Source organism: Bacillus sp. ISL-45 (assembly GCF_018613195.1).
Taxonomy (GTDB): Bacteria; Bacillota; Bacilli; order Bacillales; family Cytobacillaceae; genus Mesobacillus.
The window spans coordinates 173014-356473 of record NZ_JAGGQQ010000011.1; the positions used below are offsets into that span (position 1 = coordinate 173014).

General features: G+C 41.2%; 198 protein-coding genes, 1 tRNA gene, 1 pseudogene, 1 riboswitch and 2 other annotated features (1 of these 203 cut by a window edge). Of the genes and pseudogenes, 144 read left to right on the forward strand and 56 right to left on the reverse strand.

Going from position 1 to position 183460, the window contains the following annotated elements; translation table 11 throughout:
- From J7E35_RS15630 to J7E35_RS15655, 6 genes are all read left to right on the forward strand, one after another.
- Positions 1-1132, forward strand: partial view of a heavy metal translocating P-type ATPase gene (locus tag J7E35_RS15630; protein WP_214781224.1) — the end only. The gene continues 1265 nt to the left of window position 1, outside the view; 1132 of the gene's 2397 nt are visible here — the last part of the coding sequence; its start codon lies off the left edge, out of view; its stop codon occupies positions 1130-1132.
- Between the two features lie 26 nt (positions 1133-1158).
- Positions 1159-1365 (forward strand): copper chaperone CopZ, encoded by a 207-nt coding sequence (copZ, locus tag J7E35_RS15635; RefSeq protein ID WP_102263227.1) that lies wholly within the window; start codon positions 1159-1161, stop codon positions 1363-1365.
- A gap of 198 nt (positions 1366-1563) precedes the next feature.
- Positions 1564-3051: a lmo1851 family serine protease gene (locus tag J7E35_RS15640; protein WP_214781556.1), complete on the forward strand. Its 1488-nt coding sequence runs from the start codon at positions 1564-1566 to the stop codon at positions 3049-3051.
- 61 nt (positions 3052-3112) lie between these two features.
- A complete protein-coding gene (locus tag J7E35_RS15645; RefSeq protein ID WP_214781226.1) occupies positions 3113-4027 on the forward strand; it encodes a CobW family GTP-binding protein in 915 nt (304 codons plus the stop codon).
- A 63-nt stretch (positions 4028-4090) separates the two neighbouring features.
- Positions 4091-4270: a DUF2188 domain-containing protein gene (locus tag J7E35_RS15650; RefSeq protein WP_214781228.1), complete on the forward strand. Its 180-nt coding sequence runs from the start codon at positions 4091-4093 to the stop codon at positions 4268-4270.
- A 146-nt stretch (positions 4271-4416) separates the two neighbouring features.
- Positions 4417-5253, forward strand: coding sequence for a hypothetical protein (locus tag J7E35_RS15655; RefSeq protein ID WP_214781230.1), 837 nt, complete (start codon positions 4417-4419; stop codon positions 5251-5253).
- Between the two features lie 72 nt (positions 5254-5325).
- On the opposite strand, the gene J7E35_RS15660 is transcribed toward J7E35_RS15655, so the two are convergent.
- The gene (locus J7E35_RS15660) at positions 5326-5565 is read right to left on the reverse strand and encodes a hypothetical protein (RefSeq protein ID WP_023627701.1); all 240 of its coding nucleotides are present in this window, start codon (positions 5563-5565) and stop codon (positions 5326-5328) included.
- 110 nt (positions 5566-5675) lie between these two features.
- On the opposite strand from J7E35_RS15660, the gene J7E35_RS15665 reads away from it, so the two are divergent.
- The 11 genes from J7E35_RS15665 (at position 5676) to J7E35_RS15715 (ending at position 13052) form a co-directional block, all read left to right on the forward strand.
- A complete protein-coding gene (locus J7E35_RS15665; protein WP_214781233.1) occupies positions 5676-5960 on the forward strand; it encodes a hypothetical protein in 285 nt (94 codons plus the stop codon).
- Between the two features lie 275 nt (positions 5961-6235).
- Positions 6236-6562, forward strand: a complete 327-nt coding sequence (locus J7E35_RS15670) for a rhodanese-like domain-containing protein (protein WP_214781235.1) — start codon at positions 6236-6238, stop codon at positions 6560-6562.
- Positions 6563-6573: 11 nt separating this feature from the next.
- Positions 6574-6837 carry a metal-sensitive transcriptional regulator gene (locus tag J7E35_RS15675; RefSeq protein ID WP_214781237.1) on the forward strand — a complete coding sequence of 88 codons (264 nt, stop codon included), beginning with the start codon at positions 6574-6576 and terminating at the stop codon, positions 6835-6837.
- Between the two features lie 127 nt (positions 6838-6964).
- Positions 6965-7330: a rhodanese-like domain-containing protein gene (locus J7E35_RS15680; RefSeq protein ID WP_214781239.1), complete on the forward strand. Its 366-nt coding sequence runs from the start codon at positions 6965-6967 to the stop codon at positions 7328-7330.
- A gap of 19 nt (positions 7331-7349) precedes the next feature.
- On the forward strand, positions 7350-7643 hold the full coding sequence (locus tag J7E35_RS15685) for a rhodanese-like domain-containing protein (RefSeq protein ID WP_214781241.1): 294 nt from the start codon (positions 7350-7352) through the stop codon (positions 7641-7643).
- 202 nt (positions 7644-7845) lie between these two features.
- Entirely contained in the window at positions 7846-8130 is a 285-nt protein-coding gene (locus J7E35_RS15690) for a hypothetical protein (RefSeq protein WP_214781243.1), read from the forward strand.
- Between the two features lie 134 nt (positions 8131-8264).
- Entirely contained in the window at positions 8265-9230 is a 966-nt protein-coding gene (locus J7E35_RS15695) for a YncE family protein (RefSeq protein WP_214781245.1), read from the forward strand.
- A gap of 4 nt (positions 9231-9234) precedes the next feature.
- Complete coding sequence (locus J7E35_RS15700) at positions 9235-9915, forward strand: response regulator transcription factor (protein ID WP_214781247.1); 681 nt, start codon at positions 9235-9237, stop codon at positions 9913-9915.
- A complete protein-coding gene (locus J7E35_RS15705; RefSeq protein WP_214781249.1) occupies positions 9912-11315 on the forward strand; it encodes a sensor histidine kinase in 1404 nt (467 codons plus the stop codon). The genes J7E35_RS15700 and J7E35_RS15705 overlap by 4 nt, the downstream gene beginning before the upstream one ends.
- Positions 11316-11427: 112 nt before the next feature.
- Complete coding sequence (locus J7E35_RS15710; RefSeq protein ID WP_214781251.1) at positions 11428-11901, forward strand: FixH family protein; 474 nt, start codon at positions 11428-11430, stop codon at positions 11899-11901.
- Positions 11902-12317: 416 nt separating this feature from the next.
- Positions 12318-13052: a CAP domain-containing protein gene (locus tag J7E35_RS15715; RefSeq protein WP_214781253.1), complete on the forward strand. Its 735-nt coding sequence runs from the start codon at positions 12318-12320 to the stop codon at positions 13050-13052.
- A gap of 169 nt (positions 13053-13221) precedes the next feature.
- On the opposite strand, the gene J7E35_RS15720 is transcribed toward J7E35_RS15715, so the two are convergent.
- On the reverse strand, positions 13222-13695 hold the full coding sequence (locus J7E35_RS15720; RefSeq protein ID WP_214781255.1) for an Hsp20/alpha crystallin family protein: 474 nt from the start codon (positions 13693-13695) through the stop codon (positions 13222-13224).
- Positions 13696-13865: 170 nt separating this feature from the next.
- On the opposite strand from J7E35_RS15720, the gene J7E35_RS15725 reads away from it, so the two are divergent.
- Positions 13866-14645: an SDR family oxidoreductase gene (locus tag J7E35_RS15725; protein ID WP_214781257.1), complete on the forward strand. Its 780-nt coding sequence runs from the start codon at positions 13866-13868 to the stop codon at positions 14643-14645.
- A 214-nt stretch (positions 14646-14859) separates the two neighbouring features.
- Complete coding sequence (locus tag J7E35_RS15730) at positions 14860-15006, forward strand: hypothetical protein (RefSeq protein WP_214781583.1); 147 nt, start codon at positions 14860-14862, stop codon at positions 15004-15006.
- 45 nt (positions 15007-15051) lie between these two features.
- Here J7E35_RS15730 and J7E35_RS15735 read toward each other — a convergent pair whose 3' ends face one another.
- Both J7E35_RS15735 and J7E35_RS15740 read right to left on the reverse strand, forming a co-directional pair.
- On the reverse strand, positions 15052-15612 hold the full coding sequence (locus J7E35_RS15735; protein ID WP_214781259.1) for a GNAT family N-acetyltransferase: 561 nt from the start codon (positions 15610-15612) through the stop codon (positions 15052-15054).
- Positions 15613-15886: 274 nt separating this feature from the next.
- Positions 15887-17011, reverse strand: coding sequence for an amidohydrolase (locus J7E35_RS15740; RefSeq protein ID WP_214781261.1), 1125 nt, complete (start codon positions 17009-17011; stop codon positions 15887-15889).
- A 162-nt stretch (positions 17012-17173) separates the two neighbouring features.
- Between J7E35_RS15740 and J7E35_RS15745 the strand changes: the two genes are divergently transcribed.
- The 8 genes from J7E35_RS15745 to dapF all read left to right on the forward strand — a co-directional run bounded on the left by J7E35_RS15745 (position 17174) and on the right by dapF (position 23894).
- Entirely contained in the window at positions 17174-17494 is a 321-nt protein-coding gene (locus tag J7E35_RS15745; RefSeq protein ID WP_214781263.1) for a DUF4870 domain-containing protein, read from the forward strand.
- Between the two features lie 175 nt (positions 17495-17669).
- A complete protein-coding gene (locus J7E35_RS15750) occupies positions 17670-17870 on the forward strand; it encodes a PLD nuclease N-terminal domain-containing protein (RefSeq protein WP_214781266.1) in 201 nt (66 codons plus the stop codon).
- On the forward strand, positions 17870-18778 hold the full coding sequence (locus tag J7E35_RS15755; protein ID WP_214781268.1) for an ABC transporter ATP-binding protein: 909 nt from the start codon (positions 17870-17872) through the stop codon (positions 18776-18778). Before J7E35_RS15750 ends, J7E35_RS15755 begins: the two co-directional genes overlap by 1 nt.
- A complete protein-coding gene (locus J7E35_RS15760) occupies positions 18775-19554 on the forward strand; it encodes an ABC transporter permease (protein ID WP_214781270.1) in 780 nt (259 codons plus the stop codon). Before J7E35_RS15755 ends, J7E35_RS15760 begins: the two co-directional genes overlap by 4 nt.
- A 263-nt stretch (positions 19555-19817) precedes the next feature.
- A complete protein-coding gene (locus J7E35_RS15765) occupies positions 19818-21209 on the forward strand; it encodes a S8 family peptidase (RefSeq protein ID WP_214781272.1) in 1392 nt (463 codons plus the stop codon).
- A gap of 271 nt (positions 21210-21480) precedes the next feature.
- Positions 21481-22269, forward strand: a complete 789-nt coding sequence (locus J7E35_RS15770; RefSeq protein ID WP_214781274.1) for a hypothetical protein — start codon at positions 21481-21483, stop codon at positions 22267-22269.
- Positions 22270-22357: 88 nt separating this feature from the next.
- On the forward strand, positions 22358-22687 hold the full coding sequence (locus J7E35_RS15775; protein ID WP_214736363.1) for a four-helix bundle copper-binding protein: 330 nt from the start codon (positions 22358-22360) through the stop codon (positions 22685-22687).
- Positions 22688-22913: 226 nt separating this feature from the next.
- Complete coding sequence (gene dapF / locus J7E35_RS15780) at positions 22914-23894, forward strand: diaminopimelate epimerase (RefSeq protein WP_214781276.1); 981 nt, start codon at positions 22914-22916, stop codon at positions 23892-23894.
- Between the two features lie 25 nt (positions 23895-23919).
- On the opposite strand, the gene J7E35_RS15785 is transcribed toward dapF, so the two are convergent.
- Positions 23920-25752 carry a DNA ligase D gene (locus tag J7E35_RS15785; protein WP_214781558.1) on the reverse strand — a complete coding sequence of 611 codons (1833 nt, stop codon included), beginning with the start codon at positions 25750-25752 and terminating at the stop codon, positions 23920-23922.
- Positions 25753-25893: 141 nt separating this feature from the next.
- Here J7E35_RS15785 and ku point away from each other — a divergent pair, with 141 nt between their 5' ends.
- Both ku and J7E35_RS15795 read left to right on the forward strand, forming a co-directional pair.
- A complete protein-coding gene (gene ku, locus J7E35_RS15790; protein ID WP_214781278.1) occupies positions 25894-26754 on the forward strand; it encodes a non-homologous end joining protein Ku in 861 nt (286 codons plus the stop codon).
- 119 nt (positions 26755-26873) lie between these two features.
- A complete protein-coding gene (locus J7E35_RS15795) occupies positions 26874-27770 on the forward strand; it encodes an NAD-dependent epimerase/dehydratase family protein (protein ID WP_214781279.1) in 897 nt (298 codons plus the stop codon).
- A 41-nt stretch (positions 27771-27811) separates the two neighbouring features.
- Here the strand turns inward: J7E35_RS15795 and J7E35_RS15800 are convergent, their stop codons facing one another.
- Complete coding sequence (locus J7E35_RS15800) at positions 27812-28864, reverse strand: sulfite oxidase (protein ID WP_251009711.1); 1053 nt, start codon at positions 28862-28864, stop codon at positions 27812-27814.
- Positions 28865-29007: 143 nt separating this feature from the next.
- Between J7E35_RS15800 and J7E35_RS15805 the strand changes: the two genes are divergently transcribed.
- Genes J7E35_RS15805 through J7E35_RS15815 form a run of 3 tightly spaced genes read left to right on the forward strand, consistent with a single transcriptional unit; the run spans position 29008 to position 30510 of the window.
- Entirely contained in the window at positions 29008-29532 is a 525-nt protein-coding gene (locus tag J7E35_RS15805) for a hypothetical protein (RefSeq protein ID WP_214781281.1), read from the forward strand.
- 58 nt (positions 29533-29590) lie between these two features.
- The gene (locus J7E35_RS15810) at positions 29591-30076 is read left to right on the forward strand and encodes a metallophosphoesterase family protein (protein ID WP_214781282.1); all 486 of its coding nucleotides are present in this window, start codon (positions 29591-29593) and stop codon (positions 30074-30076) included.
- Positions 30077-30114: 38 nt separating this feature from the next.
- Positions 30115-30510, forward strand: a complete 396-nt coding sequence (locus J7E35_RS15815) for a cytosolic protein (RefSeq protein ID WP_214781283.1) — start codon at positions 30115-30117, stop codon at positions 30508-30510.
- A 33-nt stretch (positions 30511-30543) separates the two neighbouring features.
- On the opposite strand, the gene J7E35_RS15820 is transcribed toward J7E35_RS15815, so the two are convergent.
- Together J7E35_RS15820 and J7E35_RS15825 are read right to left on the reverse strand one after the other, a co-directional pair.
- On the reverse strand, positions 30544-30855 hold the full coding sequence (locus J7E35_RS15820; protein WP_214781285.1) for a DUF6509 family protein: 312 nt from the start codon (positions 30853-30855) through the stop codon (positions 30544-30546).
- Positions 30856-31393: 538 nt separating this feature from the next.
- Entirely contained in the window at positions 31394-32014 is a 621-nt protein-coding gene (locus J7E35_RS15825; protein ID WP_214781287.1) for a LysE family transporter, read from the reverse strand.
- 416 nt (positions 32015-32430) lie between these two features.
- On the opposite strand from J7E35_RS15825, the gene J7E35_RS15830 reads away from it, so the two are divergent.
- A complete protein-coding gene (locus J7E35_RS15830) occupies positions 32431-32637 on the forward strand; it encodes a cold-shock protein (RefSeq protein ID WP_192470543.1) in 207 nt (68 codons plus the stop codon).
- 85 nt (positions 32638-32722) lie between these two features.
- Here the strand turns inward: J7E35_RS15830 and J7E35_RS15835 are convergent.
- Positions 32723-32806 (reverse strand) — tRNA-Leu (locus tag J7E35_RS15835).
- A 187-nt stretch (positions 32807-32993) separates the two neighbouring features.
- Between J7E35_RS15835 and J7E35_RS15840 the strand changes: the two genes are divergently transcribed.
- The 7 genes from J7E35_RS15840 (at position 32994) to J7E35_RS15865 (ending at position 39528) form a co-directional block, all read left to right on the forward strand.
- A complete protein-coding gene (locus tag J7E35_RS15840; protein ID WP_214781289.1) occupies positions 32994-33626 on the forward strand; it encodes a LysE family transporter in 633 nt (210 codons plus the stop codon).
- 174 nt (positions 33627-33800) lie between these two features.
- Positions 33801-34553: a DeoR/GlpR family DNA-binding transcription regulator gene (locus J7E35_RS15845; RefSeq protein WP_214781291.1), complete on the forward strand. Its 753-nt coding sequence runs from the start codon at positions 33801-33803 to the stop codon at positions 34551-34553.
- Positions 34550-35461: a 1-phosphofructokinase gene (gene pfkB, locus J7E35_RS15850; protein ID WP_214781293.1), complete on the forward strand. Its 912-nt coding sequence runs from the start codon at positions 34550-34552 to the stop codon at positions 35459-35461. Before J7E35_RS15845 ends, pfkB begins: the two co-directional genes overlap by 4 nt.
- A gap of 15 nt (positions 35462-35476) precedes the next feature.
- Positions 35477-37336, forward strand: coding sequence for a PTS fructose transporter subunit IIABC (locus J7E35_RS15855; RefSeq protein WP_214781295.1), 1860 nt, complete (start codon positions 35477-35479; stop codon positions 37334-37336).
- Between the two features lie 128 nt (positions 37337-37464).
- Positions 37465-38265, forward strand: coding sequence for a DUF2935 domain-containing protein (locus tag J7E35_RS15860; RefSeq protein ID WP_214781297.1), 801 nt, complete (start codon positions 37465-37467; stop codon positions 38263-38265).
- A gap of 159 nt (positions 38266-38424) precedes the next feature.
- A complete protein-coding gene (locus tag J7E35_RS23735) occupies positions 38425-38514 on the forward strand; it encodes a putative holin-like toxin (protein WP_225649917.1) in 90 nt (29 codons plus the stop codon).
- A 243-nt stretch (positions 38515-38757) separates the two neighbouring features.
- Positions 38758-39528 (forward strand): alpha/beta fold hydrolase, encoded by a 771-nt coding sequence (locus J7E35_RS15865; RefSeq protein ID WP_214781300.1) that lies wholly within the window; start codon positions 38758-38760, stop codon positions 39526-39528.
- A gap of 31 nt (positions 39529-39559) precedes the next feature.
- Here the strand turns inward: J7E35_RS15865 and bcbE are convergent, their stop codons facing one another.
- The gene (bcbE, locus tag J7E35_RS15870) at positions 39560-40828 is read right to left on the reverse strand and encodes a bacillibactin exporter BcbE (RefSeq protein ID WP_214781302.1); all 1269 of its coding nucleotides are present in this window, start codon (positions 40826-40828) and stop codon (positions 39560-39562) included.
- A 163-nt stretch (positions 40829-40991) separates the two neighbouring features.
- Between bcbE and J7E35_RS15875 the strand changes: the two genes are divergently transcribed.
- The 8 genes from J7E35_RS15875 to trpA all read left to right on the forward strand — a co-directional run bounded on the left by J7E35_RS15875 (position 40992) and on the right by trpA (position 48699).
- The gene (locus tag J7E35_RS15875) at positions 40992-41633 is read left to right on the forward strand and encodes an MOSC domain-containing protein (protein WP_251009712.1); all 642 of its coding nucleotides are present in this window, start codon (positions 40992-40994) and stop codon (positions 41631-41633) included.
- 61 nt (positions 41634-41694) lie between these two features.
- Positions 41695-41941, forward strand: a binding site (T-box leader).
- Positions 41942-42001: 60 nt separating this feature from the next.
- Positions 42002-42259, forward strand: a binding site (T-box leader).
- Between the two features lie 58 nt (positions 42260-42317).
- A complete protein-coding gene (gene trpE / locus J7E35_RS15880; protein WP_214781304.1) occupies positions 42318-43712 on the forward strand; it encodes an anthranilate synthase component I in 1395 nt (464 codons plus the stop codon).
- A complete protein-coding gene (locus J7E35_RS15885; RefSeq protein WP_214781306.1) occupies positions 43696-44298 on the forward strand; it encodes an anthranilate synthase component II in 603 nt (200 codons plus the stop codon). Before trpE ends, J7E35_RS15885 begins: the two co-directional genes overlap by 17 nt.
- A complete protein-coding gene (gene trpD / locus J7E35_RS15890) occupies positions 44282-45307 on the forward strand; it encodes an anthranilate phosphoribosyltransferase (RefSeq protein ID WP_214781308.1) in 1026 nt (341 codons plus the stop codon). The genes J7E35_RS15885 and trpD overlap by 17 nt, the downstream gene beginning before the upstream one ends.
- Before the next feature lies 1 nt (position 45308).
- Positions 45309-46103 carry an indole-3-glycerol phosphate synthase TrpC gene (gene trpC / locus J7E35_RS15895; protein WP_214781310.1) on the forward strand — a complete coding sequence of 265 codons (795 nt, stop codon included), beginning with the start codon at positions 45309-45311 and terminating at the stop codon, positions 46101-46103.
- Positions 46093-46731, forward strand: a complete 639-nt coding sequence (locus tag J7E35_RS15900; protein ID WP_214781311.1) for a phosphoribosylanthranilate isomerase — start codon at positions 46093-46095, stop codon at positions 46729-46731. The genes trpC and J7E35_RS15900 overlap by 11 nt, the downstream gene beginning before the upstream one ends.
- Complete coding sequence (trpB, locus tag J7E35_RS15905) at positions 46721-47917, forward strand: tryptophan synthase subunit beta (RefSeq protein ID WP_214781562.1); 1197 nt, start codon at positions 46721-46723, stop codon at positions 47915-47917. Before J7E35_RS15900 ends, trpB begins: the two co-directional genes overlap by 11 nt.
- Entirely contained in the window at positions 47917-48699 is a 783-nt protein-coding gene (gene trpA, locus J7E35_RS15910; protein WP_214781564.1) for a tryptophan synthase subunit alpha, read from the forward strand. Before trpB ends, trpA begins: the two co-directional genes overlap by 1 nt.
- A 68-nt stretch (positions 48700-48767) precedes the next feature.
- Here the strand turns inward: trpA and J7E35_RS15915 are convergent, their stop codons facing one another.
- Positions 48768-49367: a class I SAM-dependent methyltransferase gene (locus J7E35_RS15915; protein WP_214781313.1), complete on the reverse strand. Its 600-nt coding sequence runs from the start codon at positions 49365-49367 to the stop codon at positions 48768-48770.
- Positions 49368-49759: 392 nt separating this feature from the next.
- Between J7E35_RS15915 and J7E35_RS15920 the strand changes: the two genes are divergently transcribed.
- The 5 genes from J7E35_RS15920 to odhB all read left to right on the forward strand — a co-directional run bounded on the left by J7E35_RS15920 (position 49760) and on the right by odhB (position 56391).
- Positions 49760-50335, forward strand: coding sequence for a hypothetical protein (locus J7E35_RS15920; RefSeq protein WP_214781315.1), 576 nt, complete (start codon positions 49760-49762; stop codon positions 50333-50335).
- Positions 50336-50477: 142 nt separating this feature from the next.
- The gene (gene mnmH, locus J7E35_RS15925) at positions 50478-51536 is read left to right on the forward strand and encodes a tRNA 2-selenouridine(34) synthase MnmH (RefSeq protein WP_214781317.1); all 1059 of its coding nucleotides are present in this window, start codon (positions 50478-50480) and stop codon (positions 51534-51536) included.
- Positions 51537-51728: 192 nt separating this feature from the next.
- Positions 51729-51965 (forward strand): hypothetical protein, encoded by a 237-nt coding sequence (locus J7E35_RS15930; RefSeq protein WP_214781319.1) that lies wholly within the window; start codon positions 51729-51731, stop codon positions 51963-51965.
- A 273-nt stretch (positions 51966-52238) separates the two neighbouring features.
- On the forward strand, positions 52239-55094 hold the full coding sequence (gene sucA / locus J7E35_RS15935; RefSeq protein ID WP_214781321.1) for a 2-oxoglutarate dehydrogenase E1 component: 2856 nt from the start codon (positions 52239-52241) through the stop codon (positions 55092-55094).
- Entirely contained in the window at positions 55081-56391 is a 1311-nt protein-coding gene (gene odhB / locus J7E35_RS15940) for a 2-oxoglutarate dehydrogenase complex dihydrolipoyllysine-residue succinyltransferase (RefSeq protein WP_214781323.1), read from the forward strand. The genes sucA and odhB overlap by 14 nt, the downstream gene beginning before the upstream one ends.
- 820 nt (positions 56392-57211) lie before the next feature.
- On the opposite strand, the gene J7E35_RS15945 is transcribed toward odhB, so the two are convergent.
- Positions 57212-58120: an NERD domain-containing protein gene (locus J7E35_RS15945; RefSeq protein ID WP_214781325.1), complete on the reverse strand. Its 909-nt coding sequence runs from the start codon at positions 58118-58120 to the stop codon at positions 57212-57214.
- A 245-nt stretch (positions 58121-58365) separates the two neighbouring features.
- The gene (sda, locus tag J7E35_RS15950) at positions 58366-58500 is read right to left on the reverse strand and encodes a sporulation histidine kinase inhibitor Sda (protein WP_192470565.1); all 135 of its coding nucleotides are present in this window, start codon (positions 58498-58500) and stop codon (positions 58366-58368) included.
- Positions 58501-58822: 322 nt separating this feature from the next.
- On the opposite strand from sda, the gene J7E35_RS15955 reads away from it, so the two are divergent.
- The 13 genes from J7E35_RS15955 to J7E35_RS16015 all read left to right on the forward strand — a co-directional run bounded on the left by J7E35_RS15955 (position 58823) and on the right by J7E35_RS16015 (position 67779).
- Positions 58823-59950: an MBL fold metallo-hydrolase gene (locus tag J7E35_RS15955; RefSeq protein WP_483297667.1), complete on the forward strand. Its 1128-nt coding sequence runs from the start codon at positions 58823-58825 to the stop codon at positions 59948-59950.
- Between the two features lie 42 nt (positions 59951-59992).
- Entirely contained in the window at positions 59993-60169 is a 177-nt protein-coding gene (locus J7E35_RS15960) for a hypothetical protein (protein ID WP_214781328.1), read from the forward strand.
- A gap of 74 nt (positions 60170-60243) precedes the next feature.
- Positions 60244-60732, forward strand: a complete 489-nt coding sequence (locus J7E35_RS15965; protein WP_251041028.1) for an FAD-dependent oxidoreductase — start codon at positions 60244-60246, stop codon at positions 60730-60732.
- 239 nt (positions 60733-60971) lie between these two features.
- Positions 60972-62612, forward strand: a complete 1641-nt coding sequence (locus J7E35_RS15970; RefSeq protein ID WP_214781566.1) for an AMP-binding protein — start codon at positions 60972-60974, stop codon at positions 62610-62612.
- Between the two features lie 137 nt (positions 62613-62749).
- Positions 62750-63307, forward strand: a complete 558-nt coding sequence (locus J7E35_RS15975; RefSeq protein WP_214781330.1) for a GNAT family N-acetyltransferase — start codon at positions 62750-62752, stop codon at positions 63305-63307.
- A 3-nt stretch (positions 63308-63310) separates the two neighbouring features.
- Positions 63311-64405 (forward strand): threonine aldolase family protein, encoded by a 1095-nt coding sequence (locus J7E35_RS15980; RefSeq protein WP_214781332.1) that lies wholly within the window; start codon positions 63311-63313, stop codon positions 64403-64405.
- Positions 64406-64575: 170 nt separating this feature from the next.
- The gene (locus J7E35_RS15985; RefSeq protein WP_214781335.1) at positions 64576-64845 is read left to right on the forward strand and encodes a hypothetical protein; all 270 of its coding nucleotides are present in this window, start codon (positions 64576-64578) and stop codon (positions 64843-64845) included.
- A gap of 106 nt (positions 64846-64951) precedes the next feature.
- Positions 64952-65620, forward strand: a complete 669-nt coding sequence (locus J7E35_RS15990) for an SOS response-associated peptidase (protein ID WP_214781336.1) — start codon at positions 64952-64954, stop codon at positions 65618-65620.
- A 45-nt stretch (positions 65621-65665) separates the two neighbouring features.
- Positions 65666-65929, forward strand: a complete 264-nt coding sequence (locus J7E35_RS15995; RefSeq protein WP_214781339.1) for a hypothetical protein — start codon at positions 65666-65668, stop codon at positions 65927-65929.
- A 73-nt stretch (positions 65930-66002) separates the two neighbouring features.
- A complete protein-coding gene (locus J7E35_RS16000; protein ID WP_214781341.1) occupies positions 66003-66209 on the forward strand; it encodes a DUF6501 family protein in 207 nt (68 codons plus the stop codon).
- Positions 66210-66433: 224 nt separating this feature from the next.
- Entirely contained in the window at positions 66434-67018 is a 585-nt protein-coding gene (locus tag J7E35_RS16005) for a GNAT family N-acetyltransferase (protein ID WP_214781343.1), read from the forward strand.
- A 24-nt stretch (positions 67019-67042) separates the two neighbouring features.
- Entirely contained in the window at positions 67043-67432 is a 390-nt protein-coding gene (gene crcB / locus J7E35_RS16010) for a fluoride efflux transporter CrcB (protein ID WP_214781345.1), read from the forward strand.
- Positions 67429-67779, forward strand: a complete 351-nt coding sequence (locus J7E35_RS16015) for a fluoride efflux transporter FluC (RefSeq protein ID WP_214781347.1) — start codon at positions 67429-67431, stop codon at positions 67777-67779. The genes crcB and J7E35_RS16015 overlap by 4 nt, the downstream gene beginning before the upstream one ends.
- Before the next feature lie 48 nt (positions 67780-67827).
- On the opposite strand, the gene abc-f is transcribed toward J7E35_RS16015, so the two are convergent.
- The 4 genes from abc-f to J7E35_RS16035 all read right to left on the reverse strand — a co-directional run bounded on the left by abc-f (position 67828) and on the right by J7E35_RS16035 (position 71110).
- Entirely contained in the window at positions 67828-69549 is a 1722-nt protein-coding gene (gene abc-f, locus J7E35_RS16020; RefSeq protein WP_214781349.1) for a ribosomal protection-like ABC-F family protein, read from the reverse strand.
- A 266-nt stretch (positions 69550-69815) separates the two neighbouring features.
- On the reverse strand, positions 69816-69983 hold the full coding sequence (locus J7E35_RS16025) for a hypothetical protein (protein WP_214781351.1): 168 nt from the start codon (positions 69981-69983) through the stop codon (positions 69816-69818).
- Positions 69984-70011: 28 nt separating this feature from the next.
- The gene (gene yidC / locus J7E35_RS16030; protein ID WP_214781352.1) at positions 70012-70782 is read right to left on the reverse strand and encodes a membrane protein insertase YidC; all 771 of its coding nucleotides are present in this window, start codon (positions 70780-70782) and stop codon (positions 70012-70014) included.
- A 22-nt stretch (positions 70783-70804) separates the two neighbouring features.
- A complete protein-coding gene (locus tag J7E35_RS16035) occupies positions 70805-71110 on the reverse strand; it encodes a hypothetical protein (RefSeq protein ID WP_214781353.1) in 306 nt (101 codons plus the stop codon).
- Between the two features lie 162 nt (positions 71111-71272).
- On the opposite strand from J7E35_RS16035, the gene J7E35_RS16040 reads away from it, so the two are divergent.
- Positions 71273-71593, forward strand: coding sequence for a hypothetical protein (locus J7E35_RS16040; protein WP_251009713.1), 321 nt, complete (start codon positions 71273-71275; stop codon positions 71591-71593).
- Between the two features lie 248 nt (positions 71594-71841).
- Here J7E35_RS16040 and J7E35_RS16045 read toward each other — a convergent pair whose 3' ends face one another.
- The 4 genes from J7E35_RS16045 to J7E35_RS16060 form a co-directional block, all read right to left on the reverse strand.
- Positions 71842-72576 (reverse strand): urease accessory protein UreH domain-containing protein, encoded by a 735-nt coding sequence (locus J7E35_RS16045; protein WP_214781354.1) that lies wholly within the window; start codon positions 72574-72576, stop codon positions 71842-71844.
- A 90-nt stretch (positions 72577-72666) separates the two neighbouring features.
- A complete protein-coding gene (pflA, locus tag J7E35_RS16050; RefSeq protein ID WP_214781355.1) occupies positions 72667-73407 on the reverse strand; it encodes a pyruvate formate-lyase-activating protein in 741 nt (246 codons plus the stop codon).
- A 78-nt stretch (positions 73408-73485) separates the two neighbouring features.
- Positions 73486-75711 (reverse strand): formate C-acetyltransferase, encoded by a 2226-nt coding sequence (gene pflB, locus J7E35_RS16055; protein ID WP_214781356.1) that lies wholly within the window; start codon positions 75709-75711, stop codon positions 73486-73488.
- A gap of 326 nt (positions 75712-76037) precedes the next feature.
- The gene (locus tag J7E35_RS16060) at positions 76038-76487 is read right to left on the reverse strand and encodes a cupredoxin domain-containing protein (RefSeq protein WP_214781357.1); all 450 of its coding nucleotides are present in this window, start codon (positions 76485-76487) and stop codon (positions 76038-76040) included.
- Between the two features lie 141 nt (positions 76488-76628).
- On the opposite strand from J7E35_RS16060, the gene J7E35_RS16065 reads away from it, so the two are divergent.
- From J7E35_RS16065 to J7E35_RS16080, 4 genes are all read left to right on the forward strand, one after another.
- A complete protein-coding gene (locus J7E35_RS16065) occupies positions 76629-77822 on the forward strand; it encodes a DHH family phosphoesterase (protein WP_214781358.1) in 1194 nt (397 codons plus the stop codon).
- A 477-nt stretch (positions 77823-78299) separates the two neighbouring features.
- Complete coding sequence (locus J7E35_RS16070) at positions 78300-79445, forward strand: D-alanyl-D-alanine carboxypeptidase family protein (RefSeq protein WP_214781360.1); 1146 nt, start codon at positions 78300-78302, stop codon at positions 79443-79445.
- A gap of 144 nt (positions 79446-79589) precedes the next feature.
- Positions 79590-80978 carry an alkaline phosphatase gene (locus tag J7E35_RS16075; RefSeq protein WP_214781362.1) on the forward strand — a complete coding sequence of 463 codons (1389 nt, stop codon included), beginning with the start codon at positions 79590-79592 and terminating at the stop codon, positions 80976-80978.
- A 65-nt stretch (positions 80979-81043) separates the two neighbouring features.
- The gene (locus tag J7E35_RS16080; protein ID WP_214781364.1) at positions 81044-81697 is read left to right on the forward strand and encodes a DUF4352 domain-containing protein; all 654 of its coding nucleotides are present in this window, start codon (positions 81044-81046) and stop codon (positions 81695-81697) included.
- A gap of 187 nt (positions 81698-81884) precedes the next feature.
- On the opposite strand, the gene modB is transcribed toward J7E35_RS16080, so the two are convergent.
- The 3 genes from modB to J7E35_RS16095 all read right to left on the reverse strand — a co-directional run bounded on the left by modB (position 81885) and on the right by J7E35_RS16095 (position 83752).
- Positions 81885-82541, reverse strand: a complete 657-nt coding sequence (gene modB, locus J7E35_RS16085) for a molybdate ABC transporter permease subunit (RefSeq protein ID WP_214781366.1) — start codon at positions 82539-82541, stop codon at positions 81885-81887.
- A 5-nt stretch (positions 82542-82546) separates the two neighbouring features.
- Positions 82547-83320 (reverse strand): molybdate ABC transporter substrate-binding protein, encoded by a 774-nt coding sequence (gene modA, locus J7E35_RS16090; RefSeq protein ID WP_483297666.1) that lies wholly within the window; start codon positions 83318-83320, stop codon positions 82547-82549.
- Positions 83321-83500: 180 nt separating this feature from the next.
- A complete protein-coding gene (locus J7E35_RS16095) occupies positions 83501-83752 on the reverse strand; it encodes a YkuS family protein (RefSeq protein ID WP_192471703.1) in 252 nt (83 codons plus the stop codon).
- Positions 83753-83855: 103 nt separating this feature from the next.
- Between J7E35_RS16095 and J7E35_RS16100 the strand changes: the two genes are divergently transcribed.
- Positions 83856-83990, forward strand: a complete 135-nt coding sequence (locus tag J7E35_RS16100; RefSeq protein ID WP_192471704.1) for a YuzL family protein — start codon at positions 83856-83858, stop codon at positions 83988-83990.
- Positions 83991-84050: 60 nt separating this feature from the next.
- Here the strand turns inward: J7E35_RS16100 and J7E35_RS16105 are convergent, their stop codons facing one another.
- Positions 84051-85670: an ABC-F family ATP-binding cassette domain-containing protein gene (locus J7E35_RS16105; RefSeq protein WP_214781370.1), complete on the reverse strand. Its 1620-nt coding sequence runs from the start codon at positions 85668-85670 to the stop codon at positions 84051-84053.
- Positions 85671-85974: 304 nt separating this feature from the next.
- Between J7E35_RS16105 and J7E35_RS16110 the strand changes: the two genes are divergently transcribed.
- Complete coding sequence (locus J7E35_RS16110) at positions 85975-86112, forward strand: hypothetical protein (protein ID WP_023627787.1); 138 nt, start codon at positions 85975-85977, stop codon at positions 86110-86112.
- Between the two features lie 130 nt (positions 86113-86242).
- On the opposite strand, the gene J7E35_RS16115 is transcribed toward J7E35_RS16110, so the two are convergent.
- Positions 86243-86842 carry an SCO family protein gene (locus J7E35_RS16115; RefSeq protein WP_214781372.1) on the reverse strand — a complete coding sequence of 200 codons (600 nt, stop codon included), beginning with the start codon at positions 86840-86842 and terminating at the stop codon, positions 86243-86245.
- Positions 86843-87030: 188 nt separating this feature from the next.
- Here J7E35_RS16115 and J7E35_RS16120 point away from each other — a divergent pair, with 188 nt between their 5' ends.
- On the forward strand, positions 87031-87429 hold the full coding sequence (locus tag J7E35_RS16120; protein WP_251041029.1) for a CidA/LrgA family protein: 399 nt from the start codon (positions 87031-87033) through the stop codon (positions 87427-87429).
- A 13-nt stretch (positions 87430-87442) separates the two neighbouring features.
- On the forward strand, positions 87443-88090 hold the full coding sequence (locus tag J7E35_RS16125) for an LrgB family protein (protein ID WP_251009715.1): 648 nt from the start codon (positions 87443-87445) through the stop codon (positions 88088-88090).
- A 46-nt stretch (positions 88091-88136) separates the two neighbouring features.
- Here the strand turns inward: J7E35_RS16125 and J7E35_RS16130 are convergent, their stop codons facing one another.
- Positions 88137-88799 carry a Crp/Fnr family transcriptional regulator gene (locus J7E35_RS16130; RefSeq protein WP_214781573.1) on the reverse strand — a complete coding sequence of 221 codons (663 nt, stop codon included), beginning with the start codon at positions 88797-88799 and terminating at the stop codon, positions 88137-88139.
- Between the two features lie 524 nt (positions 88800-89323).
- Between J7E35_RS16130 and J7E35_RS16135 the strand changes: the two genes are divergently transcribed.
- Positions 89324-91252: an endonuclease MutS2 gene (locus J7E35_RS16135; RefSeq protein ID WP_214781374.1), complete on the forward strand. Its 1929-nt coding sequence runs from the start codon at positions 89324-89326 to the stop codon at positions 91250-91252.
- A 306-nt stretch (positions 91253-91558) separates the two neighbouring features.
- Entirely contained in the window at positions 91559-92395 is an 837-nt protein-coding gene (locus J7E35_RS16140; protein ID WP_251041031.1) for a formate/nitrite transporter family protein, read from the forward strand.
- Positions 92396-92583: 188 nt separating this feature from the next.
- On the opposite strand, the gene J7E35_RS16145 is transcribed toward J7E35_RS16140, so the two are convergent.
- A complete protein-coding gene (locus tag J7E35_RS16145; protein WP_192471710.1) occupies positions 92584-92754 on the reverse strand; it encodes a XapX domain-containing protein in 171 nt (56 codons plus the stop codon).
- Between the two features lie 207 nt (positions 92755-92961).
- Between J7E35_RS16145 and J7E35_RS16150 the strand changes: the two genes are divergently transcribed.
- From J7E35_RS16150 to J7E35_RS16160, 3 genes are all read left to right on the forward strand, one after another.
- Positions 92962-94140, forward strand: a complete 1179-nt coding sequence (locus J7E35_RS16150) for an MFS transporter (protein WP_214781376.1) — start codon at positions 92962-92964, stop codon at positions 94138-94140.
- A 146-nt stretch (positions 94141-94286) separates the two neighbouring features.
- Positions 94287-94490 carry a YozQ family protein gene (locus J7E35_RS16155; protein ID WP_214781378.1) on the forward strand — a complete coding sequence of 68 codons (204 nt, stop codon included), beginning with the start codon at positions 94287-94289 and terminating at the stop codon, positions 94488-94490.
- Positions 94491-94511: 21 nt separating this feature from the next.
- Positions 94512-94670, forward strand: coding sequence for a hypothetical protein (locus J7E35_RS16160; RefSeq protein WP_214781585.1), 159 nt, complete (start codon positions 94512-94514; stop codon positions 94668-94670).
- A 33-nt stretch (positions 94671-94703) separates the two neighbouring features.
- On the opposite strand, the gene J7E35_RS16165 is transcribed toward J7E35_RS16160, so the two are convergent.
- The 5 genes from J7E35_RS16165 to yhfH all read right to left on the reverse strand — a co-directional run bounded on the left by J7E35_RS16165 (position 94704) and on the right by yhfH (position 97604).
- Positions 94704-95735: a class I SAM-dependent methyltransferase gene (locus J7E35_RS16165; protein ID WP_251041032.1), complete on the reverse strand. Its 1032-nt coding sequence runs from the start codon at positions 95733-95735 to the stop codon at positions 94704-94706.
- A gap of 132 nt (positions 95736-95867) precedes the next feature.
- Positions 95868-96110: a hypothetical protein gene (locus J7E35_RS16170; protein WP_214781587.1), complete on the reverse strand. Its 243-nt coding sequence runs from the start codon at positions 96108-96110 to the stop codon at positions 95868-95870.
- On the reverse strand, positions 96073-96321 hold the full coding sequence (locus J7E35_RS16175; RefSeq protein ID WP_214781381.1) for a transcriptional regulator SplA domain-containing protein: 249 nt from the start codon (positions 96319-96321) through the stop codon (positions 96073-96075). The genes J7E35_RS16170 and J7E35_RS16175 overlap by 38 nt, the downstream gene beginning before the upstream one ends.
- A gap of 138 nt (positions 96322-96459) precedes the next feature.
- Complete coding sequence (locus J7E35_RS16180; protein WP_192471715.1) at positions 96460-96630, reverse strand: hypothetical protein; 171 nt, start codon at positions 96628-96630, stop codon at positions 96460-96462.
- An 842-nt stretch (positions 96631-97472) separates the two neighbouring features.
- Entirely contained in the window at positions 97473-97604 is a 132-nt protein-coding gene (yhfH, locus tag J7E35_RS16185; RefSeq protein ID WP_214781383.1) for a protein YhfH, read from the reverse strand.
- Between the two features lie 338 nt (positions 97605-97942).
- Here yhfH and J7E35_RS16190 point away from each other — a divergent pair, with 338 nt between their 5' ends.
- The 4 genes and pseudogenes from J7E35_RS16190 (at position 97943) to J7E35_RS16205 (ending at position 103694) form a co-directional block, all read left to right on the forward strand.
- Positions 97943-100102 (forward strand): PAS domain S-box protein, encoded by a 2160-nt coding sequence (locus J7E35_RS16190; RefSeq protein WP_214781385.1) that lies wholly within the window; start codon positions 97943-97945, stop codon positions 100100-100102.
- Positions 100103-100489: 387 nt separating this feature from the next.
- Positions 100490-100648: pseudogene (locus J7E35_RS23740) on the forward strand (hypothetical protein); the annotation flags it as partial.
- A gap of 24 nt (positions 100649-100672) precedes the next feature.
- Complete coding sequence (gene fdhF / locus J7E35_RS23745; RefSeq protein ID WP_353050379.1) at positions 100673-102550, forward strand: formate dehydrogenase subunit alpha; 1878 nt, start codon at positions 100673-100675, stop codon at positions 102548-102550.
- A gap of 370 nt (positions 102551-102920) precedes the next feature.
- Positions 102921-103694, forward strand: coding sequence for a 3D domain-containing protein (locus J7E35_RS16205; protein WP_214781390.1), 774 nt, complete (start codon positions 102921-102923; stop codon positions 103692-103694).
- Between the two features lie 290 nt (positions 103695-103984).
- On the opposite strand, the gene J7E35_RS16210 is transcribed toward J7E35_RS16205, so the two are convergent.
- Complete coding sequence (locus J7E35_RS16210) at positions 103985-104764, reverse strand: hypothetical protein (RefSeq protein ID WP_214781392.1); 780 nt, start codon at positions 104762-104764, stop codon at positions 103985-103987.
- A 150-nt stretch (positions 104765-104914) separates the two neighbouring features.
- Between J7E35_RS16210 and J7E35_RS16215 the strand changes: the two genes are divergently transcribed.
- Together J7E35_RS16215 and J7E35_RS16220 are read left to right on the forward strand one after the other, a co-directional pair.
- Positions 104915-105670, forward strand: a complete 756-nt coding sequence (locus J7E35_RS16215) for a yteA family sporulation protein (protein WP_214781395.1) — start codon at positions 104915-104917, stop codon at positions 105668-105670.
- 129 nt (positions 105671-105799) lie between these two features.
- Complete coding sequence (locus J7E35_RS16220; protein WP_214781397.1) at positions 105800-106660, forward strand: YihY/virulence factor BrkB family protein; 861 nt, start codon at positions 105800-105802, stop codon at positions 106658-106660.
- Positions 106661-106793: 133 nt separating this feature from the next.
- On the opposite strand, the gene J7E35_RS16225 is transcribed toward J7E35_RS16220, so the two are convergent.
- Positions 106794-107045 (reverse strand): sigma-G-dependent sporulation-specific acid-soluble spore protein CsgA, encoded by a 252-nt coding sequence (locus tag J7E35_RS16225; protein ID WP_214781399.1) that lies wholly within the window; start codon positions 107043-107045, stop codon positions 106794-106796.
- Between the two features lie 3 nt (positions 107046-107048).
- Entirely contained in the window at positions 107049-107249 is a 201-nt protein-coding gene (locus J7E35_RS16230; RefSeq protein WP_214736726.1) for a hypothetical protein, read from the reverse strand.
- Positions 107250-107394: 145 nt separating this feature from the next.
- On the opposite strand from J7E35_RS16230, the gene J7E35_RS16235 reads away from it, so the two are divergent.
- From J7E35_RS16235 to J7E35_RS16250, 4 genes are all read left to right on the forward strand, one after another.
- Positions 107395-108528 carry a zinc-dependent alcohol dehydrogenase gene (locus J7E35_RS16235; protein ID WP_214781401.1) on the forward strand — a complete coding sequence of 378 codons (1134 nt, stop codon included), beginning with the start codon at positions 107395-107397 and terminating at the stop codon, positions 108526-108528.
- 144 nt (positions 108529-108672) lie between these two features.
- Positions 108673-109272, forward strand: coding sequence for a class I SAM-dependent methyltransferase (locus J7E35_RS16240; RefSeq protein WP_214781403.1), 600 nt, complete (start codon positions 108673-108675; stop codon positions 109270-109272).
- A 65-nt stretch (positions 109273-109337) separates the two neighbouring features.
- Positions 109338-109766 carry a ferritin-like domain-containing protein gene (locus J7E35_RS16245; RefSeq protein ID WP_214781405.1) on the forward strand — a complete coding sequence of 143 codons (429 nt, stop codon included), beginning with the start codon at positions 109338-109340 and terminating at the stop codon, positions 109764-109766.
- Positions 109767-109915: 149 nt separating this feature from the next.
- A complete protein-coding gene (locus J7E35_RS16250) occupies positions 109916-110848 on the forward strand; it encodes a c-type cytochrome (protein ID WP_214781407.1) in 933 nt (310 codons plus the stop codon).
- Between the two features lie 314 nt (positions 110849-111162).
- Here the strand turns inward: J7E35_RS16250 and J7E35_RS16255 are convergent, their stop codons facing one another.
- From J7E35_RS16255 to J7E35_RS16275, 5 genes are all read right to left on the reverse strand, one after another.
- Positions 111163-111942 (reverse strand): energy-coupling factor transporter transmembrane component T family protein, encoded by a 780-nt coding sequence (locus J7E35_RS16255; RefSeq protein ID WP_214781409.1) that lies wholly within the window; start codon positions 111940-111942, stop codon positions 111163-111165.
- A complete protein-coding gene (locus J7E35_RS16260) occupies positions 111929-113572 on the reverse strand; it encodes an ABC transporter ATP-binding protein (RefSeq protein WP_214781411.1) in 1644 nt (547 codons plus the stop codon). Before J7E35_RS16260 ends, J7E35_RS16255 begins: the two co-directional genes overlap by 14 nt.
- A 16-nt stretch (positions 113573-113588) precedes the next feature.
- Positions 113589-114185 (reverse strand): ECF transporter S component, encoded by a 597-nt coding sequence (locus tag J7E35_RS16265; protein WP_214781413.1) that lies wholly within the window; start codon positions 114183-114185, stop codon positions 113589-113591.
- Positions 114185-114787 carry a YkoF family thiamine/hydroxymethylpyrimidine-binding protein gene (locus tag J7E35_RS16270; protein ID WP_214781415.1) on the reverse strand — a complete coding sequence of 201 codons (603 nt, stop codon included), beginning with the start codon at positions 114785-114787 and terminating at the stop codon, positions 114185-114187. Before J7E35_RS16270 ends, J7E35_RS16265 begins: the two co-directional genes overlap by 1 nt.
- Before the next feature lie 101 nt (positions 114788-114888).
- Positions 114889-114987: riboswitch (TPP riboswitch) on the reverse strand.
- A 77-nt stretch (positions 114988-115064) separates the two neighbouring features.
- Positions 115065-115313: a hypothetical protein gene (locus J7E35_RS16275; protein ID WP_214781417.1), complete on the reverse strand. Its 249-nt coding sequence runs from the start codon at positions 115311-115313 to the stop codon at positions 115065-115067.
- A gap of 314 nt (positions 115314-115627) precedes the next feature.
- On the opposite strand from J7E35_RS16275, the gene J7E35_RS16280 reads away from it, so the two are divergent.
- Positions 115628-115816, forward strand: coding sequence for a hypothetical protein (locus J7E35_RS16280; protein WP_192471732.1), 189 nt, complete (start codon positions 115628-115630; stop codon positions 115814-115816).
- Between the two features lie 172 nt (positions 115817-115988).
- Positions 115989-116231 carry a hypothetical protein gene (locus J7E35_RS16285; RefSeq protein ID WP_192471733.1) on the forward strand — a complete coding sequence of 81 codons (243 nt, stop codon included), beginning with the start codon at positions 115989-115991 and terminating at the stop codon, positions 116229-116231.
- 252 nt (positions 116232-116483) lie between these two features.
- Here the strand turns inward: J7E35_RS16285 and J7E35_RS16290 are convergent, their stop codons facing one another.
- Positions 116484-116636 (reverse strand): hypothetical protein, encoded by a 153-nt coding sequence (locus tag J7E35_RS16290; RefSeq protein WP_214781418.1) that lies wholly within the window; start codon positions 116634-116636, stop codon positions 116484-116486.
- A 179-nt stretch (positions 116637-116815) separates the two neighbouring features.
- Here J7E35_RS16290 and J7E35_RS16295 point away from each other — a divergent pair, with 179 nt between their 5' ends.
- The 6 genes from J7E35_RS16295 to mug all read left to right on the forward strand — a co-directional run bounded on the left by J7E35_RS16295 (position 116816) and on the right by mug (position 122921).
- Positions 116816-117250 (forward strand): hypothetical protein, encoded by a 435-nt coding sequence (locus J7E35_RS16295; RefSeq protein ID WP_214781420.1) that lies wholly within the window; start codon positions 116816-116818, stop codon positions 117248-117250.
- A 282-nt stretch (positions 117251-117532) separates the two neighbouring features.
- Positions 117533-120490, forward strand: coding sequence for a formate dehydrogenase subunit alpha (fdhF, locus tag J7E35_RS16300; RefSeq protein ID WP_214781422.1), 2958 nt, complete (start codon positions 117533-117535; stop codon positions 120488-120490).
- Positions 120483-121040, forward strand: coding sequence for a helical membrane plugin domain-containing protein (locus tag J7E35_RS16305; RefSeq protein ID WP_214781424.1), 558 nt, complete (start codon positions 120483-120485; stop codon positions 121038-121040). The genes fdhF (J7E35_RS16300) and J7E35_RS16305 overlap by 8 nt, the downstream gene beginning before the upstream one ends.
- Positions 121041-121162: 122 nt before the next feature.
- Positions 121163-121987 carry a formate dehydrogenase accessory sulfurtransferase FdhD gene (fdhD, locus tag J7E35_RS16310; RefSeq protein ID WP_214781427.1) on the forward strand — a complete coding sequence of 275 codons (825 nt, stop codon included), beginning with the start codon at positions 121163-121165 and terminating at the stop codon, positions 121985-121987.
- 130 nt (positions 121988-122117) lie between these two features.
- Positions 122118-122363, forward strand: coding sequence for a hypothetical protein (locus J7E35_RS16315; protein ID WP_214781429.1), 246 nt, complete (start codon positions 122118-122120; stop codon positions 122361-122363).
- Between the two features lie 42 nt (positions 122364-122405).
- A complete protein-coding gene (mug, locus tag J7E35_RS16320; RefSeq protein WP_214781431.1) occupies positions 122406-122921 on the forward strand; it encodes a G/U mismatch-specific DNA glycosylase in 516 nt (171 codons plus the stop codon).
- 414 nt (positions 122922-123335) lie between these two features.
- Here mug and J7E35_RS16325 read toward each other — a convergent pair whose 3' ends face one another.
- Both J7E35_RS16325 and J7E35_RS16330 read right to left on the reverse strand, forming a co-directional pair.
- The gene (locus J7E35_RS16325) at positions 123336-123791 is read right to left on the reverse strand and encodes a GNAT family N-acetyltransferase (protein WP_214781433.1); all 456 of its coding nucleotides are present in this window, start codon (positions 123789-123791) and stop codon (positions 123336-123338) included.
- A complete protein-coding gene (locus J7E35_RS16330) occupies positions 123781-124272 on the reverse strand; it encodes a VanZ family protein (protein WP_214781435.1) in 492 nt (163 codons plus the stop codon). The genes J7E35_RS16325 and J7E35_RS16330 overlap by 11 nt, the downstream gene beginning before the upstream one ends.
- Positions 124273-124653: 381 nt before the next feature.
- On the opposite strand from J7E35_RS16330, the gene J7E35_RS16335 reads away from it, so the two are divergent.
- The 4 genes from J7E35_RS16335 to J7E35_RS16350 all read left to right on the forward strand — a co-directional run bounded on the left by J7E35_RS16335 (position 124654) and on the right by J7E35_RS16350 (position 128442).
- The gene (locus J7E35_RS16335; protein WP_214781438.1) at positions 124654-125091 is read left to right on the forward strand and encodes a peptidylprolyl isomerase; all 438 of its coding nucleotides are present in this window, start codon (positions 124654-124656) and stop codon (positions 125089-125091) included.
- A gap of 209 nt (positions 125092-125300) precedes the next feature.
- On the forward strand, positions 125301-126044 hold the full coding sequence (locus tag J7E35_RS16340; RefSeq protein WP_214781440.1) for a hypothetical protein: 744 nt from the start codon (positions 125301-125303) through the stop codon (positions 126042-126044).
- Between the two features lie 21 nt (positions 126045-126065).
- Positions 126066-126938: a DUF3307 domain-containing protein gene (locus J7E35_RS16345; protein ID WP_285290799.1), complete on the forward strand. Its 873-nt coding sequence runs from the start codon at positions 126066-126068 to the stop codon at positions 126936-126938.
- Positions 126939-126999: 61 nt separating this feature from the next.
- Complete coding sequence (locus J7E35_RS16350) at positions 127000-128442, forward strand: FAD-binding domain-containing protein (protein WP_214781444.1); 1443 nt, start codon at positions 127000-127002, stop codon at positions 128440-128442.
- On the opposite strand, the gene J7E35_RS16355 is transcribed toward J7E35_RS16350, so the two are convergent.
- Positions 128425-129318, reverse strand: coding sequence for a DMT family transporter (locus J7E35_RS16355; protein WP_214781446.1), 894 nt, complete (start codon positions 129316-129318; stop codon positions 128425-128427). The two genes, J7E35_RS16350 and J7E35_RS16355, sit on opposite strands and share 18 nt — an antisense overlap.
- 138 nt (positions 129319-129456) lie before the next feature.
- Between J7E35_RS16355 and pdxR the strand changes: the two genes are divergently transcribed.
- A complete protein-coding gene (gene pdxR / locus J7E35_RS16360; RefSeq protein ID WP_214781448.1) occupies positions 129457-130866 on the forward strand; it encodes a MocR-like pyridoxine biosynthesis transcription factor PdxR in 1410 nt (469 codons plus the stop codon).
- 54 nt (positions 130867-130920) lie between these two features.
- On the forward strand, positions 130921-131676 hold the full coding sequence (locus J7E35_RS16365; RefSeq protein WP_214781450.1) for an exodeoxyribonuclease III: 756 nt from the start codon (positions 130921-130923) through the stop codon (positions 131674-131676).
- 44 nt (positions 131677-131720) lie between these two features.
- Here J7E35_RS16365 and J7E35_RS23530 read toward each other — a convergent pair whose 3' ends face one another.
- Positions 131721-131846 (reverse strand): hypothetical protein, encoded by a 126-nt coding sequence (locus J7E35_RS23530; protein ID WP_285290800.1) that lies wholly within the window; start codon positions 131844-131846, stop codon positions 131721-131723.
- Between the two features lie 894 nt (positions 131847-132740).
- Between J7E35_RS23530 and ccpN the strand changes: the two genes are divergently transcribed.
- The 11 genes from ccpN (at position 132741) to J7E35_RS16420 (ending at position 146449) form a co-directional block, all read left to right on the forward strand.
- Positions 132741-133388: a transcriptional regulator CcpN gene (gene ccpN / locus J7E35_RS16370; RefSeq protein WP_214781452.1), complete on the forward strand. Its 648-nt coding sequence runs from the start codon at positions 132741-132743 to the stop codon at positions 133386-133388.
- Positions 133389-133402: 14 nt separating this feature from the next.
- Complete coding sequence (locus tag J7E35_RS16375; RefSeq protein ID WP_214781454.1) at positions 133403-134215, forward strand: pyruvate, water dikinase regulatory protein; 813 nt, start codon at positions 133403-133405, stop codon at positions 134213-134215.
- Positions 134216-134220: 5 nt separating this feature from the next.
- Positions 134221-136893, forward strand: a complete 2673-nt coding sequence (gene ppdK, locus J7E35_RS16380; RefSeq protein ID WP_214781456.1) for a pyruvate, phosphate dikinase — start codon at positions 134221-134223, stop codon at positions 136891-136893.
- Positions 136894-137071: 178 nt separating this feature from the next.
- Positions 137072-137452 (forward strand): hypothetical protein, encoded by a 381-nt coding sequence (locus J7E35_RS16385; RefSeq protein ID WP_214781458.1) that lies wholly within the window; start codon positions 137072-137074, stop codon positions 137450-137452.
- 187 nt (positions 137453-137639) lie between these two features.
- Positions 137640-140216, forward strand: coding sequence for a helicase-related protein (locus J7E35_RS16390; protein ID WP_214781460.1), 2577 nt, complete (start codon positions 137640-137642; stop codon positions 140214-140216).
- Positions 140217-140448: 232 nt separating this feature from the next.
- Positions 140449-141714 (forward strand): LysM peptidoglycan-binding domain-containing protein, encoded by a 1266-nt coding sequence (locus tag J7E35_RS16395; protein WP_214781462.1) that lies wholly within the window; start codon positions 140449-140451, stop codon positions 141712-141714.
- Positions 141715-141880: 166 nt separating this feature from the next.
- On the forward strand, positions 141881-142264 hold the full coding sequence (locus J7E35_RS16400; protein WP_214781464.1) for a phasin family protein: 384 nt from the start codon (positions 141881-141883) through the stop codon (positions 142262-142264).
- 27 nt (positions 142265-142291) lie between these two features.
- Positions 142292-143953 carry an ABC1 kinase family protein gene (locus tag J7E35_RS16405; protein WP_214781466.1) on the forward strand — a complete coding sequence of 554 codons (1662 nt, stop codon included), beginning with the start codon at positions 142292-142294 and terminating at the stop codon, positions 143951-143953.
- Between the two features lie 290 nt (positions 143954-144243).
- Positions 144244-144852, forward strand: coding sequence for a hypothetical protein (locus J7E35_RS16410; RefSeq protein ID WP_214781468.1), 609 nt, complete (start codon positions 144244-144246; stop codon positions 144850-144852).
- 751 nt (positions 144853-145603) lie between these two features.
- On the forward strand, positions 145604-145852 hold the full coding sequence (locus tag J7E35_RS16415) for a hypothetical protein (protein WP_214781588.1): 249 nt from the start codon (positions 145604-145606) through the stop codon (positions 145850-145852).
- A gap of 126 nt (positions 145853-145978) precedes the next feature.
- Positions 145979-146449 carry an STAS domain-containing protein gene (locus tag J7E35_RS16420; RefSeq protein ID WP_214781470.1) on the forward strand — a complete coding sequence of 157 codons (471 nt, stop codon included), beginning with the start codon at positions 145979-145981 and terminating at the stop codon, positions 146447-146449.
- A 37-nt stretch (positions 146450-146486) separates the two neighbouring features.
- On the opposite strand, the gene J7E35_RS16425 is transcribed toward J7E35_RS16420, so the two are convergent.
- Positions 146487-146912: a CBS domain-containing protein gene (locus tag J7E35_RS16425; RefSeq protein WP_214781471.1), complete on the reverse strand. Its 426-nt coding sequence runs from the start codon at positions 146910-146912 to the stop codon at positions 146487-146489.
- A gap of 134 nt (positions 146913-147046) precedes the next feature.
- Here J7E35_RS16425 and ltaE point away from each other — a divergent pair, with 134 nt between their 5' ends.
- A complete protein-coding gene (gene ltaE / locus J7E35_RS16430; protein ID WP_214781473.1) occupies positions 147047-148072 on the forward strand; it encodes a low-specificity L-threonine aldolase in 1026 nt (341 codons plus the stop codon).
- A gap of 38 nt (positions 148073-148110) precedes the next feature.
- Here the strand turns inward: ltaE and J7E35_RS16435 are convergent, their stop codons facing one another.
- Positions 148111-148896: a GNAT family N-acetyltransferase gene (locus tag J7E35_RS16435; RefSeq protein WP_214781475.1), complete on the reverse strand. Its 786-nt coding sequence runs from the start codon at positions 148894-148896 to the stop codon at positions 148111-148113.
- A gap of 172 nt (positions 148897-149068) precedes the next feature.
- Between J7E35_RS16435 and J7E35_RS16440 the strand changes: the two genes are divergently transcribed.
- The 10 genes from J7E35_RS16440 to J7E35_RS16480 all read left to right on the forward strand — a co-directional run bounded on the left by J7E35_RS16440 (position 149069) and on the right by J7E35_RS16480 (position 158609).
- The gene (locus J7E35_RS16440; protein ID WP_214781477.1) at positions 149069-149374 is read left to right on the forward strand and encodes an antibiotic biosynthesis monooxygenase family protein; all 306 of its coding nucleotides are present in this window, start codon (positions 149069-149071) and stop codon (positions 149372-149374) included.
- Complete coding sequence (locus J7E35_RS16445) at positions 149371-149739, forward strand: hypothetical protein (RefSeq protein ID WP_214781479.1); 369 nt, start codon at positions 149371-149373, stop codon at positions 149737-149739. The genes J7E35_RS16440 and J7E35_RS16445 overlap by 4 nt, the downstream gene beginning before the upstream one ends.
- A complete protein-coding gene (locus tag J7E35_RS16450) occupies positions 149711-150403 on the forward strand; it encodes a cobalamin B12-binding domain-containing protein (RefSeq protein ID WP_251041047.1) in 693 nt (230 codons plus the stop codon). The genes J7E35_RS16445 and J7E35_RS16450 overlap by 29 nt, the downstream gene beginning before the upstream one ends.
- 181 nt (positions 150404-150584) lie before the next feature.
- Complete coding sequence (locus J7E35_RS16455; RefSeq protein ID WP_214781481.1) at positions 150585-151136, forward strand: STAS domain-containing protein; 552 nt, start codon at positions 150585-150587, stop codon at positions 151134-151136.
- A 430-nt stretch (positions 151137-151566) separates the two neighbouring features.
- A complete protein-coding gene (locus tag J7E35_RS16460) occupies positions 151567-152847 on the forward strand; it encodes a S8 family peptidase (protein WP_214781483.1) in 1281 nt (426 codons plus the stop codon).
- 180 nt (positions 152848-153027) lie between these two features.
- Positions 153028-154248, forward strand: a complete 1221-nt coding sequence (locus J7E35_RS16465; protein WP_214781486.1) for a tetratricopeptide repeat protein — start codon at positions 153028-153030, stop codon at positions 154246-154248.
- A 371-nt stretch (positions 154249-154619) separates the two neighbouring features.
- Positions 154620-154748, forward strand: coding sequence for a hypothetical protein (locus tag J7E35_RS23535; protein WP_285290315.1), 129 nt, complete (start codon positions 154620-154622; stop codon positions 154746-154748).
- 113 nt (positions 154749-154861) lie between these two features.
- Entirely contained in the window at positions 154862-157147 is a 2286-nt protein-coding gene (locus tag J7E35_RS16470; protein WP_214781488.1) for an ATP-dependent DNA helicase, read from the forward strand.
- Positions 157148-157459: 312 nt separating this feature from the next.
- Complete coding sequence (locus tag J7E35_RS16475; RefSeq protein WP_251009590.1) at positions 157460-157984, forward strand: sigma-70 family RNA polymerase sigma factor; 525 nt, start codon at positions 157460-157462, stop codon at positions 157982-157984.
- The gene (locus J7E35_RS16480; protein ID WP_214781490.1) at positions 157974-158609 is read left to right on the forward strand and encodes a hypothetical protein; all 636 of its coding nucleotides are present in this window, start codon (positions 157974-157976) and stop codon (positions 158607-158609) included. Before J7E35_RS16475 ends, J7E35_RS16480 begins: the two co-directional genes overlap by 11 nt.
- Positions 158610-158636: 27 nt before the next feature.
- Here the strand turns inward: J7E35_RS16480 and J7E35_RS16485 are convergent, their stop codons facing one another.
- On the reverse strand, positions 158637-159374 hold the full coding sequence (locus J7E35_RS16485) for a uracil-DNA glycosylase family protein (protein WP_214781491.1): 738 nt from the start codon (positions 159372-159374) through the stop codon (positions 158637-158639).
- A gap of 203 nt (positions 159375-159577) precedes the next feature.
- Here J7E35_RS16485 and J7E35_RS16490 point away from each other — a divergent pair, with 203 nt between their 5' ends.
- From J7E35_RS16490 to J7E35_RS23540, 3 genes are all read left to right on the forward strand, one after another.
- Positions 159578-160339 (forward strand): MerR family transcriptional regulator, encoded by a 762-nt coding sequence (locus J7E35_RS16490; protein WP_214781492.1) that lies wholly within the window; start codon positions 159578-159580, stop codon positions 160337-160339.
- A 177-nt stretch (positions 160340-160516) separates the two neighbouring features.
- Positions 160517-160792 carry a YkvA family protein gene (locus J7E35_RS16495; protein ID WP_214781493.1) on the forward strand — a complete coding sequence of 92 codons (276 nt, stop codon included), beginning with the start codon at positions 160517-160519 and terminating at the stop codon, positions 160790-160792.
- A gap of 2 nt (positions 160793-160794) precedes the next feature.
- Positions 160795-160977: an STAS domain-containing protein gene (locus J7E35_RS23540; RefSeq protein WP_214781494.1), complete on the forward strand. Its 183-nt coding sequence runs from the start codon at positions 160795-160797 to the stop codon at positions 160975-160977.
- Positions 160978-161041: 64 nt separating this feature from the next.
- Here the strand turns inward: J7E35_RS23540 and J7E35_RS16505 are convergent, their stop codons facing one another.
- Positions 161042-162784, reverse strand: a complete 1743-nt coding sequence (locus tag J7E35_RS16505; RefSeq protein ID WP_214781496.1) for an AAA family ATPase — start codon at positions 162782-162784, stop codon at positions 161042-161044.
- Between the two features lie 324 nt (positions 162785-163108).
- Between J7E35_RS16505 and J7E35_RS16510 the strand changes: the two genes are divergently transcribed.
- The 5 genes from J7E35_RS16510 to J7E35_RS16530 all read left to right on the forward strand — a co-directional run bounded on the left by J7E35_RS16510 (position 163109) and on the right by J7E35_RS16530 (position 168701).
- Entirely contained in the window at positions 163109-164353 is a 1245-nt protein-coding gene (locus tag J7E35_RS16510; protein ID WP_214781498.1) for an MFS transporter, read from the forward strand.
- A 220-nt stretch (positions 164354-164573) separates the two neighbouring features.
- The gene (locus J7E35_RS16515; protein WP_214781499.1) at positions 164574-166244 is read left to right on the forward strand and encodes a DUF6044 family protein; all 1671 of its coding nucleotides are present in this window, start codon (positions 164574-164576) and stop codon (positions 166242-166244) included.
- Positions 166245-166262: 18 nt separating this feature from the next.
- On the forward strand, positions 166263-167297 hold the full coding sequence (locus J7E35_RS16520) for a glycosyltransferase family 2 protein (protein WP_214781502.1): 1035 nt from the start codon (positions 166263-166265) through the stop codon (positions 167295-167297).
- A complete protein-coding gene (locus J7E35_RS16525) occupies positions 167254-167748 on the forward strand; it encodes a GtrA family protein (RefSeq protein WP_214781504.1) in 495 nt (164 codons plus the stop codon). The genes J7E35_RS16520 and J7E35_RS16525 overlap by 44 nt, the downstream gene beginning before the upstream one ends.
- A 125-nt stretch (positions 167749-167873) precedes the next feature.
- Complete coding sequence (locus J7E35_RS16530; protein ID WP_214781506.1) at positions 167874-168701, forward strand: undecaprenyl-diphosphate phosphatase; 828 nt, start codon at positions 167874-167876, stop codon at positions 168699-168701.
- 162 nt (positions 168702-168863) lie between these two features.
- Here the strand turns inward: J7E35_RS16530 and J7E35_RS16535 are convergent, their stop codons facing one another.
- Complete coding sequence (locus tag J7E35_RS16535; protein ID WP_192471666.1) at positions 168864-169019, reverse strand: YpzG family protein; 156 nt, start codon at positions 169017-169019, stop codon at positions 168864-168866.
- Between the two features lie 209 nt (positions 169020-169228).
- On the opposite strand from J7E35_RS16535, the gene J7E35_RS16540 reads away from it, so the two are divergent.
- The 3 genes from J7E35_RS16540 (at position 169229) to J7E35_RS16550 (ending at position 171741) form a co-directional block, all read left to right on the forward strand.
- Positions 169229-170173 (forward strand): ABC transporter ATP-binding protein, encoded by a 945-nt coding sequence (locus J7E35_RS16540; protein ID WP_214781508.1) that lies wholly within the window; start codon positions 169229-169231, stop codon positions 170171-170173.
- Positions 170170-171114: an ABC transporter permease gene (locus tag J7E35_RS16545; protein WP_214781510.1), complete on the forward strand. Its 945-nt coding sequence runs from the start codon at positions 170170-170172 to the stop codon at positions 171112-171114. The genes J7E35_RS16540 and J7E35_RS16545 overlap by 4 nt, the downstream gene beginning before the upstream one ends.
- A 69-nt stretch (positions 171115-171183) precedes the next feature.
- The gene (locus J7E35_RS16550) at positions 171184-171741 is read left to right on the forward strand and encodes a GNAT family N-acetyltransferase (RefSeq protein WP_214781512.1); all 558 of its coding nucleotides are present in this window, start codon (positions 171184-171186) and stop codon (positions 171739-171741) included.
- Positions 171742-172028: 287 nt separating this feature from the next.
- Here J7E35_RS16550 and J7E35_RS16555 read toward each other — a convergent pair whose 3' ends face one another.
- Positions 172029-174146 carry a transglycosylase domain-containing protein gene (locus J7E35_RS16555; RefSeq protein WP_214781513.1) on the reverse strand — a complete coding sequence of 706 codons (2118 nt, stop codon included), beginning with the start codon at positions 174144-174146 and terminating at the stop codon, positions 172029-172031.
- A 712-nt stretch (positions 174147-174858) separates the two neighbouring features.
- Entirely contained in the window at positions 174859-175254 is a 396-nt protein-coding gene (locus J7E35_RS16560) for a hypothetical protein (RefSeq protein ID WP_214781515.1), read from the reverse strand.
- A gap of 323 nt (positions 175255-175577) precedes the next feature.
- Between J7E35_RS16560 and J7E35_RS16565 the strand changes: the two genes are divergently transcribed.
- From J7E35_RS16565 to J7E35_RS16575, 3 genes are all read left to right on the forward strand, one after another.
- Positions 175578-176516 (forward strand): magnesium transporter CorA family protein, encoded by a 939-nt coding sequence (locus tag J7E35_RS16565; protein WP_214781517.1) that lies wholly within the window; start codon positions 175578-175580, stop codon positions 176514-176516.
- A gap of 194 nt (positions 176517-176710) precedes the next feature.
- The gene (spoIIP, locus tag J7E35_RS16570; protein WP_214781519.1) at positions 176711-177841 is read left to right on the forward strand and encodes a stage II sporulation protein P; all 1131 of its coding nucleotides are present in this window, start codon (positions 176711-176713) and stop codon (positions 177839-177841) included.
- Positions 177834-178028, forward strand: coding sequence for a hypothetical protein (locus J7E35_RS16575; protein ID WP_214781521.1), 195 nt, complete (start codon positions 177834-177836; stop codon positions 178026-178028). Before spoIIP ends, J7E35_RS16575 begins: the two co-directional genes overlap by 8 nt.
- Before the next feature lie 222 nt (positions 178029-178250).
- On the opposite strand, the gene corA is transcribed toward J7E35_RS16575, so the two are convergent.
- Together corA and J7E35_RS16585 are read right to left on the reverse strand one after the other, a co-directional pair.
- Positions 178251-179201 carry a magnesium/cobalt transporter CorA gene (gene corA, locus J7E35_RS16580; RefSeq protein WP_214781523.1) on the reverse strand — a complete coding sequence of 317 codons (951 nt, stop codon included), beginning with the start codon at positions 179199-179201 and terminating at the stop codon, positions 178251-178253.
- Between the two features lie 165 nt (positions 179202-179366).
- Positions 179367-179879: a CBO0543 family protein gene (locus J7E35_RS16585; protein ID WP_214781525.1), complete on the reverse strand. Its 513-nt coding sequence runs from the start codon at positions 179877-179879 to the stop codon at positions 179367-179369.
- A gap of 88 nt (positions 179880-179967) precedes the next feature.
- Here J7E35_RS16585 and J7E35_RS16590 point away from each other — a divergent pair, with 88 nt between their 5' ends.
- The 4 genes from J7E35_RS16590 (at position 179968) to J7E35_RS16605 (ending at position 183013) form a co-directional block, all read left to right on the forward strand.
- Positions 179968-180351, forward strand: a complete 384-nt coding sequence (locus J7E35_RS16590) for a VOC family protein (protein ID WP_214781527.1) — start codon at positions 179968-179970, stop codon at positions 180349-180351.
- A 90-nt stretch (positions 180352-180441) separates the two neighbouring features.
- The gene (locus J7E35_RS16595) at positions 180442-181173 is read left to right on the forward strand and encodes a ZIP family metal transporter (protein ID WP_214781579.1); all 732 of its coding nucleotides are present in this window, start codon (positions 180442-180444) and stop codon (positions 181171-181173) included.
- 123 nt (positions 181174-181296) lie between these two features.
- On the forward strand, positions 181297-181530 hold the full coding sequence (locus tag J7E35_RS16600; RefSeq protein ID WP_214781529.1) for a group-specific protein: 234 nt from the start codon (positions 181297-181299) through the stop codon (positions 181528-181530).
- A 187-nt stretch (positions 181531-181717) separates the two neighbouring features.
- Entirely contained in the window at positions 181718-183013 is a 1296-nt protein-coding gene (locus J7E35_RS16605) for an MFS transporter (RefSeq protein WP_251041036.1), read from the forward strand.
- Positions 183014-183210: 197 nt separating this feature from the next.
- Here the strand turns inward: J7E35_RS16605 and J7E35_RS16610 are convergent, their stop codons facing one another.
- Complete coding sequence (locus tag J7E35_RS16610; RefSeq protein WP_214781531.1) at positions 183211-183399, reverse strand: hypothetical protein; 189 nt, start codon at positions 183397-183399, stop codon at positions 183211-183213.
- Between the last annotated feature and the right edge of the window lie 61 nt (positions 183400-183460).

Below are 183460 nucleotides of genomic sequence, written 5' to 3' on the forward strand. Positions count from 1 at the left end.
CGTTACATTCCTTGTCTGGTATTTTGTCATCACTCCTGGCGACTTTGCATCAGCCCTTGAAACAGCCATTGCCGTGCTCGTTATTGCCTGCCCTTGTGCACTTGGCCTCGCAACTCCAACCTCCATCATGGTCGGAACAGGAAAGGGTGCCGAAAATGGAATTCTTTTTAAAGGCGGAGAGCACTTGGAAGCCACTCACAAGATTGATGCTATTGTTCTTGATAAAACGGGAACAATTACTAAAGGGAAACCTAGCGTAACCGATCTTGAATTCTTCGGTGACGAGGAGAAGGTCCTGAAATATTTAGTATCTGCCGAAAAGGCTTCAGAGCATCCTCTTGCAGAAGCTATCGTGGAATACGGCAACGCAAGAAATATAGAAGTATTATCAATGGATGAGTTCTCGGCGATACCGGGACACGGAATTGCTGCAACCATCAATGGGGAAAAAGTCTTTGTCGGAACCAGAAAGCTAATGAATAATGAAGGTATTGAATTCGCTCGATTTGAAGACCGGCTTGAAAGACTGGAGACTGAAGGCAAGACTGCGATGATGATTGCGGTCAACAATCAGGTGGCTGGAATTGTCGCAGTTGCCGATACAGTTAAAGAAACTGCGAAAACGGCGATTGAAGAGCTTAAATCAATGGGTATTGAAGTATATATGCTTACTGGTGACAATACGCGCACAGCTAAAGCAATTGCAGCCCAGGTTGGAGTAGACAATGTAATTGCTGAAGTACTCCCTGAAGAAAAGGCGAACCATGTCAAAGAACTTCAGTTAAAAGGCAAAAAAGTCGCGATGGTAGGGGACGGCATCAATGACGCACCAGCTCTGGCGCTTGCTGATATCGGCATCGCCATCGGAACTGGGACAGATGTTGCCATCGAGGCTGCAGACGTTACCATTCTTGGCGGGGAATTGACCCTGATTCCTAAGGCAATCTCTTTAAGTAAAAAAACGATGCAAAACATCCGCCAAAACTTATTCTGGGCTCTTGCATACAACTCAGCGGGAATCCCGATTGCTGCCATGGGTCTCCTGGCTCCATGGCTGGCAGGAGCAGCTATGGCTTTCAGTTCAGTTTCAGTAGTGACTAATTCCCTTCGTTTGAAGCGGATTAAGTTATAAATTTTAGAAAAGAGAGGAAGATTTAAATGGAAAAAACAACTTTAAATGTATCAGGCATGACTTGCGGACACTGCGAAAAGGCAGTTAAGAACGCTTTGATGGGTGTAGACGGAGTGGCTAGCGTCGTCGTTTCGCTTTCAGAAGGAAAAGCTGAAGTCGAATATGATGCTTCAAAAGCAGAAGTCAGCAAAATGAAGGAAGCCGTTGAAGATCAAGGGTACGATGTAGAGTAATCTAAGAGAGAAATTCTGATTGGCTGGGTGGAGACCAAACTTTTCACAGCCACCTAAAAAGAGGGTGTCCCAAGAGTTTTGGGACCCCTCTTTTTGCAATACCTATTTTTCTGTTAATTTTACAGTAAAAATGTTATCCTAATCATTAAGGATTTTAAGCTTGATTGGAAAGTGGTGAAAGGGTTGGATCAGCAAAATATGAATGAAGAAAACAAAGAAGAGCTTGAGGGCCAAAATAAGGCAACAGAAACAGAAACCAAGAATAGTTTTCTTCGGATAAAAAAGTTCCACTTTGCAATGCTGTTGTTTTTTCTAGTCTTTTTAACAGCAGGTATCACTACCTTTGCACTTGCTTTCGGCGAGGACAAGCCAGCGGTGCAGGTAATTAGGGAAAGAGAAGAATTTGCAAAGCTATACGACGCATATGATACTTTGAAAAATGACTATTTCGAGGAAGTCGATCAGGAAAAGCTAATAAATGGTGCGATAGATGGAATGCTTGAATCACTGGATGATCCCTATTCGGATTATATGAGCCAGGAAGACGCGAAGAATTTCCATCAGAGTCTGTCCTCCTCGTTTGAGGGAATTGGAGCAGAAATACAGGAGCGGGATGGATTCATTTTTATTGTTACTCCTTTGAAAGGTTCTCCAGCGGAAAAAGCAGGCCTTCAACCGGAGGATAAAATCATGTCCGTTGATGGAAAGAGCGTTCAGGGTATGAGTACAACTGAAGCAGTGGCTCTAATAAGAGGGGAAAAGGGGACGGACGTAAAGCTGTCGATTCTTCGTCAGGGCGGGGAAAAACCTGTTGACGTTACTATAACCCGGGATACTATACCAATCGAAACAGTATACGGTGAAATGCTGGACGACGGAGTAGCGAAAGTCCAGATTACAAATTTCTCGCAAAACACAGCAAATGAGCTGGTGAATATATTGAATGACCTGCAAAAACAAGGGATGAAAGGTCTAGTTCTGGACCTTCGCCAAAATCCAGGCGGACTGCTGGATCAGGCAATAAAGATTTCCAGCCTCTTTGTACCTGAGGGAGAAATACTTTTCCAGGTTGAAGACCGTGCAGGCAATGTAAAGAAGTATGCATCAGAGAACGAAAATAAGAATAACCTTCCTTTAGTGGTCATCATTGATAAAGGGAGTGCGAGTGCATCCGAAATACTGGCAGGTGCAGTCAGCGAATCTGCTGGAGTGCCTCTTGTCGGGGAAAAGTCATTCGGCAAAGGGACCGTCCAGCGGGCTGAAGATTTTTCTGACGGATCCAATATGAAGTTGACGACAGAAAAATGGTTGACACCCGAGGGCAATTGGATCCATAAGAAAGGCATAAAGCCGGACCATGAAGTATCCATGCCTGAATACGCATCATTACCATTTATCGATCCGGAAACCGAATTGAAGGAATCAACAGCATCCGAACAGGTCAAGGCCGCACAAAAAATGCTCAAAGCTCTTGGATTTGATCCAGGCCGCGAAGACGGTTTTTATGATGAAAAAACAAAGGAAGCTGTGATAGCATTCCAAAAATCAAAAGAACTGGAAGAAACGGGTATCCTTAAAGGCAGCTCAACGATCGAATTAATGAATGCTTTGCGCGAACAGATTAAAAATGAAGACCCGCAAATTCAGAAAGCGATAGAAGTGTTGAAGCAGGAAATGAATAAATAAAAAGGATCTCCAGCTTTTGCTGGAGATTTTCCATATTACATAGAAGATAGGCGGATGTAAAATGAAAAAAACAGAGGTTTACATTTTGTCCGGTTTCCTTGGTACCGGTAAAACGACATTACTTAAGCAAATTTTACAACATGAAAAAGATAACGGACGCACCATTGCCGTTATGATGAATGAGCTTGGCAGTGTTTCGATCGATTCGGATGCTGTTGACACAGATGTTCCTTTAAAAGAGCTTTTGGGAGGATGCATCTGCTGCACAATCCAGGACAAACTCGAATCTCAGATTCAGGGATTATTATTTGATCATGATCTCGATGCGATTTATATAGAGACCACAGGCGCCGCACATCCGGTAGAGGTATTGGATGCTGTCCTTTCCCCATTATTTGCCGAAAAGCTTGCAATCAAGGGGATCATTACAACAGTTGATGGCCAGCAGTGGCTCAACAGGACAACGCTAGACCCTCAGGTGCATCAGCTCTTGCTTGAACAAGTGAAGCATGCGGATCTGATCATCGTCAATAAATCAGACTTGCTCAATGAAGCAGAGCAGGCAAAAGTTAATTTGGACATCCAGGGACTCAACCCTCAAGCTAAATGTATTTTAAGTACCTATTCGAAAATGCCCATGAAACTGCTGGAAGGATTGGCTCATACTGAAAAAGCTAAAAGTTCTGGGGCTCATGTTCAGTCTGATTTGAGGCTAAGCACGTTTGTGCATCAATTTGGCGGAGCGATCAGCCAGAAAGGTTTTGAGGATTTTTTGAGGGCGCTGCCGGATTCGATATACCGGATAAAAGGGTATGTATTATTTGACCATTCACAATACCCAGACCTGTTCCAGTACTCATACGGGATGCCATTGTATATGAAGGAATATATGAAACTGCCGCTAAATCTCGTATTCATCGGCCAGGTAACAGACTGGAGCCTGCTTGAACAGCAGCTGATGGAACTGGAAAAGTAAGTCGCGTTTTCAATTTCTGGAAAAGGGTAAAGATGTATATCTTTGATCGAAAGGATGATTCATTTGCCTTGGACAGAGAATGATTATCCAGCTTCAATGAAAAACCTGGACCCAGATGTCCGTGAAAAGGCTATTGAAATAGCAAATGCGCTTATCCAGGAAGAACATTATCACGATGGAAAGGCAATTCCCATTGCAATCGACAAAGCAAGGGAACATGTTAAAAATCATAAAGATGATTGAAGTTGCCCAGCTCTGCTGGGTTTTTTGTTTGCTCGTAAGGGAGGCAAGCTGAATAGTAGCAAGCAAAAAAGCAAAAACTTTCATGAAGCATTATTCTGTGCAGTTGAAAAGATAGATTAAACCCGAGTGAAAAAGAGAGGATTAATATGCAAACAATAAAAGTTATTATATTGACAATTGTTCTCCTTGCCTCCACAGGGTATAACATAAAAGCCGGGAAGACTCCAAAAACAGACCAGATCAAAATGATACAGTGGGAAGAGGTTAATAAAACTTTGCCAAGGTATAGCAAGTTCACAGTTGTCGATCTTGAAACAGGCATGAAATTCCGAGTCCAAAGGAGGGCAGGAAGCAACCATGCAGATGTCCAGCCATTATCACCAAAAGATACTGCAATCATGAAGAAGATTTATAATGGGAAGTGGAGCTGGAAACGGAGGGCGATTATCGTCATCTCGGAAGATGGGAAAATCGCAGCTTCAATGCATGGAATGCCACATGGCGGAGGAGCTTTGAAGAATAACTTTCCAGGTCATTTTTGCATCCATTTTTATGGAAGCACAACGCACCGGACAAGTTTCATGGATCTTTCCCATAAACTTATGATCCTGAAATCAGCAGGAAAACTTGAGAAATATTTGGAACAAACTGACCCTTACGACCTGGTAAATGCGTATATTGCCGGATTGAAGCAGCAGGACCGTGATATCGTCTCTTTGGTCTCACTGCAAAACCTTGAGTGGGGGAAGATTCTGTACAAAATCGAAAATATCAGGATTTCACGGATGGAGGTACTGCCTGGTGAAGATGTGGGAGATCAGATAAGCCTTACTGTTCCTGTCGAGGTTAATTTGCAGCTAAAAGAGATTGGCGGCAAGACCTTTACAGGTGAAGTCCTCCTGGTGAGGTTCATGCCTAATGAACAATGGAGAGTGGATTCAATAAAGTTTTTTGAGGAAGCCGGAATAAAGGTAAGCAATTGAAAAAGCTTGAGAATTATCTCAAGCTTTTTATATTCTGCAATATGATAAGTGGTCCTAACGGCTTGGCTATTGTTAACTTTCGCCAAACTTGGCAAATGTCTTTTCATCCTCAACAAGTCCACAGGCAGCACACTGGATTTTCAGTTCTGGACCTTTGTATGGAAGATGAAAAGGCTCAAGCTGGTCATTTGAATATTGCTCCACAATTTCACCGGATTGAGGGTTCAGTTTTACAGGCTGGGGAACTTGGGAAATCATATTGAATCTAGTCCTGTTTGTCTTGCAGTTAGGGCATCGATACGGTTTGCTCATAGTTATTCTCCTTTAAAGTAATTTAACTTATTTTTTGCATTGTCAGCCTGAATTATGTAAATATACTAGTGAGGGTTTGATTATGTTAGGTTTATTCAGGAGGCTACATGATGGCAGCAAAGGATTATGAAAAGTTACTTGAAGAATACAGGACCATATGGAACAACCGGAAACTTCATTCTGAACAGTTACCAGAAGACATACTTAAAGAAGCTATCTATAGAGAATTGAAGGATGAAAACTCCCATCCAAGAGCAAGAAGGACATTAATGGAAAAATACTACCTTTCCACAAAAAGGATCCTGGAAGCCTCTTTGGAAAGTGACAGTAAAATGATGTTAATACAGTTGCATATGGAATTGGCTGAGGCAATTAAGGGAGAAGTTGGAAAATAAATACCATGGGACACCGCTTCAACCAGGGAAGGTACCTAAACGCATCTGCAAAAAACAATTAACATGGACCGCATCACAAGTATAATTGGCAGTGTGTACCATATCAAGATGCTATAGAATGTTTAAAGAGGGAAGGAATTCTTCCTTCTTTTTTTGCTTGGTAAAAAAAATGCCAAAAAATATAATCTATAACTATTGCTTTTATACCCATCATGGTATAGTATCTATATTATAAGTTCAGTAATGAACAAGTTATAACGAGAGGTGAAGAGTAGTTGCTCACAACTTTAATCATCAGTCTCCTTTTAGTTACCTTGGTTTTCAACCGTTATGTTCCAGTCAGGAATCTCCCGGAGGTAAAGGACTATGAAAAGGATGCGGTTTTTGTCGATCTTAGAGATTATCAGGATTCTGCGAAAAATCCAGTAAATGGCGCTATTAATATTCCTTGTGGATATTTGAAAAGGTATATAAAAGAAATTCCAGACAGGCATATCGTCATCATTGCCTCAAATGAATTGGAAAAGAATTTCGGAGCAAGATTGCTAAAGAAATATGGTTACAATGTTAAAGGATATACAATTACTGGACCATCACAATAGGAGGTGGCAAGGTGGAGTACAATAAAGAGATAGTCAATCGTTTGAAAAGAATCGAAGGACAGGTAAGGGGAAGCATCCGGCTGATTGAAGAGCAGGAAGAATGCAAGTCGGTTGTAACACAATTATCGGCAATCCGCTCTGCGGTTGACCGAACCGTTGCTTTGATTGTCAGCAAAAATCTTGAACAATGCCTGATCAGCGATTTACAAGAAGGAAGAGAAACATCCCAGGCTGTAAATGATGCTGTAGAATTGCTTGTTAAGAGCAGAAAATAATGAATTTCTGTTCTTGACAAGTTGATTTTCGTCACTTAAAATACCCATATGGGTATATGGGCTGTGCAAGCTTCCATCCCTGCTAAATCATGACTTTCTAAAATTCGAGAAAAAGAGGTGCATATGGATGGATGTAGTAATTAATGTATTAATCGTTGTCCTTGCAGCAGCTTTCTTATGGAGCCGCTTCGCTCCAACTAAGGGAGTAAATCAAATCACGACAGCACAATTAGGTGAAATGATGAAAGCAAAGAAGGCTGGGGTGCAATACGTCGATGTTAGGACTCCAGGAGAATATAAAGGAAACCATATCAAAGGGTTTAAGAACATCCCGTTGCAGCAGCTTGGTAACCGCACTGGAGAACTTTCCCAGGATAAAGATGTAGTCGTTATTTGCCAGAGCGGTATGCGCAGCAGCCAGGCAAGCAAGTTGTTGCAGAAGGCTGGATTTAAAAGTGTGACAAATGTAAAGGGCGGCATGAGTGCCTGGTAATAATAAGGAGGAAATTGAAATGCGTCAGATGACACCAACAGAAGTGCAAAATGGACTGGGCTCCAATGAATTTGAAGTTGTTGATGTTCGTGAAGTAAATGAAGTAGCACAAGGGAAAATTCCGGGAGCAATTCATATTCCATTAGGTCTGCTAGAATTCAGGATGAATGAGTTAGACAAGAGCAAGACTTATGTATTGGTCTGCCGTTCAGGCGGCCGCAGCTCCAGGGCAACACAATTCCTGGACTACTATGGCTATAATGTGATCAACATGCAGGGCGGCATGATGGCTTGGCAGGGTCCAACAGAATAAAACCAAAAGGGAGATGGCGGAAGCCGTCTCTCTTTTTTTGAAGTAAGGCTGGTTGAAAGTAAGTATATTATTGGCTAGCCAAGTTGAATATCGAGAAGGGTTTTTCCAGGAAATGTCGAAATATGCTTGCTTGTGCGTTGCTTTATTCGTACACTAAGAATGAAGAGAAAATTTCGACAATTAGTAACAAGGAGGAATTCTGATGTCTGGTTTAAGCCGCGTGGAGTTGGAACTTGTTAGTGAAAATGTTCATGTCGAAGGTATCCATGACTTGCTTGTTAAGGGATGCTGGGTTGAGGAAGACGACCATCGTTGCATAATATCCCTGGGTCAAATTGAGTTCACTGGTGGTTTTCATGATTCTTTTTTTAAAATCAGCGTGAAACCTAATGAGCTTTTTATTGAATCAGATAGCCCATGGGAGCTGGAAGTGCTTGCAGAAGAATTGAAAGAAATAGCCGTAAAAAAGGCATTAATGACAAAATGACAATATACATACTTATGACTTGTCTCCTCGGGCGGCAAGTTTTTTCTTTTTACTTGGGTAGTTCGATTTCATAGAATTATCACAAATTAGAGATATAATATTGTGAGATACTTGTGAGAGAAAAGGAGTAAATAATGAAGCAGATTTTAGTAATTGCCGCAACGACTTTGACTGTTTTTTTATCTGCCTGCTCTTTGAAATCTTTTGAGCCCATACCAGGAGATTCTTCTTTTATTTCTACGATAAACATCAAGGAAATGACAATTTCATTCTATGACATGGAAAAAGATGAAAAGTTACCTGACTGGAATGTTGACCGCCCGTACATTGGAGGTCTGATCCTGCCTGACAAGGATACAATATTGCTTTATGGAAAGGCAGTGGATACGACAGACTTATATTCATTAAGCAAAGGGAAGAAGATTGATTCCTGGAAAACAGGAGAGGGAATAGTGAACGCATTATTAGTCGGAGATGGGACCGAAATAGCCTTTGCTGACCAGGAAAGAGACAGTGTGCGTTTTTTTGATATAGATGGAACAGAAGTGGATGAAGTCAAGGTAGAAAAAGAGCCGTTGACACTTCTTGAGGCTGAAAAAAACCTTTATGCAATCAGTTATAAACAAGAAATGCTTAGCATAGTGGATTTGGAAAATAAAGAGCGGCTTCCAGGGTTTAAGATTCACCCAGCTGCAGCCGGTGCGTTAATATGCAGGGAAAAAGGTGAGCTATGGATCGGGGGACATGGAAAAGGAACTGAAGTTGAGGAGCGGATACACATTTACGACCTTAATAATGGCCGTTTGAAAAAAGAGATTTCTGCTCCTGTCATGCCTGTGGATTTCACCAAGGATGAAGATGATATATTTGTCCTGAGCCATGGCTCTAATATGCTTTATAAATTAGCAGAGGACGGATCAAAGAAGGGTTCGATAAAGGTAGGTGCGAATCCGTTCGAAATTGACTTTTTTGCGAATAAGCTTATTGTTGCTGGTTATGACAGCAACGAGGTATATATAATCGACCCGGACAGCTTGTCAATTGAAAAAACGCTTGAAGTTGGCAACGGGCCATTCCAAATAGTGACTAGGGAGAGATAATAGGATGAATCCCATAAATGTTTTAATCATAGACGATGAAGAGGATATGCGCAATCTTGTCCAAATGTATCTCGAAAACTCTGGATTTAGGTGTGTCCATGCTGCAAATGGAGCAGAAGGATTGAGAAAACTGCATGAAGAAGATTTTGACCTCGTAATTCTTGATATTATGATGCCTTTTGAAGATGGCTTTGCCGTTTGTGAAAAGATACGTACCTTTTCACAAGTACCGATTATCTTTTTATCAGCTAAAGGCGAAGAATGGGATAAAGTTAGAGGGCTCCAGCTGGGAGGAGATGATTATATAGTCAAGCCTTTCAGCCCGGGAGAACTTGTAGCCAGAATCAATGCATTGTTAAGAAGAACATCTTTTGTCAAGAATGATGAAGACACAGTGACACTAGGCAAGATTAACATCGATAAAAAGGGAAGAAGGGTCAGTGTCGAAGGTGAAATTGTCACGCTTACCCTCAAAGAGTTTGAGTTGCTCGTTTTTCTGGTTCAGCACCAGGGCCAGGCCCTAAGCAGGGAGCAGCTTCTTGAATTTGTGTGGGGTATGGATTACCATGGCAGCTTGAGGACAGTCGATACCCACATCAAGACGTTGAGGATGAAATTGGGGACAGAAGACTATATTCAAACTATTTGGGGTGTAGGATATAAATTCGAGGTGCCGGCAACATGATCTCATTTTCAGACAGCCTGTTTAAAAAACTCTGGCTGACGGTCACAGCTACAATCCTGGTGACCGTATTGTATTCCTTTTTTTTATCCTATCTATTTTATGAAAAGCTCTATGTCGACATAGTTGAAGAGTCACTTATAGAAGAAGGGAACCGCCTTGCCAGTGACTATAAAGGCGGTCCATTAACCGATGAAATGAGGCAGCGAGTTGATTGGTATAATGAGAAATCAGAATCTGAGGTTTTTCTTGTCAGTAACCCAAAAGAGTTGAGCGCCTGCCTCCCTTATTCAATTGATTATGAAACATTGATTGGAAAGGAAGACCGTGAACTGCTTTTAAAAGGTGAACCAGTCATGAAATCAGGATTTGAAGAAAGGTTTGGCAGGAAAATCCTTGCTGTGGCAATACCACTCCTTGATAATAACCGACTCGAAGGAATTATATATTTATATGTTCCCCTTGCTAAAATATCCGAGTTAACTGTTGATTTCTCCTTTTTATGGCTTATAGGCGGAGTATTATTCATTATCATTGCCGCATTCCTAGGGTTTAAAATGCTTCACAGGCTTACCAGGCCTCTTGCTGCCATGAAGGATGCAGCCGAAAGAGTATCTGGAGGAGATTACTCTGCGCGTGTTAACATCAAGTCAGATGATGAAATTGGTCAGCTTGCTAAAGCCTTCAATCATATGTCTGAGTCTGTTCAGAGAGAGGATGAGAAAAAGAGGGAATTCCTCGCGGATGTATCTCATGAACTCAGGACTCCAATCAGCTATATAAAGGGATATAGCGAAGCACTCGAAACAGGAATGATAAAAGAAAATAATGAAAAAAATAAATATTTAAAGCTTATTAACAGAGAATCTGGCAGGATGGTAAAGCTCGTAGAAGATCTTCTCGATTTATCGAGACTGGATGCGGATGAATATCGTTTAATAAAAAATCCTTTTCCATTGGCACAGCTCATTGAGGATTTTATTATCAAATATGGTCCAGCGTTGAAAGAAAAGAATATCAGCTTAACACTTGAACTTGATCCAGATATTATCATTAACGGAGATGAAGGAAGACTTGAACAGATCTTCCAGAATATCATCGATAATTCGATTCGCTATACAGAGAGTGGCGGCAGGATTTCTGTCATACTTTCCAAGCATTCCTATGGATGTAAAGTTGAAATTAAAGACACTGGAATTGGAATCCCGGAAGAGGATGTCAACAAGCTAACTGAGCGCTTTTATAGAGTGAATAAGGCTAGATCGAGGGCCGATGGTGGTACTGGACTTGGTCTGGCTATTGTTGATAAATTAGTCAAGCTGCATGATGGTAAAATGGAGATAGCAAGTGAGCTAGGAGAAGGAACGACTATCGAACTCTATTTTCCGGCCTTGGAATTATAAAGTTTGGTGCTTGATTTCTTTTTTCTAAATGATTGTTCATGCAGTTAGCTCGACCTTTCGACTTATAAATCTTATAGGTTATACAACATTATTATTTTAAGGGGTTTATTGAATGAAACGATTTTTGCTTTTATTAATGACAGTATTAATGGGATTTTTAGCGACAGCTTGTGCACAACAGGAAGTAGAGGATGAACCGCAATTTCTGGATGTTCAGCTTAAAGTAAATCCGGAAAAGGCTCAATTAAATGAAGAAGTCACTTTCGAAGCTAAGGTTACTTATGGTACAGAAGAAGTAGAGGATGCCGACGAGGTGAAATTTGAAATCTGGCGTTCACAGGCAGAGGAACATGAAAAGTTAGTTGTGGAACACGATGAAAGCGGGATTTATCGCTTGAAGAAATCCTTTGGTGAAGAAGGAACCTATTATATTATTGCTCACGTTACAGCACGGAGGATGCATAACATGCCAAAGATTGAATTTGTGGTCGGCAGTCCAAGTGAGCCAGAGGAAAATGAGAAATCCACTGAAAAGGAAGATATGGATGAAAATGATACAGAAGCTCATGAAGAGAGTGGACATTAAGGGAAAGCGGCGATTGCCGCTTTTTTTCATGCAAATTACTTTCATAGGCTAATTGAAGTATGGATTGAGCATTGCCCTATACCGTGTAACATATTTTAATGATTGTCATATAAGTGAAAAAAATGTCATGAACCATGACTATCACAAAAACTGTCAATAATTTTATTTTTCCTATTTGTGGTCCAGGTGGTATTTATGAAAGTAATCAGGAAAATACTGCAATTAAAATAAACCATGTAAAACTTCATTGAAAGCCTTTGTATTCCTGAATTTTTGGGCTCAAGGAAAATATTCAGCGAAAATATTATTATATGAATAATAGTTTTCCCGTTTTATTCCAGGTTTATTACAAAAAACCCATGATATGATTAGTTTGCAAGAGAGAGATAAACTAAAATTTCGGGAGGAATTCGGGAATGAAGAAGAAAATGATTCTTACAGCCTTTGCAGCCGCAGCATTATTCGCAGCAAATCCAGCTATGGATAAAGCAAATGCATCTACTATACAGTCAAAAGTTTACTATTATCAGAGTGGTAACTTAAGTAATGAACAAATCAATTCTATTTTACAAAAGTATTTTAAGAACTATCAATTTTCTTGGAAACAGGCTCAGCAAGCCAAACCTAACGTCCAGGAGCCTGTAAAAACTACTGCGCCAACAAACGTACAAGAGCCTGTAAAAGCACCAACACCAGCACCAGCACCAGCACCAGTACAGGAGCCAGCTAAAGCCCCTGCTCAAGAACCTGCTTCAGCACCGGTCTCTTCAGCTGTTAGCGCTTACGAGCAAAAAGTGGTAGAGTTGACAAATCAGGAGAGAGCCAAGAATGGTTTAAAGCCACTTGCGCTTGATACTGAGCTAAGCAAAGTAGCGAGGGAAAAATCCCGCGATATGCAAAACAAAGGCTACTTCAGCCACACTAGCCCAACTTATGGTTCACCTTTCGATATGATGAAGAAGTTTGGAATATCATACCGTTCAGCTGGTGAAAACATTGCTATGGGTCAGCGTACTCCAGAAGAAGTTGTAAATGCATGGATGAACAGTTCCGGCCATCGTGCGAATATCTTAAACTCAAGCTATACACACATTGGTGTAGGCCATGTGGCAACAGGCAACTACTGGACACAAATGTTCATTGGAAAATAATAAATTGAAAAGAGCAGCCATCAGGCTGTTCTTTTTTTATTTTTCGTAAACAATATTGGGGTGTATGCCGATTCCTGTCTGGTCGCTTCTTGATTTCTTCCAGATGTAATGCGAACACGAAATGTTCAAAAGCCAACATTCCATGAAAAAATCCAAGTTTTTAGGATGATCAGGTTGAAATGTCGATTTCAGCATATTGCATATCAACAATTTTTTGCAGTCTTAGTTCCAGAACACCATCCCGGTAGTTTGCTGCTGCTCCCTTACGCTTGACGGTTGCTGGCAATACTAGTGTGTGTTTATCTGATAGATCAGGAATGTGTTCAATGATTACCTGGTTCGAGGTATAGAACAGTTTCATTTGTTTTAACAGGTCTTCATCTTTTAGCGGTATCCTTACAAAAACAAAATCATGAGTTTCAAACATTTCCGCTTTTAGTCCAGTGTTCGGTTTGGCTGGTTCAGATGGAGGTTGCTGCTGCATCCCTTTGAGCCATTCTTCAGGCTTTAACATCCCTTGCATATTTGGCTGGAGCATTTTGCCCATCATTTGCTGGACATAATTTTCGATTTCATCTGGTTTCATTTCCAAAAACTTTTTCTGTGTATTTCGATCAAACGGCAATAGATTCCAAGGAAACAATTATATCCCGCCTTTCAAGCAGACCATCTTCGATATGAATATTATATGCAGGCACCGGCCCAGCGGTTAAAGTCCACTTGGTGTGTGTGTATAAAGGTTAAAAGTTGCAAAACAGCTAACTTCTTTTTAGTATAGGGATAAGCAATCTAACGAAGATGAGGGGTACAGTTGTGGAAAATAAAACTGCTTTGATTACCGGAGGTGCCACCGGTTTAGGAAGGCGAACAGCACTGCAGCTTGCTGCCGAAGGAACAAATATAATTATTAATTATCGTAACAGTAAAACAGAGGCTGAACAGCTTGCTGAAGAATTATCGAATCGGTTCAACACAAAGAATCTTTGTGTTCAGGGAGATATCACCATCTATGATGACTGTAAGAAAATTGTATCGCAGGCCTTGAAGGAATTCACTGCGGTTGATATAGTCGTTCATAATGCAGGACCATACATTTCTGAAAGGAAAAAAATGGCTGATTATCATGTTGATGAATGGAGTTACTTAATTAATGGCAACTTAAATGCAGTTTTCTATTTATCTAATTTGCTAATACCATCGATGAGGGAACGGAAGTGGGGAAGAATCATTACAGTTGGTTTCGACAGAGTCGAGTCGGCTCCCGGGTGGATTTACAGGTCTGCTTTCGCGGCAGCAAAGTCAGGATTAGCTTCTTTGACAAAGACACTCGCACTGGAAGAAGCGGAAAACGGGATTACTGCCAATATGGTCTGTCCCGGTGACATTACAGGGGAGTGGAAAGAGAGAGCAATCAGCGAATCCTTAGACTCCATCGACACTTCAGTACCGGTAGGCAGACCGGGGACCGGGGAGGATATATCGAGAGTTATAAGCTTCCTTGCGAATGATGATTCAAGTTTCATAACCGGCAGTATCATCCCTATTACAGGAGGAAAAGATGTGCTGGGAAAAGCTTTTCGTGAAAATCCATAGAATGGACCGCAAAAACGCCAGCTGGCGTTTTTTTTTTTTTTTTGAAACGGGCTATCAATATGCTGAAAGTTAATGAATAAAACCTGATTGAATAACATGAAACAGGATGGGAAAACTACTAGCAATTAGCAATAAAAATGAATGGAATTATCTAATTATTATTAGTATTTAGTTTAATCGAGCGGGGGTGGTTAAAATGGGAATAGGGTTTAACATGAATAGGATAAACCCAAACCAGACGCAGGTTTTCTTTGAGGATGGACGGTATGAAACAATGACAGATGCCGAACTAGAAAAATTCCTGTCTGAAGCTTCCTTATCGGAACGGGAAGAAGAAACAGGGCAGGATCTGCTCCATTAGAAAACGCCCTGTTCATTTTTCAGGGCGTTTTTATATGGTATTAAATTATGCCTCCAGCAATTGGGCAGCTCCCTCTTCCTGGATGCCAGACCGTTTCAGGTATAGAGTATATTGATCTTTTGGAATTTCATATAAATCGTAAATCTCTCCATTAGCATTTAACTGGTCATAAATGTGCTTGCGCGTTTCGTTCGCTTTTACTACAAAAGGCAGTTTTTCTGCCGCTTTAATGGAACGGATATTCACTTTCCTGATGCGCATAAAAATCGTTTCGATCCCTAGTTCATAAAATAATTCCTGGAAGAAAGCATCCTTGGCCAATGTATTGTACCCTTTTCCATGGAATGGTTTCCCGAGCCATGTACCTAAGAATCCGGCTCCTTCCTGGATATCAAAAAGATTGATCGTGCCGATTGGAGCTCCCCACTCATCAAGGATGGTACGGGAAATCAGTTCCCCTTGCTCTTCGGCTTCAATTGTTTGCTTTGTGACAAATACGAATTCTTCATATGAATGTGCCTTCTGGCGCACAAAAGGGAAGACCTCCGGATGCGCCATCAGCTCAAATAATTCATGGCAATCATGCAGATCGCGTTTCTTGAGCATTTTGTATCCCTCCATGCAGGGCAGTCCTATCTCGTGCGAATGTAACTGCACGGCCACCCTCGAAATTTTTTGTAAGTTGCTAAAAAATTTCGGGGTGGGAATCGAACCCACTAGAACCAGGATACTGGTGGCGCACCATTTGCCTTCCCTAATCACTTTGCTTTATGAAATTTTATTTCCAAAGAGTATAATACAGGATATTTTCAAAAAAGAAAATAGGTTTTTCACCCTTTTTTTCTGTGTTTTTTTGGCAAGAATCTACACCGGATTTCGACTAATTTTGATAAACGATCTTACCATTGACCATTGTCCACATTGGCTTTGCGCTGAAGTGGAATGGATGTTGGTTCCAAAGGACCAGATCAGCATCTTTCCCATGCTCGATACTGCCGACACGATCATCAACCCGCAGATTCCTTGCTGGCAAAATTGTAATTCCTTCGAGTGCTTTTTGTTCGGATAATCCTTCCCTTACTGCGATGGACGCACAAAGATTTAAGTACTGGATGGGGGTGTATGGGTGATCAGTCGTGACAGATACTTCAACACCATGGTCAGTCAGTTCCTGATAGGTTTTCCAGCTCTTATTCTTAAGTTCCACCTTAGAGCGGCGGGTAAGTGTTGGACCTACCGAAACTTTCAAATTAAGGCCTGCCAGCTCTTCTGCAATCAAGTGGCCTTCCGTACAATGCTCAATTCGCAAATCCAGGTTGAATTCATCCGCAAACCTGATCGCAGACATGATATCATCTGCTCGATGTGCATGGATCCGGACAGGGATTTCCCTGTTCAATGCTTTAATGATCGGCTTAATCCTCAAGGAGTCAGGATTTTCGGCATTCATCGCCTCGTAAAAAGCTTCCCTCAGCATCCCCATGATTCCCATTCGGGTGATGGAATCTTTATTCCCCATACTATGGATTCGTTTTGGGTTCTCACCCAGAGCAATTTTAAGTCCTGCTGTTTCCTGAATGATCATATTCTTAATGTTTTTTCCAGCCGTTTTAATGACAGATGTCGTTCCCCCAATTACATTCGCACTCCCTGGCATAACATGTGCAGTGGTTATACCATATTTAAGGGCATCGCCAAATGCGGGATCGAGCGGGTAAACACCGTCAATCGCCCGAACATGGGGACTCATCGGTTCAATCGTTTCGTTGGCATCATTTCCGGCCCAGCCTGTACCTTCATCATAAAGGCCGAGATGAGTATGGACATCGATGAAGCCTGGCAGCAAAAAGTTATTATCGCACTCAATAAGCTCGTCACCAGGCTCAATCGCAATATCAGTTTCGATTTTGCTTATTATTCCATCCTCTATGAGAACATCACAATTTGAGCTTGGCTCAGAGGTAATTGGCATTACATTCGCATTCCTAAGTAGTATCCTGTTCATTTTCCATCCTATCCTGTATTTATTTTTTTGCACACTGGCATGGATCAAGGGTGTAAAAAGTACACATTATTTTTCATTATAAAGAAAAAATACGCTAATTATGAAACTTTTTTACACCTTCTCCGTAAATTTAACTATAAGAGTATTGGAGGGAGAAAGACAATGCCGAAAAATGATGAAAGACTTATTGCAGCAGGCATTTATGTTATAAGCTTTTTTACTGCATTTCTTGGGCCGCTGATTATCTGGCTGATTAAAAAGGATGATTCCAGCTATATTGATTACCATGGAAGGGAATATATGAACTTCTTTATTTCTTATACTATTTATGGCATCGTCAGCGGAATTCTTGTCATCCTGTTGATTGGGATCTTCATGTTATGGATCATCGGGATTTTAGCGATGGTATTTACCATAGTAGGTGCAATAAAAGCGTATGAAGGACAGGAATATCGAATCCCATTCATTTTCAGGATTCTTTAATATGGCTTTTAAAAATGTCCGGCAGTTAGTTGCCGGATTTTTTTTGTTGATAGATTTTTTACATATTAGGTCTCGCTTTCCGAAAGCTTAATATAAAATTTTTTTTTGAAAATGTTTGAACGATTTTTCCCTTCAGCCGTCTTATGGGTGTAAAACAAATGAGGGGGTTGTCAGAATGGAATTATTCTTTGATTTAAATTGGGCTTTACTTGCACCTATATTGATCATTCAGGTGATTTTATTAATTGTTGCACTGGTTGATCTTATAAAGATAGAAAAAACAAATGGTCCTAAATGGGTGTGGGCTATTGTTATATTAGTGGTTAACATCATCGGGCCTATCCTGTATTTCGTGATTGGAAGGAGAAATCAATAATGCCCTTAGTCCGAGTTGAAAATTTGGAGAAGAGTTTTAAAGACTTGCAGGTGATCAAGGGATTGGATTTCGAGCTCGAAAATGGGAAATGTGTAGCGTTAATCGGAGCAAATGGTGCAGGGAAAACGACCACTCTTAAAATGCTCTCCGGGCTTCTTGAGCCAAGCAATGGGGTGATTTCATTTGTGGGACAAAAGCAGGGCGGTGACCATCGACGATTGATCGGTTATCTTCCGCAACATCCTGTATTCCATGACTGGATGACGGCGAAAGAGTTTCTTGAGTATGTTGGGAAGCTATCAGGATTGAATTCAAAGGAATCGAAGGAACGGTCCGCTGAACTTCTCGAGCTTGTGGGCATTGCAGATGCAAAAAACAGGAGGATCGGCAAGTTTTCTGGCGGGATGAAGCAGCGGCTGGGGATTGCCCAGGCAATCATACACAGGCCGAAACTGATCATGCTGGATGAGCCAGTTTCCGCCCTGGATCCATTTGGAAGAAGAGAGGTCCTAGAACTGCTGGAGAAGCTAAAGAAGGAGGCGACTGTATTATTTTCCACCCATATTCTTAATGATGCGGAAGAAGTGTGTGAAAGCATTCTGTTTCTCCACAATGGTCAAATTATTGAATCTGGAACAATGGATGAATTCAGGGAGAAATATCACCAGTCAAAAATCGATCTTGTTTTCAGCCAGAATGCCTCGAGCTTTTTAAAACATCTTTCAGAACATCCACAAATCGATTCCATCCAAATTGAAGTCAATAAAGCGAGTATTTACACGGAAGACCTTGAAGCAGTCAAAGAGGTTATACTGAGCCAGGCAGCCAGAGAGAACTGGCCGCTTACTAAATATGAAATTGGTTCAATCAGTCTGGAAGATGTGTTCATGAAGGTGGTGGGAAAATGAAGCAGTGGTTCACTTTACTAAACAAAGAATTCCTTGAGATGGCAAGGAACTACAAATGGATCTGGATGCCAATCACTTTTATTTTGCTTGGGGTGATGGACCCGCTAACCACCTATTACTTGCCAGAGATTCTTAATTCCGTCGGCGGTCTTCCGGAAGGTGCAGTATTCGAAATGCCCGAACCTTCCGCTCAGGAGGTGTTTATCATGAGCTTGGGAGAGTTCCAGATGATTGGAATACTGGTAATCGTCCTTTCCATGATGGGAACAATTGCAGGTGAGAGAAAGAGCGGTGTCGCACAGCTGATCCTCGTAAAGCCAGTTTCCTATTTCTCTTATATTACTTCAAAATGGGCAGCGGCACTTATATTAATACTCCTATCATTGTTCCTGGGTATGCTGGCAAGCTGGTATTATACTGGCGTTCTGTTTGAGTTTATTCCATTTGGCTCTTTCATGGAATCGTTCGGACTATATGCATTATGGCTAGTACTTGTATTGTCCTTCGTAATCCTTTGCAGTGCTTTGTTCATGCAGCCAGTCGCAGCTGGTATGGCAGCCCTTGTTACAGTCTTTATTTTTACGATAATAGGAGGCTCCTTCCAGCATCTGCTAGAATGGAGCCCGACACAGCTCCTTACCTATGTTTCTGAGAGATTGATTACCGAAAAGTGGCCAGAGCATGTCTGGCCAGCGACAGGGGTCACTTTATCAATGACAATTTTATTTGTTGTATTGGCAATATATATTTTTAAAAGAAAAGAACTTGCAGATTGAGATCTGGTCAATGACCAGATCTTATTTTTTTGCTAGTACGGAAGAACTGTTTTTACTAAATTTATGTCGAATTATTTAGATAATTAAATTGTTAAATTGATTCTTTAAACATATTTAAATGGATATTAGTTTCAAAAACAGACTTATGAATAATAAAATATACCTAATTTTCTGGATAAATACTGGTTTTAGATGTCGAATTCATTATATTGCTAAAGTTTGATTTTTAAATATAATGAAAATTAAGAAAAAGGAGGGGTAATATGTCGACAAGAAAAAAACTTTATGCAGGAACACTCGCTGTCCTTTTGGGAGCCGCTACCATTTTTAATGCAGGCGTAACAAAAGGAGAAGCAGAAACAAATACAGAAAATACATACCTTGTCATTTTTAAGGACCAGCAGGGGCTTCCAGCTGGGTATGCGGATGCGATCAAAAAAGCCGGCGGCCAAGTGGAAGATAAATTGGACAAGCTTGGTGCTGTAGAGGTTACCTCTAAAAATGCCAACTTCCTGAATGAAGTGAAGAAATCATCTCTTGTTTTAGAGGCTGGTGTAGAGAATACTGTTTATCCTGAACAAACGATTGAAGGAGAGACAGTAGCAGTTGAAGACCTCACTGAAGGTGCAGATTTCTATAATCAGTTTATGTGGGATATTAAGCAAGTAACAAATAATGGTGAATCATGGAACCTTCCAGGGGGAACTGGATTATCTGTTGATGGTGAAGATATCGTTGTAGGCGTAATCGACACAGGCATTGACTATAATCACCCTGATTTAAAAGATAATTACGCAGGCGGTAAATCATTTGTACCTGGATATTCTGACCCAATTGACCAGAACAGCCACGGAACCCATGTTGCTGGATCAATTGCGGCAAAAGGTGAAGCGCTTGGTGTAGGACCTGATCTTAAAGTAGCCTCATACAGAGTATTTGGTCCAACTGGCGGAGCAGCTACTTCCCATATTGCCGAAGCTCTAATGACAGCAGCAGACGATAACGTCGACGTTGTCAACATGTCTCTTGGCGGGTATGACTGGTTCCAGGATCCAGCGTATGCAACGAACGACATCGTCGCTGATGTTCAATTGTTCAATCGTGCAATCCAGTACGCAATCAAGAAGGGTGTAACAGTTGTCGGCTCTGCAGGAAACAACGGTGTCGATCTTAGCAGCCCAGGAAAATTGTCAGGTGATGACACTGGTGCTACTCACAGAAGCCCTAGCAGCCAGACGATGATCAGAGTTTCCGCTGGCGGTGCTTTAAAGAATCTTGCATTCTACTCCAACTATGGCGTTGGTAAAATCGATGTAATGGCTCCTGGCGGCGACCTAGGACCGAATTATGATCCTGTTACTCGTACTGGAAGAGATAATAGTTACCTTGCTTACAGCACTGTACCTGTACTTGATCCAGATACAAAGGAAGTCATTGGTCATGGATACGGCGCAAAAGGCGGAACTTCAATGGCAGCACCAAAAACTGCAGCTCTTGCAGGTGTGGTAATCGCCAAACACGGTAAGGACAAATTGACTCCAGCTCAAGTCAAGGCAATCATCCAAAACTCAGCTGAAGATCTTTTCAAACCGGGTTATGATGAGCAAACTGGCTATGGTCTGATCAATGCAGTAAATGCGCTGAAAATGAAATAATCTAATGCAAAACCGGATGGGATGGACTCCTGTCCGTTTTTTTATGGTTAAGGAAATTATAAAGTTATTGAGTTGTAGATAATTCTATGAACTTTTCTTCTGAGTCGTCTCTAAAAATGCCACGATACCTATTAGAATGGCGAAGCAAGGACATGTTCGAACACTATGATTAATCGAAAACAGCCTTAGCCGAAAAAAGGCAGAATGATTATGCACTTCGATTAATAGACTTAGAGTGACGAAATAGATTTTCTTCGAGGAGATAATAGATATGAGTATACGGCAATATTATCAGCAGACAGCCTATATCAGCTTAAACGGTTCCATTATATCAGCAGGTATTCTTACATTGATTTTGGCGGCAAGCCTGCTGTTTTCATGGAATATACCTCTGTTCCTGGTAGCAGTACCGTTCTTGCTTTTAGTCTTCCTCCACTACAATCACTTTATATTATATAAACAAAAATCAGAAGAGAGCGAGGAAGCATTCCACCGGTATGATGATAAACAACTATTTGAGCAAAACCACCTTCTCATCGCCTTTTCTCCTGCGCCTGCAATAAGGCTGCTCTTTTTTACTCCCGACGGAATGCTGGCCGGAGAATTAAGAGAACTCACTATTAGAAGGTTCCGTTGGTTTATCCCTTATTTTGCAGATAAAAGAATAATGAAAGAAATTGGAATCTATGACTCCAAAGGAAATCTGCAAGGAAAGCTGAAACAAGAGCGATATAGATATAAAATGCTAAATGCACAAAATGATGTAATTGGTATGTTTTTTCCAAAGAAGAACACCAAAGTGACTATTGGTTCGGCTGTCTTGGGTGGAGAGCAGTTGAAAATCGAAAAAACCCCTGGTCTGACTCATGATTATAAATTTGTCCGGGAAGACGGCAACACAACAGCCAGGCTGCAAAAAGGGTGGATGCCATTGGAATGGACCAGGTTCTTTAAAGAAGCCAATATCCCTGTGTTAACTTTGGACTATACGATGGGTGAGGAAGAGCGGATGGCTGTATTTGCTGCTCTCGCAAATCTTTATATGTATTACAACCATTAGTTTGAAAATTATTCCATTTTTGAAAGTTTCGTTTATTTTGGACTCCAAGAGGTTAACAAATAGATAGAAACTAGAAGGAGGCTGGGACATGGTAAACCAACAATATCAGGATTGTATCCAGGCATGCATAGAATGTATTGAAGCCTGTAATGTATGTTTTGATTCCTGTTTAAAGGAAGAGAATGTAAAAATGATGGCAGAATGTATCAGAATGGACAGGGAATGTGCAGAAATTTGCGGTATGGCAGTCACTGCAATGCAGACAAACAGCCACTTTGTGAACCAGATTTGCGGTTTGTGTGCAGAAATTTGCGAAGCTTGCGGCAATGAATGCAAAAAGCATGACCATGATCATTGCCAAAAATGTGCCGAAGCCTGCTTTAAATGTGCGGAAGAATGCAGACGAATGGCATCATAAAACAAGAAGAACCAGCAACCCAAGCTGGTTCTTTTTATGTATGAAAAAGGGAATAGGCTAAACTGAAAATGAGGGAATCTGCATTGCCCGAAATCCGCTCGGGAAGTCTAAAACAGTAAGCAGAAGCTCAGCCAAAAGAAAAATAATCTCTGACGACTTTCAATATTGAACAATTCGAGCTTTTATGGCATCTTGTAATATAACGAAGGTTTTTGGGGGCGTAAGTATGTTAATTGATTTGATTAAATGTCATGGATCAAATAATGATTTTTTATTGATAGATGAAACCGACCGTAATTATAAATTTGATGATTTTAAAAGGCGTGATCTAGCGCTGGCGCTTTGTGACAGGGAATCGTCACTGGGTGCGGATGGAATTCTGTTCATCCGTCCAAGCAAGGTTGCAGACGCCCAGTATCGGATTTTTAATTCTGACGGTACAGAGGCATCCATGTGCGGCAATGGCCTTCGCTGTGCAGGACGTTATGTCTGTGAGAAGCTTGGCGTGGATGAAGCCGTGATTGAAACGATGAAAGCCAACCTCAAGGTGAAGAAGCATGAGGAAATTTTCAGTGATATCCCAACTTACCAGGTGGAAATATCACCGGTAACTTTTGACCTGAAGGATTTGCCGTTAGTGCTCAATCAGGAAAAACTGATTCAGGAGAAGATTCCGCAGTTATCTGAGGAATTGACGTTTACAGCTCTTGCAGTGCCAAATCCTCACCTGACAGCTGTAGTCAGCAAAGAGCAATTGGAATCCGATTTGCAGACGAGGTTGAGTGAAAAGGTAAACAATCCTAATGATTTATTTCCTGATGGTGTTAATGTCAGCTTCATAAGGCTCCTTGAAAAGGGGAGTATCTTTGTCAGGACATATGAAAGAGGCGTTGGCTATACGAATGCTTGTGGAACAGCGATGTCGGCCTCCACACTTGTCACTTGCCTGATGGGTGAGAATGACCTTGGCCAGCCAATCAATGTCTATAATAATGGCGGAATGGTTCAATGCGCTGTCCATAAAGAAAATGATACTTATACCATCGAATTGATCGGCAATGCGACTTTTGTATATTCTGCTCAAATTGAAGTTGATTTTTCAAATAAGGGATTACTTGAGGAAATACTGGAACAGGAAGATTTCAACGAAGATATCCTGTACGGCAGACTGCAGGAGCATGCTAAAAAGTATCTAAGCCAATTTTAAACGAAAAAAATCCTGAGGAGCTTCCTCAGGATTTTTTTGACTTCAAAACATTCAGGACCGGTTCGAAATTCTGCGCTGTTTTTGCAGCAAAATAAGTCCTGAACGGACAGCCTGACTTTTGCACACGCTCGATGATTGTGCCTAGATGGAAATCCTCAAGTCTTAAATTCTCATTCACTTCTTCCCAAAATAACGGAGTGGCCACACCTGCATGTGATTTTCCGCGAGCGGAATAGGGGCTGACAATCGTTTTGCCTTCAGAATGCTGGATGTAATCCACATATAATCGGTTGCCCCTGTTTTTCTTCAGCCGTTCGATCGTAAACGATTCCGGCTCTTTAGATACCAGGTAGTTCGCGATAAAGGAGGTGAACAACCTTGTATCATCGTAGCTATAACGGTTATCCGGGAGCGGGATATACACCTGGAGTCCTTTGTTCCCTGAAGTTTTTATAAAGCTGATCAGCTTTAATTCATCCAGGACCTCTTTGATATAAACGGCAGCTTTAATCGCTAAATGGAAATCGTCCCTCGATGGCGGGTCAAGGTCAAAGACGATTTCATCAGGCCCTTTGCTGTTGATTGTCTGGAAGGGAATATGAAACTCAATGGCAATTTGATTACCGAGCCAAAGCAAGGTTTTCATATTATTGCAGACAATATATTCAATTCCTTCAGATTTTGCAGTCTGGACAAAAGCCGGTGCATAATCAGGGACGTTTTTTTGGTAAAAGGCTTCGCCAAACATCCCGTGAGGATAGCGGATCACTGTTAACAGCCGGTCCTCCAGGAATGGAAGCATATAGGGGGAAATCTCCCTTAAATAATGGATGTAATCCATCTTTTGGATCGGCGGTTCTTCCCAAATCGGCTTATCGGGATGGGTGACTTCAATATCCGGAGGCAGATTCTTTTGTTGGAAAACAAACTTTTCATAAGTGCAGGTATCTGGACTTAAATCGAAACGAAACTGATGAAAATGAGGCTCACGAAGTTGGTCCTCATAGATTTCCAGATACTTTACATCAAGGCAAATGCCTGGTTCCACATAAATGAACTGAGTATCTTCATCACTTTTATTTTGTTTGATGATTTGATGGAGGGCATTTTTTTCCTCGGGCTTGAATCCGAAGATTACCAGGCCAATTTGATGTATTTTTGAATCCCTGTAAACTGAGATATAAAAGTAACCGTTTGATTTCTCATAAGCCGTGACAAAGCAGGAAACATACTTCCAGTTCTTCGATTTAATCCATGTTTCTGTCCGTTTTCCTTCCTCCCATCTGCTGTTGTATTGCTTGGCAATGATCCCCTCTCCATCGTAAATGACGATTTTTTCCCATAAGCTTTTCAAATCCGTTTCACTCGGAATAAGCTGGACCAAGTCTGGGTTTTGATGATTGGGAGAGAGAGGCAGCCCAATCTCGGAAAACAGGGATTGAAGGTTTGTCCGCCTGTGGTTGTAACTCTCAGATGCTATATTTTTTCCTTTTACCTTCAAAAGGTCGAAAACCATCAGCCTGCATGGATTCCTGTCAGCTTCGGCTTTGATTTTTTCCTTTGATCTCATTCTTCCCCTGATTTGGATTGCCCCGAAATTGGCTTTATAAGGGTTCTCTAAATAAACTAGCTCAGCGTCTAATGTCAGAGGCAGATATGGCTGGAACTTTTCCTTGTTGGCAGTAAGGAACACTTCTAATTCTGGGAACAAAGGAAGCAGCGGTTTTCCATTGCGGCTTGTCAATTCAATTTCTGAATCCCATGTCAACAAGGCACGAAAGCCGTCAAATTTGATCTCATAACGCCATTCATTCCCCTGCGGCGTTTCAAATGCCAGTGTAGGGAGCATTGGTTTCAGCATTTTTCCCCATCCTTTCACACCAGTGACTATTTATATTGTTCCTGTTTGGCTCCATCCTAGTACACTGGGAAATGTTTTAATGCATGATAAAACAATTATTAAGCAAATTAGTATTAAAACGATAAGGTGGAGAATGTAATGCATACAATCTGGAAAGGGAGCATCAGCTTCGGGCTTGTCAATATCCCGGTCAAGCTTCATGCTGCGACTGAGGATCGGGACATCAAGCTGAGAACTCTTCATAAAGAATGCCACTCGCCAATAAAATATGAGAAAACTTGTCCAGTGTGCGATGTTGAAGTGAAAAACGAAGACATCGTTAAGGCTTATGAATACACAAAAGGTAAGTTTGTCGTTCTTGAAAATGAGGATCTTGAAGCGTTAAGGAAAGAAAATGAAGATAAAGCCGTGGAAATAATCGACTTTGTAAAAATTACGGAAATAGATCCGATTTATTTTCAGCGCAGCTATTTCATGTCTCCGAACGAGGGCGGCGGTAAGGCCTATTCTCTACTCAGGAAAGCTCTTGAAGAATCGCAGAAGGTGGGAATTGCCAAAATAATCATTCGGGCAAAGGAACAACTTGCAGTTGTACGCGTCTATAACAATACACTCGTCATGGAGACCATCCATTTCCCGGATGAAGTCAGAAACGCAGTAGATGTCCCGAATGTACCAGAAGAAGATAAAGTGACGGAAAAGGAGCTGGCTACTGCCATCATGCTCATTGATCAGCTGACAACCGAGTTTGATGCAGAAAAGTACAAGGATGATTATCGTACCGCTTTATTGGAACTTATCGAAGCAAAGCGTACGGGCAAAGAAATGGTCACTCCTACCGAAAAAGAGCCAGTCTCCAATGTTACAGATCTTATGGCAGCGCTTCAGGCTTCTATCGACCGTACCAAGCCTGAGAAAAAGAAAGAGCCAGCGCCAGCCTCAGCAAAGAAGAAGAAAACAGCCGCTAAACCAAAGGCTAAGGAAAAGAAACAAGCTTAAAGAAACAAGCACAGATTACACAGCCGGCCATCACTATGTGGCCGGTTTTTGTTTGGATTATTTTTAAAGGAGAATCCGGAGCTTAAGAAGAATAAATTTATAGTGAAGGGGGATTATCGATGAGAAAAATTCTTGTACTTGGAGGAACCCAGTATTTTGGAAAAAAGCTGGTGCAAAAGCTGATAAAGAATGGTGATGAGGTAACGATTGCTACCAGGGGAATGAAAAATGACCCTTTTGGTGAAAATGTTAAGCGGCTGGTAATTGATCGGGAAAAGAAAGAGACGATGGCAGCAGCCTTCGAAGGAAAAGAATGGGACCTTGTGTATGACCAATCCTGTTTTTCGCCAATGGAGGCGAGAGATACAGTAGAGGCATTGAAGGGGAAAGCGGCCCGCTATATTTTCACCTCTACTCAAGCTGTATATGACTTTGGCACGCTTCATACAGAAGGCAATTTTAATGCTTTTACATATCCAATAGAATACAAAAGCCGAAAGGAATACCCAGGGTATGAAGGCTACAAAGAGGCAAAAAGAGCCTCAGAAGCGGTATTCAATCAGCTTGGTTATTTTGAGGTCGTTTCCGTCCGGTTCCCAATTGTCGTTTCGGAAGACGATTACACAGAACGCCTGAAGTTCCATGTAGATAAAATACTTTCAGGACAACCAATAGGCATGCCAGACCCTGATTTGCGCTACAGTTTCATCCACGCTGATGAAGCCGCAGATTTTTTGTTGGATATCGGGAAGTCAAATTTTGAGGGACCAATCAATCCTGGATCTTCCGGAGATATTAGTTTGAAAGAATTGGTTGATAAAATAGCTTTGCTGGCCAATAAAGAAGCAATCGTGAAGGATACCACTGAAAACGGAACGGTCTCTCCGTATGCATTGCCTGGATCCTGGTCGATCGACACTGCACTTGCAGCTGGTCTGGGCTTTAAATTTACCGAACTAAATCAATTATTGGATCAATTGTTCATCTATTATATTGAACTGAATGATATGCATTAAAATAAACCAAGGCGCAAAGATACTCTGCACCTGGGTTTTCTTCATTCTGCCTTTACAGTAATTTGCATAACTGCATTGTATCCATACCCTTTCTCGTTCCAGACAGCTTCTGAAGGCTGGGTTTTACCTTCGGTATCGGTTGCCCGGACTGATATATGATATGAATTTCCATATTTAAAAAACTTCGCGTAACTCCATGAAACAGTTTGATGTTCCACAGTGGGGGTATCCAGTCTGGCTTGCTCCCAATTAGCTCCATTATCAAAGCTTATTTCCACCTTTGCGATGACCCCGGAACCTGTCCAGGCGATCCCTCTGATTTCGCAGGTTCCGCTTTTAACTAACTGTCTATCAAGTGGCTGCTGGATTGTTGAATTCACTCTGTTTATAGTGACTGGCTCAGTTGTGCCGTTTTTATAATAATAAACATAATCATCACTCTGAAAGGGCCCTTTAAATTTGTCTTTAATCAATATGATTTCATTTAGCCATTTAACAGACGCCATCCCGTACCACCCTGGAACAATCAGCCGGAAAGGAAAACCGTGTTTATGGGGGATGGGTTTCCCGTTGTACTCATATGCGATCATTACTTCAGGATCTAGGGCCTTGGCAATTGGTAAACTTCTTTCAAAGTGGATCCACTTGCTGTTCTTGATGCCTGCGTCTCTTCCTCTAAAAACAACATCAGATACACCTTCTTTAATTCCGGTGTACTCAAGCAAGGTTTTCAAAGGAACTCCCTTCCAAATTCCCTCACCCATCGCACCATCTTCCCACTGCTCTCCAAAGACTTTTTCTTTGAAGTATGCCCTCTTATTACCTGAACATTCAATGAGCACCCTATTGGATTTAGATGCCAGCTTCAAAAATTCAGAGTAATTGAATTGTAAAGTGTGATCAACTGAGCCGGAAATTGTCAGCGTGAATGACTCTGGTGTTAAAATCGGATAAGAAAAGTGATTCCGGCGGTAAAATAGAGGCTCAGCAACCGGCTGAAGAAAAGAAACAAAGTTAATCAGAGTTTCCTGATTTTCAGGGATAAGGCTTCTTGTTGTTAAGTAAGGACGCACCTTTCCAAAATTCAAGTACATATTCATTCCTCCTCATCGTTAATTTATTGCTGGGACGCAAATGGAAGAACATTAAAAAGGTTTTTCGGGATGGGTGTCAAATAATATTAATAATAGGTTCAGTGGCGGAATATAAACGACGAGTTCTAACAGGGGGCAGGCAAATGGAGAAAAAAAGCACATGGAAACTTATGGTTCTACCTGTAAGTCTGTTCTTACTGGCGTTTGGGTTATATGCAGGTTATACAATGTGGGAGAAAAGGAGTCATCATGAAGCCAGGGATGAAAGCAACCTTAAAAACGGAGGTCAGACTGTCGCGTTATTTCAGGAGAATTCAGAGCATGAAAACTACTCAACAGTTGGCGGCTTCATTCGTGAATTTCATACTAAATATAATGATACTCTTGGTTGGGGAAGGATAGATACGGTTGAATGGGAGGAGCAAAGGGAGATCGCTTCTGAAATCATCTCAGTTTTGGCAACTGTCGAAACTGACAATACTGCCCTCCAGGCTGATTTTGATACGATATCCAATTATTCAAGAACCATTGAAGATGGGATAAAAGATAAGAAAATCTTACTTCAGCTTCACCGATATTTTCATGACCTCGATATCGAGTTCAATAGTTATAATGATACGAAAGATTATTTTAATGTGACAAAATATAAAGATCCTGAAAAAGGTTAATCCATTCTCACCAGGGTACCATAAAAGGGGATGGCAGGCGAAGGGAGTGTGTCGAGCCATGAAAATAGTTGTCATTTCTGACACTCATATGCCAAAAAAAGCAAAGCAGCTGCCTGAGAAACTGCTCAATGACCTGCAAGATAGTGACTATATTATTCATGCTGGCGATTGGCAGACCGTGGAGCTATATAGCGAGTTAAAACAGTTTGGCCCGGTTATCGGCGTGACCGGCAATGTAGATGGACCCGAACTGAAAAAACTGCTCAAAACAAAAGAAATCCTCGTGGCAGGTGATTTCCATATAGGGATAGTCCATGGACACGGCACCGGGAAAACTACCGAAAAAAGGGCAATTGAAACATTCGCAGCCGATGAGGTAGATTGCATAGTATATGGTCATTCGCATATCCCCGTCCTCAAGGAAATCGGTGGTGTGATTGTCTTTAACCCAGGATCACCGACTGATAAAAGGAGACAGCAGCAATTCTCTTATGGTATCCTGACTGTCGAAGAAAGAATTATCGCAAAGCATATCTTTTTTTAGATCCACTATGTAAATTCGAGACAGGAGGTAATTCAACAATGAAAACCTTTGATGTGAAATTTCACGCAGAAGATCAAGTAGAAACAATGAAGGTTCAAAAATTAAGCAGCGAGGATTATGAGCAGGCTACAGAGGGCGGTACACGCCATTTATTTGACCTTGATACGAATATTGGTTTCTTTGTCTTTTTTGATGCGGAAGATAAAGATGGCAAGGTCTATTATTTAATGCTCCAATATGAGGAGCAGAAGGAAGAACCATCGAATTGCTACGGCTTCGAACTGAAGGATTTCTATGAGTTTTCAGCATTATACTTGAATGATCTGGAATTTACTGAAGAACTTAACGAAGAAGAGGGGGAGCTTGGACCTGTTCAGCATCTTGCTCATCTCCTTTATCACATCGTTGAGGAAGGAAAGGCAGTAGAAGTATAAGTAAAATAAAAAAGAGCAGGAATCTGCTCTTTTTTATTTTGTTTCCTCTTCATTTTCTTCCTCAGCGGGCAAGTTTTCCTCACAATACTTTTTCACTTGCAGCACTTCATCTTCCTCAAGTTCAAAATCAAGAACCTTTTCCGTTTCCTGTTCAATAAAATAGCTCTGCAGGATCCGTCTCTCTTCGCCGTTCACCAAAAAAAGCACCTTCAAAAGTAAGCCTTTTTCAGTATAGAGCTCGTCTTCTTCGTCTACCTCGATATTTAGGAAATATTCATATCTGCTCCCTGACAGAAGTCCAAATGGATCCTCAAGAAGCTCGACAGTATGTCCGGTAATATTCATGAATGCTCATCCTTTTAATTTTGTCACCTCTATTATATATCGAAAACATCAAAAACAATCAAGGAATTCGAAGCAAAGGGAAGATTGCCGGATAAAAGGCAGCTTTCAGGACTTAATGAAAACGGAGCAGTATGTGGAAATCGCAACCTGGAACAAAACAGGTGTTTATTAGCCCATTGCAAGTACTGGAACGGAGACCGGTGACATACCAGCGATTTAAAAACAAAGAAATTATTGTGACAGCTTTTAAGGGGACGCAGTCAAAGCTGTCAAGAAACCTCCGTTATTGAGACAGCTTTTCAGGAAACGTAGTCAAAGATGTCAAGAAACAGCCTTTATTGAGACAGCTTTTCAGAAAACGTAGTCAAAGCTGTCAAGAACCAGCCTTTATTGTGACAGCTTTTCAGGAAACGCAATCAAAGCTGTCAAGAAACATCCGTTATTGTGACAGCTTTATAGGAAACCCGGTCAAAGCTGTCAAGAACCAGCTGTTATTGTGACAGCTTTACAGTATGTGAGATGCATTGGGCACTCTTTTTTAAAGAAAAAGCTTCAACGCCTGATATCCGAAGAATAAGGCAAAGCCAATTAGTGATATTCCTGATAGGAGGGAAATAATCGTAAGCAACCTTGTGGTAAGCAGCTTTCGGAAGCTGCTGGAAATTGCGGCCATAACGATATCCCAGAGAATAAGGCCGAGAATGATCCCAAAGCTGTAAATGACTAGTTCGCCAGTGCCGTACGAGGAAGCAGTCTTGGCAAGGACTGATCCGTAAATTCCGAGCCAAAATAAGATGGTGAGCGGGTTAGAAATGGACATGATAAAGCCGGATAAAAAAGACTTAAAACCGGATTCCTCACTTCGATTATCCATGACGATTTTGCCAGAGCCGATAATTGTCTCAATGCCTGTATACATCAAGACAAAGAATCCGAACAGCCAGAGAAATGATTGCATGAACGGTGTCTCGAGGTATTTAACTACACCCAGATAGACAGTCAGCATGTAAATGATATCAGCTGTCAGTGCGCCCAGGCCAAGAAGCCATGCCTGAAAAAAACCACTCTTGATCCCTTTGTCCATCTGTGCGGCATTAACAGGGCCAATCGGGGCGGCCAGTGATAATCCAAGGAAAATATAACCCAAGAAAACATTCACTTTTTAATCCTCCAATAGTCAAATCGTAATTTGCTTGTACTATTTCTATTCATACTTATGGAGGCGTACAACCTATTTTTACAAAAATAATTTCTTTTTTTAGGGCAGTCTTAATAAATTTAAAATGAAAAGAATATACTAGTAACTGTTGCGCAGGCTACTGCAGATGTGTCACTTTTGGTAAAAATAAGAAAGTGTGGTAAAATGGAATAGATATCAACTTTCGGATCATTCATTTATTATAAAAAGTTTCATTTGCCGGCTTTTTATAATAAATGAATTTTTTTATCAATCGAACGATGATAAGGTCTTTTCGAATGTTTTGCTGCTTTATAAAGTCCAGAATAAACTGGGATTATTATTGAAAGCCTGCAAAAATGAAAAGGGCCATTATTAAACTATAGGAGCGTGAGGAAATGGCATTTGGAAGAAAACCGCCTGAAGAGATCGTAACCGCTGAAACGAAAATATGGGTATGTACTTCTGATGATTGCAATTGCTGGGTTCGCGACAACTTTAAAAGCAGCAATGTCCCCGCATGCCCAATTTGTCAAAGTGATATGGAGCAGGAGACTAAGGTTCTTGAAGTAGTCAACAACCATAGTCAGAATTTAATTGGATAATATTGTAGTCAAAACAGTCTGGATGGATATCCAGGCTGTTTTTTTGCACAAAAAAAGTGCCCAATGTATAGGCACCTTTTCTGTATGCGGATGAGAGGACTTGAACCTCCACGGTGTTGCCACCACTAGAACCTGAATCTAGCGCGTCTGCCGATTCCGCCACACCCGCGTATTTATACCAGAATTATAGCACAGAAACTATAGATTACAATGAAAAAAATTTTGTGCAGTGCAGTAAGGATCATGCTGTTTAAACAAAGCTGCAAATTGTATTTTAAAAAATTGGACAGGTAGTATTAGGATTGAAATTTCCAACATACAATGTACAAAGTTTTTGTATGTTGGGGGACGAAGCCTTGAGTGTAAGTGTACTAGTCAGTTATATATTCCTTGGGTTAACGCTGGCTGCACCAATCGGCCCGGTAAATTCAGCCAGGTTGGATAAGGGGATCAAAAATGGTTTCTGGCATGCCTGGATTGTAGGGACAGGTTCGATGATTGCCGACGCCATTTTTATGCTGTTAATCTATTTGGGTCTTGTGAATTTTTTGGACATGCCTATCATTCAAATATTCCTCTGGCTGTTTGGCGGATTCGTCATGATTTACTCGGGGATAGAGTGTATTATAAAGGCCAATACCATTGATCTCGCTTTCAGCCGCGGTAAAGAATCGTTGCTCAAATGTTTCCTTACGGGTTTTATCATGTCGATCAGCAGCCCTTTATCCATTCTTTTCTGGCTGGGAATCTATGGTTCTGTGCTTGCAAAAACCGCCAGCAACTATGGACGGACAGACCTGCTGATATACAGCAGTATGATTTTTCTCGGCCTGGCATTGTGGGACATTTTTGTAGCAGCGATTACCACCGGTTTCAGGAAGTTTTTGAATTATGGCAGCTTGAGGGCTATTTCAATATTGTCCGGCCTTTCCTTGCTCGGATTTGGCTTCTATTTTGGCTACCAGGGTATCAAGGCTTTATTATTTTAGTAGTTCTATTAGAAAACCTCCATTTCGGAGGTTTTTTTATTTTCTGATAACTGTCATAAACGTTCATATTTATTTAAAATTTGACTTAAAATGATTGTTTTTGAAAGAAAATGATTGATTTCTGAAATCGATTACATTATGATGATAATACGAAGCAATTAGGAGGAATGGCTCATGTTGACACCTGAGCGCCACCAGCTCATTTTACAATTAATAAAAGAAAAACCAATAGTGAAGATACAGGAACTAGTTGATCTGACTGAGGCTTCGGAATCGACCATCCGCCGGGACCTGACCATCCTTGAGGAAGGGAAGTTCCTGAAAAGAGTGCATGGCGGAGCAGCAAGGTTAAGGGGCAAACTCCAGGAGCCAAGCATGATTGAAAAATCCACCAAATTCCTTCAGGAAAAAAGACAAATCGCTCAATATGCAGCAAGTCTTGTGGAAGAAGGGGATAGCATCTATCTTGATGCCGGTTCGACTATTTTGGAAATGGTTAGTTTCCTTCCGGTAAAAGATATTGTCGTAGTTACTAATGGACTCATGCACTTACCGCAGCTGCTTGAAAGAAATATAGAATCGTATGTGATCGGCGGATATGCCAAGCCGAAAACGAATGCGGTCATTGGAAGAGGAGCTCTGGCAAGCCTTGAACAGTACCGCTTCGATAAATGCTTCCTCGGAGTTAATGGAATTCATCCACATTCTGGCTATACGACGCCGGACCAGGAAGAAGCGCTGATCAAGCAAAAAGCAATGACATTGTCCCGAGAGGTATTTGTCCTTGCTGATGACACAAAATTCTCTGAGATCACCTTCGCAAAAATTGCAGATCTCCATGAGGCTGCGATCATTACCAATACCATTGATGAGGATCATAAAGGACAATATACGAGCAAAACTTCAATAAAGGTTGTGACATCATGATATACACACTGACTCTTAATCCATCTGTTGATTACCTCGTTGAAGCAGATGAAATTCATTTAGGCAGTTTGAATAGAAGTTCGAATGAAACAAAACTTCCTGGCGGTAAAGGCATCAATGTTTCAAGGGTACTTCGCTCCCTTGGAGTTGACAGCAAGGCTACAGGTTTTATCGGAGGTTTCACTGGCAGGTATGTCGAGGAGTTTCTTAACAGGGAAGGCGTGCAAACCAGATTTGTCAATGTTGAGGGTGATACTCGAATCAATATTAAGCTTAAGGCCGGAACAGAAACAGAAATAAATGCCAGTGGCCCGGAAATATCCACACTGGCAATAGGAACATTGAAGGAGCAAATCAAGCAGCTTGGACTCGGTGATTATCTGATCCTCGCGGGAAGCATTCCCTCCAGCATGCCTGATTCCATATATGAAGAGATAGTCCAAATCTGCAAGGATACAGGAGCAGAAGTGATCGTGGATGCAGAAGGTGATTTGCTGAAAAACATCCTTGTCCACAGGCCTTTCCTGATTAAACCGAATCATCATGAGTTGGGGCAGTTCTTCAACAAGGAAATTACCGAAGCTGATGAAGCCATTATTTATGGAAAAAAACTTGTTGAAGCTGGTGCTAAAAATGTCATCGTTTCATTGGCTGAGAAAGGTGCCGTCTATATCAATGAAAACGACGCCTATAAAGCTGATGTTCCTCAAGGTGAAGTCAAAAGCTCAGTGGGTGCAGGCGATTCAATGGTGGCTGGTTTCCTGGCTCAGTATTTAAAGACCGGTGACCGCAAAGAAGCTTTCCGCTATAGTGTTGCATCCGGAAGCGCAACTGCGTTTTCAATCGGATTATGCACACCTGAGAAAGTTGAACAACTTCTTCAAGAAGTAAAAATATTAAACAGCTAGTAAGGGGGAGAAAACATGAGAATCACAGAACTGCTGACTAGAGAGACTATTTTATTATCAATGAGTGCTGCATCAAAGCAGGATGCTGTAAATGAGCTTGTAGGAGTGCTAGAGCGGGCTGGGAAAATCACGGACCGTAATGCTTTTAAGGAAGCCATTCTAAAACGGGAAGAACAGAGCACAACAGGCGTAGGCGATGGGATCGCCATTCCACATGCAAAAACTTCAGTTGTAAAGGAAGCGGCAATTGTATTCGGAAGATCTGAGGCTGGAATCGATTATGAATCATTGGACGGACAGCCTGCACATCTATTCTTTATGATTGCAGCACCAGAAGGGGCAAACAATACCCACCTTGAAGCCCTTGCGCGACTTTCTTCCATTTTGATGAAAGCTGATGCACGTGAAAAGCTGCTTGGAGCAAAGACTGCAGATGATGTCATTAGAATCATTAACAGCTACGACAAGGATGAAAGCGAAGAGAAGGTTGAGAGGAACAATAAAAAGTTTATCGTTGCAGTAACTGCATGCCCTACGGGTATTGCCCATACTTACATGGCCGCAGATTCCTTAAAAGCGAAAGCTGCCGAAATGGGCGTAGATATCAAGGTTGAAACGAATGGCTCGGGTGGGGCGAAAAATGTCCTTACGAAAGAAGACATTGAAAACGCTGAAGCAGTCATCATTGCAGCCGACACAAAGGTGGATATGGACCGCTTTGCTGGCAAGCCTCTAATTGATGTTCCTGTTGCGGATGGAATCCGAAAACCAAAGGACTTGATTGAAAAGGCTGTTAAAAAGGACGCACCACTATATAAGGCATCAGGCAATGCAACTGCAGAAAAGAAGGAAAGCCGCGGCGGAATATATAAGCATTTAATGAATGGCGTATCGAATATGCTTCCTTTCGTAGTCGGCGGCGGTATTCTAATCGCAATTTCGTTCATGTTCGGATATAACGCGTTTAATCCAGATGATCCTTCCTATCACCCAATTGCCAAGGCATTGATGGACATTGGCGGAGGCGGCGGTGCCTTTGGATTGTTAGTGCCAATTCTTGCCGGCTTTATTGCACTAAGTATTGCTGACAGGCCAGGTTTTGCACCGGGTATGGTCGGCGGATTACTCGCAGCAACTGGCGGCGGCGGATTCCTTGGCGGTTTGGTTGCCGGATTCCTCGCTGGCTATCTAGTATTGGGACTGAAGAAATTGTTCGCTGGACTTCCTGCTTCACTTGAGGGTATTAAAACCATTCTCTTGTATCCATTGTTCGGTATTGCTTCAACAGGGTTCATTATGCTGTTTTTAGTAAACAAACCAGTCGGTGCCTTGAATCAGGCAATCACTGATTGGCTCTCGGGACTAGGGACTGGCAATGCTGTAGTGCTTGGTATTGTCCTCGGTTTAATGATGGCATTCGACATGGGCGGTCCGGTTAATAAAGCAGCTTATGTTTTCGGAACAGGCTTGCTTGCTAACGGTGTTTATGAGCCAATGGCTGCAATCATGGCAGCCGGTATGGTTCCTCCGCTTGGAATTGCACTGGCAACTACGATCTTTAAAAATAAGTTTTCCAAGGAAGACCAGGATGCAGGAAAGGCAAATTATATCATGGGACTTTCCTTCATCACTGAAGGTGCCATTCCGTTTGCAGCCGCAGATCCGCTCCGTGTAATCCCTTCTGTAATGGCTGGATCAGCTGTTGCCGGCGGATTGACTATGATGTTTAACATTGGGCTGAGAGCTCCTCACGGCGGATTGTTCGTAGTACCGCTAGTCGAGGGAGGCTGGCTGTTATACCTGGCTGCAATTCTCATCGGTTCAGTCGTCACAGCCATCTTGCTTGGAATATTGAAGAAACCAGTTGCAAAATAAAACCAAAGGCCTGCAGGCTTAAAGTCTGCAGGCTTTTTGTATAAAATTTTATAGTAGTGGACATATGAATATTTCCCCCGCTTAGCCTATAAGCTTTTATGAAGTGATTTGTAAAGGGGGAAAAGAGGATGGAGAGGGATTTTAAAGCGGCTGCCTTGTATGAACACCGGTTTTGGCTTCAGGTTCTTGGTGACCATGGGCGATTCCTGCACGAGGCTCTTGTACCTGTAGAGCAGGAAGAAATAGAAACGGCGAAGTACTTCATTAATACCTTTGACAGGCTGCTGCAAAGGGTAGAAACGACCAATCTCATTCATTTGAGCCTGAGAGCAGATGAAGAAGCAAAGAAAATTCGGCAATTTAAGCTGGATCTGATAGAAAAAATGCTGACTGGCAATGTCAAAATCCATTTCGGCCCAACCTTTTTAAACCATATGGTAAATGAGGTTGAGGAGTATATCAGAGTTCTTGGATATCTAAAAAGAGGAGAGGTTCCGCCGGTATTCCACGAATTGCACCATCATACTGTCTGGCTGCTTGATGCGGCTGGTCATGCCGGTGCCATTCAAAGTAATCTTGACCAGGTTGAAAAAAGTTTAAAGGCCAAGAGTGAAAAATACAAGAAGCATTTTGAGGATTTTTACTTAAAAGCAGTCGAAATGACGGGTTACCTGCGAACAAATTTAAGTTCATTTCCAGCTCTGCAAAGGATGAATCGAGAGGTATCGCTGGAAATTCAGCTGTTCATGAAGTTTCTTGATGAACTAAAGGAACTCGAGTTGACTGAACAGGCACTGGGCAGCTTTGCTCCGCTAATGGCTGACCATATGTTCAGGGAGGAGTGCTATTATTTATCCAAAGTTGCTGAAGCAGCCTCAATGAATAAGCCGGAATGCGATCCCGGGAAGCCAAGATTGAAGACAGACTGAAGGAGGGGGATACTAGATAGAATTCATTCCGTCTAGTATCTTAGCCCTAATTTTGTTCTAATATAGAACGGATGTTCTTATTTTGGACAAGGTTATGTTATACTTGAGTAGCAATAGTCACTCTCAAGGTGGTCGGCTAAGCCCCGGAGGAAGGGGGTGATGCCTTTGACGGTATTCGAAACCTTTATGGCTATGTTTTCATTTGCCAGTCTAATCCTCGCAATCCTAACGTTAAGCCAAAAAAAATAGACCTCACTTTACTGTAATACAGTGAGAGGTCCATCTGCTTATCTTGCCGAACCTCAGGCGGGAACGGCTATTGCGGAGACTGCTGGTGGGCCAACACCGGCAGTCATTCTTTACATTCATACAATACAAGAATACCATAGGAGACGGTCATTGTCACGGTTATAAGGGTTTTATGCATGAGATGTTTTGCGATTTGGCTATACTAATGAAGTTGTATAATCCATGCATAGGAGTGAATAACGGATGCCTAGATGCACATTAGAATATGGGGATCTCTTTTACGAAGAGATTGGGCAGGGAAATCCAATTATCTTTCTGCATCCACCTGGTATGGGTAGGAAGGTATTTCAATTTCAGAAGCCGCTGAGCGAACGTTATAAGCTAATTTTACCCGACTTAAGCGGTCATGGGGAGTCTTCTGTTTTATTAAAAAACGTTACCATCCAAAAGTATGCAAAAGAAGTGTTGGAGCTGGCTGACTTTATTGGCCAGGACAAGGTGACGTTATGCGGTTATTCCTCAGGAGGCAGCATCGCTCAGGAATTCGCCTTGGCCTATCCGGAACGAACTGAATCAATTATCTTGTGCGGAGGCTTTGCTGAGGTACAATCGCCCTCATTGAAATATGAACATATGCTGGGGATGTATTTCGTCAGGAATTCACCAAAAACCCTGGCCAAGGTGATTGCAACCGCTCACACATTCGATAAAAACTACAGGACCGAACTGATTGAACATATGTTGAAGACCGATTTAAATACATGGTTCCATTTTTACCATGAGTCATTGAATTATTCTTGTATCGGCCGGCTGAAGAATTTGAATATCCCTCTATTGCTTATTTATGGGGCGAGGGATTTTATCAATCAGCATCTAAGGGCGTATGAACGAGAGCTTGAAGATTTCCGGACAGCGATCATCCCTAAAGTCTCACATCAGGTACCTGTAAAGAAATGGCAGGAGTTCAATAGTGAAGTGGCTAAATTTTTGGAAGAGCAATCAGCCAGGCGTTAAAAAAACGCATTGTTCGAAAAACAATGCGTTTTTACGCCTCTTGTTTATCTGGTTTTATAGCGAGAAATGTGGCTAGGGCTGCAGAAATGCTTAATACCGTCAGAATTATGAACATTAGCTTATTAGAATTTTTCATCATTAAAGCGATGACAGGCGGACCTGCAGCTACCCCGATGAATCTCATTGAGCTGTATAAGGATGTAATGGTCCCTCGTTCTTCTTGTTCAATACTTTCAGTAATCAATGCATCCAGTGGAGGCAGGCTTGCTCCAATACCAATGCCGGCAACGAGGAACATGGAGATTAGAAACCATAGCTCTCTTGAAAAACTCAAGAGGGCCACTGCTATACCAAGCAGAACCAAGCTCGAGAACGTAATCCACTTCATAAGGATCATGTTCTTCTTAATTAATTTTCCAGTAATAAATGATGAAAGGCACAGAGCCCCTAAAGGCAGGGCAAGAAACAATCCTTTTTTCAAATCCTTTATTCCATATTTGTTCTCCAGAATATCGGACAGGTAAAATAAGACTCCAAACAACACGAACATGACAATGGCACCAATAAAAAAGATGGCATAGAGCCACCGCCCATTCTCGGTGAAAGTCAGTTTGATTTTCTTGAGGAAATCCTTAAAAGGTAATGGTTTTTCTTTCTTTTTTGGACTTTTTACAAGGAAAATCATCATTATGATCGATAGTGCACAGAACACTGGTATTGAAAAAAATGGGATAAACCAGATGAATCCTGCCAGGAAAGAGCCTAAAACCGGGCTGAGCACCTTTCCCAGCGTGTTTGCGGTTTCAATCTCTCCAAGGGCACCGCTCACTTCATCATCGTTTTTAAACATATCTCCAACCAGGGGCAAAACGATTGGAAAAGCTCCAGCTGCTCCCACACCCTGCAAAGCTCTCCCGATTAAGACAACCCAGTATCCATCGTTCATTTGCCATGATGCCCACCCAGATATAGTTCCTCCAATTCCAGTTATGATCAGGCTTGGGATGATGACTTTTTTTCGGCCAATATGATCAGATAAATACCCGGCTATCGGGATTAAAAATATGGCTACTATTGAATATACAGTTATGATCAGGCTTGATTGGAAGGAAGAAATGCCCATTTTCTTTTCCATGACAGGCAAAACAGGAATCAGCATCGAATTACCAAGTGTCATCACAAGCGGAATGGATGCGAGAGAGACAATTGCCCATTTTTGATTATTGACATTATCCTTTTTCGTATCTTTTTTATCCGAAACTCCACCAGATTTTGGAAACAAGCTTTCAATATAATTCATGATATTAACCTGCCTTTTTTCATACTATTTTTAGTGTGGACATAAACAACAGAAAAAACAGATGTCTTTTTATGGGAAAGATATTTGCTGTGTAAATTCCTTATGGAGATTTTAGGGCGAAAAGGATAAAATAATTGGAAAAGGCTTGAAGGTTGGTGGAATCATGACACAAATATTGTACCTGAATATAGGGAAGCCGGAGCTTAAGAACTGGAACGGCAAAGAAGAACTTTCAGCAATAGGAAAAAAAAGAGTGACACAAGCGTTACTTACAAAAGAATCTTTTCAGGGAGATGGCGTGGCGGCAACAGAATTTCATGGAGGACCTGACAGAGCGGTTTGTTTTTATCCCGCAGAGCATTATTCAAAATGGTCTGTTGAATTCGGAAAGGAATTTGACCCTCCAACCTTTGGGGAGAATATTTCAGCCCCGGGCATGTTGGAAGCCGATATCTATATCGGTGATACATACAAGCTTGGAGAATCTGTGATCCAGGTGACACAGGGAAGGATTCCGTGTTCAAAAATATCGAAGAATAACCAAATTGACCGTCTGCTGAAAAGGGTAGTCGAGACTGGCTATACCGGCTATTTTTTCCGTGTTCTTCAAGAGGGAATGGTCTACGAAGACTCCGAAATCACTTTTTTGGAGAGGATACAAAATGACTTTTCGATTTTAAGGGCAAATGAAATTTATTTTCACCAGAGGAAGGACTATCAAGCGATTGAAGGACTGTTAGAAATCGAGGAACTGGCAGAAGACTGGAAGAGAAATCTAGAGAAATTTTTAATGCAGAAAAATTAAAATATTTCATTTTTTGTTTGACATTTGTGAATCACCGCTTTATTATAATGATTAATATAATGAATGAGCGATGACGAAGAGTAGTAACTGGATCAGGTACTTCAGAGAGCTGATGGTTGGTGGGAATCAGTGTAACTGTTGCAGCGAATGGACTTCCGAGCTTCCGGACCGAACCCTTACGGCAGTAGGCTCTGGCGAAATGGCCTTATCGTTATAAAAGGCAGGCATTAAGCATTCAATGCTCGATGCTGTTAAGTGAGCTGTTTTACAGCTAATTAAGGTGGCACCACGGGTCTCTCGTCCTTATTGTATTCAATAAGGATGGGGGACCCTTTTTGTCTGCTGTTTGATATTGATAATAATATTATGTAAACTCGATGAACAAGAAGAGTACGCAGGATATTTCTGTTGCAGAGAGCCGGGTATGGTGTGAACCGGCACAGAAATACTTGCCGAATGGCCTTGTGAGAGGCAGCCTGAAGTAACAGTAGGGCTTGCCCGGGATTCCTCCGTTAAAAGGATAGGGTATATCGAAAGCTTTTTTGGTTTTCCTGTACTTGAAGAGAGGGAGCTATTAAAGCTCCAATTTGAGGTGGCACCGCGGTCCTATCGTAATCGTCCTCTATACAGCACAATCATTGTGCATGTATAGGGGACTTTTTTATTTCTAAGGAGGATTTTTATATGAATGTAGAAGCACCAGAGGTTTATATTGAGGAAATTGAGGGAGATACATTAACCCCTATATCTGTATTTCAAATGATTTCCGGAAAGAAAAAATTTCTGCTGGAAAGTTCCCATAAATATAATGATTCTGGCCGTTTTTCCTTTATTGGCTGTGATCCCGTTTACGAGCTTTTGAATGAAAAGGGCGAGACGTATCTGTCAAGGAACGGGGTTAAGGAGCGTGTAAATGGCCCATTTTCCAAGGCACTGAAAGAAATGCTTCCTAAATTAAATACTGAATTTGATATTCCTTTTATAGGAGGCGGGGTAGGTTTTGTCAGCTATGACTTCATTCGCGATTTTGAAGAGATTGGGCCGCTGAAGGAAGATCCACTCGATATGCCGGAAGCGCACTTGATGTTCTTCAATGAAGTCATCGTGTTTGACCATCTTAAACAAAAGATCAACCTGATTGGCATTCCGTTTCCAGGGTACAGCAATGACGATCTTATAAAGAAAATAAAGAAACGAAAAGAAGAGCTTGATACGTCAGTCAAAAAACATCCTGTCAATCGATTTTCACTATCAGACTTTAGAACATCGCAAAACAGGGAGGAGTTTGAAAAATCGGTAAGGACCGCAAAGAGCCTGATTGAAGAGGGAGAAATCTTTCAGGTTGTGTTATCAAGAAGGCTTTCAGCGAATGCAAAAGGAGATCCATTTTCGTTCTATCGAAAGCTGAGAGTGGATAATCCCTCCCCTTATATGTACTTCATTGACTTTGAAGGATATGTTGTTGCCGGTACCTCCCCTGAAAGCCTCGTAAAGTACAGGGATGGAACGATGATTACAAACCCGATTGCAGGAACAAGGCCAAGAGGAAAAACAGCTGAGGAAGACATAAAAATGGAATTGGAATTAAACGAGGATGAAAAAGAATTGGCCGAACATAAGATGCTAGTCGACCTGTCAAGGAATGATTTAGGGAGGATCTGTGAGATTGGCAGTGTAAAGGTTGATAAATTCCTGGCTGTTGAGAGGTATCAGTTTGTCATGCATCTCGTATCAGAGGTGAGCGGGAGACTCTTGCCGGAAGCTCATCCTGTTGATGGATTGGCGGCATGCCTGCCTGCAGGAACAGTGTCCGGAGCTCCAAAAATTCGGGCGATGCAAATCATCAACGAGCTTGAAGCTGAAAAAAGAGGTGTTTATTCAGGAGCAGTCGGTTACTTCTCTGCCTGTGGAAGCATGGATTTTGCCCTTGCGATCAGAACATTAGTTGTCAAGGATGGCAAAGGATATCTACAGGCAGGTGCCGGTATTGTATATGACTCTGATCCTGCAAAAGAATTCGATGAAACCAACCATAAATTAAAAGCATTGATGGAGGCAGCCAATGATTCTACTCATTGATAATTACGATTCATTTACCTATAACCTTTACCAGTATCTAAGCGAACTTGGGGCTGAAGTGAAAACGATCAGGAACGATAAAATAACGGTTAAGGAAATCTTGAAAATGGAACCTGAAGCTATCGTCCTTTCTCCCGGTCCAGGTAGGCCAGAACAGGCTGGGATCTGTGTTGAAACTGTTAAACAATTGGCTCCAGCTATCCCGATCCTGGGGATATGTCTTGGCCACCAGGCGATAGCCCATGCTTTTGGCAGCTCGATCATCAAGGCAAAAAAAATCAGGCACGGCAAGCAATCGAAGCTCAGACATACAGGAACTTCACTAATGATTAATCTGGAGGAACATCCTGAGGTCATGAGGTATCACTCCTTGGTGATCGACCGCATGACGCTGAATGAAGATTTTCAGGTGTTGGCGGAAGCAGCTGATGACAAGGAAATCATGGCAATCAAGCATCATCATTATCCTTTATATGGACTTCAGTTTCATCCGGAATCCATAGGAACGAACAGCGGAAAGCAGATTTTATCGAATTTTCTTACTGAAATCAGAGAGGAGATTTTAACTTATGAAACATTATCTTGAAATGGTTGTCGAAGGAACATCGCTTTTGGAGCATGAAATGGAAGAAGCAGTCCAGGAAATTTTCACACAAGATACGACAGACAGCGAGATTGCATCTTTTTTAACAGGGCTTAAATTAAAAGGTGAAACGGCTGAGGAAGTATCTGGATTAGTAAAGGCGATCAGGAAGCATGCGTTGCATTTCACAAAGAAAATACCGAATGTTCTGGATAATTGTGGAACAGGAGGGGATGGTTCCAAAAGCTTCAATATTAGCACCACTTCCGCATTTGTCATTGCAGGCGCCGGAATTACTGTAGCAAAGCATGGGAACAGAAGTGTATCGAGCAAGACCGGCAGTGCGGATGTTTTGGAGGCTCTCGGTGTAAGTCTGGACTTATCTCCGGAAGCAACAGAAGAAATCCTTGAACAGAATGGAATTGCATTTCTTTTTGCCCCCCATGTCCATCCGAAACTAAAACAAATCATGAAGGTAAGAAGGGACCTGAAAATCCCTACGATCTTTAATTTAATCGGGCCATTGACAAATCCAGTACAGCTTGACTACCAGCTGCTGGGCATCTACCGCAGGGATATGCTCGATAAGTTTGCCCATGTGCTGGAAAACCTGAACCGGAAGCGGGCCATCGTTATCAACGGAGCGGGTGGAATGGACGAAGCTTCTCTAGCGGGTGAGAATGAAATGGTCATCGTTTCAGGAGGGGAAACCAAGCCAATCAAGCTCAATCCTGAAGAAGTGAACCTGCCAGTATACGATAATACCAGTATCAAGGGCGGGGATGCACGGGATAATGCTGATATATTGCGCCAAGTCCTTCAAGGCAAAAAAGGAGCACACCGGGATACAGTGCTGCTGAATGCAGGTCTGGGAATTTATACTGCCGGGAAGGCGGAATCGATTCTGCAGGGTGTGAATCTGGCAGCGGAAAGCATCGATTCAGGCAGGGCAATGGCCAAACTGGAGAACTTAATTAGCATCAGTAATCAAAACAAAAAGGCGGTAGGATGAGATGGGTACTATTCTTGATTCAATCATAGAAAGAAAAATTGTTGAGGTGGAAGAGCTGAGGAAATCAGCAAAGGAAATACCTGAAATTTCTTCGAAGCCCCGATCTCTGCTGAAAGTCTTAAGCGAGGCAAAAAATGTCGCCATTATTTCAGAATTTAAAAGGGCTTCACCTTCGAAAGGGGACATTAATCTTTCTTTGGACCCTGCTCAGCAGGCAAAACTTTATGCCCTGTCTGGTGCATCGGCAATATCTGTGTTAACCGATGAAAAGGGGTTCAAGGGATCTTTCAGCGATTTGAAACAAGTCAGAGAAGCCGTGGAGCTTCCTGTTCTTTGCAAGGATTTTATCGTTGATCCAATCCAAATAGACCTGGCTCATTCCGCAGGAGCAGAAGTCATCTTGCTCATCGCATCAGCATTGCCCCTGGAAAAACTGGCAGAGCTATACGAGTATGCCTCTGAAAAGGGGCTTGAGTGCCTTGTTGAAATCCACGACGATAAAGATTTGGAAAAGGCACTTCTTATAAAAGCTCAAATCATCGGAATCAATAACCGTGATTTGAAAACATTCGAAGTCAATCTTGAAAATACCGAAAAACTAGGACCTCTAGTCAAAAAGGCAGGCGCCTTTCTGATCAGCGAAAGCGGTATAAGAACAAGGGAGGATGTAATCCGTGCAGCAGCTGCAGGTGCAAGCGGCGTATTGATTGGAGAAACTTTTATGACTTCCTCAGATCTCCAAAATACTTTCAGCCAGTTCACTGTTCCAATTGTGAGGGAATTTCATGAAGGTTAAGATTTGCGGAATTAAAACGGTTGAGGCAGCAAGCCATGCTGTAGAGAATGGTGCAGATGCTCTTGGATTCGTCTTTGCAGAAAGTAAAAGGCAAATAACAGTTCTGCAGGCACAACAAATCATTGCCGAAACACCAGCACATGTCTGGAAGGTAGGGGTTTTTGTAAATGAGGATGCGGCAAAAATACAGCAAATCGCCGCAACTGCCGGCCTTACACATATTCAGCTTCATGGTGATGAGGTTCCAGGTGACTATCGATCAGTTGGGCTGCCGTTAATAAAAGCTGTTTCGGTTAAGTCACCGGGAGATCTTGAGAAAATTGGTGAAATAGAAGCAGATTTTATCCTTCTTGACAGCCCTCAAGCGGAATATCGGGGAGGAAACGGGTTGAGTTTCGAGTGGGATCTGGCAAATGCCTTAAAAAATTCAAGCACCAATGTAATACTGGCAGGTGGCTTGGATTCTGTAAATGTCAGGGAAGCAATCGCAAAGGTTAATCCTTTGATGGTTGATGTAAGCAGCGGTGTTGAAACAAATGGAGAAAAGGATCTTGTAAAAATAAAAGGATTTATCAATAACGCAAAAAAATCAGGGGAGGAAATGCAGGATGAGTTCAATTACTTATAATTTACCAGACGAAAAGGGACATTTTGGGAATTACGGGGGCCGGTTCGTACCAGAAACATTGATGCAGGCTGTACTCGAATTGGAGAAGGAATACAACAGGGCGCAGGAAGACGAGGAATTCCATAACGAATTGCAAAAATTAATGAAGGATTATGTAGGGAGGGAAACGCCATTATATCTAGCCGGAAATCTCACGGAACATGCCGGCGGAGCGAAAATATACCTGAAGCGGGAGGATCTCAACCATACAGGGGCACATAAAATCAACAATACAGTCGGTCAGGCCTTGCTTGCGGTAAGAATGGGCAAGCGTAAGATAGTGGCTGAAACAGGGGCTGGACAGCATGGAGTTGCTACTGCAACAGTCTGTGCCCTGCTTAATTTGGAATGTGTGATATTTATGGGCAAAGAGGATATAAGACGACAGCAATTAAATGTTTTCCGGATGGAACTCCTGGGGGCAAAAGTGATCAGTGTTGATGCAGGCAGCGGGACATTGAAGGATGCGGTCAATGAAGCTCTTCGCTACTGGGTTACTAATGTCCGTGATACTCATTATATTCTAGGATCTGTAATGGGTCCTCATCCGTTTCCAAAAATGGTTCGTGACTTTCAAAGTGTCATCGGCAAAGAAACGAAACAGCAATTTTTCGAAAAGGAAGGCAAGCTGCCTGATGCTCTTGTAGCTTGCATTGGTGGGGGCAGCAATTCGATAGGTTTATTTTATCCGTTTATTGAGGATGAAAGTGTGTCAATTTATGGTGTAGAAGCTGCCGGTCTGGGTTTGGCAACTGACAAGCATGCCGCTTCACTAACCAAGGGCAAACCAGGGGTGCTGCATGGCGCAATGATGTATCTTCTGCAGGATGAGGACGGTCAAATTCAGGAAGCACACTCGATATCAGCTGGCCTGGACTATCCTGGCATTGGCCCTGAGCACAGCCACCTGCATGACATAAATAGAATCACATATGAATCCATAACGGATGACGAAGCACTTCATTCATTTCAATTGCTTTCAAAATTAGAAGGAATCATCCCTGCTCTGGAGAGCGCACATGCCATTGCTTACGCGGTCAAGCTAGCCGCTGGGATGGATAAAGACGAGAGTATCGTTGTCTGCTTATCTGGCCGTGGTGATAAAGATGTTCAGACAATTAAGGACAGGATCGGAGGACTGGAATGATGGATAAAATTCAGAAGGCTCTTACTGAAAAAGAAAAAAAGGCTTTTGTTCCATATATAATGGCTGGGGATGGAGGGCTTGAAACCCTCAAGGAGAAGCTGTTGTTTTTACAGGAATGTGGTGCCGATGCGGTAGAACTTGGCATCCCCTTTTCTGATCCAGTTGCGGATGGGCCCACAATCCAGGAAGCTGGTATCCGGTCGCTTAGCAATGGAACTACCTTGAGAAAGGTATTGGAGACGATACAAACCTTCCAAACTGAAATCTCAATTCCTCTAATTCTAATGACTTATCTGAATCCCCTTGTAGCATACGGGATCCAAAGGTTTGCTAAGGATGCTGCGAACGCTGGTATATCAGGATGCATCATCCCCGACCTCCCGCTTGAGGAGGAAGATTTCATTCTTCCGGCGCTCGAGCAGCAGGAAATCGCCTTAATCAGGCTAGTGACACTCACAACACCAGTTGAGAGAATAAAAGAAATCGGCTCCAGGGCAACAGGTTTCATTTATGCTGTAACCGTAACAGGTATCACAGGTGCAAGAAACAATTTCAGCGAGGATCTTGCTGCTTTCCTAAGTTCAGTTAAAAGTGTCAGTTCAGTCCCGGTGCTTGCAGGGTTCGGGGTTTCAAATGCTGAACAAGTAAGAGAAGTGTGCAAGCATTGTGATGGAGTGATTGTTGGAAGTAAAATTATTGATTTATTTGAACAAGGAGATCTTGATGGAATAAAACAGCTCGTTCGTACTGCCGAAGAGGTTGGCTTACAAGCTTACAAGTAATGATATTAATTTGAGAATCGTTAATCTCCAAAAACGGCAAAAAATAGCCGCTGCCTTCCAAGCAGCGGCTATTTCTTTTCCGCGGTGACACATGCTGTCAAAACAGGTCTTACCTGAAGATATGATATCTCCGGGTTTTTGAATCCGGCATTCATCAAATCTCTTTTCATGCGTTCTCCCAAGTGCTTAGTTGTCTCTGCAGTCGATCCTTCTTCTCGAGGCTGGACAGTCAGGACGATTCTGCCTCCTTGCTTCAACAATCGAAATAAATGCCTTAAGGAAGTGTGCGGTTGGTCCCAAAGTGGGTAATTATTAACCGAAATGATCTTATTGTAACGATGATCGGGTTGGAAGTCGACAACATCCCCTATAGTCAGTTGTACTTTCCCTGTTTCGATCCATTCTTTATTTCTCTTTGCCGCTTCATCCTTCATTTTTGCAGATAAGTCAATTCCATCCACTTCAATTCCGCGAAAATTTGACATTAAAGTCTTTATGCCATAACCGGGACCGAAGCCAACCTCCAAGATACGATCATTCTTATTTACTTGAAGTTTGTTTATACTCCATCTATTGATTTTGCGATTCTCAAAATACATTATAGTTCCTGCCAGCTTCCCGAGTATGCCTTTAGGCTTCTCGAATTGTTTCGCCATCGAATCTATCATATTCGTCACTCCTGATTTTTTTACCCGGATTTATTCCTGGTTGTTCTTTTATACCAGTTATCTCATATTTTTAAACTTCCCAACCTTTTAATACCTCTCATTTTATCTTCATAAGACAACACAGGGCGGAAATAAAGACAGTCTATTCTGAAAATTATTTCTCGGGAAAGCGCAGAAATGGACAAATTACAACATTAAAAGATAGTTAAATGAAAAAAATGACTGAATTTGTCAAATGTGCTAACTTATTTTTTTCTTAAAGCGTGCCATTTGTTACAGTACATTCAATTATTTGTTGTATATACTTTACTTAAAGTTTTTCACGGCAGGAATTAACGGCTGGAAATAGAAGAGACGAAATATTTAGTTTTTAATAAAGGACGTTGAACGAGATGAAAATGTATGAAGCGATTCTCGATATTTTAGGTAAAAAGGGAAATGCGACGATACCAGTGATTTGCCAGGAAATGAGTGAACATGATCAAAGCGTAGTAAGTAAGAGTGATATAGTAGAACCTTCTTATATAAAAACAATTGTCAGCAGAAATAGTGAATTATTTCTATTAAAAGATGACATCGTTTCAATAAGGCCTGATAAAGAGCCGCTTTTAATGACAGTGGTATTGCATGGATATCCTGGACCTGAAATGAGGGTGAGAATAGACTTTAAAAGGAACAGCTTCACGTACTTTGAATGGCATCTTGATTCTAAAGCTTCCGAGCCGCTTGAAGTCGGTACATTTGGAAACGTGGAGGATTTTAAAAAGAAGCTGTATCCTTTGAAGTTATGGGAGTGGGAAGAAGATTACCAAACAGAAGGTATTGTAGTGGATGGAACCAGCTGGTCAGTAAAACTAAAAACAAATGGCAGGACCTATGAAAGCAGGGGCCTTGATTCCTTTCCGGAAAATTGGAAGGGATTCTGCCAGGCAGTCAGTATACTCGTAGGAAAAAAGTTTTCATGTTAACCGCAGGTCCTCTGCGGTTTTTTCTTTTCAATATATGACAGAATTAAGCTGTTTTAAGGGAATAATGGTGAAAAATCTGCTTATTTTAGGTACAATAAGTAGATGTAGTTTTAAACATGCGACCATGGAGGTCAATAGAGAAATGAAAGATATATCAGTACAACAATTAATCAGCTCAAAGGAATATATACCAGTCGATGTCAGGGCGCCAATCGAGCATTGTGAATCGGCAATACCCGGGTCGGTCAATATACCATTATTCACAGACGATGAAAGACAAGAAATCGGCAGGCTTTATAAGCGGTCTGGTGAGGAGGCGGCAAAATGGCGGGCAATGGAGATTGTTTCCCCGAAGCTTCCTCGCTTGCTCGGTGAGATAAAAGATCTCAAAAAGACAGGCGCTGAACCGGTGATCCATTGTTGGAGAGGCGGGATGCGGAGCAGGTCTGTAGCCTCCTTCCTTGAATACGCTGGAATCCCCGCAATGCGTCTGGAAGGCGGTTATCGGGCGTACAGGGAATATATTTTGGAGAAAACTCCTCAGTTGCTGCCCGAAAAAGCCATCGTTATGCATGGAATGACAGGTACTGGAAAAACGGATATCTTGCAGGCTCTACAGGATAAGGGATACCCTGTAGTCGATCTGGAAAAAATCGCAAACCACAGAGGATCCATTTTTGGAATGATTGGCAAGGGAGAGGCGCACAATCAGAAAACATTTGACGCTTTACTGTTTGAAAGGCTCAATGAGCTAAAAGGTTCCAGCTACTTTATCATTGAAGCGGAGAGCAAAAGAATCGGGCGATCAGCGCAGCCGGAAGAACTGCTATTAAAAAAAAATAATGGAATTCATTTCCTGGTTAAAAGCTCTATACCTACTAGAGTTGAACGCATATACAATGAATATGTTCAGCCTTTTATGGGAAAAGCCTGGTTTGAAGAAGAAGTCAGAGAGAAGGTAACAAAGCTGATAAGGCGAATCAATCATGAAATATCACCCTCTTTGGCTGCAGCTCTGGAAGAAAAAAATTATAAAGATTTGATTGAGATTTTACTGGTCCATTATTATGATCCCCGGTATAACCATGCACTGCTAGAGTATGATGGTCCTTTTGTGGAAATTGATGCAGACGCCCCAGACGTCATACAAAATATAGAAAAAGAAATACAAAAGACACTTTCTGGCTCAACTGCGGTTTAAAAAGACTGATAAAAGGTAATTAAGTAGGGAAGGCATTAAAATGCTTTCCCTTTTCTTTTTGCCTGGGAGTAAGCCCTTAATTTGGCAGGCTGAAATTATTTTGCAGTTTGGACTATAGTTATGATATTTGTCACGCAAAATTCTGAATATTTGATATATAATTTGAAGAGGAACATTAACAGGAGGGTGAATATGCGCGAATCAAAAAATTGCCACCACCGTTTTTCTTTGCACGAGGAACATGTTGGGTTTACAACCAATGATGGTGTAGACATTTTCACAGCCGGATCCAGATTTCAGAAGTGCATCACATGCGGGCATATTGAAATGCCTGTAGAACATAGTGAAATGATAGAGCCGAGTCAGATAGAAAAAAGAAATAATCTTTTTGCACCCAAAAACATGTTTGCTACAATGATGAGTTTATAGATAATAAAGCAACAAACTCAAAAACCGGTATAACCGGTTTTTTTTATTGTCCTTTTTAAAAGGAATAGTTTTTCCGAAATAATAAAAGTGTGAATTGAATTAACACTATCGACATAGTCAAAACCTTTGGTTAAAAGAAAATATCATGGTAAAATATTAATGTAAGCGATTGATATCTGAATTATAATATTATTCTTTGAAATAACAGTTAGAAATAAGCACGACAGGGTAACAGATAATTAGCGAATATAGTATTGGCAAGGGGGTTTTTTTGTGAAAAAGCCAGTTACAGGGAACAAGGCAATATGGCCGGGATTTCATGGGCCAAACCAGGGATATGTCGAAGAATTATACGAAATGTACCTTAGTGATCCTGATTCCGTTGATGCTGATATCAAGGAATATTTTGAACAGCATTCTAGTCTTCAATTTAAAGGACCTGAAAAGCGTGATAAAGAATCATTTGTGGAAAGACCAGCGGGGTCTCCAGCGAAAATCGCAGCTGCATTGAGATATGCTGATTATATTCGTTCTTATGGTCATTTATCTGCAAATATTTATCCATTGCAGTTTGGCAGCAAGGATCCTCAACTTGACGACTATGCGAAATGGGGATTGACTGATGCTGATTTGGCGGACATTCCAGTAGATCTCATATGTCCGAGTGCCCCTTCTTCTATAAAGAATGGAAAAGAGGCTTTTCAATTCCTTAAGCAGGTGTACTCCGATACGATTGCTTACGAATTTGAACATGTAAATGAAATGGCTGAAAAGGAATGGCTGAGGCAAAAGGTTGAATCTGGTGAACTAATTCCTAAAGTTGAAGCAGAAAGAAAAATCAGATTATATGAACGTCTTACAGAAGTCGAGAATTTTGAAAAGTACCTGCACCGGACTTTTGTCGGGCAAAAGAGGTTTTCAATTGAAGGCCTCGATTCGATGGTTCCTCTTCTTGATGAGGTTATCGCTGGTGCAGTGAATAATGGTGTTGAAACAATTAACATAGGTATGGCACACAGGGGGAGACTCAATGTCCTTGCCCATGTTCTCGGTAAACCGTATGAAATGATTTTTGCTGAATTCCAGCATGCACCAAATAAAGAGCTGGTTCCATCAGAAGGATCTATTGGAATTAATTTCGGCTGGACCGGCGATGTTAAATATCACCTTGGCCTTGACCGTAAGATAAAGTCAGACAATACAGCGAATGCAAGACTGACTCTGGCCAATAATCCGAGCCACCTGGAATTTGCAGGTGCTGTGGTTGAGGGCTTTACGCGTGCCGCTCAGGATGACAGGAACGAACCTGGTTACGCAAAATATGATCCAGTGAAAGCGATGGCGATCCTGATCCATGGAGATGCTGCTTTCCCTGGGCAGGGAATTGTGGCTGAAACATTGAACCTGAGCCGTTTACACGGATATAAAACAGGCGGAACCATTCACGTTATCGCCAATAACACCATTGGCTTCACTACCGAATCAATGGATTCACGTTCCACTCGTTATGCCAGCGACCTTGCGAAGGGATATGAAATTCCAATCATTCATGTCAATGCTGATGATCCTGAGGCTTGCTTGATGGCGGCCGGGCTGGCATTTGAATACAGAAAGACTTTCGGGAAGGATTTCTTGATTGACTTGATTGGGTATCGACGATTTGGCCATAACGAAATGGATGAGCCAATGACTACAAATCCTGAAATGTATGTACTGGTCCACAAACATCCGACAGTTAAGAAACTCTATGGCAATAAACTTGTAGATCAGGGCTCCATGTCTGAAGAGAAAAGAAACGAGATTGAGCAAAGAGTCACGAACATGCTGACAGAGGCATATGAAAAAGTTCCGAAGAAAGAAAAGGAAGTAACTAACGAACCCGATATTCCAGAAGTAGTGGAAATGGGAATACCAGAGATAGAAACTGGGGTGCCAATCGAAGCATTAAGAAAAATAAATAGTGATCTGCTTAACTGGCCTGAAGGGTTCAATGTTTTTAATAAGTTGGAGAAAATTCTTCAGAGAAGGAAAGAGGCCTTATCTGCGAGCGGTAAAATCGACTGGGGACTGGCTGAAACATTGGCGTTTGCTTCAATAATTATAGACGGCACACCAGTAAGACTTACAGGACAGGATTCCGAGAGAGGAACCTTCGCCCAGAGGAATCTGGTTTTGCATGACAGTGAAACTGGAGACCAATTTTCACCACTCCATGTATTGCCTGATGCCAAAGCATCCTTCTCTATCCATAACAGCCCGCTTTCTGAAGCCGCTGTAGTGGGCTTTGAATATGGTTATAACGTATTCGCCCCGGAAACCTTAGTCCTCTGGGAAGCGCAATATGGTGATTTTGCCAACGCTGCCCAAGTATTGTTCGACCAGTTCGTGGCGGCAGGGAGAGCAAAGTGGGGACAGAAATCCGGTCTGGTTATGCTTCTGCCTCATGGTTATGAAGGCCAGGGTCCAGAGCATTCAAGTGGTAGAGTAGAAAGATTTTTAACACTCGCAGCTGAGAACAACTGGACTGTTGCAAACCTTTCCTCTGCGGCTCAATACTTCCATATCCTAAGGAGACAGGCGGCGATTTTAAGGCAGGAGGCAGTACGACCGCTGGTGTTGATGACACCTAAGAGCCTGCTGAGAAATCCTACGGTTGCAGCGGAACCACAACAATTGGCCGAAGGCAGCTTCAAGCCGATCATTGAGCAGCCAGGACTTGGCGGCCAGCCTGAAAATGTGGAGCGCGTGGTACTGTGCACTGGAAAAGTGAGCATAGATATTGCTGAAAAGATAAAGCCGGAAGAGCATGGATGGCTGCATGTATTAAGAATCGAGGAAATCTATCCTTTCCCGCTTGAACTTTTAAAAGCGAAGTTAGGGCGTTATCCGAACTTAAAAGAAATCGTCTGGGTCCAGGAAGAACCAAAGAATATGGGTGCATGGACCTTCGTCGAGCCGAGAATCAATGAAGCAGCACCAAAAGGGCTGGAAGCTTCGTATATTGGCAGAAGAAGGCGATCAAGCCCGGCAGAAGGAGATCCAAACATCCACAAGTTGGAGCAGGCAAGAATTATAAGAGATGCACTGACAAGGACAAATGGAGGAGGAATTAAAAATGGCAGAGATTAAAGTTCCTGAATTGGCCGAATCAATCACCGAGGGAACGATTGCCCAATGGCTGAAAAAAAAGGGTGATCAAGTCGCGAAAGGTGAATATGTCCTCGAACTGGAGACCGATAAAGTTAATGTTGAAATTATCTCTGACTATGATGGAGTATTAACAGAGCTGCTCGCCGAAGAAGGAGATACAGTGAAGGTTGGAGAAGCAATCGCAATTGTTGGTGAACAGGGGAGCGCAGGAAGCGAACAGAATACGGCAGAAGCAGGAAGGGAGACTGAGTCACCTGATGAACCTGCTGGTGGTTCTTCTGAAGCGAAAAAAACCGATACCAGTATATCGGGTGACCAGTCTGGTGCCGAGGAAGCGGGGGAGCGAATCATTGCATCACCTGCTGCAAGAAAGCTGGCCAGGGAAAAGGGCATAGATTTGAGCAAGGTAACCTCTCAGGATCCGCTTGGCCGAGTAAGAAAACAGGATGTTGAGTCATTCACTCCGGGGCAAGGAAATGTTCAAAGTCCAGCTGGAGAAAAAGCTTCACAAAAGCCAGCGGGTGAAAAAGCTGCTGCGCCAAAGGCTGCTCCTGCCGGCAATTCTGCTGATGACAGCCGGGTCGAACGTATCAAGATGTCACGAAGACGCCAGACTATCGCGAACAGGCTGGTAGAGGTTCAACAGACAGCAGCGATGCTTACGACCTTCAATGAAGTCGATATGACGGCTGTTATGGAATTGAGGAAGAAATGGAAGGATCGTTTCTATGAGGAGAACGATGTTCGTTTAGGATTTATGTCGTTTTTCACGAAAGCTGTTGTGGCAGCGTTGAAAAAGACTCCTTACCTGAATGCTGAAATCCAGGGAGACGAAATCGTCCTCAAAAAGTTTTATGATATTGGAGTCGCTGTTGCCGCAGATGAAGGACTTGTAGTGCCTGTCATCAGGGATGCAGACAGAAAAAACTTTGCCGAAATCGAAAACGATATAAACGAATTGGCAGAAAAGGCTCGAACAAACAAACTTTCCTTGAAGGACCTTCAGGGAGGAAGCTTTACGATTACAAACGGAGGCGTATTTGGTTCATTGCTGTCCACACCGATCATCAATGGCCCGCAGGTAGGTATTCTCGGAATGCATACCATCCAGCTTCGTCCCGTAGCAATCGATAAAGACCGAATGGAAAACAGGCCGATGATGTACATTGCTTTATCCTATGACCACAGGATTGTCGATGGAAAAGAAGCCGTTACCTTCCTGAAGCGTATCAAGGAACTGATGGAAGATCCAGAATCGTTGCTGTTACAGGGTTAAATTTTGGAAGCACTGCCGGAATTCTTTTGGCAGTGCTTTTTATTACGGTTTGGAGGTACGTATGGGAACAGAGATGGGAGAAGAAGAGCAATGTTAGCCAAGGGGAATTCAAAAGGTAGGGAAGAAGAAAAGCTGTCAAAAGAAAGCTCAACTTAAGACAGGTTTGGAGGGAAGAGCAGAAAAGCTGTCAAAAGAAAGCCCAACTTAAGACAGGTTTGGCGGGTGAAGAAGAAAAGCTGTCAAAAGAAAGCCCAACTTAAGACAGGTTTGGTGGGAAAAGAAGAAAAGCTGTCAAAAGAAAGCCTAACTTAAGACAGGTTTAACTGGAAAAGAAGAAAAGCTGTCAAAAGAAAGCTCAACTTAAGACAGGTTTGGAGGGTGAAGAAGAAAAGCTGTCAAAAGAAAGCCCAACTTAAGACAGGTTTGGTGGGAAAAGAAGAAAAGCTGTCAAAAGAAAGCCTAACTTAAGACAGGTTTAACTGGAAAAGAAGAAAAGCTGTCAAAAGAAAGCTCAACTTAAACAGGTTTGGAGGGAAGAGCAGAAAAGCTGTCAAAAGAAAGCCCAACTTAAGACAGGTTTGGCGGGAAAAGAAGAAAAGCTGTCAAAAGAAGGAGCAACTTAAGACAGATTTGGCGGGTGAAGAAGAAAAGCTGTCAAAAGAAAGCCCAACTTAAGACAGGTTTGACTGGAAAAGAAGAAAAGCTGTCAGAAGAAAGCATCATGCAGGTACATCTGTTAAAAAAGAAAACCTGCCCGAACACTGACACTTAGTCAGCGACAGACAGGATTGACATGTAAAAGCACCTTTGATAGACCATCTTACTTAAAATAACTATCACTAGTCTTTCCTACTAAAACATAATGTTTCTTCAACACCCTCAAAAACGTCCGTCTGCTAACCTTCCGATTACACCACTCATAAACGATTTGCGTGGTGATTTTCTTTTCAGGAAACAGCACTTTGATTTCCTCGATATGCCGCACAATCGCGTCTTCAATTCTTTCATGGGTTCCGCATTTTCCGCAAACGAGATCATAATCATTGACTTCGGTATTTAAGGATCCGCACTCCCGGCAATACATCCCTTTTTCCAGTTGGTCATATTGGTAGGCAGGCTGAGTTGCGAATGGGTTTTTAACCTGATGTAATGATAGCAATGTTTGGGCGAGTTTCTTGTGGCTATTATCCAATTTGGAGGGGGTGCAGTTTAACTCCTTTAGGAAACGATTAACTTGTGTTGGTAAAATGATCGGTTGATCCATAGGGGCCTGGTATAGGGTGAATTCAGGATTGTTGAAGATGACGGAGGCACGAACAAGGTGATTCATCTTGAGGTTTTGCAGGAGCTGCCGGAAAAGAGTCTCACTTCGTGTCAACTGAATGACAGGGTTTTTGTATTCTCGGCTCGTCCGGACGGAATATAATTTGTCCCCATCGAGATAATAATCGCCTTCGTGATATTTGACATCGATAAGATAAACTCCATCCTGCGCAATGATGACTTTATCCAGCTGAAAATAGGAGTTATTCACTTGGAGTAGGAGATCATCAATGATATACCTTTCTTCTGCGAGATTTTCGGTCATCCGGTCGAAGATCATTTCTCCGGTAAAACCCTTTTCCATCGTCCAAAGCTGGAACTTATCCTGCGGAGATAATTCCGTTCTTCTGCTTAAGTGCCGTAATGTGATTAATTCCTTTGGCTCAGTGCGTGCTTTTAGTAGCATGGTCCACTTCCTTTCTATAAGCTCAGTTTAATCTATACAGGCATGCAATTTTGTGAATTTTTTGTTAACTTTTCAGCAAGCTGAAGAATGATTAAGCAGTTTAACTTCACACAAATAACGATCGGCCACTAATGCGGCAGCAAACCAGTTTCAATCTCCCCGAAAAAATAAAAAAACCGCTCAACTGCCAATATGGCAACAAGCGGCTTTTGTCACAAGGCGACAAATGTTTTTCTTGATTCAGATTAACGGTTTTTAAATGGCTTTAGTCCTCTTTTGGAGATTTCTGTTTTAAGTATTTTTGCCCATTCTTTATCATGTTCCGACTTTAATGCATCACGATACGAGACCACCAACTGTTCATTGCTCATAATTTTCATTTGCATTCCTCCTCGGTAAGAATGGATTGAATTTTCAAACTATATTGTATAGTTTCATTCATTGTAAAGGTTTATTAAGGATTTGAAAACCCATTATGAAGATTTTTTATTAGAAATTTTTTCATGTTTTGAAAAGCTGTCAAAACCTGTTTTATAATGGGAAACCGCTTCAGAATCTGGACAAAGCACCATAGTCACATTATTAAACGAAAAAAGCTTGCAATTTATCATTCATAATTATATTATATACCCATAAGGGTATTAAATGGGGATTTGATACTCGACATAATCATTTTTTACAACGGGAGGAATTTTAATGGGAATGCAAGCAATAACTGTTGAAAAATTAAATGAATGGGTAGTAAACAAAAATGAATTTTTTATTTTTGACGTAAGGAATGTTAAAGACTTTGAAGACTGGAAGGTTGAAGGTGAAAAAATTAACTACCTTAATATCCCTTACTTTGACTTGATCGATGGAGTTGACGAAGTAGTTGACCAGCTTCCGAAGGATAAAGACATCGTGGTCATCTGTGCTAAGGAAGGTTCTTCAGTAATGGTTGCTGAGATGCTTTCTGATGCAGGTTTTGATGTTTCCTATCTTTCTGGCGGGATGAAATCCTGGAGTGAATACCTTTATCCAGTTGAAGTATATAAGGATGAAAAAGTCAAAGTCCTTCAGTTCATCCGTGTTGGGAAAGGCTGTCTTTCATACATGGTTCTTTCTGAAAATGAGGCACTTGTTGTGGATCCTTCAAGGTTCACGAACCGTTATACTGAAGTTGCACAAAGGGAAAGTGTGAAAATCACACATATCGTAGATTCTCACCTTCATGCTGACCACCTATCCGGCGGCAAGGAGCTGGCTGAGGTCACAGGAGCGAAATATTACCTGATGAAGAGTGAAGGCGCAGTATTTGGCTTTGAAGCGCTGGAGCAGCATGATAAAATTGAATTCGAGAACATTACACTTGAAGTCTTGGCGGTTAAGACACCTGGTCATACCCCGGGTAGTGTTTCTTTCTTTGTGAATAATAAACTTCTTTTCTCAGGCGATACTATCTTTGTCAATGGGCTTGGCCGGCCTGACCTTGGCGGAAAAGCTGCAGAGTGGGCAAAAGATTTGTATGATACTGTTTATAGCAAAGTATCCCAAATTGCAGATGACGTTATTGTATTGCCGGGCCACTATGCTGCCTTTGATGACGAAGTAAATGAAGAAGGGTTCATTGGAAGCCAATTAGGTTTGATCCGCGAGCAAAATGAAATTATGGCCGGTAAAACAGTTGATGAATTTGTCGACCATGTAGCTCAATCTGCATCAAGTGAGACACCGCCAAATTTTGAAGAGATTGTTGCGATCAACCGCGGTGTAAAAGAAGTGACAGCAGAAGAAGCGATGGAGCTGGAAATCGGCCCTAACCGCTGCGCTGTACACCACACTCACTAAAAACATAAAGAGGAAAGCACAGCTTTCCTCTTTTTAAGTATAATGATTGCTTATGAGGTGAGGATTTGGAAGAAAATAAGAAAAATAACCATTGTGCAGGCGGTTCCTGAGGAATCGGACCAAAGCGTACAGCTGATGAAGGGCAAGGGAAGTTTTCTGGCTTTCCGCCCATATGACCAGCCACGTACGTATGGCTCCTGGCAGGAGTCATTTATTTGATTTCTAAGTTATTCTAAAGATAGCCTCCCTTTAGATAAGGGGAGGGTACATAAGTTCAGGAGGGAAACTTTTAAATGCTAGATGTAATAGTGATTGGAGGCGGGATTTCAGGTGGATCAGCTGCAATTTATACTTCCAGGGGCGGATTGAAAACTTCAGTCATCGATTCAGGAAAATCCCAAATCAAACAAGTTTCAAAGCTTTTTAATTATCCGGGAATCAAAGGAATTACCGGTTCAGAACTTCTGGATAACATTAAAGACCAGGCTATTGATGGGGGTACTGAATGGCTTGAGGGTTCGGTTGAAACAGTCACACGGAACGACCATGGCTATTCAGTCAAATTGGCTGATGGCAATGAAAGATTTGCAAAGTACCTGATTATTGCCACGAACCTTCAAACCTCGTTGCTTGAAAGCCTTGGATTCGAGCTGGCAGTTAATGAGAAGGTACCTAGCGGTAAAATAAAAAAGGTCTTTGGGGTTGAGCACGATGGAACTACAAAACTCCCGAATCTTTTATCACGAGTCTGTTGGCAGGTCTTTCAAGTCAATCCGTCATAGCTGCGGGACATGGCGCCTCTATCGGAATTTCGATTGTGTCCAAGGAAACTGGAAAATCCTATATGTGGCATGACAAGTAACATTTGAAGCGGGGAAATTTCCCTGCTTTTTTATTTATATTTTTAGTAAAAAGGGAGGAATATATTTTTAAAATATTGAATATTCAAACTAGAGTGTTATAGTTATTGGTAAACGCTTACATAATTTAACTTGTTTAGGAGGCTGATTGAATGGAGAATCTGCTGCCATACACAGTGGGTGAATTACTGGAAGTACAAGCTAAGAAGTACCCTGAGCACGAAGCGGTTGTCTATGCAGACCGTGACTTGAGGATGAATTACAAGGAATTTAACATGCTATGCCGCAAAGCTGCCAGAGGTTTAATGAAGCTGGGGGTGAAGAAAGGAGAGCACATTGCTGCCTGGTCTTCTAATACGCCGGAATGGGTCGTTTCCCAGTTTGCCACAGGAAAGATGGGGGCAGTGCTTGTTACTGTCAACACAAATTATCGGACGGCGGAATTGGAGTATCTATTAAAACAGTCAGATTCCACGACCATCATATTGATGGAACAATACAAAGACGCATCTTACATTGACATGGTGTACGAGATTGTTCCAGAGTTGAAAACGAGTGAGCCAGGCAAGCTTGAAAGCAGCACTCTTCCATACTTAAAAAATGTGATTGTAATGGGAGAAAAGCGTTTCCCGGGGACATACAGCTGGCAGGATATCCTGGATATGGCCGATGGTGTGACAGAGGAAGAACTCGACGCGCAAATGGCAACATTGAAGCAAAGGGAAGTCATTAATATGCAATATACTTCAGGTACGACTGGTTTTCCTAAGGGAGTTATGCTGACTCACAGTAATATTGTCAATAACGCGTATAATGTTGCATCTGCAATGAAGCTTACTGATCAAGATAGACTGTGTATTCCAGTGCCGTTTTTCCATTGCTTCGGCTGTGTTATGGGTACCCTTGCTTGTGCCACTGTTGGCGCAACGATGGTTCCTGTCCAGGAGTTCAGTCCAAAAGCAGTTCTTGAGACCGTCGAAAAAGAAAAGTGTACGGCCCTTCACGGTGTACCAACCATGTTCATCGCCGAGCTGAATGACCCTGAATTTGAAAAATATGACCTTTCTTCCTTGAGAACGGGGATTATGGCTGGATCCAATTGTCCGATTGAAGTGATGAAAGCTGTAAATGACAAAATGGGAGCTACGGAAATAACAATTGCCTATGGTCAAACAGAATCGTCTCCAGTCATTACGCAGACGAGGACGAACGATCCACTAGAATTGAGGGTGGAAACTGTAGGAAAAGCCCTTCCTGAGGTCGAGGTGAAAATCGTCAAGCCAGGCACGATGGAGGAAGTTCCAAGGGGAGTCCAGGGAGAACTTTGCACACGCGGCTACCATGTTATGGACGGGTATTATAAAAATCCTGACGCGACGAGGGAAGCAATTGACGCAGAAGGCTGGCTACACACAGGGGATTTGGCTGTCATGGATGAAAATGGCTATTGCCGCGTAACCGGCAGACTAAAGGATATGATTATCAGGGGCGGGGAAAACATCTACCCACGCGAAATCGAAGAATTCCTATACAGACATCCGAAAGTCCTTGATGTCCAGGTTGTAGGAATCCCAGACAGTGTGTATGGAGAGGAAGTTATGGCATGGATTATTTTAAAAGATGGAGAATCTGCCAGAGCTGAAGAAATCAAAGAATATTGCAAAGGCAAAATCTCCAAGCACAAAATTCCAAAATATATCGAATTCACCGAAAACTACCCAATGACAGCTTCTGGAAAAATTCAAAAGTTCAAGCTAAGAGCACAGGCGATGGAAGCTGTGGAAGAGCTCAAGAATGTATAAAAAAGAGGATGGAATCGTCGGATTCCATCCTTTTTATGTTGTTGTAAGCAGTTTGGACATTGCTATGATAAATTGAACTATACAGAAGTGTTCTCAATGTCTAAAATTAAGCTAAGGGATATTTTGGAGGAAATTCGATGCTGATAAGTGAAAAGGGTTTTAATATTAAGGGTTTGAATTATAAAATTCGATCGGCAGTTGAGTCAGATGCGGAGGCTTTGTCAGAATTAAGGCTGCAAATTGACGGGGAGACTGAAAATCTTGACCGGGAACAAGGCGAGGCATTCATTGATCAGAAAGGTTTTCAGTCAATAATAAAAGCAGATACGGAGAGTCCTAGAAACATATTTCTGGTCGCAGAAACGAATGGAAGGCTTATCGGGTTTTCAAGGTGTGCTGGAAATGAATTGAAGAGGTTCCGGCATAAAGTAGAATTCGGGGTAGGTATTTTAAAAGAATTCTGGGGCTATGGTATCGGCAAAAACTTGTTACTTGAATCCATTTCCTGGGCAGATGAAAACGAAATTAAGAAAATCACTCTGCATGTGATGGAAACTAATGAAAGTGCCAGGAGGCTCTATGAAAAGCTTGGCTTCGAAGTCGAAGGTGTTTTGAAGAATGATAAACTCCTGTCTGATGGCAATTTTTATAATATGGTTGTGATGGGCCGATTAAAGAACGGAATGGAGGGATGATTCATGGTTAATACATTGCAGGAAGCTTTTAATCGATCGACATACCAATTGACCGGCCACGGCAAAAGAAATGTCCAGGTATTAAAGGATGCTTTTGAAAAAATCGACGGACAGCTGGATAGTGATATTTATGGAACTGGAAAAGTTATAGAAGACTTTCAGGACAAAATGGCTGCGTTCCTGGGCAAGGAAAAGGCTGTTTTCTTTCCGAGCGGAACGATGGCCCAGCAAATCGCTTTGCGTATTTGGTGTGATGAGAAAGGGTTGCAGAAAGTCGCATACCATCCGTTAAGCCACCTGGAAATCCACGAGGAGGATGGGTTAAAAGAATTACATAATATCAAGACAGTAGTGCTTGCAGACGAAACCCGTGTGATCGAGCTTGAAGACGTGTCATCCATGGAGGAGTCTGTTGCTTGCCTATTGCTGGAATTGCCCCAAAGGGAGATTGGCGGGCAGCTGCCAAGCTTTGAGACTCTTGAAAACATATCTAGGTATTGCCGAAAGAATGGTATCAAGCTGCACCTTGATGGAGCGAGACTCCTCGAAGTGCTGCCCTATTATGAGAAGAAAGCTTCAGAAGTGTGCGAGCTTTTTGACAGTGTCTATCTCTCTTTTTACAAGGGAATAGGAGGGATCGCCGGTGCAATCCTGGCGGGCGAGGAAGAATTTGTATCTAAATCAAAGGTCTGGAAAAGGCGGTATGGCGGAGATTTGATTAGCCTTTATCCATATATTCTATCAGCAGATCACTATTTCAATCAGAAATCTCACAAAATGGCACTGTATTACGAAAATGCAAAGGAACTGGCTGGCTTTTATAACTCGTGCCATTCGATTACTACACTGCCCGAGATTCCGGTTTCAAACATGTTTCATGTCCATTTTCCTCATCCGAAAGAGGAAATAGAAACAGTTTTAATAGAAGTGATACGAAAAACAGGTGTAGGATTCATCAATCACCTAAAGTCAACTGGAGAACACTCGTGTTATTTTGAAGTAAGTATTGGGGATCGTTATGAAGAAGTTCCTCAAGAAACAGTAAAAAACGCTTTTTTACAGCTGGATCACTTGATGAAGAGTAAATTACCATTATGATTGTTTTGAATTTAGCAAATAAAACACACTGAATTGAACAAATTTTGAACATCATTTTGAACATTTTGTTACAACTGTACCAGCATTATATTAATTAATACCATATCTCCCTATAATATAGTGTATATACCCGAACCTTATCATGGTTTGGGCTTAGGGGGGATGGTCGAATGAAGTGGCTTTGGGTGTTAGTGCTGTCGATCATAAGTGTTTTATTCCTTATTAAAGGGATTGAGCTTTGGTCGGTCATTGACCATGTGGATGGGGATGGCATTGGTATTACGTTTCTAGGGTTCAGCATAAACGATAGAGTTTTGAATGAAGGTATATCGGGTTATGCGCTAGGTTTTACGATTGCGTCGATCATACCATTGCTGGTTGCAGCAAATATTGCTCTCAGGGCAAAAATAAAAAAGAATTTGGATGCGGAAAAGATATAGATAAGCCAGGCTAAAAAGGAGCAGGCTTATTTTTTTTGACTGAAAATGTTACTTCCCGAAGAGGACGGGAAGTATAGTAAAAAACCATGTGATGGAGGAAAGAAAAATGTGCGGACGGTTTTCACTATTCGAGGACATTGGCTCTCTGAAGGAACAATTTCAGTTCGACTTCGCGGACGATATCGATGCCAGGTACAATATCGCACCCGGGCAGGACATAATGACAGTAATTGATAGTGGAGAAGGCAGGATTGGGACAAAAATGAGGTGGGGATTGATTCCCTTCTGGGCGGATGATGAAAAGATTGGCTATAGAATGATCAATGCACGCGCAGAGACGGTCGATGAAAAAGCGAGCTTTAAGCATGCTCTTAAACAAAGGCGCTGCCTGATTCTTACTGATGGTTTTTACGAATGGAAAAAAGACGGCAAGCAAAAACAGCCATACCGTTTTGGTATGAAAAATAAAAAACCGTTCGCGTTAGCAGGGCTTTGGGAACACTGGAATAAGGGTGGGAAGAATATTACTTCCTGTACGATCATCACGACAAGTCCAAATGAAGTTACCGAAAAAATCCATGACAGGATGCCTGTGATTCTGCCAGAGGATAAGCTTGATATGTGGCTTGACCATTCTTTTGGCCAAGCTGAAAAACTAAAAAAACTGCTGATTCCGTATGATGGAGATTTCATGGAATCCTACCCTGTTTCAACCGCAATAAATTCTGCCAGAAATGAAGGAAAAGAACTAATTGCTCCGATTAACAGTCTATAGAAAAAATTTCCTTTAGTTCCGGGATGTTTAATACAAGTCTTGATTGTGGTAAAGAAAGACACAGCCAAACACCAAGATGAAAACATCCTGGAAAGAGGGGTTAACATGAATGGATTTACTAAAAACGGATTTTATGAACTGATTTATAAAAATGAACGTTTTTCTTTTTTACAATATATTCGCAAAGATGTAATATGTGATGTTTGCTATATAACTTTAAAAAATGTTATTACTGGTGAAACAATGACTTTTGATAAAGCGGACGTACGTGGCCTGAAAATAGCAGGTGAAGAAGCGAGTGCCAGCTAACTATTGCTTATTCGATCATCTTTTCTTTATACTATACTATAGTATAAGAAACTTACTTAAAGGAAGTGCAGAGATGATCCACACGAACTGGAACGAACGCGAAACGATCAAGACGCTAAAATGCGTCCACACAGATGCAAAAAAATATATTGTAAATAACAAGCTGACATCTGGAAAGGTATATGAAGTCAAAAACGAGACTGATGAATTTTTCTTCATTATTGATAATTCCGGCAAGGTTGGCGGTTATTACAAAGAATATTTTGAAGAGGTAAAGTAAGTTCGCAGGCTGCCCGGAAGACCGTGCAGCCTGTTTTTTTTTTAGTGGCCAACTAAAATTTCCATTTTTGAAGGCACTTTTCGTCCTGTTGCCTTTAAGTATGCAGAATTACATATAAAAAGCGGGAATCCAAGTGAGAAAGCAGCCTTATCAATTAGGGCATTCCCAGACTATATTCGCCGGTGGTATGATAAGGGTTATACGACGAAATGGGAGTTGGGAAGATGGATAAGAAGGTCACTCTGGAAGGTAATACAGTAAACCTGATGCCTATGGAATCCAGTCAGCTTGATGGTTTGTGGGGAGCTGGGCAAGACCAGTCAATCTGGGAATTTACATCTTCGAAGGTCAGGAATAAAGACGAGATGGAAAAAGTCATTGAAGCAGCGATGGCAGAGAGAAAGAAAGGAACGCAAATACCATTTACCGTCCTTAATAAGAAAATAGGTAAAATAGTAGGCAGTTCAAGATTTCTTGATATTTCAGAACCACATAGATCACTTGAGATAGGCTGGACCTGGTACAGTCCTGAATACTGGAGAACAAGCGTTAATACAGAAACGAAAATGCTCATGCTCCAATATGCTTTTGAAGAAATGGGAGTGAACAGGGTGCAATTTTGTACAGATTCCAGGAATGTACGCTCGCAAACGGCAATCGCCCGTCTCGGTGCCCAAAAAGAAGGGGTGCTGCGGAAACATCGAATAATCGCTGACGGCTATGTAAGAGATACAGTCGTCTTTAGCATTCTGAAAGAAGAATGGCCTAAGGTTAAAACAGGTTTACAGGAAAAATTGAATCGAGTATAGCGGTGCAAAAGGAAGGTTATTTTTTTGGTATATCTAGGAGTAGGACTTGGGGGAATGATCGGAAGCCTCCTGCGTTACTTAGTCAGTCTTATCACAAGCAATTTCTTAAATAATGGGTTTCCCACGGGCACATTGATTGCCAATTTAGCAGGCTCATTGTTTTTAGGGTGGTTCACGGCCCGTATTTTAACTAGAAGTAATCTAAATCCTGTACTGACGGCAACAATTGGTACTGGTATAACAGGATCATTCACGACTTTTTCAACCTTCAGTATGGAAACCCTGTTAATGGTAGAGAACGGCAGTATAGGGGTGGCAATCTTCTATGTGCTTTTAAGTGCTGTTGGCGGGTTGTTCCTTGCAGCAGCAGGCTATAAGCTTGGCGGAGGACCTCACGGGGAGGCGGGAAAATGATTGGGTTCTTATTGGTAGCTTTAGGCGGAATGGCCGGAGCCCTCTCAAGATTCGGTGTCCAAAAGTTAATGCCCCAAACCGTTTTGCCGGTTGCTACGCTCACGGTGAACCTTATTGGATCTTTTTTGCTCGGATGGATTGTTGGTCATGGAATCCAGGGGAATCTATACCTTTTTGCTGCAACAGGTTTTATGGGGTCATTTACTACCTTTTCCACCCTGAATGTTGATGTAGTAAAACTTATCAACAACAAACAAAGTAAAGCCGTGGTGGTATATGTTGCAAGTACATATATCGGCGGTCTCCTAAGTGCAGCGGCAGGTTTGTTTATTGGCAGATTATTTTAAATGGAAAAACACCAGTTCAAATTCTGGTGTTTTTTCATGAATTATAGGTTATTCTAATTCTCTTTTCTTTTTCAATAGCTCGGAAAGCTCCTTGTCGAGCTGCTCATAACCAGGTTCATCCCTAGTCATGAAAGACAGCCTGCCAATGATGGCATTGATTTCATATTGGAGAACCATCATTCGCTCGGCTCTTTCCTTACTGCCTTGATCAGGCCTGGATTTCCGGGTGTTATATTCTTTCATGCCAAATTCTTTCCTGCTAATTTTTCCGTCATCGATCAATAAAAGTTTATCACTGATTTTCTCTTGAAAATAAACATCGTGTGAGACCACCAGTATCGAACCCCGGAAATTCAACAAAGTTTTTTCGAGACTTTCCCTGCTGGCCAAGTCGAGATGGTTGGTGGGTTCGTCTAGAATCAGCAAATCGATTTCATCCAAGAGCATCATCACAAGCTTCACTCTCGTCCTCTCGCCAAGGCTTAGGTGGCTGAATGGGACCATTAGTTTTTCTTCTGTGAGTCCAATATTAGCAAAAATCGTCCTCACTCTGCCGATCGATTCTCTATCTGTAAGTCCAGTATACTCCAGTGCCGTTTTATCGGGAGGGAGGTCTGATACATCCTGGCTGAGATAACCGATCCTTATGGTTTCGCTGACCCAAACCTCACCAGATGAAGCTGTTTCTTCACCAAGCAGTATCTTGACAAGGGTTGTTTTTCCGCTGCCGTTTTTACCCAACAGGGCCATTCTTTCTCCGTGGTTCATATAAAAATGGCTCTTATCAAATAAACAGCGGCTGCCGAAGGATTTTGAGAGCTCGCTGGCTTCTAAGATGCGTTTCCCTTTCTTGCGGCTTTTCTGAAACTCGAAACGGACGGTAGCTTCTTCCTTAGGTTGCTTAATTTCATTCTTTTCAAGTTCCTGAGTCAGTCGTTTCATCTTCGACTTTACTTGATTATCCATCTTCTTTGCTTTCATACGATGGTATTCCTTGAATCCAATTTGTCTTCTTTCAGAGGCAGAACCCTGTTTCGTCGAATCGCGATGGGCTTTTTCCGACCAGTTTTTAAGATTAGCCATTTGCTGTTCGATTTGTTGTTTATGTTTTTGCTGTATTTCATAACGGTGAAGCTGAATTTCATACAGTCTTTCTTTTTCCTTGCGGTAAGAAGTGTAGTTGCCTTTAAATAACTTTGTTGTACCATCCTCGATTTCAATAATTTCTGTCACGGTCCGGTCAAGGAAATATCGATCATGGGAAATAATGATCACGGCGCCTTTAAAAGTTTTCAATTCGTCTATCAGCCACTCTACACCCTGCAAGTCCAAGTGGTTTGTGGGCTCATCGAGTATGAGAAGTTCCGGCCTGCTTGCCCATACACTTGAAAGTGAAATTTTCAACTTTTCGCCGCCGCTTAACTTACTCCAATCAGGATCAGCCCAATCAATATCCTTGTTAAGCCCTAACTGTCTTGAAATCTGAAATAGATCATTACCCGTCAGAGAATCAATATTCTCAAGTTCATGAATGGAATATTCCGTTGATTGTTTTAGATATCCGATGTTTAAGGTTCTGTTAAAAGTATCGATGAAACCTTTATCAGGTAAAAGACCTCCTGACATAATATTCGCCAATGTAGTCTTACCGGCGCCATTATTGCCGACCAGTCCAATACGGCTGTCTTGTTTTAAATCAATTTCCGCATTTATTAATATTTGCTTTTCATTAAAGCTCTTCTGAATACCTCTTATTTTCATGATCGTCATAAAAATTTCCACCTTTCGTTTAATGACTATTGAATGAAGGCGAGTATTTTATCCATCAAAAAAACCTCCCAGGTGATTTCCCGGAAGGTTCTGCAATGCACTCACAATAGATTCAAAACGCCACCAAACAAGCATTATATTGCCTAATGGCAACATGCTTTCGTTGAAAGGCTATAAATCGACTTGGAATGGCTAAAAGGGCAGACTAATCCTATTTCCGGGCAACACGTTTTTTCCATATTAGAAAAATCGGGCAGAAAATAAGATTAGTATTTCATCGGCTCTTTACCATTCCCTTCGAATATCATTAATTCACAGTATAACTTGATGAAAAGTTCGATGTCAACCATAATATTCCACTTGGAAATGCCATGCGTTTTGGTTAGCTCCGATAAGCGCTGCTCCTGATTCTCGCAGTTATTATAAACTTTCATTAAAAAACCTGGGAAGCAAACTCCCAGGTTAAGCTTGGTTTTCAACTTTGATTGGACCTTTTTTTTGTACATAGACCCTTTTTGCCAGTAATGTCTGTGCAATCAAGAAAATCCCGCCAACAGTCCAGTAAAGCGGAAGGGCTGAGGGGGCATTCAATGAAAATATGACAATCATCACTGGTGACAGCAGTCCCATCAGTTTCATTTGCTTTTTCTGTTCCGCTGTTACGTTAGACATTGAAACTTTAAACTGCAGATAGTAAATCAGGCCGGCAGCAGCAGTGATCCATATATCAGGATGTCCCAGGTTGAACCAGAGGAAGGTGTGGCTGGCAATGTCGGCAGAGCCGCTAATCGCATAGTAAAGGCCCATCAAAATCGGCATTTGTACAAGCATCGGCAGGCAGCCTGCAGAAAGGGGGTTGACCCCATGCTTCTGATAGAGCCCCATCATTTCCTGCTGCAATTTCCTTTGCTCAGCTGCATCTTTTGTTCCTTTGAGCTGCTTCTGGATCTCATCCATTTCAGACTTGAGTAATTCCATCTTCTCTTTCATATTCTGCTGGTTCTTATATTGTTTTAACATCAAAGGCATTAACACAAGCCTGATGAGCATTGTGATCAAAATAATCGCCAGGCCATAGCTATCGCCTGTAATGCCGGCGAACAGCTTGATGAGCCAGGTAAAGGGATCAATGAATGTTGTCTGGAAGAAGGATCCCTCGTTTGTCAATGCCTGGCATCCAGTTAATAATCCTGGTATAAATAGAATAATAATCATGGTGAAAAGCTTCTTCATTTTTCTCCTCCTAAAATATAGCTTAGTAATTAACTAAAGGAGAAAAATGGTTGTCTTCATCACCAGGATCGATTTTTATTTTTATTCGTTTAAGGAGTTGAAGGTGAAACCTCATTCCAAGCTCAGCTTTATTTTTAAAAGCTGTTTGAGAAACGGATGGCTTTAGCCTGAGCCGCAATAAACACGACCGGATAATGGGGGCGTCACGCAAAATCCAGAAGGCGGACATCGACATGCTGATGAGCAAAGTTAAATAAGCAGTATAAACAGCTGTTGCATCGACGGACTGAGCATAAAGTTCCAAAAGCATGTCATCACCTCTTTTCATGCATTGATCAATTATATTTGAAAAATCGACTGCGAGCAACTCTACAATATATACGGAATTAAATTGAAAAAGTTTCAATTCCCAAATAGTGGGGGTTTCAAAAAATAGAATAATGGCTATGTATATAAAACAAACTTCCCAATCCGAAAAGGGGTGGAAATCTTGAAAAAAGTAGTATACGGATTAATGATCAATTCAGGTGACGCTGACGAAATGCTGTGGGACCATGGTATATGGGAAACAGAAGAAGCAGCGAATGAATACATTGAAAATGAAATGTCTGCGATCAGCGGGGTTTGGGCAGGAGAGCTGAAGGTCAACGATCCTATCCCAGAAGTGGCGGAATATGACGAGGAAAAAATGGTAGAGTGTTCACTTTGTGGGATCGAGTATAACCCAGAGGACGTAAACACCGATGATTACGACGAAGCGGTTTGCATCAACTGTGAGCCGGGATACAAGGAAAATATGAATATAGCCTAAGTCGAATAGCCATGGACTCAAGGTTCATGGCTATTTAGTTATGAAAAAGATATTGTTATCTTCATTTCATAGTTAGTTTGCTTTTCCTGAACAGGAAATCGCTCAGTCATATACAATAGTTAAGCAAACAACAAAGCTACGACATGGCTTATTATGAAACTGCTTGTATATTGACAGCTTATCAGGGATACGAAGGCAAAGCTGTCAAGAAAAGCGCGTTATTGTGACAGCTTTTCAGAGAAACAAATTTACACCCCCCAGTATGTGACTGTATCAAAAATTCCAACAATAATTAAAATGTATCCTGCTATTTTCTGTACAAATGACCCCAGCTTGCGACCTTTTTTCAATAATGACCCATTCAGGCCGATATATGAAATTATAACTGCAAAGATAATCAGCGGGATGGATGTGCCAATGGCAAAAACAGACGGAAGGACTGCTCCGTATGAGGTACTCAGGACAATCGGCATAAGTGTAAAGAAGAATAAGGAAAACATCGTAGGACAGAATGCGATTGAAAAGCTTACCCCCATTAAAAAAGATCCTGTTTTTCCGCTGCCAGTCCATTGTGGCAAAATTGAAGTGAAACGATTGATCCAATTAAATGTGAAGAGCCCGATAAGTGACAGACCGATCAGGATGAATAGGGGGCCCATAAGTTTACGGAACCAGGAAAAGAAGCCTGGCAAGGCCTGCTGGAAGCTCTGGCCTACTATCCAGACTGCAAGTCCGAGAAGTGTGAAAACGAGTATTTTGCCAAAGATGAAAAAGGCAATTTCGATCCACTGGTTTTTTGTCTGCAGACTCCGGTTGCCATAATAGGTGATTGCACCGAGATTTCCTGTCAGCTGGCAAGGAGCAAGAGCCCCGACAAGTCCTAAGAGGAAGCTTGCCAATAAGGGGATTTGTTCAGTCTGGTTCACAAGGGTGAAAAATGGTCCGCTCAAAAAATTGCTGATCTCTGTAAATAGTTGATACATAAAGAACCTCCACAAAAACTATTACCACTATGATACTAGAAAATTATCAAAATAGTATGCAGGAAAAAACAGCAGGAATGAATCCTGCTGTTAATTCACTGCAATATGGGCTGTCAATAGCTTATAGGCATTTTCCACTTCATCGTCGGACGGAGGTTCGACATCTTTAAGGGGATACTCAAGCCCTAATGCTTCCCATTTATAAACGCCAAGCTTATGATACGGCAATACCTCAAGCTTTTTTACGTTTTCCAGTGTGCCGATAAACTCACCTAATTTGGTAAGGTCCTCAATTTCATTTGTGACTCCAGGGACCAGTACATGGCGAACCCAAATTGGAACTTCATGGTCAGATAAAAAACGGGCGAAATCCAAAATGTGATCATTGGCCATTCCTGTCAGTTTAATATGTTTTTTCCTATTGATATGTTTTAAATCTAATAGAATCAGGTCAGTGTAATTTAAAAGCTCTGTCAGCTGCTGCTGAAAAAGGGGAGCAGTTGAATAACATCCTCCTGAAGAATCAATAGTGGTGTGCACTCCGAGTTTTTTGCACTCCTTGAAAAGCTCAGTAATAAAAGGAATCTGTAAAAGCGGTTCACCGCCGCTTACTGTGATGCCGCCGCCAGAAGCTTCAATAAAAGGCAGATAGGCTTTCAAATCATCAACAATTTCGGAAACAGACATCTGTTTGCCCGTGCCGATCTCCCAGGTGTCTGCATTATGGCAAAATTGGCACCGCAGCAGGCACCCCTGTGTAAAGATGACATAGCGAATCCCAGGTCCGTCTACGGTTCCAAAGGTTTCAATAGAATGGATGTTTCCGATCATGATGATTTCTCCTTTCATTAAAACAGGAGTTCCCGCCATGGGAGAGGGGCAACTCCTGTTTCGGTACACTTGAATTATTTACATTGTTTCATGGAAAGTACGGTTAATGACATCCATCTGCTGCTCACGTGTAAGCTTGATGAAGTTGACTGCATATCCAGATACACGGATTGTCAGCTGCGGATATTCTTCAGGATGCTCCATAGCATTTAATAGAGTTTCACGGTTAAACACGTTGACGTTTAAGTGGTGGCCGTCTTTGATCGCATAGCCATCAAGGATGGAAACAAGGTTATTTGTACGGCTGTCTTCATCTTTTCCAAGTGCTTTTGGCACGATGGAGAATGTGTTTGAAATCCCGTCAAGTGCATAGCTGTATGGAAGCTTTGCTACAGATGACAGGGAAGCGAGAGTTCCTTTAGTGTCGCGTCCATGCATTGGGTTAGCACCTGGAGCGAATGGTTCGCCAGCGCGTCTTCCATCCGGTGTATTACCTGTCTTTTTTCCATATACGACATTTGAAGTAATGGTTAAGATTGACATTGTATGGACAGAGTTGCGATATGTCGGGTGTTTGCGCAGCTTAGTCATGAAGTTTTTCACAAGTTCAACTGCGATGCTGTCAACACGATCATCGTTGTTTCCGTATTTAGGGAAGTCGCCTTCTGTTTCAAAATCTACGGCAATTCCGTTTTCGTCACGGATTACTTTGACCTTTGCATGCTTGATTGCACTTAATGAATCCGCTACTACACTTAAGCCTGCAATTCCAGTTGCCATTGTGCGAAGGACTTCTGTATCATGCAGCGCCATTTCGATTCTTTCGTAGCTGTACTTATCATGCATATAGTGAATGACATTCAATGTATTGATGTATAGGCCGGCAAGCCATTCCATCACATTGTCGAATTTGGCCATCACTTCTTTATAGTCAAGCACATCGGAAGTAATCGGGCTGAAACCTGGAGCTATCTGCACCTTGAGTTTTTCATCGACTCCGCCATTGATTGCGTAAAGCAACGCTTTCGCCAGGTTGGCGCGTGCTCCGAAGAACTGCATTTGCTTGCCGATTTCCATTGCTGATACGCAGCATGCAATTCCGTAGTCATCACCGTATTCGCAGCGCATCAAATCGTCATTTTCATATTGGATAGAGCTCGTTTTGATTGACATCTCTGCACAATACTTTTTGAAGTTCTCAGGCAGCGCAGGTGACCATAACACTGTCAGGTTTGGCTCTGGAGCCGGTCCGAGATTATCAAGTGTATGAAGGAAGCGGAAAGAGTTCTTCGTTACAAGCGATTGCCCATTATGTGCCATACCGCCGATTGATTCAGTTACCCAGGTTGGGTCACCACTGAATAACTCGTTATAGTCAGGAGTACGCGCAAATTTCACGAGGCGAAGCTTCATGACGAAATGATCGACAATCTCCTGTGCTTCTTTTTCAGTAAGTGTTCCATTTTGCAAGTCTCTTTCAATATAGATATCAAGGAAAGTTGCGACACGGCCAAGGCTCATTGCTGCACCATTCTGTTCTTTGATTGCAGCAAGGTATGCGAAGTAGACCCACTGGAAGGCTTCAACTGCATTGGATGCTGGCTTGGAAATATCATAGCCATAGCTCATGGCAAGCTGCTTCAATTCATTCAATGAACGGTATTGCTCAGAAATTTCTTCCCTTAGGCGCATTGTGTCCTCTGTCATGACACTGCTGGTCATTCCATGATCTTTCTTCTTTTGCTCCATCAGGAAGTCTACACCATAAAGAGCTACACGGCGGTAGTCGCCAATGATGCGGCCGCGTCCATAAGCATCCGGCAGGCCAGTGATGATCCCGGCTTTACGAGCCTGGAGCATTTCTTTTGTATAAACATCGAATACACCCTGGTTATGAGTTTTACGGAAGTCAGTAAAGATTTTTTCTACTTCTTTATCCAATTCATAACCATATGCCTCGCATGCTGCTTTCGCCATACGAATGCCGCCAAAAGGCTGCATAGAACGTTTAAATGGCTGATCAGTCTGGAAGCCTACGACTTTTTCTTTGGTCTGGTCAAGATAGCCCGGCCCATGGGATGTAATAGTGGATACGACTTTCGTATCCATATCAAAAACACCGCCGTTGTCACGTTCCTGCTTTGTCAATTCCATTACCTGCTGCCATAATTGAAGCGTTTCATCTGTTGCACCTTCAAGGAAACTGGAATCACCGGTATATTCAGAGAAGTTTTTTAGAATAAAGTCCCTAACATTGATATCTTCCTGCCAAGCACCATTTTTAAAGCCTTTCCATTGTTCCATTTTAATTCACCTCTAAAGTAGATGTTTATATAACAGTTACCACACTTTTATCATACTACGGATATAACAGATTGAGTGTGACATATTTGTGAAATTATGAACAATACAATATTAATATGTGTTTCACTCTTGAATATGGATCTGAATTTAAAAACTGTTCTATAATTGTGCGGAGGTTTTCTGGCGCTGTTATATATGAATTTCTTTATTATAATTCTATCAGGAAATTTAGTACCGTGTTTATAGTGTTATGGATGTTTTGTGTCAATTTCAGAAGTGGAACCAAAAGAAAAAACAGGATGCAATATCCTGTTTCACCGTTTGGCTTAATCGACGACGATATAGGCGATCATAGGTCCGTTATGCTCAGCTGAAGGATGAGTCAGACAAATCAGCCTGTATGTCCCTTCTTTTTCAAATTGTAAAGGGACAACTGTTTCTTCCCCATTCTTTACCACACCTTTAATATCGGTTCCTTCAATGATGAAAGGATGTTCCTTTCCGTTGACCCCCAGTATCTTCAAATGAACCTTTTCTCCTTTTTCCAAAAAGATTGTTCCTGGGTCCCATCGGTATGCTTCAATTTCCTTGCCATCATCTGTAGTAGACTTGAACTCGCCGGTCACCATATGGATTTCGCGGATTTGTTCATTCTGTCCGCCAATTGCCGGAGTGGCATCAGGCTTTAGGCTCAACCATAGAGTACCGACGATGGCAATAAATACGATTAGTCCCAAAAAATATAATGTTCTTCTTTTAAACACAAAGAAATGCATGTTTTCACCTCCTTACGATCCTCTTTAAATATCTATGCTCGTCCCCTAGCTGAACTTGTCTAATTTTTTTTTGAATTTCTCTTGTATAGATTAACTGGACAACAACAAACTATAGATTAGATACGAACCAAGGAGGAAAGTATGTACCGTTTATTTACGCATAATGACTTAGATGGAGTGGCCTGCGGGATTTTATTCAGGCTTGCGTTTGGTGAAAAGGCCGATGTCCGTTATAATTCTGTCTCTGGACTTAACTTCCAGGTGGAGAAATATTTTGACAGAATGAATGAGCGCATGAAAAAGGAGGACCACCTTTACATAACCGATTTATCTGTTAACCATGAAAACACTGAAAAAATCAATCAGTTTGTTAATGAAGGTGGAAAGGCGAAGTTGATTGACCACCACAAAACTGCCATGCATTTCAATGAATACAGCTGGGGCAGGGTAAAAGTGGAGGATGAATCCGGGACGCTGACTAGTGCAGCATCACTCGTATATGGCTATTTAGTCCAGGAAAATCATCTGGTTAAAAATGGATCTCTCGACGAGTTTGTTGAGCTTGTCAGGCAATACGATACCTGGGACTGGGATATCCTTAAGAATTACAAGGCAAAGAATTTGAACGACCTGTTTTTTATGGTTTCGATAGAAGAATTTGAAGACCGGATGGTACCTCGTCTGACATCTGGAGATCGTTTTGATTATGATGATTTTGAAACAAAACTGCTTGAGATGGAAGAAGATAAAATCGAGCGATACATCAGGAGGAAAAAACGGGAAATTATCCAGATTGAAACAGATGGACTATATGGAGGCGTCGTTCACGCGGAATCCTATCATTCGGAATTGGGGAACGAGCTCGGCAAGGAATATCCACATCTTGATTATATAGCGATTATGAATTTAGGAGGAAAGAAAATAAGCTTCCGGACAATACATGATGATGTGGATGTCTCTGCCGTAGCAGGCGAATTTGGCGGGGGCGGACACGCTAAAGCATCTGGATGCTCCATGAACAAAGAAGCTTATAACCGCTATATTGAACAGGCTTTTCCGCTGGATCCAATCAAGCCGGACGCCTTTAGAAATACTTATAATTTAAAGGACTCCAAAAATGGATGTCTGTATGAGAATCGAGACAGGGACTTATATCTGATTTATACGGATGGTACCCATTATTTCGTTCAACAGGAGAGCAAGGAACGGCATGGGCCCTTTGACGGTTTTGAATTAGCTGAACGGTTTGTAAAAAGGGAGTATGGAGCCGCTCTTGCCAGGGATGATGTATATATTTCCTATCTGGAAAATATCGTTTTCAACGGAAGGAGTTGAGGGGGAGAGGGTCTCAAAACCTCAGTCAGTGGTAATGAATTATAGTTACATTTAGGTCACCGATGACTTTTTATGGTGACCTGTTTTTTTGAAATAACGCTAAGTCGGGTCCATTGGTTAAAGGATTTATAATATCCGCATTTGTCCGAAATCGATGTGCTTCATTGGTAAACTGCTTTACAGGAACTCGATCTATTGTGGGACAATGAGGGTGACCGATTTATCCAGAATCTGGATTTTTCATGCGCCAATAGTTTAGGGACGTAATTCTTAAAAATCTTCATTTCCCCTGCGCCAGTGAGCTTCATTGGTTCATAGGAGCAGACCCGGAGGTTTTTTATGTTTACAATCTTTTCAGATTATTCCAGTTTAATTAAAAAATTATAACACTAAACATCTTTCGACAGAATTCTGCTAAAATAAGGGAGAGATTAGGATACTGGAAGTGGTATGATGAGGAAGTTTTTGGCCCTATTTATGTTGTTATTGTTTAGCGTGTATCTTTCCGCCGGATTCGTTAAGGCAGAGGCAGATAATCCTGTTTTAACTTCTGAAGCCGCCGTTTTGATGGATACGCAGACGGGTGCGTTATTATTCGGAAAAAATGAAGAAACAAAGATGTATCCTGCGAGCTTGACGAAGATTGCTACAGCCATCTATGCAATTGAAACAGCTGACCTTAATGAGCTAGTCATAGTAAGTGAGGAAATAGAGAATATCGATGGAACAAGGGTTTATCTCAACCCGGGAGAACAGGTTTCATTGAGACAGCTGATCCAGGGTATGCTTATTAATTCAGGAAATGATGCTGCACTGGCAATTGCCATCCATTTGGATGGTTCGATGGAGAGCTATTCAAAAAAGATCAATCAGTTCCTGGAGGCAAATATTGGCGTAGAGGATACTCATTTTGTCAACCCGCATGGTTTGTTCAATGAAAATCATTATACAACAGCCAGGGACCTTGGCTTGATCTTAAACTATGCGATGAACAATCCGGATTTCCGGGAGATTTTTGGCACTAAGCAAGTAGATTGGGATGGAGAGTCATGGGATACGACCATTCACTCTCACCATCGTATGCTAAAAGGTGAAATACCATATGATGGAATAACAGGGGGAAAGACGGGCTTTGTAGACCAATCCAAACAAACGCTTGCCACCACAGCTGATAACGGCCAGTTGAAATTGACGGCCATCCTGCTGAAATCAGAATACAAACGGAAAATTTATGAGGATACTGCCAAGCTATTCGACTATGGTTTCGCTGCTTTTAAGTCCTCACAAATCAAAAAAGGGGAAACCTTCGCAAGCGGAAATCTGAAGTTCAAAGCAAGTGAAAACCTCCTTTTTACTGAACCGATTGAAAATGGCAAGAGAGTCGTGGACAAAGACGGAATTTTAAAGATTCATAATAAGGATGGGGAAATAATCCAATCTATCGAACTTAAACCCCTGATTGGAAAAAAACCTGAAGTGAAAAAGGAGGCCGCACCAGAGCCGAAACAAAGCGGCCTGCTTTCCATCAATACTTTAATAGGAGCTGTAGTGTTAGTGGCGGCAGCGGGAGTGTGGATGGTCAATCGGAAACAAAAAAAGAGCAGAAGATTTCGAAGCAGGTGAGATATCGCCTGCTTTTTTGTTTTTTCGAAAAAGTGAAATGACATTAACGAAAATTCAATGTTTTTTTACATTCTATTAATATGAGATTAATAGATTCCCATTATATTAAGAGGCGTAGTATATAAATTTTCTGGAGGTCTTGAAATGATTAAAGCAAACTTTAAAAAGAAGATACTCCCGATCGCTGTCCTATCAACAGTAGCGTTCGGCAGTTTAGCAGGAACGTTTGACGCTAAAGCAAAAAATGAAGCAAAGGAAAACTCTGCTGAAATCAAGAATGTTATTTTCTTAATTGGTGATGGAATGGGGGTTTCCTATACATCGGCTTACCGTTATTTGAAGGACAACCCTGAAACTGCTGAAGCAGAAAAGACAGAATTTGACAAATACCTTGTAGGCAGCCAGATGACTTACCCGGAAGACCCTGAACAAAACGTAACTGATTCTGCTTCAGCTGCAACAGCGATGTCAGCAGGGATCAAAACTTACAATAATGCAATCGCAGTAGACAATGACGGAACAGAAGTAAAGACAGTTTTGGAAGCTGCCAAGGAAAATGGCAAAGCTACTGGCCTTGTAGCTACTTCTGAAATTACACATGCCACTCCAGCTTCTTTTGGAGCGCATGATGAAAGCCGCAAGAATATGAATGCTATTGCTGATGATTATTATGATGAATTGGTTAAAGGCGAGCATAAAATCGATGTAATGCTTGGCGGGGGAGTAAGTAACTTTGTTCGTAATGACAGAAACCTTGCAGAGGAATTCCAGAAAGATGGCTATAGCTATGTAACGAACAAGCAAGACCTGCTAAATAACAAAAACGAAAAGGTACTTGGCCTTTTTGCACCAGGTGGAATGGATAAGATGATCGATCGCAATCAAGAAACTCCATCCCTCGAAGATATGACAAAAGCAGCAATACAGCGTCTGAACAAGGATAAGGATGGTTTCTTCCTGATGATAGAAGGCAGCCAGGTCGACTGGGCTGGACATGACAACGATATTGTGGCTGCCATGAGCGAAATGGAGGATTTCGAAAAAGCATACATAGCAGCAATCGAATTTGCAAAGAAAGACAAGCACACATTAGTTGTTGCGACTGCTGACCATTCAACTGGCGGATATTCAATTGGTGCTGATGGAATCTATAACTGGTTTGGAGCGCCAATCAAAGCTGCAAAACGCACACCAGATTACATGGCTGCAGAAATTGCTAACGGTGCTGATGCAGAAAAAACATTAAAGAAATATATTGACTTTAAATCTGTTGGCCTGCCTGAGTTGACTGCGGAAGAAATTCAGACCGTAAAAGACGCAACTTCAACAAAGAAAGCCAGAGACATTGACAACGCTATTGAACAGATTTTCGATAAACGTTCCCACACTGGCTGGACAACTGGCGGACACACTGGTGAAGACGTGCCTGTATATGCATTTGGTCCTGGGAAAGAGCGCTTCTACGGACAGATCGACAATACTGACAATGCGAAAAACATTTTTGATATCCTTGCAAACGGCAAAAAAAAATAATGAATTTGAAAATCTCCCGCGGAACCCTGGATCTGCGGGTGATTTACTGAAAAGGGGTTTTCAAAATGAAAAATTATTTGCAGTTAATGCTGGCTGTTTCACTGCTGACAGGCTGTTCATTCGCACAGGCTGATTCAAATGAGGAGTTGAATTCTGTTGAAACTATTGCAGAGAAACCAATAAAGAAAAGGACAGAAGTATATGTACCGAATCCGCAAGTTACGGATGACACGGAACTGAAAAAAGCAGGGGATTATTTGATTGATGATAAGGGAGAATTAACACTTAAGGCGGTAAAAGAAGTCAATAAAACATTCAATCTTAATGGAATTGAATATAAAATTAAAGATATTAAGTTAATGCATTTTATTCCTGATTACAGCCTGATCGATTTCTTCCATCCATACACACATCAAGAGGAGTTTGATTTTGTAAAAATTGGCGTAGAAGTAAAAAATCATTCCAATGAAAGCTATCATTTTGGGCCTGTGGCAATGTTGAATATCAATGATAGAATCCACAAGACGTGGGAAGACGATTTTTATCTGGAAGAACTACATGGAGAGATTTTATCCGGACAAACGAAGCAAGGGAATCTCGGGTTTATCGTAGAGGAGCTTGAAAACCTTGATAAAGTGGAAATCCTCTCAGGCGACCTGGCTGATAAGGACAAAAAGAAAATCGGGGAACCTATCAACCTTGTTGTAACTTTTGATTAAAAGGTTAAAAGTTTATAATATACCCTGTTTTTTTCTAAACGGAGAGTTTGTATACTGCTTTAGAGTCTATTAGAATGCAAGAAAGCCATGGAAGGTCCATGGCTTTTTCTATACAATTTGAAGGGATTGGAAACCACCAATCAGAGGGTATATCTTTTCGTTAAACCAGATTATCGATATGCTTCTTTCATTGTTTTAATAATGAAGTCGAAAGGAGCATAAGGAATGATATTCCCACCATGGCAATTACCCATAGCCAGGCTGACTGCATATTTCCTGACTCAAGCGCTACATAGATTGCTGTTGGGGCGGTCTGAGTCTTGCCGGGCAAGTTGCCGGCAAACATAAGGGTTGCTCCGAATTCCCCTAGGGCCCTGGCAAAGCTTAAAATGAGCCCCGTGATCAATGTTTTTGCTGATAGGGGTAGAGTAACATATAAAAAAACCTTCCACTCATTTGCTCCATCTACTCTTGCCGCTTCCTCCGCTCCAGGGTCAATTGACAGAAAGCCTGTCTTGGCTGATTGATACATCAATGGAAACGCAACGACAGAAGCAGCAATAACAGCTGCCCACCAGCTGAAGATAAGGGGACTGCCAAAAACATGTTCAATCATTCTTCCGATTGGACTATTTATGCCAAAGACGACAATCAGTAGAAATCCCACTACAGTTGGAGGGAGTACTAAAGGCAATGTCAACAGCGTCTCTACAGCTGTTTTACCAATGAAACGCCTCCTTGCCATAAACCTTGCAGCAAATATGCCGAATAAGAACACGAATACTACCGACACCGAAGCAACCTCAAGGGAAAGTTTAATCGGACTCCAGAAATCACTGCTCATAAAAATCAATCCAATGCTGCTTTAAAGCCATATTTTTTAAAAATGTTCATTGCTTCTTGTCCATTTAGGAAATTGAAAAAGTCGATGGACTCATTAGGATGCTGAGTCCTTGCAACTACACCAACTGGATAAACAATAGGATCGTGAAGTGCTTTTTCATTCAAAGGGATAATCCTAATTTTATCGGAAATCAGTGCATCTGTTTTATAAACAAAGCCAGCATCGACATTTCCTGTTTCAACATAGGAAAGAACCTGGCGAACGTCCTTAGCAGGAATAACTTTTTGCTCAAGTTTTTCCCATAAGTGCAACGATAGCAATGCTTGTTTCGCATACATGCCGGCAGGCACAGATTCGGTAGTGCCCATGGCAATTCTTTCAATATTAACGCTAGTCAGCGATTCAGCTGAATTTATATCCTTGTTTTCTTTCTGTGTGATCATTACAAGTTCGTTTCTGAGCAGTCTTACGCTGTGTTGTTGATCTATAAGCTTTTTGGAAAGTAAATAATCGAATTTATCCTCAGCCGCGGAAATAAACAAGTCTACCGGGGCACCCTGGGAGATTTGCTGCTGCAAGGAACCGGATCCGCCAAAATTGTAGACCACTTTAATTCCTGGATTCTGTTCCATATATAGTTGCCCGGCTTCTTCCATGACTTCCCGGAGGCTTGCTGCGGCAGAGATAGTCAGTTCAATTTTCCTTGGTTTACTGGCATCTGCACATCCTGAAATGAAGAGTAAGAGGGCTGTGAGAAGAACAATATGTAATTTCCTCAATCCTGACATCCTTTCAAACAGTCCTTTTTAAACATATACAATAGATATAACTGATTATATCGAAATTAGAATCATCCTACATACAGAAAATATCACAAGTTGGTGAAAATATCATGAATTAGGGGTAGGAAAAGAAAATAGGGGCAAAAAAAAACTGCCTGATCGGCAGTTTCATAAGTATTATTGATTCTGTCCGGTTTTTTGATCAATCTGCCTGCAAACCTCATCTGCGGAAAGCCCGTTTGCCTCAATGACTGATCCTTGTGTTGAAACATCCTGCATCCCCATGACGTTTGAGTCTATTCCAGTTACAACACAGCAGTCACAGCCTTGAGCATCTGCTTCTGAGCGTAACTCGACGACATCATGTCCTCTTTCACGCAAGGCTTCAGAAATGTTCGTTAGTGATTGTTCTACACCTACTCTTGCCATCAATAACACCTCCTCACTAATCTAAGTTGTCCGCCAGCAGTATAAAATATTCTTTTCGCAAGACAATATTAAAGAAGACTATTTGTAAAGTGGAGGGGTATTTATGAGCAATAAAAGAAAAAAGGATCCATCGACAATAGGGTTGAATTCATCCCAGGTTGAAGGGCAGGGGACAACGGTGAGTGAGACAGGCAGCAGAACCGCTGCTTCTTCAAGAAAGAAACAGAAAAAAGATTAAGAAAGTTAATGTCCAAGCTTTAAAACAGAGAAACCCTCGGGAAATTCCCGAGGGTTTATATTATGCGTACATTTCAGCAATTTGCTTTTGCAGTTCTTCATCTTCAAGGTATTCATCATAAGTCATCTGCTTATCAATCAACCCTGAAGGAGTGATTTCCATGATCCTGTTCGCCACAGTTTGAACGAACTGGTGGTCATGGGATGAAAAGATCATTGAACCTTTAAAATTGATCATGCCATTATTCAAGGCAGTGATGGATTCAAGATCCAGGTGGTTAGTTGGCTCATCCAATAGAAGGACGTTTGCTCCAGATAGCATCATTTTTGACAGCATGCAGCGGACTTTTTCGCCACCGGAAAGTACGCTTGCTTTTTTCAATACTTCTTCACCGGAGAAAAGCATACGTCCAAGGAATCCGCGAAGGAAGCTTTCGCTGTCATCCTTTGGTGAGAACTGGCGGAGCCAGTCAACCAGGGTCAGGTCGCAGCCTTCAAAGAACTCAGAGTTGTCTTTAGGGAAATACGCCTGTGATGTCGTTACACCCCATTTAAAAGTCCCGCTGTCTGGCTCCATTTCACCGGTAAGGATTTTGAACAATGTCGTAATCGCGATTTCGTTTTTCCCAACAAGCGCAATTTTGTCATCTTTGTTCATAATGAAGCTGATATTATCCAAAACCTTTACCCCGTCAATCGTCTTGGTAATTCCGTCAACTCTTAATAAGTCATTGCCGATTTCACGGTCGGGAGTAAATCCAACGTATGGATATTTACGGGATGATGGTTTGATATCATCCAGAGAAATCTTATCAAGCAGTTTTTTACGGGAAGTAGCCTGCTTGGATTTAGATGCGTTTGCACTGAATCGCGCAATGAACGCCTGTAATTCCTTGATTTTTTCCTCTTTCTTGCGATTAGTATCGGACTGCATTCTCAAAGCCAGCTGGCTTGATTCATACCAGAAATCATAGTTGCCGACATAAAGCTGGATCTTGCCAAAGTCAAGGTCGGCAATATGGGTACATACTTTATTCAAGAAGTGACGGTCGTGGGACACAACGATAACTGTATTCTCGAAGTTGATCAAGAATTCTTCCAGCCATTGTATCGCAGCGATATCAAGGTGGTTGGTAGGTTCATCGAGAAGGAGAACATCCGGCTTGCCGAATAGTGCCTGTGCAAGAAGGACCTTTACTTTTTCTCCGCCGCCGATATCAGCCATTTTTTTATCATGAAGCTCCTCGCCGATTCCAAGGCCTTTAAGAAGAATCGCTGCTTCGGATTCTGCTTCCCAGCCATTAAGCTCAGCAAACTCACCTTCAAGCTCGGCGGCCTTCATGCCGTCTTCATCTGTGAAGTCTGCCTTCATGTAAATTGCATCTTTTTCCTGCATGACTTCATATAAACGGGCATGTCCCATAATGACGACTTTCAACACTTCCACATCTTCGTACTCAAAGTGGTTTTGTTTCAGTACTGCCATCCGCTCACCAGGTGTCATTGAAACATTTCCTGTTTGCGCTTCAATTTCTCCTGATAAGATTTTAAGGAAAGTCGATTTGCCTGCACCATTGGCTCCAATCAGGCCATAGCAATTTCCCGGTGTGAATTTAATATTAACATCTTCAAAGAGCTTGCGGTCACCATATCTCAAGCCAACATTTTGAACTGTAATCATTTATTTAGTAGCCTCCATTAATATATATCCCAAAGATTATAACATGTTTAAATGCTATGAGCGAATGAATGGAACATTTTTTTGTTTAATGGTGTTTTTATAGGGAACAAAATGGGAAAAGGCGAGTGTAGTAATTAATGAGAAAATTTGTTTCTTATTTATCAAAATGTATCCTTAGTGTCTATTGGGAAATATGCGATTATTTTTTATAGCTATTGTCAATTTTTTTGCTCATTTTCACACATATTTCATATTTTTCATGTAAAATAATATTAGATAAAGATGGTAAAAGGAGTTTTTGAAAATGGCTAAAAAGCAGCTGGTTGATTTTGTTAACCGTCTAAAGGAATCAGGGATAAAAGTCAGCTTCACTAAGCCAAAATCAGAATTTTTTTCCCTGCAAAAAACAGAGAAACATCCCACAACAGTGAATTCGCATTAAGAGATAGGCGTGCTTATCATTATACAGATTCGGCCTTCAAGAAGTATTAAGACAGATATAATGAAAAGTAAACAATTAAACTAAATTGAACAGCAAAAAAAGCGGTGCATTCAACCGCTTTTTTTGTGTGCTATAACTCATCCATTATATCTTCGAAAACTTCATCTTTATTGAAATCTTCCCCCATCGGGAATTTTTTTATGAATTTATTGTTTTTATCAATCAGGTAAGTAAATGTACTATGGACATAGAACCCGTTCCCTGGATCACGATACTGGAACTGGAATGTATCGGCAACCTGTTTGATTTTCTGTTGCTCTTCTAAAATGTCGGCTGGATCGCCTGTCAAGAAAATCCAATTCCCATCATTTTCAAGTCCGAAATTGTCCATGTATTTTCTTAAAACTTCAGGGGTATCCCGGTACGGGTCAATTGTAACAGTAACAAACTGAACTTCCTTACCATATACTCCTTCTTCGTTCAAGTCTTTGCGCAGCAGGTTCATTTTTTGTGTTGTCGTTGGGCAGATATCAGGACAATGAGTATAGATGAATTCCACAAGTTTGATGGTCTCTGTTTCTTCTCCAAAAGTATAGTGTTCTTCATCCATGGTTACGAGCGTGATGTCCTCTGGAATCTGTGCATTGGCATCCCTGATTAGAAAGAATGAAATTCCCGATGTAATGCCTATTAATACAATTAGTGAACTGATAAGATAGATTTTTTTCATAACACAATCCTCCCCCTTATAAAGATATAAAAAATATGAGGAAAATCATATGGACATTGTGTGAACTATGTTTAATATGGCACTTTCAAAAATAAATAAGTGAATATTCTTGAAATGTGATGAATGAGATTTATAATGAAATGTAAAAACATTTTCAATGTCTATGGGAATACAAAGGGGAATAAAACTTGAAAGCTGATAAAATTTTAAAATACCTATTGCAAATTGCAGGGTTGATCCTGATTAATAAAACTGGTTTTTATATTGTAGAGTTTTTCGAACTGCGTATTCCAGGGAATGTTTTAGGAATGATCCTTCTTTCCGTGCTGTTATGGACGAGGGTAGTCCGGCTTGAATGGTTTGAAGGCGCGGCGGATTTTCTCGTCAGGCATCTATCTTTCTTTTTTGTACCGATTTCAGTTGGTTTGATGACTCTCGGGGGAATTATCGCAGAAAATGGGATTCAACTTGCGGTTATTTTAGTTTTGAGCGCTATTGTAGGCATGGTGTTTGCGGGAGGCACTTCACATGTCCTGGTAAAGCGAAAAGGGGGGGAGAAAGCTGGGAACTCTGCTCACGATCTTTAGTATTCTCATAACATTGCTTGCATACCTTCTCGCCAGGAAGGCTGCTGGCAAATATCCATCTCCGCTGACTTCCCCGGTATTTTTGAGTACAGCGATTGTAATTACCGTGCTGCTGTTGCTGAACATATCTTATAAGGATTATGAACCAGCAAGTGAGATTATGACCTATTTTCTGGGACCTGCTACTGTGGCATTAGCAGTACCATTATATCGCCAAAGAAAAGTCATTTCTGCTTACGCAGTTCCGGCTTTGTCCGGTCTGATTTCAGGTATCGTCTCGACCATACTCTCAGCTGTGTTCATAGCTTATTTGCTTAACTTATCGGATTTGATCCTAGTTTCTTTGACAATCAAGTCTATTACAATACCTGTAGCTTCAGAGGTTGCCAGGATCATCGGGGCAGACTCAATTTTGGTTGCTGCGTTCGTCATGATTACAGGCATGCTTGGGGCGATGATTGGCCCGTTTCTTATGAACATCATGAAAATCGATGACCCTTTTTCAAGAGGGTTAGCCATCGGAACCATTGCTCACGGAATTGGAACAGCAGAAGCCGCCAGGGAAGGAGAGCTGCAGGGCGCAGTTTCAGGTGCAGCAATGGGAATGGCCGCTATAATAACTTCGTTGTTCCTGCCAATAATTCTCCCGGTATTTTTGTAAGGATGCATATGAAAAAGGAAACCTCCTCTGGTTTCCTTTTTCACATTTATTCAATATTGCAATACTCGATTGGACAATTTTCACAGTCGATTTGTTGTTTTAAGTAGTTCAGGTTATGGATGATAATTCTTTTCTTGTGTATCGAGATGATTCCTTCATCCCGCAGTTCACCGAGCATGCGGCTGACGCTTTCCCGCGCGGTTCCACAGTAGTTAGCTAAATCCTGGTTCGTGATTGGTACATTAATGTGGATGCCATCCTCCTGTTTAGTGCCATAACTATTGCTTAGCCTGATCAATGTAGAATACAACGCTCCTTTTTTGCCGTTCAAGACAAGATCGCGAAATTTAGTGATGGTTCTTCGAATATGGTCATTCATCCACTTAAGGAATTGGTACGCAAGCTGGCTGTTATTGAATAATATTTGTTCCAGATTTTCAATATTAACAGCTGCTGCTTCACCATCTTCAACTACTCGTGCATTGAATAAGTATCTTGGGCCTGCTGTAAAGAGAGTTAGCTCACCTACAATGTCGTTTTTTTTACATAATCTTAAATACAATTCTTTTCCTTCGGCGTTCATTTTCGAGATTTGTACCTTGCCAGACAGAATAACATACATCTCCTTTGCTTCCTGCCCCTCGCGGAATAAAAAAGTTCCTTTCTTGAATTTAATGTTTTTTTCGGATGCTTTTATTAATTCGCTCATCTCATAAGTAAGGCTATTTTGATTTTCCTGGCTGGCCACGCAATCTCCACCTTTTCCGTCCGTTGTTTAAACCTAATTTAAAATGAAATATAAACAATAGGTCAATAGAGAAAATGTGAACAATCTTTTTTGGACCTATTGTTTCTATATTTATAACTTAATTGGATAAATGTGGTTGACTATCCTGATGAAATGGAAGTATTCTATTGTAGAAGAAAATTTTTTTATATTTGGGAGTATGTTTTATGTTAGGTGCCGTTCTTAACTAAACCGTTAATTTCATACGGTCAATCCGGATTTTTTAATAGGCCTGCAATGGGTTTATTTAACTATGCGCGGGATTGAATGTTAAGAACAATGAACATAGTAAAGCATGCTTGATATCCGTAAGCAGAAGCTGTGTCTTTGTACACAGCTTTTTCTTTTGGAAAGGAGTGCCTGCAGCCGTGTCTGCGAGGCATTTTAGAAGCCGCTGTGGACTTGTTCCATAGCGGCTTTTTATATTTTTAAAGGAGGAAACTAACTTGAACGAACAAACATTTACAGTTCTTGGTTACGACAAAATAAAGGGTGAAATCGCTGGATTTGCTTTAACTGAATCAGGCCGAATAAAAGTAACGGAAATGCAGCCTTCCGCCAATCTGAAGCAGATCACATCATGGCAGGAGGAAGTTTATGAAGCAGTTGAAATTCTCAGGATTAGTACCAGTGTTCCGATCCACGGTCTTGAAGGGATGGAAACAGTTCTTAAGGGATTTAACAAAGGAATCCCGCTTCGGACAGAGCAACTGGCGCTGCTGCTTTCCTTCCTGGAAACCTGCAATAAGATCCGCCGTTTCATGAAGGATAAGGAGTTTGCCGCTCCAAGAGTTTCTCAATATGTCCAGGGAATCGAAGAACTGCCTGAACTTGCTGCTGAGATACAAAGGTGTATTCGGAACGGCCAGATTGATGATTACGCATCTAGGGAACTATTGAGGGTCCGGAAACAAATAGGAATCCAGGGAGAACGTTTAAAAGAGAGGCTTAACCAGTTGTTGAAATCTGCAAAAATAAAACCACTTCTTCAAGAAGCTGTTATCAGCCAAAGAAACGGAAGGTATGTTGTTCCTGTAAAGAAGGAATATCGCGGCAAGGTAAGAGGAGCGGTCCTTGATATATCGGCATCAGGCTCAACTCTTTTTATCGAACCAGAAGAAATTGGCTCATTCCAGGACCAGATGGAGTGGCTTTATTTAGACGAGCAAGCCGAAGTGGAGAAAGTACTGTTTGCCTTGACTGGTCTGGTTGAGGGAAAAGAGAAAGAAATCCGGATGGCCATGGAGACGATGGTTCACTATGACTTCCTGTTTGCAAAAGCAAAATATTGCAGGTCTATTGACGCAAAAAAAGTTGCAATTATTGATGACCCTGTCATTTTATTCAATCAAGCGCGCCATCCGCTGCTTGGTGAAAAAGCGGTTCCATTGAATATTGAAATTGGAACAGATTATCATGCTCTTGTCATTACCGGACCGAATACAGGCGGGAAAACCGTATCCATCAAGACAGCGGGGCTGCTTTCACTAATGGCACAAAGCGGACTGCTTCTGCCGGTAAGCGGGGGGAGCACTGCGGGAATTTTTCATAAAGTGCTTGTCGATATAGGAGATGGGCAAAGCATCGAGCAAAATCTGAGCACCTTCAGTTCCAGGATTGTCAATATAAAAGAGATCTTGAAGGACGCCAATGACAAGTCACTTATCCTTCTTGATGAGCTGGGCTCAGGGACTGACCCGGGAGAAGGGATGGGACTAGCTACAGCCATCCTTGAGAGCCTGAACAATAAGGGGGCGACTATATTTGCGACAACGCATTACAGCGAGATTAAAGACTTCGCTGACAATCATGAGGATTTCATGAATGGTTCAATGGAATTTAATCTTGATACACTTAAGCCTACTTATCGTCTGCGGATCGGAAAGGGTGGGGAAAGCCAGGCTTTTGCAATTGCGCTAAAACTGGGCATTCACCCCAAGCTGCTTGAACGGGCTCATGAAATAACCTACAAAGCAGAGCATGATTACACTTCGTTATTTGTGGATGATCCTGCTGCCTTGATAGAAAGAGAGCAGCAAATCACAGCAAACAGACATAAAAGACAGAAGTCTTCCAAGGTTTCAAAGAAGCAAGTGATAAAATTTGAAATGGGTGATAGTGTTCATGTATTAAACACTGGGGAACTGGGCGTTATTTATAGTGGACCAGACATTCAGGGGAATTACCTCGTCCAGGTCAGGGAGCGAAAAGTCGAGGTGAATCATAAACGCCTAAAGCTGAACTTGCCTGCGTCTCAGCTTTATCCGGAAGACTATGATTTCAATATTATTTTTGAGTCCAAAGAGAACCGGAAGCTGTTGAACAGAATGGATAAAAAACATATCGAAGAAAGTGTTATACGTGAAGATACTTGAATCCAACCGGGGGAATTTATATATAGACTCCGCTAAAAGGGCCTTTTTAACAGAAGGGCTCTTTTAACGTTAGCACAATTCTGGTATAAGGATAGATTATGCCAAACACCTAAGGGGTTTCCCCTATTCATTTATAGGGTTAAAAGCCTGCTCTTCAAAGAAACCCTCTATAATGCAAATGAAAACGCTTCGAAAATGGACATAAACAGTTCATGGTGTTAGCTATTAACAAACTCTGATTTCGGGTTTAAGATTAATCTATCAGTAAAAAATGTGACTTTATTCACATATAGAGGAGTCTTAACAATGAGTGAACAGCCAATGAAACTAGCCATCAACACTGCATTAAAAAAGAAAGAGTATCTCAGTGAATCAAAGGGTAAGTACCTCATGCGTGCAGCGCTTGCTGGTGTGTATATCGGCTTTGGCATCATGGTCTCTTACCGGTTGGGTGAATATTTTTTTGATGCTCATTCAGCAGCAACACCTATCGCCAGCTCGATCTTCTTCGGATTGGCACTTGTCCTGATTTTGTACGGCGGTGGAGAACTGTTCACAAGCAACACAATGATGATGACAATCAGCTCTTTGAAAAAAGTAACGACGTGGAAGGATACCATAGAAAACTGGATAGCATGTTATTCCGGAAATCTAATTGGAGCATTTTTCTTTGGCATTCTAGTCATGCTGTCGGGAATATTTTTATCACCAGAAAAAACACAATATATGATGGAAACTGTAAGCATGAAAATGAATACACCGGCTTATCAATTGTTCTTTCGTGCTATCCTGTGCAATTGGCTTGTTTGCCTTGCTGTATGGGTTCCATTTAGTATAAAAGGAGATGGAGCAAAAATCGGAGTCATAATGCTTTTGGTCTTTGCTTTTGTTGTCTCAGGATTCGAGCACAGTGTGGCAAACATGGTCCTCTTTTCGATTGCGCTTCTCGTACCGCATCCTGAAACAATCAGTATTGCCGGCAGTTTGTACAACCTCGTGCCTGTAACCTTGGGAAATATAATAGGCGGAGGCTTTTTCGTTGGCACTCTCTATGTATACCTTAATGCGAAAGGGACGGCGAAAGAGGAAAGCCACACTGCAGACCGGACAGTATATCGACAAAATGCCTTAAAGCGAATGTAAAAACAATAAAAAATCCGCGGAGCTGTCCGTGGATTTTTTGTTTTCGCTTTTCGCTTTTCGCTGCATTGACAGTTCAATTTAAGCATATTCATGCAGTCTTATTCCTCTTGGCTTGGGGCCTATACGGATATGTGATTTGAAGTGCCTGAAGTGAGGTTTACAGAAAGAGCCTATGCTTAAGCAGCCTATCAACCTTTAAAGGAATTCAGAATCCACTCTCCAACAACTCCGCCTAAATAAACTCCTACAATTCCAAGTACACCTGCAAGAACTGGAGGTGCTGGAAGAGGAAGCTTCAGGAATTTAAAAAGGATACCTACTACTAAACCAGCAACTAAGCTTAAGATGATTTCTTTCATGTTTTCACCGCCTCTTTTGGCAAGATGGTTAATGAATTTTTACAGTGAGCAGACGTCTGATCACATAGCAACATTATTTTAACATGAGGTTGATGAAATGAAAACGCTTTATTCATTCTTTTATAATGCATGAAACAAAATGATCTATTCTTATATTAAAATAGTGGTAAAATATAACTCAATAACGCGTCAGTACGGAGGATACAAATGGACATGCACGTTAAGCGCAATATCTTTACTTTGCAAGGCTTTTATCTTTTTGTTTTTTTTGGCATAGGCAGTTTATTTCCTTTATTAAGTGTTTACTTAAGTGAAGTTGAAAATTTAAATGGATATCAGATTGGGATCATCCTGTCCATTGGTCCAGTCATTATGATTTTCTTCCAGCCGTTTTGGGGAATGCTTGCTGACATGAAAAATGCCCATAATATGCTCCTGACTTTAACTACCTTGATAACAGGTGTTGCCGCTTTGGGTTATGTTTTCTTCGATGGATTTATTTCGTTCTTGATCATCGCAACGCTCCTCGCGATTTTTCAGAGTGCAATCATACCTTTATCAGACAGTATTTCCTTGAAGTACACTAGCAAAGCAGGAGTCAATTATGGAAATGTCCGATTATTTGGTTCACTGGGATTCGGACTGGCGGTTTTTGTAATGGGCCGGTTGTCCGAGTGGAACCCACAAGTGATATTTTACGCTTTTTTCCTGACATTATTGATCTCGGCATCTTTTTCATTGAAAATGCCCAAAGAACCTTCAGGACGGCCAATAGGGCTATTTGCAGGCATGAAGGATTTAATGCAGATGAAGAAGTTTCTAATTTTCCTTGGAGTCACATTCATGATTTTCGGTCCTAATTTGGCCAATAACTTTTACTTCAGTCTGTTTGTGGAGGACCGTGGCGGCACTTATACTGGGATTGGTATCGCCTTTCTTATTGCAGTGTTATCTGAAATTCCATTTATGAGGGCTGCAGGAAGCTGGATTCGTAAATTAGGGCTGCTTCAGGTCGCTTTTATTGCAGCGATCGTTTCATTAATTCGATGGATTTTCTATTTTACAGAACCTTCTTTATCTCTTGTTTACGCCTCAGCTATTATCCAGGGCTTTTCTCTTGGATTGTTCATTCCTGCAGGTTTGCAGTATATTCGGGATATTACTCCCCTGCATATTACTGCAACGGCAGTAACGATATACTCGGCAGTCGGCAACGGATTAGGCAACTGGTTTTTCACATTCTTCGGCGGCATCATTTTTGAAGAATTCAGTATTTATGGGGTGTACTTATTTTTTGCTGCACTGACTTTAATGGGAGTTTTGCTGACAGTCTGGTTAATAAAGGATGAAAAAAGAGGTCATTCGAAACAGGTTGCTGCAAACTGAAAATTTTGTTATAGAGTATTCCAGAAACCCTGTCCTTCCTTATAGAAGGGCAGGGTTTGTTTTTTGTTTCTATAAGTATTGAAAACAGAAGTATGGATTTAGGATTTATATCAAAAAATAATCTAAGTACGAAAGGAGGGACTTTCATGAGAGAGAATAAAGGTAAAAGTAATGGGCTTGCAGGGCGGATGTATGATACATCGGATTATCATAAAAATGACGAACTTTCGCAAGGGCTTGCAATGACACATGAGCAGGCTAGTGACAGTTATGTAGAAGGGGAAGTCGGCGGAAAAATTGAGCGCTCATCCGGAGCTGAAGATGAACTGAACAACAGAGGTTATCAGTAAGCAGGAAACGAGGTGTCCTAAGTGTCGAATAAAGGTGAATTTCAATCCAATCGAGATCAATACAAAATGCCGGATGCGTTAAAACAAAAGAAGGATTTTGTCTATCGAGTTGGCTATACTTCAAGCACTGGCAATCAGACGAATAACGAAGAAGAACCGGTCAAGAGATCAGATCTGTAAATCGTACAGGCCCTTTTGGAAAAGGGCCTGTTTTTATCTGGGACGTGCGATGATCCCGTTATGGACTTTTATATAACCATGTCTTAAGATATCCAAACCATTCTCGTATAAATACAGCCCCATCTGCTCTACGGTCATCAGTTCCCTGTAAGTGTGGTTCATGACATCGGCCATGATTTCATAATACAGTTTGGATTTTAACTGAGCTCTTGGCGTGGTCATGATAATATATCCACCTGTTTTCAGGAACTTCTTATGCCAATCCACGACTTCGCTTTTTAATGTATCCGGGAAGTGCTCAAGCAACCCTACACTGAGAACGATATCAAATTCATGGCCAAAAGGAAGGTTGCGAATGTCTTCAACAATGTATTCAGTCTCAAAATCACTTTTATGATAGACTTTATTGCCTCCTGTTGAGGGATTTGTTCCGAGAAAGGGATAAGTGTCAGGAAAATCCCTAAACCTCGTATCCTTGCAGAAAGGATCATAATCCACAAACACAATGTCACCGCCTGGATACATGGCACTTAGCTGCATTGCTTCGTAACCTTCAGCGGCTCCCAGGAAGAGGATTCTTGGCTTTATTAAATCAAGTCCTTCGAACAATGCGCGTTTGCCCCTTGGGTCCCAGATGCCGTCCTCAATCCGGTGAGCGTAGTTCCACAGGTGGATTCTGATCAGTTCACCTAATGCAGACTTTGTTTCATTCAGTTTGAAACCCTTTAAGCTCTCCATGAAATTTTGTTTCGAATTGTCCATTTCTGCAGGAACATCCTTAACAAACCACTCGTGAAACGATTTGTTGAACATTTGCCAGGAGGTGTGTGCGGGCAGACTTTGTTGATTGACTTGCTCCCATTCCTTTTTTTCCTGCGCAAAGGATGTTACCTCATATGGCCTTCCTGCATCTTTCCAGCGAAGCTGGCTCCAATCATTAACTGTATTCAATTTTACGAACTTATTGTATTCCTTTTCGGAAAAACTCCTGAGGTCCATTCTGTAGGAAGGCTGCAAGCGGGTTTCATTGAGTTTTATTGCAGGTTCAATTTCTAATTGAAGCAATACAGTCACCCCAAACATTTTTATTGCTTACTAAATTCGAGTAAAGAAAGGTAAAACCCTTTAAATTTCTAAAAATTACAAAAAAGCACACCCTTTATGGATGTGCTTTTAGAGGAAAGAGGATTTGCTCATTTAAAGCTTTCCGCGTCGTATCACTTTGTTGGGGGTAAGGGTGCCTTTCTTTAGGTAGACAAATCCTCCTTCGAGTGCAGAGCCAATGACGAGCTTAGAAGATGCTGTTAAAACCCTCATCTTCATCCCTCCTAATTGGAATTGGCTTGCGTAATTGAATTTACCCGTATGAAAAGCTGTTAAAACCTTATAAAAAGGGTGATGGCTAAGAATGATACGGATCCACTGCATCAAAATATGCATTTTCGGCCGCCTCTTGAGTAGCAAAGAGTGCATCATCATCTTCAATTACATGCAAGGTATCATTCAGGAACAGGGCGAACGCGTTAGGATCTTTAGGATGCTGGACAATTTCACCTGCTTTAATGTTAGATACAGATGGTACATGCGGGTTACGGTAGATAACGAAAACTTCATCACCAAACTTCAAATTTTTCGGATCGATTAAATCCAATTGAATACCCCTTTCGATGAGTCTTATAAGTGGTTATGCTTACCTTATTCAAAATTCGGTTTTATCCAGAACCGAGGGTTTTATGAACCGTAAAAATCTTGATATTGCAGGGACTATAGTTTAAATAAGTTAGGCAAGCTATAAATTTTCATTTTGCTGTTTTATTTCATCGCCCGTCAGAATGATATTTCCCGCTTCAAAATCTCTGTGCTCGTCAACTGATCCGCCGGGTACATACCGTTGATTTGGAGTATATGTCGAGCTGAGTAAATCTTTATCCCTTTTTAAATCATCTTTATGAATGTCCATTTTCTCACCCCCTGATAAGGGTAGTTTTTGTATTGAGAGTGAGGATATACTGGGAATTTAATTGAGTGATAATTATTGGAAAGGACACTAATCTGTCACAAATGAAAGGGTTTACATTTGGATATGGTGGTATAATAAAAGTGTAGAAAGAAAGTGATTAACATCTTAGGAGGCTCAACCAATTGTGTTCGTTCCGTAGTGAACGAAAAGTGGTTATTCCTAAAGTGTTTGAAGCTGATCTTCAAAAGTCAGCATCACCAGCTAAAGGGAAAAGGACCTGTTCACGAAGTTAACCTAAAGAAAGTTCTTGACCTTCCGATGGTTCAATTCAAAAGGGAAAAAGCAAGAGTCCAGCCTATTAGTAAATGTACGTTGGAAAGAAGCTTTTTACCAACAGAGTATCAATAGATACTTGGAAAGGTGCCAGCGTATTAGGAAGTCAACAAATTTCAGGTGAAACAGTCGTAGTAGAATATTTCCTTCATAGTAGCTGCCATTCAAATGGAGTGGTCAGTTGGGATGCATGACCTAATTGGAGAAAAGACGCAAACACACTAGCGAATAATGAGTCTCTCGGTGATTATACCGAAAAATGTGTTTGTAAAGGGACGTCATAAAACAGGGAAACCTTTTTTAAAAGACACCCTTAATGCGGAACAAGCACTCATCGGCTATAGTAAGAGGATCATACAACTCAATAGTTCCAAAAATGTTTTGGGCTGATGCTGGTTGGGTCTCCTAAGATGTTAAAGAAGAAGCTCGATATGAGCTTCTTTTTTCTTTGCAGTCCTTTCTGGATTATATAAAAAGGCACCTTTCAGCTTTGAAGGTGCCTTTTCATATTACTCCTCTTTTTTCGATAAACAACGGTCGCATTCCATTAAATATGATTCTGCTTGTTCCTGCATTCCCTCACCACATTCAGGGCACACCTTCTTTGGTAACTTACGAAAAAACTCAACCGGACTCATCATATAAAACCCCTCCTTTTATAGTACAATTTATGTTTTACTTAACCTGTTATAGTACAGTATAAACATAATTTGAAAAATTGTGTAGCCTTTTTTTGAAAAAACTAAAAAATAGGTGTTTGTTCATATAATCAAATGGGGGTATTGGTTAATAAAAGGCAAATCAAATATTTATTTGGAATTCTGCACCATAAGCAATCACAGAAGAGGCTTTTTTCCAAAATTCAAGAGTCAATAGATAAAAGTGACAAAGTTATTACATTTTATTTAATAAATCCTTTTATTCTTTTCTGATTTAACATACAATCGAAATGAAACTTTAAATGGGGAATGATGCCTAAATGGATAATCCGGAATTATCCTTCAATCCAATACTGCTGCTAGTAGCCATTTTATTGACAGTCATGTCATCTTATACAGCACTCGATTTATTCAGTCTGATCAAGTCTTCCGATCGAAATAAACGATTTCTGTTTTTAGGCGGGACATTTTCGCTTGGTATAGGGATTTGGGTTATGAACTTCTTTGGAATGCTTGCTCTGAATCTCAATGGCACGGTCTCTTACCGTATTTCAATAACAGTCTTATCGATTATCCTGGTTATTTCTTTCACAGCAATGGCGTTCTATACAATGACTGGAAAGACAATAAACAAGATCAATTTGATTGCAGGAAGTTTGTTCATGATGCTTGCAGTCCTGGTTGTCCATATCCTGGGAATGTACTCAATGAAATTAGATTTTAGTTATGAGCCTTCCATTTTACTGATTGCCCTCCTTCTTGTATTTGGGTCATTCTATTTTTCCTTTTGGATGCTTTTCTTTTCGAAAAGCTTCACTCAAGGAGATCATGGATGGATTAAACCATTAAGCGCTCTTGTCGTTACTGCTGCAATTGTTGAAGGTCATTTTCTTCTAACAAGGGCTTCCTCAATTAATATGAGGGACGGGGTAGTAGAACAGACCGGGATCCCAGAGTCGTTAATCAGTTATTTAATTGTTTTTATCTCTGTGCTCATCCTTGCTGGTCTAATCGGTTCAAGTGCGTTGATCAGCAAAAGGCTGGCAGTTTCTGATACAAACTTAAAAGATATTACGGATGCTCTTAATTCATCGGCGATTGTTGCCATTACAGACCCTAAAGGTAATATCACCTATGTTAATGAAAAGTTTATTGAGATTTCAGGTTACAGTGAAGGAGAACTATTAGGTCAAAATCACTCGATCTTGAATTCTGGACTTCATGCGAAGGAATTTTTTAAGGATATGTGGAAAATAATTGGTTCCGGTGAGGTATGGAAGGGTGAAATCCGGAATAAGAAGAAGGATGGTTCTTATTATTGGGTTGATACCACGATTGTTCCATTCTTGAATAGTAAAGGCAAGCCATATCAATATGTCTCGATTCGTTCAGATATAACTCAAAGGAAGCAGGCAGAGGCGAGCCTAAAAGAAACGCTGAAAGAGGTCAATGATATCAATTTTGCCCTCGACCAATCCTCTATTGTTGCTTTTACTGACGAAAAGGGGATTATCAAAAGTGTGAATGATAAATTCTGTGAGATCTCTAAATACACCAGGGGAGAATTGATTGGTAATGACCACAGCATATTGAATTCAGGATTGCATTCCAAAGAGTTCTTTAAAAACCTGTGGAAAACCATTGGATCTGGTCAGGTTTGGAAAGGCGATATCCGAAACAGGGCAAAAGATGGTTCATTTTACTGGGTGGCTACCACCATTGTTCCTTTTTTAAAAGAGAATGGGAAGCCATATCAGTACCTTGCAATACGTAATGATATCACAGAGAAGAAAAAATCTGAGGAAATGCTTCACCGCCAGGATAAGCTTGCTGCTGTTGGCCAGCTCGCGGCTGGTGTTGCCCATGAAATCAGAAATCCGCTGACATCGATGAAAGGATATGCAGAATTCCTCCAGCTTGATGAAACAGACCCGCAACGCCAGGAGTTTATTGAAATCATCCTTGACGAAATTGACAGAGTCAATAATATTGTTGAAGAGTTCATGGTACTTGCAAAACCTAAGGCTGTGGAGCTTGAGGAACATAATATCATACCGATTGTCCAAAATGTAGTTTCTATGCTGAAATTCGAAGCAAGAAAAAGGAATGTCAAACTGGATTTTGATGCTACCGAGGAAATTATCCAGATCGAATGTGATGAAAACCGATTGAAGCAAGTATTCCTGAATTTTATAAAGAACGGAATCGAAGCAATGCCTGAAGGCGGAGATTTAAAAGTAAGAACTGAAATACAGGATGACAATGTCCTCATTTCCATCAAAGATACCGGTGTAGGAATTCCTCCAGAAACTTTGAAGAAGATTGGTGAGCCGTTTTATACCACCAAGAAAAATGGAAATGGACTCGGCTTGATGGTCAGCTTCAAGATCATTGAAAGCCACAATGGCAAGGTTTATATCGAAAGCGAGCAAAACAAAGGAACAACCTTCAAAATTATGCTCCCGGCAAAAACTGCATAGTGTTCATTACGAAAATAAGGCAGGAGTTAACTCCTGCCTTATTTTTTTATAATTAAGCTGTTTTCGTAAAGGTTGTTGTTAAAATCCTAAAGCCGATTTTAACGTAATATAAAGCCATTTGCAGGGCGGTATTAAATTTGCATGCTCTTCTCATAAAAGAGTCAACTTAGCGAAGAAAAATTGGTCATTCAACCCTATTTTGCAGTCAATAGCAACCAAGTTCGAGAAAAGAGCCTATAATTAACAACTTCTTGTCTGATTAGCTAAATTTGTCGGTGAATTGTCAGAAATATGACAAGAAATATGATGATTTTTTCACATTGCAACGATAATTTAGACTACTATGAAACTAAGGGGAATATTAAATAGAATGCCGGAGGGGAAGCTATGTCATCGATTAGCCAGGTAAAGACGGTCTGTGGTTATTGTGGAACAGGCTGCGGTTTAATATTGGATGTAGAAGATAATAGAATTGTGAAAATCAGAGGAGATAAGGACGCACCTGTAAATAAAGGACAAACATGTATAAAAGGTGCTTTTGCCTATCAATATGTCCATGCTCCGAAAAGATTGAATACACCTATGATCAGGAAAGCAGGAGAGCTGGTAAAGGCTACCTGGGAGGAAGCGTATAATTACATAGCAGGCCGATTGACTGGAATCAAGACGGATTTTGGTCCAGAATCCATATCGATGTTTGCCTGCGCACGGACTACCAATGAGTCGAACTACGTTACCCAGAAGTTCATGAGGACTGCTATCGGAAGCAATAATATTGATGGCTGTAACAGAACCTGACATGCTCCTAGTGTCGCCGGTCTGGCGACTGTTTTTGGAAGCGGTTTCCCAACAAATACATTGGAAGATATCGGTGAGGCAGAAGTGCTTTTACTTATGGGTTCCAACACGACGGAAGCACATCCAATCATAGGAAACAGAATAAAAAAAGCTGCCAAGGGCGGTCTCAAAATAATTGTCATTGACCCAAGAAAAATCGACATGGTCAAGTTCGCTCATAAACATCTGCAAATTAACGTCGGTACAGATATTGCGCTGATCAACGCGATAATTCGAATCATTATCAAAGAAAAGCTGTATGACCAAGGATTCATTGGCAGGCATACTGAGGATTTTGATGTATTGCTGTCAAAGGTCGAACGCTATACATCAGAATATTCTGCAGAAATCACCGGTTTGGCGCCAGAAGATATCATTGAGGTTGCTCACCTGTATGCAAAGGCCAGCAGGGGGATGATTGCATACACACTCGGTATTACTGAACATCACTGTGGAGTGAACAATGTATTCGATATCGCTAACCTTGCTCTGCTGACTGGCCAGATTGGCAAAAAAGGTTCAGGCATCATGCCTTTAAGAGGACAGAATAATGTCCAGGGAGCCGGGGACATGGGATGCCTGCCGAACCAGCTTACAGGTGCTGTCAGCATATTGGACGGCGAATACCGTGCACGTTTCGAGAAATTATGGAATATTGAAATCAGCAAAAGAGTTGGTGACACCCAGACGAGGACCTTCGATAAAATTGATACAGGTGAAATCAAAGCATTATATTGTATAGGGGAAAATCCGCTAGTCGCAGACGTTCATATGAACCATACCAGAAGCCTATTGGAAAAACTCGATTTACTCATCGTCCAGGATATTTTCATGACAGAAACGGCCGAAATGGCAGATGTAGTGCTGCCAGCCAAGTCATGGGGCGAAGTTAACGGGACTTACACCAATACAGACAGGAGAGTCCAGCGTGTACGCACTGCAGTCAATGCCCAGCCTGGAGTGAAAGAAGACTGGGAGATATTGTGTGAACTATCGGCGAAAATGGGTTACCCGATGGGTTATCAATCAAGCGAAGAAATTTGGAATGAAGTAAGGGAACTTGCTTGGGAGATGTATGGGGGCATATCATATGAACGCCTTGAAAAAGAGTATGGCATCCACTACCCGTGTCCTGATGAGACTCATCCAGGTACGAAAATCCTTCACGAAAGGTTCCATGCTGAAAGTGAAAATGAAAAACGATCCAGTTTTGTACCAGTTGAATTCACACCACCCTTGGAACAGCCCGATGAACATTATCCTTTTACCCTGACAACCGGCAGACGGTATGAGTCATACAATACTCATACACAAACCCGACACTACGCAGCAGGGGTGAAAATTAGACAGACAGAGGAAACCCTTGATATTCATCCAGAAGATGCACTTCGCCTTCATATCAATGATGGAGATCTCGTCAGGGTGAGTTCACGACGAGGCACACTTGACGTAAAAGCAAAAATAACTGCTCAGGTTGTTCCTGGACTCGTGTTCATGAGTTTCCACTGGTCCGAGGTTCCGACCAATGTACTTACACTGAATGAATATGACCCAATTTCCGGTACCGCCGAATTCAAGGCTTGTGCCGTGAAAATTGAAACAATCGCATAGGAAGTATAAAAGCTAAAATCCCGCTCAGGGATTTTAGCTTTTTTGCATGTTGAAATAAAACAATCCATTTCCTGCTCGTGATGGACCTACTAAAGTTTAATGTCATGAAAAGCGAAAATTTTTAAAAGGTGAAACTCGAGGGTGCAAGAAAATTATGGGTAGACATGAAAATACTGGAATAATTTTCAAATCAATTAGAAATTATTCCTACGAAAGTTTTATTTTAACTGAATATTCAGTATATATGACATGTTCTCGTTATATTTCTGTTATTCTCGTAATCCAATTTAAATATGCTTGTTCTTTTTGTACCGAAATTCTATGTTACGATAATTCACGTGATAAAAATTAGCCGATGGGAGGCAAACAAATGAAAAAGTCATTATTATCTTTGGTTGCAGCAGCGGCAATTTCTGGAGCTGCCGGCACACAAGCACAGGCAGAGGAAATCGTCGTACATAAGGGGGATACACTTTGGGGTATTTCAAAGGAATACGGCGTAACAGTAGATTCACTAAAAAAATGGAATAACTTAACTAGTGATGTCATTCATCCGAACGATTTACTAGAAGTATCTCCTATTAAGCATGCGCAAGTAAGAAAAGGAGATACACTTTGGAGTATTGCCAAAGCTTATGGTGTAACAGTAAATGATCTAAAAGATTGGAATAAATTATCATCTGACCTTATTCATCCAGGGATGAGTCTGGCAGTTTACACAAATATGCCAGTTGAAATGAAAGTGGAAAAAACAAACTCTGCAAAACCGGCTGCAACTCCGGTAGCAACACCAGCAGCAGCGCCTGCTAACCAAGTAAAAGCCCAACCCGCTGCAGCAAAGCCAGCAGCAGCGACAAACCAGATTACCGTTGAAGCGACGGCTTATACAGCATCTTGTACAGGATGCTCAGGAATTACAAAGACAGGTGTGAACCTGAAAGCTAATCCAAATGCAAAAGTAATTGCTGTTGATCCAACAGTTATTCCTCTTGGATCTAAGGTATATGTTGAAGGCTATGGCTATGCCACTGCCGAAGATATTGGCGGAGCCATCAAAGGAAACCGCATTGATGTCTTTATCCCTACTCAAAGCGGGGCCCTTCAATGGGGAAGAAAGCAAGTGAAAGTGACAATTTTGGACTAAACGGTGTCTGGAAAAGCATTGGCAATTTGCCAATGCTTTTTTTACTGGATAAGAAAGTATAAATATTTCCACTTAGATGAGTGTCTAGCTCCAGCGCCTAGCCCCTCGAGACGTTTGTCTAGCTGCGGCTCCTAACTCCTCGAGTCGCTTCGGTGCTGCCAATGAAGTCAAAGAGCGACTTCTTCGGTCGGCCCTCCGTGGCACACGATGTGCTAGACCCGCCAGCCACAGGACGTGGCGCTTTAAGGCGGGCAACGCTCGTCGGGGCTGACCAAGGCGCTGCGCTTTTTTTATTTTTCCTGTTTTGCTTTTGTCTTAAACGTTTTACCTCTGATAATTTTCTTTTGAGTGATATTGGGCATGATAAGACTTAAGAAAAATTGTGTGAATCTGGAGTATTGTTCTTCAACTTTTTCAAGGATCGCGTTAGCTTTTGTCGATAATGAAGTTTTGATTTCGCCTAGCTGGTCATTAATTGTTTCACCAACGGCATCCTGTTTTCCGAGTCGTTCCATGACTGTTTCATGAAAAATACCCTGCAAATCGGCATGTTTTGCCAGCATATCCTGTAGTTCTTCCTGTTTTTGAGCCTGTGTGACCAGAGCTTTTGTGACATCTTCGTATTGGAGAAGCTTGCGGTTCAAGTCCTGTATCATTGATTGCTGATGGGCCAGCTGATTTAGTATTGCCTCGCTTGTCAGCTCTCGATTCAAAAGAGCCTTCGAAAATTGTTCGTGCATCTCTTCAAGTTTAATCAGTTTATCATCGATTTCTGTTGTGGATTCCTTCTGCTCAGAGATGTTTTCCATGACCCTTTCTGAAAGGTTTTCCTGTTTAGAGAGAAACGAAACCATTTCCTGAAATTGTGAAAATTGTTCTTGTCGGTTGTGCTCCAACGTTTGATCGAATTTTGTTACGCTGCCTGTCAAATCTTTATTTAGCTTTTGCTGCTCATTAAGTATTTCTTGTAAATAATTGAGGTGGAATTTTTCCTGGTTGCTCTGTACCTTGAGATCGTCGGTGTTGCAAAAAACCTGTGGAGAAACATATCCATTAACAAATAAAGGCATAGGCATCACTCCTGATAATAAGTTGTCATATATACTATGACTTGTGCCGCAATAATGGTACTTGCGGCTAGATAACACTTATTACCTTTTATTAAATGGGGCAGATTGCAGCAAGCTAATAAAAACTGCACTAAGAAAGGAGCAGCTGATATGCTAACAAAAGGCCAGCTGTCGGCATTCAAGGCAGAGCTTCTCAAAAATAAAAAAGATCTCAATTCCCACCTTGACGCAAATGACCATTTTGATCTAAGAAGTGGACATGCGCATGAGTCAACAGGGGAGCTTTCAAGCTATGATAACCATCCAGGGGATGAAGGAACAGAGTTATATGAGCGAGAGAAAGATATTGCACTGAATGACCACGTAGAATATCAACTCCAAAGCATAGATAAAGCCATTCAGGCAATTGAGAAAGGAACTTATGGAAAATGCGAGGTTTGCGGGCGCGAGATTCCATATGAGCGACTTCAAGCCGTACCCGAAACGACATTTTGTATTGAACATACACCTGACCGTACGGTTTCCCATAATCGGCCTATTGAAGAAGGGGTGCTGATGCCGCCTTTCGGAAAATTTGATCTTGACAACAAGGATGAAAATGTCGCTTTTGACGCAGAAGATTCCTGGCAGGAGGTTTCGAGCTGGGGAACTTCAGAAACTCCATCTGATTTTATGACGCCACAGAATCATTATAATGACGTCTATATTGAGTCAGAAGAGAATGTAGGTTATGTTGAGGACTTCGAGAATTTTGTAGGCAACGATATCACCGGCACGGAAATCACCGTTTACCCAAATAAACAACATGAGAAATACGAAAATGAGCTGGATGAAGAGGGGATTATGACATCCTTTGGCGACCTTCCTGCTTACGAACATGACCCATATGTAGAGAACGATAAGTAATTCGATGAAAAAGACCAGAGATGGTCTTTTTTGTTTGCGTGATTATACAGGATTTCCTGTCATGATTAAAAACTCTCTTGGCGGGGAAAAGACAAGCATAATTAAATGTCCATGAGAGGTGAGTCATAATTGAAAGAGAAACTTAAACACTATGGTAAAAGCCTGCTGGGGGAATTGAAAAAAGACCGGGCAACGGGTTTGGCTGCTCAACAGGCGTATTATTATATGCTGGCGCTGTTCCCATTGCTGATTCTAATGATAGCAATTGTTCCTTACTTGAATATCGATCCCCAGAAAGCTATAAATGTTGTAAATACATTATTGCCCTCGCAATCAGCCGAATTATTAAGAGATAATGTTGTCAAATTGGTAAGTGAACGAAACGGCGGTCTGCTTACTTTTGGTATCATAGGAACGTTATGGTCAGCATCGAGCGGCATGAACGCGTTTATAAAAGCAATGAATATTGCGTTTGATGTAAAGGAAACGAGATCATTCATTAAAGCAAGGCTTGTTTCGATTATGCTGACATTCGGTCTGATCCTGGCGTTTGTAGTGGCGCTTCTTTTGCCGGTATTCGGTAAAGTGATTTTGGATGCTGTAGAATCAATCGTCCACATTCCAGAGCCTTTTGATATTGTGTTCAACATTGTAAGATGGGTTGTAGCAATTGTCGTTATGGCCGCAGTTTTGGCTGGCTTATATCGAGTAGCTCCAAATAAACATTATCCATTCAAGCATGTAATTCCAGGGGCGATTTTCGCAACAATCGTATGGCAGCTGATTTCATTGGGATTTTCTTTTTACGTTAGCAATTTCGGAAACTATTCAGCCACTTATGGAAGCATCGGCGGGGTAATCGTCTTGATGCTCTGGCTATTCCTGACAGGGCTTGCCCTTGTACTTGGAGGAGAAATCAATGCGATTTACCACAGGGACAAAACGGGTGAAGAGCCAGTCGAAGAGCATGCAGCATCAGTGAATAGTTAACGCAGATTATCATTTGAACTTTTTTAGAGACAGCAAAACAGTTTGTGAAAAGGATCATAGTAAAAAAACAGCAGATTATCTGCTGTTTTTTTTGTTTCTCTTTATAGTGGAATGGGAAAATTCCCTCCGATGTTCAATAGAGTAATTCGTATACTTCATTCAATTGCTGAGCACGTTTATCGTCCAGTTCATTTTTTGCATACTCAATGGCATCAGGTAGAATTTTGTTCAAAAACTCTATTTCTTCGGCAGTCAGGTCTTTGACAAATTCACCCTCAGACGGGTAATCGCCCTGTTCTAACCGATGATAGATTTTCTTGCTAAGCGGATAGGTCTCTGTGTAATTGGATATGATTTCACGTAGATAAGCCTGTGTTTTTTCCATTGTCTACTCCTTAAAGTACTCTTTGAATTGTTCGGAATCAGTCATTTGATCATTTTTGAAATAAGGATTTTCCTCAGTTGCATCACTTGGATCCAGATTTGTTTTGATCACCAGCTGCGGCCCATTGGCAGGCTCGGCGATAACTCGGTCAGTCATTTCCTTGAAATCAGGGAGTTTTTTATTTCCGGGCTGTTTAGGTTCCATTTTTCTACACCTCCATTTTATAACTTGCATTATTGAAGAGTAATTTATGTACAAAGCTAATTATTGGAAACTCTTCCATAAGTGTTTTCTCTGATTACTTGCAGGGAAAAATAAAATGTAGTTAATAGGAATGGGGTGGAGAATCATGAAAGCAGTTACTTATCAAGGTTCAAAGGATGTACAAGTAAAAAATGTAGAAGCTCCAAAAATAGAACATGAACAAGATATGATTGTGAAAATTACCTCAACGGCAATTTGCGGATCAGACCTGCATCTTTATCAGGGCAATATGCCTCTCCGTCCAGGCTATATCATCGGACATGAGCCAATGGGGATCGTCGAAGAAGTGGGACCTGGAGTGAAAAAATTGAAAAAGGGAGATCGTGTGGTCATTCCTTTCAACGTTTCATGTGGAGAGTGTTTTTACTGCCAGAATCAGATGGAAAGTCAATGTGATAACACAAATGAATACAAGGATACGGGGGCGTATTTCGGATACACCGAACAATACGGTAACCATCCTGGTGGACAGGCAGAATACTTAAAGGTGCCATATGCTGATTTCACATCATTTGTTGTGCCTGAATCATGTGAGCTGGAGGATGAGTCGCTGCTGTTCCTGTCAGATGTTATCCCGACTGCATGGTGGAGTGTAGAGCATGCTGGTGTAAAAAAAGGAGATACTGTTATTGTGCTTGGGAGTGGACCGATTGGATTGATGACGCAGAAATTTGCCTGGATGAAAGGGGCGAAACGTGTCATCGCTGTCGACCACCTCGACTACAGGCTGATGCATGCCAAAAAAAACAACAATGTTGAAATCTTTGATTTTACACAGGAAGATGATCCAGGAAAGTTCCTGCAAAACTTGACTGACGGCGGAGCGGATGTCGTAATTGACTGTGTAGGAATGGATGGAAAGAAATCCGTCGTGGAAAAGGTAGAACAAAAACTGAAGCTTCAGGGAGGAACTCTTTCCGCGCTGGAAATCGCCCATACAGCAGTAAGGAAATTCGGAACCGTGCAAATTACAGGTGTTTATGGTTTAAGATACAATATGTTCCCGCTTGGCCGTTTCTTTGAACGCAATATTACGATGAAAATGGGACAGGCTCCAGTTATTCATTACATGCCAAAACTATTTGATATGGTCTCAAACGGAGAATTCGATCCAACTGACATCATCACTCACAAAATTCCGCTCGAAGATGCGGCAAAAGGGTATGAAATGTTCAATGATCGAAAAGACGACTGTATCAAGGTGATTTTGAAGCCTTAAGGTACTTGGGTGTGCATAACCAAAGCTCAATAGAGGCAATAGTTAACCTTGGAGTCATATAGAAAGGTCTTGGATTAAGCATTAGCTTTTCCAGGGCCTTTTTGATTATAATGATAAAAACGGTAATAGTTAGGAGCACTAATTTTGGGAAAAATATTTGCTTTTTCTTATGATAAACTCATGGGACCACTTGAGAAGAAATGGATCGCGAGGGTCAGGAAAAAAATAATTTCAGATTTAGTGGGAAATGTCCTTGAAATTGGTGCAGGTACAGGAGCAAATTTCCCTTACTATTCCAGGGAAAAGGTTGAAAATGTTGTTTCACTGGAGCCCAATCCTCATATGCTTGGTCAGGCAATTCTTAGAGCGAAGGAAGCAGGATTGCCAGTCGAGTTCCATCAGGGGATGGCAGAGACACTTCCATTCAAGGATGGTGAGTTTGATACTGTTGTGGCCACGCTTGTTCTTTGTTCCGTAAGTGAGCCGCAAAAGGTTTTTCAGGAAGTGCGAAGAGTGTGTAAAAAAGGCGGGAAAATTGTCCTTTTTGAGCATGTCAGAACGGAATCCAAAGCGCTTGCGGCCCTGCAGGATGTCCTGACACCCGCGTGGAAACGGCTGTGTGATGGCTGCCACTTAAATCGTGATACAGGTCGCTATATGAGGGAATCTGGAATAAAAGTGATAAAAGAAAAGAAGTATTTAAAGGGTATTTTTGTTGAGTATGAGGGGCTTAATCCAGAATAAACGGACGCAAGCACACCCTTCACTCCTCTCCATACACTGATACAAAGAATTTGGGGAGGATTGACATGTATCCATATTATGACCATTACAGACAGAACCAAAAGCTTGTCAGTGACCTGATGAAAGCTATAAATGGAGAATACAGTGCGACACAATGCTACGCTAAGCTTGCAGAGATGGCGCCGAATGAGGATCAGCGGAACCAAATCCATGAAATTCTGAATGATGAGAAAAAGCATTTGCGTCAGTTTACTCAGATTTATACAACACTGACAGGGAAGCGGCCGGAGCTGCAAATGACTGAAGAATGCGGTGACACGTATCTTGAAGGCCTCAAAGCATCTATTAAGGATGAACAAAAAACAACTGATTTTTATCATGAAGTAGCAGATGAAGCTGCAGACCCGGTCGTAAAAGAAGTTTTCAGGCGTGCAGCTTATGATGAGCAGAACCATGCCGTGTGGTTTCTATATTATTTAGGAATGGAAAAGTAGGAGCTGGAGAAATCCAGCTCCTTTTTCCTATTCTATAGTTTTCACTATTTCTACATATTTAATATAAAAATAGTTGTGTCATCTATACTAGAATGGGTATAGGGAAATTGGATAGCAATTTGAATAATCTACATAAAGAGGAAATCATTATGAAAAACAGTCTTGCTATTATTATTGGATTTTTAATCGTAGGATCATTATTTGTTGGCTGGAAAATCAGCCAGGACCTGGGACCGGCTGAAACAGCAACAGCGCCTCAGCCGCAAACTGAAAGTGCAAGCAAAGAAATTGAATTTAACCCGCCAAGCATGGAGGATGTACCCGATGGTCCTCTAGGCGAAAGTATAAAATATGGACATGAGCTTGTCATGGAAACGAATACAGTTGCCGATGAGTACGTTGGCAATAATCTTTCATGTGCAAGCTGCCACGCAAATGGGGGTACAGTGAAAGAAGAGGCCCCGATGGTCGGGCTTTCTGCAGTCTATCCAGAATACAGGCCGCGTGAAGGTGAGGTTTACACTCTGGAAGATCGTATCAATGGATGTATGATCCGAAGCATGAATGGAAAAATGTTCCCGACTGACAGCAAAGAAATGCGCGCGATGATTGCTTATTTGCAATACATGTCAGAAGGGGTCCCTGCTGGGGCAGACCCTCCGTGGAGAGCGCCTAAAGAGCCAAAGCAATATCCCGTTCCTAGCGTTGAGGACGGAGAAAAGCTTTACGCACAATCTTGTGCAAGCTGCCATGCTGCTGATGGCTCAGGTACTGGAACAAACACAGGACCTGCTGTATGGGGAGAAAATTCTTTCAACGACGGTGCAGGTATGTCAAGAATGACCAAAATGGCGGGATACGTTCAGAAGAACATGCCTAAAGGACAGGGAGGAACTTTATCTGACCAGCAAGCGATCGATTTGGCCGCATTTATCCTTTCGCATGACCGACAAGAATTCAAAGGACATGAGGGAGACTGGCCGAAAGGGGGGAGACCGGCAGACATCATGGATAAAGAAAAACGTGAGCAAGTCAAAAACGGTACAATCGATTGGGAAGCAATACTCTCGGTAAAAAATTAAGACTAGTAGAAACCCAGCACCTGCATTTGCAGGGCTGGGTTTTATTTTTGTTAAGGAATTTATAAAATTTCTAAAGTTGTGGATAACTCTATGAAGTTTTCTTAATCCAGCTCCAGCACCTAGCCCCTCGAGTCGCTTGTCTAGCTGCGGCTCCTAACTCCTCGAGACGCTTCGGTCCTGCCAATGAAGTCAAAGAACGACTTCACTGGAAGGCCCTCCGAGGCACACGATGTGCTAGACCCGCCAGCCACAGGACGTGGCGTCATAGGCGGGCAGCGCTTGTCGGGGCTGAACGAGGCGCTTGCGCTTTTTGTTCATAGTTCGCCTTTATACAATGCAAGGTAACCTAGCTTATGTGAGGTAAATGCACTCACGATAACGATGGTGACCAGTAAACATAACAACAGCCAATCCTTTTTAGAAACGGAGATTACTTTATAAAATTCTCGGTTTCTATCTCCTGTGAAACCTTTTGATTCCATTGCAACAGCTGTTCTTTCCGCTTTTCTAATCCCGCTTGCCAGCAGGGGAATTGCATACCTCTTTATTTGCTTAAGTTTATCCCGGAAAGTTATGGTTCTGCCTGCCCCTCTTATTCGATGGGCACTTCTGATAATACTGAACTCATCTTTTATCAAGGGGAGAAATTGATAACCTGCCATGATGGAATAGGCAATCTTGGGAGAAAGCCTGCATTGCTGCATCAAGCTAAGCAAAAAGTTAATCGGGTTTGTTGTAAGGGCAAATAAGAGTGAAAGGGAAGCGAAACTCAGTACTCTTAATCCAAGCGATATGCTTCTTTGGAATCCTTCCGCAGTAATGGTGATGAACCTCCATTCCCAGATGATACTGTCTCCAGGATCTACTCTAGGAAACAATAGTGATGACCAGACATAGACAATCGCCATAAAGAGAAAAGGAGAGAATAACAGGATCCACTTCTTAAAACTTACCTGTGCAAAACTAAATGTGATCACTATGGTCAAAACGAGACTTAACATGGGCGTGACTGGATCGAAAAATATCGACAGCAGCAAGATGCTGACAAGAATGCTCAGGGCTTTTATGCTAGGGTTCATCTCATTTAACAGCATATTTTCCCTCCAGGCGCATCTCCAGTTCCTTGAGGAATGGCAGTCTTAAACTTGCTCTCGTCAAAATTCCAGGTTGATTCCACAGCATTCCTGGAGCACCATAAAATATCATTTTTCCTTTTTCCATTACTAATACATTATCTGCGTAACGATCAACTAAATCCATATCATGTGTAATCATAATAATGCTTCCTGTCTCTGGTACGGCATGGACCGCAAAATCGATGATTTCCTTTGAAGTGACAGCATCCTGTCCAAATGTTGGTTCGTCCATAATCAGGACCTCCTGCCCGTTCACCAGCATGACAGCCACACTCAGTCTCCTTTTTTGTCCTTGGCTCAATGAGAATGGGTGACTGTTAACGTGGTCAGCCATACGAAGGGTTCTCAAAATATCTTTATTTTTATAATTTTGTGCCGTTTGCTCTTTCGATTGAAGACTGTAATTTATTTCTTCCATCACAGAATCAGTAATAAATTGGTGCTCAGGATTTTGGAATACGTATCCGAGTCTTCTCCACTTTTGTTCCTCAGGCCAGTCTCCTAAAGAGTGTCCATAAAATTTTATCTCGCCTTGTGATGTAATCAACCCGGCCAAACATTTTGAAAAAGTGGTCTTTCCGGATCCGTTTGAACCTGCTATTGCAATTATTTCACCACCATTAATCGATATAGAAATATCTTCAATTAATATATGATTGTCTTTCGAATAGCTGACATCCTTCACTTCGAAAATGGCTGGAGAGGGATTCGGTTTTTGCTTGCGAACCTCAGTTGTTAAGAACTTAATTGTATTTCCTATATCTTTACTATTTTCAATCAGCTCATCAATCGTCATAGGCAGGAAGGAGGACGTTAGCAATCCAGCCTCCTTAAGCTTCAACCCTGCGTCAATAGAGCGGGGTAACCAAATCCCTTCAATTGCCAGTTCTTTTGCAAAATGATTAAAACAAACACTAGGCGGACCATTAAAAAACAGTTCACCCGCAGAATTCAATATGATGCAGCGATCCATAATTTCAAGCCAATAATCCAGGTTATGCTCGATAACGAGGATACTGAACGAGTGTTTATTCTTTAATCTTTTTAACGTCCGGACCAATTCGAACCCTGAGGCGGGGTCTAGATTGGCAGTAGGTTCATCAAGTATTAATAATTCAGGTTCCATTGCCAATGCACAGGCAATCGCAAGTTTTTGCTTTTGCCCGCCGGAGAGTGAGTGAATCAGCCTGTGTTTAAAGTGCTTTATGTCTACTAAGTCAAGGGCATAATCTATCCTTTCTTTCATTTCCGATCTGGGAAACTGAATATTCTCTAATACAAAAGCTATTTCTTCCTCGACAGTCAGCATGCAAAACTGGGAATCAGGATCCTGCATGACCAATCCGACTTTTTGATTTATCTCTCCGGATTCGAAGGAGGATAATTCCTTGCCTCTGAACTTTATACTGCCGCTCATTATTCCATCAACAGACGCTGGATATAGATTATTCATGCAGTATGCGAGTGTGCTCTTACCTGAACCGCTTGGACCCAGTACAAGAATGTTCTCATTTTCATTAATATCAAAAGTGATATTCCTTAAAACATCCTTCTGATCATCCTCAAATCGGAACGTAACGTTTGACACTTCAAGAAATGGCAGACTAGGCTGAAATATCATGATTCTGCTTTGCCTTTCTGGCTTCCTTTCCAAGCGGGAAGCTATTCAATGCTCCTGTTTTAGCGAGGCTGTCGCTTATGTATTTACCTAAAAGACCTGCTAAGATTGCTCCGCTTATAAGCCTGACGACAAACATGGCTGTTACATAACCAGGTGATAGAGCGGAGAAGCCGCCTAAAAAGTAACCCCATGCGAAGCTGGTGATTGAGGACCCCATTCCTGCTGCTACAAGAACCCATGTAGAATAGTTCTTCCATTTGGTTGCCGCAAAAGCAGCTTCCGCCCCCAGTCCCTGGATAATCCCGGCCAGGATCAGACGCGGACCAACAGCGTTTCCAAGCATGACCTCGATTGTTGCTGCAATTGTTTCTGATAACGCCGCTGCTCCAGGCTTTCTGATGATGTAAGCAGCTATGATGGAAACGATGAACCAGATCCCGAAGATCAAGTCATAGCCGATTAGTCCGAACATGCCTACAAGCACATTGCCGAACTGTAAGAACAGAAGGTAGATTACGCCAAAAACGACTGCCAGTACAGATAAAACTACAACCTCTCGAAGTTTCCAGTTTGCGAGCATTATCGTTCCTCCTTACGGGAAGGACTGTTGGCCGACATGGTCACCGTCATAACAATATGTGAAGAATCACTGTTCCGGGCACCATCAAAAGCACTTTCTATTCCGGTAAAAACCTTATTGGCATCGCCATCCAATCTTGAGGCATAATGAACTCCTCCGCTAAAGACACCTTGCTGCTCAACAGTTTTTATTTGATCCATGATTACATTCATATATCCAGGAATTCCTAAAGGATAGAGAGCAAACTGGGCTGCGACCTCCTGGTTGATTTTTTGAGAACGCTCATCATTCATTACATTTGAATCTTCCGCCATAAAAGCATCCCCTGCACTGTCACCGGGACATCCATTTGAAAACGTGGCATTTAGGACCACATGATCTCCACCGATTGAAGCATTCAGGAATATGGCTTTAACAACGTCAAAAACATGTTCAGAACGTCCCCGCACACAGGTGCTGACATCATCTGTCTCCATCCAAACCTTTGACGTATCAACTTCCTTCAATGCAGAGAGGATAATGTCAACAAACCTGTCTGACATTGGGGAAATGGAAAACCTGGCCCCTGTAATCTCACTTGTACCGCAAAAAATCTCTTTCATACCATTACATCTCCTTTGTTCATTGGGTAGAAAACAAAAAACTGCATCCAGCGTGGTGGATGCAGTTGAATTCTATCGTCAGATAAAAAAAGATATAACGAAGAGCTTCGCCTGCACTTCCCCACGCTGGTATTATCCAGATCGGGTAATAAGGGTCAGAACAAAGTTCTTCTCAGCCAAAAGCTCCCCTAGTGCAAAAACCTATACAGTTGTTGTTTTCAAAATCATCTTAATGTAAATAGGCTGAATTGTAAATGGCTAATTTTCAAAATTTGATTCATTCGGAATGGTTATGGAAATACTTTCTCTGCCTGTAGCTTTCAAGGGTGCCCAGTTCCTTATTAAGAAGCCGCTCCATTTCCGCCAGTTCAGATTTAGATACAACTGGATCCTTTAAAGACCAATTAACAGTATATACGAAGTAGTATTCTTTGATTTGGCGGAATAAAACGACTGAATTTGGAAAAACATCGAATTGAGCTTTGATATTATATCTCTTTGTGTAAGACCATTTTGTAAGCTTCATAGAAATTCTCCATGTCATTCGAATTTTAATAGGGCAACAAGGAAGGTAAGTTTAAGCAGTTAAGTAATCCAGTTGTGAGGGAAAAAGAAACTCTATATAATTCCCAATTCCCGCAAGAAAAACAAATCTTGATATAAATTACCCTGTAAGAGGATAGGAAAAACAACATAGTGTTGTAAGGTGATAGATTATGTTAAAATAAAAGACGTTGCGGCAGAGTTAGCGACACATATCTACATAATATCAAACTGCTAGCAAGTTGATGAATAGTATTTTTTACATAGAAGTAAAGGATTTGGAGGGAAATCTGTTCCATGAATGAGGCCCAGAGAATTCAGTTGAATGTGAGAGTGTCCAAGGAAACATCTGATAAACTAGATGAGATTGTTGAATATTATCAAGAGAATACAAAAATCGGCAGGATATACAAAGGCGATGTATTAACAGATATAATAGAAAAATCATATGAGATCATGCAAAAGCAAAAGAAGTTGAATAGATAAGCCGGACCGAGCTCAAAGATTAATGATGTCCATGAAAAGATTTAGGTAAAACGGACTACGCCAAATTGTCAACGTTCAAATATGGCGAATTAGTGAACAAAACAGTTGCGTTAATCAATAATTAGTCGTATTATTTAAATAATCTGATAATGCGATAAGGTGGTTTTTGATTATGATGCGAATGGCAATTGCAGGTGTAGCCGGCTTTGTCCTTGTGTTCATTGAGTCATATATTGTAATGGTATTTAAACAGTATGAGACGATTGAGTTCGGTGGGATGGCCCCGTTTGTCAGTGTCTGGTCGATGAACTTTTTCCTCGTTTTCTCCATCCTGACTCATATTAAATTTTGGTATGAAGAAAGAGAAGCACAGCGGGAAGAAGATGCGGCGGAAAGAGACCGGTTCATTAGTTAAGGCTGTTTTCGTAAAGGTTGTTGTTAAAATCCTAAAGCCGATTTTAACGTAATATAAGGCCATTTGGCAGGTCGGTATTAAAGTTTGCATGCTCTTTTCTCGTAAAAGAGTCAACTTTGCGAAGAAAGACAGCCTATTTTGCAGTCGAATTGCAACCAAGTTTGAGAAAAGAGCCTTATTTAAAGCACTTTGTGTAAATACTTGCTTTACTAACCCTCAATAGGAAGAGAAAGGCTAATTGCCTTTCTCTTTTTATTTTTCTTTATTTTGATCTGTATCGATGCGGTCTCGTTCAGCCTCTTCAGCTGCTATTCTTAATTCCTGAAAAAATAACTGGTCATTGCATACCATACTGTGCTGTTCGTCTTCCTCATTGAAATGTTTATGGTTTTGTTTTTGGTCCATTCTCTCATCCTCCTGCTCTGTTTAGTATTTTGTATATTACTTCTTCCCTCAACAATAAGATTCATGCCTAGGGTTCCGTCGTTGTAAGTATTTACTAACGATTTTAAAACATGCAAAACGGATTCATTAACTTTTGCTTACAGTGGGAAACTATCTCTACTTTTCTAATGGAGGGAAGCGTGAATATAGTGAGATCGGTTTATCAATTTGATGATGACCAGCATTTTCTTAAAATTGATTTTCTAGTGGGGAATGAACAACAATCTTCGTGGCATGCTTATGTTTTTGATGAGAATTGGAATGACGTCATCAGTTCTGCCTCGGTTATTTCCGAATCCACGGCCGACAGTATGGAATATGCTTTTGAAAGCCTTGGAATCCATGGCAGGATTGCTGTCCTGGAAGCACTCAAACCTGGAGATTCACTAACAGAAGTGATTGATGTTTCTCTATTCCATCTGCAGGCATTGCTTTTTGTTTCAGCCATCATTGTTGTTGGAGATTACGGTGAACTAGAGAATTTGGGTTTTACTAAAGAAAAATCCACCAATGGAAAGACGCTGTATATTCTTTCCTCTGATGAAGCGGGAAATGATGCTTGCCGCTTTTTATAGTAAATAATCTCAAAGCCTTTACCTTAATCAGGTGGGGCTTTTTTTTTGTCCAATATGTTAATTTTTTTAATCTCCCTAAAAGCAAAAATGTGGAAGACGTACAAACAAATAATAACCTCTGTGGTTTTTTTGGAAGGTAAGAACTTTATTATAGAACAATGATTTTAATAATCTGTAATATCAGAGCCATTTTCAAAAAACTCTCATAAAAGTGGTTAAAGTCATTCGTGGTTTGGGTAGTGAGAAAGAGAGCGATTTCTATACAGAAAGGAAGATGAGGTCTTGTCTGGCAAAATAAATGTAACAATCAACGGTGCTGACGTTGCGGCTAAAGAAAATCAAACAATCCTTCAATACCTTTCAGATAGCTCGATAGAAGTGCCAAGTGTATGCTATCATCCAAGCCTTGGCCCAATTGAGACATGTGATACTTGTATTGTAGAAGTGAACGGAGAAATGGCCAGGTCTTGTTCGACAATCATGAAGGATGGGGATACCATCGACACAGTGGCACCAGATGTTAAGAAGGCACAAACAATGGCGATGGACAAGATTTTGTTTAATCATGAACTGTATTGTACTGTCTGTGACTACAATAATGGGATGTGTGAGGTACATAACACAGTAAAAGAAATGAAAATCAATCACCAGAGCATCCCATTTGATCAAAAGCCATATGAAAAAGATGAATCAAACCCTTTTTACCGATATGATCCTGATCAATGTATTTTATGCGGGAGATGCGTGGAAGCCTGTCAGGATGTACAGGTAACCGAGACGCTGAGAATCGATTGGGAACGTGAACGTCCACGTGTCATCTGGGATAATGATGTACCAATCAATGAATCCTCATGTGTTTCTTGTGGTCACTGTTCAACCGTATGTCCATGTAATGCAATGATGGAAAAAGGAATGGAAGGCGAAGCCGGCTTTTTGACAGGAATCGCAAAAGATACTTTGCGGCCAATGATTGAAATTACCAAGAATGTCGAGACTGGTTACGGGTCCATCCTGGCGATTTCCGATATGGAAGCCGCCATGCGTGAATCTAGAATCAAGAAAACCAAGACTGTTTGCACTTACTGCGGAGTGGGCTGCAGTTTTGATGTGTGGACGAAGGGGCGAGAAATCCTGAAGGTCGAGCCGCAGGTTGAAGCTCCAGCCAATGGAATTTCTACATGTATAAAAGGTAAATTCGGATGGGATTTCGTTAACAGCGAAGAGCGCCTGACCAAGCCGCTGATACGTGAAGGAGACAGCTTTAGAGAAGCAGAATGGGATGAGGCATTGAATCTCATCTCCAATAAATTTACAGAAATCAAGAATGAGTATGGCCCTGATTCTCTTGGCTTCATAACATCGTCTAAATGTACGAATGAAGAATCATATCTAATGCAAAAACTGGCAAGGTCTGTAATTGGAACAAATAATGTCGACAATTGCTCCCGATATTGCCAAACGCCTGCTACTGTTGGTTTGTTCAGAACAGTTGGACATGGTGGCGATGCTGGATCAATCACTGATATTGCAATGGCTGATTTGGTCATCATCGTCGGGTCCAATACAGCAGAAGCACATCCTGTCCTTGCAACCAGGGTGAAACGCGCCCAAAAGCTGACTGGGCAAAAAGTGATTGTCGCCGACCTTCGTGAGCATGAAATGGCTGACCGTGCTGATATGTTCGTAAGGCCAAAGGCAGGCAGTGACCTTGTCTGGATTTCCGCTGTCACTAAATACATTATCGACCAGGGCTGGGCTGATGAAGAATTCCTGAACAATAAAGTCAATGGACTTTCGGAATACGTTGACAGTCTTGAAGGATTCACTTTGGAATATGCAGAAAAAACAACTGGCCTTTCAAAAGATACGCTGATTGAGATTGCTGAGAGCATCCATAAAGCAAAAAGCGTTTGTGCACTATGGGCAATGGGAGTTACACAGCATATTGGCGGGAGTGACACCAGTACGGCGATTTCGAACCTATTGTTGATTACTGGAAATTACGGCCGTCCAGGAACGGGTGCATATCCACTGCGAGGACATAATAATGTCCAGGGAGCAGGCGATTTTGGCAGCAGCCCGGACTCACTGCCAGGGTACCAAAAGGTAACCGATGAAGAGGCGCGAATGAAGTTTGAACAAGCATGGGGAACCAGGCTGCCTGCTGAACCAGGGATCAATAACCATGACATGGTTGAAGGGATGCATAAAGAAACGCTTAAAGCCCTTTACATCAAGGGTGAAGAGATGGGCCTTGTGGATTCCAATATCAATCACGTCCAGGCCGGCTATGAGAAGCTCGACTTCTTTGTAGTCCAGGATGTATTCTTCTCCAGGACCGCACAATTTGCAGACGTTGTTCTGCCAGCAAGCCCAAGCTTTGAAAAAGAGGGCACATTTACGAATACCGAGCGAAGGATTCAGCGTTTGTATCAGGTATTCGAGCCAGTTGGTGAATCTAAGCCTGATTGGCAGATTCTGATTGAAGTCGCCAACCGCCTTGGTGCAGGCTGGACATATGAGCATCCTTCTGAAATCATGGCTGAAGCGGCAAGCCTAATGCCGATTTACTCTGGCGTGACGTATGAACGCCTTGAAGGGTACAAGAGCCTTCAATGGCCAGTACAACCGGATGGAACTGACAGTCCTGTATTGTATTTGGATGGCTTCCCATTCCCGGATGGGAAAGCACGTCTCTATCCAGTAAAATGGTCTATTCCGATTCAGTATGGAGAGGAATATGACATTCATGTCAATAATGGCCGTCTTCTTGAGCATTTCCATGAAGGTAACCTGACTTATAAGTCAGAGGGAATCACCTCGAAGACTCCTGAAACATTCCTTGAAGTCTCACCAGAGCTTGCAGAAGAAAGGGGCTTGAAGGATGGAACACTAGTGAGGCTGACGTCGCCGTATGGCAACGTTAAGGTCAGATGTGTTGTAACCGACAGAGTGCAAGGAAAGGAAGTCTATCTGCCTATGAACGACCAGGGTGATGCAGCCATCAATCTCCTGACAAGCAGCTATGGAGATAAAAACACGGATACTCCAGCGTATAAGGAGACGAAGGCCAAAATGGAAATCCTCCAACTTGAAGGAGTCAATCCTTTGCCAAGGAATAATTTCCGATACGGTAATCCACAGCCGCAAATCGGCGTCCAAGTCGAAAAGAAGTGGGCTCGTCCAGATTACAGCTTTCCAGGAGATCTTGTGAAAAAGGAGCGTACCCAGCATGGCTAAAGCAATCACTAACATCAATCGTATACAGTTGACAGAAGAACAAAAACGTAAGAGTGACCTGGAGGAAATCGAGTCTGCCTTGCTTGATAACAAGGATGCTATTTTACAGTCGATGGACATACTCAAGCATATGAATCAGCGCGGTGTGTTGTCGCTGTTGGACGGACTGTTTAGTGAAGGAGATAAGGTCTTAAATGTTCTTGTTAAAGCAGCAGACAAGCCAGAAGCTACCAATACAATCAAAAACCTGTTGCTGATGATTGGCGTTCTCGGTACAATCAATGTCCAGCAGCTTGAGCCTTTGCTGTTAAAATTGAATTCTGGCATTGCTAGAGTAGCAGAATATACGGATAGCGAGGATGAAGACAAGCTTGGCTATTTTGATATCGTCCGTTCTTTAAAAGACCCGGAAATAAACCGAGCGCTATCCCTGCTTTTTGAGTTTCTTAAAGGGATGGGTGAAGATACAGAGGGGCTTGAAAGAACCACACAACTACCGGAAAATCAGGATATCCACCAAAGCCAGGATGGTACGCTCGAGGAAAAGTAGTCTAATAGGCAGGCATCAAGCATTCCCGCTTGTTCGCCTGCTTTTTTAAGTTTCACTATCCAGCTTTATGGATAAAAGGAGATTACCGGAAAGTAAAACTCGAATCAGAGAGGATGGCTGTTGTGAAACCAGTCGAAGTCAAAAGGGAAATTCTTCGTTTTGGAGATGGCCAGGCCGAAAGCTTGGAAGACAGCATCGTAACGGAATATTCCGTCACCATTAAAGTGAATGGTCAGGAATTGGTTACGATGGTTTGTACTCCAGATTATATTGAAGAAATGGTCATTGGATACCTCGCGTCCGAAGGAATCATCAGGAAGTATTCAGATATTGAAGATATATGGATTCAGGAAAAAGAAGGGTTTGTCCATGTGAAAACTTCAAGAGTAAATCCCATTTACAAAAACTTGCAGGGTAAGCGTTACTTAACATCCTGCTGCGGGGCCAGCAGGGCAGGGTTTGTATTTGCGACAGATGCTATGACTGCAAAAAAACTCCATAAGGTCAAGACAGAAATCGAAGTGGAGGATTGCTTTAGGCTCATGGAAGAAATGCAGGATTCCGCTCACCTTTTCCAAAATACAGGGGGAGTCCATAACGCCTCTCTTTGCAGTTTGTTTGGTCCAGTTGTGTCGCGGATGGATATCGGCCGCCATAATGCCCTGGATAAAATTTTTGGGCATTGCTTAAAAAATGAAATTTCAATACACGATAAAGTAATTGTTTTCAGTGGACGGATTTCCTCAGAAATTTTATTGAAGGTAGCCAAAATCGGCTGCCCGATTGTATTATCCAAATCAGCTCCCACTGAACTTGCCTTGAAGCTAGCGGAGGAACTGGGGATTACGACAATTGGCTTTATCAGGAATCGATCACTTAATGTCTACACACACCCGGAACGGGTTGCTGAGGCAAAATACGGAGCCAAGGAAAGCCAGGTTGAATAAGCCTGGTTTTTATAAATCAGGCAAGGCTTAGGAAATTAGAATTCCCAGTCATATAGGGAGGGATTAGGAACTCTGTATAAGGTATGTAAAAGTATGGAAAAATGGAGGTGATAGCTGAAGGAGTGATAGAATGGGTGAAAAGGAAATGGAAGATATGTTCGAATGGGCAGGTTTAGCTGATGTTTATGAGCAGCATGGTTATAAAATGTGGCTGAGCGGCCTTGAAGATAACATTGATGTCGAACTATTGGATCATTTTTCGGACGCTTATTCATTTGAAAGTGCCGAAACCATGTTTTATGACGAGTTTTTGTTCCACTTAAGAATTTTCAAGAATATAAGCAAGAATAATGAGCTGCCTCACCGATTTTGGTGAGTGGAGAGAGAGATAGTCAACATTGGAGAGGAGAATGAGAATATGAAGCCGATTAGCGATCATTTACGGGAGAATCTGGACGTTATTTTTGTCGGTTTCAATCCCAGCATCCGGTCATCAGAAACAGGTCATCATTACGCTAACCCAAACAATAGATTCTGGAAGATTCTTTTTGAAGCTGGCATCACACCAAGGAAATATGACTCTTCGGAGGATTATAAACTCCTGGATATAGGCTGCGGGATGACGAACATTGTTGCGCGGCCAACTAAAGCAGCAGATGAGATTACGAAAGATGAATACCAGCAGGGAAAACTTGAACTAAGACAAAAGATTGAAAAATATAGTCCGAGAATTGTTTGTTTTGTCGGTAAGGGTGTCTACCAGCAATATAGCGGCAAAAAAGATATTCCATGGGGGAAGCAGGATAAATCTGTTGTTGCTGGAACGGTCGATTTTGTAGCGCCCTCCTCAAGCGGACTTGTGAGGATGAAAATGGATCAAGTAGTGGGGATTTATAAAGAACTCCCTCTTTTGATATCCAAGGAAAGGACCTGACTATGGTCCTTTCTTTATAATATCAGAATTTATATCATTTCAACTTTGAGAATTGTCCAGCTCCAGCGCCTAGCCAGTTTTCATCCCTGAGGGTGCTTCGTGGAGTATCTTGCGTGAAGCGGTAGCTTTGAGCAGCTCGAGACGTTTATCTAGCTGCGGCTTCTAACTCCTCGAAACACTTCGGCCCTGCCGGTGAAGTCAAAGAACGACTTAACTATCAGGTCCTCCAGTGCTTGTCGGAGTTGGACAGTCGCCTATGCTTTTTGATTTCGGTCCTGCCAATGAAGTCAAAGAGCGACTTCACAGTCAGGCCCTCCGAGGCACACGATGTGCTAGATCCGCCAGCAACAGGACGTGGCGTTTAGGCGGACAGCGCTTGTCTGGGCTGACCAAGGCGCTTGCGTTTTCCTTGTTCTACAAGGGCATCGATAACCTGATCATATCCCTGCACTGGATCCCATTTTCAAAAATAGGTTCTTCATAATTCCTTATAAAAAAATCATGATCTATTCCAGTGATTCTGAAGCCAACCTTTTGATAAAGAGCCAGTTGATTGATACTTGAATTCCCTGTACCGATTTCAACTTTTTTATACCCCTCTTCAACTGCAGTTTGAATTGCATGCTCGATCAGGAGGGTACCTAAACCCCTCCCTTGGTGAGATTCATCGACTGCCAGATTCATAATTTCGATGGTATGATTACTAACCGGCACCAGTAAGATTACCCCGGTAGTATCACCGTTTTCTGATTCCATAACATAGCACAAACCCTTATCTAAATATCCTGAAACCAAATCCCGAGAAGGGTCTGCCATGAGCAGAAGATTCCAAGGCGGCTGTTCGCCTTCTTTTAACTGTCTAACGTACATGTGTTTTCTCCTTGAATAGAAGTAGATAAATGATCTTGATTAAGAGGTACCCAATTGCACCTCCTATTGTGTTAAGGATGATATCATCGATGTCAAAACTGCCAACCCTTGTGGCAAACTGGAGGATTTCCACCGAGGAAGTCGCCAGAAAGACAGTACTGGTCGTTCGCCAGAATCCCATCAACCGTTTAAACAGCCAGGGAAGGAAGATTCCTAAGGGGAAAAAGGCAAGAACATTGCCAAATAAGTTGGACATCCAGATATTTTTATTGATGTGCGAAGAAGCTTTTATGTAATCTGTGATTGTTTTAAATGGGATGATGTTATCAGGGTTTGAGCCTGCAGAATTGATTTCATACGCAGCCTGCCGATATGGGCTGAGAAACAACAAAATGACGGCAATGATGATGTAGATAATGAATAAAGTATAGGAAATTGCTGAGATCCATTTCTTGTACTTAATATCTATTAGATTTAGCATAACTTCTCCTTGAATTGATAAAAAATAAAAGCAAACAATGATATTTTAAAAGAAACATAGACATTTTTGAAAAAGACATACTAGATCTTAATTACCCAAACCGGCGATAGATTAATTAGAAATTAATATCTCTATATTAGTAATTAAAATAAAAACCTTGCCATATGGCAAGGTTCGACAATATATTTGGTCATCCTGCCAAGGCAGGGCCCCTGCCGTCCGTACAGTGGTTAAGTGTCCCGCAACAAGCGAATGTCCGGCAGAGGCAGTTATATTTTAACACAAACATGTTGGAAAAATACAATGTGAAGGTGGATACTTTTATTTTTATTTGTAATAGTGGTATGATAACAATGATTTTAACACAAGGAGATGATTTACATGGCTAAAAAAGGATACATACAAATGCAAAATGGTGAAAAAATCGAATTCGAACTATACCCAAACGAAGCACCTGGTACAGTTGAAAACTTTGAGAAGCTTGCAAACGAAGGCTTCTATAATGGTTTAAACTTCCACCGAGTAATTCCTGGCTTTGTTAGTCAGGGAGGATGCCCTAACGGAACAGGGACTGGCGGTCCTGGATACACGATCAAGTGTGAAACAGAAGGTAATCCGCATAAGCACGAACCGGGTTCACTTTCAATGGCTCACGCAGGAAAAGATACAGGCGGCAGCCAGTTCTTCATCGTTCATGAATCACAGCCGCACTTAAATGGTGTGCACACTGTTTTCGGGAAAGTTACTTCCAATTTGGAAGCTGCTAAAGCGATGAGCAACGGTGATGTTATGGAAAAGGTTATTGTAACAGAAGAATAGGATCGTCTTAAAAAAAGAGCCTGAAGGCTCTTTTTTTTGTACTTATTTACCCATTGAAGCGAACATACGCTCTTGTTATAATGAATCAAAGGAAATTTGTATAAAATTGTTAAGTTGAAGAGTCTAATGTTCAATAAATTTGACTAAACTATCTAATATATATAAAATTAGATTAATTAGTCTAATTTGAGGTGTTAGGTGGAATGGCAATGCAGCCAGTGTCAATATTTATAATGGATGTAACGAAGTCTTCCTCTGCAGGTTATGGCGAGGAGCTGAGTGATTATTTAGGGCAGCTAGTGACATATATAAATAAATGGTATGAAGGAATCGGTTCTATACAAATTAAGCACCGGTCTGGCGACGAGCTTATTTTCCTGGCCGAAGGCTATTCATCTGCTTTTATTGCAGCCTTTTATATCAGCACGATTTGGAAGTATGAAAAACACATTCCGTATTTTGGGCTTGCCTATGGCAGGCTGGATAAGAATGTAGAAGAAATTGATATTGAAAAGTTGATCCATCCATTGGCGAAGCAGGCACGAAACGCGAATGACCATCTAAAAAAACAGAAGGACAGGGAATCTTTCTTTTTTCAAGGACATGATGGTGAATCGGATTTGCAGACATTAATTAATGGCATGCTCATGCTGCAGCATGTATTGAGAATGGATCAAACTGATGTACAACGGCTTGTATGCTCGCTTTATCTTCTTTACGGCAAGCAAAATGCTGTAGCAGACCTTCTCGATCGCTCGGCTCCTACGGTTTACAGCCATTTCAAGAAGGGGCATTGCGAGCATATCATTCGCAGCTTCCGAGATATCGTCAGCGTTTTGGATGCACGTCAGGCACAGGAGTTTCCGGAAATAGGAAATAGCCAAACAAAGGTTCTTGAAGACAGCATTAGAACAAAAATTAAAAGCCAGGTGCAGGATATTTTCAGCTTCTAGATTCTGGTGAAAGGAGCGCTCATGCTTTTATTAAGTTTGATTATGGCACATCTACTAGCCGATTTTTACCTTCAGACGGATCGAATGGTACAGGACAAGCTGAAGAACCTTAAAAAGCATATACTCCATCATTTCCTGGTGAATACAATTGTACTTGCGGCAGGCTGGCTCTTTTTTTATCAGCAGAATAATCCCGTCATGACTGTCATATGGCCGGTGCTGTTCATCACAGCTACACATCTAACGATTGACCTGGTGAAAATCAAGCTTGTGGATCAATTTACGGCAAGCGAAAATTTGAATAAACTCTGGTTTTTCATATTAGACCAGCTGCTGCATATTTTCATGCTTTTGATAGCGATGCAGTTATTTTATAAAATAACGCTAGTTTCCAATGTTAATAGATTTATAGAGCTTCTGTCTGAAGATGGGCGCCAATTAGACGCTTCTAGTACAATCCTTGTCATTGCCATTATTTTAATATTGGGAACAACGGTCAGCGGACATATAATCCGCATCCTTCTCGGCTCTCTGCCCGGGCAGCTGCTGACGTTTGAAGGGAAATATACATTTAAAAATGAGTTGAGTGAGCCGGCATATCAGAAAACCAGCAAAGGTGAAAAGGGTTTATCCGAGCAATACAGCTATATGATCTTCAATAAACACGATATGTCACGCGGGAAGCTGATTGGCTATATCGAGCGACTGCTGGTAATTTTACTCACATACTACAGTTCATATCCGGCAATCGCCTTCATTGTTACTGCCAAATCAATCGCCCGTTTTAAGCAAATGGATGATCGTGACTGGGCGGAATACTTTCTGCTTGGTACTTTGACGTCCATGTTCTTAGGTATCGTGTTCGGTATCCTTTTAAGAGAAATAGTGAATTAGGAGTACTTAATTACACTATTGATGCTTTTAGAATAACTGCAAGCCTTATTTTTCGGCTCGGATGGTACAATTTTTAAAGAGCAAAGTGATAATCGTCAATAGCGGAGTGATTAGAATGAACATCGTCCTTTTCAATAAAGATTTGCGCATTTCCGACAATCAGCCCTTAGCTGAAGCAGCCAGAGCGGGGGAGGTATTGCCGCTGTATGTATTTGAGCCTTCACAGTGGGAGGATACGCCGCTTTCCGCGCGCCATTTTCAATTTGTTGTTGAAAGTCTGGAAGAGCTGGCAAAAGGAATTGAGAGTCTGGGCGGAAAACTCTTTCTGGCTATCGATGAGATGGAGACGGTTCTCGAAAAATTGCTGTATCATTATGATTCTATAAACTTATATGCGCACATTAATAGTAGCTTTATAGATATAGTTAAGGAATGGGCGAAGCAAAAAGAGCAGCTTCTTTTTGCTTATGGTCCGGAACTTGATAATGTCCCGGGGAGGCTGTTTAATAATCGTTTGAACGCTTATTTAAATGAATCGCTAGCTGAAGTTCCAAACAAAATTGATGTAACGTCAAAAATCCCTGATCTACTGTTTGCTGATTTTAAAAGATTTCAGAAATTGAGATTTAAAGGAAATAAGATCCGCTATGGCCAGCAAGGGGGAGAATTAAAGGCTATTGAAACGCTGGATTCATTCCTCGAAGGCAGATTCGCAAACTATATTGAAAATCACCAAAAACCCCTGCCTTCCTCGCTTTCATCATCCAGGCTTTCTGCTTATATAACATGGGGAAATATTTCGGTCAGGACCATATTTCAGAAAACGGATGAAAAATTGCAAGCATGTGAGCTGGAGGAAGACCAGATTCAGCTAGAAGAGTTTTTATCAAAGCTTAATAAACGGGCAAAAATTTGCAGTTTGAGAATGGACGATCAGCAACAGGCAGATGTAAATGAAATCAAAAGGGATTACAATGAAGAGTGGTTTCGGCGCTGGCTTCAGGGAAGGACAGGAATCCCGATGGTTGATGCGGCTATGAGGAGTCTGGATAAAACGGGTTGGATGAACTTTCCGTTGCGGGCTATGGTTACTTCTTTTATTGCTAACACCTTATTGCTGGATGAGAAGAAGGTATCTGCTTCCCTCGCAGAGTTGTACTTAGATTATGAACCAGCTGTACATGATTTCTATATCCAGCAGCTAGTCGAGACGAAAGGGAAGATGAAAATCATAGATCCTGTAAAGGCCGGCAGACAGCTTGATCCGGATGGCACGTTCATCCGCCGATATGTGACTGAGTTAAGCAAGCTTCCGGACGAATACATACACGAACCATGGCTATACCCTGCTTTTTATCAGCTTGGCTATGAAGCGCCAATGGTCGATGTGAAAAAGGCTTGTAAACATGCCAGGCTTCAATACCGGACCATAAAGAGCAAAGGAACTCCTGGCCGGAAAAAAGAAAAGGAAGGAGAAACCGAGCAGCTATCCTTTGATTTCTAGAGACGACTCTGCTAACTCTGTCCTCCCTTTGAAGTAGGTCAGGGAAACTCCCATAAGGGTTATCACACCGCCTGCTGCTGTCATGACTCCCGGTACTTCCCCCAGCCAGAACCAGGCGATAATGAAAGAAGCAGCAGGTGTCAGGTAAAGGGAACTTGCTGCTTCAGAGGCTCCGGATTGAGCTGTAATATAAGCTATAGCAAAGTAAGCAACCACCGTAGGGAAAAGTCCGAGATAAATAGCACTAATCGTTGCTCCCAAGGGGGCTTCAGCTATCTGAGATTCAATTCCAGGAGCAAAGAAACCCATGAAAATGGTGGCCGCCCAAATAGTATAGGCAGTAAAAGGAAGGGCACCATACTTTTCTAAGTAATTTTTTTGGAACACAAAGTAAAGTGATTCAGATAATGAAGCAATCAATATTAACAGTACGCCAATGCCCAGCTCGAATCCACCGCCGGCCCCGATGGAAATGAGAACAATTCCTGTCATGCTGATCATGGCGCCGGACCAGTACCATTTACCGGTGCGCTCCTGGAAGAACATCCTCCCTAACAATCCAATAAAAACGGGTGAAGTAGAAACAAGCAGACTTGCGGCACCTGCACTGACAGTTTGTTCACCAAAATTCAGCGCGGTTTGATAGACTGCGAATCCCAAAAATCCAAACATGAATATAACAGGCCAATCTTTTATTTCCGGAAGCTTCATTTTTGTTAATACAGCGTAGCAAAGAAGTGCCGATGACCCGACCAAAAGCCGCAAGAATGACAAGTGCTCGGGTGAATAGGCTTCGAGACCATGCCTGATCCCCGCAAAAGCCGATCCCCATAATAAAATAACGAGTAAGTGTGCTGCTGCCATTCTTATGTCCATGTAATCCACCCCTCTTAAAAACCATCCAATTTCCGTTACATATTAGTTTTATCTTTTAAATATAACTAGGTCTTGGTAAAATGTATCCAACCAATAGGGGTATTTTAAAACCAACCAATTTTGAATGGAGCAGGAGACATGAAAGCGCCTAAATACAAAGTGATCATCGATTACATAAAAGAGCAGATTACAAACGGGATTTGGCCAGTTGGCAGCAGGCTCCCGAGTCAGCGAGACCTTGCAAAACAATTCGGTGTAAACAGAAGCACAGTCGTAACTGCACTGGATGAATTAGCTGCTGATGGACTTGTAGAGGGGAAGCTGGGGATGGGGACGGTGGTCGTTAACAATACCTGGACACTCATGCGGTCTGCGCCACCGGTAAATTGGAATGAACAAGTGGCACTGGGCACCCATCAGGCAAGCCTGTCGACAGTACAGGCTATAAATCTGGCAGAATCCGATGAGAATTTGATCCAGCTGAGTAAAGGGGAACTCTCCAAGGATTTATTTCCGCTGGCAGAAATGAGAGCTGTTTTAACAAAGATTGGACAGGATCTGGAGCCGTTCGGTTATGAGGATCCGAAAGGAAACCTGAAGTTGCGGGAAGAGATTGCTAGGTATCTTAATCAAAAGGGAATTATCGTCGATGCATCGTCCATTTTAATCGTTTCTGGTGCTTTACAGGCTTTGCACCTGATTTCGATTGGGTTATTGAAAAGTGAGTCAACTGTGTTCCTCGAGGATTCATCTTACTTATACTCTTTATCAACTTTCCAGTCTGCAGGGATGAAACTCCAGGGAATCCCGTTAGACAAGGATGGCATCATGCCCGGGATGATAAAGGCGTCGCATCACAGTAAGAAATCGGTGCTGTACTGCCATCCGAATTTCCATAATCCTACTGGTACTCTTATGGGCGAAAACAGAAGGCAGGAACTGCTCAAACTGGCTGAGAGTGCCCAGCTTCCCATCATTGAAGATGATGTGTACGGCGATTTATGGCTGGATTCTCCTCCGCCGTCCCCCATTAAATCGCACGACCGGCACGGAAATGTTTTATATCTAGGCAGCCTTTCAAAAAGCCTGAATCCTGGATTGAGAATTGGATGGATCGCCGGGCCTCAAGCGGTCATTGATCGGCTGGCTGACCTGAAAATGCAGACTGACTACGGTTCAAGTTCTCTATCGCAGCGAGCTGCCGCAGAATGGCTATCCAGCGGATTGTATGACCAGCATTTGGCAAATGTTAGAAAGCAGTTAAGAGTACGAAGGAATGCGGCATTGGAAGCAATGGAAATACACTTAAGCCGTTATGCCGAATGGGAAAAACCTGCAGGCGGATTTTTCATATGGGTAAAAATGAATCCTGCTATCTCATTGCCTGATTTGTATAGAAAAGCTCTCGCGAATGGGGTGCTGATCAATCCCGGGAGAATTTATGCAACGCAAAAAATGCAGCACTTCAGGCTTTCTTTTGCGAATGCACGGGTTGAGGATATAACAAAGGGAATCGCTATATTAGAATCGCTGATCGAAGACTGCTAGAATAGAAGATATATATTAATTTAAGCATGAAACAAACAAGGAGAATTAGGATTTATGAAATTAGTATCTTGGAATGTGAACGGCATCAGGGCTTGCGCTCGTAAGGGATTTTTAGAATTCTTTAAAGAAGCGGGCGCAGACCTTTTTTGTATACAGGAAACGAAGTTGCAGGAAGGCCAGATCAATCTTGAACTGGAAGGGTATCACCAGTTCTGGAATTACGCAGAAAAGAAAGGCTATTCCGGAACAGCTGTTTTTTCGAAAAAACAGCCTCTATCAGTAAAGTATGGAATTGGTTCTGCAGAACACGATCACGAGGGCAGGGCAATCACTGTAGAATTTGATGAGTTTTATCTCGTTAATGTCTACACGCCAAATTCGCAGCGTGATCTCGCGCGCCTCGGCTACCGCCTATCCTGGGAAGACAAGCTTAGGGAATACTTGCTAGAATTGGAGGATGATAAGCCGGTAATCCTTTGCGGCGATTTGAATGTCGCCCATAATGAGATTGATTTGAAAAATCCAAAACCAAACCGCGGAAATTCAGGATTTACAGACGAGGAACGTGGAAAGATGACTGATCTCCTCAGCAGCGGATTCGTTGATTCCTTCCGCCACTTGCATCCTGAGGTTAAAGATGTCTACACCTGGTGGTCTTACATGAATAAAGTTAGAGAAAAGAACATCGGCTGGCGTATCGATTATTTCATTGTTTCCGAAAAACTGGCACCTGCCATCAAAGAAGCAGGTGCAGAATGCTTTGTTATGGGCAGTGACCACTGTCCCGTCACGCTTGAATTAAGCCTATAAAAGTGGATGAATCCCCTGAGTGGTACTCAGGGGATTTTTTTAGGTTATTTACCGTGTTTTAGCACAATGCTGTCTGCAGCAACACCAAGTTCAGATAGCTTTTCGCTGATTTCCCATAAAGCTGTCAGAAGCAGCTCTAAGTTCAGACAGCTTTTCGCTGATTTCAGCATAGCTGTCAGAAGTTACCCGAAGTTAAGACAGCTTTTTGCTGATTTCATACACAGCTGTCAGAAGTTGCCCCAAGTTAAGACAGCTTTTCTCTGATTTCATACAAAGCTGTCAAAAAAAGCCCGAAGTTAAGACAGCTTTTCACTGATTTCCTTCAAAGTTGTCATAAGTAGGCCCTAGTTCAGACAACTTTTCGTGGATTTGCTTCAAAGCTGTCATAAGTAGGCCCTAGTTCAGACAACTTTTCGCAGAATACCTTCAAAGCTGTCATAAGTAGGCCCAAGTTCAGACAGCTTTTCGTGGATTTCCTTCAAAGCTGTCATAAGTAGGCCCAAGTTCAGACAACTTTTCGTGGATTTGCTTCAAAGCTGTCATAAGTAGCTCCAAGTTCAGACAACTTTTCGTGGATTTGCTTCAAAGCTGTCAAAAGCAGCCCGAAGTTCAGACAGCTTTTCACTGATTTCCTTCAAAGTTGTCATAAGTAGGCCCAAGTTCAGACAGCTTTTCGTGGATTTGCTTCAAAGCTGTCATAAGCAGCCCCAAGTTCAGACAGCTTTTCGTGGATTTGCTTCAAAGCTGTCAGAAGCAGCCCCAAGTTCAGACAGCTTTTCACTGATTTCCTTCAGAATTGTCCGAAACAGTACCAGACTCGGACACCTTTTCTAAGACTTATAGCCTTAGTCTGTTCCAAACAGTATGACATATTTTAAGCATTCAAAATAAACGTGTAACCCATTTAAACGCAAGAAACCAGGCTATTTTAATATATTCAAAGAATTATCAAAACCTTTTCTTTTGCTTTTTGGCTAAATGTTATATACTATAAATTAAAAAGGATAACACATTAAAAAAATCCTTGATAATGTTACATATTAATTATTGGGGGTACGTTGGTGGTGAGTTCTATTAAACTAACAAAACGGCAGGAAGAAATCGTTCAAATTGTCAAGGAGGATGGTCCGATAACTGGTGAACAGATAGCCGAGAAGCTTAAGCTTACCCGGGCTACTCTCAGGCCAGACCTGGCGATCCTGACAATGGCAGGCAGTCTGGAGGCAAGGCCGAGAGTTGGCTATTTTTTCAATAAGGATAAAGAAAGACTGTTTGAACCGACAGAAGTTCTTAATCTTAAAGTCAATGACTATAAAGGCCATCCGATCGTCGTCCAAAAGTCCTCCTCTGTTTATGATGGCATTGTCCAGATGTTCCTTGAAGATGTAGGGACTCTATATGCTGTTGATTCTGAAGGATGCCTTGCTGGCGTCATATCAAGGAAAGACCTGTTGAGGGCCGCTATCGGAAACAAGAATCTCGAGGATCTTCCTGTAAGCGTCATCATGACAAGGATGCCAAACATTATAACTGTGAAGCCAGAGGAAACACTCGTCCAGGCTGCTAAAAAGCTTGTGACAAACAGAATTGATTCTCTCCCTGTCGTCCGGGAACTCAAGCATAAACCAGATTCATATGAAGTCATCGGACGAATAACCAAAACAACCATTACAAAGGTTTATCTAGAAATAGCTGAGCAAAAATCTGTCTAGGAAGTGAGCGTATTTTGGATATGAAGGAAGTTGTCTACGTGGTATCCGATTCAGTCGGGGAAACAGCAGAATTTGTTGTCAAGGCTGTGGCAACCCAGTTTAATGGCGGCCAGGTTGATATCAGAAGAAATTCATATGTTGAAGACGAGGAAGACATTGAAGACGTCATCATGGTTGCGAAGCAAGGACGATCAATTATCGCTTATACGATCGTTGTTCCAGCGCTCAAGGCTTATTTGGATAAAAGAGCACAGGAGGAAGGGATCTATGCAGTTGATTTGCTGAATCCGCTGATGAATGCCTTTGAAAAGAAGTTCAATAAGGAACCAAACCATCGACCGGGAATGATGCGTAAGCTTGATGATGAATACTTCCGCAAGATTGAAGCCATTGAATTTGCCGTCAAATATGACGATGGCAGAGACCCGCGCGGCATTTTAAGAGCGGATATTGTACTGGTGGGCGTTTCTCGGACTTCAAAAACACCTTTATCAATGTACCTTGCTCACAAGCGTTACAAAGTAGCCAATGTGCCAATCGTTCCAGAGGTAAAGCCGCCAGATGAATTGTTCCAGATATCCAGAAGCAAATGTGTCGGTCTGATCATCTCGCCGGATAAACTGAACGAAATCAGGACGGAAAGGCTGAAAGCGCTTGGACTGGGGGCCAGGGCAAACTATGCAAGCTATGAACGAATACTGGAAGAGCTTGATTATGCAGAAAAAATCATGAAACGTGTGGGCTGCCCAGTCATCAATGTTTCAAATAAGGCTATCGAAGAAACAGCAGGATTGATACTCGATATTTTAAAAAGTGAGAGGAGTTAAGGCTGATGTCTAAATTTGTTTATCTTTTTAATGAAGGAAATAGCGGGATGAAGGAAATCTTGGGAGGAAAAGGTGCCAACCTGGCAGAAATGACCAATATCGGCCTTCCTGTACCTTTCGGGTTCACTCTTTCCACGGAGGCATGTAACGCTTATTATGATGCTGGAAAGACCATTCCTGCTGAAGTTCAGGCACAGGTTTTAGAAGCACTGGGTGAATTGGAACAGAAAACTGGAAAAAAACTCGGAAATCCCCAGAACCCTTTGCTTGTATCTGTACGCTCCGGAGCTGTATTCTCAATGCCGGGGATGATGGATACGATTCTTAACCTTGGGATGAATGACGAAACAGTCGAGGGTATGGCAAAACTAACGAACAACCCTAGATTTGCTTATGATTCTTACCGACGTTTCATCCAGATGTTCAGTGATGTCGTACTCGATGTCGATGTCTTCTTTTTTGAGCGATTACTGGAAGAAACCAGGGAAGCGAAAGGCTACGCCGCTGATCCTGAAATGACTGCTGAGGATTGGAAGGAAGTCATCCAGGGCTATAAGAATATCGTGACCAAACATACAAGAAAGCCTTTCCCTCAGGATCCTAAAGAACAACTATTCCTCTCCATAAACGCTGTATTTGATTCCTGGAACAACCAGAGGGCGATCGTGTACCGCCGTTTGAATAAAATCCCTTCACATCTGGGGACTGCTGTTAACATCCAGAGCATGGTCTTTGGAAACATGGGCAATGACTCAGGAACAGGTGTAGCATTTACCCGGGACCCATCAACTGGAGAAAGCATCCTTTATGGTGAATATTTGATTAATGCACAAGGAGAGGATGTGGTCGCAGGCATCCGGACTCCACAGCCAATTCAGACGTTAAAGGATGAAATGCCTGCAGTTTATCAGCAGTTTGTCGATACTTGTAACCGTCTCGAACAGCATTATGAGGATATGCAGGATATCGAATTCACGGTTGAACGCGGAGAACTGTTCATCCTTCAGACACGGACCGGGAAGCGCACTGCACAGGCTGCCATCCGCATCGCTACAGAGTTGTTCAAAGAAGGAATCATCGATAAAAAAACTGCATTGCTTCGTGTTGACCCGGAACAGCTTGACCAGCTCCTGCATCGCAGGATCGATGAGAATTTCGAGCGCAATCAGTTGGCCAAAGGTCTTCCTGCTTCACCTGGCGCAGCAACGGGAAAAGTAGTATTTGATGCGGATGAAGCAGAATTGCTTGCTAACGAAGGCGTAAAGGTCATTTTGGTACGACCTGAAACAACACCAGACGATATCCATGGCATTATCGCAGCACAAGCTGTCGTTACTAGCCGAGGAGGAATGACAAGCCATGCAGCTGTAGTGGCACGGGGGATGGGCAAGGCTTGTATTTGTGGTTGCGAAGCGATGAAAATCGATTTGCACGAAAAACAATTCCGTGTTGGTGAAACGGTAGTCAATTATGGTGAGATCATTACGATTGACGGCGGAACGGGTGAAATTATGCTCGGTGAAATCCCAATGATTGAACCTGAGCTGTCCGAAGAGTTCCAGCTTTTGCTCAAATGGGCTGATGAAGAGCGCAAGATTGGTGTCCGTGCCAACGCAGATAATCCTGAGGATTCTGCCAAGGCTTTGGAATTCGGTGCAGGCGGAATTGGTCTATGCCGAACGGAGCATATGTTTATGGACGCAGCAAGAGTGCCGATTGTCCAGAAGATGATTCTTGCAGAAACATTCGAAGAACGAAATGCAGCACTTGATGAACTATTGCCGATGCAACAGGGGGATTTTGAAAAAATCCTTGAAGTCATGCAGGGGCTGCCAGTAACCATTCGTTTGCTGGATCCTCCTTTACATGAGTTCCTGCCAGATAAAGAAGAACTAATTGTCGAGATTACGAAACTGCAAATCCTGGACCCTGAATCAAAAGAGCTAAAGGAAAAGGAAGCGTTGCTTAAGAAGGTACGGCAATTGGACGAATTCAATCCGATGCTTGGCCACCGTGGCTGCCGACTTGGCATGATTCATCCCGAAATCTATGAAATGCAGGCAAGAGCCATTTTCTATGCTGTAGCAAATTTAGCTGATAAAGGAATCAATGCCCAGCCTGAAATTATGATTCCGCTGGTTGGCCATGTCAATGAGTTAAAGGAAATGCGTGAACTGGTCAATGCAGCTGCGCAAAGCATAAAAGAGGAAACTGGCAAAGATTTTGAATATACTGTTGGAACAATGATTGAGATACCGCGGGCAGCATTGACTGCGGACCAGATTGCCGAGGAAGCTGACTTCTTCTCATTTGGTACGAATGACCTGACACAGACTACATTCGGTTACAGCCGCGACGATGCTGAAGGAAAGTTCCTTCAAGCGTATATTGAACAAAAGGTTCTGCCCGAAAACCCGTTTGCTGTGCTTGATCGTGAGGGAGTGGGCAAGCTGGTTGAGACTGGTGTGGAACTTGGCCGTCAGACTAAGCCGGGCCTAAAGACAGGAATTTGCGGGGAGCACGGCGGTGAAAAGAGTTCGATTGAATTTTGCTACAATGCAGGACTTGACTATGTAAGCTGCTCGCCATTCCGAGTACCGCTTGCAAGACTCGCTGCTGCCCAGGCAACGATCCGCCATGAGAGTAACAATGAAAAAGAAGCAGTAATTTCTAAATAATTTTGAACTGGAGCGTGTAATGAGAACACGCTCCTTTTTTTTACTATCATTAATTTCCTTATTAATAGGTAACTGATGGAAAAAAGGGTATACTAAATATATACGTAATTCCTCGGGTCTTCTGGTGTTTCCACTTACCATGAGAAGGCGTGAGACCAAACCAGAGAGGATGAGGGAAATGTTAGTAAAACTATATCAAGCAAAAGCGGGCGATGGCAGCAAAAAGAAGGGATTGAGGAGAACACAATCCTATTTTATTACACCGGAGGATGCACTAGCAGAAGCCTTTGCTTTAAAAGAAAAGATGGATTCAAGATACAAAAATGAAATAGAATGGGATTATCAAGGTGCTATGACAGGGACATCTGACAAAATGAAAATACTAAAGGGATATCTGAAGGGAAATCGCCAAACCACACCGTTTTACCTTGAAATCCTAAGTGTGGATAACGTTGATAAAATTAAACCAGTTTCACCGATTAAACCTAAAAGTGTAACAAAGGACGACAAAAAGGTTCTGACCAAAGTAATGAAAAAGTTGAAGTTGAAGAACGCATAGTAAGCCGTTCCACTGATTTATGAAGAATATTAAATGGAAGGGCACGCACATTTTGTTGTGCGGCCTTTTATTTATATAGCTATAAAAAGCTTTCTGCTCAAACCAGCATGGGTGGGGTCATAGACCTCCTGAAAAAGTGCTGCCGAAACAAAACATTTTCACTTTACATATAATAAGGGGTTCATATATGAAACAAATTGAAATAATCCACCAGCAGGCAGTGGAGAACACAAAAACCAAGATAATGGATGATATCGAAAATTTCCTTGGTGAACAGGAAGTTCTTCCTGACTTCGCGGAGTATTTAGATAAAAGGCATACTTATATCAGCCAGATTTGGATGAATGTGTGGCTGACAAAGTCTACTAATGACTTTTCGAAGCGTGATAAGAAGGCTTTTTTAAGTGAGCGGGGATATGTTGTTGAAGGTGTGGACCGGAAGCTGATCAACAAGCTTTTCAGGAATGAAATGAGAGGCTATAAAGTCTTCAACACAATGGAATGGATCAAGTCCGCGATTGATGAGCACAGTTGGGAAGCACAATATCATCATGCAAGAAAAAAGTTCCTGAAGAAAGTGGAGGAAGACAGGCTGCTTGAGCAAAAGGCAGGCATTAAGGAGAAAATCCAGAACGTTTCCCATATGGTCTTAAGTGACTTTCAAGAATCAGCCTTCCTTAAAATCAGACATGAGATGGCAAAGAAACTAAAGATAATCTTAATCGAAAATCAAAAATTCGAGGATATCGACACATACATGCTGGAAGAAAAATTAACCGTGATTGGAGCGTTCAATCCTGCTGATTACAGAACAATGGCTGACTTTTATGATGAACTGACTGGTCAAATCCACCAAACAGCGAGTTTTGGGCGATTTTATTTTGAGTATGAGACCTACCAGTATCATTTCGCAAATGAAGTTTTAGAATATTTTACACAGATAGCAGCTGAGAAGGTATTGGATCATCTCGATCAGCATATTTTCAGGGAATATGAGGAACTGTTCAAGGACAAACTTTCAGCTGCAGAGATAAAAAGAATTATTAATGATTTAGCTGAAGTTTATTTGGATGGTTTTCTTTTTAAGCTGCAGGAAGAGTATGTAACCGATTTGCTCGATTTGGCTGAAATTAAATTTGATGAGGAAGAACATCAAGCAATATACGAAAGAGACCTTGGAGATAGGGAACGAAGGAAGGCAGAGGAGCAGGCAGAGCTTGAACGGAAAAGGGAAGAAGAAGCTCGCATGCTGGAGGACATTTTTGGCCGCGAATACAATCCTTCGCTGAGAAGAAATGTCAGGTATATACTTCACATCGGTGAAACAAATACGGGAAAGACCCACCACGCTCTGGAAAGGATGAAGGAGGCAAAAACAGGTTTGTATCTTGCCCCGCTTCGTCTGCTTGCTCTTGAGGTTTATGAAAAGCTCAATACAGAGGGTATTCCATGTTCCCTGAAAACAGGCGAGGAAGAAAAGCCAGTGGAGGGAGCCAACCATATATCCTGTACAGTTGAAATGTTTTACGAAAAGGACTTTTATGAAGTGGTTGTCATTGATGAATCACAGATGATCGCTGATAAGGATAGAGGGTTTTCCTGGTTTAAAGCTATCACTAAAGCTAATGCAGAGGAGGTCCATATCATCGGAAGCAGGAATATCAAGGGAATGATGATGGACCTGCTGGACGATGGTGTGGCAGAGATTTATGAATACAGCCGTGATATCCCCCTCCAGGTTGAGAACAATGAGTTCAGCCTGAAGCATACAAAGAAAGGCGATGCACTTGTTTGCTTTTCTAGAAAACAGGTGCTTGAGAATGCGTCAAGACTGCAAAACAGCGGTCGCCAGGTGAGCATGATTTATGGAAGCATGCCGCCAGAGACAAGAAAAAAGCAAATTGACCGTTTCATCAAAGGAGAAACAAGTGTAGTTGTGGCAACCGACGCAATTGGCATGGGGCTGAATTTGCCAATCAGGAGAATCGTCTTTTTGGAAAATGAAAAATTCGATGGAACGAGGCGAAGGAGGCTCACTACCCAGGAAGTAAAGCAAATAGCGGGACGTGCCGGCAGAAAAGGTATTTACAATGTCGGCCGAGTAGCTTTTACCTCGGATATCAGCTTGATGACAAAGCTTCTTGAAAAAGAGGATAAGCCTGTGGAGACATTTTCAATTGCCCCGACTGCGGGCATTTTTGAAAGGTTTCAGAAATACCACCGTTCGCTTGCTGTTTTCTTTGAACTATGGAATAAGTTCGAGAGCCCTAAAGGGACTAGCAAAGCTTCGTTATCGGAAGAAAGAGAGCTTTATGAATACGTCAGGGATACTGAAATTGAAGCAAGACTCCCGATGATGGAGCTGTATGGATTTCTTCATCTGCCTTTTTCATCAAAAGAACCAGCTCTTATTGAACAATGGCTTGAAACAATCAAGGCAATTGTAGCGGGTGCAGAATTGCCGGAACCGCCTGTCAAAACTGCCTCCCTGGAGGAACTGGAGCTGTCTTATAAAGCAATTGGGCTCCATTTGCTGTTTTTATATAAGCTTGGCAGAAAAACGGAGGCTGTTTATTGGGAAAGGGTTCGAACTGAATTAAGCGACGATGTTCACGAGTTTTTAAAGTCAGAAGTCAAAAATTATAAAAAGAAATGCAGGCATTGTGGAAAGGGAATCCATGTCGATTCTCCATATCAGATCTGTGACTCCTGCTATTCAGCAAGAAACAGGAAAAGGGCGGACAACAGTGATCGCTGGAGATGATCAGTTGTGTAAGCGGGGCTTTCAATCGGAAGCCCTGCTTCTTTTTTAAGGTTTTTTAATCGAAACCTTTATTCCGAAAGTTTTTTTATCAATTTGGAAAGCTCCGAGTTTCGGGATGGGACTCCAAAAGCCGGTGTCTTTGAGAAACAGCCACCCTTTAATAATTGACAGTACTATATCATAGCTCAATCGCCATATGATTATAAAAGGAAAAATAAAAAGGTGTGATCAGATGACTGTCCACGTAGTTAGATCGGGTGAAAATCTTTGGGCAATTGCCAGAACATATGGTGTATCGATCCAAAGTATTGTCGACGTCAATGGACTTCCTTCCACCAGCTTAATCATTCCAGGACTGGCTCTTTATATTCCAGATCAGCAGCCTATCATTCGTTATTATAAAATCAAAGCTGGCGATACACTTTGGAGAATTTCTTCTCAATTCATGACTAATATTAGCAGCATTGTCAGTGCAAACCCGGGAATGGATCCCAACAGATTGTATATTGGCCAGAACATCAATATTCCTTCACCTGTTAAACCACAGTTTTCTACACTTGGATTCATCGTACCTGGCTCCTCTCAAACTTTTCTGGCTGAACTTGAGAAAATGGCTCCTCATCTTACATTTGTTGCTGTTGTGGCATTTTCCTTTACAGAAGAAGGATATGCCTATGTCATAGGGAATGACGGTCCCATTGTCCGTAAAAGCAGGGATTTAAATATCATCCCTTTATTATTGATTCAAAACACTACTGCTGCCGGTTTCAGCAAAGAGCTTGCGGGCAATGTATTGTCGTCCCCCACATACCGAAGGAACCTCGTTGCTAGTCTTGTTAATTTAGCAACTCAACGAGGATATAGCGGAATTAGTGTCGACCTTGAATTTATTCCGCCGCCGCAAAGGGAAGATTTCAATGCCTTTCTGCGGGAACTGAAGGGGGCAATGGGGAATCTCATATTACACGTGAACGTCCATGCTAAGACTGAAGATATCCCGACAAATCCAATTATCGGAGCCTATGATTATAAAACGATTGGGGAGATTGCTGATATTGTGGCCGTTATGACGATTGATTACGGATACCCGGGAGGCCCGCCTGATCCTGTTTCTCCTTTATGGTGGATCGCACTTGTCGTCAGATATTCATTGACCTTGATTCCTCGTGAAAAATTGCAAATCGGTCTCCCCCTTTACGGGCATGATAAAGTGGTTTCGACCAATCAATATCGTGCGCTTTCCGTCCTGGACGCACAGAATCTTGGTATCTCTGTTGGTGCGGTCATCCAATATGATACGGCAGCCAGATCACCATGGTTCAGGTATTGGAAAGGAGCCGAAGAGCATATCGTCTGGTTTGAAGACATTCGCAGCTATATCGAAAAGTACAGACTAATTGATTTATATCAGCTCAATGGAACAACATATTGGCAGCTTAGTTTGAAGGCTCCGCAAAACTGGGCTTATCTCGACAAAGCGGATGTTATCAAACTGTGACTCTAAATAAGGAAATCAATTAGCCAAAGTGGGACCAAGGAACCCATTATGACAAAAGCACCTGTTCAGAAATATAAACAGGTGCTTTTTTAATTTATATGGGTGATTGTTCGCCATTTTGGGGTATCAATAAGTAAATTGATTTCTAAAAGAGGAGGTTCTTTTAATGAATAATTTTCTGAAGAGCGGTTTTTTGTTAGGGCTGGGAGCTGCGGTTGCCGGTAAGGAAAAGGTGGATGAAACAATCATGAAGCTGGTTGAGAAGGGGAGTATGACCCAGGCTGAAGCAGACACTATTTTTGATGACTTTTTCAAAAAAGGCGAATCGAAAAGCGGTGAATGGAATGAGGAATTCAGGAAGATGGCCAGAAACCAGCTGACTGAGCTTGGTTTTGTAACAAGGGAAGAATTAGACACGATCCAGGCACAGCTTGTTTTAATGCAGGAAGAAATTTCACAGCTTCGAAATAGCAGGTTAAATAAAGATATTGACCAGGTTGAAAACGGAATGGAAAATATTCCGCCTGGATTTTCAAAAGACATTGAATAGCAGCGGGTGATGGAATTGACGGACCGATTGAGACGATTAAATAGATATAGAGAGATAGCTTCATCATTTGTGAAATATGGATTTGGCTATGTACTGGAAGAGGTGGGGCTGTTTCATATCCTGTCATTGAAGGATCGAGTCGCTGCAGATGTGAAAAGCGGGAACACCAGGGAAGCCGGTAACCGTATAAGGTGTATGCTGGAGGATTTGGGGCCTGCTTTTATAAAGCTTGGCCAGCTTCTCAGTATCAGAAGTGATATGCTTCCTCAAGAGATCGTTAAGGAATTGGAACTGCTTCAGGACCAGGTTCCCCCAGTGCCTGTAGATGAAATTAAGGAAAAGCTTCACCATGAGTTTGGCAGACCTGTTGAGGATGTATTCCAATATTTTAACGAAGATTACGTAGCGGCAGCGTCGATTGGACAGGTTCATGAAGCGGTTTTGTCAACAGGCGAATCCGTGATGGTGAAAATCCAGCGGCCAGGAATCAAGCAGACAGTCCATACGGATCTTGAAATTTTAAGGGATATTGCGAGGCTAATCGAGCAGCGTTATGACTGGGCTCAATATTACAATATCACTGATATGGTTGAAGAGCTGTCAGAATCAATCCGCAGGGAGCTGGATTATACGGAAGAAGCCTGGAATACGGACATGGTTCAAATGCAGTTTGAAGATTGCGAATCTATAAAGGTCCCAGTTATCTTTCATGAATACTCGACTCCTCAGATTCTGACCATGGAAAAGGTTGAAGGAATCAAACTCAACGAGTTGAATACAATTTTTATTAAAGACGAGGAAAAACAGAGGATCGCAGATTTATTGGTAAGTGCATTCATAACCCAAATTTTAAGGGAAGGTTTTTTTCACGGTGATCCACATCCTGGTAATATCCTTTATAACCCAGAAGCTCAACAGCTTATTTTCATAGATTTTGGACAAGTAGGCCGGCTTTCAGCAAGCTTGAGATATGATTCTGCATCAATGATGATGGGAATTATGCAGGAGGATACCCACCGGATTGTCAAGTCTATCTTCAGTATGGCTTATGTTCCATCCGATATTGATGAACAGCACTTTTATGACCGGGTAGATGGAATAAGGAAAACGGTTGAATGGTCATCAAAAGAAGGGCTAAGCTTGGGTTTGACGGTCAAGGAGCTATTTGCTGCGGCACAGGAACATCGAATCATCCTGCCGAAGGAAATGACGATGATGGGGAAGGCCTTAATTACGATTGAAGCCATCATTTCTGAAATCGATCCAAACCTTGATATGATAAAGTTAGCCAGGCCTTATGGAGAACAGATAATGAGGGAGCGGTACGACCCGATTAAAATGGGCAAAAGGCTTTGGAATAAAGCGGAGGACTTATCTGATACATTTACCAATATTCCGAATCAGGTCGAAAATGTTTTGAATCAGGCTTCCAAAGGAGATTTGAAATTTGAAATCAGCTTATCGGAAATCAATCGGATTCTTCATAAATTTGACCGGATCAGCAACCAGGTATCTTTCAGTTTAACACTGCTTGCCTTCAGTATTGTTGTTTTAGGCCTGATTGTCGGCGCAACTTTTGGCAATAATACTATACTGACAAGCGTACCGGCAATCGAAGTAGGATTTATCATTGCATTCGGAATGTTTTTATGGATTATTTATTCTATATTAAAGTCGGGAAGGTTTTAATAAAGGCAACGTTTTTTCATTGGGTTTCGAGGTCTTTGCAGGGACAAAACGATTGCAAACCATTATTGGGACATAGAATTTTTGCAAGATTTGATTCAAACTACACGATCTATTTAATCGTTCAGAACTGACTCATTCAAGTTTTCAATATAAAAATAAGACAAGGCACTAATTTCGTTAAAGACTACAAAAAAATGTAGTCCTTTTTTCTGATTTTTGAAGGACAAATTTTACTTGTGGTTGAATACATATTATAGAAATATAGAGAAACAGAAAAGGGGAACAATATTTTGAGTGCACATAATGCTGACCGAGCGGGGAGCTTGATGATAACAGTCGCCGTTATTCTTCTCTTCGCATCTATACCAATTAGTATTTTTATCGTTACTTTCATTCACCATTCAGTTTACCTTGACCGATCGCACTGGTTTTTTGACAGCCCTATGTCATCCTATATTATGATGATTGTGGTGTTTTTAATTATACCTGTGTTACTGATCATCATGGCTATTTATCTATTCAAAACAGATGAATCCAAAAAGAGAAGTTTCAATCTTTTTATTGCTTCGGTTTTCACCCTGCTATTCATGGCTTCAGGAGGTTACTTGAGCTTAGACAATTATTATTATATGGACAAAAATGGCTTATATTATGATGAGCTCTGGAAATTGGAAAAAACGGTATATCACTGGGATGAAATTACGTCGATGAAACAAATTAACAAAAAAGAGGCTGGTACATTAACACCCGATAAAGTGATTTTCACTTATGAAGAAAAAAAACTTGAACTGCCTTTGACTCCAAAACTTCGGAATGAAATCGACCCTGTAATCAATTATATTGAAAATACAAAAGGGGTCGAACTGGTTATGGAGAATATTACTGTAGATGAAGAATAGACGAAGACCCTTCCGCCGATTGATGGAAGGGTCTTATTATTGGTTCTTCACAACATTTGTTGTTATTGACTACAAAATAGGATTGAAAGACCTATTTTCTTCGCAATTTAGACTCTTTTGTGAGAAAAGAGCAAGCTAACTTAATACCGACCTGCAAAATGGCTTTATATTACGTACAACATTCTTTACGAAAAAAGCCTTTTATTAACTTCTTGCCGAAGCAGCTGTAATTAGCGATTATCATTTCGACTTTTGAAAATAATACTGAAAGCCGTAGGCGAAAATAGCAAATGAATAGATCATACTGAAAAAATATATTGGTTTCAGCCGTTCTAATTGATAGATGTTTATTTTCTTAAAAAACTTAGTGATGGGAAATGCTAATAAATAATCAATCACCAGATTTATACCTAAATACTGCCAGATGTTTCCATAAGCAAGACGGAAAATCCACAGGTTCGTCACAAAAAAAGGGCCTAAAGTGAAACAAAGGTCATTGAAAATTCGGGTCCCAATACCTCCGGAAACTTCCCATAGCTTATAGGGGCGGGATAATAGCAATAAAATGCATACTAAACCTGTAACAAATATCGTGACAGGAAGAAACAGTTTGAAGGCACGTTTCGGATATAAGAGTAAAGTGGCCCAGGATATTAACAGCATACTCAGCCGAAATATATTATGTAACATGGTTGCTCCTTTCTTAGATAAACACGAAACATTGAAGTATTTATGAATAGTTTCTCCACATATGCAAAATATAATAATGAGGTCAGGAAAAATTAATGGTTGTTTTAAGGGAAAAAATCATGATAAATTTAAACATACACATGACTTTTATCCTATTAAGGAGAATTCTGCCATGATTAATGAAGATGAAAAATTAATTTTTCTTAAAGAACTTGGACGTTTGATCGATGATTATAAAAGATGCTGTGATGACGAATATCAAGAACAAATTTATGAAGATATCATGCATTTAATAAATGTAATAAATTAAGAATCAATAGGGGGACCTTTACTTGCTGCTTCATTAAGAGAAGCAGTTTTTTTCTATACAAAATATTCCTGAAAAGGTATCATAGTAAAAGCAAGGTGAAATACGTCATTGAAGGGGTTTGGAATTTTGGAAACAAATAGACTCAAGGAGCTAGAGAAAAAAATTCAAGAATATGAGACGATTATTTCTGAAATGTCCGCGCCAATCATTCCTTCTATTGTTCCTCAGACCATACTGGTACCTATTACAGGGTTAATTCGAGCAGAGCGATTTGATAAAATACGAGGAAAAATTCTCAACTTTATCCATAATAAGGACATAGAAACGGCAATTATAGACTTAACTGATATCAGTGGAGAAAGAATTGAGGATGTATGCCTTGAAGAAGTAGGCAGGGAACTTCATGAAATGGCATCTGCTATTTCATTGATGGGTGTCAAAACGTTATTTGTTGGAATGAATCCGGAATTGGTCAAGCGGATGGTCCTTGATGGAATAAAATTAGAAGCACAATCTTTTTCAACCTTTCAAGCAGCCTTAAAGCACTTGATGAAGGAAAAAGGGCTGGAATTCAGGAAAATGACAGAATCAGAATAAAATACCCCGCCGGCCGGCGGGGTATTTTAAAATTTATTTACTTTTCAGGCTCAGCCGGAGTTGAAATATCCTCAAGAGCTTGTCCTGCTTCATCATCAAGCCTTTCAGTCACGGCAAGGTCTCCTAATGATACAATTCCAATCATTTTACCGTCTTCTACAATTGGGAGTCTTCGTATTTGTACGTCTGCCATCAAATCTGCGGCCTCCTCAGCAGTCATATGGACAGTGCCCCGCACTGGATCGGTTGTCATGACTTCTGATATGGGTGTATCCATTGAAGTGTTTTGCGCGACTGCCTTCAAAACAATGTCTCTGTCAGTAGCCAGGCCTGTCAACTGATCATTCTCGCAAATAGGCATTACTCCAACATCAAGATCCTTCATCTTAGAGGCTACCTCGTGAATGGGTGTATCAGGACTGCAATATTCTACGTCTCTAGTCATAACTTTTTCGATATTCATACTGTATTCCTCCTTTTTTTAGTGTATATAAAACAGATACCCGAATGCTGTCCAATAGAAACTGTTAGTTTTTTGCAGGTTCTGTTGGTAGAATATGAATAAATACGAATTTACATAGAAATGAGGGGGAAGTAATGATTGACTTAAGAAGCGATACTGTCACAAAACCTACTGAAGAAATGCGTAGAGCAATGTACACAGCAGAGGTGGGTGATGATGTCTATAAAGAGGATCCAACAGTCAGGGAGTTGGAAGAAACGGCAGCTGAAATACTTGGCAAGGAAGCGGCCTTGTTTGTTACAAGCGGAACACAGGGAAATCAAATTGCAGTTCTAACGCATTGCCGGCCAGGACAGGAATTGCTGTTGGAGGAAGAATCCCATATTTTTTATTATGAATCTGGTGCAGTAGCTGCCCTTGCTGGAGTCCAGACCAGGACCATTCCAGGGCACAGGGGAGCAATGGATCCACATGATGTTTTAAATTCAATTCGAACTGAGGATATCCATTATCCAGAAACAGGGTTGATTTGTTTGGAAAATACGCACAACCGGGCAGGTGGAGCAGTTATTCCAGTTGAAAATATGAAAGCGATCTATAGTATTGCCCAGGCCAATAAAGTCCCGGTCCATCTCGATGGTGCCAGATTGTTCAATGCCGCAGCGGCTGCGGGTTTGAGTGTGAAGGAATTCGCAAAAAATACAGATACAGTTCAAATATGTCTTTCAAAAGGACTCGGAGCACCAGTTGGGTCAATCATAGCCGGTGATGCAGAATTTATTTCAAAAGCCCGTAAATGGAGGAAGCGCCTTGGCGGCGGTATGAGGCAGGCTGGTGTGATTGCTGCACCTGGTTTGATTGCCCTGACGAAAATGAAAGATAGGCTTGGAGAAGACCAATGGAATGCAAGGGTACTGGCAGAAGCAATCGAATCGATCCCTGGAATGAAGCTTGCCAGGCAGCCGGAAACAAATATTGTCGTTGCAGATGTAGCAGGCTTGAACATCACTTCCGATATATTTGTAGAGAGGCTTCGCTCTGAAGGAGTCATCTCCGGTACGTTTGGCCCTACTTATGTTCGTTTTGTAACCCATTACGATGTTAATGAAGATCAAATTCAGGCGGCAATCGAAGCGATCATTACGGCAGCAAGACAATAAGACGAAAGCTGGATGGCTTACATCCAGCTTTATTTTTTTTACCGGAACATGGTCCACAACCCGATATCCACGAAGCCCAACCGCTTATATATCCGGCCTGCCTCAGGGTTGTCATAAAAGAGGCATAAAGACTTTCCTTCATCCATGACGTCTTTGAAAAGTTTTTGCATCACAGCGGTTGCAAGTCCCTTTCGGCGATAATCGTTGTGCGTACATACCCCCACGATCATAGCAGACATCGAATTTTCAGCAGCCGTGGAAGCTGAAGCAACCATCTGACCATCCTGCTCAAGGTAATAGGTTCTTCCGGTACCTGTTTCCATAGATTGCCGCAATATTTCACGTGCATTCGGGTTTGGGTGAAATTCTTCAATCCCAGCTCTTAATTCGATTATTCGATCCACATCTTCAGTATTTGCTTGTTTAATTTCAAATTCTGTTTGCTCCAAAAACTTATCAGTATTACATTCGGCGAAATATGTCACTTGCTTTTTGCCAAGATCGATCCCATGTATATTCTCGAATTTTTCAACTAAATCACTTATTCCAGATAAGAAAATTTTATCTGGGTAAGCCTTTATAATCTTGGAAAACTCTTTCACGGGTATTGTGCCGGTTTTAGCATAAGGTATGAAAGAGTTGTGGAACCGAAGCAAAACCGCAGATAAATCGTGATCTTCTCCAAAAAAACCCCACAGCTCCTGGAAATCAGAATCATATCCGAACGCCTCTATATCACCAATTATGAAGAGGTTCAATGCAGCTTCTTCTTTTAAAAACTCCATAACCCTATCGTTATCACTTGCTTTTAATTTTCTAATCATACCATTTTCTCCCTTTCAAAGCTTTTAAGTATAATATTTTAAAAGTTAGAAAAATACAAGTTTTTTTAATAGTGAAGTCCTATTTCTACTGTGAAAGTAGTTAATTTGAATGGATACTCCTAGATATGTATAATTGTACTATGTCTCAAAGGGAAATAGGTGGAAATGGAGTATGTATATCGTTCATTCAACTGTGAACATACCAGAAGGCAAGGTTGATGAAGTGATTGGCATCTATCAAAAAAGATCCAGACTGGTAGATGAGTATGAAGGATTCATTTCCTTTCATTTGCTGCAAAATGAACAAAAACCTTCAGAGTTGACCGTACAAATCTGCTGGGATACAAAGGGAAATTACGTAAAGTACATTACGAGTGACGCATATAAAAAAGTTCATGAACTTGAAAAAAATTATCCAGACCAGGAACTGGCCTCAATTCGCCCAACAGTCGGGCGATACAAGGTGGTGGCTGAATGAATTACGATTTAATTATAGAAGAAGTTACCGATGGGATTTACAGGGATTATCCGATCCTGTTCGAAAAATATGGAGAACGCGGAAGACAAAAGTGCAAAGAGGACAATGAGCATCATATAAAGTATCTCCAAACTGCTGCTAGCATGGATGAGGAAAAATACTTCACTGATTATGCCCATTGGCTAAATGGCATCCTGACCTCAAGAGGGATGAAGACAGAGCATCTTATTGATAATTTTCAAAGATTGATAAGTGCTTTTGAAAAGTCGAATGATGACAAACATAGGAGAGTATTTATCCACATGCTTGAAAGCGCGATTGATTCATTATCAAGTGATGCAAGTAAAAATAGTGAGGTGGGGTGACATGGAAAAGGCTATTGAGCTTGCACAACTGTTACTCGAGAGCCATCAAGATGCCTCCTGGGAATTGTTAGAAGCCGAGATAACAGCATCAAAAGACAGTTTATATATTTATGAAAACATCATTACTGCTGCAATGAGACATATCGGTCACTTGTGGGAGACCAATAAAATCACTGTTGCCGATGAGCATCTGGCAACTTCAACCTGTGATTATTTATTGGCACGATACATTTGGCAAAAGGGAAAAGATCAGCCGATTCCTTCCATTGGGAAAAAAGCGATGTTTCTTTGTGTTGAAAATGAACAGCATTACCTTGGTCTGAAAATGGCTAGCCAGCTGTTCATTGAATATGGTTGGGAAACAAAATACCATGGTCCAAATCTGCCGCTGGAATATATCAAGAAAGCCGCTGAGGAATGGAAGCCAGATGCTATTTGCCTCTCTTTTTCAATTCTTTACCATGCAGAGCACCTTCGCCCTTATATTAAAGAATTGGAAGAGCTTCCAAACCATCCAGCCGTAATTGTAGGTGGGCGACTGTTAAGTCAGTATGAATTTGATCGATATGGTTCGGAAAATACGCTTTTCCTTAAAGACCTGGAAGACGTAAATAATTGGCTTGACCGTCATAGGCATGGAGTTAAATCAAATGCGGGATCTTAAATATTTGCCACAACCATATTTTTTAATAGACCGTGACTATAATGTCCTTGATTTTTCTCAAGCAAGCACAGAAATATTTTATATAAGGAAAAACTTTCTTGACCTTGTGGACAGGGAAAGCCAGGGTAAAACAAAAACCATATTGGGAAATTTGCAAGGCAGGTCAGAAGGTGAATTGATCATGAAAACCAAAGAATCCCCATATGCGCTGTTTGACTTAAGTGTAAATTGGAATGAGGGGCGGGGTCATATCATTTGTATTGAAAAAGACCATCGCCTTATAGAATTAGAAAGTATAGTTGAAAATCACCGTAAACGGCTGGCAGATACAAATCTTGAACTGCTTGAAAAAAAAGAACTGGTGGAAAAAACCCTTTTCGAGATTAAGAGTCTTTCCTGCCCATTCATTAAGTTAACAAAAAACACAGCATTGGTGCCTCTGTTTGGGAACCTGGATAATGAAATGGTCAGCCAAAATGAAAAGAGAGTATTGGAAAAATCACAAGATGGCGGCTATCATGAGATCCTGTTCGATTTTAATGGTGTCGGAAATTTAACAAACGAAGGCGTCGAAGCGTTCGTTGCACTTGTTAAGGAACTACAGTTGATGGGGCTTCAACCATGTATTATCGGGGTAAAGCCGAATCATGCTTTTTACCTTAATAATTCAAAAACTGTCCCAGATGTGCCTTTTTTAAATACTCTCAGCAAAGCATTTAATAAATCTTTTTAGGAAAAACACTTCGATAATAATTATCGGAGTGTTTTTTTTGTTTGGTACTTCAGAGGGATGTGTTTTTTGCCGTGTCTAATGTCTTTTTCCCTAAAATATCTTAGTGAGAGCAATCGGTTTCCCAATATTTCCGAAGGGTGATTTACCATTTTTTTTTATGCCAGCAGTATCTTTCATTAGTAATAGTAAGTGATACATATATGGAAGAAAACAGTCTTAGCGAATTAAAGTTCCAGCAGGGAGATGGTTTTTGAATTGGAAATGGAAATGGTAAACCTATTCCAAGTAAGTGCCAATACAAAGTTTTTATACACCATTTTTCCCAATCCAAATGGCTCGGTTATCTGTTGATATTAGCTGAAAATTTAAAATATACTTATTTTTGCAGCCGGCAAGCTGTAAAACTTTCAAAGGTGAGAGGAGCAAAAGAATGAAGAAGAAGAGAATACTCGGATCCGCAGTACTTAGTTTAGCAATGGGTGTTTCGATGTTTGCGACAGGGGCTTTTGGTGCAGGAGTACAAGAAAGCCAGGATACTTATCGAGTTTTAGTTAAGGGTCCGAGTACAGAACAAGCAAAAGTGAAAGAACAATATGGCAAGCGCTGGGACTTTGGCAATCAAGGATTTACAACAGAAGTAAACAGCAAGCAATATCAGGCTTTATTGAAAAATAAGAATATCGAAGTTTCCCAGGTTGGCACCCATACAATCGACGCCCGGGTAGAAGGGAATGGAAACGGTAAAGGCAAGGGTGATTATACCGCCCAGGCATCTTATCCATCTGACCAGACTCCATGGGGCATTCAAGCAATCTATAATGATAACTATATACAATCGACAAGCGGCGGGAATGGCATCAAGGTAGCCGTCCTTGACACAGGGATCAACCGCAATCACATTGACTTGACTGACAATGTTGAACAATGTAAGGATTTCACCCAGTCGTATTCTTCACTGGTCAATGGATCCTGTACCGACAGACAAGGCCATGGCACACATGTTGCCGGAACAGCTGTTGCCAATGGTGGATACGACGGAGCAGGAGTGTATGGGGTAGCACCGGAAGCAGAACTTTGGGGCTATAAGGTATTAGGCGATAATGGTTCTGGATACTCAGATGATATCGCGGGGGCAATCCGTCATGCTTCGGATGAAGGCGTTCGTACAGGAACCAAAGTTGTCATCTCGATGTCATTAGGTTCTAGCGGCAAGGATTCCATGATTGCAAGTGCTGTTGACTATGCATACAGCAGAGGTGCATTAGTTGTAGCAGCTGCAGGTAACAGTGGACCAAGCGCGAACACGATTGGTTATCCTGGCGCCTTAACAAATGCGATCGCTGTAGCGTCACTGGATAATGCATTCGTAAATGGTACACATAAAGTATCTGACTTTTCTTCTCGTGGAAACCCTTATACGGACGGCGACTACTATATCCAGGAAAAGGACGTTGAAGTAGCTGCACCAGGAGGCGGAATTTATTCAACATCTGTAGATGGAAACTATACGACAATGAGCGGTACATCAATGGCAACGCCACACATCTCGGGCCTAGCGGCTAAACTATGGTCTGCGAATAAGACTTGGAGCAACTCTCAGCTTCGTTCTGAAATTCAAAGACGCGCGAAGCTATATGACATTAAAGGTGGAACAGGGGCAGCTACTGGCGATGACTACGCGTCAGGTTTTGGTTTCCCACGCGTAAGGTAATTCAACCTCACATCCATGCCAGCCATCCGGGTTGATTGATCCGGGTGGCTTTATTTCATTATTTGTTGTACTATATGAAGAAACAATTTATAAAATATAGAATTTTTAAAAAATAGTACTTTTGCACTGTTTAAAAAGTTAAAAAAGATGGTAGATTAAAAGAAAACGGAAGGTGAATGTATGCAGTTTGGACCACTCATTAAATTTTATAGAATTCAGCAAGGTCTAACACAGAAGGAACTGGCAAATGGCATATGTTCAGTTCCCCATTTAAGCAAGATCGAAAGCAATTCAAAGGAAGCCAATGAAGAAACAATGGGCCTCTTGCTAGAAAGACTTGGCGTCAACCTTTCTTCCATTACTGAAAATGAAGAACAGATTAAGCAGCTAATAAAAGAACTTAATGAAAAAATTGATTTTATACAAGATGAAGAAGCAGATACAGCAATGGAAATGCTAAAAGAATTTGAAGGAATTATTCCTTTTACTACAAATCTACATACATATGAACTTACCAAATTTAGATATTTGATTTTCAAACACAAATTTACCGAAGCCCAAGAACAATATGAATCATTAAAAAAACAAAAGAAAATATTTTCCCAACCTCAAATGGCTTTATTTTCCTATCTTCATGCTGTAATGTTATTAAAGAAGAGAATTTATAAGAAAGCTGATGAAATCCTAGACACCATTAGCAGGGGATCAAAGTTCGACATCCCCGATGGAGAATTACTATATCATCGTGCTCTGGCTAAAACTTCTCCTGAAGATTTAGGTTATGCCATTTATTATGGAAAGATGGCACTGCAAGAATTTATGGAACAACACAATTTTAAAAGAATCCTACATGTGCTGATGTTGCTTGGAATCAACTATACTAATTCTAAGATTTATGAAGAAGCCCAGGATTGCTATAAAAATCTCATCAGAAACGCCGAGATTTTACAGGAAAAAAAATTATTACCTGAAATATATCACAATATGGGTTACCTTCAAAAAAAGCTTAAGAACTATCGAGAAGCCATTTTCTTTTTTGAGAAAAGCTTATCTCTACAAACAAAAGGAACACAACACTATCTGATTACTCTTTATTCAATTGGAGAAATCCAATACGAGTTGCAAAATGAAGAAAAAGCAAGGGAATCCTTTGAGGAAGTATACCAATTATCTAAGAATTTAGAAAACCGAAAGTATAGAATGTTAGCAAATTTTTATTTAATGACTTTGGACTCTCCAGAAAAATCATTAGACTACTCAGAAACTAAAGTAATACCATTTCTTGAAGAAAGCGATGGTAAAAGTGAAGAATTAATTTGGTTTTACAAAATGCTATCAAATCACTATCGGCAGATGGGAAGATTTGATCAAGCAGTAAAATATATAGAAAAAATCAATTAAGGAGGAAATTCGTATGAAAAAAATGTTAACAGCTTTAATGACAAGTGCAATGGCACTAGGTGTATTAGTAGCAGGCATGCCGCCAATTTTACCTCCAGCATGAGAAGTTAACGAAAAGGCCTAAATAGGCCTTTTTGTTTTTGAAGCAAAATTATAGATGACAAGAACTGTATAACTGTATATGAAAAGTGATTTCTTATTTCCGTCGAATTCCTTTTTGTAAAACGACTTAAAGAATTGATATCAAATTAACAACAACTTGGGAAAATTTTCACGTTGTTAAATTACCCCCAGAACCCTCATATAATAAACGAACTATTTTCACGAAGCCGGACAAAGATTCTGTCCAGCATAAAATGAGGAGGTTCGGTATGGGAACATTTAGCATGGATATTGACGAGCTGTTGGAAGAGACAACGGAAATTGCTGAAACTGATCTGAGTTTTACACTGAACCCAATTGAGATTGACACTTTGCTTGAAATAACTCGCCATTGGTAAGATATTAGTCCGTTCCAGGTTTCACTGGGACGGATTTTTTATATGATTGGATATATCAGAACGTATGTACTATAATTAGTTATATTAATTTTTAGATTGGGCCAGGTGAGTGGATGGAAAATGTAATGAAGATATCGGTGAGAACTTTGGCTGAGTATGTATACAAAAGTGGAAGTATCGTATCCGGGTTCCGAACAGCTTCATCTTTTACCGAAGGTTCTCGAATCCATCGTGAAGTCCAGAAAACATATAACGAACAAGATCAAAGTGAAGTTTCTTTAAAGACTGAAATAGAATATGAAAACCTTAATTTTATTATTGAAGGCCGTTGTGACGGGCTTCTTGTAAATGATGGACGTATTACCATAGATGAAATTAAGTCAACCTCTTTAAGCCTTGAAATGATCAATGCAGACAGTAATCTGGCTCACTGGGCCCAGGCAGAATGCTATGCTTACATGTACATGGAGGACCATGAATTGGATTGTATCGATATCCAGCTTACATACGTACAGAAATCCTCCGGTGAAGTGAAAAGATTCATTAAGACTCGGACATATGATGAAATAAGAGAAGCGATGTTGACCATGGTATCTGCATTTGCTCCTTACGCGAAATGGCGTTTAAAGCATGAACGGAATAGAAATCAGAGTATAAAAGAGTTGGCATTCCCTTTTGCTCAATACCGCCAAGGGCAACGGCAGCTTGCTGGATCGGTATACAAAACCATTCAGGAAAAGAAGACTATTTTCGCAAGTGCTCCTACTGGCATCGGAAAGACCATTTCTACAATTTTCCCGTCTGTTAAAGCAATCGGCGAGGAACACCTGGGAAAGATTTTTTATCTGACTGCCAAGGCAACGACGAGGCAAACAGCGGAGGAAGCTATTAGCCAACTGTTTGCTAATGGCCTTCAAATGAAAGCAGTGACCATAACGGCAAAGGACAAAGTTTGCTTTACTGAGCAGGGGATATGCAATAAGGAGCATTGTGAGTTTGCCGACGGTTACTATGACAAAATCAATGGCGCAATACTCGATATCTTAAAAAATGAAAATTCTTTAAATAGACCATGTATTGAACAATATGCCCTCAAACATAAAATCTGCCCCTTCGAATTTTCTCTGGACCTAGCATACGCGGCTGACACAGTCATTTGTGATTATAATTATATATTTGACCCAAAAGTTTCGTTGAAGCGTTTATTCGATGACCAAAAGAAAGAAACTGTCCTTCTTGTTGATGAGGCTCACAACCTGGTTGACAGAGGAAGGGATATGTTTTCATCCACTTTAGAAAAGACAGCATTTTTGCAGCTTAAAAGGGAATTTAAGGGGAAAAACGAAAACATACATAGGATTTGCAAGCAAATAAATGACTGCTTTATCGAAATAAAAAAGCATGCGGAACCTTCAAAAACAATGGTGTTTAAGGAACCATTAGTGGAATTCAATCAGTTGGTATTGGAATTAATCGACCTTGCAGAAAAGGAGCTTCTTAGCGATCGATCTGAGGATCCTGAGCAGTTGCTTGAGACCTATTTTGCGGCGCAGAATTGGCAAAGAATCAGCAAGCTGTTCGACGATCGATTCATTTTATATGCAGAGGTCCAAAGGAATGAGGTTATAGTAAAGCAATTTTGCCTTGATCCTTCTTATCTAATTAAGCAATCAGGTAAAAGCTTTAAGGCTCGTGTTTTCTTTTCGGCTACTTTGAGTCCTATTGGATATTACCGTGACATGTTAGGTGGAGAGGATGATGATTATGTTGTCAGAATTCCTTCTCCATTTTCACAAGAACAAAACAAGGTAATGATCCATCCTTTATCAACAAGATATAAGGATAGAGAAAACTCGATACAACCAATAGTTAAAACATTAATCAAAACCATTCAAAGCAAGCCAGGCAACTACCTAATCTTTTTTCCTTCCTATCTATATCTTAATTCGGTGTTTGAAGACTGGAATCATGGCAATTACGGGGTACCTACTATTGTACAGGGAACAGGAATGGGAGAGGCCGAACGTGAAGCGTTTCTGGAATCTTTCAAACCAGGCGGATCAGGTTCTCTGGTAGGTTTCGCTGTCCTGGGAGGGATTTTCTCAGAAGGAGTAGATTTAAAGGGTGATCGACTGAATGGTGTATTGGTAGTGGGTGTTGGTCTGCCTCAGATCGGCTTTGAGCGGGATTTGATCAATCAGCATTTTTCCTCCGAAGGGAAAAATGGATTTGATTACGCCTATGTATATCCGGGCATGAACAAAGTGCTTCAGGCTGGCGGCAGATTGATACGGTCAGAAAAAGATACAGGAACGATTATATTGATCGATGATCGGTATTTACAGTATAAATATCAGTCTTTGCTTCCAGATGTATGGAGAAGATATGCGATTTTATAGCGAGACACCCTGTAGTATGGGTGTTTTTTGGTGTTTTACTCTGTTAAAACCCAATAATGTTATTTTAAACTCCTGTTGATTGTAGTGGAAGGCGCGAAGACTCCTGCGGGATGAGCAAGTCACGGGAGACCCCGCAGGCGCCAAAAGCGCCGAGGAGGCTCCCGGACTGCCCGCGGAAAGCGAAGCGCCTGGAACGAAAATCAACAGCCAAATTTAACAAAGCCGTTTAATTAAATTTTTGTAAAAAATTAAAAGCCAAATAAGTGAATCTTCCGTCTAATGAATAAGAACGGTAACAAGGGGGTGCACCTATTGCTGAAGTTGATAAAAAAAGCACAGAAGGGAAATGACAAAGCATTTCTCGAGCTTTTCCAGCAATATGAGCAAGATCTATACAAGATGGCGTTTATATATGTCAAAAACCAGAATGACGCATTGGATGTTGTACAGGAAACTGCGTACAAGTCTTTCAAATCCATTAAAGAACTGAAAGAGCCCAAATACTTTAAGTCATGGCTGATCAGAATAGCCATCAGCTGTTCTCTCGACATTCTTAGAAAAAGGAAAAAAGTTGTGCCGCTGAAGCCCGATTTTGATGAATTTATTTCCGGAGCAATTGATGAAGATTTAACATCTGAAATTACTTTAAAGGCATTGATTGAAGAGCTGCGCGAGGAAGAAAAAAGTGTAATACTTCTTCGATTTTATCAAGGCATGACTTTAAAAGAGGTTTCGGAAACATTGAATATACCACTAGGTACAGCAAAGACAATATTGTACCGGGGATTGGGCAAGCTTCGCAAAGATTTGAAGGGAGATGAGGCAAATGAGCAATAAAATCCAAACAGAAATGAATAAAATTGAAATACCGAAAGAATTGAGTGACCGGAGCAGAATTGGGATTGGAAAGGCAAAAACGGAGATAGGAAAAAGCAATAAAAAGAAATTGCTCGCCTTTGCAGCCCCCGGCCTTGCTGCGATCATTGCCTTGGGAATCGCCGGTCCTGGATTGCTTTCTGATCAACCTCCTGAAAATCCCGTGATTCAAACGGTACAAACCAGTCATGCTTTTGATGTGACTGACCCACAAAGGCTTGTTGGATGGGCTGACAATGTGTTTGTTGGAAAAGTCACAAAGATGTCTGGAACTTCTGAAGAAAGAGGAATGCTTGAAACGCAGTTCAAAGTGGAAGTAGCAGAGACCATCAAGGGTGAATTGCAAGGTGAGGTAACGGTCAGCCAGCAAGGTGGCTATGAAGGGAAGAACCTGATTCTGGTGGAAAATGACCAGCTGCTCAAGGAAGGAGAAAGCTACTTATTCATATCCAGGAAGAATGAAGAACATGATTGGCATACCGTAGTTCCGGTTTATGGAGACATTTTAATTAACGGTGAAGAACATCAAGAGGAACTGATAACAAAATACGAAAAGGCGTATCAGGAACAAATTCCATTTGAGTGAGTCTAAAAGACCAAGAGCATTGGTCTTTTATTTTTTTTGGAAAAAATCCTTAATAATAACTTTCATTCTTTCTTTATTCTTCCTGAATTGCTGCAGGCGATGGCCATTCGCTCCTGAAGGATGTGGAAAGCCTAATAAAATGTTCTCTTTTTTAAATATGCCTTCCCGTATATATACGGATAAAACTTCTTCAACTCCTTTTCCAAGAGGGATAATTAATGAATCCCTAAGTTCGGCAGCCTGGGGTTCAAAGTATTCTGCTAAATAACGAGTCAATAAATCATTTTTCAGGATTTTCGGGCTATGTCCACCATAGTTCTTGCCATTGACAAAGACGGCATATGGAATCATAGACGTAGTATGGAGCAAAAAATCCTTATCGCCAAAAAGCTCCTCACAACTTTCCAATTCCAGCCTTATGTTCAAGCCTAAATCGTCTAGCATTTGGGTGATATTTTTGCGAAGTATCCCGAAAAAACGTGCTTCACGCTTACAAATAAAAGGAATGTCATCAACTGAAATGTTGTCCTCCAGACATTTACGGGCAACAGCAATCGATTTATTCATTTGTTGAAATCCTGGTGTAATTCCTATTATAAACACCCTGGCCTCTTTATTGATATATTCGTTATGTGTACAATAGTAAATCTCAATGTTATTTTCCCTGGCCATCAGGAAATCCGATGTTAAAATTTCACCTCGAGAATAACTCTCTTTTAAAGGAAGATCTGCAATTTTATCGATGTACTTCTCCAGTTTGTCCATGCTTATCCCCCATGCCATTAAAAAGTTGCTTAGTTCTGTTATTCCTCTTCAAACATATTCAATTATATAGATAAGGCTTTACTCCGGACAAGCTATTAAAGTGTATGTATTTTTTCTTCAATTAATTTTAAAAGCTACTAATAAAAATATTGACCATGACGCTGCGTCATAGTTTAAGATTGGTATGTGGAGGTGATCGAGGAATGTATAAAGTAAAAGAAGTTGCGGAGTTAACAGGCGTGAGCGTACGTACCCTGCATCATTATGATCGTATTGGTTTACTCAAACCAGAAGCATTGACCTATGCCGGGTATCGACTATACTCAGAAGGGAATCTTGAGCGCCTTCAACAAATAATAGTTTTCAAGGAAATGGACTTTTCTCTTCAAGAAATCAAGGAAATTATTGAACGGCCGGAGTTTAACCGCAAAGAAAATTTGAAAAAACATAGAGAATTGCTTTTAGCCAAAAAAAAGCGATTAGAAGAGATGATCCTGACAGTTAAACGGACAATTGATTCAATAGAAGGAGGCTATCAAATGGCAGATAGGGATATGTTCAAAGGATTTAACATGAAGGAAATAGAAGAACACCAGAAGAAATATAGCGAGGAAGCGAAGAAGAAGTATGATAAAGAGACCGTCGAAAACGTAGAGAAGAGGACTGCTGGATATTCAGCTGAAGACTGGGCAGAAATCCAGAGTAAGACAGATGAAATTTATAAGCAGCTTATTGCCAGAATGGACCAGGGTCCAGAAGCTCAAGAAGTACAGCAGGCTGTAGCAGATTGGCGCCAATTTATCACTGACCATTATTATGATTGCACACTGGATATATATCGCGGGCTGGGGGATTTATATGTGGCTGACCCCCGGTTCACAAAGAATATAGATAAACACCAGCAAGGACTAGCAGCATTCTTTAAAGAAGCGATCCATTTCTATTGCGATCAGCAGGAAAAATAACTTAATGTGGTTTTTATAAAGTTCGGAAAGGAGTCAATTAAGTTTGGCTGTTTTTTTGGTTCCTGATATGAAACATATCTATTCTTGGGACGTATTAATGATAGTCAGATTCACTTGCAATGTTTAAAAATCAATAAAAAGTGTATGTGGATAGTACGAATTGAAAGGAGAGCTTTTATGAAAAAGTTTTTTAAAAGAATCAGGCTTGTATTCAAAGTGAAAAGATTCATCCCTTTTTTAATAGAGTTTTTTACTTCGGGGTTAGTTCCTTTAAAGCAAAAATTGATTTCATCAGGTTTGATCATTGGCTATTTTCTTCTGCCATTCGATATCATTCCCGACTTCTTAACCTTCATTGGTGTTGTTGATGACGTAGGTGTGCTGCTTATCATTTTTCAACAGATTATAAAAATGGCTCCGCCTGAGTTAAAGGACAAACATAAACTGGAATAAGTATGCAATGCAGCAAGGGGGATCATCATCATCTCTTTATCGATCTTTCAAGTGTGGCACTGAACGACACTATGGTTGCCCATCAAATATTCCAACTTTTAAAATCATTTAAATTAATCGGAGGAAAAACAATTCTTTTCGGAATCAGATTAGAATCGCCAAGATTATTCAATCCTACTTTGTAGTCAATAGCAACAAAGCATGAGAAAAGAACCAAAATAAAAGGCTTTCCGCGGAAAGCCTTTTTTGTTATGCCATTACATATTGATCTTGACGAAACCCGGTCTTATCCTGGACAATATCATCTACTTCTGAGCCTTCAAGTGTTTCTTTCTTTAGTAATTCTTCTACTAGTACATCAAATTGATGTCTGTGAGCATTTATGATTATTTCGGATTTTTCTAGAGCGTCATCGAAAAGCTCTTGCATCTTTGTTTCTTTTAAGCCTTTGCTGAATGTTAGTGTGAAACCTTCCTGCAGTAAGCCAGTGTCGACCATTTGCTCTATAATCTGTTTAGCCTGCTGGACATCACCGCTTACTCCGATACTGTGTTCACCGAGAATCATTCTTTCGGCTACACCACCGGCAAGAATCATGGCGATACGGTCGATTAAGTCACTATGTGTCGACAAGTGAAGTTCTTTCGGAATCGGTGCCACATATCCCAGTGCCTGACCCCTAGGGATGATCGTTGCTTTTCGGACAGACCCAGGTTTTGTGACGGCAGATACTAGTGCATGCCCCGCCTCGTGGATGGCAACCCTGCGCTTTGTATCTGCATCCTGAAGGGTACGGGAAGTACTTCCAAGGATTGTCCGATCAAGAGAGTAATCTATATCACTCTTTGAAATGAAGTCCTGGCCGTTCCTGAATGCTCGTCTGCTTGCAGTTTCAAACAACGAATGCAGCTCGGCGCCTGAGAACCCAGAAGTACTTTCAGCCAGGTCATCCAGTGATGCTGCAACATCATCAGCAAGGTTTTTTCCTTTAATGTGAATATTAATGATTTCCCTTCTCCCTTTTGTATCAGGAAGAGGTACATTGAATGAGAAATCGATACGGCCAGGGCGAAGGAATGCATCATCTAGCATGTCCTTTCTGTTTGTAGCTGCAATAAAAAGAATTCCATCGTTAGAATGTCCGCCGTCAAGCTGGACAAGAAGTTCTGTCAATGTCTTCTCACCTTCTTCACCGCCATGAGGCTTACGCTTTCCTGCAAGAGCGTCGACTTCATCGATGAAAATGACTGCAGGCCCTTGCTTGCGTGCACTTTGGAATAAGCTTCGGACACGTGAAGCACCTACACCAATGAACATTTCATTAAATGCAGATCCGCTGGCTGAAAAAAAGTTGGCATTCAATTCACGAGCAATAGCCTGAGCAAGCAAGGTTTTACCTGTACCTGGAGGTCCATACAACAATATGCCCTTAGGCGGCTTAATGCCCATCTTTGCAGACTTTTCAGGGTTTTTCAAGATTGATAGAGTCTGGAAGATTTCCTCCTTCATTTCTTCCTGCAATCCACCAACATCTTCTAAAGTAATGGAAGGCAGAGGGTTAGGCTTTGATAAACTATTCTTCATTCTATTGCCAGTACCAATACCCCCGGTTTTCTTTTGGATTACAAACGCAGTACCCAGCAGAAGCAATAGCACACCACCGAGGATCCAGGCACCATATTTGCTGTTATTCATATAATCATAATTTATATTATTTTTTTCTACTAATTTATCGACCATCTGGCTGCCGGGAGGAACTTGGGAAACAAATGTTGAATCTTTAGTTTTAAGTACTAGAGTTCCATCCATTTTTTCAGTAAGAGTTGCTTCGCTGCCATTAAGGCCTTCTATAGTCTTGACAAGAGAAGAAAAAGGGATAGATACTTTATCATCAGTATTTTGAACGACAAATGTCACTGCAATCGTAACTATAACCATAAACACCGCGAAAAGCGGAAGGATCTTAGAAACAAACTTCGGATTAGAATTCATGGTTTCAGCTCCTTATCAATTCTATATATCATTATAAGGAATATACCTATGTTAGTAATGGGTAAATTGTATGACTAGCACTGGTAAATAAATGAAATCAATAGGCTTGATGTTTAAAGTACTTATGACTCCGGGTATAGAGCCTGTTTTCGGAAGTTATGTTGGGAAAATTTATGTGGACAAATTGTGACAATTCTTTATTTTAGTAAAAAAATGGAATTTAATTAAATAGCTTCTTGAAACTTTTGGAAGTTGAAGATAGGATGGAAAGAGAAATAGAGAAGAGTTTTTTACATTTATATTCTGTACTCGGGAGGGGTCAGTTTGAAAGGCTGGAAGAATCCCATACTCTTAGTTCTGGGAATTGGAGTTTCAAACATAGGTAACTGGATTTATTTTGTAGCTATAAATTTATTAGTGTTAAAATTAACAGGCTCTGCGGCTGCGATAGCAGGATTATTCATAATCAGGCCCTTAGCCATCCTTTTAACTAATACTTGGGCAGGCAGCGTCATTGATCGGGTCAATAAGCGAAGGTTAATGATATTCATTGATATCCTTCGAGGGTTTTTAATTGCAATCATCCCATTATTTACTTCGCTTGTTCCAATTTATCTTATTATGTTTTTAACGAATATAGCGGGTGCATTTTTTGGGCCCACTTCAGAAACTTACATAACCAAGCTTGTACCACCCGAAAAGAGAAAACGTTTTAATTCGATTTTTTCCTTTGCAACATCTGGTGCCATGCTGATAGGACCGAGTGTGTCAGGGCTGTTGATTATGTATGGAAGCATAAATACAAGTATATATATTAATGCTCTAACTTTCTTTCTATGCGCCTTGGCAATATACTTCCTTCCGGATGTTGATGAAAAGCTAAGCAATGAAACGGTTAGGGATCGGATTACGCTGAACATGATCGCTGCTGATTGGAAAGCTGTCATCAGTTTCGGTAAAACTGCAGCAGGATTTATAATGGTTTTCCTTATTTTCCAGTTCATTACTTTAATTTCATTTGCCCTCGATTCACAGGAGGTAACCTTCATACAGCAGGTTGTCGGCTTATCTGAAGAGAATTATGGATTATTGGTCAGCCTCACAGGAGCTGGGTATGTGGCTGGTTCATTTGTAGTGTCAGCGCTGGCAAATCGTCTTTCAATAAAACTGCTGTTAGGAATGGGTTCTTTTTTGTCGGTAACTGGGTACTTAATGTTCTATCTTGCATCTTCAGACACGGTACCACTAGCTGTGGCTGGCTTTATCATTATTGGGTTCTTTTCACCATTTTCTTTTACTGGTTACGCAACTTTTTTCCAAAACAATGTACCAGTTGACTTGATGGGCAGGTTTAGCAGTTCGTTTGCCTTCTTTCAGGCAATGGTTCAAATCGTGTTAACATTATTATTAGGTTATTTAGCAGAAGTAATAAAACTGCAAACAGTCACCGTCGCATTCTCTGCACTGGGACTGCTGCTGGCTGCAGCATTGACATCGATCATATTTTTGCAGTCAAAGAAAGACCTTTTCATTCTTGAGGCAGAGAGCAATTTAACAGAAGAGGGATAATCGAGCTGTACTGGTTAATATTACACCAGTACAGCTTTTTTATTGCGAGCTATATGGCTTGGAATTCAGCAATATCTGGGCCCCTTCATACATAAAACCCTTTCATTAGCGGAAATACTTATGATTAAGAAAAGGGAAGCAACAAAAGATACAGAGAATAGTTTCAAGAAATGTGCAAACCTTAATAGAAGCAACTATGGAACTTGAGGTGTAATGTGATTTGTATTACTTACAGGATAAAGAGCGAAAACTTATCATATTTTCTCTCATTGTGATTTCACTCTTCCTATCCCCCTATTTTATTTTAGGAGACGACGCTCACATCCGGGTCCATGACAATCTTGACTCGAATTTGGCATGGTATAAGGTGCTTGCTGAGAGTGGCCAGATTGCCGGTTCGATAGAGGCCAGGATTCCTCAAATCATCAATGGACTGCCTAGGAATGCACTTGGAACTGAGTATAGCCTGATTGTATGGCTGTATGTGTGGTTCCCGACCATGATTGCATATGGAATAAGTCAGGCGATCACCAGGTTTATAGCCTTCCTCGGTATGTATTTGGTTTTGAAGGACCACTTTATTAAGGGAGACGATCAAAGCCTGATTCGTGTCGGGACGGCTTTGGCTTTTGCGCTTACCCCTTTTTGGCCGTCAGGGATGCTTAGTACATTGGGTATGCCCTTGGCACTGTGGGCTTTTTTGCATATCAGAAAGATGAGAGGTGCCTGGTCGCATTATCTTGCGCTTACACTTTTGCCATTTTACTCAAGTATCGTTTTGGGTTTTTTCTTTTTCCTCAGTGCAATGGGTTTACTTTGGCTTAGTGATGTAATTCGCAGTAAGGGCTGGAATTGGAGATTCTTTTTTTCAATAGCTTATATGACTGCTGTTTTCTTAATCACTGATTACAGACTGGTATATTCCTTTTTATTTGATGGGGAACCGAATAGCAGAGATGAATACTTTCATGCCCGTCTTACTTTCTGGCATTCCGTCAGGCTTACGTTCAAAAATTTCATTCTAGGACATCATCATGTCATGACTGTACATACGATTATTATATTGCCAGTTATAATCGCAGCGATATTTTTGATTTGGAAACATAGGAAGTGGGGGAAAGAGCGCAGTTTTGTTTTCTTATTTGTGCTGAATTTCGTCTTATCTGCCTGGTATGCTTTTTGGTTTTATAAAGGGTGGCTCCCATTAACGGAAAGGTTCCACTTTCTTGATACATTTAATTTTGCCAGGTATCACTTCTTGCGTCCATTAATCCTGTACATCCTATTTGCCACCGGTTTGAAAATTCTCTGGAAGGAAAAGATAATGCGGAAATCAATCCCCTGGTTGATGGCTGCTCAAATATTCTTGCTCCTGTTAACAAATGAAGAGATTGTTTTCCAAAAAAAACCGAGTGTAAGAGAATTTTATGCAGAAGAACAATTTGAGGCCATCAAAAATCACATTGGAAAACCCCAAGATAGCTATCGTGTTGCCAGTATAGGCTTGCATCCAGCAATCGCTCAGTATAATGGATTTTACACGCTGGACACCTACAATAATTTTTATCCTCTAAGTTATAAATATCAGTTCAGGAAGATTATCGAAAATGAGCTTGAAAAAAATAAGCGGATCCGAGTTTATTTTGATGAGTGGGGCGGACGTTGTTATCTTTTTACCGATGAATTGGGAAAGCATTATATGTTTAAAAAAAACTCAAAGAGAAGAATCGAAAATATAGATGTGAACATAGAGCAGTTTAAGGAAATGGGCGGGGAATTTATCTTCTCTTCAGTCCCAATCGATAATGCATCAGAAAATAATCTGAAGCTTGATAAAATCTTTAATTCAAAGGAAAGTGCCTGGAAAATTTACCTCTATGAAGCTTTATAACACCAAGGAGGCTTATAAATGAAACCGCCAATCTTCACAATTATCGTACCTTGCTATAATGAAGAAGATGTTTTGGAAGAGACCATTGATCAGTTGGCAGCAAAGCTAAGTGAATTGATCAAGCAAAATATGGTATCAGAAAAAAGTAAAGTCTTATTCGTCGATGATGGGAGCGAGGATAGGACCTGGCACTTGATTTACAAAGCCAGTTTAGATAATGAAATGATTAAAGGGCTGAAGCTCTCAAGAAATGCAGGACATCAAAATGCTTTACTTGCCGGACTTTTTTCAGCAAAAGAGGCATCCGATTGCATGGTAACCATTGATGCTGATCTGCAAGATGACATTCATGCTATTAATGAAATGGTAAGGAAGTTCAGTGAAGGTTACGAAGTGGTATATGGTGTGAGAAGCAGCAGGGAGAGTGATACATTCTTTAAACGTTTTACTGCTGAAGGATTTTACAAGCTCATGGACAAGCTAGGGGTCAAACTAGTCTTCAACCATGCCGATTTTCGGTTGATGAGCAAGAGGGCCGTAGAAGAATTGGAGCATTTTTCGGAAAGCAATATGTTTCTTCGCGGGATTGTTCCATTAATAGGCTTTAACTCCACGATTGTTTATTACGAAAGAAAGGAACGTCATGCCGGTGAAACGAAGTACCCCTTGAAGAAAATGCTAGGGTTTGCTTTTGATGGAATCACTTCATTTTCAGTGACACCGATAAGGTTCGTGATGATTGTAGGATGCCTCTCTTTTTTCGTAAGCCTTGTTTTCGGTTTGTATTTTCTTACATTGAAGCTTTTTGGGAATACAGAACTCGGCTGGACTTCCTTAATAACCTCTATATGGCTTATTGGGGGCCTGCAGTTAATTGCGATTGGATTGGTAGGAGAGTATATAGGAAAAATTTACAAAGAAACTAAACGGCGCCCGAAATATATTATTGATGTTGACCTCTATAATCTGCCTGTATCGAGGAAGCTGATCAACATGGAAGGAGCAGATTATGAGCCAATCAGTGAAACTCGGAAGCTATCTGAGAATAACTAGCCAGCTGGCGCAAAGGATTGGAATTGGATCTGCAAGCTTTCCGGAATTTATTAAATTTCTGGTGGTCGGTTTACTCAATACCATTGTCGGAATGGGGCTGATGTATTTTTTGAAAAATGAACTGGAATGGCCGTTTTGGTATGCCACATTCGCTGGAAATACAGCAGGCGCTGCTGTCAGCTTTTTAATGAATAGGATTTACACATTTAAAAGCAGTGTTCCCATTCATGTTGGAGCAGCGAGATTCATTATAGTTGTGATGGCATGTTATTTTCTTTCCTTCTCAATCAGCCGTTTGATTACCCGGACAATGGACGCGATAACAGCAGGGCCATTTTTTATCGGCGCTGACAATACTGCAATCCTTCTAGGGTCGATCATTTACACACTCACGAACTATATTGGCCAAAAGTTCCTTGTTTTTAAGGGAAGTACTCAAAGCAGCTTATGATGCTGCTTTTTTTTATTGACTAAATGTCCAATTAAAGTTAAAAATTAATAAGTACATTTGCTTTTGTTTTTCGAAATTATGAGACAAGCTTTTAAATTTAACTCTTAAAGGAGCAAGACCACTTCATGAACATTTGGGAATTAATTGTGGCATTTATACTCGGTTTAGTAGAAGGATTAACTGAATTTGCACCTGTTTCGTCCACTGGCCATATGATTATTGTCGATGATTTGCTGTTACACTCTAAACAATTGTTTACAGAACCTGTTGCCAATACTTTTAAAGTAGTTATTCAATTAGGATCAATATTAGCTGTGGTAATTGTATTCAAAGATCGATTCATCAACTTATTAGGTTTGGAAAAAGGTGTTTCAATCGGGGATTCCCAAGGGAGGCTGAGTTTGCCTAAGGTAATTGCAGGTTTGATCCCTGCTGGGTTGACTGGCATTTTATTTGAGGACTATATTGATGAGCATCTATTTTCCGTAGAAACTGTCATCATCGGATTGGTAGTCGGCGCCTTTTTGTTGATAATTGCAGACCGCTTCCAACCCAAAACACTTAAGACTGAGGTTGTTGATCAAATCAGTTATAAACAGGCATTTGGAGTAGGTTTGTTTCAGTGTCTTGGGTTATGGCCAGGGTTTTCAAGGTCTGGTTCCACGATAGCGGGAGGAGTACTTCTCGGTATGAGCCATCGCGCGGCTTCCGATTTCACCTTCATAATGGCGGTTCCAATCATGCTAGGCGCCAGCGGGATATCTCTGTTAAAAAACTGGCAGTATTTTACCATTGATGCATTGCCATTTTTCACTGTAGGCTTTATCAGCGCATTTGTGTTTGCGTTGATTTTCATCAGATTCTTTTTGAAGCTTATCAATAAAATTAAATTAATGCCATTTGCGATCTATCGGATTATTTTGGCAGGAATCATTTATTTTATTTTTCTTTAAGGATTAATAAAGCTTGTTCCTTTCATAAGGCTTTTTTTCAAACTTTGTTGCTCCATAACAGCCTTCTATTAAGGCTGCAACATGGGAGCTTATTTTAAACAGGAAATCTGCTAAAAGGGAAAAGGCGCAATTCGCGCCTTTTCCCTTTTTAGTTTCAAAAAATCAAAACATGCGGTGCGCTTTAGCGTTACTCCTTGCAAGCAGCGTGTTCTTTGTTACCTGGGTTTCCCCATTTACCTGCGAGTTGGTATGCTTGCGCCTAGTCCAAGTGTGGTGGAAAAGTTGTGAGTGTGGATCCAAATGATCTTTATAACTCATACAATCACCTCATGATTGGATTTTTGAAACAGACGATATTCCAGCGAATATCATTTATATCGTTTGTATTAAGAGTGGGCAATATACAGTATAAAAATGAGGGCATTGTTAAGATATTCTTTTTTTGCTTTTTTTGTAACTTTTTACAATTTTCATCGTATTAATCTTTGTGAGGCCATGAAATAACATTTATGAAATGAGGAGATTCTATGTCGCAATTTGCCCTCGAGGTAAAAGAGTTGACTAAAACGATTGGAAAAAAAACAATCGTTGATGACGTGAGTTTTCAAGTGGAACGAGGTGAAATATTTGGACTTCTTGGTCCTAATGGTGCCGGAAAAACAACAATCATCCGAATGATTGTTAGCTTGATTAATCGCACAGGAGGAACTGTGCTTGTAAATGGCCATGATTTGGATGAGTCTTTTACAAAAGCAATGAATGAACTGGGTGCTATAGTGGAAAATCCTGAATTCTACAAATACCTTAGTGGATACAAAAATCTCAGACATTACGCGCGTATGGCATTAAGTGATATTACGGAAGAACGACTAAACGAAGTGACCAAGCTTGTAGGGCTTGAAAAAGCAATCCATGATAAAGTCCGCACTTATTCTTTGGGAATGCGCCAACGCCTCGGGGTGGCACAAGCGATTTTACATAAACCGTCTATTCTCATACTGGATGAGCCTACTAATGGACTAGACCCACAGGGAATTCGTGAGTTCAGGGATTATTTGCGCTTGCTTGCAAGCCAGGGAACATCTGTATTAGTGTCATCTCATTTATTGTCAGAGATGCAGCTGATGTGCGACCGATTTGCAATCATTGAAAAGGGGAAATTAATACATATTTCTTCTATGTATAATGATAATGAAACGTCTGAAGCTATTGAGGTTAAAACAATAGAAGTGGAGTTATCGAATCCCCGCCTTGCTTCTAAGCTTTTGACAGAACAGATGACAGATGTAAAAGTAACCTCCAGTAAAGGCAATCGTATAACCTTATCAGCGCGCAAAGAGCAAATCCCGAGGATTAACAAGCTATTTGTTGAAAATGAAATAGATGTCTTCGAAATATTAAATGTGAAAGCAACTCTTGAAGACCGGTTCCTTGAAATCACGAATAAAGGCAAGAAGGAGCAGATGATATGATTCCTTTAATCCAAAATGAGTTAATGAAGATATTTGGCAAAATGGCAAGCTGGATCTATATGATCATAATCGTGTTGGCCGTATTAATTGCCGGAATTATTTATATGAAATTCAGCGCAGATCCAAATCCAAATTGGCGTCAGGACACCCAGACAGAGATTACAATGCTTGAAAACCAGATGGCCTCTGCTTCTAATGACGAAAAGAAAATGATTCAGAACCAAATTGAGCAGACACAGCAATTTCTTGATCAGGATATTAACCCAAATGAAAAGACTAACTGGCATTTCATGAACGACGTAGTAGTGGGTGTGAGCTCACTTGTTACCTTGTTCGTAGTGGTGGTAGGCAGTGCCAATGTCGCTGCAGAATTCTCAGATGGAACCATCAAGCAGCTGCTGATTCGTCCACATCAGCGATGGAGAATACTGTTGTCAAAGTATATAGCAGTCATCATATATGCATTATTATTGGTCCTGACATTAATTGTATCGGGGTATATAATAGGATTGATTTTGTTTGGCAGTGGTGATTACAATATGAAGATATTTGAAATCACGCTTGAAGGAAGAAAGGTAGCCATAGTTGGTACACAATTCATGTTAAAAATGCTTTACTTCATTCCAAGTCTGCTGATCATCATGACAATTGCCTTTATGCTGTCAACATTATTTAAAAGCCAAGCTCTGGCGGTGGGAATCGGGATATTCGTTCTTTTCTTTTCTTCTACAATCGGCGGTATCATCCTGATGCTTGCTGATAAATATACATGGGCGAAATTCCTGATCTTCCCGCATCTGGATTTGACCGTGTATGCACTTCAGGATAGAATTCTTGAGGATATTACAATGCCTGTATCGCTAGCCATACTGGCTGTATATTACGCAATATTTATGATGCTCACCTTTTTCTTTTTCCAAAAGAGGGATATCAGTATTTAAGCAGAATAAGTTATAGAGCGGTCCTGTGACCGCTCTTTTTAAATGGAAATTGAAAGGGGAGAGGTGAAGGTGAATCCTATATTATTGGATTTTCCCGCTGAATTTGAAACAGACCGGCTTTTTATCAGAATGCCGCTGCCTGGCGACGGAGCTGTAACCTGTGAATCAATCAATGCATCATTAAAAGAACTTCAGCCATGGATGCCATTTGCCCAAAAAGAACAGAGTGTTGAAGAAACAGAAGTCGTGATCAGACAGGGGTATTTGAATTTTTTAAATCGGTCAGATTTGAGGCTTCTTGTATTCAAGAAAGATACCGGTGAATTTGTCGCCTCATCTGGTTTACATAAAATAAACTGGGACATACCCAAATTTGAAATTGGTTATTGGATTGACACTCGATATAGCGGGCAAGGGTACATGACCGAGGCTGTCCAGGGAATTACTGATTTTGCCATTCGGGAGCTTAAAGCCCGCAGGATCGAAATACGGTGTGATTCATTGAATACTAAAAGCAGGGCCATCCCCGAAAGACTCGGGTTTGCTCTCGATGGAATCCTAAAGAATGATTCAGTTTCCGTTGACGGGGATTTAAGGGATACATGCATTTATTCGAAGACATTCTAAAGGGTCTGCCAAGTGGAGTTGTTTTTCACTAATTTAGAGGTCACCAACCATGACGGTTGGTGATCTTATTTTTGAGAATGGATATTTAGGTAGCTAATCACGGTCATTGGTGTCCTGATTTTCAAGAAACTGGATATTGAGGACACCAACAACGGCCCTTGGTGTCCGAATTTTCAAGAAACTGGATATTTAAGTCACCAATCTGAAAAAATGATTCCACAACACCATTTGACACCAGCAGTCGAGCAATTAAATAGAGCAGCCAATTCAGGCTGCTCGAATTTCATTTATTCTCCTTGCCACTCACGTAGTTTATCAAACACCTTATCTCCGACTTTAGCGGCATCTTCCTGCATTTGATCAAATACTTTTTTCCATTTTGGCGCTTCCTCTTTCAGTTTTTCTTCAACCTTGCCAGCGCGTTCTTTTAATTCTTTCTCCAGTTCAGTTGCTTTTTCCCTGATTGCTTTTTCTGTTTCTTCATAATCAATAACAGCACCGGACTTCCGTTCGTTGATTGATTGTACCTTGAATTCCTCCCGCTCAATGTGAGGCACTGTCTCTTCCATGATTGCCCTGAAGAGAGGCACTACATCCCTTGAGCTGCTGCTGGATAAATAATGGTTGCGGTCTGTCTTGTCATATCCCAGCCATACAGCGCCAACGATGTTCGGTGTATACCCAACAAACCATTGATCCTTTGTTCCGTTGATATCTGCGTAAGGGAGCTGTGTAGAGCCAGTTTTCCCTGCAATCTCGACACCCTCAATATTTGTCCCTTTCCCTGTACCTGTTTCAACAACATTCAGTAACATCGATGTCATTTCATTGGCAACTGATTTGGAAGTAACGCGCGTTGTTGATCCATCACGTTCTGCGATGACCTTGCCAGTAGGACCAACAATTTTGGTAATCAAGTGGGCATCATGACGTTTCCCTCCATTTGGAAAGACAGAATAAGCTTCAGCCATCTTTAGAGGGGAAACACCATTGTGCATTCCTCCAAGGGCGAGGGCCAGGTTCTGGTCCTCTTTTTCCACTTTGATTCCAAATCTTCTAACAGCGTCGATTCCTTTATTCAAACCTATTTCATTCAATAGCCAAATTGCAGGTATGTTAATGGACTTTTCCACGGCCTCATACATGGGAACTTCTCCTTGGTAAGTATCAGAGAAGTTCTTTGGACTGTAATTCTTAAATGACATCTTCTCGTCAACAAGCATGGAGTCATATTCATAGCCTTCTTCAAGTGCCGGGGTATATACAGCAAGTGGTTTCATTGTTGAACCGGGCTGAGCCCTCAGGTGGGTTGCACGGTTAAATCCTCTGAAAACTTTCTCGCCGCGTCCGCCAACCAATGCACGGACGCCTCCATTATCCGGATCAAGCAGGACTGATCCACTTTGTACTAGAACATCACTGGCCCGATCAGGGAATAGATAATCCTGTCGGTATACTTTTTCCAGGCCGGATTGTATGTCCTGGTCCAGTTCAGTATGAATTCGATAGCCTCTTGTCATGATTTCATCCTGTGTGAGACCATATTTACTAGTTGCTTCATCCAAAACAGCATCAACATATGAAGGGTATTTTCGGTCGGCGAGAGAACCGCCCCCATCTTCCAATTCAATTTTCTCTGACTTTGCTTTTTTGTACTCGGTATCAGATATCATCCCTAGTTCGTTCATTTTAGAAAGAACAACATTCCTGCGTTTGATGGCAGCCTCGTAATTGTTGTAGGGATCCAGGGCAGAAGGTGCCTTAAGCAAGCCGGCTAGCAAAGCAGCCTCACTAATGGTGACATCCTGAATATCCTTTGCGAAATATTTCTTGCTGGCATTGTTAATTCCAAATGCTCCACTGCCGAAATATACCTGGTTCAGGTACATTTCTATGATTTCATCCTTTTCATACACCTTTTCAAGCTCGACAGCCAAAAATAATTCTTCTGCTTTACGTTTGTATGTCCGCTCTGAAGATAACAGAGCATTTTTGGTCAGCTGCTGGGTAAGGGTACTGCCACCACCGGTGATTCCTCCAGCTAAAAGGTTTCCAAAGAAAGCACGGGCGATACCTTTTATATCGAATCCGTTATGTTCATAGAACCGTTCATCTTCAATTGCAATGACGGCATTTGGGACATGCTCTGGCATATCTTTTATCGACACACCACCAGTTCGGTTGGTAGCAAGCTTGCTTGCTTCATCACCATTCTGATCATAAATGGTGGTAGCCTGGCTCAATCCATCCTTTAGGGTCTGAACATTTGCCCTGCTTGCAATAAAGGCGAACCAAAGGATCGACAACAATATGAAAACCAATAAGATTAATAACGAGATTTGAGTCAGGTGGCGTCGCTTCCAGAATCGAACAACTGCCTCCCAGAATCTTTGCAGTAAGTGCATATGATTTCTCCTTTTAAGAATGAAGGTTTTAGTACATATTCAGGTTGACAGAATCAGGACTGTTTCCTAATTTAAATTCCATTATATATGATTTGATGGATTTCAGGAAAGTTGCAGCCATTTCTATGGAGGCAGGAGACACTATGAGTTATGGTTGCCTGATATGTCAGTGAGCAGAAATTCGCTCAGTTACTCAATTAAAGGGGAAAGGAAATAATGAAATGTTATGTATTCCTCTAAACGTGGAGTTGTGGGCATAAATGGTAAAAATACATCAAAACGAATTAATGTAGTCTAATCAATTGGGGCAACAAATGAAACTATTAGAAGAAATGTTGGTACTCTTAGGCAGGGAGGTCACAATTCTCCCATAGATGTTGTTTGTGGCGCTGTTTATTCCTATGAACCAATCACGGTGATTCATGAGGGACAGTAAAATGTGGAGTACTTACGCAAAACCCAATATTCAATCGACGATATATTGTTAATGTTACGGAAAAAAACATTTTTAATGCTCGGGATGTAAGGGTAGGAATACTGTAGGCTAGTCATGAAAAATGCGAAAAAAATACAGTAACTTTGGAAGACAGGAATATCAGCAGAACAAGTGATGATTTGGCGTTGCCTCTTATCAATGACGGAAAGCTGTACAAGAAGGTTTTTAGTTAAAAATAAAAAGGCGAACCTATGATTCGCCTTTTTACATTACTATTTACCAACCAGCTGGGAGCATCGCAACCGGCATAAGAGATACCTTATAAGTGTATCCGCCATCCTCTGTTCCAGTTGGCCATAAAGCTGTTGCCATATAGATCACTTTAACAGTGTTATTCTGAGAAAACTCTGTTACGTATACAATCCTGTTGGCCATAAAGGCAATTTGTTCTTGAGTCCAAAGGATCCTGTCAGCCATGAAGCCAATCTGGTCAACTGTATAAAGAACTCCGTCCAATGTTTGTGAATAAGAATCAGCACCCATCTGCCCTACAGTTACCAGAACATCAGCGGCTGTAGTTGCAGCCTCAGCTTTTTGCTTTGGAATACCAACAGCAAGTAAAGATAAAACCATTGCAAAAGCAATGAATGATTTTGTCATTTTATTTAACATATCAAATCTTCCTCCTATTTTATACCCTAGCAGGTATTTGTTATGTTATTACTATATACCCTATTGGGTATTATGTCAATTATTTTATCAAAATTTAATTTTTCATTTAAAGTTCTCATTGTAGTTTTACCCTGTCAGGAGTAAGATGTAAGAGGCGAAAAAAGAAAGGAGTTGGTATCTTTGGGTTATTCAAAAGAACCTGATCCCGAAAGGTGCGGGGAAGTCGATCATCTATTAGATTTGATACAATTGAATGCTGCAAGACTATCAACTCTGAAAAAGGGTAGTTGGCTTCCTCAATAATTGAAGAGGAGGTTGATCGAATGCTTGAAATCTATAAAAGCAGTGAAGAAAGACATTTAACACGTGTTGAAGAAATTATAAAAGGCTGTTGGGTTAATATGGTACACCCTTCTGAAGATGAAATCATCAAAGTGGCGAATGAAACAGGAGTCGCAGTTGATTTTATAAAGGATGCCCTTGATGATGAAGAGCGGCCAAGAATTGAAAAGGAAGACGGAATTGTCTATATAATTGTTGACTATCCATACATCACTCACGATGAATCTGGCTTCCCGATCTATGAAACCATTCCAGTTGGAATCATTCAAACACCGAATTGTATCATAACTGTTTCTCTAAAAGAGACACCTGTATTGAATGAATTCAAGACAAACAGAGTAAAGGAATTTTATACTTTTAAGAAAACGAGATTTGCCCTGCAAATCCTTTATGTGATTTCAATTTATTATTTGCGATACCTGAAACAAATCAATAAAAAGACAAATGAGATTGAGCGCGAGCTGCATCAATCTATGAAAAATAAGGAATTGTATGCATTTCTCGCATTAGAGAAAAGCTTGGTTTACTTTACCACATCACTTAAATCCAATAAAGTCGTGCTTGCCAAAATCATGCGCTTCAATTATTTGAAAATGTATGAAGAGGATAAAGATTTGCTGGAGGATGTCATCATTGAGAATACTCAGGCCATTGAAATGGCTGAGACATACAGCTCCATTTTAAGCGGAATGATGGATGCATTCGCCTCTATTATTTCAAATAATCTTAATATGGTAATGAAGTTTCTTACATCCATTACTATTATTCTATCGTTTCCGACTATGGTAGCAAGCTTCTACGGCATGAACGTTGATCTTCCATTTCAACACAATCCGTATGCGTTTATCCTGGCAATCAGTATGGCCGTCTTATTAGCCGGATTAACCGCATTTGTTTTTTGGAAAAAGAAATATTTCTAACTGAGCGTCTGGACATCTGTCCAGGCGTTTTTTAGTCTAGGCTTTTCGTAAAAATTGGTCATTCAATGCTATTTTTTAGTCGCTAGCGACAAAATTTGAGAAAGAGCCTTAGTCTAAAATCTTCATTTGTACATATCTATGGATTAACAGAGAGTGTACTTGCAAATTGGTATCACATGCAAAAGGGTGATTGAATGGCTGGAATATGGGTCAATCTTTATAGAAAAATGGTTTCAACTTTAATTATTATTGTTTGCACATTCAGTTTTTTTCTAATAGCCGGTTTCATTTCTTCTTCGAACATCAGCATTTTTAAATTCAAAGTAAACGGAGATATTGGAGCAGAAGTTTTCCTGAGGATCATAAGTTATGAGAACCCATTGATTGGACATGCATTGACAGGGTCCAATGCTGATTTACCCATATTTTCTACTGGATTCAAATTGCTTACAAACATTGAGATGAATGATCTTAGGAGTCTGGTCAGGACTGGAATCCCAGGGTTTATGGCATTTGATTCAAACTTTCTAATTGCCGATGAAGGTGTTGATTTTACGGATATCCCAATCGAATCTGCTCCTCCAATGGAGGTTCTGCTGCAGGAAAGGAATATGGCAGCGAATGAATTGAAGGAGCTGAACAGCGGGAAAATATATACCGGTTCATCACCAACAGAAAAATCGGTATTCATTTATCATACTCATAGTTGGGAATCCTACCTGCCATTGCTTGGACTGGAAGGGGCAGAGAATGAAAATGAAGCTGTTGATGGAAAGACGAATATCACCATTGTTGGTGATTTGCTCGGAACGGAATTGGAGAAGCGAGGGATTGGAGCAAGCGTAGATAAGACCAATATAGGCCAGGAGCTGGATAAAAAAGGATGGCTGACACATAAGTCATACGAAGTTTCTCGGTCATTGGTTCAAGAGGCAATGGCTGGCAATAAGAAATTAGAATATTTTATTGATCTTCACCGAGACTCTGTAAGGAAGGATTCGACCACAACAACGATCAATAATGAGCCTTATGCCAGATTAGTTTTTGTAATAGGCGAGGAAAATAAGAACTTTCAGAAGAACCTGAAGTTCGCAAACGACCTTCATAAAATCCTTAATAAGAATTATCCAGGCATCAGCAAGGGAGTATTACCCAAAAAGGGAATCGGCGTAGATGGAATATACAATCAGGATCTGCATGCAAACACACTGGTAGTAGAGGTTGGCGGTGTTGACAACAATATGAGGGAATTGAAGAATACAATAGAAGCGTTAGCAGATGCGATCAGCCAGCTTTACTGGGAGGCGGAAGAAGTCAATGGCTGAATATCATGAAAAATATCTCTGGCTCGTATGGACGATAGCCACTTCGCTGTTATCGTATTATTATTTTCCGTTCACGGTTACACTTACATTTTTCTTATCAGGAATCATGGTAAGCAGTAAATGCCTGATCGAGGATTTTATAAACCTGCAGCAGGACGATGAAAAGCAGAACGAAAAAAACCATTGAAGCCTGTGCTGTGGCTTCAATGGTTTTTGCATTATTTGGCTGTTTTCGTGAAGAGCCTGCTAAAATCCTAAAGCCGATTTTAACGTGATAAAAAACCATTTTGTAGGTCGGTATTAAGTGTGCAAGCTCTTTTCTCATAAGATGCTTTTATTTTGTGAAGAAACATAGGTCATTCAATCCTATTTTGTAGTCAATAGCAACAAAGTTTGAGAAAAGAGCCCTTTATTTAAACCAGCCCTTTTTCCTGAACCAGAAGAACATGGTCATTCCAATGACAAACATGGCAAACAATGCTCCAAAGTATCCAAATTGCCAGGAGAGTTCCGGCATATTCTCAAAATTCATCCCGTAGATTCCCGCTATGAAGGTGAGGGGCATGAAAATGGTTGTAATCACAGTCAGCACTTTCATTACCCTATTGGTTTCATGTGAATTGATTGACAAGTAGCTGTCCCGCATATCTGTTGTCAGTTCACGGCTTGCTTCCACCTTTTCTGCCAGTCTCAATAAATGGTCATGAATATCGGCGAAATATTCTTTTTGTTCAAGCACTCCTGATAGACGATGAGAATTAATCATCCTGTATACCAAATCCCTCATTGGAGTGATGGTATGCCTTAATGAGAGCAGTTCATGTCTAGTATCAAATAAGTCTTCAAGAAGTTCCTCCATTGACCGGTCGGCTGAATTCTCATCAATATCATTCAATAAATCCTCTATTCGATATACATGAGGAAAATAATTATCGACTATCTTATCCAAAACATGATAGAGAACAATCGATGGGTTCCATTCACCAGGTGCCTTTGCAAACTCTAATCTCTTCCAGACATCTTCTACTTCACTTGTGCGGACGCTATGGTATGTAACAATGTAGTTCTGTCCAAGGAATAAATCAACCTCTTCTTTTTGCATAGACTCCCCGTTCAATGCCTGAAAAACAAAAAAATGATAATCATCATAATAATCGAGCTTAGGTCTTTGAAGTGTATGGATACAATCTTCAATGGATAAAGGGTGAAACTGTAATGGCGCGTTCAATAATCGGATTTCTTCATCAGTAGGTTCACTGAAATCGATCCAATACCAATGATTAGTGTCTGATAGCAATGCGTCGATGCTTAGACCAGTTTGGATGTCCCCTGAAGGACTAACAGAAATTGTACGTATCATAAATTCTCCCGGAAAACTGTAATCTAGGCCATTTTATTATGATTGCTTATTAGACAAAGCAAGCAATCGTCAAAGATGTTAATAACCTCTTTCTATTATATTAGCAATGATGTCCAGGAATCAAAGCAGAAGCCATGAGCATATTAATTGGCAGAGACAGGAAGGTTACTTCAAGTCACCGAATGAAGGATGATGGAAAAAAAGCAGTATTGCTATAATGGGAATAGAAAGCAATATGCCATATAAAGGCCGTTTATAGTGGATACCGAGAACAGAAAACATAATGACATTGAAGAGAGCCGAATTAATTATTCCCCATCCATTTTCATAAATAAACATTCCAGTCCTTTGGAAAAAGTATTCAACAACAGTAAATATAGTTACCCATGCAGCTAGATAGGATAGAGTATTTTTAAACTTTTTTGGGATATGTTTTAGATAGATCATTAACACGATGGGGATGATGATCAAACTAAATGCCAACTCAATGAATGTATGATTCAGCCAAGGTGATTTTGGCTTATAAGCCCATAACGTATGATTGAAGAATATAAAGTTATACATTAAATTACATATTATATAAAATTGAATCGTTGGATAGAAATTCTCCCATCGTTTCCAGTCAACCAAAAAATAAGCAAGTATCAGAACCACCGCCACAGTAATAGCAAGAAACATAACATGACTTCCTTTTTTATTTTGTCATAGTCTTTCCAATTGCAGGGTTCAAAATACAAAACAAGGTTTTGCCAGGAGGATGTTTGAGATGCTGCACCATGTTGAAATCAATGTAACAGATCTAAATAAAGCCAGTGAATTTTGGGGCTGGTTTCTAAGTGAGTTGAAATATGAAGTCTATCAGGAATGGGATAGGGGCATAAGTTGGAAGTTTAATACGACCTATATAGTTTTTGTACAAGCCGAAGAAAAGTTTATTAAATCTGGATATCACCGATCCCGCGTGGGTTTGAATCACCTTGCTTTTTATGCAGAATCACGAGAACAGGTGGATCAAATGACGGCAAAACTTAAGGAAAGAGATCTTACCATCCTTTATCAAGATAGACACCCTTTTGCAGGGGGAACAGATCACTATGCAGTATTTTTTGAAGGACCTGATCGCATGAAGGTTGAATTGGTTGCACCATGAACGACATTGATAAATTTTTTCCAAGTGTAACTTCCTGATTTAAGGGAAAAGTATTTTACTTTTGTAAATTAGGAGGCATTGGAAAAAGTTATGGCAGAAGCATTTTTAGGGATTGTCATCTCTGCAATGGCAACAGGAATCGGAGCACTTCCAGTTTTGTTTCTAAATAATGTCTCATCAAGGTTAAAATCATTACTCCTTGGTTATGCTTCGGGGATAATGATGGCGGCCACAACCTTCAGTTTGATACCAGAATCTTTGAAATCATCAAATATCTGGGTATTATCCATCGGTATGTTATTAGGGACATTTGTATTAAATTTTATTAATTCGAAGACGGAAGATCTGGACACAAGTGACTTTAAATTTTTATCAGGTGTTAATCGAAAAACATTAGTCATCATTACAGCAATAACACTGCATAATTTGCCCGAGGGGCTTTCAGTCGGAGTTAGTTACGGTACCGGGGAAGAAAATCTTGGTTCAATCATTGCCTTTGCAATCGGCCTGCAAAATGCACCTGAAGGATTTCTCGTTGGACTTTATTTAATCCATCAGAAAATGTCTAGGATGAAGGCCCTTTTGATTGCTACCTTTACGGGAGCTGTAGAAATAGTAACGGCAGCAATTGGATATTTCCTCGCTTCTGAAGTGGAAGGTCTTGTACCCTATGGATTGAGTTTTGCCGCGGGGGCAATGCTCTTCGTCATATACAAAGAACTGATCCCGGAAAGCCAGGAAGATCATCATGTGAAATTTCCAACGTATTCATTTATCCTCGGCTTGATTTCAATGCTCTACCTCACTATACATTTCGGTTAGTAAAAGACCTTGAATTCGAGGCCATAAAACTTCCATTAGACAGGAAATGGCCGGAATAAAAATTTTGGGTAAAACGAAGAGAGTCTGGTATTCTAATGGTATATATACTAGGAGGGATCATTTATGGGAGAATGCAATATTGACCACAGCAAAACGGATGTCCAGGAAAAATATCAATCACAAAAGGAATTCCTTCCACAGGACATGCATCCATTGTTCAACCGATTTTTTGAGGAAGAACATACCCAGGACATCTTGAACGAGGTATTTCATTTGTTAAAGAAGTATGACCTTGCGACAGAGGAAGAAAGAAGCGAACGGAACAATAGATTGAACTTAGTTCTAAAGAATGTATAATTGAGTGCAAAGGGGCCATGTGCTCCTTTTTTTTGTGGAGTAATTCAGAGTTAACAACTCAAAAGAAGAATTGAAAGCAAACATGAATTTCCAGAAGATTCTTTGTTTATTTTGTAAAAGAAAAACATATTGTCAGGAAAAACCAGAAGGAGTAAAATTAGGTGGATATTTCGATATCCAAAATAATTTGAATGATTCGAAAGAAGAGGAATGTATGGAAAGTCCTTCACAAATAACTAAGAGGAATGAAAAGAATAGCATTATAAATGGTGTCGCTTCAACAATTGTCACAAGTATGAGCAATAACTACTTCGCATTATTTGCAATTAGTGTTCTTGGTGCCACGAATTATCAGGTTGGGTTAATCAGTTCTCTGCCTCAAATAGTTGGCATGTTCGCTATGATCCTTGCTACCGTAATCATGGGCAGGCTGAGAGAAAAAAAGAGGTTTACTGGTACCTCGATTTTGTTTACTCGTTTATTTTTGCCAGGAATGTTTTTGGTCATTTACCTGCCGGAAGAATACAGGGCCTGGACATTTGTATTACTGATTGGCCTTATGAATCTTCCCGGTTCCTTCGCGATGCTTAGCTGGCAGTCATTTATCGGAGACCTTATTTCAGACAGCCGCAGGAGCAGTTTTTTTAGTGAGAGGAACAGGATACTGACCATTGCTGGTATGTTTACGACATTGATGATTGGAGTAGGGCTGCAATGGTTTGATAAGTCGGATCCACTGCCATATCAAATCCTCTTCATTCTCGCATTCCTCTTTGGGATAGTAGAAGTAGTGTATTTAAATAGACATATAGAACAGAAGAAAGAAATTGTTAGAGATAAGAAACGATTTAATTTTGGCTGGGATGCTTATAAACATAAACCATTCATTTATTTCTTGATCTGCGGCTTGTTCTTCAACTTTGCCTGGCAGCTGGCCTGGCCTTTGTTTAATATTTACAACATCAAAGTCGCTCATATGACTGGGTTCTGGATCAGCATCATAACTGTGGCGAATCAAGTTGGCCAGATCATCAGTTTTAAGTGGTGGGGAAGGATGGCTGACAAGCACAGCAATGCAAAAATGCTGGCGATTACAGCGGTAGGAATGGCATCGGCCCCATTCCTAACGATACTCTCAACAAATATGTATTACCTGACCTTCGTCAACTTTACTTCTGGTCTGTTTGTTTCGGGAACCGTGCTTTTGTTATTTAATCAGCTGCTGGAAGTGACGAAGGAGGAGAATCGGGGAAGCTTTATCGCACAATACAATATCCTGTTAGCGATAATTGGTTTTATTGCACCGCAGGTTGGGGTTTACCTGCTTCAATTAAGTTCAATTGATACGGCCATGAATCTTGCGGCAGTCTTAAGATTGGTATCTGGCGCTGTATTTTTACTATTCTATATCTATATGAAAATTGATAGGGAAGCGGACCGCCATCTGCTGGACCAGGCAACTCAAATAGGAAAACAAGGATAGAAATCATTCCCGGTCTCTTCTGGCCGGGATTTTTTATGGTTAAGGAATTTATAAAAGTTATTGAGTAGTGGATAACTCTCTGAAGTTTTCTTAATCCAGCTCCAGCGCCTAGCCCCTCGAGTCGCTTGTCTAGCTGCGGCTCCTAACTCCTCGAGACGTTTCGGTCCTGCCAATGAAGTCAAAGAGCGACTTCACTGTCAGGCCCTCCAACGCTTGTCGGAGTTGGGCAGTCGCCTCCGCTTTTCGAATTGTCTAGTGTCGCCTCCTAGAAACTCCGAAACTTCAACTCCGCCGGCAGGGTCGGAGTCTCCAGTTTCTGCGTTTCTAAGCAGTCGGCTATACTTTTCGAGTTCGGCCCTGCCAATGAAGTCAAAGAACGACTTCACTGTCAGGCCCTCCAGCGCTTTTCGGGGCTGACCGAGGCGCTTCCGCTTTTCTAATTCACTA

Bases quoted from the DNA above. Each gene is read 5' to 3' on its own strand.
- J7E35_RS15965 (WP_251041028.1), top strand. From the start codon at position 60,244: ATGCTAGATGTAATAGTGATTGGAGGCGGGATTTCAGGTGGATCAGCT.
- J7E35_RS15830 (WP_192470543.1), top strand. From the start codon at position 32,431: ATGGCATTTGGAAGAAAACCGCCTGAAGAGATCGTAACCGCTGAAACG.
- J7E35_RS15775 (WP_214736363.1), top strand. From the start codon at position 22,358: ATGGTAAACCAACAATATCAGGATTGTATCCAGGCATGCATAGAATGT.
- J7E35_RS16525 (WP_214781504.1), top strand. From the start codon at position 167,254: ATGAGCCAATCAGTGAAACTCGGAAGCTATCTGAGAATAACTAGCCAG.
- J7E35_RS16000 (WP_214781341.1), top strand. From the start codon at position 66,003: ATGATCCACACGAACTGGAACGAACGCGAAACGATCAAGACGCTAAAA.
- J7E35_RS16495 (WP_214781493.1), top strand. From the start codon at position 160,517: ATGAAAAAGTTTTTTAAAAGAATCAGGCTTGTATTCAAAGTGAAAAGA.
- J7E35_RS15710 (WP_214781251.1), top strand. From the start codon at position 11,428: ATGAAACGATTTTTGCTTTTATTAATGACAGTATTAATGGGATTTTTA.
- J7E35_RS16140 (WP_251041031.1), top strand. From the start codon at position 91,559: ATGAGTGAACAGCCAATGAAACTAGCCATCAACACTGCATTAAAAAAG.
- J7E35_RS16425 (WP_214781471.1), bottom strand. From the start codon at position 146,912: ATGAATATCGAAAAAGTTATGACTAGAGACGTAGAATATTGCAGTCCT.
- J7E35_RS16215 (WP_214781395.1), top strand. From the start codon at position 104,915: ATGCTAACAAAAGGCCAGCTGTCGGCATTCAAGGCAGAGCTTCTCAAA.
- J7E35_RS23535 (WP_285290315.1), top strand. From the start codon at position 154,620: ATGGGAACATTTAGCATGGATATTGACGAGCTGTTGGAAGAGACAACG.
- J7E35_RS16585 (WP_214781525.1), bottom strand. From the start codon at position 179,879: ATGTTTCTTGCTATTACTGTGGCGGTGGTTCTGATACTTGCTTATTTT.
- J7E35_RS16435 (WP_214781475.1), bottom strand. From the start codon at position 148,896: ATGATTAGAAAATTAAAAGCAAGTGATAACGATAGGGTTATGGAGTTT.
- J7E35_RS15700 (WP_214781247.1), top strand. From the start codon at position 9,235: ATGAATCCCATAAATGTTTTAATCATAGACGATGAAGAGGATATGCGC.
- J7E35_RS16170 (WP_214781587.1), bottom strand. From the start codon at position 96,110: ATGCATATTTTGATGCAGTGGATCCGTATCATTCTTAGCCATCACCCT.
- trpD (WP_214781308.1), top strand. From the start codon at position 44,282: ATGAAACATTATCTTGAAATGGTTGTCGAAGGAACATCGCTTTTGGAG.
- J7E35_RS16095 (WP_192471703.1), bottom strand. From the start codon at position 83,752: ATGGCAAGAGTAGGTGTAGAACAATCACTAACGAACATTTCTGAAGCC.
- J7E35_RS16150 (WP_214781376.1), top strand. From the start codon at position 92,962: ATGGACATGCACGTTAAGCGCAATATCTTTACTTTGCAAGGCTTTTAT.
- J7E35_RS15665 (WP_214781233.1), top strand. From the start codon at position 5,676: ATGGCAGCAAAGGATTATGAAAAGTTACTTGAAGAATACAGGACCATA.
- J7E35_RS16100 (WP_192471704.1), top strand. From the start codon at position 83,856: ATGAGCAATAAAAGAAAAAAGGATCCATCGACAATAGGGTTGAATTCA.
- J7E35_RS15920 (WP_214781315.1), top strand. From the start codon at position 49,760: ATGAAAATGTATGAAGCGATTCTCGATATTTTAGGTAAAAAGGGAAAT.
- J7E35_RS15690 (WP_214781243.1), top strand. From the start codon at position 7,846: ATGTCTGGTTTAAGCCGCGTGGAGTTGGAACTTGTTAGTGAAAATGTT.
- J7E35_RS15875 (WP_251009712.1), top strand. From the start codon at position 40,992: ATGACACAAATATTGTACCTGAATATAGGGAAGCCGGAGCTTAAGAAC.
- J7E35_RS16115 (WP_214781372.1), bottom strand. From the start codon at position 86,842: ATGAAAAAAATCTATCTTATCAGTTCACTAATTGTATTAATAGGCATT.
- J7E35_RS16045 (WP_214781354.1), bottom strand. From the start codon at position 72,576: ATGTATCAACTATTTACAGAGATCAGCAATTTTTTGAGCGGACCATTT.
- J7E35_RS16540 (WP_214781508.1), top strand. From the start codon at position 169,229: ATGTCGCAATTTGCCCTCGAGGTAAAAGAGTTGACTAAAACGATTGGA.
- trpA (WP_214781564.1), top strand. From the start codon at position 47,917: ATGGATAAAATTCAGAAGGCTCTTACTGAAAAAGAAAAAAAGGCTTTT.
- J7E35_RS16330 (WP_214781435.1), bottom strand. From the start codon at position 124,272: ATGCTAAATCTAATAGATATTAAGTACAAGAAATGGATCTCAGCAATT.
- J7E35_RS16440 (WP_214781477.1), top strand. From the start codon at position 149,069: ATGTATATCGTTCATTCAACTGTGAACATACCAGAAGGCAAGGTTGAT.
- J7E35_RS23530 (WP_285290800.1), bottom strand. From the start codon at position 131,846: ATGCTGAAATCAGCGAAAAGCTGTCTGAACTTAGAGCTGCTTCTGACA.
- J7E35_RS15770 (WP_214781274.1), top strand. From the start codon at position 21,481: ATGAGTATACGGCAATATTATCAGCAGACAGCCTATATCAGCTTAAAC.
- J7E35_RS16005 (WP_214781343.1), top strand. From the start codon at position 66,434: ATGGATAAGAAGGTCACTCTGGAAGGTAATACAGTAAACCTGATGCCT.
- J7E35_RS15760 (WP_214781270.1), top strand. From the start codon at position 18,775: ATGAAGCAGTGGTTCACTTTACTAAACAAAGAATTCCTTGAGATGGCA.
- J7E35_RS16480 (WP_214781490.1), top strand. From the start codon at position 157,974: ATGAGCAATAAAATCCAAACAGAAATGAATAAAATTGAAATACCGAAA.
- J7E35_RS16535 (WP_192471666.1), bottom strand. From the start codon at position 169,019: ATGAGTTATAAAGATCATTTGGATCCACACTCACAACTTTTCCACCAC.
- J7E35_RS15645 (WP_214781226.1), top strand. From the start codon at position 3,113: ATGAAAAAAACAGAGGTTTACATTTTGTCCGGTTTCCTTGGTACCGGT.
- J7E35_RS16465 (WP_214781486.1), top strand. From the start codon at position 153,028: ATGCAGTTTGGACCACTCATTAAATTTTATAGAATTCAGCAAGGTCTA.
- spoIIP (WP_214781519.1), top strand. From the start codon at position 176,711: ATGGCTGGAATATGGGTCAATCTTTATAGAAAAATGGTTTCAACTTTA.
- J7E35_RS16560 (WP_214781515.1), bottom strand. From the start codon at position 175,254: ATGTTAAATAAAATGACAAAATCATTCATTGCTTTTGCAATGGTTTTA.
- J7E35_RS16190 (WP_214781385.1), top strand. From the start codon at position 97,943: ATGGATAATCCGGAATTATCCTTCAATCCAATACTGCTGCTAGTAGCC.
- J7E35_RS16275 (WP_214781417.1), bottom strand. From the start codon at position 115,313: ATGAAGCTTACAAAATGGTCTTACACAAAGAGATATAATATCAAAGCT.
- J7E35_RS16015 (WP_214781347.1), top strand. From the start codon at position 67,429: ATGATTGGGTTCTTATTGGTAGCTTTAGGCGGAATGGCCGGAGCCCTC.
- J7E35_RS15735 (WP_214781259.1), bottom strand. From the start codon at position 15,612: ATGCTCAAGAAACGCGATCTGCATGATTGCCATGAATTATTTGAGCTG.
- J7E35_RS15960 (WP_214781328.1), top strand. From the start codon at position 59,993: ATGATTGCTTATGAGGTGAGGATTTGGAAGAAAATAAGAAAAATAACC.
- yidC (WP_214781352.1), bottom strand. From the start codon at position 70,782: ATGAAGAAGCTTTTCACCATGATTATTATTCTATTTATACCAGGATTA.
- copZ (WP_102263227.1), top strand. From the start codon at position 1,159: ATGGAAAAAACAACTTTAAATGTATCAGGCATGACTTGCGGACACTGC.
- J7E35_RS15730 (WP_214781583.1), top strand. From the start codon at position 14,860: ATGAATAGGATAAACCCAAACCAGACGCAGGTTTTCTTTGAGGATGGA.
- J7E35_RS15795 (WP_214781279.1), top strand. From the start codon at position 26,874: ATGAGAAAAATTCTTGTACTTGGAGGAACCCAGTATTTTGGAAAAAAG.
- J7E35_RS16255 (WP_214781409.1), bottom strand. From the start codon at position 111,942: ATGCTGTTAAATGAGATGAACCCTAGCATAAAAGCCCTGAGCATTCTT.
- J7E35_RS16600 (WP_214781529.1), top strand. From the start codon at position 181,297: ATGGGAGAATGCAATATTGACCACAGCAAAACGGATGTCCAGGAAAAA.
- J7E35_RS16530 (WP_214781506.1), top strand. From the start codon at position 167,874: ATGAACATTTGGGAATTAATTGTGGCATTTATACTCGGTTTAGTAGAA.
- pfkB (WP_214781293.1), top strand. From the start codon at position 34,550: ATGATATACACACTGACTCTTAATCCATCTGTTGATTACCTCGTTGAA.
- J7E35_RS15805 (WP_214781281.1), top strand. From the start codon at position 29,008: ATGGAGAAAAAAAGCACATGGAAACTTATGGTTCTACCTGTAAGTCTG.
- J7E35_RS16270 (WP_214781415.1), bottom strand. From the start codon at position 114,787: ATGAAAGAGATTTTTTGCGGTACAAGTGAGATTACAGGGGCCAGGTTT.
- J7E35_RS16130 (WP_214781573.1), bottom strand. From the start codon at position 88,799: ATGAGCGAATTAATAAAAGCATCCGAAAAAAACATTAAATTCAAGAAA.
- J7E35_RS15655 (WP_214781230.1), top strand. From the start codon at position 4,417: ATGCAAACAATAAAAGTTATTATATTGACAATTGTTCTCCTTGCCTCC.
- J7E35_RS16180 (WP_192471715.1), bottom strand. From the start codon at position 96,630: ATGGACATTCATAAAGATGATTTAAAAAGGGATAAAGATTTACTCAGC.
- J7E35_RS15975 (WP_214781330.1), top strand. From the start codon at position 62,750: ATGCTGATAAGTGAAAAGGGTTTTAATATTAAGGGTTTGAATTATAAA.
- J7E35_RS16505 (WP_214781496.1), bottom strand. From the start codon at position 162,784: ATGAATTCTAATCCGAAGTTTGTTTCTAAGATCCTTCCGCTTTTCGCG.
- J7E35_RS15740 (WP_214781261.1), bottom strand. From the start codon at position 17,011: ATGAACAGGATACTACTTAGGAATGCGAATGTAATGCCAATTACCTCT.
- J7E35_RS16345 (WP_285290799.1), top strand. From the start codon at position 126,066: ATGCTTTTATTAAGTTTGATTATGGCACATCTACTAGCCGATTTTTAC.
- abc-f (WP_214781349.1), bottom strand. From the start codon at position 69,549: ATGACGATCATGAAAATAAGAGGTATTCAGAAGAGCTTTAATGAAAAG.
- J7E35_RS16325 (WP_214781433.1), bottom strand. From the start codon at position 123,791: ATGTACGTTAGACAGTTAAAAGAAGGCGAACAGCCGCCTTGGAATCTT.
- J7E35_RS15915 (WP_214781313.1), bottom strand. From the start codon at position 49,367: ATGATAGATTCGATGGCGAAACAATTCGAGAAGCCTAAAGGCATACTC.
- J7E35_RS16460 (WP_214781483.1), top strand. From the start codon at position 151,567: ATGAAGAAGAAGAGAATACTCGGATCCGCAGTACTTAGTTTAGCAATG.
- J7E35_RS15980 (WP_214781332.1), top strand. From the start codon at position 63,311: ATGGTTAATACATTGCAGGAAGCTTTTAATCGATCGACATACCAATTG.
- ltaE (WP_214781473.1), top strand. From the start codon at position 147,047: ATGATTGACTTAAGAAGCGATACTGTCACAAAACCTACTGAAGAAATG.
- J7E35_RS16290 (WP_214781418.1), bottom strand. From the start codon at position 116,636: ATGGACCAAAAACAAAACCATAAACATTTCAATGAGGAAGACGAACAG.
- J7E35_RS16365 (WP_214781450.1), top strand. From the start codon at position 130,921: ATGAAATTAGTATCTTGGAATGTGAACGGCATCAGGGCTTGCGCTCGT.
- J7E35_RS15855 (WP_214781295.1), top strand. From the start codon at position 35,477: ATGAGAATCACAGAACTGCTGACTAGAGAGACTATTTTATTATCAATG.
- J7E35_RS15695 (WP_214781245.1), top strand. From the start codon at position 8,265: ATGAAGCAGATTTTAGTAATTGCCGCAACGACTTTGACTGTTTTTTTA.
- J7E35_RS16445 (WP_214781479.1), top strand. From the start codon at position 149,371: ATGAATTACGATTTAATTATAGAAGAAGTTACCGATGGGATTTACAGG.
- J7E35_RS16490 (WP_214781492.1), top strand. From the start codon at position 159,578: ATGTATAAAGTAAAAGAAGTTGCGGAGTTAACAGGCGTGAGCGTACGT.
- pflA (WP_214781355.1), bottom strand. From the start codon at position 73,407: ATGATCGGAAACATCCATTCTATTGAAACCTTTGGAACCGTAGACGGA.
- odhB (WP_214781323.1), top strand. From the start codon at position 55,081: ATGGCAGAGATTAAAGTTCCTGAATTGGCCGAATCAATCACCGAGGGA.
- J7E35_RS16210 (WP_214781392.1), bottom strand. From the start codon at position 104,764: ATGCCTTTATTTGTTAATGGATATGTTTCTCCACAGGTTTTTTGCAAC.
- trpC (WP_214781310.1), top strand. From the start codon at position 45,309: ATGGGTACTATTCTTGATTCAATCATAGAAAGAAAAATTGTTGAGGTG.
- J7E35_RS16155 (WP_214781378.1), top strand. From the start codon at position 94,287: ATGAGAGAGAATAAAGGTAAAAGTAATGGGCTTGCAGGGCGGATGTAT.
- J7E35_RS15845 (WP_214781291.1), top strand. From the start codon at position 33,801: ATGTTGACACCTGAGCGCCACCAGCTCATTTTACAATTAATAAAAGAA.
- J7E35_RS16590 (WP_214781527.1), top strand. From the start codon at position 179,968: ATGCTGCACCATGTTGAAATCAATGTAACAGATCTAAATAAAGCCAGT.
- J7E35_RS16450 (WP_251041047.1), top strand. From the start codon at position 149,711: ATGCAAGTAAAAATAGTGAGGTGGGGTGACATGGAAAAGGCTATTGAG.
- J7E35_RS15685 (WP_214781241.1), top strand. From the start codon at position 7,350: ATGCGTCAGATGACACCAACAGAAGTGCAAAATGGACTGGGCTCCAAT.
- J7E35_RS16070 (WP_214781360.1), top strand. From the start codon at position 78,300: ATGTTGTTATTGTTTAGCGTGTATCTTTCCGCCGGATTCGTTAAGGCA.
- J7E35_RS16335 (WP_214781438.1), top strand. From the start codon at position 124,654: ATGGCTAAAAAAGGATACATACAAATGCAAAATGGTGAAAAAATCGAA.
- pdxR (WP_214781448.1), top strand. From the start codon at position 129,457: ATGAAAGCGCCTAAATACAAAGTGATCATCGATTACATAAAAGAGCAG.
- J7E35_RS16145 (WP_192471710.1), bottom strand. From the start codon at position 92,754: ATGAAAGAAATCATCTTAAGCTTAGTTGCTGGTTTAGTAGTAGGTATC.
- J7E35_RS16395 (WP_214781462.1), top strand. From the start codon at position 140,449: ATGACTGTCCACGTAGTTAGATCGGGTGAAAATCTTTGGGCAATTGCC.
- J7E35_RS15640 (WP_214781556.1), top strand. From the start codon at position 1,564: ATGAATGAAGAAAACAAAGAAGAGCTTGAGGGCCAAAATAAGGCAACA.
- J7E35_RS16060 (WP_214781357.1), bottom strand. From the start codon at position 76,487: ATGCATTTCTTTGTGTTTAAAAGAAGAACATTATATTTTTTGGGACTA.
- J7E35_RS16235 (WP_214781401.1), top strand. From the start codon at position 107,395: ATGAAAGCAGTTACTTATCAAGGTTCAAAGGATGTACAAGTAAAAAAT.
- J7E35_RS16250 (WP_214781407.1), top strand. From the start codon at position 109,916: ATGAAAAACAGTCTTGCTATTATTATTGGATTTTTAATCGTAGGATCA.
- J7E35_RS16470 (WP_214781488.1), top strand. From the start codon at position 154,862: ATGGAAAATGTAATGAAGATATCGGTGAGAACTTTGGCTGAGTATGTA.
- modB (WP_214781366.1), bottom strand. From the start codon at position 82,541: ATGAGCAGTGATTTCTGGAGTCCGATTAAACTTTCCCTTGAGGTTGCT.
- corA (WP_214781523.1), bottom strand. From the start codon at position 179,201: ATGATACGTACAATTTCTGTTAGTCCTTCAGGGGACATCCAAACTGGT.
- J7E35_RS16350 (WP_214781444.1), top strand. From the start codon at position 127,000: ATGGTACAATTTTTAAAGAGCAAAGTGATAATCGTCAATAGCGGAGTG.
- J7E35_RS15765 (WP_214781272.1), top strand. From the start codon at position 19,818: ATGTCGACAAGAAAAAAACTTTATGCAGGAACACTCGCTGTCCTTTTG.
- J7E35_RS15860 (WP_214781297.1), top strand. From the start codon at position 37,465: ATGGAGAGGGATTTTAAAGCGGCTGCCTTGTATGAACACCGGTTTTGG.
- yhfH (WP_214781383.1), bottom strand. From the start codon at position 97,604: ATGATGAGTCCGGTTGAGTTTTTTCGTAAGTTACCAAAGAAGGTGTGC.
- J7E35_RS15985 (WP_214781335.1), top strand. From the start codon at position 64,576: ATGAAGTGGCTTTGGGTGTTAGTGCTGTCGATCATAAGTGTTTTATTC.
- J7E35_RS15815 (WP_214781283.1), top strand. From the start codon at position 30,115: ATGAAAACCTTTGATGTGAAATTTCACGCAGAAGATCAAGTAGAAACA.
- J7E35_RS16555 (WP_214781513.1), bottom strand. From the start codon at position 174,146: ATGCACTTACTGCAAAGATTCTGGGAGGCAGTTGTTCGATTCTGGAAG.
- J7E35_RS16205 (WP_214781390.1), top strand. From the start codon at position 102,921: ATGAAAAAGTCATTATTATCTTTGGTTGCAGCAGCGGCAATTTCTGGA.
- J7E35_RS15745 (WP_214781263.1), top strand. From the start codon at position 17,174: ATGCCGAAAAATGATGAAAGACTTATTGCAGCAGGCATTTATGTTATA.
- ppdK (WP_214781456.1), top strand. From the start codon at position 134,221: ATGTCTAAATTTGTTTATCTTTTTAATGAAGGAAATAGCGGGATGAAG.
- J7E35_RS16225 (WP_214781399.1), bottom strand. From the start codon at position 107,045: ATGGAAAAAACACAGGCTTATCTACGTGAAATCATATCCAATTACACA.
- J7E35_RS15885 (WP_214781306.1), top strand. From the start codon at position 43,696: ATGATTCTACTCATTGATAATTACGATTCATTTACCTATAACCTTTAC.
- J7E35_RS16485 (WP_214781491.1), bottom strand. From the start codon at position 159,374: ATGGACAAACTGGAGAAGTACATCGATAAAATTGCAGATCTTCCTTTA.
- J7E35_RS16355 (WP_214781446.1), bottom strand. From the start codon at position 129,318: ATGGACATAAGAATGGCAGCAGCACACTTACTCGTTATTTTATTATGG.
- J7E35_RS16520 (WP_214781502.1), top strand. From the start codon at position 166,263: ATGAAACCGCCAATCTTCACAATTATCGTACCTTGCTATAATGAAGAA.
- J7E35_RS15715 (WP_214781253.1), top strand. From the start codon at position 12,318: ATGAAGAAGAAAATGATTCTTACAGCCTTTGCAGCCGCAGCATTATTC.
- bcbE (WP_214781302.1), bottom strand. From the start codon at position 40,828: ATGAATTATATTGAAAGCTTGTTTCCAAAATCTGGTGGAGTTTCGGAT.
- J7E35_RS16565 (WP_214781517.1), top strand. From the start codon at position 175,578: ATGCTTGAAATCTATAAAAGCAGTGAAGAAAGACATTTAACACGTGTT.
- J7E35_RS16265 (WP_214781413.1), bottom strand. From the start codon at position 114,185: ATGCTCGCAAACTGGAAACTTCGAGAGGTTGTAGTTTTATCTGTACTG.
- J7E35_RS16305 (WP_214781424.1), top strand. From the start codon at position 120,483: ATGGCTAAAGCAATCACTAACATCAATCGTATACAGTTGACAGAAGAA.
- J7E35_RS16575 (WP_214781521.1), top strand. From the start codon at position 177,834: ATGGCTGAATATCATGAAAAATATCTCTGGCTCGTATGGACGATAGCC.
- J7E35_RS16340 (WP_214781440.1), top strand. From the start codon at position 125,301: ATGCAGCCAGTGTCAATATTTATAATGGATGTAACGAAGTCTTCCTCT.
- J7E35_RS16075 (WP_214781362.1), top strand. From the start codon at position 79,590: ATGATTAAAGCAAACTTTAAAAAGAAGATACTCCCGATCGCTGTCCTA.
- mug (WP_214781431.1), top strand. From the start codon at position 122,406: ATGAAGCCGATTAGCGATCATTTACGGGAGAATCTGGACGTTATTTTT.
- J7E35_RS15945 (WP_214781325.1), bottom strand. From the start codon at position 58,120: ATGCTACTAAAAGCACGCACTGAGCCAAAGGAATTAATCACATTACGG.
- dapF (WP_214781276.1), top strand. From the start codon at position 22,914: ATGTTAATTGATTTGATTAAATGTCATGGATCAAATAATGATTTTTTA.
- J7E35_RS16280 (WP_192471732.1), top strand. From the start codon at position 115,628: ATGAATGAGGCCCAGAGAATTCAGTTGAATGTGAGAGTGTCCAAGGAA.
- J7E35_RS16025 (WP_214781351.1), bottom strand. From the start codon at position 69,983: ATGAAAGTTTATAATAACTGCGAGAATCAGGAGCAGCGCTTATCGGAG.
- J7E35_RS15820 (WP_214781285.1), bottom strand. From the start codon at position 30,855: ATGAATATTACCGGACATACTGTCGAGCTTCTTGAGGATCCATTTGGA.
- J7E35_RS15755 (WP_214781268.1), top strand. From the start codon at position 17,870: ATGCCCTTAGTCCGAGTTGAAAATTTGGAGAAGAGTTTTAAAGACTTG.
- J7E35_RS16080 (WP_214781364.1), top strand. From the start codon at position 81,044: ATGAAAAATTATTTGCAGTTAATGCTGGCTGTTTCACTGCTGACAGGC.
- J7E35_RS15810 (WP_214781282.1), top strand. From the start codon at position 29,591: ATGAAAATAGTTGTCATTTCTGACACTCATATGCCAAAAAAAGCAAAG.
- J7E35_RS16315 (WP_214781429.1), top strand. From the start codon at position 122,118: ATGGGTGAAAAGGAAATGGAAGATATGTTCGAATGGGCAGGTTTAGCT.
- J7E35_RS16595 (WP_214781579.1), top strand. From the start codon at position 180,442: ATGGCAGAAGCATTTTTAGGGATTGTCATCTCTGCAATGGCAACAGGA.
- J7E35_RS15660 (WP_023627701.1), bottom strand. From the start codon at position 5,565: ATGAGCAAACCGTATCGATGCCCTAACTGCAAGACAAACAGGACTAGA.
- J7E35_RS16285 (WP_192471733.1), top strand. From the start codon at position 115,989: ATGATGCGAATGGCAATTGCAGGTGTAGCCGGCTTTGTCCTTGTGTTC.
- J7E35_RS16455 (WP_214781481.1), top strand. From the start codon at position 150,585: ATGAAAACCAAAGAATCCCCATATGCGCTGTTTGACTTAAGTGTAAAT.
- pflB (WP_214781356.1), bottom strand. From the start codon at position 75,711: ATGGAACAATGGAAAGGCTTTAAAAATGGTGCTTGGCAGGAAGATATC.
- ku (WP_214781278.1), top strand. From the start codon at position 25,894: ATGCATACAATCTGGAAAGGGAGCATCAGCTTCGGGCTTGTCAATATC.
- J7E35_RS15990 (WP_214781336.1), top strand. From the start codon at position 64,952: ATGTGCGGACGGTTTTCACTATTCGAGGACATTGGCTCTCTGAAGGAA.
- J7E35_RS15680 (WP_214781239.1), top strand. From the start codon at position 6,965: ATGGATGTAGTAATTAATGTATTAATCGTTGTCCTTGCAGCAGCTTTC.
- J7E35_RS15955 (WP_483297667.1), top strand. From the start codon at position 58,823: ATGCAAGCAATAACTGTTGAAAAATTAAATGAATGGGTAGTAAACAAA.
- trpE (WP_214781304.1), top strand. From the start codon at position 42,318: ATGAATGTAGAAGCACCAGAGGTTTATATTGAGGAAATTGAGGGAGAT.
- J7E35_RS15800 (WP_251009711.1), bottom strand. From the start codon at position 28,864: ATGTACTTGAATTTTGGAAAGGTGCGTCCTTACTTAACAACAAGAAGC.
- J7E35_RS16245 (WP_214781405.1), top strand. From the start codon at position 109,338: ATGTATCCATATTATGACCATTACAGACAGAACCAAAAGCTTGTCAGT.
- J7E35_RS16110 (WP_023627787.1), top strand. From the start codon at position 85,975: ATGGCTAAAAAGCAGCTGGTTGATTTTGTTAACCGTCTAAAGGAATCA.
- J7E35_RS16230 (WP_214736726.1), bottom strand. From the start codon at position 107,249: ATGGAACCTAAACAGCCCGGAAATAAAAAACTCCCTGATTTCAAGGAA.
- J7E35_RS16385 (WP_214781458.1), top strand. From the start codon at position 137,072: ATGTTAGTAAAACTATATCAAGCAAAAGCGGGCGATGGCAGCAAAAAG.
- J7E35_RS15705 (WP_214781249.1), top strand. From the start codon at position 9,912: ATGATCTCATTTTCAGACAGCCTGTTTAAAAAACTCTGGCTGACGGTC.
- J7E35_RS15900 (WP_214781311.1), top strand. From the start codon at position 46,093: ATGAAGGTTAAGATTTGCGGAATTAAAACGGTTGAGGCAGCAAGCCAT.
- J7E35_RS16545 (WP_214781510.1), top strand. From the start codon at position 170,170: ATGATTCCTTTAATCCAAAATGAGTTAATGAAGATATTTGGCAAAATG.
- J7E35_RS15930 (WP_214781319.1), top strand. From the start codon at position 51,729: ATGCGCGAATCAAAAAATTGCCACCACCGTTTTTCTTTGCACGAGGAA.
- J7E35_RS16105 (WP_214781370.1), bottom strand. From the start codon at position 85,670: ATGATTACAGTTCAAAATGTTGGCTTGAGATATGGTGACCGCAAGCTC.
- J7E35_RS16035 (WP_214781353.1), bottom strand. From the start codon at position 71,110: ATGAAAAGAGGTGATGACATGCTTTTGGAACTTTATGCTCAGTCCGTC.
- J7E35_RS16415 (WP_214781588.1), top strand. From the start codon at position 145,604: ATGCAAAATATAATAATGAGGTCAGGAAAAATTAATGGTTGTTTTAAG.
- sda (WP_192470565.1), bottom strand. From the start codon at position 58,500: ATGAAAATTATGAGCAATGAACAGTTGGTGGTCTCGTATCGTGATGCA.
- J7E35_RS23735 (WP_225649917.1), top strand. From the start codon at position 38,425: ATGCCTTTGACGGTATTCGAAACCTTTATGGCTATGTTTTCATTTGCC.
- mnmH (WP_214781317.1), top strand. From the start codon at position 50,478: ATGAAAGATATATCAGTACAACAATTAATCAGCTCAAAGGAATATATA.
- J7E35_RS15750 (WP_214781266.1), top strand. From the start codon at position 17,670: ATGGAATTATTCTTTGATTTAAATTGGGCTTTACTTGCACCTATATTG.
- J7E35_RS16065 (WP_214781358.1), top strand. From the start codon at position 76,629: ATGTACCGTTTATTTACGCATAATGACTTAGATGGAGTGGCCTGCGGG.
- J7E35_RS16400 (WP_214781464.1), top strand. From the start codon at position 141,881: ATGAATAATTTTCTGAAGAGCGGTTTTTTGTTAGGGCTGGGAGCTGCG.
- J7E35_RS15865 (WP_214781300.1), top strand. From the start codon at position 38,758: ATGCCTAGATGCACATTAGAATATGGGGATCTCTTTTACGAAGAGATT.
- J7E35_RS23540 (WP_214781494.1), top strand. From the start codon at position 160,795: ATGCAATGCAGCAAGGGGGATCATCATCATCTCTTTATCGATCTTTCA.
- J7E35_RS16390 (WP_214781460.1), top strand. From the start codon at position 137,640: ATGAAACAAATTGAAATAATCCACCAGCAGGCAGTGGAGAACACAAAA.